210 protein-coding genes and 5 pseudogenes (1 of these 215 running past the window's edge) are annotated in these 225,178 nt (G+C 73.0%); 71 read left to right on the top strand and 144 right to left on the bottom strand.

Annotated elements, in window-relative coordinates:
* The 3 genes and pseudogenes from AC067J_RS07015 to AC067J_RS07005 all read right to left on the bottom strand — a co-directional run.
* Window positions 1-448: pseudogene (locus AC067J_RS07015) on the bottom strand (GGDEF domain-containing protein) (its annotated part extends 689 nt beyond the left edge of the window); the annotation flags it as partial.
* Window positions 449-847: 399 nt separating this feature from the next.
* Complete coding sequence (locus AC067J_RS07010; protein WP_478296903.1) at window positions 848-1,975, bottom strand: adenylate/guanylate cyclase domain-containing protein; 1,128 nt, start codon at window positions 1,973-1,975, stop codon at window positions 848-850.
* Between the two features lie 298 nt (window positions 1,976-2,273).
* The gene (locus AC067J_RS07005; protein WP_478296902.1) at window positions 2,274-3,164 is read right to left on the bottom strand and encodes a biotin--[acetyl-CoA-carboxylase] ligase; all 891 of its coding nucleotides are present in this window, start codon (window positions 3,162-3,164) and stop codon (window positions 2,274-2,276) included.
* 212 nt (window positions 3,165-3,376) lie between these two features.
* On the opposite strand from AC067J_RS07005, the gene AC067J_RS07000 reads away from it, so the two are divergent.
* The 4 genes from AC067J_RS07000 (at window position 3,377) to AC067J_RS06985 (ending at window position 6,203) form a co-directional block, all read left to right on the top strand.
* On the top strand, window positions 3,377-4,957 hold the full coding sequence (locus AC067J_RS07000) for an acyl-CoA carboxylase subunit beta (protein WP_478296901.1): 1,581 nt from the start codon (window positions 3,377-3,379) through the stop codon (window positions 4,955-4,957).
* A 35-nt stretch (window positions 4,958-4,992) separates the two neighbouring features.
* Window positions 4,993-5,214, top strand: coding sequence for an acyl-CoA carboxylase epsilon subunit (locus AC067J_RS06995; RefSeq protein ID WP_327677587.1), 222 nt, complete (start codon window positions 4,993-4,995; stop codon window positions 5,212-5,214).
* A gap of 214 nt (window positions 5,215-5,428) precedes the next feature.
* Complete coding sequence (gene mmpB / locus AC067J_RS06990) at window positions 5,429-5,554, top strand: morphogenic membrane protein MmpB (RefSeq protein ID WP_478296900.1); 126 nt, start codon at window positions 5,429-5,431, stop codon at window positions 5,552-5,554.
* A gap of 49 nt (window positions 5,555-5,603) precedes the next feature.
* Window positions 5,604-6,203 carry a nucleoside triphosphate pyrophosphatase gene (locus tag AC067J_RS06985; RefSeq protein WP_478296899.1) on the top strand — a complete coding sequence of 200 codons (600 nt, stop codon included), beginning with the start codon at window positions 5,604-5,606 and terminating at the stop codon, window positions 6,201-6,203.
* Window positions 6,204-6,205: 2 nt separating this feature from the next.
* On the opposite strand, the gene AC067J_RS06980 is transcribed toward AC067J_RS06985, so the two are convergent.
* A complete protein-coding gene (locus tag AC067J_RS06980) occupies window positions 6,206-6,724 on the bottom strand; it encodes an alpha/beta hydrolase family protein (protein ID WP_478296898.1) in 519 nt (172 codons plus the stop codon).
* Window positions 6,725-7,160: 436 nt separating this feature from the next.
* Here AC067J_RS06980 and AC067J_RS06975 point away from each other — a divergent pair, with 436 nt between their 5' ends.
* Both AC067J_RS06975 and AC067J_RS06970 read left to right on the top strand, forming a co-directional pair.
* Window positions 7,161-7,943 (top strand): hypothetical protein, encoded by a 783-nt coding sequence (locus tag AC067J_RS06975; protein ID WP_478296897.1) that lies wholly within the window; start codon window positions 7,161-7,163, stop codon window positions 7,941-7,943.
* A gap of 253 nt (window positions 7,944-8,196) precedes the next feature.
* Window positions 8,197-9,969, top strand: coding sequence for an acetyl/propionyl/methylcrotonyl-CoA carboxylase subunit alpha (locus AC067J_RS06970; protein ID WP_478296896.1), 1,773 nt, complete (start codon window positions 8,197-8,199; stop codon window positions 9,967-9,969).
* A gap of 101 nt (window positions 9,970-10,070) precedes the next feature.
* On the opposite strand, the gene AC067J_RS06965 is transcribed toward AC067J_RS06970, so the two are convergent.
* Complete coding sequence (locus tag AC067J_RS06965) at window positions 10,071-11,042, bottom strand: DeoR/GlpR family DNA-binding transcription regulator (RefSeq protein WP_478296952.1); 972 nt, start codon at window positions 11,040-11,042, stop codon at window positions 10,071-10,073.
* 236 nt (window positions 11,043-11,278) lie between these two features.
* Window positions 11,279-12,733 carry an NAD(P)H-quinone dehydrogenase gene (locus tag AC067J_RS06960; RefSeq protein ID WP_478296895.1) on the bottom strand — a complete coding sequence of 485 codons (1,455 nt, stop codon included), beginning with the start codon at window positions 12,731-12,733 and terminating at the stop codon, window positions 11,279-11,281.
* A 78-nt stretch (window positions 12,734-12,811) separates the two neighbouring features.
* Between AC067J_RS06960 and AC067J_RS06955 the strand changes: the two genes are divergently transcribed.
* From AC067J_RS06955 to AC067J_RS06945, 3 genes are all read left to right on the top strand, one after another.
* The gene (locus AC067J_RS06955) at window positions 12,812-13,249 is read left to right on the top strand and encodes a gamma-glutamylcyclotransferase family protein (RefSeq protein ID WP_329882712.1); all 438 of its coding nucleotides are present in this window, start codon (window positions 12,812-12,814) and stop codon (window positions 13,247-13,249) included.
* Between the two features lie 346 nt (window positions 13,250-13,595).
* On the top strand, window positions 13,596-14,417 hold the full coding sequence (locus AC067J_RS06950; RefSeq protein ID WP_478296894.1) for a purine-nucleoside phosphorylase: 822 nt from the start codon (window positions 13,596-13,598) through the stop codon (window positions 14,415-14,417).
* Window positions 14,418-14,749: 332 nt separating this feature from the next.
* Window positions 14,750-16,474: a phospho-sugar mutase gene (locus AC067J_RS06945; RefSeq protein WP_478296893.1), complete on the top strand. Its 1,725-nt coding sequence runs from the start codon at window positions 14,750-14,752 to the stop codon at window positions 16,472-16,474.
* A gap of 148 nt (window positions 16,475-16,622) precedes the next feature.
* Here AC067J_RS06945 and AC067J_RS06940 read toward each other — a convergent pair whose 3' ends face one another.
* Entirely contained in the window at window positions 16,623-17,300 is a 678-nt protein-coding gene (locus tag AC067J_RS06940) for a PH domain-containing protein (RefSeq protein ID WP_478296892.1), read from the bottom strand.
* A gap of 202 nt (window positions 17,301-17,502) precedes the next feature.
* Here AC067J_RS06940 and deoC point away from each other — a divergent pair, with 202 nt between their 5' ends.
* The 5 genes from deoC to AC067J_RS06915 all read left to right on the top strand — a co-directional run bounded on the left by deoC (window position 17,503) and on the right by AC067J_RS06915 (window position 22,472).
* Window positions 17,503-18,489, top strand: coding sequence for a deoxyribose-phosphate aldolase (gene deoC, locus AC067J_RS06935; RefSeq protein WP_478296891.1), 987 nt, complete (start codon window positions 17,503-17,505; stop codon window positions 18,487-18,489).
* 5 nt (window positions 18,490-18,494) lie between these two features.
* Window positions 18,495-20,033: an aldehyde dehydrogenase family protein gene (locus tag AC067J_RS06930; RefSeq protein ID WP_478296890.1), complete on the top strand. Its 1,539-nt coding sequence runs from the start codon at window positions 18,495-18,497 to the stop codon at window positions 20,031-20,033.
* A complete protein-coding gene (locus AC067J_RS06925; protein WP_478296889.1) occupies window positions 20,026-20,931 on the top strand; it encodes an aldehyde dehydrogenase family protein in 906 nt (301 codons plus the stop codon). Before AC067J_RS06930 ends, AC067J_RS06925 begins: the two co-directional genes overlap by 8 nt.
* Window positions 20,932-21,332: 401 nt before the next feature.
* The gene (locus AC067J_RS06920; RefSeq protein WP_478296888.1) at window positions 21,333-21,743 is read left to right on the top strand and encodes a hypothetical protein; all 411 of its coding nucleotides are present in this window, start codon (window positions 21,333-21,335) and stop codon (window positions 21,741-21,743) included.
* A gap of 93 nt (window positions 21,744-21,836) precedes the next feature.
* A complete protein-coding gene (locus AC067J_RS06915) occupies window positions 21,837-22,472 on the top strand; it encodes an ATP-binding protein (RefSeq protein WP_478296887.1) in 636 nt (211 codons plus the stop codon).
* A 353-nt stretch (window positions 22,473-22,825) separates the two neighbouring features.
* On the opposite strand, the gene AC067J_RS06910 is transcribed toward AC067J_RS06915, so the two are convergent.
* Window positions 22,826-23,800 (bottom strand): SigE family RNA polymerase sigma factor, encoded by a 975-nt coding sequence (locus AC067J_RS06910; protein WP_478296951.1) that lies wholly within the window; start codon window positions 23,798-23,800, stop codon window positions 22,826-22,828.
* Between the two features lie 302 nt (window positions 23,801-24,102).
* Between AC067J_RS06910 and AC067J_RS06905 the strand changes: the two genes are divergently transcribed.
* From AC067J_RS06905 to AC067J_RS06890, 4 genes are all read left to right on the top strand, one after another.
* Window positions 24,103-24,780, top strand: coding sequence for a response regulator transcription factor (locus AC067J_RS06905; protein ID WP_327677620.1), 678 nt, complete (start codon window positions 24,103-24,105; stop codon window positions 24,778-24,780).
* 123 nt (window positions 24,781-24,903) lie between these two features.
* The gene (locus AC067J_RS06900; protein ID WP_478296886.1) at window positions 24,904-26,418 is read left to right on the top strand and encodes an ATP-binding protein; all 1,515 of its coding nucleotides are present in this window, start codon (window positions 24,904-24,906) and stop codon (window positions 26,416-26,418) included.
* On the top strand, window positions 26,415-26,777 hold the full coding sequence (locus AC067J_RS06895) for a hypothetical protein (RefSeq protein ID WP_478296885.1): 363 nt from the start codon (window positions 26,415-26,417) through the stop codon (window positions 26,775-26,777). The genes AC067J_RS06900 and AC067J_RS06895 overlap by 4 nt, the downstream gene beginning before the upstream one ends.
* 229 nt (window positions 26,778-27,006) lie before the next feature.
* Complete coding sequence (locus AC067J_RS06890; protein WP_478296884.1) at window positions 27,007-27,624, top strand: VanZ family protein; 618 nt, start codon at window positions 27,007-27,009, stop codon at window positions 27,622-27,624.
* 51 nt (window positions 27,625-27,675) lie between these two features.
* Here AC067J_RS06890 and AC067J_RS06885 read toward each other — a convergent pair whose 3' ends face one another.
* On the bottom strand, window positions 27,676-28,320 hold the full coding sequence (locus AC067J_RS06885; RefSeq protein WP_478296883.1) for a PhzF family phenazine biosynthesis protein: 645 nt from the start codon (window positions 28,318-28,320) through the stop codon (window positions 27,676-27,678).
* Between the two features lie 149 nt (window positions 28,321-28,469).
* Between AC067J_RS06885 and AC067J_RS06880 the strand changes: the two genes are divergently transcribed.
* Complete coding sequence (locus tag AC067J_RS06880; RefSeq protein WP_478296882.1) at window positions 28,470-29,366, top strand: class I SAM-dependent methyltransferase; 897 nt, start codon at window positions 28,470-28,472, stop codon at window positions 29,364-29,366.
* Window positions 29,367-29,480: 114 nt separating this feature from the next.
* Here the strand turns inward: AC067J_RS06880 and AC067J_RS06875 are convergent, their stop codons facing one another.
* The gene (locus AC067J_RS06875; RefSeq protein WP_478296881.1) at window positions 29,481-31,115 is read right to left on the bottom strand and encodes a hypothetical protein; all 1,635 of its coding nucleotides are present in this window, start codon (window positions 31,113-31,115) and stop codon (window positions 29,481-29,483) included.
* Window positions 31,116-31,427: 312 nt separating this feature from the next.
* On the opposite strand from AC067J_RS06875, the gene AC067J_RS06870 reads away from it, so the two are divergent.
* The 4 genes from AC067J_RS06870 (at window position 31,428) to AC067J_RS06855 (ending at window position 33,945) form a co-directional block, all read left to right on the top strand.
* Window positions 31,428-31,985, top strand: coding sequence for a hypothetical protein (locus tag AC067J_RS06870; RefSeq protein WP_478296880.1), 558 nt, complete (start codon window positions 31,428-31,430; stop codon window positions 31,983-31,985).
* Between the two features lie 118 nt (window positions 31,986-32,103).
* A complete protein-coding gene (locus AC067J_RS06865; protein WP_478296879.1) occupies window positions 32,104-32,379 on the top strand; it encodes a hypothetical protein in 276 nt (91 codons plus the stop codon).
* A 124-nt stretch (window positions 32,380-32,503) separates the two neighbouring features.
* Window positions 32,504-33,043: a cysteine hydrolase family protein gene (locus AC067J_RS06860; protein WP_478296878.1), complete on the top strand. Its 540-nt coding sequence runs from the start codon at window positions 32,504-32,506 to the stop codon at window positions 33,041-33,043.
* The gene (locus AC067J_RS06855; RefSeq protein ID WP_478296877.1) at window positions 33,037-33,945 is read left to right on the top strand and encodes an FAD-dependent oxidoreductase; all 909 of its coding nucleotides are present in this window, start codon (window positions 33,037-33,039) and stop codon (window positions 33,943-33,945) included. Before AC067J_RS06860 ends, AC067J_RS06855 begins: the two co-directional genes overlap by 7 nt.
* A gap of 202 nt (window positions 33,946-34,147) precedes the next feature.
* Here the strand turns inward: AC067J_RS06855 and AC067J_RS06850 are convergent.
* Together AC067J_RS06850 and AC067J_RS06845 are read right to left on the bottom strand one after the other, a co-directional pair.
* Window positions 34,148-34,222, bottom strand: a pseudogene (locus AC067J_RS06850) (transposase); the annotation flags it as partial.
* A 45-nt stretch (window positions 34,223-34,267) separates the two neighbouring features.
* A complete protein-coding gene (locus AC067J_RS06845) occupies window positions 34,268-34,696 on the bottom strand; it encodes a winged helix-turn-helix transcriptional regulator (RefSeq protein WP_478296876.1) in 429 nt (142 codons plus the stop codon).
* A gap of 92 nt (window positions 34,697-34,788) precedes the next feature.
* On the opposite strand from AC067J_RS06845, the gene AC067J_RS06840 reads away from it, so the two are divergent.
* From AC067J_RS06840 to AC067J_RS06830, 3 genes and pseudogenes are all read left to right on the top strand, one after another.
* Window positions 34,789-35,889, top strand: a complete 1,101-nt coding sequence (locus AC067J_RS06840) for a Gfo/Idh/MocA family protein (RefSeq protein WP_478296875.1) — start codon at window positions 34,789-34,791, stop codon at window positions 35,887-35,889.
* Window positions 35,890-35,931: 42 nt separating this feature from the next.
* Window positions 35,932-36,668 (top strand): annotated as a pseudogene (locus AC067J_RS06835) (NAD(P)H-dependent oxidoreductase).
* A gap of 38 nt (window positions 36,669-36,706) precedes the next feature.
* Window positions 36,707-36,897 (top strand): annotated as a pseudogene (locus tag AC067J_RS06830) (IS110 family transposase); the annotation flags it as partial.
* 65 nt (window positions 36,898-36,962) lie between these two features.
* On the opposite strand, the gene AC067J_RS06825 reads toward AC067J_RS06830, so the two are convergent.
* The 3 genes from AC067J_RS06825 to AC067J_RS06815 are packed head-to-tail and all read right to left on the bottom strand — an operon-like array spanning window position 36,963 to window position 38,581.
* Window positions 36,963-37,442: a hypothetical protein gene (locus tag AC067J_RS06825; RefSeq protein ID WP_478296874.1), complete on the bottom strand. Its 480-nt coding sequence runs from the start codon at window positions 37,440-37,442 to the stop codon at window positions 36,963-36,965.
* A 34-nt stretch (window positions 37,443-37,476) separates the two neighbouring features.
* Complete coding sequence (locus AC067J_RS06820; protein ID WP_478296873.1) at window positions 37,477-37,677, bottom strand: DUF397 domain-containing protein; 201 nt, start codon at window positions 37,675-37,677, stop codon at window positions 37,477-37,479.
* A 10-nt stretch (window positions 37,678-37,687) separates the two neighbouring features.
* The gene (locus tag AC067J_RS06815) at window positions 37,688-38,581 is read right to left on the bottom strand and encodes a helix-turn-helix domain-containing protein (RefSeq protein WP_478296872.1); all 894 of its coding nucleotides are present in this window, start codon (window positions 38,579-38,581) and stop codon (window positions 37,688-37,690) included.
* A gap of 304 nt (window positions 38,582-38,885) precedes the next feature.
* On the opposite strand from AC067J_RS06815, the gene AC067J_RS06810 reads away from it, so the two are divergent.
* The 4 genes from AC067J_RS06810 to AC067J_RS06795 are packed head-to-tail and all read left to right on the top strand — an operon-like array spanning window position 38,886 to window position 39,899.
* Complete coding sequence (locus tag AC067J_RS06810) at window positions 38,886-39,251, top strand: ATP-binding protein (RefSeq protein WP_478296871.1); 366 nt, start codon at window positions 38,886-38,888, stop codon at window positions 39,249-39,251.
* Window positions 39,248-39,502 (top strand): hypothetical protein, encoded by a 255-nt coding sequence (locus AC067J_RS06805; RefSeq protein WP_478296870.1) that lies wholly within the window; start codon window positions 39,248-39,250, stop codon window positions 39,500-39,502. The genes AC067J_RS06810 and AC067J_RS06805 overlap by 4 nt, the downstream gene beginning before the upstream one ends.
* Window positions 39,490-39,729, top strand: coding sequence for a hypothetical protein (locus tag AC067J_RS06800; RefSeq protein WP_478296869.1), 240 nt, complete (start codon window positions 39,490-39,492; stop codon window positions 39,727-39,729). Before AC067J_RS06805 ends, AC067J_RS06800 begins: the two co-directional genes overlap by 13 nt.
* Complete coding sequence (locus tag AC067J_RS06795; RefSeq protein ID WP_478296868.1) at window positions 39,726-39,899, top strand: hypothetical protein; 174 nt, start codon at window positions 39,726-39,728, stop codon at window positions 39,897-39,899. The genes AC067J_RS06800 and AC067J_RS06795 overlap by 4 nt, the downstream gene beginning before the upstream one ends.
* A 125-nt stretch (window positions 39,900-40,024) precedes the next feature.
* Here the strand turns inward: AC067J_RS06795 and AC067J_RS06790 are convergent, their stop codons facing one another.
* Window positions 40,025-40,597: a dihydrofolate reductase family protein gene (locus AC067J_RS06790; RefSeq protein WP_478296867.1), complete on the bottom strand. Its 573-nt coding sequence runs from the start codon at window positions 40,595-40,597 to the stop codon at window positions 40,025-40,027.
* Between the two features lie 214 nt (window positions 40,598-40,811).
* Window positions 40,812-41,285: an Lrp/AsnC family transcriptional regulator gene (locus AC067J_RS06785; protein WP_478296866.1), complete on the bottom strand. Its 474-nt coding sequence runs from the start codon at window positions 41,283-41,285 to the stop codon at window positions 40,812-40,814.
* A gap of 1,077 nt (window positions 41,286-42,362) precedes the next feature.
* On the opposite strand from AC067J_RS06785, the gene AC067J_RS06780 reads away from it, so the two are divergent.
* The gene (locus AC067J_RS06780) at window positions 42,363-43,241 is read left to right on the top strand and encodes a MerR family transcriptional regulator (RefSeq protein WP_478296865.1); all 879 of its coding nucleotides are present in this window, start codon (window positions 42,363-42,365) and stop codon (window positions 43,239-43,241) included.
* A 160-nt stretch (window positions 43,242-43,401) separates the two neighbouring features.
* Here the strand turns inward: AC067J_RS06780 and AC067J_RS06775 are convergent, their stop codons facing one another.
* Window positions 43,402-43,833: a MarR family winged helix-turn-helix transcriptional regulator gene (locus AC067J_RS06775; RefSeq protein WP_478296864.1), complete on the bottom strand. Its 432-nt coding sequence runs from the start codon at window positions 43,831-43,833 to the stop codon at window positions 43,402-43,404.
* 90 nt (window positions 43,834-43,923) lie between these two features.
* Between AC067J_RS06775 and AC067J_RS06770 the strand changes: the two genes are divergently transcribed.
* On the top strand, window positions 43,924-44,847 hold the full coding sequence (locus AC067J_RS06770) for a quinone oxidoreductase family protein (protein WP_478296863.1): 924 nt from the start codon (window positions 43,924-43,926) through the stop codon (window positions 44,845-44,847).
* Window positions 44,848-44,859: 12 nt separating this feature from the next.
* On the opposite strand, the gene AC067J_RS06765 is transcribed toward AC067J_RS06770, so the two are convergent.
* From AC067J_RS06765 to AC067J_RS06750, 4 genes are all read right to left on the bottom strand, one after another.
* Window positions 44,860-45,354 (bottom strand): hypothetical protein, encoded by a 495-nt coding sequence (locus tag AC067J_RS06765; RefSeq protein ID WP_478296862.1) that lies wholly within the window; start codon window positions 45,352-45,354, stop codon window positions 44,860-44,862.
* A 92-nt stretch (window positions 45,355-45,446) separates the two neighbouring features.
* Entirely contained in the window at window positions 45,447-47,090 is a 1,644-nt protein-coding gene (locus tag AC067J_RS06760; RefSeq protein WP_478296861.1) for an alpha/beta hydrolase, read from the bottom strand.
* Window positions 47,087-47,386 (bottom strand): hypothetical protein, encoded by a 300-nt coding sequence (locus AC067J_RS06755; protein ID WP_478296860.1) that lies wholly within the window; start codon window positions 47,384-47,386, stop codon window positions 47,087-47,089. Before AC067J_RS06755 ends, AC067J_RS06760 begins: the two co-directional genes overlap by 4 nt.
* Before the next feature lie 236 nt (window positions 47,387-47,622).
* Window positions 47,623-48,234, bottom strand: a complete 612-nt coding sequence (locus tag AC067J_RS06750; RefSeq protein ID WP_478296859.1) for a DUF7691 family protein — start codon at window positions 48,232-48,234, stop codon at window positions 47,623-47,625.
* A 281-nt stretch (window positions 48,235-48,515) separates the two neighbouring features.
* On the opposite strand from AC067J_RS06750, the gene AC067J_RS06745 reads away from it, so the two are divergent.
* Window positions 48,516-48,698, top strand: coding sequence for a PspC domain-containing protein (locus AC067J_RS06745; RefSeq protein ID WP_478296858.1), 183 nt, complete (start codon window positions 48,516-48,518; stop codon window positions 48,696-48,698).
* Window positions 48,699-48,990: 292 nt separating this feature from the next.
* Here AC067J_RS06745 and AC067J_RS06740 read toward each other — a convergent pair whose 3' ends face one another.
* The 3 genes from AC067J_RS06740 to AC067J_RS06730 all read right to left on the bottom strand — a co-directional run bounded on the left by AC067J_RS06740 (window position 48,991) and on the right by AC067J_RS06730 (window position 51,784).
* Window positions 48,991-49,335, bottom strand: coding sequence for an ATP-binding protein (locus tag AC067J_RS06740; RefSeq protein WP_478296857.1), 345 nt, complete (start codon window positions 49,333-49,335; stop codon window positions 48,991-48,993).
* 233 nt (window positions 49,336-49,568) lie between these two features.
* A complete protein-coding gene (locus tag AC067J_RS06735) occupies window positions 49,569-50,717 on the bottom strand; it encodes an adenosine deaminase (RefSeq protein WP_478296856.1) in 1,149 nt (382 codons plus the stop codon).
* A gap of 185 nt (window positions 50,718-50,902) precedes the next feature.
* The gene (locus AC067J_RS06730) at window positions 50,903-51,784 is read right to left on the bottom strand and encodes a LysR family transcriptional regulator (RefSeq protein ID WP_478296950.1); all 882 of its coding nucleotides are present in this window, start codon (window positions 51,782-51,784) and stop codon (window positions 50,903-50,905) included.
* A 203-nt stretch (window positions 51,785-51,987) separates the two neighbouring features.
* Here AC067J_RS06730 and AC067J_RS06725 point away from each other — a divergent pair, with 203 nt between their 5' ends.
* The 3 genes from AC067J_RS06725 (at window position 51,988) to AC067J_RS06715 (ending at window position 54,830) form a co-directional block, all read left to right on the top strand.
* On the top strand, window positions 51,988-53,436 hold the full coding sequence (locus tag AC067J_RS06725) for an MFS transporter (protein ID WP_478296855.1): 1,449 nt from the start codon (window positions 51,988-51,990) through the stop codon (window positions 53,434-53,436).
* Window positions 53,437-53,562: 126 nt separating this feature from the next.
* Window positions 53,563-54,234: an alpha/beta fold hydrolase gene (locus AC067J_RS06720; RefSeq protein ID WP_478296854.1), complete on the top strand. Its 672-nt coding sequence runs from the start codon at window positions 53,563-53,565 to the stop codon at window positions 54,232-54,234.
* A gap of 41 nt (window positions 54,235-54,275) precedes the next feature.
* On the top strand, window positions 54,276-54,830 hold the full coding sequence (locus AC067J_RS06715) for a Uma2 family endonuclease (protein WP_478296853.1): 555 nt from the start codon (window positions 54,276-54,278) through the stop codon (window positions 54,828-54,830).
* 42 nt (window positions 54,831-54,872) lie between these two features.
* Here AC067J_RS06715 and AC067J_RS06710 read toward each other — a convergent pair whose 3' ends face one another.
* The 8 genes from AC067J_RS06710 to AC067J_RS06675 form a co-directional block, all read right to left on the bottom strand.
* Window positions 54,873-56,150, bottom strand: coding sequence for a thymidine phosphorylase (locus tag AC067J_RS06710; protein WP_478296852.1), 1,278 nt, complete (start codon window positions 56,148-56,150; stop codon window positions 54,873-54,875).
* Window positions 56,151-56,326: 176 nt separating this feature from the next.
* The gene (locus tag AC067J_RS06705; protein ID WP_478296851.1) at window positions 56,327-56,725 is read right to left on the bottom strand and encodes a cytidine deaminase; all 399 of its coding nucleotides are present in this window, start codon (window positions 56,723-56,725) and stop codon (window positions 56,327-56,329) included.
* Entirely contained in the window at window positions 56,722-57,987 is a 1,266-nt protein-coding gene (locus AC067J_RS06700) for an ABC transporter permease (RefSeq protein WP_478296850.1), read from the bottom strand. Before AC067J_RS06700 ends, AC067J_RS06705 begins: the two co-directional genes overlap by 4 nt.
* Window positions 57,984-59,141: an ABC transporter permease gene (locus tag AC067J_RS06695; protein ID WP_478296849.1), complete on the bottom strand. Its 1,158-nt coding sequence runs from the start codon at window positions 59,139-59,141 to the stop codon at window positions 57,984-57,986. Before AC067J_RS06695 ends, AC067J_RS06700 begins: the two co-directional genes overlap by 4 nt.
* Window positions 59,142-59,145: 4 nt before the next feature.
* Entirely contained in the window at window positions 59,146-61,002 is a 1,857-nt protein-coding gene (locus tag AC067J_RS06690) for an ABC transporter ATP-binding protein (RefSeq protein WP_478296949.1), read from the bottom strand.
* A gap of 49 nt (window positions 61,003-61,051) precedes the next feature.
* A complete protein-coding gene (locus AC067J_RS06685; protein WP_478296848.1) occupies window positions 61,052-62,110 on the bottom strand; it encodes a BMP family lipoprotein in 1,059 nt (352 codons plus the stop codon).
* A 264-nt stretch (window positions 62,111-62,374) separates the two neighbouring features.
* Window positions 62,375-63,652, bottom strand: coding sequence for an amidohydrolase (locus AC067J_RS06680; RefSeq protein WP_478296847.1), 1,278 nt, complete (start codon window positions 63,650-63,652; stop codon window positions 62,375-62,377).
* A gap of 222 nt (window positions 63,653-63,874) precedes the next feature.
* Window positions 63,875-65,476 (bottom strand): acyl-CoA mutase large subunit family protein, encoded by a 1,602-nt coding sequence (locus AC067J_RS06675; protein WP_478296846.1) that lies wholly within the window; start codon window positions 65,474-65,476, stop codon window positions 63,875-63,877.
* A gap of 104 nt (window positions 65,477-65,580) precedes the next feature.
* Here AC067J_RS06675 and AC067J_RS06670 point away from each other — a divergent pair, with 104 nt between their 5' ends.
* The 3 genes from AC067J_RS06670 to AC067J_RS06660 all read left to right on the top strand — a co-directional run bounded on the left by AC067J_RS06670 (window position 65,581) and on the right by AC067J_RS06660 (window position 68,992).
* On the top strand, window positions 65,581-66,324 hold the full coding sequence (locus AC067J_RS06670; RefSeq protein WP_478296845.1) for an SDR family oxidoreductase: 744 nt from the start codon (window positions 65,581-65,583) through the stop codon (window positions 66,322-66,324).
* A gap of 146 nt (window positions 66,325-66,470) precedes the next feature.
* Window positions 66,471-68,138, top strand: a complete 1,668-nt coding sequence (locus AC067J_RS06665) for an alpha/beta hydrolase (RefSeq protein ID WP_478296844.1) — start codon at window positions 66,471-66,473, stop codon at window positions 68,136-68,138.
* Between the two features lie 413 nt (window positions 68,139-68,551).
* Window positions 68,552-68,992: a 2-oxo-4-hydroxy-4-carboxy-5-ureidoimidazoline decarboxylase gene (locus AC067J_RS06660; RefSeq protein ID WP_327683896.1), complete on the top strand. Its 441-nt coding sequence runs from the start codon at window positions 68,552-68,554 to the stop codon at window positions 68,990-68,992.
* A 99-nt stretch (window positions 68,993-69,091) separates the two neighbouring features.
* On the opposite strand, the gene AC067J_RS06655 is transcribed toward AC067J_RS06660, so the two are convergent.
* Complete coding sequence (locus AC067J_RS06655) at window positions 69,092-69,943, bottom strand: hypothetical protein (RefSeq protein ID WP_478296843.1); 852 nt, start codon at window positions 69,941-69,943, stop codon at window positions 69,092-69,094.
* A 258-nt stretch (window positions 69,944-70,201) separates the two neighbouring features.
* Here AC067J_RS06655 and sdhC point away from each other — a divergent pair, with 258 nt between their 5' ends.
* From sdhC to AC067J_RS06635, 4 genes are read left to right on the top strand one after another with little or no spacing between them, the layout of a single operon-like run.
* Window positions 70,202-70,582 (top strand): succinate dehydrogenase, cytochrome b556 subunit, encoded by a 381-nt coding sequence (gene sdhC / locus AC067J_RS06650; RefSeq protein ID WP_037779669.1) that lies wholly within the window; start codon window positions 70,202-70,204, stop codon window positions 70,580-70,582.
* 8 nt (window positions 70,583-70,590) lie between these two features.
* On the top strand, window positions 70,591-71,082 hold the full coding sequence (sdhD, locus tag AC067J_RS06645; protein WP_478296842.1) for a succinate dehydrogenase, hydrophobic membrane anchor protein: 492 nt from the start codon (window positions 70,591-70,593) through the stop codon (window positions 71,080-71,082).
* A gap of 54 nt (window positions 71,083-71,136) precedes the next feature.
* Complete coding sequence (gene sdhA / locus AC067J_RS06640; protein ID WP_478296841.1) at window positions 71,137-72,879, top strand: succinate dehydrogenase flavoprotein subunit; 1,743 nt, start codon at window positions 71,137-71,139, stop codon at window positions 72,877-72,879.
* The gene (locus tag AC067J_RS06635) at window positions 72,879-73,652 is read left to right on the top strand and encodes a succinate dehydrogenase iron-sulfur subunit (RefSeq protein ID WP_329885313.1); all 774 of its coding nucleotides are present in this window, start codon (window positions 72,879-72,881) and stop codon (window positions 73,650-73,652) included. The genes sdhA and AC067J_RS06635 overlap by 1 nt, the downstream gene beginning before the upstream one ends.
* Before the next feature lie 104 nt (window positions 73,653-73,756).
* Here the strand turns inward: AC067J_RS06635 and AC067J_RS06630 are convergent, their stop codons facing one another.
* Window positions 73,757-74,014, bottom strand: coding sequence for an SCO4848 family membrane protein (locus tag AC067J_RS06630; protein WP_478296839.1), 258 nt, complete (start codon window positions 74,012-74,014; stop codon window positions 73,757-73,759).
* 223 nt (window positions 74,015-74,237) lie between these two features.
* Here AC067J_RS06630 and AC067J_RS06625 point away from each other — a divergent pair, with 223 nt between their 5' ends.
* The gene (locus AC067J_RS06625; RefSeq protein WP_478296838.1) at window positions 74,238-75,419 is read left to right on the top strand and encodes a D-alanyl-D-alanine carboxypeptidase family protein; all 1,182 of its coding nucleotides are present in this window, start codon (window positions 74,238-74,240) and stop codon (window positions 75,417-75,419) included.
* Window positions 75,420-75,439: 20 nt separating this feature from the next.
* Here AC067J_RS06625 and AC067J_RS06620 read toward each other — a convergent pair whose 3' ends face one another.
* Both AC067J_RS06620 and AC067J_RS06615 read right to left on the bottom strand, forming a co-directional pair.
* Window positions 75,440-76,456 (bottom strand): YihY/virulence factor BrkB family protein, encoded by a 1,017-nt coding sequence (locus AC067J_RS06620; RefSeq protein ID WP_478296837.1) that lies wholly within the window; start codon window positions 76,454-76,456, stop codon window positions 75,440-75,442.
* A gap of 158 nt (window positions 76,457-76,614) precedes the next feature.
* Window positions 76,615-77,613: a glycosyltransferase family 2 protein gene (locus AC067J_RS06615; RefSeq protein ID WP_478296836.1), complete on the bottom strand. Its 999-nt coding sequence runs from the start codon at window positions 77,611-77,613 to the stop codon at window positions 76,615-76,617.
* Between the two features lie 149 nt (window positions 77,614-77,762).
* On the opposite strand from AC067J_RS06615, the gene AC067J_RS06610 reads away from it, so the two are divergent.
* Both AC067J_RS06610 and AC067J_RS06605 read left to right on the top strand, forming a co-directional pair.
* Complete coding sequence (locus AC067J_RS06610; protein WP_478296835.1) at window positions 77,763-81,338, top strand: bifunctional glycosyltransferase/CDP-glycerol:glycerophosphate glycerophosphotransferase; 3,576 nt, start codon at window positions 77,763-77,765, stop codon at window positions 81,336-81,338.
* Between the two features lie 184 nt (window positions 81,339-81,522).
* Complete coding sequence (locus tag AC067J_RS06605; RefSeq protein ID WP_478296834.1) at window positions 81,523-84,024, top strand: CDP-glycerol glycerophosphotransferase family protein; 2,502 nt, start codon at window positions 81,523-81,525, stop codon at window positions 84,022-84,024.
* A 24-nt stretch (window positions 84,025-84,048) separates the two neighbouring features.
* Here AC067J_RS06605 and AC067J_RS06600 read toward each other — a convergent pair whose 3' ends face one another.
* The 6 genes from AC067J_RS06600 to AC067J_RS06575 all read right to left on the bottom strand — a co-directional run bounded on the left by AC067J_RS06600 (window position 84,049) and on the right by AC067J_RS06575 (window position 89,740).
* The gene (locus tag AC067J_RS06600; protein WP_478296833.1) at window positions 84,049-84,537 is read right to left on the bottom strand and encodes a 2'-5' RNA ligase family protein; all 489 of its coding nucleotides are present in this window, start codon (window positions 84,535-84,537) and stop codon (window positions 84,049-84,051) included.
* A 62-nt stretch (window positions 84,538-84,599) separates the two neighbouring features.
* Window positions 84,600-85,640, bottom strand: coding sequence for a tryptophan--tRNA ligase (gene trpS / locus AC067J_RS06595; RefSeq protein ID WP_478296832.1), 1,041 nt, complete (start codon window positions 85,638-85,640; stop codon window positions 84,600-84,602).
* A 30-nt stretch (window positions 85,641-85,670) separates the two neighbouring features.
* Window positions 85,671-86,996, bottom strand: a complete 1,326-nt coding sequence (locus tag AC067J_RS06590) for a hemolysin family protein (protein WP_478296831.1) — start codon at window positions 86,994-86,996, stop codon at window positions 85,671-85,673.
* Window positions 86,997-87,132: 136 nt separating this feature from the next.
* A complete protein-coding gene (locus AC067J_RS06585) occupies window positions 87,133-88,125 on the bottom strand; it encodes a malate dehydrogenase (protein WP_478296830.1) in 993 nt (330 codons plus the stop codon).
* Between the two features lie 322 nt (window positions 88,126-88,447).
* A complete protein-coding gene (locus tag AC067J_RS06580; protein WP_478296829.1) occupies window positions 88,448-88,867 on the bottom strand; it encodes a DUF3017 domain-containing protein in 420 nt (139 codons plus the stop codon).
* Between the two features lie 18 nt (window positions 88,868-88,885).
* Window positions 88,886-89,740: a bifunctional methylenetetrahydrofolate dehydrogenase/methenyltetrahydrofolate cyclohydrolase gene (locus AC067J_RS06575; RefSeq protein WP_478296828.1), complete on the bottom strand. Its 855-nt coding sequence runs from the start codon at window positions 89,738-89,740 to the stop codon at window positions 88,886-88,888.
* A gap of 507 nt (window positions 89,741-90,247) precedes the next feature.
* Here AC067J_RS06575 and AC067J_RS06570 point away from each other — a divergent pair.
* Window positions 90,248-90,997: an RDD family protein gene (locus AC067J_RS06570; RefSeq protein WP_478296827.1), complete on the top strand. Its 750-nt coding sequence runs from the start codon at window positions 90,248-90,250 to the stop codon at window positions 90,995-90,997.
* Window positions 90,998-91,103: 106 nt separating this feature from the next.
* On the opposite strand, the gene purH is transcribed toward AC067J_RS06570, so the two are convergent.
* A complete protein-coding gene (gene purH, locus AC067J_RS06565) occupies window positions 91,104-92,684 on the bottom strand; it encodes a bifunctional phosphoribosylaminoimidazolecarboxamide formyltransferase/IMP cyclohydrolase (protein WP_478296826.1) in 1,581 nt (526 codons plus the stop codon).
* Window positions 92,681-93,340 carry a phosphoribosylglycinamide formyltransferase gene (gene purN / locus AC067J_RS06560; protein ID WP_478296825.1) on the bottom strand — a complete coding sequence of 220 codons (660 nt, stop codon included), beginning with the start codon at window positions 93,338-93,340 and terminating at the stop codon, window positions 92,681-92,683. The genes purH and purN overlap by 4 nt, the downstream gene beginning before the upstream one ends.
* A 347-nt stretch (window positions 93,341-93,687) precedes the next feature.
* On the opposite strand from purN, the gene AC067J_RS06555 reads away from it, so the two are divergent.
* A complete protein-coding gene (locus AC067J_RS06555) occupies window positions 93,688-94,362 on the top strand; it encodes a hypothetical protein (RefSeq protein ID WP_478296824.1) in 675 nt (224 codons plus the stop codon).
* Between the two features lie 165 nt (window positions 94,363-94,527).
* On the opposite strand, the gene AC067J_RS06550 is transcribed toward AC067J_RS06555, so the two are convergent.
* Window positions 94,528-95,976: a cell division protein PerM gene (locus AC067J_RS06550; RefSeq protein WP_478296823.1), complete on the bottom strand. Its 1,449-nt coding sequence runs from the start codon at window positions 95,974-95,976 to the stop codon at window positions 94,528-94,530.
* A 135-nt stretch (window positions 95,977-96,111) separates the two neighbouring features.
* Between AC067J_RS06550 and AC067J_RS06545 the strand changes: the two genes are divergently transcribed.
* Window positions 96,112-98,472 carry a sigma factor-like helix-turn-helix DNA-binding protein gene (locus tag AC067J_RS06545; RefSeq protein ID WP_478296822.1) on the top strand — a complete coding sequence of 787 codons (2,361 nt, stop codon included), beginning with the start codon at window positions 96,112-96,114 and terminating at the stop codon, window positions 98,470-98,472.
* A 134-nt stretch (window positions 98,473-98,606) separates the two neighbouring features.
* Here AC067J_RS06545 and sucD read toward each other — a convergent pair whose 3' ends face one another.
* The 5 genes from sucD to AC067J_RS06520 form a co-directional block, all read right to left on the bottom strand.
* On the bottom strand, window positions 98,607-99,491 hold the full coding sequence (sucD, locus tag AC067J_RS06540) for a succinate--CoA ligase subunit alpha (protein ID WP_478296821.1): 885 nt from the start codon (window positions 99,489-99,491) through the stop codon (window positions 98,607-98,609).
* A gap of 19 nt (window positions 99,492-99,510) precedes the next feature.
* Entirely contained in the window at window positions 99,511-100,683 is a 1,173-nt protein-coding gene (sucC, locus tag AC067J_RS06535) for an ADP-forming succinate--CoA ligase subunit beta (RefSeq protein ID WP_478296820.1), read from the bottom strand.
* 366 nt (window positions 100,684-101,049) lie between these two features.
* Window positions 101,050-102,264 carry a VWA domain-containing protein gene (locus AC067J_RS06530; protein ID WP_478296819.1) on the bottom strand — a complete coding sequence of 405 codons (1,215 nt, stop codon included), beginning with the start codon at window positions 102,262-102,264 and terminating at the stop codon, window positions 101,050-101,052.
* Window positions 102,265-102,335: 71 nt separating this feature from the next.
* The gene (locus AC067J_RS06525; protein ID WP_478296818.1) at window positions 102,336-104,723 is read right to left on the bottom strand and encodes a DUF5682 family protein; all 2,388 of its coding nucleotides are present in this window, start codon (window positions 104,721-104,723) and stop codon (window positions 102,336-102,338) included.
* 38 nt (window positions 104,724-104,761) lie between these two features.
* Entirely contained in the window at window positions 104,762-105,856 is a 1,095-nt protein-coding gene (locus tag AC067J_RS06520) for an ATP-binding protein (protein ID WP_478296817.1), read from the bottom strand.
* A 177-nt stretch (window positions 105,857-106,033) separates the two neighbouring features.
* Between AC067J_RS06520 and AC067J_RS06515 the strand changes: the two genes are divergently transcribed.
* Window positions 106,034-107,362, top strand: coding sequence for an SWIM zinc finger family protein (locus AC067J_RS06515; RefSeq protein ID WP_478296816.1), 1,329 nt, complete (start codon window positions 106,034-106,036; stop codon window positions 107,360-107,362).
* Window positions 107,362-109,002: a DUF5691 domain-containing protein gene (locus AC067J_RS06510; protein WP_478296815.1), complete on the top strand. Its 1,641-nt coding sequence runs from the start codon at window positions 107,362-107,364 to the stop codon at window positions 109,000-109,002. Before AC067J_RS06515 ends, AC067J_RS06510 begins: the two co-directional genes overlap by 1 nt.
* 39 nt (window positions 109,003-109,041) lie before the next feature.
* Here the strand turns inward: AC067J_RS06510 and AC067J_RS06505 are convergent, their stop codons facing one another.
* The gene (locus AC067J_RS06505) at window positions 109,042-109,449 is read right to left on the bottom strand and encodes a coenzyme B12-dependent isobutyryl CoA mutase small subunit (RefSeq protein WP_327677770.1); all 408 of its coding nucleotides are present in this window, start codon (window positions 109,447-109,449) and stop codon (window positions 109,042-109,044) included.
* 320 nt (window positions 109,450-109,769) lie between these two features.
* On the opposite strand from AC067J_RS06505, the gene AC067J_RS06500 reads away from it, so the two are divergent.
* Window positions 109,770-110,600, top strand: coding sequence for a M23 family metallopeptidase (locus AC067J_RS06500; RefSeq protein ID WP_478296814.1), 831 nt, complete (start codon window positions 109,770-109,772; stop codon window positions 110,598-110,600).
* Window positions 110,601-110,679: 79 nt separating this feature from the next.
* Here AC067J_RS06500 and pcrA read toward each other — a convergent pair whose 3' ends face one another.
* The 3 genes from pcrA to AC067J_RS06485 all read right to left on the bottom strand — a co-directional run bounded on the left by pcrA (window position 110,680) and on the right by AC067J_RS06485 (window position 115,492).
* A complete protein-coding gene (gene pcrA, locus AC067J_RS06495) occupies window positions 110,680-113,334 on the bottom strand; it encodes a DNA helicase PcrA (protein WP_478296813.1) in 2,655 nt (884 codons plus the stop codon).
* 84 nt (window positions 113,335-113,418) lie between these two features.
* A complete protein-coding gene (locus tag AC067J_RS06490; RefSeq protein ID WP_478296812.1) occupies window positions 113,419-114,123 on the bottom strand; it encodes a LuxR C-terminal-related transcriptional regulator in 705 nt (234 codons plus the stop codon).
* A complete protein-coding gene (locus AC067J_RS06485; protein ID WP_478296948.1) occupies window positions 114,116-115,492 on the bottom strand; it encodes an ATP-binding protein in 1,377 nt (458 codons plus the stop codon). Before AC067J_RS06485 ends, AC067J_RS06490 begins: the two co-directional genes overlap by 8 nt.
* Before the next feature lie 238 nt (window positions 115,493-115,730).
* Between AC067J_RS06485 and AC067J_RS06480 the strand changes: the two genes are divergently transcribed.
* Together AC067J_RS06480 and AC067J_RS06475 are read left to right on the top strand one after the other, a co-directional pair.
* On the top strand, window positions 115,731-117,242 hold the full coding sequence (locus tag AC067J_RS06480) for a PspC domain-containing protein (protein WP_478296811.1): 1,512 nt from the start codon (window positions 115,731-115,733) through the stop codon (window positions 117,240-117,242).
* On the top strand, window positions 117,239-117,451 hold the full coding sequence (locus tag AC067J_RS06475) for a hypothetical protein (RefSeq protein WP_478296810.1): 213 nt from the start codon (window positions 117,239-117,241) through the stop codon (window positions 117,449-117,451). The genes AC067J_RS06480 and AC067J_RS06475 overlap by 4 nt, the downstream gene beginning before the upstream one ends.
* A gap of 57 nt (window positions 117,452-117,508) precedes the next feature.
* On the opposite strand, the gene AC067J_RS06470 is transcribed toward AC067J_RS06475, so the two are convergent.
* The 7 genes from AC067J_RS06470 to AC067J_RS06440 all read right to left on the bottom strand — a co-directional run bounded on the left by AC067J_RS06470 (window position 117,509) and on the right by AC067J_RS06440 (window position 130,317).
* Window positions 117,509-118,627, bottom strand: a complete 1,119-nt coding sequence (locus tag AC067J_RS06470) for a QcrA and Rieske domain-containing protein (RefSeq protein WP_478296809.1) — start codon at window positions 118,625-118,627, stop codon at window positions 117,509-117,511.
* A 197-nt stretch (window positions 118,628-118,824) separates the two neighbouring features.
* On the bottom strand, window positions 118,825-120,420 hold the full coding sequence (gene guaA, locus AC067J_RS06465) for a glutamine-hydrolyzing GMP synthase (protein ID WP_478296808.1): 1,596 nt from the start codon (window positions 120,418-120,420) through the stop codon (window positions 118,825-118,827).
* 1,062 nt (window positions 120,421-121,482) lie between these two features.
* The gene (locus AC067J_RS06460; protein ID WP_478296807.1) at window positions 121,483-123,360 is read right to left on the bottom strand and encodes a hypothetical protein; all 1,878 of its coding nucleotides are present in this window, start codon (window positions 123,358-123,360) and stop codon (window positions 121,483-121,485) included.
* Window positions 123,361-123,488: 128 nt separating this feature from the next.
* Entirely contained in the window at window positions 123,489-125,279 is a 1,791-nt protein-coding gene (locus tag AC067J_RS06455; RefSeq protein ID WP_478296806.1) for a GMC oxidoreductase, read from the bottom strand.
* A gap of 150 nt (window positions 125,280-125,429) precedes the next feature.
* A complete protein-coding gene (locus AC067J_RS06450) occupies window positions 125,430-127,073 on the bottom strand; it encodes a succinic semialdehyde dehydrogenase (RefSeq protein ID WP_478296805.1) in 1,644 nt (547 codons plus the stop codon).
* Window positions 127,074-127,224: 151 nt separating this feature from the next.
* Complete coding sequence (locus tag AC067J_RS06445; protein ID WP_478296804.1) at window positions 127,225-129,033, bottom strand: serine/threonine-protein kinase; 1,809 nt, start codon at window positions 129,031-129,033, stop codon at window positions 127,225-127,227.
* A gap of 186 nt (window positions 129,034-129,219) precedes the next feature.
* Entirely contained in the window at window positions 129,220-130,317 is a 1,098-nt protein-coding gene (locus AC067J_RS06440; protein WP_478296803.1) for a protein kinase domain-containing protein, read from the bottom strand.
* Window positions 130,318-130,457: 140 nt separating this feature from the next.
* On the opposite strand from AC067J_RS06440, the gene AC067J_RS06435 reads away from it, so the two are divergent.
* Window positions 130,458-131,012, top strand: coding sequence for an SHOCT domain-containing protein (locus AC067J_RS06435; protein WP_478296802.1), 555 nt, complete (start codon window positions 130,458-130,460; stop codon window positions 131,010-131,012).
* Between the two features lie 27 nt (window positions 131,013-131,039).
* Here the strand turns inward: AC067J_RS06435 and AC067J_RS06430 are convergent, their stop codons facing one another.
* Window positions 131,040-133,013: a serine/threonine-protein kinase gene (locus AC067J_RS06430; protein ID WP_478296801.1), complete on the bottom strand. Its 1,974-nt coding sequence runs from the start codon at window positions 133,011-133,013 to the stop codon at window positions 131,040-131,042.
* Between the two features lie 254 nt (window positions 133,014-133,267).
* On the opposite strand from AC067J_RS06430, the gene AC067J_RS06425 reads away from it, so the two are divergent.
* Window positions 133,268-133,858, top strand: a complete 591-nt coding sequence (locus tag AC067J_RS06425) for a hypothetical protein (RefSeq protein ID WP_478296800.1) — start codon at window positions 133,268-133,270, stop codon at window positions 133,856-133,858.
* A gap of 74 nt (window positions 133,859-133,932) precedes the next feature.
* On the opposite strand, the gene AC067J_RS06420 is transcribed toward AC067J_RS06425, so the two are convergent.
* From AC067J_RS06420 to AC067J_RS06405, 4 genes are all read right to left on the bottom strand, one after another.
* A complete protein-coding gene (locus AC067J_RS06420) occupies window positions 133,933-135,057 on the bottom strand; it encodes a GuaB3 family IMP dehydrogenase-related protein (protein ID WP_478296799.1) in 1,125 nt (374 codons plus the stop codon).
* Between the two features lie 150 nt (window positions 135,058-135,207).
* Window positions 135,208-136,710, bottom strand: a complete 1,503-nt coding sequence (gene guaB, locus AC067J_RS06415; RefSeq protein ID WP_478296798.1) for an IMP dehydrogenase — start codon at window positions 136,708-136,710, stop codon at window positions 135,208-135,210.
* 308 nt (window positions 136,711-137,018) lie between these two features.
* Window positions 137,019-137,603, bottom strand: coding sequence for an RNA polymerase sigma factor ShbA (gene shbA / locus AC067J_RS06410; RefSeq protein WP_478296947.1), 585 nt, complete (start codon window positions 137,601-137,603; stop codon window positions 137,019-137,021).
* A gap of 617 nt (window positions 137,604-138,220) precedes the next feature.
* Window positions 138,221-138,832, bottom strand: a complete 612-nt coding sequence (locus AC067J_RS06405; protein WP_014136228.1) for a response regulator transcription factor — start codon at window positions 138,830-138,832, stop codon at window positions 138,221-138,223.
* Window positions 138,833-139,404: 572 nt separating this feature from the next.
* On the opposite strand from AC067J_RS06405, the gene AC067J_RS06400 reads away from it, so the two are divergent.
* Entirely contained in the window at window positions 139,405-139,740 is a 336-nt protein-coding gene (locus AC067J_RS06400) for a WhiB family transcriptional regulator (RefSeq protein ID WP_478296797.1), read from the top strand.
* 117 nt (window positions 139,741-139,857) lie between these two features.
* Here AC067J_RS06400 and AC067J_RS06395 read toward each other — a convergent pair whose 3' ends face one another.
* The 3 genes from AC067J_RS06395 to groES form a co-directional block, all read right to left on the bottom strand.
* Entirely contained in the window at window positions 139,858-140,862 is a 1,005-nt protein-coding gene (locus tag AC067J_RS06395) for a LysR family transcriptional regulator (RefSeq protein ID WP_478296946.1), read from the bottom strand.
* Between the two features lie 156 nt (window positions 140,863-141,018).
* On the bottom strand, window positions 141,019-142,653 hold the full coding sequence (gene groL / locus AC067J_RS06390) for a chaperonin GroEL (RefSeq protein ID WP_478296796.1): 1,635 nt from the start codon (window positions 142,651-142,653) through the stop codon (window positions 141,019-141,021).
* Between the two features lie 114 nt (window positions 142,654-142,767).
* Window positions 142,768-143,073, bottom strand: coding sequence for a co-chaperone GroES (gene groES, locus AC067J_RS06385; RefSeq protein ID WP_014136232.1), 306 nt, complete (start codon window positions 143,071-143,073; stop codon window positions 142,768-142,770).
* A 248-nt stretch (window positions 143,074-143,321) separates the two neighbouring features.
* On the opposite strand from groES, the gene AC067J_RS06380 reads away from it, so the two are divergent.
* Both AC067J_RS06380 and AC067J_RS06375 read left to right on the top strand, forming a co-directional pair.
* Window positions 143,322-143,642, top strand: a complete 321-nt coding sequence (locus AC067J_RS06380) for a hypothetical protein (protein WP_478296795.1) — start codon at window positions 143,322-143,324, stop codon at window positions 143,640-143,642.
* Window positions 143,643-143,738: 96 nt separating this feature from the next.
* Complete coding sequence (locus AC067J_RS06375) at window positions 143,739-144,938, top strand: THUMP-like domain-containing protein (RefSeq protein WP_478296794.1); 1,200 nt, start codon at window positions 143,739-143,741, stop codon at window positions 144,936-144,938.
* On the opposite strand, the gene AC067J_RS06370 is transcribed toward AC067J_RS06375, so the two are convergent.
* The 5 genes and pseudogenes from AC067J_RS06370 to tsaB form a co-directional block, all read right to left on the bottom strand.
* Entirely contained in the window at window positions 144,914-145,876 is a 963-nt protein-coding gene (locus tag AC067J_RS06370; RefSeq protein WP_478296793.1) for a polysaccharide deacetylase family protein, read from the bottom strand. The two genes, AC067J_RS06375 and AC067J_RS06370, sit on opposite strands and share 25 nt — an antisense overlap.
* Before the next feature lie 89 nt (window positions 145,877-145,965).
* A complete protein-coding gene (locus AC067J_RS06365; RefSeq protein ID WP_478296792.1) occupies window positions 145,966-146,229 on the bottom strand; it encodes a hypothetical protein in 264 nt (87 codons plus the stop codon).
* Window positions 146,226-147,332: a tRNA (adenosine(37)-N6)-threonylcarbamoyltransferase complex transferase subunit TsaD gene (tsaD, locus tag AC067J_RS06360; protein WP_478296791.1), complete on the bottom strand. Its 1,107-nt coding sequence runs from the start codon at window positions 147,330-147,332 to the stop codon at window positions 146,226-146,228. The genes AC067J_RS06365 and tsaD overlap by 4 nt, the downstream gene beginning before the upstream one ends.
* Window positions 147,333-147,513: 181 nt before the next feature.
* A pseudogene (rimI, locus tag AC067J_RS06355) lies at window positions 147,514-147,969 on the bottom strand (ribosomal protein S18-alanine N-acetyltransferase); the annotation flags it as partial.
* 146 nt (window positions 147,970-148,115) lie between these two features.
* Window positions 148,116-148,772 (bottom strand): tRNA (adenosine(37)-N6)-threonylcarbamoyltransferase complex dimerization subunit type 1 TsaB, encoded by a 657-nt coding sequence (gene tsaB, locus AC067J_RS06350; RefSeq protein WP_478296790.1) that lies wholly within the window; start codon window positions 148,770-148,772, stop codon window positions 148,116-148,118.
* A gap of 266 nt (window positions 148,773-149,038) precedes the next feature.
* Between tsaB and AC067J_RS06345 the strand changes: the two genes are divergently transcribed.
* Window positions 149,039-149,620 (top strand): hypothetical protein, encoded by a 582-nt coding sequence (locus tag AC067J_RS06345; protein ID WP_478296945.1) that lies wholly within the window; start codon window positions 149,039-149,041, stop codon window positions 149,618-149,620.
* A 461-nt stretch (window positions 149,621-150,081) separates the two neighbouring features.
* Here the strand turns inward: AC067J_RS06345 and tsaE are convergent, their stop codons facing one another.
* Window positions 150,082-150,579: a tRNA (adenosine(37)-N6)-threonylcarbamoyltransferase complex ATPase subunit type 1 TsaE gene (tsaE, locus tag AC067J_RS06340; protein WP_478296789.1), complete on the bottom strand. Its 498-nt coding sequence runs from the start codon at window positions 150,577-150,579 to the stop codon at window positions 150,082-150,084.
* 380 nt (window positions 150,580-150,959) lie between these two features.
* Between tsaE and AC067J_RS06335 the strand changes: the two genes are divergently transcribed.
* Window positions 150,960-152,192 carry an LPXTG cell wall anchor domain-containing protein gene (locus AC067J_RS06335; RefSeq protein WP_478296788.1) on the top strand — a complete coding sequence of 411 codons (1,233 nt, stop codon included), beginning with the start codon at window positions 150,960-150,962 and terminating at the stop codon, window positions 152,190-152,192.
* Window positions 152,193-152,342: 150 nt separating this feature from the next.
* On the opposite strand, the gene AC067J_RS06330 is transcribed toward AC067J_RS06335, so the two are convergent.
* The 3 genes from AC067J_RS06330 to AC067J_RS06320 form a co-directional block, all read right to left on the bottom strand.
* Window positions 152,343-153,596 (bottom strand): alpha/beta fold hydrolase, encoded by a 1,254-nt coding sequence (locus tag AC067J_RS06330; protein ID WP_478296787.1) that lies wholly within the window; start codon window positions 153,594-153,596, stop codon window positions 152,343-152,345.
* Window positions 153,593-154,789 carry an alanine racemase gene (gene alr / locus AC067J_RS06325; protein ID WP_478296786.1) on the bottom strand — a complete coding sequence of 399 codons (1,197 nt, stop codon included), beginning with the start codon at window positions 154,787-154,789 and terminating at the stop codon, window positions 153,593-153,595. Before alr ends, AC067J_RS06330 begins: the two co-directional genes overlap by 4 nt.
* A 488-nt stretch (window positions 154,790-155,277) precedes the next feature.
* Window positions 155,278-156,801, bottom strand: coding sequence for an NAD(P)H-hydrate dehydratase (locus tag AC067J_RS06320; protein ID WP_478296785.1), 1,524 nt, complete (start codon window positions 156,799-156,801; stop codon window positions 155,278-155,280).
* A gap of 217 nt (window positions 156,802-157,018) precedes the next feature.
* Between AC067J_RS06320 and AC067J_RS06315 the strand changes: the two genes are divergently transcribed.
* Window positions 157,019-157,576 carry a Uma2 family endonuclease gene (locus AC067J_RS06315; protein ID WP_478296784.1) on the top strand — a complete coding sequence of 186 codons (558 nt, stop codon included), beginning with the start codon at window positions 157,019-157,021 and terminating at the stop codon, window positions 157,574-157,576.
* Window positions 157,577-157,739: 163 nt separating this feature from the next.
* Here the strand turns inward: AC067J_RS06315 and glmS are convergent, their stop codons facing one another.
* Window positions 157,740-159,596 (bottom strand): glutamine--fructose-6-phosphate transaminase (isomerizing), encoded by a 1,857-nt coding sequence (gene glmS / locus AC067J_RS06310; RefSeq protein WP_478296783.1) that lies wholly within the window; start codon window positions 159,594-159,596, stop codon window positions 157,740-157,742.
* 99 nt (window positions 159,597-159,695) lie between these two features.
* Here glmS and coaA point away from each other — a divergent pair, with 99 nt between their 5' ends.
* The gene (coaA, locus tag AC067J_RS06305; protein ID WP_478296782.1) at window positions 159,696-160,691 is read left to right on the top strand and encodes a type I pantothenate kinase; all 996 of its coding nucleotides are present in this window, start codon (window positions 159,696-159,698) and stop codon (window positions 160,689-160,691) included.
* Between the two features lie 103 nt (window positions 160,692-160,794).
* Here the strand turns inward: coaA and glmM are convergent, their stop codons facing one another.
* The 41 genes from glmM to rfbB form a co-directional block, all read right to left on the bottom strand.
* Window positions 160,795-162,159 (bottom strand): phosphoglucosamine mutase, encoded by a 1,365-nt coding sequence (glmM, locus tag AC067J_RS06300; protein WP_478296781.1) that lies wholly within the window; start codon window positions 162,157-162,159, stop codon window positions 160,795-160,797.
* Between the two features lie 168 nt (window positions 162,160-162,327).
* On the bottom strand, window positions 162,328-162,831 hold the full coding sequence (gene rpsI, locus AC067J_RS06295; RefSeq protein WP_478296780.1) for a 30S ribosomal protein S9: 504 nt from the start codon (window positions 162,829-162,831) through the stop codon (window positions 162,328-162,330).
* A gap of 46 nt (window positions 162,832-162,877) precedes the next feature.
* Complete coding sequence (gene rplM / locus AC067J_RS06290; RefSeq protein ID WP_014136251.1) at window positions 162,878-163,321, bottom strand: 50S ribosomal protein L13; 444 nt, start codon at window positions 163,319-163,321, stop codon at window positions 162,878-162,880.
* A 384-nt stretch (window positions 163,322-163,705) separates the two neighbouring features.
* Window positions 163,706-165,379 (bottom strand): ABC-F family ATP-binding cassette domain-containing protein, encoded by a 1,674-nt coding sequence (locus AC067J_RS06285; RefSeq protein ID WP_478296779.1) that lies wholly within the window; start codon window positions 165,377-165,379, stop codon window positions 163,706-163,708.
* 41 nt (window positions 165,380-165,420) lie between these two features.
* Window positions 165,421-166,332, bottom strand: a complete 912-nt coding sequence (gene truA, locus AC067J_RS06280; protein ID WP_478296778.1) for a tRNA pseudouridine(38-40) synthase TruA — start codon at window positions 166,330-166,332, stop codon at window positions 165,421-165,423.
* 89 nt (window positions 166,333-166,421) lie between these two features.
* Entirely contained in the window at window positions 166,422-166,898 is a 477-nt protein-coding gene (rplQ, locus tag AC067J_RS06275) for a 50S ribosomal protein L17 (RefSeq protein ID WP_478296777.1), read from the bottom strand.
* 130 nt (window positions 166,899-167,028) lie between these two features.
* On the bottom strand, window positions 167,029-168,051 hold the full coding sequence (locus tag AC067J_RS06270; protein ID WP_030232516.1) for a DNA-directed RNA polymerase subunit alpha: 1,023 nt from the start codon (window positions 168,049-168,051) through the stop codon (window positions 167,029-167,031).
* A gap of 158 nt (window positions 168,052-168,209) precedes the next feature.
* Complete coding sequence (rpsK, locus tag AC067J_RS06265; protein WP_014136257.1) at window positions 168,210-168,617, bottom strand: 30S ribosomal protein S11; 408 nt, start codon at window positions 168,615-168,617, stop codon at window positions 168,210-168,212.
* 72 nt (window positions 168,618-168,689) lie between these two features.
* A complete protein-coding gene (gene rpsM, locus AC067J_RS06260) occupies window positions 168,690-169,070 on the bottom strand; it encodes a 30S ribosomal protein S13 (protein ID WP_478296776.1) in 381 nt (126 codons plus the stop codon).
* Between the two features lie 179 nt (window positions 169,071-169,249).
* A complete protein-coding gene (gene rpmJ, locus AC067J_RS06255) occupies window positions 169,250-169,363 on the bottom strand; it encodes a 50S ribosomal protein L36 (protein ID WP_003956441.1) in 114 nt (37 codons plus the stop codon).
* 32 nt (window positions 169,364-169,395) lie between these two features.
* On the bottom strand, window positions 169,396-169,617 hold the full coding sequence (gene infA, locus AC067J_RS06250) for a translation initiation factor IF-1 (protein ID WP_003956442.1): 222 nt from the start codon (window positions 169,615-169,617) through the stop codon (window positions 169,396-169,398).
* 169 nt (window positions 169,618-169,786) lie between these two features.
* A complete protein-coding gene (gene mscL / locus AC067J_RS06245) occupies window positions 169,787-170,212 on the bottom strand; it encodes a large conductance mechanosensitive channel protein MscL (protein WP_478296775.1) in 426 nt (141 codons plus the stop codon).
* 181 nt (window positions 170,213-170,393) lie between these two features.
* Complete coding sequence (map, locus tag AC067J_RS06240; protein ID WP_478296774.1) at window positions 170,394-171,233, bottom strand: type I methionyl aminopeptidase; 840 nt, start codon at window positions 171,231-171,233, stop codon at window positions 170,394-170,396.
* 129 nt (window positions 171,234-171,362) lie between these two features.
* The gene (locus AC067J_RS06235) at window positions 171,363-172,016 is read right to left on the bottom strand and encodes an adenylate kinase (protein WP_327677854.1); all 654 of its coding nucleotides are present in this window, start codon (window positions 172,014-172,016) and stop codon (window positions 171,363-171,365) included.
* Entirely contained in the window at window positions 172,016-173,326 is a 1,311-nt protein-coding gene (gene secY / locus AC067J_RS06230) for a preprotein translocase subunit SecY (protein ID WP_478296773.1), read from the bottom strand. Before secY ends, AC067J_RS06235 begins: the two co-directional genes overlap by 1 nt.
* 324 nt (window positions 173,327-173,650) lie before the next feature.
* Window positions 173,651-174,103 (bottom strand): 50S ribosomal protein L15, encoded by a 453-nt coding sequence (gene rplO, locus AC067J_RS06225; protein ID WP_478296772.1) that lies wholly within the window; start codon window positions 174,101-174,103, stop codon window positions 173,651-173,653.
* A 1-nt stretch (window position 174,104) separates the two neighbouring features.
* Window positions 174,105-174,287, bottom strand: a complete 183-nt coding sequence (rpmD, locus tag AC067J_RS06220; protein WP_030300409.1) for a 50S ribosomal protein L30 — start codon at window positions 174,285-174,287, stop codon at window positions 174,105-174,107.
* The gene (rpsE, locus tag AC067J_RS06215; protein ID WP_350542294.1) at window positions 174,287-174,910 is read right to left on the bottom strand and encodes a 30S ribosomal protein S5; all 624 of its coding nucleotides are present in this window, start codon (window positions 174,908-174,910) and stop codon (window positions 174,287-174,289) included. Before rpsE ends, rpmD begins: the two co-directional genes overlap by 1 nt.
* A 48-nt stretch (window positions 174,911-174,958) precedes the next feature.
* Complete coding sequence (gene rplR / locus AC067J_RS06210; RefSeq protein WP_329885379.1) at window positions 174,959-175,342, bottom strand: 50S ribosomal protein L18; 384 nt, start codon at window positions 175,340-175,342, stop codon at window positions 174,959-174,961.
* Window positions 175,343-175,345: 3 nt separating this feature from the next.
* A complete protein-coding gene (rplF, locus tag AC067J_RS06205) occupies window positions 175,346-175,885 on the bottom strand; it encodes a 50S ribosomal protein L6 (RefSeq protein ID WP_478296771.1) in 540 nt (179 codons plus the stop codon).
* Window positions 175,886-175,907: 22 nt separating this feature from the next.
* Window positions 175,908-176,315, bottom strand: coding sequence for a 30S ribosomal protein S8 (gene rpsH, locus AC067J_RS06200; protein ID WP_030055831.1), 408 nt, complete (start codon window positions 176,313-176,315; stop codon window positions 175,908-175,910).
* A 257-nt stretch (window positions 176,316-176,572) separates the two neighbouring features.
* The gene (locus tag AC067J_RS06195) at window positions 176,573-176,758 is read right to left on the bottom strand and encodes a type Z 30S ribosomal protein S14 (protein WP_030393303.1); all 186 of its coding nucleotides are present in this window, start codon (window positions 176,756-176,758) and stop codon (window positions 176,573-176,575) included.
* A 4-nt stretch (window positions 176,759-176,762) separates the two neighbouring features.
* Window positions 176,763-177,332: a 50S ribosomal protein L5 gene (rplE, locus tag AC067J_RS06190; protein WP_030300393.1), complete on the bottom strand. Its 570-nt coding sequence runs from the start codon at window positions 177,330-177,332 to the stop codon at window positions 176,763-176,765.
* On the bottom strand, window positions 177,332-177,643 hold the full coding sequence (gene rplX / locus AC067J_RS06185) for a 50S ribosomal protein L24 (protein ID WP_030232484.1): 312 nt from the start codon (window positions 177,641-177,643) through the stop codon (window positions 177,332-177,334). Before rplX ends, rplE begins: the two co-directional genes overlap by 1 nt.
* A gap of 15 nt (window positions 177,644-177,658) precedes the next feature.
* On the bottom strand, window positions 177,659-178,030 hold the full coding sequence (rplN, locus tag AC067J_RS06180) for a 50S ribosomal protein L14 (RefSeq protein WP_030300391.1): 372 nt from the start codon (window positions 178,028-178,030) through the stop codon (window positions 177,659-177,661).
* A 102-nt stretch (window positions 178,031-178,132) separates the two neighbouring features.
* Complete coding sequence (gene rpsQ / locus AC067J_RS06175; RefSeq protein ID WP_030055826.1) at window positions 178,133-178,405, bottom strand: 30S ribosomal protein S17; 273 nt, start codon at window positions 178,403-178,405, stop codon at window positions 178,133-178,135.
* Window positions 178,405-178,629 carry a 50S ribosomal protein L29 gene (gene rpmC, locus AC067J_RS06170; protein WP_030300387.1) on the bottom strand — a complete coding sequence of 75 codons (225 nt, stop codon included), beginning with the start codon at window positions 178,627-178,629 and terminating at the stop codon, window positions 178,405-178,407. The genes rpsQ and rpmC overlap by 1 nt, the downstream gene beginning before the upstream one ends.
* Window positions 178,629-179,048, bottom strand: a complete 420-nt coding sequence (gene rplP / locus AC067J_RS06165; protein WP_030232476.1) for a 50S ribosomal protein L16 — start codon at window positions 179,046-179,048, stop codon at window positions 178,629-178,631. The genes rpmC and rplP overlap by 1 nt, the downstream gene beginning before the upstream one ends.
* A gap of 5 nt (window positions 179,049-179,053) precedes the next feature.
* Complete coding sequence (gene rpsC, locus AC067J_RS06160) at window positions 179,054-179,878, bottom strand: 30S ribosomal protein S3 (protein ID WP_478296770.1); 825 nt, start codon at window positions 179,876-179,878, stop codon at window positions 179,054-179,056.
* Window positions 179,878-180,225 (bottom strand): 50S ribosomal protein L22, encoded by a 348-nt coding sequence (gene rplV / locus AC067J_RS06155; RefSeq protein ID WP_095874452.1) that lies wholly within the window; start codon window positions 180,223-180,225, stop codon window positions 179,878-179,880. The genes rpsC and rplV overlap by 1 nt, the downstream gene beginning before the upstream one ends.
* 57 nt (window positions 180,226-180,282) lie before the next feature.
* Window positions 180,283-180,564 (bottom strand): 30S ribosomal protein S19, encoded by a 282-nt coding sequence (gene rpsS, locus AC067J_RS06150; RefSeq protein WP_035848164.1) that lies wholly within the window; start codon window positions 180,562-180,564, stop codon window positions 180,283-180,285.
* A gap of 11 nt (window positions 180,565-180,575) precedes the next feature.
* Entirely contained in the window at window positions 180,576-181,412 is an 837-nt protein-coding gene (gene rplB, locus AC067J_RS06145; RefSeq protein ID WP_380314099.1) for a 50S ribosomal protein L2, read from the bottom strand.
* 36 nt (window positions 181,413-181,448) lie between these two features.
* Complete coding sequence (gene rplW, locus AC067J_RS06140; RefSeq protein ID WP_030300381.1) at window positions 181,449-181,766, bottom strand: 50S ribosomal protein L23; 318 nt, start codon at window positions 181,764-181,766, stop codon at window positions 181,449-181,451.
* Window positions 181,766-182,443, bottom strand: coding sequence for a 50S ribosomal protein L4 (gene rplD, locus AC067J_RS06135; RefSeq protein ID WP_478296769.1), 678 nt, complete (start codon window positions 182,441-182,443; stop codon window positions 181,766-181,768). The genes rplW and rplD overlap by 1 nt, the downstream gene beginning before the upstream one ends.
* A gap of 4 nt (window positions 182,444-182,447) precedes the next feature.
* Window positions 182,448-183,095, bottom strand: a complete 648-nt coding sequence (gene rplC, locus AC067J_RS06130; protein WP_400794020.1) for a 50S ribosomal protein L3 — start codon at window positions 183,093-183,095, stop codon at window positions 182,448-182,450.
* Between the two features lie 14 nt (window positions 183,096-183,109).
* The gene (gene rpsJ, locus AC067J_RS06125; protein ID WP_012785157.1) at window positions 183,110-183,418 is read right to left on the bottom strand and encodes a 30S ribosomal protein S10; all 309 of its coding nucleotides are present in this window, start codon (window positions 183,416-183,418) and stop codon (window positions 183,110-183,112) included.
* 469 nt (window positions 183,419-183,887) lie between these two features.
* The gene (locus tag AC067J_RS06120; RefSeq protein WP_478296768.1) at window positions 183,888-185,687 is read right to left on the bottom strand and encodes a hypothetical protein; all 1,800 of its coding nucleotides are present in this window, start codon (window positions 185,685-185,687) and stop codon (window positions 183,888-183,890) included.
* A 126-nt stretch (window positions 185,688-185,813) separates the two neighbouring features.
* Entirely contained in the window at window positions 185,814-186,209 is a 396-nt protein-coding gene (locus tag AC067J_RS06115; RefSeq protein ID WP_478296767.1) for a DUF2304 family protein, read from the bottom strand.
* Window positions 186,206-186,895: a glycosyltransferase family 2 protein gene (locus AC067J_RS06110; protein WP_478296766.1), complete on the bottom strand. Its 690-nt coding sequence runs from the start codon at window positions 186,893-186,895 to the stop codon at window positions 186,206-186,208. Before AC067J_RS06110 ends, AC067J_RS06115 begins: the two co-directional genes overlap by 4 nt.
* Before the next feature lie 73 nt (window positions 186,896-186,968).
* Complete coding sequence (locus tag AC067J_RS06105; protein WP_478296765.1) at window positions 186,969-188,354, bottom strand: lipopolysaccharide biosynthesis protein; 1,386 nt, start codon at window positions 188,352-188,354, stop codon at window positions 186,969-186,971.
* Window positions 188,315-189,292: a dTDP-glucose 4,6-dehydratase gene (rfbB, locus tag AC067J_RS06100; protein WP_478296764.1), complete on the bottom strand. Its 978-nt coding sequence runs from the start codon at window positions 189,290-189,292 to the stop codon at window positions 188,315-188,317. The genes AC067J_RS06105 and rfbB overlap by 40 nt, the downstream gene beginning before the upstream one ends.
* 117 nt (window positions 189,293-189,409) lie before the next feature.
* Between rfbB and rfbA the strand changes: the two genes are divergently transcribed.
* Genes rfbA through AC067J_RS06080 form a run of 4 tightly spaced genes read left to right on the top strand, consistent with a single transcriptional unit; the run spans window position 189,410 to window position 192,832 of the window.
* The gene (gene rfbA / locus AC067J_RS06095; protein ID WP_478296763.1) at window positions 189,410-190,285 is read left to right on the top strand and encodes a glucose-1-phosphate thymidylyltransferase RfbA; all 876 of its coding nucleotides are present in this window, start codon (window positions 189,410-189,412) and stop codon (window positions 190,283-190,285) included.
* Window positions 190,282-190,881: a dTDP-4-dehydrorhamnose 3,5-epimerase family protein gene (locus tag AC067J_RS06090; protein WP_478296762.1), complete on the top strand. Its 600-nt coding sequence runs from the start codon at window positions 190,282-190,284 to the stop codon at window positions 190,879-190,881. Before rfbA ends, AC067J_RS06090 begins: the two co-directional genes overlap by 4 nt.
* A 46-nt stretch (window positions 190,882-190,927) precedes the next feature.
* Complete coding sequence (locus AC067J_RS06085; protein ID WP_478296761.1) at window positions 190,928-191,824, top strand: glycosyltransferase family 2 protein; 897 nt, start codon at window positions 190,928-190,930, stop codon at window positions 191,822-191,824.
* Between the two features lie 42 nt (window positions 191,825-191,866).
* On the top strand, window positions 191,867-192,832 hold the full coding sequence (locus AC067J_RS06080; protein ID WP_478296760.1) for an NAD-dependent epimerase/dehydratase family protein: 966 nt from the start codon (window positions 191,867-191,869) through the stop codon (window positions 192,830-192,832).
* A 122-nt stretch (window positions 192,833-192,954) separates the two neighbouring features.
* On the opposite strand, the gene AC067J_RS06075 is transcribed toward AC067J_RS06080, so the two are convergent.
* From AC067J_RS06075 to AC067J_RS06030, 10 genes are all read right to left on the bottom strand, one after another.
* Window positions 192,955-193,434, bottom strand: a complete 480-nt coding sequence (locus tag AC067J_RS06075; protein WP_478296759.1) for a GtrA family protein — start codon at window positions 193,432-193,434, stop codon at window positions 192,955-192,957.
* An 11-nt stretch (window positions 193,435-193,445) separates the two neighbouring features.
* Window positions 193,446-195,821, bottom strand: a complete 2,376-nt coding sequence (locus tag AC067J_RS06070; protein WP_478296758.1) for a hypothetical protein — start codon at window positions 195,819-195,821, stop codon at window positions 193,446-193,448.
* A gap of 96 nt (window positions 195,822-195,917) precedes the next feature.
* Window positions 195,918-196,931, bottom strand: coding sequence for a glycosyltransferase family 2 protein (locus AC067J_RS06065; protein WP_478296757.1), 1,014 nt, complete (start codon window positions 196,929-196,931; stop codon window positions 195,918-195,920).
* 60 nt (window positions 196,932-196,991) lie between these two features.
* The gene (locus tag AC067J_RS06060) at window positions 196,992-198,179 is read right to left on the bottom strand and encodes an acyltransferase family protein (protein WP_478296944.1); all 1,188 of its coding nucleotides are present in this window, start codon (window positions 198,177-198,179) and stop codon (window positions 196,992-196,994) included.
* Between the two features lie 138 nt (window positions 198,180-198,317).
* A complete protein-coding gene (locus tag AC067J_RS06055) occupies window positions 198,318-200,384 on the bottom strand; it encodes a hypothetical protein (protein ID WP_478296756.1) in 2,067 nt (688 codons plus the stop codon).
* A gap of 189 nt (window positions 200,385-200,573) precedes the next feature.
* The gene (gene tuf / locus AC067J_RS06050) at window positions 200,574-201,767 is read right to left on the bottom strand and encodes an elongation factor Tu (protein ID WP_478296755.1); all 1,194 of its coding nucleotides are present in this window, start codon (window positions 201,765-201,767) and stop codon (window positions 200,574-200,576) included.
* Between the two features lie 233 nt (window positions 201,768-202,000).
* A complete protein-coding gene (gene fusA, locus AC067J_RS06045) occupies window positions 202,001-204,106 on the bottom strand; it encodes an elongation factor G (protein ID WP_478296754.1) in 2,106 nt (701 codons plus the stop codon).
* Between the two features lie 39 nt (window positions 204,107-204,145).
* A complete protein-coding gene (gene rpsG, locus AC067J_RS06040) occupies window positions 204,146-204,616 on the bottom strand; it encodes a 30S ribosomal protein S7 (protein WP_030055803.1) in 471 nt (156 codons plus the stop codon).
* Between the two features lie 2 nt (window positions 204,617-204,618).
* Window positions 204,619-204,990, bottom strand: coding sequence for a 30S ribosomal protein S12 (gene rpsL, locus AC067J_RS06035; protein ID WP_014144289.1), 372 nt, complete (start codon window positions 204,988-204,990; stop codon window positions 204,619-204,621).
* Between the two features lie 427 nt (window positions 204,991-205,417).
* Window positions 205,418-205,966: a DUF1707 and DUF4190 domain-containing protein gene (locus AC067J_RS06030; RefSeq protein ID WP_478296753.1), complete on the bottom strand. Its 549-nt coding sequence runs from the start codon at window positions 205,964-205,966 to the stop codon at window positions 205,418-205,420.
* Between the two features lie 284 nt (window positions 205,967-206,250).
* Between AC067J_RS06030 and AC067J_RS06025 the strand changes: the two genes are divergently transcribed.
* From AC067J_RS06025 to AC067J_RS06010, 4 genes are all read left to right on the top strand, one after another.
* Entirely contained in the window at window positions 206,251-207,060 is an 810-nt protein-coding gene (locus tag AC067J_RS06025; RefSeq protein ID WP_478296752.1) for an ABC transporter ATP-binding protein, read from the top strand.
* The gene (locus tag AC067J_RS06020) at window positions 207,057-208,730 is read left to right on the top strand and encodes a transporter (RefSeq protein WP_478296751.1); all 1,674 of its coding nucleotides are present in this window, start codon (window positions 207,057-207,059) and stop codon (window positions 208,728-208,730) included. The genes AC067J_RS06025 and AC067J_RS06020 overlap by 4 nt, the downstream gene beginning before the upstream one ends.
* A 139-nt stretch (window positions 208,731-208,869) precedes the next feature.
* Window positions 208,870-210,228 carry a DUF2786 domain-containing protein gene (locus tag AC067J_RS06015; RefSeq protein ID WP_478296750.1) on the top strand — a complete coding sequence of 453 codons (1,359 nt, stop codon included), beginning with the start codon at window positions 208,870-208,872 and terminating at the stop codon, window positions 210,226-210,228.
* 87 nt (window positions 210,229-210,315) lie between these two features.
* On the top strand, window positions 210,316-211,419 hold the full coding sequence (locus AC067J_RS06010) for an ADP-ribosylglycohydrolase family protein (protein ID WP_478296749.1): 1,104 nt from the start codon (window positions 210,316-210,318) through the stop codon (window positions 211,417-211,419).
* Window positions 211,420-211,507: 88 nt separating this feature from the next.
* Here the strand turns inward: AC067J_RS06010 and AC067J_RS06005 are convergent, their stop codons facing one another.
* The 13 genes from AC067J_RS06005 to AC067J_RS05945 all read right to left on the bottom strand — a co-directional run bounded on the left by AC067J_RS06005 (window position 211,508) and on the right by AC067J_RS05945 (window position 225,008).
* Entirely contained in the window at window positions 211,508-212,818 is a 1,311-nt protein-coding gene (locus tag AC067J_RS06005; RefSeq protein WP_478296748.1) for a serpin family protein, read from the bottom strand.
* A 202-nt stretch (window positions 212,819-213,020) separates the two neighbouring features.
* Window positions 213,021-214,025, bottom strand: a complete 1,005-nt coding sequence (locus AC067J_RS06000) for an ADP-ribosylglycohydrolase family protein (RefSeq protein WP_478296747.1) — start codon at window positions 214,023-214,025, stop codon at window positions 213,021-213,023.
* 51 nt (window positions 214,026-214,076) lie between these two features.
* Entirely contained in the window at window positions 214,077-215,291 is a 1,215-nt protein-coding gene (locus AC067J_RS05995; protein ID WP_478296746.1) for a cytochrome P450, read from the bottom strand.
* Window positions 215,292-215,489: 198 nt separating this feature from the next.
* Window positions 215,490-216,470 (bottom strand): hypothetical protein, encoded by a 981-nt coding sequence (locus tag AC067J_RS05990; protein WP_478296745.1) that lies wholly within the window; start codon window positions 216,468-216,470, stop codon window positions 215,490-215,492.
* Entirely contained in the window at window positions 216,467-217,681 is a 1,215-nt protein-coding gene (locus AC067J_RS05985; protein ID WP_478296744.1) for a PP2C family serine/threonine-protein phosphatase, read from the bottom strand. The genes AC067J_RS05990 and AC067J_RS05985 overlap by 4 nt, the downstream gene beginning before the upstream one ends.
* Before the next feature lie 13 nt (window positions 217,682-217,694).
* Window positions 217,695-218,354, bottom strand: coding sequence for a vWA domain-containing protein (locus AC067J_RS05980; protein WP_478296743.1), 660 nt, complete (start codon window positions 218,352-218,354; stop codon window positions 217,695-217,697).
* A gap of 88 nt (window positions 218,355-218,442) precedes the next feature.
* Window positions 218,443-218,967 carry a hypothetical protein gene (locus AC067J_RS05975; RefSeq protein WP_478296742.1) on the bottom strand — a complete coding sequence of 175 codons (525 nt, stop codon included), beginning with the start codon at window positions 218,965-218,967 and terminating at the stop codon, window positions 218,443-218,445.
* Window positions 218,964-220,379: a methyl-accepting chemotaxis protein gene (locus tag AC067J_RS05970; RefSeq protein ID WP_478296741.1), complete on the bottom strand. Its 1,416-nt coding sequence runs from the start codon at window positions 220,377-220,379 to the stop codon at window positions 218,964-218,966. Before AC067J_RS05970 ends, AC067J_RS05975 begins: the two co-directional genes overlap by 4 nt.
* Before the next feature lie 227 nt (window positions 220,380-220,606).
* Window positions 220,607-221,347, bottom strand: coding sequence for an SIR2 family NAD-dependent protein deacylase (locus tag AC067J_RS05965; protein ID WP_478296740.1), 741 nt, complete (start codon window positions 221,345-221,347; stop codon window positions 220,607-220,609).
* 140 nt (window positions 221,348-221,487) lie between these two features.
* Window positions 221,488-222,108 (bottom strand): hypothetical protein, encoded by a 621-nt coding sequence (locus AC067J_RS05960; protein WP_478296739.1) that lies wholly within the window; start codon window positions 222,106-222,108, stop codon window positions 221,488-221,490.
* Between the two features lie 149 nt (window positions 222,109-222,257).
* Window positions 222,258-222,878: a response regulator gene (locus AC067J_RS05955; RefSeq protein ID WP_478296943.1), complete on the bottom strand. Its 621-nt coding sequence runs from the start codon at window positions 222,876-222,878 to the stop codon at window positions 222,258-222,260.
* Window positions 222,879-222,934: 56 nt separating this feature from the next.
* On the bottom strand, window positions 222,935-224,200 hold the full coding sequence (locus AC067J_RS05950; RefSeq protein WP_478296738.1) for a sensor histidine kinase: 1,266 nt from the start codon (window positions 224,198-224,200) through the stop codon (window positions 222,935-222,937).
* A gap of 133 nt (window positions 224,201-224,333) precedes the next feature.
* Window positions 224,334-225,008, bottom strand: a complete 675-nt coding sequence (locus AC067J_RS05945; protein WP_478296737.1) for a DUF4097 family beta strand repeat-containing protein — start codon at window positions 225,006-225,008, stop codon at window positions 224,334-224,336.
* Window positions 225,009-225,178 lie beyond the last annotated feature (170 nt).

Raw genomic sequence — 225,178 nt, 5'->3', positions numbered from 1 at the left:
TGAACCCGGCCGTCCCGGTGCTCCGGGCCAGGTAGAGCTCGCCCCAGGCCTGCCCGTGCAGGACGATCGGCGCGACCACGCAGCAGGCCCGCCCGCGCCGGCGCAGCGCGGCGGCGCGCTCCTGGCAGTACGCGCCCGCGGTCGGGTGTGCGTGCCCGGCGTGCGGCTGGCTGTTGTCGGCGGTCTGGACCCAGGCGCGCGGCAGCCGCCCGGTGGTCCAGCGCTCCTCCAGGTACGTGACGATCTCGGGGAAGTCGGCCACCGGGTAGGACTCGTCCTCGGGCAGCTCCTCCTCGCCGGGCGAGAGCTCCCCGTGGTTGACCAGGACCCGCAGCCGACCGGACTCGCGGTCCCAGACCGAGACGGCCGCCATGGTGGCGCCCAGCGCCTCGGTGGCGCGCGCGGCGGCGGCCCGGACGGCCTCCAGCGGGGTGAGCGCCCCGGCCATGTCCTGGGCGAGTTCGACCACCGAGGTCAACCGCGTGTCGGGGGCCTCGGGGGGCGGCTGCCGCGTCCGGTCGCAGTCGCAGCCGCGGTCCGTCATGGTCGCCTCACTGCTCACCGGCTCGCCTCGCTCCCTGTGCTCGGTCCTGCTCGGCCCCCTCGGCGGACCACCGGGAACCGCGCCCCGGGGAACCCCGCCCCGGGAACCGCACCCATTCGGCCGCTTGCACCAAGACTATGGCGGTTTCGTTCGGTTATGCCCCGTTTGCCGAAGAGGATCCGCCGGACAGTACGACGTTCAACCGTTCGGCTTGCGGCAGGACCGTGCCCGGCCGGAGGCGGTTCCACACCGCCCGACCCGAAGCCGCCCGACCCGGAGCCGGCCGACCCGCTCCGCCGCGCCCTACTCCGTGCGCAGCCGCCGGGAGAGCAGCCACGGCTCGACCAGCCCGAGCCCGCGCACCGGCCGGCGCCACATCGGCTGCAGGTTGAACCGGTACCCGGCGTGCGGCCCGAACACCGGCAGTCCGCCGGCCGGCGGGAGCCCGGCGGCCGCCGAGAGCGCCTCGGCCAGCCCGGGCCCGTCCGCGTCGGCCGGCGCGACGCTGCCGTGCAGCTCCAGCGCGGCGGCGAACTCGCCGTCGATCAGCACCGCGTCCTTGGGCGCGATCGAAGTGAGGCGGCTGGCCAGGTTCACGGTGGTGCCGAAGACGTCGCCCATCCGCGAGGTGACCGTGCCGAAGGCCATGCCGACCCGCAGCGCGGGGATGGTCTCGTCCTCGGCCAGCGCCTCGATCAGGCTGAGCGCGATCTCGGCGGCGGTCACCGGATCCTCGGAGACGTAGAGGATCTCGTCACCCAGCGTCTTGATCACCCGGCCGCCCTGGCCGGCGATCAGGTCGGAACAGGTGTTCTCGAAGGTCTCGACCAGCTCGCCGAGCTCCTCCTCCTCCAGCCGCCGGGAGAGCCGGGTGAAGCCGACCAGGTCGGCGAAGCCCACCGCGAGCCGGCCGCTGGTGATCTCGTTGTCCTCGGCGGCCTGCACCACCCGGCCGGTCACGGCGGCCAGCTGGCGGCGCCACACGTAGACCAGGAACTGCTCCAGCTCCGGCAGCAGCAGCTCGACCAGCGGGTACGCGACGTCGGCGCGGGTCAGACCGGGCTCGACGGACTGGGTGAGGTTCTCCAGGAAGGTGTCCATCTGCCAGCCGGCCAGCCGGGCCGTGGTCTGGCCGGTGGAACGCGCCACCTGGATCGCCATCGACTCGCTCAGCAGGCCCGACTCGACCAGCCCGGCCAGCCGGCGCAGGGCGATCACGTCACCGTCGGTCAGCGCCCGGGACTGCCCGATGTCCGGGAAGCCCATCGCCCGCCAGAAGCGGGTGGCCAGCTCCATCGGGACGTCGGCCGCCCGCGCGGCCTGGTACGGGGTGTAGCGGCGCGGCGCATCCAGGATCAGGCGCTCCAGGTCGAGGGCGACCGTCTGGTCCTGGGAGCCCGCCGTGCCGCCGTTGCTGCCGTCCTCTGCCACCGGTCCGTCCCCGTGCGGTCGCCGCACTCGCCTCGTGTCCTGCCTGTCCGGGCGCGCCCGCCACCCCGGCGGGCAGTGGCGCGCCTCACACTGCTGCCAGGTGGAATATTCGCACGGAATCCCGCGATCCGGGGCATCCGCCCGGGTCAAGGGGAAGTGAAGACTCCCATCGGCCCGGGCCGTTCCGCGCCCCGGCGCCGCTCCCCCCGGCCCGCGGAACCGGCGGCGCGGACGACACCGGCCGCCGGCGCGGCCCAGGCCGTCGGCACCGCCCCGGCCGCCGGCGCGGCGCAGGCCGTCAGCGCGGCGCAGGCCGGACGTGGACGACGTCACCCGCGCCGACCGGCTGCCGGGAGCCGTCGGGCGTCCGGACCACCAGCCGGCCGTCCCCGTCGACCGCCACCGCCTCGCCCAGCAGCTCGCGGTCACCGGGCAGCAGCACCCTCACCTCCCGGCCCAGCGTCGTGCACCGGTCCGCGTACGCGCGCAGCAGCCCGCTGGCGTGCGGATCCCCGGCGGCCGCCGTCCACTCCCCGTACAGCTCGGCGAAGTCGCGCAGCAGCGCGCGCAGCAGGGTGGACCGGTCCGTCACGGCGGCACCGGCCAGCGCCAGCGAGGCCGCGGTCGGCACCGGAAGCTCGGACTCGCGCAACGAGACGTTGACGCCCAGCCCGGCGACCACCGCGCCACCGCTCAGCTCGGTGAGGATGCCGCCCAGCTTGCGCTCCGACCCGTCGATCCCGACCTGGAGGTCGTTGGGCCACTTCAGGCCGACCTCGACCTCGGCGACCCGGCTCAGCGTGCCGGCCGCCGAGACGCCGACCAGGATCGGCAGCCAGCCGTACCGTTCGACGGGTACCTCGTCCGGGCGAAGCAGGACCGAGAGGAAGAGGCCCGAGCGGGCCGGTGCCGTCCACTGCCGTTCCAGCCGTCCGCGGCCGGTCCGCTGCGCCTCGGCGACCAGCACCGCGCCCTGCGGGGCGCCGTCCCGGGCCCGGGCGGCGAGGTCGGTGTTGGTGGAGCCGGTCTCGTCGACGACGTCCAGCGAGGTCCACAGCCCGCCCGGCGTCAGCAGGTCCCGGCGGAGCGCGGCGGCGCTCAGCGGCGGGCGGTCCAGGTCGGTCCACGGCGACGGCCCGGCGTGGCCGAAGCCGCGCAGTCCACTGCGGCGGGGGGTGTCGGAGGTCATGCGGCACACCCTAGAGGCCGTAGGCCGCCCCATCGTCCCGCAGATCGGCCGCCTGCCACACTGTGTCGCTGGCCATAACGGGAAACCCTCCGCGATGGCTACGCTACCCAACGGTAGTTCGTAGCGCCGCCCTGCCCTCATCCGCGCGGGTCCCCACCCGGCCCGCGCGCCCCCGAAACAGGTCGCGGCCATGGATCAGGGAGAGCCACCGGATGACCGAGGCGCCGTACGACCCGCACACCACCGCCGGCAAGCTCGCCGACCTCCGGCGCAGGCTCGACGAGGCGGTGCACTCCGGCTCCGCCAAGGCGGTGGAGAAGCAGCACGCCAAGGGCAAGCTGACGGCCCGCGAGCGGGTCGCGGAGCTGCTGGACGAGGACTCGTTCGTCGAGTTCGACGAGTTCGCCCGGCACCGCTCGACCAACTTCGGCCAGGAGAAGACCCGCCCGTACGGCGACGGCGTGGTCACCGGGTACGGCACCGTCGACGGCCGCCAGGTCGCCGTCTTCGCCCAGGACTTCACCGTGTTCGGCGGCTCGCTGGGCGAGGTCTTCGGCGAGAAGATCGTCAAGGTCATGGACTTCGCGCTGAAGACCGGCTGTCCGGTGATCGGCATCAACGACTCCGGCGGCGCCCGGATCCAGGAGGGCGTGGTCTCGCTCGGCCTGTACGGCGAGATCTTCCGCCGCAACGTGCACGCCTCGGGCGTGATCCCGCAGATCTCGCTGATCATGGGCCCCTGCGCGGGCGGCGCGGTCTACTCCCCCGCGATCACCGACTTCGTGGTGATGGCCGACCAGACCTCGCACATGTTCATCACCGGTCCCGACGTGATCAAGACGGTCACGGGCGAGGACGTCGGCATGGAGGAGCTGGGCGGCGCGCGCACCCACAACACCAAGTCCGGCAACGCGCACTACCTGGCCACGGACGAGAAGGAGGCGATCGAGTACGTCAAGAGCCTGCTCTCGTACCTGCCCTCCAACAACCTCTCCGACCCGCCGTCCTTCCCCGAGGAGGCGGACCTCGCGGTCACCGACGAGGACCTCGAACTCGACACCCTGGTGCCCGACTCGGCGAACCAGCCGTACGACATGCACAAGGTGATCGAGCACGTCCTCGACGACGGCGAGTTCCTGGAGACCCAGCCGCTGTACGCGGGCAACATCCTCACCGGTTTCGGCCGGGTCGAGGGCCACCCGGTCGGCATCGTCGGCAGCCAGCCGATGGACCTCGCCGGCTGCCTGGACATCGCCGCCAGCGAGAAGGCCGCCCGGTTCATCCGCACCTGCGACTCGTTCAACATCCCGGTGCTGACCTTCGTCGACGTGCCCGGCTTCCTGCCCGGCACCGAGCAGGAGTGGGACGGCATCATCCGCCGCGGCGCCAAGCTGATCTACGCCTACGCCGAGGCCACCGTCCCGCTGATCACCGTGATCACCCGCAAGGCCTTCGGCGGCGCGTACGACGTCATGGGCTCCAAGCACCTGGGCGCCGACCTCAACCTGGCCTGGCCGACCGCGCAGATCGCGGTGATGGGCGCCCAGGGCGCGGTCAACATCCTGCACCGGCGCGAGCTGGCCGAGGCGGACGACGTCGAGGCCAGGCGGGCCGAGCTGATCGCCTCCTACGAGGACACCCTGCTCAACCCGTACCTGGCCGCCGAGCGCGGTTACGTCGACGCCGTCATCGCGCCGAGCGAGACCCGTCGGCACATCGTCCGCGGCCTGCGCGCGCTGCGCGGCAAGCGCGAGACGCTGCCGCCGAAGAAGCACGGCAACATCCCGCTGTAGTCGCCCGCTGCGAGAGGATCGCGAGAGGATTGAGCATGGCCCCGATCCACGTGCTGCACGGGCAGCCGACCCCCGAGGAGCTGGCCACCGTCCTGGCGGTGGTCCAGGCCCGGGCCGCCGCCGCGCAGGCTGCCGCCGAGGCGGCCCGCCGTGCCGGTGCCGGCCCGGACTCCCCCTGGAACGACCGCGCCCGCAGGCTCCGGGCCGCCCCGCGCCCGGGCGTCAACGCCTGGCGCACCTCCGGCTGGGCCGGATAGGGCACCGCGCCGGACCGCACCGCTGCTTTGCAAAGCGGTGCTGGCGCTTTGCAAAGAGTGGGGATCCGCCTGAATCGGCGGATCCCCAACTCTTTGCAAATACCCGCACTTTGCAAAGAGCACGGCGGCGCACCTCGGCACACGCCCGGATTGCCCCGAAACCTGAGTACGGATACTCAGGCGTCCCGGCAGTCCCGCGGAGCACCCTGGACGAGTGCTCTGGTCAGACCCACGCGACGAGCCGTCCCCGGAAGCCCAGCGAATGCAGCGCAGGCTGCACCGGGCCGGCCATGTGCTCGCCGCCCTCACGCTGCTGATCGCCGTTCTGCTGATGATCTGAACGCGACGCGCCGAACGGCCGACCGGACCGCCCCTCTACCCTGGTGGGCATGACCGACCGCCGCGGCCTCGTGCTCGCCTCCGCCTCCCCCGCCCGCCTCGGACTGCTGCGCCAGGCGGGCCTCGACCCGCGCGTGGTGGTCAGCGGCGTCGACGAGGACGCGATCACCGCCGCCACCCCCGCCGAGCTGGCGCTCGTCCTGTCCGAGGCCAAGGCCGCCGCCGTCGCCGCCGGGCTCACCGACGGCGAACTCGTGGTCGGCTGCGACTCCGTGCTGGAGCTGGACGGCCAGGCGCTGGGCAAGCCCGCCGACGCCGCCGAGGCGCTGGCCCGCTGGCAGTCGATGCGCGGCCGCGCCGGCGTGCTGCGCACCGGCCACTGCGTGATCGACACCGCCACCGGGCGGCAAACCTCCGCCACCGCCTCGACCACCGTCCGCTTCGGCACCCCGGACGACGCCGAGGTCGCCGCCTACATCGCGACCGGCGAACCGCTGCACGTCGCCGGGGCGTTCACCCTGGACGGCCGTTCGGCGCCGTTCGTGGAGGGCATCGACGGCGACGCGGGCAACGTCATCGGCCTCTCGCTGCCGCTGCTGCGCGCCCTGCTCGCGGAGCTGGACGTCCGGATCACCGACCTCTGGGTCTGAGCTCAGCCACCGGCCGGGGCGTTGGCGGCCAGGAAGGCCAGCACGTCCGGCAGCGCGCCGTCCTTGAGCAGGTCGGCGCCGTGGTTCGAGCCCGGGTAGAGCTTCAGCTGCCGGACCGGGGCGGTCGCGGCGGCGTACAGCCCCCTGGCGTCGGCGGCGAACGGGGCGTCGTCCTCCTCGGCGGCGAAGAACTCCGGCACCCGGGAGGACTTCACCGCCGTCGTGGCGTCGTCCTGGCCGAAGCGGGCCGGGCCGCTGAGCGAGACCACGGCCGCGACCGGCAGCGGGCTCGGCGCCGAGCCGACGACCAGCGAGCCGGTGCCGCCCTTGGACGCGCCGACCAGGACGACCCTGGCGAACCCCTTGGTCTCCAGCCACTTCACGGCGGCCGGGAGGTCCTCCACCGGGCTGTCCGGCACCTCGGAGGCCAGCACCGCGTACCCGGCCGCGGTGAACGCGGGCAGGTAGGGGACCCAGTCGCAGAGCGAGCCGCGGAGCTGGTGCGAGAAGACGACGGCCACCGCGGCCGGGCCCGCGTCCGCCGGCCGGAAGTAGGCCGGGCGGACGCCGGAGGCGGCGGGCAGGTCGAGACTGCCGGCGTCGGCCTGCGCCTGGGTGAGGCAGCCGTGGGTCCGGGCCGGACCGGCCGCCGGCGCCGAGGCGCCCGCCGACGCCCGACCGGACGCAGAGCCGGACCCAGGACCGGATGCAGGACCGGACGCAGGGCCGGCTGATCCCGTGGACGCCCCCGCCGCCCCACTCGTACCCGAACTGCTGCACCCGGCCGTCGCCAGTGCGCCAAAGACGAGTGCTATTAACGCCAACTTCCCCGTTGATTGCCTCATTTGATGCACGCTAGGAGGGCGCTCCGGCACCGTCAACGGTCCGGACCAAGGCCGTCGGCCGGCCCACCGCTAGGCTGACCGACACCGTTCGAACGGGGGAGGTGGTGGGCGGATGACCGACAGCCTGCTCAACGTGCTGCTGGGGCTGGTGGCCAGCGCACTCAGCGCCGCGATCGGCTGGCTCGGCCAGAGCCTGCGCCGAAGACGGCGGCTGGACCGGACCAGGGCCTTCCTCGGCCTCCCGGCCGGCAGCGAGTGCCTGATCGTGGTCAACCGCAGCATCGGCACCGGCGCGCACCCCCGCACGGTCACCCGGCGCGACGCCTACGCGCTGATGGAGCTGGCCGCGCTGGTGAAGGAGTGCGGCGCGCAGGCCGACCTGGTCGCGCACGACGCCGCCCCGCGCAGCCTCGGCGCCAAGACCGAACTCTGCTTCGGCGGCCCCGTCTCCAACGACCGGATGGCCGCCCACCTCGCCTGGGGCCTGCCCGGGGTGACCGTCACCAACGGCCCCGAGGCGGCCGACAACGCGATCACCGTCGGCGGGCGCTCGTACACCGCCGACTGGGACGTCGAGACGTACGTGCTGCTCGCCCGCCTCGCCACCCCCGCGGGCGGCCGCCCGGTCTTCCTGGTCTCGGGCCAGACCGGGGTCGCCAACCAGGCCGGCGTCCGCCACCTGGTGACCCACCACCGGGCACTGGCCCGCCGCCACGGCACCGACGGCACCTTCGCCCTCCTCCTGCGGGTGAACAACCCCCGGGCCTACGGGCCGGACGTGGTCGAGCAGGTCGCCGACATCACCGCCCAGGCCCTGGAGCGCGCGCCCACCGCGGCCGCCGCCACCCCTGCCGGCACCCCCTCCGGCACCCCTGTTCCGGCGTCAACCCCCTGAAGAACACCGGGGAGCGGCTCGCGGACCGCTGGAGTGTGGCCAAGCCCACGGCCCCGCCGGGCCGCCGGGTCACCCTGCGCAAGCACCGGACCCCCTCCACCCCACCAGCCGCCACCTGGGGAGACTCCCGTCGGGCCGCCCACCACCCGCCCGGGCGCATCACCCTCCGTGTGGGATAGTTCACAACCTGGGGCTACTCGCCGGTACCGCCCAGGAATCCATAAACTCAACGAGGTTCAAGAAGGGAGCCACAGTGCGCAAGGTGCTCATCGCCAACCGCGGGGAAATCGCCGTCCGCGTCGCCCGTGCCTGCTCGGACGCCGGTATCGCCAGCGTCGCCGTCTACGCCGAGCCGGACCGGGATGCGCTGCACGTCCGCGCGGCCGACGAGGCTTACGCGCTGGGCGGCGACACCCCCGGCACCAGCTACCTGGACATCGCCAAGGTCCTCCAGGCCGCCGCCGACTCCGGTGCGGACGCCGTCCACCCGGGCTACGGCTTCCTGTCGGAGAACGCCGAATTCGCCCAGGCCGTCATCGACGCGGGCCTCACCTGGATCGGCCCGCCGCCGCAGGCCATCCGCGACCTCGGGGACAAGGTCACCGCCCGGCACGTGGCGCAGCGCGCCGGTGCCCCGCTGGTGGCCGGGACGCCCGACCCGGTCACGGGTGCCGACGAGGTCGTCGACTTCGCCCGGGAGCACGGTCTGCCGGTCGCCATCAAGGCGGCGTTCGGCGGCGGCGGCCGCGGCCTCAAGGTCGCCCGCACCCTGGAGGAGATCCCGGAGCTGTACGAGTCCGCGGTGCGCGAGGCGGTCGCCGCGTTCGGGCGCGGCGAGTGCTTCGTCGAGCGTTACCTGGACAACCCGCGGCACGTCGAGACCCAGTGCCTGGCGGACAAGCACGGCAACGTGGTGGTCGTCTCCACCCGTGACTGCTCGCTGCAGCGCCGGCACCAGAAGCTGGTCGAGGAGGCGCCCGCGCCGTTCCTGACCGCGGAGCAGAACGCCGAGCTGTACCGGGCGTCGAAGGCCATCCTCAAGGAGGCCGGTTACGAGGGCGCGGGGACCTGTGAGTTCCTGGTGGCGCTGGACGGCACGATCTCCTTCCTGGAGGTCAACACCCGTCTGCAGGTCGAGCACCCGGTGACCGAGGAGGTCACCGGCATCGACCTGGTCCGGGAGATGTTCCGGATCGCCGACGGCGAGGAGCTCGGCTACGGCGACCCGGAGGTCCGCGGTCACTCGTTCGAGTTCCGGATCAACGGCGAGGACCCGGGCCGCAACTTCCTGCCCGCGCCGGGCACCGTGACGCTGTTCGCCCCGCCGTCCGGTCCGGGTGTCCGGCTGGACTCGGGTGTGGAGACCGGCTCGGTCATCGGCCCGGCCTGGGACTCCCTGCTGGCGAAGCTGATCGTCTCCGGCCGCGACCGCAAGCAGGCGCTGGAGCGTGCGCGGCGCGCGCTGGCCGAGTTCCGGGTCGAGGGCATGGCGACGGCCATCCCGTTCCACCAGGCCGTGGTCGCGGACCCGGCGTTCGCGCCCGAGGTGCACGGCGGTGAGGGCCCGTTCAAGGTCTTCACGCGGTGGATCGAGACCGAGTTCAACAACACCATCCCCGCGTTCGCCGGTGCGGCCGGTGACGGCGAGGAGGCGGAGACCCGGGAGACCGTGGTCGTCGAGGTCGGCGGCAAGCGGATCGAGGTCTCGCTGCCGTCCTCGCTGGGCGTCTCGACCGCTCCGGCGGCCGGTGCGGGGGCCGCGAAGGCCAAGCGCCGGGTGGGTGCCAAGAAGGCCGGTTCGGCGGTGAGCGGTGACACCCTGGCCTCGCCGATGCAGGGCACCATCGTCAAGGTGGCCGTCGAGGAGGGCCAGGTCGTCGCCGAGGGCGAGCTGATCGTCGTCCTGGAGGCGATGAAGATGGAGCAGCCGCTGAACGCGCACAAGGCGGGCACGATCGTCGGTCTCAAGGCCGAGGTGGGTGGCAGCGTCTCCAGCGGCGCCGCGCTCTGCGAGATCAAGGACTGATCTCCGCGCACTGCGTCACCGGTCCGTACGCCCCCCAGGGTGTGCGGACCGGTTCCGTTTCCGGCGGCGGGCCGGTGCCCGTGCGCGGCTGCGCGGCGGGTTCACCGCCCCCGCGGCAGGCCCAGTTCGGCGAGTCTGGCGGGGAGCGGGCCGCCCGGTCCGCCCGGTCCCCCGGGGCCGCCGTGCGTGCCCGGTCGGCGCTGGCCGGGCAGCGGGGCGCCGCCGGGGGGCGGGGGGGCCACCCGGCGGGCCAGCGGGCCCGGCTGGGTCTGGTGGACGGGTCCGCTGCCGGTGCCGTGCACGGGGGCGTCCCCGGTGGGCGGGGCGCCGAGCGGCGCGAGGTCGATCTGGACCCCGCAGTCGGCCAGCGCGTCCAGTTCCCGTGCGGTGGCGTCGTCGGCGGTGGCCTGCTCGTCGGTGACCAGCCGGGTGATGGTCTCGGTCGGGACGGTCTGGAACATGGTGTCCGCGCCGAGCTTGGTGTGGTCGGCGAGGACGATCACCTCGGCGGCCGACTGCACCAGCGCCCGGTCCACGCTCGCGGAGAGCATGTTCGTGGTCGAGAGGCCGCGTTCGGCGGTCAGCCCGCTGCCCGAGATGAACGCCTTGGACACCCGCAGTCCGTGCAGCGACTGCTCGGCACCGCTGCCGACCAGGGCGTAGTTGGAGCCGCGCAGGGTGCCGCCGGTCATCACCACCTCCACCCGGTTGGCGTGCGCCAGCGCCTGGGCGACCAGCAGCGAGTTGGTGACCACCGTCAGCCCGGGCACCCGGGCCAGTCGGCGGGCCAGTTCCTGGGTGGTCGTGCCGGCGCCGACGACCACGGCGTCGCCTTCCTCCACCAGGCCCGCGGCGAGATCGGCGATGGCGCTCTTCTCTGCGGCGGAGAGGTGGGTCTTCTGCGGGTAGCCGGGTTCGCGGCTGAAGCCGCCGGGGAGCACCGCGCCGCCGTGCCGGCGGTCGAGGAGCCCTTCTGCCTCCAGGGCCCGTACGTCGCGGCGCACGGTCACTTCGGAGGTCTGGACGACGCGGGCCAGTTCACGGAGCGAGACGGCTCCGTTGGCGCGCACCATTTCGAGGATCAACTGGCGACGTTCTGCTGCAAACACAGAACCGACGGTAACCTGCGTGACCGTCTGCTTTCAGGCGTTTGCTGCTAGTAGCGGGAATTGCTCACGCAAGAGCGGCGCGTGACCGTACAATACGCGCCGTCAGCAATCCGGGACTGCGCCCGCCGTCCGGGTGATGCCCCGGCCTGCGCAAAGGGCGGCCGCCGAACGGCGACCGCCCTCAACTGGGCATCCGGTGCTCAGGATTCGCCCGATTCCCGCTTCCGGATGTGGAGCTGGCGGGCGGCCTCGGCGGTGGAGCCGGAGACCGACGGATAGACGGTGAAGGCGCTGGCCACCTGTTCGACGGTCAGATTGGCGTCCACCGCGAGCGAGATCGGGTGGATCAGTTCGCTGGCGCGCGGGGCGACGACCACGCCGCCGACCACGATGCCGGTGCCCGGGCGGCAGAACAGCTTCACGAAGCCGTCCCGGATGCCCTGCATCTTGGCCCGCGGGTTGCCGCGCAGCGGCAGCTTGACCTCGACCGCGTCCATCTTGCCGCACTTCACGTCGGCGGCGGTGTAGCCGACGGTGGCGATCTCCGGGTCGGTGAAGACGTTGGAGGCCACGGTCTTCAGGTTGAGCGGCTGCACCGCGTCGCCGAGCGCGTGGTACATCGCGATCCGGCCCTGCATGGCCGCCACCGAGGCCAGCATGAAGACGCCGGTGCAGTCGCCGGCCGCGTACACGCCGGGGGCGGAGGTGCGGGACACCCGGTCGACCTGGATCTGGCCCCAGTCGTTGAGCTTGACCCCGGCCTCCTCCAGACCCATCTCCGCGGTGTTCGGGATCGAGCCGACCGCCATCAGGCAGTGCGTGCCCTCGATGACCGTGCCGTCGGAGAGGGTCACCTCGACCCTGTCGCCGATCCTCTTGGCGCTCTCGGCGCGCGAACGGCTCATCACGTTCATGCCGCGGCGGCGGAAGACCTCCTCCAGCACCTCGGCGGCGTCCGGGTCCTCACCGGGCAGCACCCGGTCGCGCGAGGAGACCAGGGTGACCTTGGAGCCGATCGCCTGGTACGCGCCGGCGAACTCGGCACCGGTGACGCCGGAGCCGACCACGATCAGCTCGCGCGGCAGCTCCTCCAGGTCGTACACCTGGGTCCAGGTCAGGATCCGCTCGCCGTCCGGCTGGGCGTCCGGCAGCTCGCGCGGGTGCGCGCCGGTGGCGATCAGGACCGCGTCGGCGCGCAGCGACTGGACGCTGCCGTCGGGGGCGTCCACCAGCACCTCGCGGGAGCCGTCCACGGCCTGCCCGCCGGTGCCGAGCCGGCCGCGGCCGCGCAGCACGGTGACGCCGGCCCGGGTGACGGACTGGGTGATGTCGTGGGACTGCGCGATCGCCAGGCGCTTCACACGGCGGTTGACCTTGCCCAGGTCCACGCCGACCACCCGGGCGGGGCTGTCGATGTGCGGGGTGTCGTCCGCGACGATGATGCCCAGTTCCTCGTACGAGCTGTCGAAGGTGGTCATCACCTCCGCGGTCGCGATCAGGGTCTTCGACGGCACGCAGTCCGTGAGCACCGCCGATCCGCCCAGGCCGTCGCGGTCGACGACGGTCACCTCCGCGCCGAGCTGGGCCGCCACCAGGGCCGCCTCGTAGCCGCCGGGTCCGCCACCGATGATCACGATCCGAGTCACGTCCACCATTGTCCCGCACGCCGGCGGCGCTGCCACGCCGGGGTCGGGGCTTCTGCGCGATCGCCCGGGGAACGTAGTCTTCCCCCCATGCCCCTTTACGCCGCGTATGCCACCAACCTCGATGCCCGGCAGATGACCCGCCGCGCCCCGCACTCGCCGCTGCGCACCACGGGGTGGCTGTCCGGCTGGCGGCTCACCTTCGGTGGCGAGCAGCTCGGCTGGGAGGGTTCGCTGGCCACCGTGGTGGAGGACGAGAAGGACCAGGTGTTCGTCTCGCTCTACGACGTGGCGCCGATGGACGAGGAGGGGCTCGACCGCTGGGAGGGCGTCCAGCTCGGCATCTACCGCAAGATCAAGCTGCGCGCGCAGACCCTGGACGGCGACGTGCCGGTCTGGACGTACGTGCTCAACGACTACGAGGGCGGTCTGCCCGCCGCCCGCTACCTGGGGCTGATCGCGGACGCGGCGGAGAGTGCCGGCGCCCCCGACGACTACGTCCTGGACCTGCGCCGCCGCCCCTGCTGAACGGTCCGGTCCACCGGGCGGGGGCGGGCGCACGCCGCCCCCTCCGTCCGCCCTCCGGCCCGAGGGCCGGGCCCGGCCCCGCCCCGCGTCTCCCCGCCCCGCCGGGCGACACGACCCGGTGACACGCCCCGGTGACACGCCCCGGCGAGACCCGATCGGACCGCCCGACCGGACCGCCCGGTGACCCCGCCCGGGCCCGCGGCCCACCCCCGTTTGTGGCTTGCTCCGGGTCGCACCCCCCGGCACGCGCCCGGGAGCTGTACGTTCACGCCATCCGGGTAACGATCCGGCACGTCGTACCAGGATTTTCTACGCGCGTAGCCGTTTCCCGTCTATCCTCGGACGTGTGAACGCATCTCCTCAGTCGGTCGTCTCCGCCGACCCCTACGCCGCCGCCCAGGCTGCCGCCGAGCGCCTCCGCGAGCTGACCGGTGCCGAGCGCCACGACGTCGCCCTGGTGATGGGCTCCGGCTGGGTGCCGGCCGCCGACGCCCTCGGCGAGACGGTGGCGGAGTTCCCGGTCACCGACCTCCCGGGCTTCCCCGCCCCCGCCGTCGCCGGCCACGCCGGCACGATCCGCTCGGTGAAGATCGGCGAGAAGCGCGCGCTGATCTTCCTGGGCCGCAACCACTACTACGAGGGCCACGGCGTCGCCACCGTCGTCCACGGCGTGCGCACCGCCGCCACGGCCGGCTGCGGGATCATCGTGCTGACCAACGGCTGCGGCGGCCTGCGGCACGGCTGGGTCCCCGGCCAGCCGGTCCTGATCAGCGACCACATCAACCTGACCGCGGACTCCCCGATCGTCGGCGCCAACTTCGTCGACCTCACCGACCTCTACGCCAAGCGGCTGCGCGACCTGTGCCGCGAGGTCGACCCGACGCTCGACGAGGCCGTCTACGTCCAGTTCCGCGGCCCGCACTACGAGACCCCGGCCGAGGTCAACATGGCCCGGGTGATCGGCGGCGAGCTGGTCGGCATGTCCACCACCCTGGAGGCCATCGCCGCCCGCGAGGCCGGCGCCGAGGTGCTCGGCATCTCGCTGGTCACCAACCTGGCGGCCGGCATGACCGGCGAGCCGCTCAACCACGCCGAGGTGCTGGAGGCCGGCAAGGCCTCCGCCGAGCGGATGGGCGCGCTGCTGGCGAAGGTCCTGGAGCGGATCTGACGCCGCTCCGGCGCACGCCCGGCGCCCGGCCCACACCCGGACGCCCGGCGCGCACCGCGTGAGCGACGGGGCCCGCGCGCGGCCGTGATCCGTTGATCGACCGATCCGCTGATCACGCCCGCCCGCGGGCCCCGTCCGCATGCGCCCCTTCCCCGCACGTCCGACCCCCGCACGTCCGGGGCCTCGCACCTGCGGGGCTCGAACGTCCGGTCCCCGGCCCGTCCGGCAGGACCCCGGCACCCCCAGTCACGTCACGCGGAACCCTCCGGCCCACCGGCGTCCCCCGCCCCTCCGGCCGAACCACCGACGCACTTCCCGATGGAGCTGCAGCCATGACGCAGGCAACCACCACCGACCTCCTCGCCCGGGCCCGGACCTGGCTGGCCGAGGACCCGGACCCGCAGACCCGCGAGGAGCTGTCCGCGCTGCTCGCCGACGCCGAGGCCCCCGAGGCCGAGTCCCAGGCCAAGCTCGCCTGGGCCGAGCTGGCCGACCGCTTCGCCGACCGCCTCCAGTTCGGCACCGCCGGCCTGCGCGGCGAACTCGGCGCCGGCCCGATGCGGATGAACCGCGCCGTGGTCATCCGGGCCGCCGCCGGCCTGGTCTCCTACGTCAAGCAGCAGGGCCTCGGCGACCTCGTCGTCATCGGCTACGACGCCCGCCACAAGTCGTACGACTTCGCGCGCGACACCGCCGCCGTGGTGGTCGGCGCCGGCCTGCGCGCCGCGCTCTTCCCGCGCCCGCTGCCCACCCCGGTGCTCGCCTACGCCATCCGCCACCTCGGCGCCGCCGCCGGCGTGACCGTCACCGCCAGCCACAACCCGCCGCAGGACAACGGCTACAAGGTCTACCTCGGCGACGGCTCGCAGATCGTCCCGCCGGCCGACGCCGGCATCGCCGCCGAGATCGACGCCATCGGCTCGCTCACCGACGTCCCGCTCGCCGAGAGCGGCTGGGAGACCGTCGACGAGTCCGTCGTCGACGCCTACCTCGACCGGGCCGCCTCCATCGTCGACCCGCACAGCGCGCGCGACCTCGACGTCGTCTACACCCCGATGCACGGCGTCGGCCGGGACACCTTCGTCGCGGCGATGCGCCGGGCCGGCTTCCCCGCGCCCACCGTGGTCGCCGAACAGGCCGAGCCCGACCCGGACTTCCCGACCGTCGCGTTCCCCAACCCGGAGGAGCCGGGGGCGATGGACCTCGCCTTCCGCACCGCCTCCACGGTCGGCCCCGACATCGTCATCGCCAACGACCCGGACGCCGACCGCTGCGCGGTGGCCGTCCCCGCCAACGGCAACGCGGCGGGCGGCGGCAGCGGCGCCGCCGGCTGGCGGATGCTCCGCGGCGACGAGGTCGGCGCGCTGCTCGGCGCCGCCCTGGTCGCCAAGCGGGCCGCCGGCACCTTCGCCACCACCATCGTCTCCTCCTCCCTGCTCGGCCGGATCGCCGGGGCCGCCGGGCTCGGCTACGCCGAGACCCTCACCGGCTTCAAGTGGATCTCCCGCGCCGAGGGCCTGCGCTACGGCTACGAGGAGGCGCTCGGCTACTGCGTCGACCCCGAGGGCGTCCGCGACAAGGACGGCATCACCGCCGCCCTGCTGGTCGCCGAACTGGCCGCCACCCTCAAGCGCTCCGGCCGCACCCTCACCGACCTGCTGGACGACCTGGCGCTGGAGCACGGCCTGCACGCCACCGACCAGCTGTCCGTCCGGGTCCAGGACCTCTCGCTGATCGCCGACGCCATGCGCCGCCTGCGCGAGCAGCCGCCCGCCGAACTGGCCGGCCTGACCGTCACCCGCGCCGACGACCTGACCGCGGGCTCCGCCGACCTGCCGCCGACCGACGGCCTGCGCTACCACCTGGCCGGCGACGCCGTCCGCTCCGCCCGCATCGTGGTCCGCCCCTCCGGCACCGAGCCCAAGCTCAAGTGCTACCTGGAGGCCGTCCTCCCGGTGGCCACGGCCGCCGACCTCGCCCCGGCCCGCGAGCGCGCCGCCGAGCTCCTCGCCGCCGTCAAGCGCGACCTCGCGGCCGCCGCCGGCATCGACGCCTGACCGCACCCGCGCAACCGGAAGGAGCGTCTCCCGGCCCCGGCCGGCAGACGCTCCTTCCGTCCGTGCACCCCCGGTGACCGCCCCGGGAACGGCGGAGGGGCCCGCCGGTGCGGCGGGCCCCTCCGGTCGGCTCCGGTCGGCTCCGGGCTCAGACCGCGATGACGGTGATCAGGGCCACCAGCCCGGCCAGGGTCGGGGCGATGATCCACCAGCACCAGCGGACCTTCAGCGGACCGGCCGCGTCGGGGCGGGAGGCGTTGCGTTCGGCGGTGTCCTGGAGGACGCCGACCACCTGGTCGGACCAGGCCCGGGTCGGGTCCGTCGAGCCCTGGACGGTGACGGTGGACGACCCCTGGCCGAAGACCATCCCGAGCCGGGAGGCGTGCTGCTCGCCGCCGCGGTCCCGCACCCGCGCGGCGCGCTTGCGCTGCCGCAGCGACACCGGCACCGCCCAGACCTGGAACTTCCGGCCGTCGGCGAGCAGCTCCACCGAGTACCCGGCCCGCAGCGCGTCCACCGAGGCCCACGGCGCGGTGATGGTCCGCAGCGGGTTGCGCACCACCAGCCGCTGCTCGTTGGCGAACACCGCCGGGCGCAGGGTGTAGGCGATCACCGGGAACGCGAACACCGGCACGGCGGACAGCGCCACCCACGGCGTCTTGCCGCTCCCGTTGAGCGCCGCGTCCCCGATCAGCCACGCCGCCACGGCCAACAACAGCACCCCGGAGATCACGCCGGGAACGGAGCGGTACACGCGGTCGGCGTACACGGGCTCCCCATCGGAGCCGGCCGAGCCCTTCTGGGGCTTGCCGTCGGATTCGGTCATGCCGACGATTCTGCCCCATGCCCCCCGCCGTCCACAGGGCCCGCGATCACGGTTCGGCCCCGGTCACCCCTTCCACGACCGGGTGACCGCCGCCTGAATCCACCCGTACCGGCGTGGGGCCGGTCGGCAGATCTCGGTCCGGCATCGATAGGTCTCCGGTCTAGCGGTTGGCTACGCGCGTAGATATGCTGGTCTGGTGACTATGTCCACTCTTGCAGCCAATGCCCCCGGCGTTGCGGGCAGCGGTCTCCAGGACGTCGCGGCGTCCGAGGCCTCGCTCCGTCGATTCCTGCACGGCCTGCCCGGTGTCGACCAGGTCGGCCTGGAGGCGCGCGCCGCCACTCTCGGTACCCGCTCGATCAAGACCACGGCGAAGGCGTACGCCATCGACCTGGCGATCTCGATGATCGACCTGACCACGCTGGAGGGCGCGGACACGGTCGGCAAGGTGCGCGCACTGTGCACCAAGGGCAGGAACCCCGATCCGACCGACCCGACCGCCCCCCGTGTCGCCGCCATCTGTGTCTATCCGGACATGGTCGCCACCGCGAAGGCCGCGCTGCAGGGCACCGACATCCAGGTCGCCTCCGTCGCCACCGCCTTCCCGGCCGGGCGCGCCGCGCTCCCGGTCAAGCTCGCCGACACCGCCGACGCGGTGGCGGCCGGTGCCGACGAGATCGACATGGTGATCGACCGGGGCGCCTTCCTCTCCGGCCGGTACCTGGACGTCTTCAACGAGATCGTCGCCGTCAAGGAGGCGTGCAAGCGCGCCGACGGCAGCTACGCCCACCTCAAGGTGATCTTCGAGACCGGCGAGCTGCAGACGTACGACAACGTGCGCCGCGTCTCCTGGCTGGCGATGCTGGCCGGTGCCGACTTCATCAAGACCTCGACCGGGAAGGTCGCCGTCAACGCGACCCCGCCGGTCACCCTGCTGATGCTGGAGGCGGTCCGCGACTTCCGCGCGCAGACCGGCGTCCAGGTCGGCGTGAAGCCCGCCGGCGGGATCAAGACCACCAAGGACGCGATGAAGTACCTGGTGATGGTCAACGAGACCCTCGGCGACGACTGGCTGAGCCCGCACTGGTTCCGCTTCGGCGCCTCCAGCCTGCTCAACGACCTGCTGATGCAGCGCCAGAAGCTGACCACCGGACGGTACTCCGGTCCCGACTACGTGACGGTGGACTGAGAATCATGGCCAAGAACACCAAGAAGACCGCGGAGCCCGCGGCCGAGCAGGCCGCCACGGCCGCCCCTGCCGCCCCGGCCGCGCAGGCCGCGCAGGCCGTCAAGCCGGCCGGCCTGTTCGGCTACGCCCCGGCCCCCGAGTCGCCCGCCGCGGCCGGCGACATCGCCACCTCCTACGGCCACTTCATCGGCGGCGAGTTCGTCGACTCCTCGGGCAGCGAGGCGCTGAAGACGGTCAACCCGGCCACCGAGCAGGTGCTCGCCGAGTTCGCCCAGGGCACCGAGGAGGACGTCGACCGCGCGGTCGCCGCCGCCCGCCGGGCCTTCACCGACTGGTCGGCGCTGCCGGGCAGCGAGCGCGCCAAGTACCTGTTCCGGATCGCCCGGATCGTCCAGGAGCGCAGCCGCGAGCTGGCCGTGCTGGAGTCGATGGACAACGGCAAGCCGATCCGCGAGACCCGGGACTTCGACATCCCGACCGTCGCCGCCTGGTTCTTCTACTACGCGGGCTGGGCGGACAAGCTGGACTACGCCGGTTTCGGCCCGAACCCGAAGCCGCTGGGCGTGGCCGGCCAGGTCATCCCGTGGAACTTCCCGCTGATGATGCTGGCGTGGAAGATCGCCCCGGCGCTGGCCACCGGCAACACGGTGGTCCTCAAGCCGGCCGAGACCACGCCGCTGACGGCGCTGCGCTTCGCCGAGATCTGCCGCCAGGCCGGTCTGCCGAAGGGCGTCGTCAACATCGTCACCGGTGACGGCCGCACGGGCGCGGCGCTCACCGCGCACCCGGACGTCAACAAGGTCGCCTTCACCGGCTCCACCCCGGTGGGCCGGGCGATCGCCCGGCAGCTGGCCGGCAGCCGCAAGAAGCTGTCGCTGGAGCTGGGCGGCAAGGCCGCCAACATCGTCTTCGACGACGCGCCGATCGACCAGGCGGTCGAGGGCATCGTCAACGGCATCTTCTTCAACCAGGGCCACGTCTGCTGCGCGGGTTCGCGCCTGCTGGTCCAGGAGTCGGTCCAGGACGAGCTGCTGGACGCGCTGAAGCGCCGGATGGCCACCCTGCGGGTCGGCGACCCGCTGGACAAGAACACCGACATCGGCGCCATCAACTCGGCGGCCCAGCTGGCCCGGATCACCGAGCTGACGGACGCCGGCGAGGCCGAGGGCGCGGACCGCTGGTCGCCGGAGTGCGAGCTGCCGGGCACCGGTTTCTGGTTCAAGCCGACCATCTTCACCGGCGTCAGCCAGGCCCACCGGATCGCCCAGGAGGAGATCTTCGGCCCGGTGCTGTCGGTGCTGACCTTCCGCACCCCCGCCGAGGCGGTGGAGAAGGCCAACAACACCCCGTTCGGCCTCTCCGCCGGCGTCTGGACGGAGAAGGGCTCGCGGATCCTCTGGACCGCCAACCGGCTGAAGGCCGGCGTGGTCTGGGCCAACACCTTCAACAAGTTCGACCCGACCTCGCCGTTCGGCGGCTACAAGGAGTCGGGCTACGGCCGCGAGGGTGGCCGGCACGGTCTGGAGGCCTACCTCGATGTCTGAGCCCACCATCGCGCGTCTTGACGTCCTCAAGACCTACAAGCTGTACGTCGGCGGGAAGTTCCCGCGCTCCGAGAGCGGGCGGGTGTACGAGGTGACCGACTCCAAGGGCGAGTGGCTCGCCAACGCCCCGCTCGGTACCCGCAAGGACGCCCGGGACGCGGTCCTGGCCGCCCGCGCGGCGGTCAAGGGCTGGGCCGGCACCACCGCGTACAACCGCGGCCAGGTGCTGTACCGGGTGGCCGAGATGCTGCAGGGCCGGCGCGAGCAGTTCGCGGCCGAGGTGGCGCTCTCCGAGGGCGTCGGCCCGAAGAAGGCCGCCGCCCTGGTGGACGCGGCGATCGACCGGTGGGTCTGGTACGCGGGCTGGACCGACAAGGTCGCGCAGATCGCGGGCGGCGCCAACCCGGTCGCCGGTCCGTACTTCAACCTCTCCACCCCGGAGCCGACCGGTGTGGTCGGCATCGTCGCCCCGCAGGCCGGTTACGGGCACTCGCTGCTCGGCCTGGTCTCGGTCGTCGCCCCGGCCATCGCCACCGGCAACACCGTGGTGGTGGCGGCCGCGGCCGACGCCCCGCTGCCGGCCCTGTCGCTGGGCGAGGTGCTGGCCACCTCGGACGTCCCCGGCGGCGTGGTCAACCTGATCTCCGGCCGGACCGCCGACATCGCGCCGACCCTGGCCTCGCACCAGGACGTCAACGCGCTGGACCTCACCGGTGCGATCGCGGACGAAGGTCCCGGCGCGGCGGCCGCGCTGGAGGCGCTCGCCGCGGATACCCTGAAGAGGGTGATCCGCCCGGAGCTGGACCCGTTCGCCCAGGACTGGACCAATGCTCCCGGAACGGACCGGCTACTCTCGTTCCTGGAGACCAAGACGGTCTGGCACCCGATGGGTATCTGACCTCCCGGTCACCCCTTCGACTACGCCGAGTAGTCACGAGTAACAACTCCACAGACTGGCCGTCCCCAGTGCCCTCACCCCCCCAGGGCCCGGACGGTCACAGGACGGACCCGCGCCTCTCCCCCCCTGGCGCGGGTCCGTCGGCTTTCCCGGCCTCGCTCCAGGCGCCCTCACGCGCCCGCACTCCGCCTCCCGCGCCCGCACTCCGCCTCCCGCGCCACCGCACTGCCTCCCGTTCCCCCGCGCGGCCCCCGGCCCACCGGTCCCCCGCCGGTCCCCCGCCCGGCGCTCACCCGTTCGCGCGACTTTCGTCGCGGGACGTCGAGCCGTTCGGTGCTCCCCGCCCCGGACGCCCCGGGCCAGAATCGCCGTACCGGAAACGATCAAGGGGGGACGACGCCGTGGGTGAGTTCGTGGCCGAGATGATGGCACTGTTCGCGGACGGGTTCCTCCGCAAGCTGTTCGTGGCCCGCGTCCGCCGCCGGCTCGCCGCCGGCCGCGCGGCGCGGGTGCCCTGCGCGGCCCGCTCCGCCCGCCCCGGCTGGCAGCCCGCCTACGTCAACGGCAAGCTCCGCATCACGCCGGGGGCCACCGTCGTGACCTTCGGCTCACGCGCGGCCGGCTTCACCGAACTCGCCACCGGCGGCACCTTCCACGAGCCCGAGCCCGACACCTGGCACGACCAGGACTGGGCCGCCACCGCCTACCAGCCGCCCGGCGACGGCCACCCCGTCTTCCTGCAGGTCGACAGCCGCTACCTGCCGATGCTGCACGCCGCGCTCACCGCGCCGGAGTCGCTGCGGGCGGTCTGATCCGACCGGTCGGGGCGGCCCGGCCCGACCGGTTCGGACAGTACGGTCCGACCGGTTTCGGCATCCGGCCCGGATGCGTCAGACTGGTGTCCCGTGAGTGACTCCCCGCTGAACCCTGTGCCGATAGCCCACGCCCGGGTGATCCTGCTCTCCGGGCCCTCCGGTTCCGGGAAGTCCTCGCTCGCGGAGCGCAGCGGCCTGCCGGTGCTCCAGCTCGACGACTTCTACAAGGACGGCGACGACCCCACCCTCCCGCTGCTGCCCGACGGCGCGGTCGACTGGGACTCCCCGCTGGCCTGGCACCGCGAGCAGGCTGTCGCGGCCATCCGCCGCCTGTACTACACCGGCCGGGCCGACGTGCCGGTGTACTCGATCCCGGACAACGGGCGGGTCGCGACCCGGGTGCTGGACCTCGGCGGAGCCGGTGCGTTCGTCGCCGAGGGCATCTTCGCGGCCGAGATCGCCGCCGAGTGCGCCGCCGAGGGTCTGCTCGGCGACGCCCTGTGCCTGCGCAACGGCCCGCTCACCACCGCCTGGCGGCGGCTGCGCCGGGACGTCCGGGAGGGCCGCAAGTCGCTGCCGGTGCTGCTGCGGCGCGGCTGGCGGCTGATGCGCGCCGAGCGGGCGATCATCGGCCGGCAGGTCGCGCTGGGTGCGCACCCGTGTGCCGGGCCGGAGGCCGGGCGGCGGATCCGCGCGGCGTCCGCCCAGGAGCTCTCCGCCGTCTGAGCCTCCCGGCCGGACCGCTCGCGCGAGCCGCCTGTACCAGCCGCCCTGCCGGACCGCTCGCCGGAACCGCCTGTACGAGCCTCCCTGCCGAGCCTCCCGCACGAGCCGCCCTGCCGGCCCCGCGGGCGGTCGGGCCCGGAACGCGGGAACGGCGGGCCCGGTGCGTCTCCCCCGCACCGGGCCCGCCGCCTTCCCCGGACGTCCAGGCCTCCCCCGGTGACGCCGCTCCCCCGAGCCGGCGCCGTCCGTGCCGTGTCCGTCCTGCTACCCGTCCCCCGACGGGAGTCCTGCTGCCGGTCCCGCGCCGTTCCCGGCGCCCCCGGCTCCGCGCCCGGCGCGGTCCCCTGCGGCCGCTACGCGACCAGCTCGCCGAAGGCCCGGACGGTGTCGCCCGAGGTGTTCAGCTGCTCGTCGTCGCGCAGTCGGCGCAGCGCGCGCCAGATGCTGCTCTTGACCGTCCCGACGCTGATGCCGAGGACGTCGGCGATCTCCGGGTCGGTCTTGCCCTCGTAGTAGCGGAGCACCAGCATGGTCCGCTGGTTCTCCGGCAGCTTGGCCAGCGCCTGCCAGAGCACGGCGCGCAGCTCGGTGCCGCCCATCGCGTCGGTGTCGCCGACCGTCTCCGGCAGTTCCTCGGTCGGGTACTCGTTGACCTTGCGGCGCCGCCAGGCGGAGATGTGGAGGTTGGTCATGGTGCGGCGGAGGTAGCCCCCGACCGCGGCCTTGTCGGTGATCCGGCCCCAGGCCCGGTAGGTGCTGAAGAGCGCGCTCTGCAGCAGGTCCTCGGCCTCGTAGCGGTCACCGGTGAGGTGGTAGGCGGTGGCGTACAGAGAGGCGCGACGCTCGCGCACGTACGCGGTGAACTCCGTGATGTGGTCCTCCGCGACGGCCGGGCGCTCCTCCCGCGCGCCGCCCTGTGCCACTTCGGTGGTGCGCGCCGCCGCGGGGTTCAGCCGCAGCAGCGTCGCACCGGCGGCCTCGCGGCCGGCCGACTCCCCCGAGTCGGCCTTCCGCAGGCCGGTCCCCCCGATGCCCCGGTTCCCCCCCGGGGCGTCCGTGCCCTCGACGCGTACGGGGAGGATCCCCCGCAGCGTGAGGGTGCCGGCGGAGTCGGCCGCGCTCGCGCGGTGGCCGATCCCGTACAGCTCCCCCGTCCTGCCTCCGCCGCTCACCCGGCGTGCGGCAGTACTTCCACCGGTGCTGTGTGCGCACCCCCGTACGATCACGGCACCGGAGGTCTCGTCGGTCCTGACCTCGAACCTGGTCCTGTGGGTGGTGGCTGACGAACGCGCGCTGCCGACGGCCGGGTTGGTCCGGGTCTGAAGCATGGCGTTCATCGTGCGCCCCCTTGGTCGGTACGAGCGGTTCCGTTGCCGCCTTCCGGCCGGCCTGTTGGCCCGCTGTCCTGCGGCGACATCGAAAATCCTGCCCGCCGGTTGTGATGGCGCTGTCCGTCGACTGTCACAGGGCTGTCACAGGGCCGGGGCCTTTCGTCCCGGTCCGCCTCCCGCCGTTGCGGACGCCGGTGGCAGGGGTTCCGGTTCCCGCGGGGGCGGTGGGCGGTCGGGGCGGGTGGCTGCCGGGGTGAGTGGGGGGTGATTCGCCGCTCCCGGTGAGCCAGAATGAGCCCGTGCCTTTCCTCCTTCTGATCGAGGACGACGACGCCATCCGCACCGGCCTCGAACTCGCCCTCACCCGCCAGGGCCACCGCGTGGCCACCGCCGCCTCCGGTGAGGACGGTCTGAGGCTCTTCAAGGAGCAGCGGCCGGACCTCATCGTGCTGGACGTGATGCTGCCCGGAATCGACGGCTTCGAGGTCTGTCGCCGGATCCGCCGCACCGATCAGCTGCCGATCATCCTGCTCACCGCCCGTTCGGACGACATCGACGTGGTGGTCGGGCTGGAGTCGGGTGCGGACGACTACGTGGTGAAGCCGGTGCAGCCGCGCGTCCTGGACGCCCGGATCCGGGCCGTGCTGCGGCGCGGTGAGCGGGAGAGTTCGGACTCCTCCGTCTACGGCACGGTGGTGATCGACCGTGCGGCGATGACGGTCACCAAGGACGGTGCGGACCTGCAGCTCACCCCGACCGAGCTGCGGCTGCTGCTGGAGCTGAGCCGGCGGCCGGGGCAGGCGCTGTCCCGGCAGCAGTTGCTGCGCCTGGTGTGGGAGCACGACTACCTGGGCGACTCGCGGCTGGTGGACGCCTGTGTGCAGCGGTTGCGGGCGAAGGTGGAGGACGTGCCTTCGGCGCCGACGCTGATCCGCACGGTGCGCGGGGTCGGCTACCGGCTGGACCCGCCGGCGTGACCGCCGGTCCTGCCGCGGGGCCGACTGCCGGGCGGCTCGCCCCCTCTCCGCTCGCCCCCGCGTCGTCCGCCGCCTCGGCGATATCCCGACCCTCGTACTGAACTTCCGCAATGACAGGCTCCCGTGACTGACCATCAGACGACGACCCGGCGGTTCTCCTCGGGCCCGTGGCGAAGGCTGCGCTCCCTTCGGGTGCGGCTGATCGCGGTGTTCGCCGCGGTCGCCCTGCTCACCGCCGTCTCGGCCTCCGGCATCGCGTACTGGTTGAACCGGGACGCGGTGCTCAAGCGCGCCCAGGACACCGCGCTCAACGACTTCCGGGTGTCGCTCAGCCGCAACGTCTCGAACCTTCCGCTGAAGGCGACCTGCCAGGACCTGATCGACCTGGCCGGCTACGTCGCCAGCTCCGGGCTCACGTACGACGTGGTCGTCACCGATCCCGCCCTGCCGGACTGCATCGCCTCCTCCGATCCGGTGCGGTACTCGCTCGCCGACGTCCCGGCGCCGCTGCAGACGGCCGTCGCCAAGCCGCGCGAGATCACCGACTCCAACCCGTACACGTACCACCTGTACTGGCAGCGGCAGAACCTGGACGGCCGGCCGTTCGTGATCGGTGGCACCAAGGTGGTTCCGGCCGGTCCGACGGCGTACATGTTCAAGTCGTTGGAGAACGAGCGGGCCGATCTCAACACCCTCGGCTGGTCGCTGGCGATCGCCACGCTGCTGGCGCTGATCGGGTCGGCGCTGCTCGCGCAGGCCGCGTCGGCGACGGTGCTGCGGCCGGTGAAGCGGCTGGGCGACGCGGCGCGGCGGCTCGGCGAGGGGCACCTGGACACCCGCTTGGAGGTCGACGGCTCGGACGAACTCGCCGATCTGGCTCGGACGTTCAACCGGACGGCGGAGTCGCTGCACGAGCAGGTCGAGGAGTTGAGCGCGCGTGAGGCGCAGAGCCGGCGGTTCGTCGCCGACATGTCGCACGAGTTGCGCACCCCGCTGACCGCGATGACCGCCGTGACGGACATCCTGGAGGACGAGGCGGAGTCGCTCGACCCGATGATCGAGCCGGCCGTCCGGCTGGTGGTGAGCGAGACCCGGCGGCTCTCCGACCTGGTGGAGAACCTGATGGAGGTGACCCGCTTCGACGCCGGCACGGCCAAGCTGGTCGCCGACGAGGTGGACATCGCCGATCTGATCATGTCCTGCATCGACGGGCGGGCCTGGTACGACGCGGTCGAGCTGGACGCCCCGCGCGGGGTCCGGGCCGTGGTCGACCCGCGCCGGCTGGACGTGGTGTTCGCCAACCTGATCGGCAACGCGCTCAAGCACGGCGGTTCGCCGGTGCGGGTGCGGGTGCGGGAGACCGCGGACTCGGTGGTCGTCGAGGTGTCCGACAGCGGCCCGGGCATTCCGGAGGACGTGCTGCCGCACGTCTTCGACCGGTTCTACAAGGCCGACAAGGGGCGGGCGCGCTCGGAGGGCAGCGGTCTCGGCCTCTCCATCGCGATGGCCAACGCGCAGATCCACGGGGGGACGATCACGGCCGCGAACGGCGAGGTGGGGGCGGTGTTCACGCTGACGCTGCCGCTGTCTCCGCCGCCACCGCCACCGGCCGACGCCCCCGAGGAGAGCACCCAGTGAGAACTTCCTTCGGCCGGCGGTCCTTCGGCGCCGCCGCCCTGCTCGGCCTGGCCTTGCTGGCCGCGGGGTGCGGCATCCGCCCCACCGCCGTCCCGGTCGACGCGGGCGCGCCGGCCAGCCGGACCGCCTGCCCGACGGTGCCGCAGATACCCACGGCGCCGAGCACGCCGTCGCCCGCCGCCGCCTCGCCGGCCGTGGTGGCCCCGACGCGGTCCACCGAGCCGGGGAAGGTGTCGGCGACGGCGCGGGCGGGGGCCTCGCCGTCGCCGGTGGTGGTGGCGCCGTCCACGCCTCCGGCCGACAACGCGTTCAGTGTGGTGCCGTCGGCCTCGCCGTCGACCTCGGCCCCCTGCCGGTGAGGGGTGCCCGGCGGGCCTAGGGGTCCGCCGGGCGTCCGCTCGCCCCGCCCCGGGGTGGTGCGGGCGCGCCACCGGCGCGCGATACCGCCCTGCGGCGCCGCCCCTGCGCCGAACGTGCTCCGGCGTGTGGCGCAAACTTCACACCGGCCATGGAACCGTCACGCCGTCGGCCCACGTCCTTCCCCCCGTGCAGCGAGATGGCACCAGGACACGCGCAGAGCGTTCCGGCGTGCGGACCGAGACCGGGCGGGCGACGGCCGTCCCCACCGGGCGGGCCGCGGCCGTCCACCACTCCCTCCGGATGGTGGGCCTCCTCGGCCTCACCCTCCATCTGGCCCTGGTCGGCTGGCTGATGCTGCGGCCGCTGCCGGTGGCGTGGGTGTACGACGCCAACCTGACGCCGCTGGCCTCCCTGCACTCCTCCAGCGCTGGCCAGCTCCTGGGTGAACTGCTCCTGCCCGCCCCGCTCGGCCTCCTGCTGCCGCTCGCCGGCGGCCGGATCCGGGCGCCCTGGCTGCCGTCCTTCCTCCGTACGACGGGCGCCTCGGCGCTGCTGGCCACCGCGCTGGAGTTCCTCTCCTCGTGGACCCCGGGGCACGTCCTCAACGTCGACCACATCCTGCTGGCCGTCGTCGGTGTCGCCGTCACCCACCTCGCCCTGGTGCCCGCCGGGCGTTCCCTCCTGCTCCGCCGTGCGACGGCCCCCCGGGCCCCGGCGGCGCGGGAACCGGCCGCGGCCGCGGCGCCGACGCCGGCTCCGACGCACGCACCCGTCCCCGTGGCCGCCCCCGCCCCCGCCCCCGCGCCCGCCGTCTACGCGGGGCCCGTCCCCGGTCGCGGACGCTAGGGCCGGATCTCGGTCGGCGCGTCTCGGTCGGCGCGTCTCAGTCGGCGCGTCTCAGTCGGCGCGGCGGACCCGGCCGCCGACCTCGATCAGGCCGTCGCCACGGACCCCGGTGACGATCTGCGAGCCGCGTCCCTGGGTGATCACCAGGCCGCGGCCGAGCTCGGCGGTGAGGAGGAGGGCCGCCGCCCCGGTGGCCTCGTCCTCGTCGATGCCGTCGCCCCGGCCGGGGAAGGCGCGGGCCCGGACGGCGCCGGCCTCCTCGTCCGCCCAGGCCCAGGCGTAGATCCACTCGCCGGGCGGCGGCACCTCCAGCCCGTCCACCTCGGCCGCCGAGCCGTACCGCCGGAGCGTGCGCGGCGGGGCCCAGGCGGCGGGCGCCGCGATCCGGGTGAACGCGCCGTCCCGCCGGACGCCGACCACGCCGGCCGCGGTGACCAGCCGGTCCAGGCCGAGCAGCCAGGCGGTGCCGACGCACGGGTGCCCGGCGAACGGCAGGCGGGCGGTGGGCGTGTGGATGTCGATGGCACCGCGCTCCGGGTCGTCGACGAACACCGTCTCGCTGAAGCCGAGTTCACGGGCGATCGCCCGCCGGTCGGCGTCGGCGGGGACGGCGGCCCCGTCACGGACGACGCCGAGCGCGTTGCCGTGCCCGCCGTCCGGACCGCAGAACACGTACAGCACCTCGTGGTCGACCATTCCGTTCACCTCTTCTCGATCGAGCCCGCATCCGATCCCGAACCCGATCCCGAATTCCCCGCCCGGGGACCGGATTCGTTGCCGAAAGGCGACTTGAATACACTTCCGAAATATTTGTTTTTATGATATACTGTCAAAATCTGCGGGTAATGTCCGCTTTCATGGTGAACAACGGACAACAGCACGGCCGGCCCAGCCGGACGGCCCTCATGGCCGCCGCGGCCCGCGCGGCGCACCTGCTCGTCGACGACACCCCCACGATCCTCGCCGACACCGTGGCGCGGACCCTCCTGGCGGAGCAGGCCGACGAACTCCTCGGCTACCACCGGTCCTACGGGGGCCACCCCGTCCTGGCCGGCGCCCGGACCACGGCCGTCACCCGCAGCCGCTACACCGAGGACCGGCTCGCCGAGCTGGCCGCCCGCGGCGTCGACCAGTACGTGATCCTCGGCGCCGGACTGGACTCCTTCGCCTACCGGTCCGAACTCGCCGCCCGGGTCACGGTGTTCGAGGTCGACCAGCCCGCGACGCAGGAGTGGAAGCGGGCCCTGCTGGCCTCGGCGGGGGCGCCGGTACCGCCCTCCGCCGTCCTCGTCCCGGTCGACTTCGAGCAGGCGTCCGCCCGGTCGCTGACCGAGCGGCTCGTCCGCGCCGGCTTCGACCCCGCCCGGCCCGCGCTGGTCGGCTGGCTCGGGGTCACCATGTACCTCAGCACGGACGCGATCGGCCGGACCCTGGACGCCGTCGCCGGCTTCGCCCCCGGCACGGAGCTCGTCGTGGAGCACCTCCTCCCGGCCGAGCTGTGCGACGAGGCGGGCCGGGCGTACGCGGAGGCGGTCATGGCGGCGGCCGCCGAACACGGCGAGCCCTGGCGGACGTTCCTCGACATCGAGCAGATGGACGGCCTCCTGTCCGCGCACGGACTCCGGCCGGTCGAGTACGTCCGGCAGCGCGAGACCGTCGACCCCGCGATGTGGGAACGCACCGACGCGCTCCGGCCGTTCGAGCTGTCCGTGCTCGCCCGCGCGAGCGTCCCCGCCCCGTAGCGGCCGCGGTCCGCCCGGGCGGGCGCCCCACCGGGCGGCGGCCTGCCCGGACGCTCCCCGCCGGGAGGCGTGCCTCCCGGCGGGAGCCCCCCGGCCTCGACGCGTCCGCCGCGCTCAGTGCCCCGTCGGCCCGAACGGACGGGCCTGACCGGTCTGACCCCCCTGACCGGCCGGGCCCCCGGGAGCCCCGGGGCCCGCGGCGGGCCCCGCCGCCGGGCGCGGCGGCCGGGCTGCCGGACGGGTCCGCTGGCGGCGGTGGGCGATGATCAGCGTGCCGATGCCCATCGCGATCGCCGTGCCGCCGGTGATCGCCATCGGCGCGTTGAAGGAGTCGCCGCCGGTGGACGCGAGGTCGGCGGGCGGCGCGGGCGGCGCCGCCACGGTCACCGTGACGGCCGGCCCGGGGGCCGCCGTCGGGGTCGGCGTGACGTCCGCCGCCTGGACGGCCGGCGCGCTGGTCGACGGCGCCGGCGGCGTGACCGCCGCGAGGCCGACCGCGGGAGCCGTGGGGGAGGGCGCGCTCGACGGGGCCGCGGCGGGCGGCGCGGTCGGCTCGGCGACCGGACCGCCGGTACCGGCCGTGGTCGGCGGTGCGGGCGGGGCCGGCGGCGCTACCGGCGCGGCAGCGGCGGCCACCGTGATGTCGACCGCCGAGCTGGTCGCCCCCGCCCCCGCCCCGGTCCCGGTCGTGCCGCCCTGCGGGAGGCTGGTCCCCGTGAACAGCAGCGACAGGACGCCCGGCGGCGCGTCCTGGGCGAACGCCAGCCGGACGTTGACAGTCCGGGACTCGCCGTCGCGCAGCCGGACGAGGCTGCTCTCCTTGTCCCCCGCGCGCAGCGTGAGCGTGACCCGCCCCGCCGCGGACTGCCCGTAGTCGGCGGCCGGCAGCCACTCGCCCTCGGGCGTCTGGAACTCCAGCCGGATCGCCTCGCCGGCGGGCAGGCTCCGCCCCCGGAGGGTCAGTTCGGGCAGGAAGGCGACGTCCTTGCCGCTGCGGTTGGTGAGCGTCAGCCGGAACGGCTTCGCCTCGCCGCCCGCCGTGAAGGAGACCGGCACCGCGTCCAGGGCGAGGTACGGCACACCGGGCACGGGGGCGGGGGTGGGTGTCGGGGTGGCGGTCCCGGCGGCCGGAGCGGTGGTGAACTCGGCGTACGGGCTGATCGCGCTGGAGATCCGGTTCTCCGGCGGCAGTGTCGGGTCGGAGACGACGGCGGTCAGCGAGGCGGTCGCCCGGCCGGCCGGCGCGTCGGCGGTGACCGCGAGGCGCAGCCGGTACGTCGCCGAGCCGCCGGCGGGCAGGCTGAGCCGGGAGTTGAAGGCGTCGAGCGTCCAGGTGGCCCCGGTGGCGGCGCCCGGGTTGAGCGCGGCGGGCTTCCACTGCGCTCCGCCGGGCGGCTGGAACTCCAGCCGGAGCTGGCTCTCGCGGACGCCGGAGTCGGCGTTGGCGACGGTGAACCCGGTGGTGACGTCGACGGCGTGGTCGGCGGAGTTGCGGAGCGTGGCGGTGAACTCGGCGGCCGGCCCGCCCGCGGTGAAGCCGTGGGGGAAGCCGTCGAGGGTGACCGTGACCGGGCTGCGCTGCTCCTGGACGCCCGGACCCGGGACGCCCTGCCCCTGGGCGCTCCGGACCGCGCCGGCGCCGGCGGGGCGGGGCGTGGCGGACGCAGCGGGGGCGGCGACCAGGGCCGCGCCCGAGACCAGGGTGGCCGCGGCGGCGAGGGCGAGGGATCTGCGGTGCTGAGTACGCAAGGGGGACCTCACGGGAGGAAGGCGGGCGAACCCGACGAAACCCGGCAGCAGGCGGGTCGCCGAGGTGGGAGGCCGCACCGGGGCTCTCACCCGGGTCGCTGCTTCGCCCCCCAACCACCAGCGACGGCCGCATCATATCCGAACGCACTGACGGTTCCTGAGCAGTTTTCAAGGGGTGAGCGGGGGGTTCGCCGGACGGATTCGGCGATGACACCGTGAGGAAATCGTGAGGACCACTGTCGGTGGACTCCAGTACTGTGCGCACTCGTCCCCATCAGCCGCTCTACCTCACTCACCTGCAAGGAACGTCCCTTGAATCTCGATTTCGACGCCGAGCCCCTTTTCTCCTGGTACGTCGTACTGCTGGCCGTCAGCGGCATCGCCATGGTGGTCGTCGGCGCCGTCAACTTCGGCGGGCTCAAGCTCGGCTGGCGCGTCCTCAACGTCATCGCCGGCATAGCCTTCGCCGGGTACGCCTACTACCTCGGGTTCGTCTTCGAGGGCGGCGAGTACCGGATCTTCTTCCAGGCCTTCATCCTTCCGGTGGCGCTGATCGCCAACTCGGTGAAGGCGCTGGCCGCGCGCTCCTCCGCCCCGGCCCCGCAGCCGGTGCCGGCCGTGTCGCCGTACGGCCCGGGCGCGCCGTACGACCCGAACGCCCCGCAGCAGGCCTCGCCGTACCAGGCTGCGCCTCCGGCGCAGCAGCCCTCGCCGTACGGCGCCCCGCAGCAGCCGGCCCCGTACGGCGCGCCGTACCAGCAGGCCCCGTACCAGCAGGCCGCGCCGTACGCCGCCCCGGCTCAGCCCGGTGCCGCGCCGGCCGCGCCCGTCCAGCCCCAGGCCCCGTACCAGGCGCCGTACCAGGGCTGACCCGCACCGCCGCCGGCCGGCCTGCGCCCTGCCGCAGCCCGGCCGTCCTCCACGACACCGGCCGCCGGATGTAGTCCAATTGCCTTACGGGTACAGCCGTTTCGGGGGAGGGCATCCGATGTCGGACGCGAACCAGCAGGCCGGGCAGCCGCGATCGGGATTCGAGTGGTGGATGGTGGTCGCCACCGTCGCCGCCGTCGTGCTGTTCATCGGGTTCCACCTGGAGGGAGCCCTGGAGCCGTTGTCGGACTGGCGGGCGGCCGCGATCGGGGCGCCCTTCCTCGCCTTTGCCGCAGGTGTGTCCTACGCGTCGGACCGGAAGGCCGGCTCCGCGCTCGTGGCCGGGCTCCTCAACGGGTACCTGGTCGCGGGCATCGCCCACCAGTTCCTGTAAGGGGGCGCGGGCACCGACCGGCCGTCGTCGTCGCGCCGAGGCCGCGGATCCGCCGCGCACGCCGTACGTTGGCTGCCGGGGCCGTTCCCGGCGGCCCCGGCAACTCGACGCGGCAGGAGGCACGTTGGCAGGGAAGCGGGCGGCGCTGGTCGTCATCGACCTGCAGAACGGGTTCATCAACCGGCACTCGCGGCACGTGGTGCCGGCCGTCGAGGCGCTGGTCGACCGGTGGTCGGCGGGCGGCTGGCCGGTGGTGTTCACCCGGTACGTGAACCAGGAGGGCAGCGCGTACGAGCGGCTGCTCGACTGGACGCGGCTGCGGGAGGCACCGGAGACCGACCTGGTGGAGTCGGTCCGGGCCCGGGCGGTGCGGGCGCGCGCGGTGATCGAGAAGCGCACGTACACCTGGTTCACTCCGGAGGCGGAGGAGCTGGCGGCAGCCGAGGGGTGGACGGACCTGGTGTTCTGCGGGGTGGCGACGGACAGCTGTGTGCTGAAGTCGGCGGCGGACGCGTTCGAGCGCGGGTTCACGCCGTGGATCGTGACGGACGCGTGCGCGAGCGAGGCCGGCCCGGAGGTGCACGACGCCGGGCTGCGGATCGCCCGGAGGTTCATCGGGGCACGGCAGTTGGTGACGGCGGAGGAGTTGTTCGGTCAGTGGTAGCGGGAGTGGGAGCGGCGGCCGCGTACGACGCGGCGGTGCACGACCTGGTGATCGTCGGCGGCGGCCCGGCGGGGTGCGCGGCGGCCGTGATGGCGGCGAGCGTGGGGCTGCGCTCGGTACTGGTCGAGCGCCGGGAGGTGGGGCACACGCTGCGGCGGGTGCCTGCGGTGGAGAACGTGCTCGGCTTCGCGACGGGAGGGGCGTTCGCCGACGCCGTCACGGCGGACGTCCGGCGGGTGGCCGCGCTGTGCGAGGTCCGCGCCGGGGACGCTGCGGCCGAACTGCACGCGGACGATGAGGGGGTGACCGTCCGGCTGGCCTCGGGCACCGCCGTCCGGGCGCGGTACGCGGTCGTCGCGACGGGCGTGCGGGCGGCGCTCCCGGCCGAGGCGGAGTGGATCACGTCCGACGCGGGCCCGGTCCCGCCGGTGTGGGAGGCGGACGCCTCCGCCCTCGCCGGCCGCCGCGCCCTCGTCCTCGGCGCCGACCGCCCCCTCGGCACCCTGCTGCGCGCCCACCCTCGGGCCCCGCTGGAGCTGGTGGTGCCGCACCCGCCGTCCGACGCCTACAAGGCCGACGAGGTGCGCGGGGAGGGCCGGGTCACCCTGCTGGAGGTCGGGTCGCTGGAGCTGCGCCGCGAGAGCGACGGCCGCGTGGCGGCGGGCGGGCTGGGCGTCTTCGACGCCGACGCGGTCTTCGTGAACCTCGGCTGCCGCCCGGCCGCCCTGCCCGGCTCCCTGGTGCGGGGCGAGGACGGCTACTGCCCGCCCGGGCGGCAGCACCCCCGCGTCCTCACCGCCGGCGACCTCCGCTCCGCCCGCGGCCAGCGCATCATGACCGCCACCGGATCGGGCGGAGAGGCCGCCCTCCAGGCCTACTACGCGCTGCGCCTCGGGGGCTGAGGCCGGGCGGCGGAGGCGTGGTGGAAGGAGCGGCGGGGAGAGCCCTCCCCCTGCCGGATCGCATCGCCTCGGACACCGGGTGTGTCCTCCCGACCAAGGGGGCTGCCTGTTGGGGCAGGGTGCGTATCGAGCCCGTTCAGGACTCGCGATGCACTCGACAAGCGCCTGGTCACAGGACTGCGCATGGTGTGTCGTGGCGCCTCCCTTTTTCGCGGGCCCCGGCCGCGTGCTGGTGAGCGCGAACGATCGTGGAGTCCACCGACACGGCCCAGTCCAGGTCCTCGCACCCGCACCAACGAGCAGAAGGTCCAGACGAAACGGCCTAGTCGGCACTCCCGGCGGCGGCCGATGCGAGGTCGTAGTCGACGCGGGCCCGGTCGATCTCCTCGACGTGCCGCTCGGCCCAGCCGGCCAGTTCGACCAGGGAGTCGTACAGCTCGCGCGCCATCGGCGTCGCCGTGTACTCGACCCTCGGCGGCACCGTCGGGTAGACGGTGCGGGTCAGCAGGCCGTCACGCTCCAGGTTGCGCAGGGTGAGGGTCAGCATCCGGCGGCTGATGCCCTTGACCTGGCGCTCCAACTCGGTGAAGCGGGCCGGGCCCTGGGTGGTCACGAGCAGGATGGCGATGCTCCACTTCCCGCTGACCCGGCCGAGCACGTCGAGCACCGAGCAGGCGGCCCGCGCGGAAGGGGTTTCGCACTCCCTCGGGGCGCTGACCTCGATGGTCACACCGGTGTTCCCCTGGGACATGAAAGTGCCTCCTTCCGCTTTCGGTGCATGATCGCAGACCATGATCCCGGCAACAAGACGGGTCGTGCGAACGCAGAGCAAGGGGTTCCACCATGGCGGACAGGATTCGGGTCGGGGTTGTCGGGGCGCACGCCGAGCGCGGCTGGGGGCGTGCGATCCACCTGCCGGCCCTCGCGGCCTCGAAGGACGACTACGAGATCGTCGCGGTCGCCGGTACGAGTCAGCAGTCGGCCGAGGCGGCGGCCGGTGTCTGGGGCGCCCGGCACGCCTTCGCCGACGCCCGGACGCTGATGGAGCACCCCGAGGTCGACCTGGTCACCGTCGCCGTCCAGCTGCCCCAGCGGGACGGCCTGGTGGACGCGGCGATAGCGGCCGGCAAGCACGTGTACAGCGAGTGGCCGCTGGCCCTGGACGCGGAGACCGCCGAGCGGTTCCGGAGCAGCGCCGAGGCGGCCGGGGTCCGGTCCGCGGTCGGCCTGCAGTCCCGGCACCACCCGATGGTCCGCTACCTGCGCGACCTGGTCGCGGACGGCGCGGTCGGCGAGGTCCTCTCCACCTCGCTCAGCTACTCGATCGCCTCGCCAGAGGTCTGGTCGCAGCGGTACGCGGCGCTGTTCGACGCCACCAAGGGCGTCAACCACGTGGCGGTCGTCGGCGGCCACTCGCTCGACATGTACGGCTCGATCGTGGGCGGCTTCGCCGAGCTGTCCGCGACCCTGACCACCCGGATCAGCACCATCACCCTCCAGGAGACCGGCGAGCCGCTCACGGTGACCTCGCCGGACCAGATCGTGGTGTCGGGCCTGCTGGAGTCCGGCGCCGCCTCCTCCGTCCACTTCATGACGGGTGGCCCGCGCGGCGACGGCTTCCGCGTCGAGGTGCACGGCCGGGCCGGCCGGCTGGTACTGCGCTCCACCGACGACTCGCTGGTGGGCCCGGAGTTCGTCCTCACCCTCGCCAAGGCGAACGGCGCCCCCGCCGAGACCCTCACCCTCCCGCCGCGCTACCTCCCGGCGCTCGCCACCGCCCCCGCCCCGGTCGGCAACGTGCACCGGGTCTACGCCGACCTCGCCCGCGCGATCCGCACCGGCGAGCCCTTCGACCCCGACTTCGCCACCGCGGTCCGCACCCACCGCCTGCTGGACGCGATCAAGCACTCCGCCGCCACCGGCGAGCGCCAGCACCTCGGCTGACCCGCCGCCGCCGGTGCCGGTGCCGGTGCCGGTGCCACGGGCATAGGATCTCGCGCACGGCAACGGCCAAGGGACGCACGGGACACGGGCGGCTTACAGCGGGTCGGGGTCTATCTGGGGCATCCGCGAGCTGGGAGCTTCAACCACGCGCTGTACGAGGCGGTGGTCGAGGAGCTGCGCGGGCGCGGGTGCGAGGTGGTCGCGCACGACCTGTGTGCAGAGGGCTTCGCGCCGGTGTCGACCGCGGAGGAGACGGAGACCTTGGCCGCGGCCGGTGAGGCCGTCGATCCGCAACTGGCGCTGCACCGCGCCGAAGTGGCCACGCTCGACGCGTTGGTGCTGGTCCACCCGAACTGGTGGGGATGCCGCCGGCCGTGCTGGCCGGGTGGGTGCAGCGGGTGCTGGTACCCGGCGTGGCGTACAAGCTGGGCACGGCCGACGGCGAGCCGACCGGCCTGCTGCGGGCCGGCCGGGCGCTGGTGCTGAACACCTCCGACACCCCGGAGAAGCGCGAACACGGCAAGTTCGGCGACCCGTTGCAGCGGATCTGGGCCGCCTGCCTGCTGCCCTACGTGGGCGTGACCGACGTCCGGCGGCTCGTCTTCCACACGGTGACCGACTCGGCCGCCGCCACCCGTGCGCAGTGGCTGCTCCAGGCACGGCAGGAGGCAGCGGCGCTGCTCGCGACGCGACCCGGGCGGGTCTGCTCCCGGAAGTCCGGTTGCACTGAGGTGAATATCGGTCAGAAGCTAAAGGCACCCGGTCGAGGCGGCCCGTGACAGGCTCGCCGGGGATACGGCACAGGAAGTCGGCCGGTCGGGCTTTCTACCTCGCCGCGTTCGCCTCGCTGTCCCAGCCGGAGTCACCCGCCACTACGACCGGAAACGACGCGAGGGCAAGCACCACGTCGCGACCCTCGTCGCACTCGCCCGCCGCCGCATCGACGTCCTGTTCGCCATGCTCAGAGACGGCACCTTCTACCAACCGCCGGCCGCCGCCATCGGTTGACGAAGGCCATAGGGGCACTTTCTTCCTAACGGTCGCCCTGCCGTCGTCCCGCGAGGCGCTAGCGGTTACAGGCCGTCCAACGGTGACCGGTGGCGCCACGGGATCAGTCGCTCGTACGCACCACCGGGGCGGCGGCGCTTCGCGGCCGCCTCGGGGGAGCGGAGGGTGCGGACGGCGAAGTGGAAGGCGGTGGCCGCGAGGGCGGTGGAGAGGAGGAAGAGGGAGACGACGCCGAGGTGGAAGAGCGCGTGCGGGACGTCGAGGACGTGGGAGAGGACGAGGTAGCCGAGGGAGGCGGTGAGGACGGAGCCGAGGGCGGGGGCGGAGGCGTTGTGGAAGGCGAGGCGCTTGGGAAGGGCGGAGAGGAGGGAGCCGGTCGGTATGGAGACGAAGGTGCCGACCAGGAGGCCGACCATGGCGCCGAGGGGTACGGAGGTGGAGCGGAAGGCGATGAGGGCGACGAGGGCGCCCCAGAGGGTCCCGCCGATGACGCCGACCTGGGTGGTGCGGACGATGAGCCGGATACGCCAGGTGTCGGCGTTCATCAGTGGGATCCTCCGGGGCGGGGAGAAGCGCGGTTCAGATGAGGTGGTCGAACTCGCCGCCCTTGGCGGCGGCAAGGAATGCGCGGAGCTTGGAGACGTCGCTGGTCAGCACTGTTTCCGGATCATCAGACTCGCGGACGTGCCTCCGGCCGTCGACACCCCGCGCTAGTTCAAGGCAGTTGTCAGCGCCGTCCGCGCCACTAAAGGAAGACTTCTGCCAGGACAGGTGGAACATCGGGCGCCTTTCAAGTCTGAAGCAGATAGAGAAGATGTTGGACCAGACCCCATGAGTCCCGCGAGGGGAGCTCACACAGGTCCCTCCGCTCGTCAATGGCCGGTAGGGCATTGTCGGCCAGTCTCTGGTACGCGTAGCGATAGTCGGCAACGTCCGTTGGCTCACCAAGGTGCTCCGCTCGCTTGGGACCGGAGAGGACAATCGTGGAGAGGTCGGAACACCCCGGGTCGCAAACCAGGAACGATGCCGAAATCGGTCCATGCTTCGGAGCAGTGAACGGCAGCACCTGGATGGTGACGTTCGGCAGTGCCGCCACGTCCAGCAGATGACGAAGCTGCGCCCTCATTACGGCGTCCCCAGCAAAGCGCATACGCAGAGCCGCTTCGTGGATGACGAACCGAAACTTCCGGTCCTTGCCGTCGGTCAAGATCTGCTGCCGTTGCATGCGGAAATCAACCGCTGTCGAGATGTCCCACTTGCCACCGACTTTGTAAGCATCTTCGTAGATGGCCTCGGCGTACGAGGGCAGTTGCAGCAGCCCGGCGATGTACAGCGTGTCGTAGCTGTCCAGCCGAACGGATCGATCCTCCAGCTCCGCAAGATCGAGGGCCAGATCCGGGACCTTGTTGGCGAAGGTGCTCCACCAGCCCTTACCGGAAGCTCGCCCCATGTCGGCAAGCCCAGCACGGTACGCCTGATCGTCGCAGCCGTAGGCGTCCAGCCAGACGCTCAACCGCTCCTGATTGAGGCTGATTCGGCCCGCTTCCGTGTGACTGACTGCTGGGCTCTTCATCCCTACCAGCGCCCCGGCCTCCGGGGCTGACAGGCCTGCAGCCAGCCGCAGCCGACGAAGCTCGTCGCCGAAGCGGCGCTGCCGCTGACTGATCTCTCCCCTGAGCCCCACAGCGTTCCTTCCCTCTCCCCGCAGTGTTCCGCATCGGCGCGACCCGCCGCCACCGGCAGCAGGTCACTCACAAGGGTCAACCTTGCCGTTCTGGTTGCAACAATATGACCCATGACTCTACTGTCAGTGTTGCACCGATCACACGACGGAGCGTCAGTAACGCCTGTTTCCAAGGCAGTAGGCGCCTTCTGCCCTTCGCACCGCAGAGCAGCCACGCGTGACCTCAACCAGTCCCGTCCTGGCCTGGCTCACGGCGACATCCCTCCGCCGTCCCGCTCTCCTCCCCACTCTCCGGAGGTTCCCCATGCGTGCCTGCAACCCGCCCGACTGGTCCGCCGCCCGCAACGAACTGCGCGCCGCCCTCACCTCCTCCGGCTGGCCCCCGGACACCATCCACGACGCCGAACTCGCCCTCCACGAGCTCTACTTCAACGCCTGGCGGCACGCCGACTGCCAGTCCCCCCTCGTCATCCTCGTCCTCCTCCCCCACACCCTCCGCGTCTGCGTCTGCGACGACAGCCCCACCCTCCCCGAGTCGCGTGTGAGCGCCGACCCCTACGAGATCTCCGGCCGCGGCCTCCACCTCGTCCGTTCCCTCACCCACCGCTTCGGCGCCGACCCCACCAAGAACGGCAAGGTCGTCTGGTACGAGCTGGACGTCGCCGCGTGAGCCGGGAACCGATCGCCCCCGACGACCCCGTCCTCCGCACCTACACCGACCCCGAGGTCACCGCGCTCCTCCGCGAACTCCACGACCACGGACGCAGGTTCGGCATCCAGTGGGGATCCGCCGCCACCCTCCCCGGCACCGTCGACGGCCGCATCCTCGTCGACTTCGGCAACGCCCCCGTCGCCACCCTCCTCAACCTCCTCGACCTCCTCCGCACCGCCGAAAGGAACGACCCCTCGTGGGAGTCCTGATCCCCTTCGTCACCGAGGCCGTCCACACCGAGCGCACCACCGTCGCCCACGTCACCGTGGAATCCGCCCCCGACGCCGCCGTCCAGCTCCGCCTCGCCCCGGACCTCGACATCCACGCCGCCCCCGGCGAACACCTCGCCGTCCCGCTCACCCGCGACCAGGCGGAGGACCTCCTCCACGCCCTCGCCGCCCGCCTCGGTCACCGCATCCTGCGAATCCAGAGGTGAGCCCCGGCACCGCGAACTTCCTCATCGGCGCGGCCTTCGCCGTCCTCCTCGCCCTCGCGATCACCACCGTCGCCCTGGGCGTCATCACCGCCCTCAAGGTCCACGACGCCCCGACCGCCGGCGCAACCGAGGACGACCACTCCTCCGCCCGCGACCGCATACATCACTGAACCCGCCCCACCCGCCCGGCGGCTGCCGCCTCAGCCGCCGCCCACCTCCCCCACTTCTCCACGCCTCCCCGCACGAAAAGTCGGCCCCGCCGACTTTCCGCGCAGGAGACCCGGGCCGCCGTCCGTCAGCGGACGACGTCGAAGACGTTCTTCTGCAGCCCGTTGTCGTAGGCCTCGTACTCGACGAGCTTCAGCTTCTGCACGTCCTTGTCCGTCGTGCTGAACAGCCGCTTGCCCGCGCCCAGCAGCAGCGGGAAGACGAGCAGGTGGTAGCGGTCGATCAGGCCGGCGTCCGAGAGGGCCTGGTTCAGCGAGGCACTGCCGTGGACGATGATCGGCCCGCCCTCGGTCTCCTTCAGCGCCGCGACCTCGTCCAGGGAGCGCAGGATCGTCTGCTCACCCCAGTTCGACACCAGGTCCTTCTCGTCGAGGGTGGTGGAGACGACGTACTTCGGCATCACCTTGTACTCGGCGAAGTCCGCCATGTCCGGCCACACGGGGCTGAACGCCTCGTAGCTGACCCGGCCCATCAGCATTGCCGCCGCCTCCTGCTGCTCCCGGCCCTTGATCTCGAACGCCTCGGGCAGGAACTCGGTGTGCTTGAAGGTCCACCCGGAGTTCCGGTAGCCGGGCTCGCCGCCCGGCGCCTCCACGACGCCGTCGAGCGAGATGAACGCGGTGCTGATCAGGGTGCGCATCAGGACTTCCTTGGTCTCGTGTCCGATTTCTCAGCAGACTAGGCCTGCGCACGCTTCGACCACCCGTGCGGCCCCGGCGCGCCGACCCATGATCTATGACTGTCGATCACGGAGAAACTCATCGGTCCTCGCGAAATCCGACACGCATTGCATCCTTGCTACGCCTTCAGCCCCTCGCGCCCTCACGCCCTCGCGCCCTCGCGCCCTCACGCCCTCACGCGGGCGCGACGGCCGCCCCGGGCGCGGCCGGGCCACGGAACGACTGCGCCCGGCTCAGCACCAGACTGGTCGTCGTGCTCCCGAACTGGGCCAGCTCGTCGACGACTTCCTCCAGGTGCGCCATCGACGTGGTCGCCACCTTCATGACGTAGCAGTCGTCCCCGGTGGTGCGCAGGCACTCCAGGATCTCCGGGCGCTCCCCGATCAGCCGGCGCAGCGGCTCGTGCCGCGTCCCCGGCCCCGGGTACTTCAGCCGGACCACCGCCAGCACCGGGTATCCGGCCCGCTCCAGGTCCACCTCGGCCCGGTAGCCCGTGATCACCCCGGCCGTCTCCAGCCGCCGCACCCGCTCCGTCGTGGCCGACGCGCTCAGGTTGACCCGCCGCGCCAGCTCCGTGAACGCGACCCGGCCGTCCCGCTGAAGTTCCGTCAGGATCGCCCAGTCCGTTGCATCAAGACTCTCGGTCATCCCGCCAGATTACCGGCGGATCCACGGCCGAACCGCCCCTGAACAGGCAGGAACCCCTTCAGTCGACCCCTCCTGCCTCCCTAGGCTGAACGGCATGAAGATCGGATCCATGACCCGCCGCTCCGACTCCAGCGGCTCCTGTCGGAGGATGCCGCCCACCCCCGCACCGCCCACCCCCGCACCGCCCACCGCGGCCGACGACGACACCGCGTGGTCCTGCACACCTCGTCGCCCGGCGGCGCCCCGTGGGGCCGCCCGAACTGGGCGCCGCACCCCGAGCTGAAGCCCGCACACCGGACGCCTCCGGGCGTCGTCCGCAGAGCGGTGGCCGCCCGCCGAGGGGCCGGTGGGACGGAGTCGCCCCATGCCTCCCCCGGGCAGCCGGCGGCGGAGGAAGGCGATCCGCTCGTGCAACTCGAAGAGCAGTGACCAGCCGCTGAAGCACCTCACCGGCCGGGAACACACCTTGGACGACGACATCGCGGCGCTCGACCTCGCGGCTGATCCGGTTCGAGGTCGAACTCACCGGCGGCGGACCGCCAGTGGACGCCGTCGGCGTTCTGCCGGCCGCCACGACCTGCCCCTGGCCGAACCCGCCGTGGGCCGCCCGCGCCGAACGACTCCCCGCCCCCTTCCGGCCGGGCTTGGCAGCGCTCGCCTTCGAGTGATCTCGGGCGGGGCGTCGGCGCGGCCCCGGTCGGCCGCCGCGCATCTTCGGTATGCCTGGCCGGGGCCGGAGCCCGTGGGTCCGGTCGATCCCCAACTCGGCTCCGCTCAGAAGGATTTCATCGCCGCAAACGGCTGCCGCCGCGCCGCACAGAAGTAACGCCCACCCCCCGAGGCCCGGCCCGGACCCCGCGCCGGCCCGGGCCTCCCTGCTGCGGCCGGGACCTCCCCGCGACAGCGGGAACGCAGGAAGTCGGCGAGACCGACTTCCTGCGCCCGCCTCCCGGCGCCGGAAAGCGAGCACCGGCAAGGGGGCCACCGCGCGGGAAGTCGGCCGGGCCGACTTCCCGCGCGAAGCGCCCGCCGCCACCGGCTTGCCCCTCCCCCAGGGGCAGACAGCAGAGTGAACGCGTGCACGAGGACTTGATCTCCATCGGGGAGCTGGCCTCCCTGACCAGGCTCAGCCCCAAGGCCCTGCGCCTCTACGGGGAGCGGGGGCTGCTGACACCCGCCCTGGTCGACCCGAGGACGGGGTTCCGCCGCTACGCCCTCGCCCAGGTCGAGCGGGCCCGCCGCATCGCGCTGCTGCGCGCCGTCGGCATGCCGCTCGCCCGGATCGCGGAGCTGCTGGACGCGGGCGACACCGCCGACGCGGGCAGCACGAGCGGCCACCCGGACGACAGGGGCACCCCCGTGCAGGTGCGCCTGCTCGACGCCTACTGGCGGGAGCAGGAGTCCGAGCACACGGCCCGCCGGGAGGCGGTGGGCTACGCCCGAGCGGTTCTGAGTGGAAGGCCCCTGACCATGTACCGGATCGACGAACGCGAAGTGCCCGCACAGAAGGTGCTGTTCACCCGGCGCCACGTGACCGCCGCCGACCTGGCCGGATTCCTGGGCGAGGCCAGTGAACTGCTCCTCGCCCATCTGCGGCAGACCGACGCCTGCCTCTCCGGACCGATCTTCAGCATCTTCCACGGCCACGTCAGCGAGGAGTCCGACGGCCCGGTCGAGGTCTGCGCGCCGACGACGAACACGGTCGAACCGGCGGAGCGGATCGGGGTGCGCATCGAACCCGCGTGCCGGGAGGCCTACACGCGTCTGACGAAGGAGCACAAGGACTTCGCGACCATGACGGCGATCCACGACGCCGTCGGCGCCTGGGTCGGCGAGCACGGGTTCGCGCGCAGCGGCCCCAACCGGGAGGTCTACTACCCGAACTGGGCCACCGCCGCCCCGGACGAGCACGTCGCGGACGTCGCCGTGCCGTTCCGCCCGCGCTCCGGCGGGTAGGCACTCCCGAACACCGGGCGTCTGATGCCCGACGCCGGGCGACGGGCACCGGGCACCGGGCGCCGGGCGCCGGGCGACGGGCGACGGGCGCCGGGCGACGGGCGACGGGCGCCGGGCGACGGGCGCCGGGCCTTGATCGAGCAGGACGGCCGTCCCGTCCCTACGAAGCCTCGTGGACCCGCACCAGCAGGGTCATCAGCTGCCGCTGCTCGTCCGGGTTCAGCGGCGCCAGCAGTTCTTCGTTCGCCGCCTCCGCCAGGGCCGCGCAGCGGGCGAGCAGCGCGACTCCCTCCGGAGTCACCGTGACGGCGTTCTTCCGCTTGTCGGCCGGGTCCGGGGCGCGCAGGACGTAGCCCGCCTCCTGGAGGTGGTTGAGGATGCCGACCATGTCCTTGGGGTCGACGGCGAGCAGGCGCCCCAAGTCGGCCTGGGCCACCGGGCCGTACTCGGCCGTGGCGGCCAGCACCGCGTGCTGCATCAGCTTGATCCCCTCCGCGGCGATCGCATCGGCGACCAGGCCCCGGCCGCGCGCCGCGACACGGCCGACGAGCCAGCTCGGCAGGGACTGGATGTGCTGGAGGGGCGTGGTCATGCGTCCAGCCTACTCCGGATTTCATTGGACTTCCCAACGACATTCCGCCTATCGTTGGGCTACCCAATGAATCTGGATCCGGGAGGTCCTGTGCTGCGCATCCGCCACGAGGTCAACGGCGGCCCCGAGGTGCTGTTCGCCGAGGAGGCCGCCGTGCCCACCCCCGGCACCGGCGAGCTGCTGGTGCGGGTCGAGGCGGTCGGCGTCACCCTGCCCACCGTCCGCAAGGTCCGCGAGGGCAGCGGACCGGTCTCCTTCGGCGGCGAGATCGCCGGGAGGGTCACCGCCACCGGTCCCGACGTCACCGCCTACGCCGTCGGCGACCGCGTCACCGGGCTCTGCTTCGCCGACGCCTACGCCGAGTTCGCCGTCCTGAACACCGCCATGGCCTCCCGGATCCCCGACGACGCCACCGCCGTCGAGGCCGTCGCCCTGGTCCGCAGCGGCCTGGTCGCGCGCGGCGCCTACGAGGCGGCGCGCGTGGAGCCCGGCGAATCCGTCCTGGTCACCGCCGCCGCCAGCGGCGTCGGCACCCTTGCCCTCCAGTACGCCCGAGCCGGCGGGGCGGGGCGCGTCGTCGCCGCCGTCGGCAGCGACGCCAAGGCCGACTTCGTCCGCTCGCTCGGCGCCGACGAAGTCATCCGCTACGCCGACGCCGACTGGGGCGGCCCCTACGACGTGATCCTCGACGGCGTCGGCGGCGACCTGCTCGGCCCCGCCGTCCGCGCCCTCGCCACCGGCGGCCGGCTGGTGGCCTACAGCTCCGGCGGCGGCACCGTCGAGGCGTACGAACTCCTGCTCCGCGGAGCCTCGGTGATCGGCTTCCAGATGCGTGCCGTCGCCCTCGGCAAGCCCGACGTCTACGCCCGCTGGCTCCGCGAACTCTGGCAGCTGCGCGACGCGGGCACCCTGCGCACGGCCGTCCACGCCGAGATCCCCCTCGCCGAGGCCGCCCGCGCCCACGCCCTCATCGAGCAGCGCCGCAACCTCGGCAAGGTCGTCCTGGTGCCGTAGCCGGAGCCCGGGTCACTTCGTCACCACCGGATCCCCCGGAGGCGGCATGAGGCAGGGCGTGATGATCCCGATGCTCATCCCGTTGCCGTCCCCTCCAACGGTGGAGTCGACGCTCAGGAGGTAGTCGCTCTCCGGATGCTTGGCGTCGAGCAGCGCGTTCGGCTCGCCCTCGTAGGTCTCCCAGTAGCCCACGATCCGCAGCCCCTCCGACTTGGCCATGTCGCGGATCTTCCGAACCACCTCGGGATGCCGTCCACGTGGCACGACACTCCTGGCGTTGAACATGAGCACGTACCGGTCGTCCGGCGCCGTCTCGAAGTTCTTGCCGGTGCACGGGCTGAACAAGGAGTCCTCTCCCGCCGGATCGAGCGTGATACCGGCCACCTGGGCCGCGTGCTCGGTGATCTGACGCGCCCAGGCCCGGGCTTCCTCCCGCCCCTTGACCGGAAGCGGAGCGTTCTTTCCCTCGTCATCGACCGACACGCAGGCCCCCATCATCACGACCATCAGAACGACCCCGGAAAGCCGGCGGACCGCCCTCCCCGGCGCAGCACCCCCACGGCCGACACCCCGCGCCCCACGCACCGACACGTCCACCGTCACCAGTACCAAGTCCCCTCGACAAAGCCCTCCTTCGGGACCGTCGTCGGTGGTGCGCCCACGATGACACGCCCCTGGTTCTTCAGACTCTCGCTGCCTTCGGCCCAGTAGTTCCCGTGACCGGTTGTATCGATCTTGAGGTTGCTCCCGCCGAACCCCTCCATGTGCGGAGAGGGTCCGAACGGGACGCCGCCGACGAGTCTCGTGAAATCCTGCTTGGCCTCCCCGACCCAGACGTGCTTGGGATCCACCCCCAGATCGGACGCACTGGAGACCCCCATGCCGGGGCTGCCGAGCGCCACGATGTCGTCGACCGGCAGGCCGCCACCCTCACGCGCGGCAACCCCGGCGGCATAGCTTCCGTAGCTGTGCGCGATGACCGTCACATGACTGCACACGTTGTCGGCCTGCGCAGCCCGCACACCCTGGCTGAAGCGACGCAGGTCAGGTGCCGCGTCCTGCCCCCTGGTCGGCGACAACGGGCTTCCGGTGGACCATTCGGGAGCGTCGTACCCGAGCCAGGAAATGACAGCCACACCGGCTGACCGGCCGGCGGCCTGGTCCTCCGCCGCTTTCTGCAGCCTCGCGACGTGGTCCATCTGCCCCGGCACGCTGTTGAGGTCGGTGCTCGTCCCGGGGACGAAGATCGCCGTGTGCAGGGCCTTGTCAGGGTTGCCCGTGGAGACGATGGCGCGGCCGTCCGACGCGTCCGAGTCGATTCCCAGCAGGAACATCCGGTGCATCTCGTCCTTGCCGTCGCTCTGATCCAACTTCTGCTTGATCGTCTCCAGGGCCTCCCGCCGTTTCCGGTAGGTCTCCTCGTCGAGCCCGGCGGTTCCGACCGCTCCGGCCTGGAGGGCATCCAGCTTCTGGTCCAGCACGAGCCGGTTGGCCTTGTCCCGGACGTCGGACGGCAGGCCGTCCAGCCGTCCCAACTCGGCGGGCCGCAGGGCCAGGTAGGTCTGCTGCTGCTCCGCGCTCAGGCCCTTCCACCACTCCGCCGACTTCTTCGGGTCCTTCCCGTCCGGCACCGCGCCGCCTGCGAGCCCGAGGTCGCCCATGACGGCCGCCGCGTCCAGTCCGGTCTCCGCCATCGCTCCGAGCCCGCGGGCCGGGTCGAGGATGTCGCCCCCGAGGCGTCCGAGCGCCGTCCTGCCCTGGTCACTGGCCTGTTGGGCCGTCTTCAGTGCCGCGTTGATCCGGTCCTGGCAGGCGTTCCTGGTGAAGGCGAGCGAGCGGAGGGCGTCCTGGGTGTCCTGGTCGTGGCGGTCGTCCCAGGTCTGCGCGGGCAGCTGGACCGTCCCGTCCGCGGCGATCGTCAATCCGGCCGTCTGCGCCTCGTGAACGGCACCGACCAGGGCGGTCTTCGCCTGCTGCATCCGGTCGGCGACCGTGTTCAGCGTCAGCACCACGGCCTCGGCCTCGACCCGGACGATGTCCAACTGCTGCTCGGTGCGCTCAAGGTAGGAGAACGCGGCGGTCGCGTCACCGCCCTGCCAGTGCTGCCGCAGCGGGCCGTTGACCTGTGTCCGATGGCGGGTGTCGACGCCGTCCACGGCGTGGGCCAGTGCTTTCCAGCTCTTCGCGGCGTCCCTCAGACCGTGCGGGTCGAACGTGGCCAGCAGCTCGTAGAGGCTGGTCACTGCACGGCTTCCTTCCACCCGCTGACCAGCGCCCGCTCGCCCTGCTGGTGGCCCTCGGCACTGGTCTCCAGCTTGGCGCCGGTGTCCACGAGCCGCTGCCGCAGCTTGCCGAGCGGGGCGTCCCAGTCCTTCCCCAACTGGCCGAGCGCGCCCGCCACCGACCAGCCGGCGAGCTGGGCGGCGGCCGTCGCGGTCGTGGCCAGGACCGACTTGACCGGTTCGACGAGCTCCCCGCCCAGGGCTCTGGCCGCTCCCGCCGAGGCGCGCAGCTCCGGGCCCACCTTGATGTCCGCCAACGAGATCTCCCCCCAGAGACGCCACACGGTGCACGACAGCGGATACGGCGGCCTTCCCGGAGGAGGACGCTGCGCGTCCGCACGACTACCCAGATGCTAGAGGTGCCCGGCGGTGCGCGCGGCGGTGTTCGGGAATTCGCACACGGCACGGGAAGTCGGGCCGGTCGGCTTCGCGCTCCGCCCGCCCGGCGGGCCTCCGGCCGCGGCGAGAGGCCCGCCGGGGGACGCTGCCGCGGCTACGAGACGAAGCCCACGACGCCGAACCCCGGACGCGCCTCCACGTGGCGGAGCCACTTGACGACGTCCATGACGGCGTCGACCACCTCCGGCTCCAGCGGCGGCGCGTGGCCCTGACGCTTGGTCTCCTCGAACTCCTCCAGGGCCTGCAGGCACTGCTCGTGCGTCCACTCGCCGCAGCCCGGCAGGTACGAGGACGGGACGGGGTCGGGCAGCCCGGAGCCGTAGCCGAACTCGGACACCGACACGGCGGTGATCCGCAGCGCCCGCAGCCCCTCGTCCACGACGGACAGCCAGTCGCCCTTGTACGGGCTGAAGGAGGAGTTGTCGAGGAAGGACCCGGTCAGCGCGCAGAGGCGCTTGTAGGCGTAGCCGTACTGGAACGCGTGCTCCCGGTCCTCCCCGAAGGGCCCGCCGTGCACCACGGCGCGCAGCGCCTCGTAGGCCGTCGGGGCGCCGGCCTCGATCTCGGATTCGAACCACTCGTCGTCCGACGCCAGGTCGGCGCCGAAGCTGTCGCGGATGACCTGGAGCAGCTGGTCGTCACCGGAGCCGACCAGGGCGCGGGTGGCCTTCGGGTCCAGCAGGTACACACTCAGGGAGGAACTCATGGCACGACGCTATCGCCGCGGACCGACAGCGGGACGCGGGGCCGCCCTCCCCCGTCGGGCCCGCGCACAGGACGCCGGACCGGCCGACTTCCCGCTCCGCGCACCCGCCGGTCTCCGGGCCGACCCTGAGGGGAACCCCGAGGCCAGGTCCCCCTCCGAGGGGAAGGAGGTCAGGGACGGGATCGGCTTGTGGGCTGAGGAATCGGGGGCGCCGACGGCGGAGCATTGAAGTACGCCAGCCGGAGAGACCGGCCACCGGCGACACAGCAACGGAGCTTCCCATGAGCCGCCTCGCCCGCCCCCGCCACAACCGCGTCATCGCCGGCGTCTGCGCCGGGCTCGCCGAGCGGTTCGGGCTCACCCCGTGGACCGTCCGCGCGATCTTCCTGGCCTCCTGCCTGCTGCCCGGCCCGCAGTTCCTGATCTACCTGGCGCTCTGGCTGCTGCTCCCCCAGGAGCCGTGATCCGGCCGGGGCCGGCCGCCCCGCTGCGCGGGCCGTGACGGATCACCCCGTGACGGATCACCCCGCGACGCGCGGCAGCCCCACGACGAACAGCCCACGACGGACCACCCACGACGACCGGTCGCCACGAGCGGCCACCGCCACCGCAGAACCACCACCGCGGAACCACCACCGCAGGACCACCACCGCAGGACCACCACAGGACCGTCATGACGGAACGGGCCGCTCACTCCGGGGGGAGTGAGCGGCCCGTTCGCCGTGCGGGTGGGGCGCCGTACGAGTGGGCGGAGCGTCAGCCGCCGAGGCCCGGGAGGATCCCGGTGAGCCCGCCGACCGGGGTCTTGTCGAGGCCCGGGATGCTCGGCACGCCGGCCCGGTTGGCGGTCGCGGCGGGGGCCGCGGCCTGGCCCGCGCCGGGGGCGAGGGTGCCGAGGGTGTTGGCGACCCGGTCGCCGCCGGGCAGCTTGGCGGCGGTGTCGGTGACGGCCCCGGTGACGGCCGGGTTGGTCAGCGCGCTGGTCGGGAGCCCCAGGCCACCGGTGGCGGCGGGGGCGGCGGACGCGCTGCCGGCGCCGACGGCGGCGATGGCGATGCCGAGCGCGGCGGTGCCGGCGGCCTTGAGAGTGGCCTGCTTCATGTGGTTCGTCCCCTTGGGTCCTCGTCGGTGGCCGACCGGCACGGCTGGCGCGACGGGGTCCGCCCGCCACGGCCGGTCAGCATTGACTGGCACACCGTAATGATTGGATCGCACCAGGACCAAAGGCCGTTCACCCACACGAGTGGGTAGTCGGATGAACGCCAAAATCCTTGCGGGAAAAGGGTGTTCAAACAGTGCCCGAGGGGCGTTCATCCGACCGGAAAGGACGCTTCTCAGCTGCCGGCGCTGAACAGCCACTCCGCCTTGAGCTCGGCGTAGCCCGGCTTGATCACGTCGTTGATCATCGCGAGCCGCTCGTCGAACGGCAGGAACGCCGACTTCATCGCGTTCACGGTGAACCACTCCATGTCGCCCAGCGTGTAGCCGAAGGCCTCGACCAGGTGGCCGAACTCCTTGCTCATGCTGGTGCCGCTCATCAGCCGGTTGTCGGTGTTCACGGTGACTCGGAACTTCAGCCGGCTGAGCAGCCCGATCGGGTGCTCGGCGTACGAAGTGGCCGCCGCCGTCTGCAGGTTGGAGGTCGGGCACATCTCCAGCGGGATGCGCTTGTCGCGCACGTAGGCGGCCAGGCGGCCCAGCTGGACGCTGCCGTCCTCGTTGACGGTGATGTCGTCGACGATCCGCACGCCGTGGCCGAGCCGGTCGGCGCCGCAGCACTGCAGGGCCTCCCAGATCGACGGCAGGCCGAAGGCCTCGCCCGCGTGGATGGTGAAGTGGTTGTTCTCGCCCTTGAGGTAGTCGAAGGCGGCCTGGTGGCGGGTGGGGGGGTAGCCCGCCTCGGCGCCGGCGATGTCGAAGCCGACGACGCCCGCGTCGCGGTGGCGGTTGGCCAGTTCGGCGATCTCCTGCGAACGCGCGGCGTGCCGCATCGCGGTGATCAGGGTGCCGATCCGGATGCGGTGGCCGGCGGCGCGGGCGTTGGCCTCGCCGAGGCGGAAGCCCTCCTGGACGGCCTCGACGACCTCGTCCAGGGACAGGCCGCCCTCCAGGTGCTGCTCGGGGGCGTAGCGGACCTCGGCGTAGACGACGCCGTCGGCGGCGAGGTCCTCGGCGCAGTCGGCGGCGACCTTGATCAGGGCATCGCGGGTCTGCATGACGGCGCAGGTGTGCGCGAAGGTCTCCAGGTAGCGGACCAGCGAGCCGGAGTCGGCGGCTTCGCGGAACCACTCGCCGAGCTCCTCGGCGTCGGTGGTGGGGAGTCCCTGGTAGCCGACGGCCGCGGCCAGCTCGACCACGGTCTCGGGGCGCAGTCCGCCGTCGAGGTGGTCGTGCAGGAGCACCTTCGGGGCGCGGACGATCTGGTCGGGCGTGGGGATCCGGGGGCCGGCGCCCGCGGTGGTGACGGGGATCTGCTTCTCCATTGCGGGAGTGTAGCTCCTACGCGCGTAGACGGGCCAGCGTCGACAGGGCCGAATCGGCCAATGTCCACCGGGAATTCCACCAAAGGGATGATCCGGGCAACCTACTCGCCAGTCGCCCGGACTCCGCCCGCCGCACCGGCCCTCGGACGGCGTCCGCCGCACCGGCCCTCGGACGGCGTCCGCCCTCAGTCGTGCTCCAGCAGCCGCCCCCGCCGCGACAGCACGAAGTCCCGGAACGCCGCCACCGGCGGAGTCGGCGGCCGGCCCGCCGCCCACGCCAGGCCGATCGCCCGCCGGGTGCGCGGCGCCGTCACCTCCAGCTCCACCGCCCCCGGCCGCGGCACCAGCGCCGGCGGCAGCAGCGCCACCCCCAGGCCCGCCGCCACCAGCCCGCGCAGCGTCTCCGCCTCCTCCCCCTCGAACGCGAGCCGCGGCACGAACCCCGCCTCCGCGCAGAACCCGTCCGTGATCGCCCGCAGCCCGTACCCCCGCTCCAGTCCGACGAACGGCTCCTCCGCCACCTCCGCCAGCCGGATCCGGCGACGGCCGGCCAGCCGGTGGTCGGCCGGGACGACCAGGTACAGCCGCTGCTCGTCCAGCCGGCGGGCCACCAGCGCCGGGTCGTCCTCCGGCAGCGGAGCGACCAGGCACAGGTCCAGCTCCCCCGCCCGCAGCCGGCCCAGCATCGCGCCGACGTAGTCCTGCACCAGCTGGAACCGCACCTGCGGGTACGCGGCACGGAAGTCCCGCAGCAGCGCCGGGACCGCGTCCGTCCCCATGGTGTGCAGGAAGCCGAACGCCACCCGGCCGGTCGCCGGGTCCGCCTCCGCCCGGGCCGCCTCGACGCCGCGCTCCACCTCGGCCAGCGCCCGCTCCACGGAGTCCAGCAGCAACCGGCCGGCCCTGGTCAGCCGGACCGTCCGGCCCTGACGGGCCAGCAGATCCACGCCCAGCTCCGCCTCCAGCCGGGCCACCGAGCGGGACAGCGTCGGCTGCGGCATGCCCAGCAGCGCGGCCGCCTGCGTCACGTGCTCCAGCCGGGCCACCGCCGCGAACTGGGCCAGCATCGGCGCCAGTTGCGCCGCCGGCAGGTCCGGCCCCAGCTCCGCGAGCCTGGCCGGCGCCGCGCTCCCCCCAGCGTTGCCCTCGCCGTCCTCCACCACTGTGTGCACCGCCCTCACTGCCGCACGCTCCACTCATACCCGTACGCATGGATTATCGACGTCCCATGCATTGGACGCATCAGTTGCACAGGCCTACGGTCGACGTCATGCAGCCCTCCAGTACCGGGGCGTCCGTGGCCACTCCGGACGCCCTCGCCCAGCCGACCCCGGGAACCCCGGGAACCCCGGGAACCCCGGGAACCCCGGGGACCCTCACGGCCGCGCGGCCCACCACGCCCCGGCCCACCGCCGCCACGCCGAAGATCGCCGCCGACGCCGCCACCAACGCCGCGACCGCGGCCGCCGTCGCGGCCGCCACCGCCGACGACCGCCACCGCCCCGGCCAGCGCGCCTTCCGCCGCGCCAACCTCGCACTCTTCGCCGCCGGCATCGCGACCTTCGTCCTCCTCTACTCCACCCAGGGCCTGCTGCCGGTCCTCTCGGCCGACCTCGACCTCACCCCCGGCCAGGCCAGCTGGACGGCCTCCGCCGCCACCCTCGGACTCGCCCTCGCCCTGCTCCCCGCCAGCGCGCTCTCCGACCGGTACGGCCGCACCGCCGTGATGACGGCCTCCGTCCTCGCCGCCTCCGCCCTCGCCCTGGCGCTGCCCTTCGCGCCCGACCTGAGCACCCTGGTCGTGCTCCGCGTCCTCCAGGGCGCCGCCCTCGCCGGGCTCCCCGCCACCGCAATGGCCTACCTCGCCGAAGAGGTCCACCCGTCCGCGCTGGCCTCCGCGATGGGCCTGTACGTGGCCGGCAACAGCATCGGCGGCATGGGCGGCCGACTGCTCTCCGGCTGGGTCGCCGCCGGCTTCGGCTGGCGCTGGGGCCTGGCCGCCTCCGCCGCCCTCGCCCTGCTCGCCGTGCTCGCCTTCCGGCTGCTGATCCCCGCCGCCCGCCACTTCACCCCTGCCCCGGTGGACGCCCGCGCCCTCGCCCGCACGGTCGGCCGCCACCTGCGCAACCCGCTGCTGGTCCGGCTGTACCTGCTCGGGATGCTCTTCATGGCCGTCTTCGGCGCGGTCTACAACACCGTCGGCTACCGGCTGGTCTCCGCGCCGTTCCACCTGCCGGAGTCGGTGGCCGCCTCGATCTTCGTGGTCTACCTGGTCGGCACCGGCACCTCGGCCGCCGCCGGGCGCCTCTCCGGCCGGCTCGGCCGCCGGGGCGCGCTGTACGTCGCGATCGGCACCACCGCCGCCGGGCTGCTGCTCTCGCTCGCCGGCTCGCTGACCTTCGCGCTGCTCGGCCTGGTCCTGATCACGGCCGGTTTCTTCGCCGGCCACGCCACCGCGTCCTCGACGGTCGGCCGCACCGCCACCGAGGGGCGCGCGCAGGCCTCCGCGCTCTACCTGATCGCCTACTACCTGGGGAACAGCCTGGGCGGGACGATCGGCGCCGACGCCTACCACTCCACCGGCTGGCCGGGCGCCGCCACCGTCGGCCTCGCCGCGATGGCCCTCGCCGCGGGCGTCACCCTCTACGCCACCCGCCAGGCCCACACCGCCGCGCTCCGGCGCGCGGACGGGCTGCGGGGCGGACTCTCGATCCGGTAGAACCCGCCCGTGGCAGATCCGGAACTCCGCCACCACTCCCGTCACCGGCCGGCGGATACCTGACGCTCGCTGTCAGGTATCCGCCGTAGCTTTCCTGCGTACCGTCCGAACGACCAGAGGAACGCGATGGCCACCTTCGTCCTCATCCCCGGCATGCTGCACGGCGGCTGGTGGTACCGGCCGCTGACCGACGGGCTGCGCGCCGCAGGGCACGAGGTGCACCCGCTGACGCTGACCGGGGTGGCCGAGCGCGGCCACCTGAACGACGGCACGGTCAACCTGGACACCCACGTCCGGGACGTGGTCTCCGTCCTGGAGGCCGAGCGCCTCACCGACGTGGTGCTGGTCGCGCACAGCTACGGCGGGATGGTCGCCTCCGGCGTGGCCGACCGGGTGCCGGAGCGGATCGGGAAGCTGCTGTACGCGGACTCCTTCGTCCCCCGGGACGGCGAGTCGGCGTACGGGATCGTCACCGGGGTCTGGAAGCAGCGCTACCTGGCCGGTGCGGCCGCCGACGGCTTCACCACACGCGGCCGCAACCCCGCGCTCGACCCGCGCGCCACCGTCCACCCGCTGGCCACGCTGCTCCAGTCGGTCACCCTCACCGGCGCCCTCGACGCCGTCACCGACCGCACCTACGTCCACGCCGCGGGCTTCGAGGAGAGCCCGTTCCTCGACACCGTCGCCCGGCTGCGCGAGGACCCGTCGTGGAGGGTGCTCGACCTCCCGGTGGGCCACGACCTCATCCGCGAGGCCCCCGAGGAGTTCCTCAAGATCGCCCTCGCCACCGCCGGCTGACGGGCACCCGGCCGTCGGCGACCGCCGATACGCTCCCGGCCATGAGCATCGATCCCACCGTGTTCGCCCGGCTGCGCGAGATCGCCGATCAGCTGCCCCGGATTCCCGGGGTGGGGAAGGTCGAGATCGCCGACGGCCAGATCTTCCTGGCGCTGTCGCCCGTGATGCGGCACGAACTCGCCGTTGCCCGGATCGCCCGACAGCTCAACACCCAGCTGCCGGCCACGCACCCCGGGTACATCGCGCACCCGGGCGCCGACCTGGAGGACATCGGCCTGGGGCGGCTCAGGCGCCCGGACCTCATGGTCTTCGTAGACGAGGCCCTGGAGAGCGAGCAGCCGGCGCTGCGCCCTGACCAGGTCCTCCTCGTCATGGAGGTCGTCTCCAAGTCCAACCCGGAGAACGACTACGAGAACAAGGTCCACGACTACTCCGCCATGGGCATCCCGCTCTACCTGCTGATCGACCCGCGCACGGGAACAGGCATCGTGCATTCGGAGCCGCACTACGAGTCCCGCGAGAAGTTTTCCTTCGGCGACACCGTCACCGTCGGCCCGTGGACGCTCGACACCGGGGACCTGCGCACGTACGCCTGAGTACGGCGTCCGCGCGCGGGCCCCCGGTGGGCGGACCGGGGATCAGGCGATGCGGTCCAGCACGATCGGGTTCGGGGTGAACGCCGTGCCGGCCGGGGAGACCTCGACGCCGCCGGCGAGGGCCTCGATCGCGTAGTCGAAGCGCTCCGGGGTGTCGGTGTGCAGGGTGAGCAGCGGCTGACCGGCCACCACGGTGTCGCCGGGCTTGGCGTGCATCTCGACGCCGGCGCCCGCCTGGACCGGGTCCTCCTTGCGGGCGCGGCCGGCGCCGAGGCGCCAGGCGCTGACGCCGACGGCGTACGCGTCCAGCTTGGTCAGCACGCCGGAGGCCGGGGCGGGGATGACGTGCTGCTCGCGGGCGACCGGCAGCGGGGCGTCGACGTCGCCGCCCTGGGCGGCGATCATGCGGCGCCAGTGGTCCATCGCGGAGCCGTCGCGCAGCGCGTCGGCCGGGTCCTTGCCGTGCACGCCCGCGGCGGCCAGCATCTCGCGGGCCAGGGCGAGGGTGAGCTCGACGACGTCGGCGGGGCCGCCGCCGGCCAGCACCTCGACGGACTCGCGGACCTCCAGCGCGTTGCCCGCGGTGAGGCCGAGCGGGGTCGACATGTCGGTGAGCAGCGCGACGGTGTTGACGCCGGCGGTGGTGCCGAGGCCGACCATGGTGCGGGCCAGCTCGCGGGCGTCGTCGAGGTTCTTCATGAAGGCGCCGGAGCCGACCTTGACGTCCAGGACGAGTGCGCCGGTGCCCTCGGCGATCTTCTTGGACATGATCGAGGAGGCGATCAGCGGGATGGCCTCGACGGTGCCGGTGACGTCGCGCAGGGCGTAGAGCTTCTTGTCGGCGGGCGCGAGGCCGTCGCCGGCGGCGCAGATGACGGCGCCGGCCGAGTGCAGCACGTCCATCATCTCCTCGTTGGAGAGCAGGGCGCGCCAGCCGGGGATGGACTCCAGCTTGTCGAGGGTGCCGCCGGTGTGGCCGAGGCCGCGGCCGGAGAGCTGCGGGACGGAGGCGCCGCAGGCGGCGACCAGCGGGGCGAGCGGCAGGGTGATCTTGTCGCCGACGCCGCCGGTGGAGTGCTTGTCGCTGGTCGGCTGGGCGAGGGAGGAGAAGTCCATCCGGACGCCGGAGCGGATCATCGCGTCGGTCCAGCGGCTGATCTCGCGGAGGTTCATGCCGTTCAGCAGGATGGCCATGGCCAGGGCGGACATCTGCTCGTCGGCGACCTCGCCGCGGGTGTAGGCGTCGATGACCCAGTCGATCTGAGCGTCGCTCAGCTCGTCGCGGTCGCGCTTGGTCCTGATGACGGAGATGGCGTCCATGGTTGCTCCATTGCTCCCGGGAGGGGTTCGGAAAAGCGGCTTTCAAAAACGGCGTGCGGTGGGACCGCGTTCGGGAAAGCGTCGTGCGCAGGCGGCACCCGAAAAGCGGAGAGTGCCGCGAGCCGGCCCGGTCAGGGCCCGCTCGCGACACTCTACGCGCGTAACAAATGGCAGTGCTAGAGCCGCTCCGGCCCGAACGCGTCGGGCAGGACCTCACTCATCGGCCGTACGCCGGACGGCAGCTCGATCAGCAGGTCCGGTCCGCCGTGCTCGTACAGCAGCTGGCGGCAGCGGCCGCACGGCATCAGCAGCTCGCCGGCCCCGTCCACGCAGGTGAACGCGGTCAGGCGGCCGCCGCCGCCGGCGTGCAGTGCGGAGACCAGACCGCACTCGGCACAGAGGCCGAGCCCGTACGAGGCGTTCTCCACGTTGCAGCCGGTGACCAGCCGCCCGTCGTCCACCAGGGCGGCGGCGCCGACCGGGAACTTGCTGTACGGCGCGTACGCGTGGCGCATCGCCTCGCGCGCGGCCTCCCGCAGCCGCTCCCAGTCGACGTCCGCCGGGGCCGGCGTCACTTGCCCTGGCCCTTGCGGTAGATCTGGCCGTCGGCCTTCGGCGGCCGCAGCCGCTGCGAGGCCAGCGAGAGGACCACCAGGGTGATGACGTACGGCGTCGCCACGATCAGCGGACGCTGCACCTCCTCGGTGGTGAAGTACCAGGTGAACAGACCGCCGGACACCACGAAGGTGATCAGCGCGGCCGGGATCTTGCGGCGGTACAGGTTCCAGAGCGCCAGCAGCACCATCGCGATGGCGACCACCAGGATCAGCACGTGCACCGACTCCGGGTCGCGCAGCTGGAGGCTGTCGGTGAAGCCGAACAGGCCGGCGCCCATGGCGAGGCCGCCGGGCATCCAGTTGCCGAAGATCATCGCCGCGAGGCCGATGAAGCCTCGGCCGTTGGTCTGGCCGTCCTTGTAGAAGTGCGCCGCGACCAGCGAGAGGTACGCGCCGCCCAGGCCCGCGAAGGCGCCGGAGCTGATGACCGCGAGGTACTTGTACTTGTAGACGTTGACGCCCAGGGACTCCGCCGCGGTCGGGTTCTCACCGCAGGAGCGCAGCCGCAGGCCGAACACCGTGCGCCAGAGGGCGAAGTAGCTGACCACGATCAGCGCGCCGGCCAGCAGCACGACCACCGAGATGTTGGTGACCAGGCCGCCGAGCACACCGGCCACGTCGGAGACCAGGAACCAGTGGTGGGCCTCGATGTCCTTCAGCCCCGAGGAGAGGCCGGGGACGGTGATGTACGGCAGCGGATCGGCCGGCGGGGACTGGTTCGCGCCGGCACCGGCGGAGATGTAGTCCTTGTAGTAGATCCGGTTGACGTACGCGCAGATGCCGGGGATCAGCAGGTTGACGCCGACACCGGAGACGATGTGGTCGACGCCGAAGGTCACGGTGATGACGGCGTGCAGCAGGCCGCCGAGGGCGCCGCCGAGCATGCCGGCCACCAGACCGAACCACGGGCTGACCAGGTAGCCGCCCCAGGCTCCGGCGAAGGTGCCGGCGACCATCATGCCTTCGAGGCCGATGTTGACCACGCCGGCCCGCTCGGACCAGAGACCGCCGAGACCGGCCATGCCGATCGGCACGGCGGCGCTGAGCGCCGCGGTGACCTGCCCGGAGGAGGTCAGCGAGTGGTTGTCGGTGATCATGCCGACGGCGGAGAAGAGGACCAGGGCGCCCGCGATCAGCAGCAGCACCACCGGCCAGGACATCTTGCGCTTCTTGGCGGGAGCACCCGGCGCCTTGGCGCGGGCTGCGGTGGCCGTGCTCATGCGGACACCTCCTTCTTCTCGTTGGCCGCGGCGGCCTGGGCGGCGAGCTCGGCGCCGACCTTCTGCTGCTGGCGCTTGAGGCCGTAGCGGCGCACCAGCTCGTAGGCCACGACGACGCAGATGACGATGGTGCCCTGCATGACCGGGACGATCTCGAACGGGAAGCCGCCCTGGAGCGGCAGCTGGGCGCCGGTGGCGTCCAGGAAGGCGAAGAGCACGGCGGCGAAGGCCATGCCGATCGGGCTGTTGCGGCCGAGCAGCGCGACCGAGATGCCCAGGAAGCCGAGGCCGCCCTGGAAGCTCTGGCCGTAGTTGTACGAGTTCTGCAGCAGCTCGGGCAGGCCGATCAGACCGGCCAGCCCGCCGGAGACCGCCATCGAGATGACGATCATGCGCTTGACGTTCACACCGGACGCGGTGGCCGCGGTCTCCGAGCGGCCGGTGGCGCGCAGGTCGAAGCCGAAGCGGGTGCGGGTCAGGGTGAACTGGAAGGCCACGCCGACCAGGATCGCGATGAAGAGGAAGCCGTAGAGCGGCCCGCCGTCGGTGTTGATCGCGAAGAAGTGGCTGGACTCGGAGACCGGGGCGGTCTGGATCGAGTTGCTGGTGCCGCTCTTCTCCGGCGCGAAGATGCCGGGGACGAGCAGCAGGCCGACGATGGCCACCGCGATGGCGTTCAGCATGATGGTCGAGATGACCTCGCTGACGCCGCGGAGCACCTTCAGCAGACCGGCGATGCTCGCGTACAGGCCACCGACCAGCATGGCGGTGATCAGCAGCAGCGGGATCTGGATGAACGACGGCAGGTCCAGCCGGCTGCCGACGAACGCCGCGAACAGCGCGGCCACCTTGTACTGGCCCTCGACACCGATGTTGAAGAGGTTCATCCGGAAGCCGAAGGCGGCGGCCGCGGCGGCCAGGTAGTACGTGGTGGACCGGTTGAGGATGGCCACCTGGCCGTCCGACTTGGTGGCGTACGTGAGCATCACGTTCCAGGCGTCGAACGGGTTCTTGCCCGAGGTCGCCAGGAGCACCGAACAGATCGCGACGGAGAGCAGCACGGCGAGCACCGGTGCCGCGAGGGCGAGGACGATCTTCTCGCCGTCGAACCGCTGCGCCAGCGAGCGCTTGGCGGCGGGGGTGGGACTGGTCATGTGGCTACTCCCCCGCCTGCTGGTCGCCGGCGGTGTCGGTGGGGGTGTCGTCCCCGGCGGTGTCGGACGGGGCGTCGTCGCCGGTGGCCGGCTCGGCCTCGGTGCCCTCGACCCGGGTCGCGTGGGACTCCTCGACGGCCTCGGGCTCGGACTCGATGTGGCCGCGGGCCGCACCGGTCATCGCGGTACCGAGGTCCTCGGCGGTGACGGTGGCCGGGTCGGCGTCGGCGACCAGCCGGCCGCGGTAGATCACCCGGATGGTGTCGGAGAGCCCGATCAGCTCGTCCAGGTCGGCGGAGATCAGCAGGACCGCGAGGCCCTCCCGCTGCGCGACCCGGATGTGCTCCCAGATCTGCGCCTGCGCGCCGACGTCCACACCGCGGGTGGGGTGGGCGGCGATCAGCAGCTTGGGCCGGTGGCTCATCTCGCGGCCGATGATCAGCTTCTGCTGGTTGCCGCCGGAGAGGGACGCCGCGGTGACCTCGATGCCGGGGGTGCGGACGTCGTACTGCTCGACGATCCGCTGGGTGTCCTTGCGGGCACCGGCCGGGTCGAGCAGGACGCCCTTGGAGTTCGGGGTCTCGGTGACGTGGCCGAGGATCCGGTTCTCCCAGAGCGGGGCCTCCAGCAGCAGGCCGTGCCGGTGGCGGTCCTCGGGGATGTAGCCGATGCCGGCCTCGCGGCGGGCCCGGGTGAGGGTGCCGGAGAGGTTCTTGCCGTCGAGGGTGACGGTGCCGCCGTCCAGCGGCAGCATGCCCATGATGGCCTCGACCAGTTCGGCCTGGCCGTTGCCCTCGACGCCGGCGATGCCGAGGATCTCGCCCTTGTGGATGCGCAGCGAGATGTCGTCCAGGACCACGCGCTCGATGCCCTCGGCGTCGGTCTTGGCGATCCGCAGGCCGTCGACGCGCAGCGTCTCGTCGGTGGTGACGGTGGACTCGCGGCTCTCCGGGGAGGGCAGCTCGGAGCCGACCATCAGTTCGGCGAGCTGCCGGGCGGTGACGCTCTTCGGGTCCGCGTCGCCGACGGTGGTGCCGCGGCGGATGACGCTGATCGCGTCCGCCACCGAGAGCACCTCGTGCAGCTTGTGCGAGATGAAGATGACGGTGACGCCCTCGGACTTGAGCTCGCGCAGGTTGTCGAAGAGTGCGTCGACCTCCTGCGGGACGAGCACGGCCGTGGGCTCGTCGAGGATCAGGATCTTGGCGCCGCGGTACAGCACCTTGAGGATCTCGACGCGCTGGCGGTCGGCGACGCCGAGGTCCTCGACCAGGGCGTCCGGGCGCACGCCCAGGCCGTACTGGTCGGAGATCTCCTTGATCTTCGCCTTGGCCTTGGCGCCGATGCCGAACAGGTGCTCGCCGCCGAGGACGACGTTCTCCCAGACGGTGAGGTTGTCGGCGAGCATGAAGTGCTGGTGCACCATGCCGATGCCGCGCGCGATGGCCTCGCCCGGGGTGTTGAACTCGCAGAGCTCACCGTTGATCGCGATGGTGCCCTCGTCCGGCTTCTGCATGCCGTAGAGGATCTTCATCAGCGTCGACTTGCCGGCGCCGTTCTCGCCCATGAGGGCGTGCACGGTGCCGGTGCGGACGGTGAGGTTGATGTCGTGGTTGGCCACGACACCGGGGAAGCGCTTGGTGATGCCGCGCAGTTCGACGGCCGGTGTCGCCGTCCCCGCGCTGGGGGTACCGCCCGTGTTCGGGGCGGGATCGGATGCGGTGATGGCGATCTCCTGGTGGTCTGGAGGCGCGTCGTTGCGCTGGAGGGCCAAAAGCGAAAAACGGTGGAGGGACGGGACGGGGCCCGGGGGTACGCACTGAGCGCACCCTTCCGGGCCCCTCCCTGATGTTGCGTCCATCATGGCGCTGCCGGGCAGGCGGCAGCGGCAGCGACGTCCGGTCGAACCCTTACTTGGTGGGGTCGGTCGGGACGGTGGTGGCGCCGCTCTTGATGGCGTTGGCGGCCTCGTCGAGCTTGCCCTTGATGTCGTCGATCTTGCCGCCGGTGGTGGCGAGCGAGACACCGTCGGCCTTGAGGTCGAAGTTCTTCACGCCGGTGAAGGTGGAGCCCTTCTTGGCGGACTCGATGTAGGCGAAGACGGCCTTGTCGACGTTCTTCACCATCGAGGTCATGATGCTGTTCTTGTACTTCGCCAGGGCCGGCTGGGCGGCCTGGTCGGAGTCGACGCCGATGGCCAGGGCGTTCGCGTTGGCGGCGGCCTCGATCGCACCGTTGCCGGAGGAGCCGGCGGCGGTGTAGATGACGTCGGCCTTCTTGTCGATCTGGCCCTGCGCGGCTTCCTTGCCCTTGTCGGGCGAGGCGAAGCCGGAGAAGTCCGGCGGGGTGGTCAGGTAGGTGACCTCGACCGGCATGTTCGGGTCGACGGACTTGACGCCCGCGCGGTACCCGGCCTCGAACTTCTTGATCAGCTCGGACTGCACGCCGCCGATGAAGCCGACGTGCTTGTTCTTGGACTTGAGGGCCGCGGCCACACCGGCCAGGTACGAGCCCTCCTGCTCCGAGAAGGTCAGCGAGGTGACGTTGCTCGGCTGGGTCTCGGAGGCCGAGTCGATGATCGCGAACTTGGTGTTCGGGTTCTCCTTGGCGACCTTCTCGACCGCGGCCTGGTAGACGAACCCGACGGCGATGATCGGGTTGTAGCCCGCGGTCACCAGGTTCTTGAGGCGGGTCTCCTTGTCGGCCTCGGCCTCGCCGGTCTTGGCGTCGGCCTCGGTGACGGCGACGCCGAGCTCGTTCTTGGCCTTGTCCAGGCCGCGAGCGGCGGAGTCGTTGAAGGACTGGTCGCCACGGCCGCCGATGTCGTAGGCCATGCCGACCTTCAGGCCGCCGTCGGCGGAGCCGGAGGAAGCGGTGGTGTCGTTGCTCTTTGCGCCGCAAGCGGCGAGCGAGGCGATGCCCAGGGAACCCGAGAGCACAACCGCGGCGAGCTTAGTAGAACGGCGCAAGGGAGTATCTCCTTCTCACACGCACCCGATTAGCGTGGTCGGACGCCACCGTAACGCGCGTAGAACACGGTTGTGTTACGGGCCGCCGGAGCATTCGGGTTGTTATCAAACCGTGGTCTCACGGCCCTCCCGACGCCCCTTTTCCGTGTCAGGGCGGCGGTCGGAACTAGCGCAGCCCAGTGTACGTAACCGTAAATAAAGGCTGTATTGCGACAAACCGGACACTCCTCGTGAGTGTCCGGTTTGCGACCGCGGAAAAGGCCCTCAGCGTGCGCCGGCTCCCGCCTCCGGCTCCGCGTGCGACTCCAGCGCCAGCGCCGCGAACAGCTCCACGCCGACCGCGATCGCCCGCTCGTCCACGTCGAATCGGCCCTGGTGGAGGTCACGGACGGCGGTGTCGCCGGGGGCCCGGACACCGAGCCGGGCCAGCGCGCCCGGGGCGTGCTCCAGGTACCAGGAGAAGTCCTCGCCGCCGAGCGACTGCTCGGTGTCCTCCACCACCTGACGGCCGGAGCGGCCGAATCGCGCTGTCATGGCCGCCTCCAGCAGGCCGACCGAGACCACCTCGTTCACCACCGGCGGGACGCCCCGGTGGTAGTCCAGCGTCCACTTGGCCCGGTAGGTCTCGGCGAGCTTCGCGATCAGCTCGTGCAGCAGGTCCGGCGCCTCCCGCCAGCCCGCCAGCTCCAGGCAGCGGACGGTGCCCTCCAGCTCCGCGTGCTGCGGGATCACGTTGGGCGCGGAGCCCGCGGCGATCCGGCCCCAGACCAGCGAGACGCCCCAGCGCGGGTCCATCCGGCGGGCCAGCGCGGCCGGCAGGTCGGCCGCCATCCGGGAGATCGCGGTGACCAGGTCGGTGGTGAGGTGCGGGCGGGCGGTGTGGCCGCCGGGGCCGTCCAGGTTCAGCACCAGGCGGTCGCAGGCCGAGGTGATCGCCCCGACCCGCAGCCCGACCCGGCCCACCTCCACCTTCGGGTCGCAGTGCACCGCGAAGATCCGCTCGACGCCGTCCATCCCGCCGGCCGCGATCACGTCCAGCGCACCGCCGGGCATGACCTCCTCCGCGGGCTGGAAGACCAGCCGGACCGGACGGCGCAGCTCGCCGCCGCGGGCCGCCTCGGCCAGCAGCAGCGCGGTGCCCAGCACCACCGAGGTGTGCACGTCGTGGCCGCAGGCGTGGGCCCGGCCGGGGACGGTCGAACGGTAGGGGACGTCGGTCTTGGCGTCGTCGATCGGCAGGGCGTCGATGTCGGCGCGGAAGGCCAGGAAGCCCGCCCCGCGCGGGGCGGACTCGGGAACGATGTCGACGAGCATTCCGGTGCCGCCCGGGAGGATCCGGGGGGCGAGGCCGGCGGCGACCAGGCGGTCGCGCAGCAGGCCGGTGGTACGGAACTCCTGGCGGCCCAGCTCCGGGTGCCGGTGCAGGTCCCGCCGGAAGGCGATCAGCTCGGGCTCCAGCGCGCCTACCCGGTCACGGAGACCGGAGGCGGGGCGGGCAGCGGTGAGGGTGACGGCCGACTGGGCGGACTCACGACGGTTCATCTCAACAAGGGTAGGCCTGTTGGGGGGATTTGGCCCGACTTCCCGAAAAGAAGTCCCCGGATGGGCGCATACCGGCCGAGCAGGTGGGTATGACATCTTGTTTCAGCCGCCTTCCCCAAGGTTCCTGTCCAGTGCAACGACCGTCGGCGAGCACGGTCACGCCGCTCCTGCCAGGGGAATTGACGATGGCTCGGAATCACGCCCGGCCCTGAACCGTTCGGCTCAGAACCGCTCGACCGGGGTGTGGCTGCCCCAGACCTCGCGCAGCGCGCCGCAGACCTCGCCGACGGTGGCCCGGGCGGCCAGCGCCTCCCGCATCGGGTACAGCACGTTGTCCCGGCCCTCCGCCGCCCGGCGCAGCGCCGCGAGCGAGCGGTCCACCGCCCCGCCGTCCCGCGCCGCCCGCAGCCGGGCCAGCCGGGCCGTCTGCCGCTCCCCGACCCCCGGATCGACGCGGAGCGGCCGGTACGGCTCCTCGGCCGCCAGCCGGAACCGGTTGACCCCGACCACGGTCCGCTCCCCCGCCTCGGTCTCCCGCTGGATCCGGTAGGCGTTCCGCTCGATCTCCGCCTTCTGGTACCCGGCCTCGATCGCGGCCACCGCGCCGCCCAGCTCCTCGACCCCGGCCATCAGCGCGAGCACCGCCTCCTCCGTCCCGTCCGTCAGCGCCTCCACCGCGTACGAGCCGGCGAACGGGTCGACGGTGGCGGTCAGGTCGGTCTCGTACGCGAGCACCTGCTGGGTGCGCAGGGCGAGCCGGGCGGCCTTCTCGGTGGGCAGCGCGATCGCCTCGTCGAAGGAGTTGGTGTGCAGCGACTGGGTGCCGCCGAGCACCGCCGCGAGCGCCTGCACCGCGACCCGCACCAGGTTCACCTCGGGCTGCTGGGCGGTGAGCTGCACCCCGGCGGTCTGGGTGTGGAAGCGCAGCATCTGCGAGCGGGGATCCCGCGCGCCGAACTCCTCGCGCATCACCCGGGCCCAGATCCGGCGGGCCGCGCGGAACTTGGCGACCTCCTCCAGCAGCGTGCTGCGGGCCACGAAGAAGAAGGAGAGCCGGGGCGCGAAGTCGTCCACGGCCAGGCCGGCCGCCAGCGCCGCACGCACGTACGCGATGCCGTCGGCCAGCGTGAAGGCGACCTCCTGCGCGGGCGTCGCCCCGGCCTCGGCCATGTGGTAGCCGGAGATCGAGATGGTGTTCCAGCGCGGGAGCTCGGCCCGGCAGTACCGGAAGAGGTCCGCGACCAGCCGCAGCGAGGGCCGCGGCGGGAAGATGTAGGTGCCGCGGGCGATGTACTCCTTGAGCACGTCGTTCTGCACGGTGCCGGTGAGCCGGGCCGGCGGCACCCCTTGAGCCTCGCCGACCAGCTGGTAGAGGAGCAGCAGCAGGGCGGCCGGGGCGTTGACGGTCATCGAGGTGGAGACCTCGCCGAGCGGGATGCCGTCGAACAGCTCGGCCGTGTCCTCGACGCTGTCCACCGCCACGCCGACCCTGCCGACCTCCCCGGCGGCGAGCGGGGCGTCCGAGTCGTAGCCCATCTGGGTGGGCAGGTCGAAGGCGACGGAGAGGCCGGTGGAGCCGCCCGCGATGAGCTCGCGGTAGCGGGCGTTGGACTCCGCGGCGGTGCCGAAGCCCGCGTACTGGCGCATCGTCCACGGCCGGCCGGTGTACATCGACGGGTACACGCCCCGGGTGTACGGGTACTCGCCCGGCCGGCCCAGCCGCTCGGCCGGGTCCCAGTGGGCCTGCGCCTCGGGGCCGTACAGCGGCTCGAACGGGAGGTCCGACTCGGTGCGGCGCGGTCCGGGTGTCGGTTCGGGGGTCATGGTGTCCTCCGCGGGGGTCGGCGGGACGGTCCATTCCCTTCGCAATGTAACGCCGACGGCCTTGAGATGATCGGCTGAACCGACCGGATATCTCAGGAGTGGCAATGACCGAGCAGAAGGTGGCCGTCGTCACCGGCGCGAGCAGCGGGATCGGCGCGGCAACCGCCCGCCGGCTCGCGGCCGAGGGCTTCGACGTGGTGCTGACCGCCCGCCGGACCGAGCGGATCGAGCAGCTGGCCAAGGAGATCGGCGGGCGCGCCCACACCCTGGACGTGACCGACCGGGCCGCCGTGGACGCCTTCGCGGCCGCGGTCGGCCGGGTGGACGTCCTGGTGAACAACGCCGGCGGGGCGATCGGCGCCGAGCCGGTGGAGTCCGGCGACCCGGCCGACTGGCGGGCCATGTACGAGGTGAACGTGCTCGGCGTGCTGCACGTGACGCAGGCGCTGCTGCCGGCCCTGCGGGCGAGCGGCGACGGCACGATCCTCGTCCTCTCCTCCACCGCGGCACTGGCCGCGTACGAGGGCGGGGGCGGCTACGTGGCGGCCAAGCACGCGGCGCACACCATCGCCGCCACGCTCCGGCTGGAGCTGTGCGGGGAGCCGATCCGGGTGATCGAGATCGCCCCGGGCATGGTGAAGTCCGAGGGCTTCGCCGTCACCCGGTTCCGCGGCGACGAGGAGAAGGCCGCCTCCGTGTACGCGGGCGTCGCCGAGCCGCTGACCTCGGAGGACATCGCCGACACCGTGGCCTGGGCGGTCACCAGGCCGTCCCACGTCAACATCGACCTGCTGGTGGTCCGCCCGCGCGCCCAGGCCGCCAACCACAAGGTGCACCGGGAGCTCTGAGCCCCGGGCGGGGCCGGGCCGGGCCGGGGCCCATCGGCCAGGCCCCGCCCGTTCTGGACGTGTTCGAACCGTTCTGCACCGCCCGCGCGGCCGCCCGGCAGGGGGCGCGCACCGAAGCTGTCACCCGGCAGTGGTACACACGTGCGATGACGAATCATCGGGCCGCCCGCCCGCGCTTTCTGCTGGCCGCGCTCGCGGCCGGCACCCTGCTCCTCGCCACGGCGTGCGACGGAGACAAGAAGCCCGCCCAGGAGCAGGCGGCTTCCACCCCGTCGGCGGCCGCCACCACGGCCGCCGAGACCCCGACCCCGACGCCGACGCCCACCCCGACGGTGAAGCCGACCGGCGCCGACGACCCCGCGCTCAAGCCGTTCTACGGCCAGCAGATCACCTGGGCCGCCTGCCCGCCGGACGCCAAGGCGGCCGAGGCCAAGATCGACATCTCCCTGATGAAGTGCGGCAAGCTGCACGTCCCGCTCGACTACACCAACCCGGCGGGCGAGGCCCTCGACCTCGCGCTGCTCAAGCTCCCCGCCGCCAAGCAGGACCAGAAGCTCGGCTCGCTGATGGTCAACCCGGGCGGACCGGGCGGCTCGGGCGTGGAGATGGTCAAGTTCGGCGCCGAGCAGTTCGACGGCACCGTGCACAACCGCTTCGACGTGATCGGCTTCGACCCGCGCGGCACCGGCGAGAGCTCCCCGGTGCTCTGCCTGGACGACAAGCAGCGCGACGCGCTCAACGCGCAGGACGACCCGGCCGACCCGCAGGAGGCGAAGGCCCTGTCGGACAAGCAGGAGGCCGAGTACATAGCCGCCTGCCAGGCCAAGTCCGGCAAGCTGCTGCCCTTCGTCGGCACCCGCAGCACCGCCCGCGACCTCGACGTGCTGCGCGCCGCCGTCGGCGACCAGAAGCTCAACTACCTGGGCATCTCCTACGGCACCTACCTGGGCGCGCTCTACGCCGAGGAGTTCCCGAAGAACACCGGCCGCCTGATCCTCGACGCCGCCGTCGACCCCGCCCAGGGGAGCCTCGACAAGAGCGTCGCGCAGATCATCGGCTTCGAGAAGTCCTTCGAGCGCTTCGCCGTCGACTGCGTCGAGAACCACGCCAACGAGTGCGCGCTGGGCAAGTCCTCCGCCAAGGCCGCCAAGAAGGCCGCCGACTTCCTCGACGGGCTGCGCGACAAGCCGCTGTCCACCAAGGACGGCCGCAAGGTCGGCAGCGGCCTCGCCTGGAGCGGCGTGACGCACATGCTCTACGGCGACGAGAAGACCTACTGGCCGTACCTGCGGCTCGCCTTCGCCGAGGCGATGCAGGCCCGGCAGGGCAACGTCCTGCTCGCCTCCGCCGACGAGTCCAACGGCCGGGACGAGAAGGGCCACTACGACGCCAGCGAGGCGGCCCTGATCGCCGTCCGCTGCGCCGACGGCGCCTCCTCCGCCCCGACCGCCGAGCAGGCCCAGGCCGCCGTGCAGAAGCTCCAGCAGGAGGCGCCGCTGTTCACCAAGGACGTCACCGTGGAGGACTTCAACGAGGGCTCCTGCGCCAACTGGCCGTTCAAGTCGCCCGAGAAGCCGCACACCGTCCGGGCCGAGGGCGCCGCGCCGATCCTGGTCGTCGGCTCCACCGGCGACCCGGCCACCCCGTACGCCGCCGCCGAGTCGCTGGCCAAGGGCTTCGCCAGCGCCACCCTGCTGACCCGGGTCGGCGAGGGCCACGCCGCCTTCGGCAAGGGCAACGGCTGCATCGACGCCGCCTACGCCGCGTACCTCACCGAGGGCACCCTGCCGGCCGCCGGGACCAAGTGCTCCTGACGCCCGGGGGGACCCGCTCCGGGCACCCCCGCCGGGCACCCGTGCGGAACGCGGTGCTGACGGGAGGGGCGCCGGGGACGGTGCGTCGTAGCAGATGAAGATGGGGAGGGCGCTGACGCCGAGGTGTCAACGTCACAACTTGATAGCTCGTTCGGATGAAATCCGCGTGCGCCCTCCCCAACTGATGACCGCTCAACTACCGTTGAGTCGCTGCCGGACGGGCGCTGGACGCCGCCCCGCAGCCTCATACTTCACCTGACGTCACCACCCCTTCACCGGCACCTTCCCGCCCTCACGAGGAGGACCCGCTGGCCAGCGACATTCCGTCACAGCGGCTCGACCCCCGGACCGAGCCGACCCTCCTCGGACTGCACCGCTTCAACGAGGCCGACGCCGGCGCCGTCGAGGAGGCCCTGCTGGCCTGCTGCGGCAGCCACCGGTGGGCCCTCCGGCTCACCGCGCACCGGCCCTACCCCGACATAGAGTCCCTGCTGGCCGCCGCCAGCGAGGCTTCCTACGACCTGCGCCCGGCCGACCTGGCCGAAGCGCTGGCGGACGAGAGCTGGATGCCGCAGCCGCTCCTCGGCATGCGCGCACCCGGCAGCCAGGCGGCGCACACCGCGCTCCGGGCGGCCCACGCCGCCTACGAGGCCAGGTTCGGCCACGTCTTCGTGGTCTGCCTGGAGAGCGTCGCCCCCGAGGAGATGCTCGACACCGTCCTCAGCTCGATCCGCACCCGACTCGCCAACGACCGGGACGAGGAGCGGCTGGTCGCCTCCGACGAGCTGCGCCGGATCGCCCTCACCCGACTGGAGCACCTGGTCGCCACCCACACGGGGGCCGGGGCCCGCTGAGCCGCTCCGTCCGGTCGTACCGTCCCGCCCGGACGGTACGACCGGACCGGGCGGCTCAGCCCGTTCCGGCCCCTGCCGCGGCCCCGCCCTCCGGCCGGGTCAGCCCTTCTGGGCCGCGCGGAGCTTGGCCACCTGCTGCCGGACGATCCGCTCGTCCGGCACCGGGGCCGGATCGGCGCCGACGCCGACGGTGCTGAACACCACCAGCGCCGGGCCGACCCGCGCCAGCACCGCACGCTGAGCGAGCACCACCGACCCCGATTCATTCGTGAGGGTGAAACCGGTCACCGCGTCGGCTCCCCCGAGCGTGGGCGTGTCGTTCCGGCTCAGCCGGTGCGTGGTCCGCAGCTCCTTCCGCCCCTTCTCCGCCGGTGGCGGCGGCGCCGTCGAGGTGAAGGCCGCGCACGGACCGAACAGCCCCTCCAGCTCCGCCTGCAGCCGGGCCGCCCGGTCGCCCCGGTAGCCGAGCAGCCCGCCGTAGACGCCCCCCTCCGGGTCCGCGGCCCGCGCCACGCTCAGGTCCGTCTCCGCGTACGGCACCGCCGGCCCGGGCGTGGCCGAGGCCCCGCCGGCAGCCGCCCCCGCCGGGGTCACCGCGTCCAGCAGCGGCTGGCAGGTCGGCAGGTCGGCGGCCTCCCGGCCGCCGCCCGAACCGGTCTCGCCGTGACCGGGCGTCATCACGGTCACCGTGTAGCCGGGGCCGAGCTCGGCGTCGGTCACCGCGGCCGCGCGCAGTTCGGCGGCGGTGAGCTCACGGGCCGGGCCGCCGCCCGGGGCCCGGTCGGCCGATCCGTCCGCCGCGGCGCAGCCGGCGGCGAGGAGCAGGGCGCCGATCAGCGTTCCGGCACGGAACGGCAGGCCGGGCGCCGGACGCGGCGAGGAGCGGAGCGATGGACGGGTGGAGGGCCGGATGGAGGGACCGGGTGAGGGGCGGGGCGGGGACGGCAGCACGGGAGCCTCGTCAGGGTGTCGGCGGCGGACTTCGGGGCTGGGCACCGTAGCGCGCCGGACCGGTCACTCTGCGTAGCGACAGCCCTCCCGGTTCCCGCCCGACTAGGCCAGTCGTGCCTGATTGATCACACCTCGGGCCCCCGGAGGCGGTTCCCGACAGCGCGTCGATAGGATGCTCGCGGCCGGTGGACCGTACCCGGCCGGGCTGACCGACACCGAAGCCGGCCGAGCCCCCAATCGCTTCCGGAGGGTTTTTCCGTGCCGGCTGGAACGCTGTACCGCGGCCGGGAAGGCATGTGGAGCTGGGTGGCTCATCGAGTCACCGGCGTCCTCATCTTCTTCTTCCTGTTTGCACATGTCCTGGACACCGCACTGGTGCGAGTGTCTCCCGAGGCGTACGACACCGTCATTCAGACGTACAAGACGCCACTCGTGAACCTGATGGAGTACGGCCTGGTGGCCGCCATCCTGTTCCACGCCCTGAACGGCCTGCGGGTCGTCGCCGTCGACTTCTGGTCGAAGGGCCCGAAGTACCAGAAGCAGATGCTCTGGACCGTGGTCGGAGTCTGGGTCGTCCTGATGGCCGGCGCCTTCTACCCGATCCTGCAGCACACGCTGACCTCCTGGTTCGGGAAGTGATCTGAGACATGTCCACGGAAATCTCCGACGCCCTGGTGGTCCCCTCCGCCCAGGCGCACACCGGCAAGGGTCTCGGCACCGGCAACCCGGCCGACGACTTCGTGATCGAGCCGGCGCGCCAGCGGACGAAGAAGACCCCGCGCCGCACCCGTACCAACTTCGAGATGCTGGCCTGGCTCTTCATGCGCCTGTCCGGCATCGTCCTCGTGGTGCTGATCCTCGGCCACCTGCTGATCATGCTGGTGCTCGACGGCGGCGTCTCCAAGATCGGCTTCGCCTTCGTGGCCGGCCGCTGGGCCTCGCCGTTCTGGCAGGTCTGGGACCTCCTGATGCTCTGGCTGGCCATGCTCCACGGCTCCAACGGCATGCGGACGGTCATCAACGACTACGCCGAGAAGGACTCCACCCGGCTCTGGCTGAAGGGGCTCATGGGCGCCGCCACGGTCTTCACCGTGCTGCTCGGCACCCTGGTGATCTTCACCTTCGACCCCAACATCTGACGACGCAGCATCTAATCGGCAATCGGCAGAGGCCAGAGGCGAGTTAGAACCCCCATGCAGATTCACCAGTACGACACCGTCATCGTCGGCGCCGGCGGCGCCGGCATGCGCGCCGCCATCGAGTCGACGCAGCGCAGCCGCACCGCGGTGCTCACCAAGCTCTACCCCACCCGGTCCCACACCGGCGCGGCCCAGGGCGGCATGTGCGCCGCCCTCGCCAACGTCGAGGAGGACAACTGGGAGTGGCACACCTTCGACACGGTCAAGGGCGGTGACTACCTGGTCGACCAGGACGCCGCCGAGATCATGTGCAAGGAGGCCATCGACGCCGTCCTCGACCTGGAGAAGATGGGTCTCCCCTTCTCCCGCACCGAGCAGGGCCGGATCGACCAGCGCCGCTTCGGCGGCCACTCGCGCAACCACGGCGAGGCCCCGGTCCGCCGCTCGTGCTACGCGGCCGACCGCACCGGTCACATGATCCTCCAGACGCTGTTCCAGAACTGCGTCAAGCACGGCGTCGAGTTCTTCAACGAGTTCTACGTCCTCGACCTGCTGCTCAACGAGGGCAAGACGGCCGGCGTCGTCGCCTACGAGCTGGCCACCGGCGAGATCCACGTCTTCCAGGCGAAGTCGGTCGTCTTCGCCTCCGGCGGCACCGGCAAGTTCTTCAAGGTCTCCTCCAACGCCCACACCCTCACCGGTGACGGCCAGGCCCTGGTCTACCGCCGCGGCCTGCCGCTGGAGGACATGGAGTTCTTCCAGTTCCACCCGACGGGCATCTGGCGGATGGGCATCCTGCTCACCGAGGGCGCCCGCGGCGAGGGCGGCATCCTCCGCAACAAGGACGGCGAGCGCTTCATGGAGCGCTACGCCCCCGTCATGAAGGACCTCGCGTCCCGTGACGTCTGCTCCCGCGCGATCTACACCGAGATCCGCGAAGGCCGCGGCTGCGGTCCGGACGGCGACCACGTCTACCTGGACCTCACCCACCTGCCGCCGGAGCAGCTGGACGCCAAGCTCCCGGACATCACCGAGTTCGCGCGCACCTACCTCGGCATCGAGCCCTACACGGACCCGATCCCGATCCAGCCGACCGCGCACTACGCCATGGGCGGCATCCCGACCAACGTCGAGGGCGAGGTGCTGCGCAACAACACCGACGTCGTCCCCGGCCTGTACGCGGCCGGCGAGGTCGCCTGCGTGTCCGTGCACGGCGCCAACCGCCTCGGCACCAACTCGCTGCTGGACATCAACGTGTTCGGCAAGCGCGCCGGCATCGCCGCCGCCGACTACGCGCAGACGGTGGGCTTCACCGAGCTGCCCGAGAACCCGGCGGAGAAGGTCCAGGCCCTGGTCGACGGCCTGCGCGAGTCCACCGGCACCGAGTCCGTGGCGCAGATCCGCAAGGAGCTGCAGGAGACCATGGACACCAACGCCATGGTCTACCGCACCGGCGCCACCCTCAAGCAGGCGGTCGAGGACATCGCCGCGCTGCGCGAGCGGTACAAGAACGTCGCCATCCAGGACAAGGGCTTCCGTTACAACACGGACCTGCTGGAGGCCGTCGAGCTGGGCAACCTGCTCGACCTGGCCGAGGTCCTGGCGGTCTCCGCGCTCGCCCGCGAGGAGTCCCGCGGCGGTCACTACCGCGAGGACTTCCCGACCCGTGACGACGTGAAGTTCATGCAGCACACCATGGCGTACCAGGAGGTTGCCGCGGACGGCACCACCTCCATCCGCCTCGACTACAAGCCGGTCGTCACGACCCGCTACCAGCCGATGGAGCGTAAGTACTGATGAGCACTCCGACCGTGGAGAAGCACTCGGCCGCTCTGGACGCGGCCGAGAGCGGGGCCGTCAAGCTGATCACCGTCACCTTCCGGATCCGCCGGTTCAACCCGGAGGAGCACCCGGACCCGGTGTGGGTCGACTACCAGCTGGAGATGGACCCGAAGGAGCGCGTCCTGGACGCGCTCAACAAGATCAAGTGGGAGCAGGACGGCACCCTCACCTACCGCCGTTCCTGTGCCCACGGCATCTGCGGCTCCGACGCCATGCGGATCAACGGCCGCAACCGGCTGGCGTGCAAGACCCTGGTCAAGGACGTCAACCCGGAGAAGCCGATCACGATCGAGGCCATCAAGGGCCTGACGGTCCTCAAGGACCTGATCGTGGACATGGACCCGTTCTTCCAGGCGTACAAGGACGTCATGCCGTTCCTCATCACCAAGGGGAACGACCCGACCCGCGAGCGCCTGCAGTCCGCCGAGGACCGCGAGCGGTTCGACGACACCACCAAGTGCATCCTGTGCGCCGCGTGCACGTCGTCCTGCCCGGTCTTCTGGAACGACGGCCAGTACTTCGGCCCGGCCGCGATCGTCAACGCGCACCGCTTCATCTTCGACTCGCGCGACGAGGGTGCGGAGCAGCGGCTGGAGATCCTGAACGACCGTGAGGGCGTCTGGCGCTGCCGGACCACCTTCAACTGCTCGGAGGCCTGCCCGCGCGGCATCGAGGTCACCAAGGCGATCCAGGAAGTGAAGCGGGCGCTGGTCACCCGCCGCTTCTGATCCCTCCCGCACGACGACGAAGGCCCCGTCCGGTCATCCGACCGGACGGGGCCTTCGCGCTGCCGGGGCTCGGCGCGGGGCGCCGTGGTCCTCCGGGGCCGCGGCTAGCCGGCGGCCGGCTCCCGGCGGGCGGCGCGCAGGCCGCGGACGCCGACGGCGCCGACGGCGAGACCGAGCGCGAAGGAGGTGACGGCGAGCAGCAGGTGGACCCAGAAGAAGGCGGTGGGCTGCGAGTGGTCGCCGTTCACGAAGGCCTGGCCGCCGGAGTCCTTCCAGAGGTTCTTGACGAAGGTGGTCCAGATGATCACGGACCAGACGCCGAAGGCGGTCAGGAACCAGGAGGTGCGGCGGCTGAGCTTCATGGGGCGGTCCTCGGTGGGGCGCGGTGGAGGCGGCGGTGCGGCAGGGGGCGGTGGAGCGGTGAAGACGGTGGAGCGGTGAAGGCGGTGTGCTCCCCCAGTATGCGCGGGCGGCCGTTCGGAGTACGGCGGCCCCCTCCTGCGGCGGACCACGACGGAGTGGCGGACGGCGGGGGCCCGTACTGGGTACCGTCTGCTGGTGCCCACTTGCTCGAAGCTCGCACGTATGATCGCCGCGCCGGCCGCGGCCCTTCCGCTCCTCCTCGCCGCCCCGGCGGCCGGCGCGGCCCCGAACGAGCCACCGCCGCCGGCCGTGGTCGGCGGCGAACGACTGGGCCTCCCGGGGGTCCAGGTGGCCCCGCTGGCCGGTGCCCCGGCCCTGCCGGGCGATCTCACCGGGCAGTCCTGGATAGTCGCCGACGCGGCGTCGGGCGAGGTGCTGGCCACCAGCAACCCGCACCTGCGGCTCGCCCCGGCCTCCACCCTCAAGATCCTCTTCGCCGACACCGTGCTGCCCAAGTTCGACCGCAACACCGTGCACAAGGTCGCGGACGCGGAGATCCAGGGGATCGGGCCCGGCAGCTCGCTGGTCGGCATCAAGGAGGACCTCGACTACCGGGTCGAGGACCTCTGGCGCGGGGTCTTCCTGAGCTCGGGGAACGACGCCGTGCACGTCCTGGCCCACATGAACGGCGGCGTCCAGCAGACCGTCGCCGAGATGCAGGCCCGGGCGGAGGCGCTCCAGGCCCGGGACACCAAGGTGGTCTCGCCGGACGGCTACGACTCGGAGGGCCAGGTCTCCTCGGCCTACGACCTGACCCTGTTCGCCCGCGCGGGCCTGCGCAACCCGGACTTCCGGATGTACTGCGCCACCCGCGACGCGCTGTTCCCCGGCGCGGTGGACAAGAACACCGGCCAGCGCGGCAGCTTCGGGATCGCCAACACCGACCGGCTGCTCGGCAAGTACCCGGGCCTGATCGGCGTGAAGAACGGATTCACCACCAACGCCGGCTCCACCTTCGTCGGCGCCGCCGAACGGGACGGCCGGACCCTGCTGGTGACGGTCATGCACCCGGCCTCGTACCAGAAGGTGTACGACGAGACGGCGGCGCTGCTGGACTGGGGCTTCGCCGCGGCCGGCAAGGTCACGCCGGTCGGGAAGCTGGTCGAGGAGGGCGAGACCGCCGCTCCGGTGCCGACCGGCCAGGCCGGCGGCGCCGCGGGGGCGCCCGCCCCGCCGCCGCACCCCTCGCCGACCGCCACCGCCGAACCCGCCGTGCACGCGGCCGGGGACGGGGGCGGGGACGGGCTCGGCCCGGTCGGCTGGATCGTCGTCGCGCTCACCCTGACCGCGGGCGGCACCGGCGGTCTGCTGCTGCTCAACCGGCGGCGCGCCCAAGCGGGCTGACCCCGCGACGGGGCCCGGTCTCAGTTCCGGGGCCGGGTCTCCGTCGGTCCGCCGTCCGGGCCGCCGTCCGGGCCACCCCCTGCACCGGGGCCGGCGGCGGCCCGGCCGCCCTCCGCCTCGGCCACCGCCTCGTCGGCCGCCTCGACCAGCGCCCGGGCGCGCTCGCGGGCCCGGTCCCGGGCGGCCTCCGGATCGGCCGTCGCCGTCCAGGCCACGCAGTACATCAGCAGCCGGCAGACGAAGTTGATCCACAGCAGCAGCGCCACCGGCACCCCGAACGCGCCGTAGAGGCTCCTCCCCGCGACCGAGCCGAGGTAGGAGGAGAGCAGGATCTTCAGCAGCTCGAAGCCGACGGCGCCGATCAGCGCCCCCTCCAGCACCACCCGCCGGCGCTGGCCGCCGATCCGCGCGAACGGCGCCAGCAGGTAGGCGAAGAGCAGCATCGCCGAGGCGACCGCGACCAGCAGGCCGACGCCGGTGAGCAGGTAGCCGCCGGGTCCGCCGGTGCCCAGGCCGATCCAGTCGGCGATCCGGCCGGCCAGCGTCGTCCCGGCGGCCGAGGCGCCCAGCGAGACCAGCGAGACCACGCCCAGGCCGGCCAGCACCAGGCAGTCCCAGCCCTTGCGGAGCAGCGGGTTGCCCTCCTCGTCCGGCAGCTGCCAGACGTCCCGGATCGAGGTGCGCATGGTGTCCACCCAGCCGAGCCCCGAGAGCAGCAGCAGGACGCCGCTGACCAGCCCGACCGCACCGGCGTTGGCCACCAGGGAGGGCAGGTTGAGCGCGTCCGAGATGCCGGGCAGCTGCTCGGAGATGTGCTCCTGGATGTCGTCGACGCGGGAGTCGCTGAGGGTGGCCACGGCGATCGCCAGCGCCACCGTGAGCAGCGGGAAGAGCGCGAGGAAGCCGAAGAAGGTGACCGCGCCGGCCAGCCGGTTGCCGCGGACGGCGGTGAAGTGCTCGTAGGCGCGGTACGGGCGGCTGCGCAGCACCCGCGCCACGAGGGGGCCGATCACCGGGAGACGGGTCAGGAAGTCCACCGTCCGGTTATACCGGCAGGTCGCCCGAACGGCCGTCAGACTCCCCGGTCCGCCACCAGGTCCGCCACCAGGCCGTCACCGGGTCGTCACCTGGTCCACCGAAGGCTCCACCGCCGCGTCCACCGGCGGTCCGCCCGGCGGACCCGGTTGCCGCGGGGTCAGCGCCGCACCAGCCGGCGGGCCCGGCCCAGCACGCGGACCGCCTGGTAGGCGGTGTAGCGGCCCTGGCCGAGCAGTTCGGTGCGGACCCCGGTCACGCCGGAGGGCGGCCGGTAGCCGGCCGGCCGGAGCCGGGCGCAGTGCGCGGCGGCCTGCCGGAAGAACTCGCGGCGGTCGCCGGGCGGGACCCGGCCGGGCCGGGAGACCACCGTGTTGAGGTGGTGCAGCATCCGGCCGTAGACCACCTGGCGCCAGTGGTCCAGCTCGGGGCGGCCGTCCAGGAAGGCGAAGACCAGGTCGTACTGGGCGAAGACGTCGAAGTGCTTGCGGCTCGCGGTGGCGAGGATGTTGCCGCCCTCCTGGCGCTGGCGGTAGTGCACGCCGATCCGGTCGAGCAGGGTGATGCTCCGCGCGGCCAGCAGCGCCGGGTACGTCCAGGGGGTGTCCTCGTAGTAGCCGGCCGGGAAGGTGAGGTCCTGCGCGGTGACGAAGTCGCGCCGGTAGGCCTTGTTCCAGACCACCTGGAGCAGGTCGAGCAGGTCCGGCCGGGCGTCGAGGTCGAAGACGGCCGGGGAGGCGGCGCCGAAGACGTGCGCGGAGGCGGCCCGGGTGATCCGGCCGTCGGCGTAGGTGCGGGCGTAGTCGTAGACCAGGACGTCCGGGTCGCCCCCGGCCGCGAGCCGGGCGTCGACGGCCCCGAGCAGGCCCGGGGTCAGGGTGTCGTCGCTGTCCAGGAAGACCACGTAGTCGCCGGTGGCGACGGCGAGGCCGGCGTTGCGGGCCCGGCCGAGGCCGACGTTCTCCGGCAGGTGCAGCACCCGGACCCGCGGGTCGCGGGCGGCGGCCGCGTCGAGCAGTGCGCCGCAGCCGTCCGGGGAGCGGTCGTCCACCGCGATCAGTTCGAGGTCCGGTCCGTCCTGGCCGAGCACCGAGTCGAGGCACTCGGTGAGGTACTCCTCGACCTTGAAGACCGGGACGATCACGCTGAAGCGGGGCATGGGCCCAGGGTAGTGGCCGGGGGACCACGGTGGCCCGGGGGCCCCTTGGGCCGGACGGTAGGATCGGCAGGCACGTACGCACCGATCAAAGTGCGGTCAGACCCCGAACGGGCTGCCACGCTCCTTCCCGAGAAAGGCCTGCGTAGCCGATGGCTCCCCGCCTCTCCATCGTCGTCCCGATCTACAACGTCGAGCGCTACCTCGTGGAGTGCCTCGACTCGATCGCCGCCCAGACGTTCACTGACTTCGAGTGCGTCATGGTCGACGACGGTTCGAAGGACACCAGCGCCGCACTCGCCGAGGCGTACGCCGCCGAGGACTCGCGGTTCCGCCTGGTCCGTCAGGTCAACAAGGGCCTCGGCGCGGCCCGCAACACGGGCATCCGGCACATCGACCCGGACTCCGAGTTCCTCTGCTTCGTCGACAGCGACGACTCGATGCCGCCGAGTGCGTACGAGCTGATGATCAACACGCTCGACGAGACCGGCTCGGACTTCGCCACCGGCAACGTGCTGCGGTTCCGCGCGATCGGCTACTACCAGTCCGGCGGCCACAGCCGTCCGTTCGCGAAGACCGTGCTCAAGACGCACATCACCGAGATCCCGTCGCTGGTCACCGACCGCACCGCGTGGAACAAGGTGTACCGCCGCTCCTTCTTCGACGCGGCCGGCATCCTCTACCCCGAGGGCATCCTGTACGAGGACGCCCCGGTCAGCGTGCCGCACCACTACCTCGCCAAGAGCGTGGACGTGCTCTCCGAGCCGATCTACCACTGGCGCGAGCGCGAGGTCGGCGAGATGTCGATCACGCAGATGCGCACCAACCCGAAGGGCCTGATCGACCGCGTCACCTCGGTCGAGCTGGTCCGCGGCTGGCTGAAGAAGCAGACCGAGCCGCGCTTCGCCGAGTACCTGCGCACCTACGACGAGAACACCCTCGTCGAGGAACTCCCGATGTTCTTCTGGTCCGTCGTGGACGGCGACAAGGAGTACCGGGACGCGTACGTGAAGTGCGTCAGCCGGCTGCTGCGGGCGATCGGCCCGGAGCAGGTCAAGAAGCTGCGCGCGCCGCTGCGCCTGAAGTACCACCTGACCCTGCAGGGCCGGATCGACGAGTTCGTCGAGCAGATCAAGTACGAGGGCGAGAGCAACGGCGGCGTCGTCGCCAAGGGCCTGCTGCGCCCGTACGCCGACTACCCGTTCCTGCGCGGCGGGCGCAAGAGCGTGCCGTCCAGCCTGCTGAGCCTGCGCAACTCCACCGTCATCCGCAGCCGGCTCTACGAGTCGGCGTGGGAGGGCGGGCGGCTGCGGCTGACCGGGCACGCGTACCCGGAGCAGCTGGGCGCCGCCAACAAGCTCGACATGGTCCGCACGCTGGTGCTGCGCGAGACCAAGGGCCGCCGGGTCGTCGCCGTGCCGATGAAGACCCAGTACAGCCCCGAGGCCACCGCCACCAACCACCACGACCTGTACAACTGCGACTGGGCGGGCTTCACCGTCGCCCTCGACCCGGCGAAGTTCAAGCACCGCGGCCAGTGGAAGGACGGCAACTGGCGCGTCCTGGTGGCCGGCGCCGGCAAGGGCGGCGTCTACAAGGGCCGGATCTGGGCCGGCTGGGCCGACACCGCCCTGTACCTGCCCTCGCACTGGGTCGAGCCGGACGTGCGGATCGTGCCGTTCGTGCGCGACGGCAGCGTCTACATCCGGGTCGAGAACGTCCAGGTCCGGGTGACCGGCCTGGCCGCCGACGGCGACGCGGTCGAGGTCTCCGGCGCGGCCCGCTCCGGCGTCCGGCTGGCCGGGGCCCGGCTGCGGCTGACCCACGTCGAGTCCGAGCGCGAGCTGTTCTTCCCGCTGTCGCAGGGCTCCCCCGTCGGCTCGCTCCAGACGTTCCGCTCCACCGTCCCGACCGCCGAGCTGACCGCCGTCCGCGAGGCCTGGGCCAAGCTGGACCCGATCGCCGAGGAGCGCGCCCGCGACCGCTGGGACAGCTCGCTGGTGCTGGCCGACGGCACCGTCGTCGCGATCGCCCTGGACGACCGCAACGCCCCGGAGCAGCTCAACCTGATCCTGAACGCGGACGCCCCGGTCGCGGAGCGGCGCACGCTGTACTCCAAGCCCTCCCCCGGCGGCTACCTGCAGCTCTCCGACCAGCTGCTGCAGCCGGTGATCCACGAGGTCACCTCGCGCGGCTCGGACGGCTTCCTGCTAAGCGGCACCTTCCCGCAGCCCGGCAACCACCACTGGGAGCTGGTCGTCCGCCACCACTGGGGCGAGGAGCAGCACGTCTACCCGGTGGAGATCTCGGACGGCCGGTTCCGGACCGCGCTGCCCGCCGTGCCGACGGCCTCCTTCGCGGGCAACGTGCCGCTCGCCCAGGGCGGTTGGAACGTGTCGTTCCGCCCGGCCGGCGTCGTCTACAACCCAGACATGAGCTCGTACGCGCTGATCGCGCCCGAGTGCTTCGGCTCGCTGCCGCTGGAGGTGGAGGCCCGCAACAAGCGGATCGTGCTGGAGCGCCGCCACCACGACGGCCTGCAGCTGGAGTCGGAGAACATACTGCTTCCGGAGGAGCGCAGCGGCTGGCGCCAGCGCCAGCTGCGGAAGGTCGACTACCCGGCCGCCCGCCGGCTGCCGCTGCGCGACACGGTGCTGTACAACGTCGCGCTCGGCGGGCTCTACGCGGACTCGCCGCGGGCGATCCACGAGGAGCTGGTCCGCCGCGACCTGCCGCTGGAGCACCTGTGGGGCAGTGACGACCTGCAGGCCGACCTGCCGCAGACGGCCAACGCGCTCCGGCTCTGGAGCCCCGAGTGGTTCGAGACGCTGGCCACCGCGAAGTACATCGTGACCAGCGCGCACATGCCGGACTTCTTCGTCCGCCGGCCCGGCCAGATCGTGCTGCAGACCTGGCACGGCACGCCGCTGAAGAACATCGGCCACGACTTCGAGAAGGTCTGGTTCACCGACTCGAACTACCTGAAGGGCCTCGCCCAGGAGGTCCCGAACTGGAGCCTGCTGGTCGCCGGGAGCAGCTGGGCCGCTCCGGTGCTGCGCCGCGCGTTCGACTTCAAGGGCGAGATCCTGGAGAGCGGCCTGCCGCGCAACGACCTGTTCTTCTCCCCCGACCGGGAGAAGACGGCGGAGCAGGTGCGCGAGCGGCTCGGCCTGCCCGAGGGCAAGAAGGTCGTGCTGTACGCGCCCACCTGGCGCGAGGACCGTCGCCGCCACTACGGCGGGTACCAGCTGAACCTGCAGCTGGACCTGGAGGCGGCGCAGGCCGCGCTGGCCGACGACCAGGTGCTGCTGGTCCGCCGGCACTCCCAGGTGCGCGAGCCGATCCCGGGCGCCGGCAACGGCTACGTCTGGGACGTCAGCAGCCACCCGGACATGGCGGAGCTGCTGCTGGTCGCCGACGTGCTGGTGACGGACTATTCGGCGTCGGTCTTCGATTTCGCCGCGACCGGCAAGCCGATCCTGTTCTTCACGTACGACCTGGCGCACTACCGCGACAACCTGCGCGGTTTCGCGCTGCCGCTGGAGAAGGACGCGCCCGGCCCGCTGCTGGCCACCTCCGAGGAGCTGGTCGCCGCCCTGGCCCGGGTGGACCAGGTGGCCGCGGAGCACGCCGGGGCGTACGCGGCGTTCCGCGAGAAGTACTGCGGCCTGGACGACGGCCACGCCTCCGCCCGCGTGGTGGACGCGATGCTGAGCCGCGAGGCGTAACCGCCGCGGCCCGTCGAAGAGGGCGCCCGACGCGATGACCGCGTCGGGCGCCCTTTTCCATGAACGGTAATCGAAAATGCATTCTCTGGGCGAACTCACAGGTAATTATCAGGCAAACATTTAATTGACTTCAGGAAACCTTCCCGGTAACTTCGCGATTCTTGCCGAGAAAGGTTCGTGGAAGATGGCTGTCCTCACCCGGTTCGTCCTCCCGCACGCCGCCCCCCGGCCCGGCGAACCGCTGCCCGGGGACGACGAGGACGCCGCCTTCGGCCTGCTGCGCGCCCGCTGGACCGCCCGGGGACTCGAACTCACCGGCTACGCCCGCCCCGACGGCCGCGACACCGCCCGCCCCGGCTCCGCCTGGACCTGGCTCACCCTGCGCCGCGGCGACCACGAGGACCCCGTCCACCTGCCCACCCGGCCCCGCCGCATCCCCGAGATCACCGACGACGCCGCCCAGCCCGACCACAACAACGACTGGGCCGGCTTCACCGCCCTCGTCGAACCGCGCCGGCTCCGCCCCGGCGACGACTGGCTGCTCGGCGACTGGACCGTCGAGGCCACCCTCTTCACCCGCCCCCGCCCCACCCGGCTGCGCCGCCAGTACGGCGCCCTCGGCGCACACTGGTGCGGCTCCGGCGAGTACCCGCCCGCCCGCTGGGTCGACCACGACGTCCGCCTCCAGCCGCACTTCGCCGACGGCCGGCTGACCCTGCGGCTGGAACGCCCCGGCGCCCGCCTCACCGGCGCCGACCCGCACCCGGACGGCCTGCGGCTGCACGGCACCACCACCGGCACCTGCCCGGCCGGCACCGTCCTGCGGCTGCGCCACCGCGAGAGCGACGCCGTCCTGACCCACCCGGTCACCGCCTCCGGGCGGTCCGTCACCGTCCACCTCCCGTACCGGCCGTTCACCGCCGACGGACGCGGCACCGGCGAGCCGGAACACTGGGACCCCGACCTGCTCCGCCCGGACGGCACCGCCGAACCGCTCGTCCTCGACGAGCGCCACGGCCCGGTGGCCGGCCAGCACCGGCTGCCCGCCGCCGACGACCGGGTGCTCTACCTCAAGCACCTCGCCGACGGCCGGCTCCAGGTCTGCGTCCAGCCCGCCGCCGGCTACGTCGAACGGCTGGCCGTCCGGCCCGGCGGCTTCGAACTCACCGGCCACTGCCCCGCCCCCGGACCGCTGGAGCTGGTCCTGCGGCACAGCGGCACCGGCGGCAAGGTCCGCCGCCCGGTCGACCTCGGCCCCGACCACCGGTTCCGGGTCCGGCTGCCCGCCACTCGCACCGGCTCCGACGGCACCGAACTGCCCCTGCGCAAAGGGCTCTGGGAGGCGGCCCTCCAACCGGTCGGCCGGCCCGGCCCGGCGCGCCCGCTGATCGCCGCCCCCGCCGTCCTGCCCGCGCTGCCGGCCGCCACCCGGGCCGGCGGCAAGCGGATCCTGCTCCAGCGGCGCTGGCACGACACCCTGCTGCTCGACTCCACGCCCGTCCTCACCGCCACCGAGCGCAGCGCCTGGACCCAGGCCCGCCAGCGCACCGCCGGCTACCCCGCCGCCCGCCGCGAACCCCTGCGCGAGGCCGTGCTGTACGACGTCTTCGGCGGCCGCGGCTACGCCGACTCACCGCGCGCCGTGCACGCCGAACTGGTGCGCCGGGGCGCCCCGCTGGAACACCTCTGGGCGGTCGACGACGCCCAGGCCGAACTGCCGCCCGGGGTCCGCGCGGTACGGGTCTGGAGCCCCGAGTGGTACCGGGCCCTGGCCACCAGCCGGTACCTGGTCGGCAACACCCACTTCCCGGACTTCCTGCACCGCCGGCCCGGCCAGGTCGTCGTCCAGACCTGGCACGGCGCCCTGCTCAAGCGGATCGCCCACGACGTCGACAACCCCTGGCTCGCCGACCGCGGCTACCTGGAGGCGCTCGACCGGGAGACCCCGCAGTGGAGCCTGCTGGTCTCCCCCAGCGGCTTCGCCACCCCGTTCCTGCGCCGGGCCTTCCGCTACGAGGGCGAGATCCTGGAGTCCGGCTACCCCCGCAACGACCTGCTGGCCCGGCCCGACGCCGCACGGGCCGCCGCCGTCCGCCGCCGGCTCGGCGTCCCGGACGGCAAGCGGGTGGTGCTGTACGCGCCGACCTGGCGGGAGGACCAGCAGCGCACGGACGGCAACGGGTTCCGGCTCGACCTGCGGCTCGACCTCGACCGGGCCCGGCGGACCCTCGGCCGCGACCACGTCCTGCTGGTCCGCCAGCACGCACACGTCCGCGAACAGCTGGCGGGCGCCGGGGACGGCTTCGTCCACGACTGCGGCGACTACCCGGACGTCCAGGAACTGCTGCTGGTCGCCGACGTGCTGGTGACCGACTACTCGTCCATCATGTTCGACTTCGCGGTCACCGGCCGCCCGATGCTCTTCTTCACCTACGACCTGGCCCACTACCGGGACACCCTGCGCGGCTTCACCTTCGACTTCGAGTCGCAGGCGCCCGGGCCGCTGCTCGACGACTCCGGCCAGGTGGTCGCGGCGCTGCGCGCACTCGCCGACGACGGCGGGCCGCCCGCCGGGTACGCCGAGCGCCAGCGGCGCTTCCGGGACCTCCACTGCGCGCTGGACGACGGCGGCGCGGCCGGCCGGGTCGTCGACCGGATGCTCGGGCTCGGACGGGCCCGGGGCTAGCGGCCGGGCGCGGGGCGGCGCGGCTCAGGAGAAGTCGTAGGCCCGCCAGGGCCGCCAGACCTCGTCCTCGTCGAACCGGGAGAGGCTGAACCCCGGCACCGGGAACGCCGCCTGGAACGACCGCGCCTGCTCGTGGGCCTGGTCCAGCACGTCGTCCGCGAGCCCGTGCGCCACCGTCACGTGCGGGTGGTACGGGAACGCCAGCTCCCGGGCCAGCGGGCCGGAGCGGACGTCCGCCTCCAGCAACCGGCACTCCCGCTCGCCCTCCTCGACCCGGACGAAGACCACCGGCGAGACCGGGCGGAAGCTGCCCGCACCGCGCAGCACCATCCGGAACGACCGGTGCGCGCGGGCCACCGCCGCCAGGTGCTCCTCGATCTTCGGCAGCGCCTCGGCCGGCACCTCGGTCGGCGGCAGCAGGGTGACGTGCGTGGGTATCGACCGGGCCAGCGGGTCGCCGTGCCCGGCCCGCGCGTCCTGGATCGCCGAGCCGTACGGATCCGGGACGCTCACGGACACGCCGATGGTGACGGTCCCGGGCAGACCGCCACCACCGGGCAGGCTCGTCAGCGGAGTCACCGCTTGGCGGCCGGGAGGAAGCCGATCCGGTCGTACACCGTCTCCAGCGTCCGCGACGCCACGTCACGGGCCTTCTCCGCGCCCAGCGCGAGGACGCGGTCCAGCTCGGCCGGGTCGTCCAGGAAGCCCCGGGTGCGCTGCTGGAACGGCGTCACCCACTCGGTGAACAGCTCGGCCAGCTCGGTCTTCAGGGCGCCGTACATCCTGCCCTCGAAGTGCGCCACCAGCTCGTCGATCGACAGGCCGCTGAGCGCCGAGTGGATCCGCAGCAGGTTGGAGACGCCGGCCTTCTCCTCCTCGTCGTAGGAGACGACCGTGCCGGTGTCGGTGACGGCGCTCTTGAACTTCTTGGCGCTCGCCTTCGGCTCGTCGAGCAGGTTCACCAGGCCCTTGGCGGAGGAGGCGGACTTGCTCATCTTGGCGGACGGGTCCTGGAGGTCCAGGATCTTGGCCGTCTCCTTGAGGATGTACGGCTTCGGCACGGTGAAGGTCGGGCTGTAGCGGGTGTTGAACCGCTCGGCGAGGTCCCGGGTGAGCTCCAGGTGCTGGCGCTGGTCCTCGCCGACCGGGACGGCGTCCGCCTGGTAGAGCAGGATGTCGGCGATCTGCAGGATCGGGTAGGTGAAGAGGCCGACCGAGGTGCCGGCGGCGCCCTGCTTCGCCGACTTGTCCTTGAACTGGGTCATCCGGGAGGCCTCGCCGAAGCCGGTGAGGCAGTTCATCACCCAGCCGAGCTGCGCGTGCTCGGGCACGTGCGACTGGACGAACAGGGTGCAGCGCTCCGGGTCCAGGCCGGCACCGAGCAGCTGGGCGGCGGAGATCCGGGTGTTCTGGCGCAGCGTCGCCGGGTCCTGCTCGACCGTGATCGCGTGCAGGTCGACCACCATGTAGAAGGCGTCGTTGTCCTCCTGCAGGTCGACCCACTGGCGCACCGCGCCGAGGTAGTTGCCGAGGTGGAACGAGCCGGAGGTGGGCTGGATCCCGGAGAGAACCCGGGGACGGTCCTTGACCGGACCAGTGACCGCTGCGTTGACCATGCGGGCCATTGTTCCAGTTCCACCGACCGGTCAGGAAACCTCCGCCCCCGGCGGTTCCGTCAGTGTGACCGCACTCACCCCGACCCGGGCGATCCGCCGGCCCTCCACCTTGGCCACCGTCAGCAGCACCTCCTCCCCCGGCCCGGCCGGGATCCGGACCCGGTCGCCGTCGACGGGCAGCCGGCCCAGCGCGGCCACCAGGCAGCCGGCCACCGTCTCGTACGGGCCCTCGGGGAGGGTGACGCCGGTCTCCTCGGCGAAGTCGCCCAGGTTCAGCAGGCCGTCCAGTTCCATGCCGCCGCCGGCCAGCCGGCGGGTGGTGGTCGGCTCCTGGCTGTCGTACTCGTCACGGATCTCGCCGATCACCTCCTCCACCAGGTCCTCCAGGGTGACGATGCCGGCGGTGCCGCCGTACTCGTCGACCACGATCGCCAGGTGGTGGCCCTCGCGGCGCATCTCGCCCATCGCCGCCAGCACCCGCTTGGTGCCGGGCAGCAGCTTCACCGGGCGGGCCAGGTCGCGGACCTTGGCGGCCCGTTCGCCGCGGGCGCCGTACAGGTCGCGGACGTGCACGAAGCCGGTCACCGCGTCGTAGCTGCCCTCGACCACCGGGTAGCGGGAGTGCGGCGAGCTGCCCGCCTGCTCGCGGACCTCGGCCAGCGGGCGCTCGGCGTCCAGGAACGTCACCTCGGTGCGCGGGACCATCACCTCGCGCAGCTGGCGCTCCCCGGCGGCGAACACGTCGGCGATCAACGTCCGCTCGTCGCTGCCGAGTTCGGTGTTGGCCGCGACCAGGCCGCGGAGCTCCTCGGAACTCATCGAGCCGCGGCCCGCGGTCGGATCGCCGCCGAACAACCGGACCATCAGGTTCGTGGAGTGGCCGAGCAGCCAGATCACCGGGCGCAGCACCACCGACATGACGTCCACCACCGGCGCGGCCAGCACCGCGATGGAGTCGGCCCGCTGGAGGCCGATCCGCTTCGGGGTGAGCTCGCCGAGCACCAGCGAGACGTAGCTGATCAGCAGGGTGAGGCCGACCAGGGCGGTGGCGTCGGCCATCCCCTCGGAGAGCCCGGCCCGGACGAACAGCGGGGCCACCTTGCCGGCCAGGGTGTCGGCCCCGAACGCGGCGGACAGGAAACCCATGCAGGTGACGCCGACCTGGACGGCGGCCAGGAAGCGGTTCGGGTCGGCCGCGAGGTGCGCCGCCCGGGCGGCCCGCCGGGTGCCGCGCGCCTCCAGCGCCCGGATCTGGCCCTCACGCAGCGAGATCAGCGAGATCTCGGCGACGTTGAACAGCCCGCCCAGGGCGATGAAGACGAGGACGAGCGCGGCGTCCTCGATGGTTTCGTTCACAGCGGGTCAGTGTAGGACCGGCCGGTGCCGGGACGGCCGCGTCGCGCCGCCGCACCGGGCGTCGGCCGGTCGTGCGACGGCCCGCCGCCTCCGGTGCGGAGGCGGCGGGCCGTCGGGAAGCAGCTACGGGGCGGGCTCAGATGAGGCCGAGCTCCTGGACCGCGTCGCGCTCCTCGACCAGCTCCTGGACCGAGGCGTCGATGCGGCCGCGGGAGAAGTCGGAGATCTCCAGGCCCTGGACGATCTCGAACTTGCCGTCCTTGGTGGTGACCGGGAAGGACGAGATCAGGCCGGCCGGCACGCCGTAGGAGCCGTCGGAGACGACGCCCATGGAGGTCCAGTCGCCCTCGGCGGTGCCGTTGACCCAGGTGTACACGTGGTCGATGGCGGCGTTGGCGGCCGAGGCGGCCGAGGAGGCGCCGCGGGCCTCGATGATGGCCGCGCCGCGCTTGGCGACGGTCGGGATGAAGTCGTTCTCCAGCCAGGCCTGGTCGGCGCCGACGGCCTCGAAGGCCGGCTTGCCGGCGATCTCGGCCTGGAAGATGTCCGGGTACTGGGTGGCGGAGTGGTTGCCCCAGATGGTGACGCGCTTGATGTCGGAGACCAGGGCGCCGGTCTTGGCGGAGAGCTGGCCGACCGCGCGGTTGTGGTCCAGGCGGGTCATCGCGGTGAAGCGCTCGGCCGGCACGTCCGGGGCGTTGCGCTGGGCGATCAGGGCGTTGGTGTTGGCCGGGTTGCCGACGACCAGGACCTTGATGTCGTCCGCGGCGTTGTCGTTGATGGCCTTGCCCTGCGGGCCGAAGATGCCGCCGTTGGCCTGCAGCAGGTCGCCGCGCTCCATGCCGGCGGTGCGCGGACGGGCGCCGACCAGCAGCGCGACGTTGGCGCCGTCGAAGGCCTCGTTCGGGTTGTCCGTGATCTTGATGTCGCGCAGCAGCGGGAACGCGCAGTCGACGAGCTCCATGGCGGTGCCCTCGGCGGCCTTGAGGCCCTGCGGGATCTCCAGGAGGCGGAGGTTCACCGGCACGTCGGCACCGAGCAGGTGGCCCGAGGCGATGCGGAAGAGCAGCGCGTAGCCGATCTGGCCGGCGGCTCCGGTGATGGTGACATTGACGGGGGTGCGGGTCATTTCTACCTTCTCCAGCAAATCGCCAGGTGCCCCAGGCACGTTCGGCGCGCTGGAGCCGAGGACGGTCTCTCGACATCGAGAGAACCGGCGTCAGGGTATCGCAAAGGGAAGCGTACGCCTCGGCCGCGGTCGTGACTGCTCCGTCACAGACGATGACGGCCCCCGCCCGGTGGGTCGGGCGGGGGCCGGAACGCCGCGCGGCTCGGCGGCTCGGCGACGCGTCCGTGCGGCGACTCGGCGCCGCGTCGCCGCGTCGGCGCGTCGGCACGGTCGCCGAGCGGTGCAGGTGCTCAGCGGTGCAGGTGCCCAGCAGCGCGGACGCTCAGCGGCGCGGACGGCCGATCAGCTGGCCGATGTTGTCCAGCAGCGGCAGCTCCAGCCACGGGTTGGGCTGGGCCACCAGGGTCAGCAGCACGATCGACAGCCCCAGGAAGGTCAGCACGATCACGTCGGTGAACCGGCTGCGCACCGCCAGCATGCCGACCTCGGGCAGCACCAGCCGCAGCAGCGCGCCGAGCAGCACCCCGCCGCCGATGATCAGCAGCCCGTACTTGAACCCGTCCTCGAAGTCGGCGAACCAGGTGACCGCGAGACCGGCGCCGACCACCAGCAGGACCAGCGTTATCGGCCACTGCCGGACCGGCAGCGCGTGCTCACGGCCCAGCGCCGCCGCCGAGCCCTCGGGGGGCATGGTGCCGGTGGTCTTGACGGGCCTGCGCCTGGTGCGCCGTGGTTCGCTCATCGTTCTCCGCCCTCGGGGTCAGCTGCCGGCGCGGCGCTCGGCCGCCACGACGATGTTGTTCAGCAGCATGGCGCGGGTCATCGGGCCCACGCCGCCGGGGTTCGGGGAGATCCAGCCGGCCACCTCGGCCACGCCCGGGTGCACGTCGCCGACGATCTTGCCCTCGCTGCGGCTGACGCCGACGTCCAGCACGGCCGCACCGGGCTTGACGTCCTCCGGCTTGACCAGGTGCGGCACGCCCGCGGCGGCCACCACGATGTCGGCCTTCCGCAGGTGGTAGGCCAGGTCACGGGTGCCGGTGTGGCAGAGCGTGACGGTGGCGTTCTCGGAGCGGCGGGTCAGCAGCAGGCCGATCGAGCGGCCGACGGTGACGCCGCGGCCGATCACGACCACCTCGGCGCCGTCGATCTCGACGTCGTGGCGGCGGAGCAGCTCGACGATGCCGAGCGGGGTGCAGGGCAGCGGGCCCTCGATGCCGAGCGCGAGCCGGCCGAGCGAGGTCGGGTGCAGGCCGTCCGCGTCCTTGTCCGGGTCCATCAGCTCCAGGACGGGGTTCGGGTCGAGGCCCTTGGGCAGCGGCAGCTGGACGATGTAGCCGGTGCAGGACGGGTCGGCGTTGAGCTCGCGGACGACGTTCTCGACGTCCTCCTGGGTGGCGGTGGCGGGCAGCTCGCGCTGGATCGAGGCGATGCCGACCTCGGCGCAGTCGCGGTGCTTGCCGTTGACGTACCAGCGGCTGCCCGGGTCGTCGCCGACCAGGACGGTGCCGAGGCCGGGCGTGATGCCCTTCGCCTTGAGGGCCGCCACGCGGGCGGCGAGTTCGGACTTGATCGCGGCCGCGGTGGCCTTGCCATCGAGAATCTGGGCAGTCATGACCCCATTCTCCCGGATCGCGGCAACCGCCCGCGCCACGGCCTCCGCCCCGGCGCGGGGCCGTGGCGCGGGGGCCGGACGGGCACGGAACGTGCGGGTCACATTGCGGTTCCGCCACAGTCCGGTCCGACGCGCGGGCGCGGCTGGACAGCGCACTGCCGTCCGGTTGACGATAAGCGGGCATTCCCCGCCGCATCCGGCCCGGTGACGGGCCGACGGACAGACCCGGCGGGGGCGTACCCGGGGGAAGAACAGAGTGAGCCGACCAGACCGCACCGCGCCGACGACGACCTACCGCCGACGCGGGCCGCAGCCCGCCGCAAGGCCGTCACGTCTCCTGTTCGCACCGTCCCCCCGGTCATGAGCCGGGGCGCGCGCCGGGCCGTTCGAGCCCCCGGTGTCAGTGCGCTCCGCTAACGTCCCGTCCGGCCGGCCACCCGATCCGCCGGCCCGTTCCGGGTCCTCCGCTGTCCCGTCCCCACCGTCCCCATCTGCCCGGAGGCATCGATGAGCTACCCGCCCGACCCGAACAACCCGTACAACCAGCCGCAGCAGCCCCAGCAGCCGCCGCAGCCCGGTTACGGCTACCCCCAGCAGGCCCCGCCGGCCGCCGGCTACGGCTACCCGCAGCAGCCGCCGCAGCAGGCCTACGGCGTGCCGCAGCAGCAGGCCTACGGGTACGCGCCGGCGCCGGGCACCCTCCAGGCGAACAACGGCTACATCAGCATCGCCCACCTGGGCACGGTGCGGCTCGCCACCATGGGCCAGCGGTTCCTGGCCCGCCTGATCGACGCCCTCGCGGTCAGCGCGGTCATCGCGCTGGTCATGGCGCTCGGTCTGGCCAGCGCGCTGGGCATCGTCAAGGAGACCGACGACTGCAGCTCGTACCGCTACGGCAGCGCCTCGTACAACGACTGCCTCCAGCAGCAGCAGGACGCCGCCGCCGGCTTCCTCGCCACCATGATGATCATGATCGCGGTGCTCGCGGTGTTCAACCTGCTGTACGAGTGGCTGATGGTCTCCTTCGCCGGCGCCACCCTGGGCAAGATGGCCCTGGGCCTGCGCGTGGTCAAGGAGAGCACCGGTCAGGTCCCAGGCCTGGGCGGCGGCTTCATCCGCTTCATCATCCCGATCGTCGGCGCCTTCCTCTGCTACATCGGCGCGCTGCTGGTCTACCTGTCGCCGTTCTTCGACAACTCCGGGAAGCTGCAGGGCTGGCACGACCGTGCCGCCGGCACCCTGGTGATCAAGAAGTAACGCACCGCACCACGCACGGCGGAGCGGCCCGGCCCCCTCGGTGGAGGGGACCGGGCCGCTCTGTCGTTCCGTCAGCCGTCAGCCGTCAGCAGGCGGCCGCCAGCCGTCAGTGGAAGAAGTGACGGGTACCGGTGAAGTACATGGTCACGCCCGCCTCGGCGGCCGCCGCGACGACCTCCTCGTCACGGATCGAACCGCCCGGCTGGACGATCGCCCGGACACCGGCGGCGATCAGGATCGCCGGCCCGTCCGCGAACGGGAAGAAGGCGTCCGAAGCCGCGTACGAGCCCTCGGCCCGCTCGCCGGCCCGCTCGACCGCGAGCTTGCAGGAGTCCACCCGGTTGACCTGGCCCATGCCGACGCCGACCGAGGCGCCGTCCTTGGCCAGCAGGATCGCGTTGGACTTGACGGCCCGGCAGGCCCGCCAGGCGAAGGCCAGCTCGGCCAGCTCGGCCCCGGAGAGCGCCTCGCCGGTGGCCAGCGTCCAGGTCGCCGGGTCGTCGCCCTCGGCGTGCACCCGGTCGGAGTCCTGGAGCAGCACGCCGCCCGAGATCTGACGGACCTCCTGGCGGTTGGCCGGGGCCTCGGTGGCCAGCAGCACCCGCAGGTTCTTCTTGCGGGCCAGCACCTCGACGGCACCGTCCTCGTAGCCGGGCGCCACCACGACCTCGGTGAAGATCGGGGCGATCTGCTCGGCCAGCTCCACGCTGACCGGGCGGTTCACGGCGATCACGCCGCCGTACGCGGAGGCCGGGTCGCACTCGTGCGCCTTGCGGTGCGCCTCGGCGACGTCGGCGCCGATCGCGATGCCGCACGGGTTCGCGTGCTTGATGATCGCGACGGCCGGCTCGGCGTGGTCGTACGCGGCGCGGCGGGCGGCGTCGGTGTCGACGTAGTTGTTGTACGACATCTCCTTGCCGTGCAGCTGCTGCGCGCCGGCCAGGCCGCCGCTGCCGTCGCTGTAGAGCGCGGCGCCCTGGTGCGGGTTCTCGCCGTAGCGGAGCACGCTCTGGCGCTCGTAGGCGGAACCGAGGAAGGCCGGGAAGACGTCCTCACCCTCCGTGTAGCCGGAGGCCTCGAACCAGTCGGCCACCGCGACGTCGTAGGCGGCGGTGTGCGCGAAGGCCTGCGCGGCGAGCCGCTTGCGGGTCAGCAGGTCGAAGCCGCCGGACTGCACGGCCGCCAGCACGTCGGCGTAGCGGGCCGGGTCGACCACGACGGCCACCGAGGGGTGGTTCTTGGCGGCGGCGCGGACCATGCTCGGGCCGCCGATGTCGATCTGCTCGACGCACTCGTCCGGGGTGGCACCGGAGGCGACGGTCGCCTTGAACGGGTAGAGGTTCACCACGACCAGGTCGAAGGGCTCGACGCCCAGCTCGGCCAGCTGCGCGCGGTGCGACTCCAGCCGCAGGTCGGCCAGCACACCGGCGTGCACGCGCGGGTGCAGCGTCTTCACGCGCCCGTCCAGGCACTCCGGGAAGCCGGTCAGCTCGGAGACCTCGGTCACCGGGACGCCGGCGGCGGCGATCCGGCCCGCGGTGGAACCGGTGGAGACGATGGCGACCCCGGCGGCGTGCAGGCCCTGGGCCAGCTCCTCCAGACCGGTCTTGTCGTACACGCTGATCAGCGCGCGGCGGATCGGACGGACGTTCTCGGAGACAACGGGCGTGGTGGGGGCGGCGCTCATGCCGGAATCCATACCTTTCGGTCCTCGATGCGGTGACCTTCGCGGGCCAGCCGGCCCACGACGTCGACGAGCAGCTTGCGCTCGACAGTCTTGATGCGCTCGTGCAGCGCGTCGCCGCCATCGGCGTGGTCGGCGTCGAGGACCTCCACGACGCCCTGCGCGATGATCGGCCCGGTGTCGACGCCGACGTCGACCAGGTGGACGGTGCAGCCGGTGACCCGCACGCCGTACGCCAGCGCGTCGGTCACGCCGTGGGCGCCGGGGAAGGCGGGCAGCAGGGCGGGGTGGGTGTTGACGATCCGGCCGGCGAAGGCTTCGATGAACCCGGGGCCGAGGATCTTCATGAAACCCGCCGTCACGACCAGGTCGGGCTCGTACGCCAGGACGGAGGCGGTCAGCGCCCGGTCCCAGTCGGCACGGTCGGCGAAGTCCTTCACCCGGTGCACGAAGACCGGCAGGCCGGCGCGCTCGGCACGCTCCAGGCCGGCGATGCCGTCGCGGTCCGCGCCGACGGCGAGGATCTCGGCGCCGAACTGCGGGTCGGCGGCGGCGTCGATCAGCGCCTGCAGATTGGTGCCGGAGCCGGAGACCAGCACCACCAGACGGGCCGGTCCGGGCGTGCGGGGCGGGAAGAGCTGAGCGGGGGCGGCGGCCACTGCGCGATTCTCCGTAGGTCGGGCGCCGTCCGCTGGTACGTCCACCGGTGGTGGGGCCACTACGAACGGCAGGTCGAGCGAGGGGGAACTCCGGGAGAACCCGCCACGACGCGGGTGCCCGGGGAACCCGTGCGAGCTGCTGACCGTCACCACGATAACGGCTGGTCGGACGGCCTCCGAAACCCCCGCTCGGGCTACGCGCGTAGCTGAGACCGGGATCTCGCCGGGCCGCACGCCCGGCCCGGCCCGCCTCCGACGGCAGGCCGCCGAAGCCCCCCGCACACGGCTGCGGGATCATAGGGTGGCGCGGGCATCCGCCCCACCGACCGAGAAGGAATGGCCCAACCATGAGCAGCGGTGACGACACCGGCGAGCGCAACCCCTTCGCGCCGCCGCCGGCGGATGCCCCGGAGCAGCCGTGGCGGCCGCGCACCCCCCGCCCGACCGGCGACGCCGACCGGCCCGACGGCCAGGACGGCGAGCCCGACGAGCGCCCGCACGTCCCGCCGCCGCACCCGTGGAGCCCCGGCTACCAGGGCGGCGGCTGGAACCCCCGCCCGGCCGCACCGCAGCCCCCCAAGCTCGACCCGAACGACCCGGCCCAGCGCCGGGCCCGCAACGCCGCCCTGGCCGGCATGATCTCGCTGGTCTGCGCCTTCGCCTCGCTGCACTACGTGGCGCTGTTCGTCGGCGCGCTCGCCGTGTTCTGGGGCGTCTCCGCCATGCGCTCCCCCAAGCCGGCCGCCGCCTCGGCCACCGCCTCGGCCATCGGTACGACCTCCGGCGCACCGGCCGCCGGAGCGGCCGACACCGCCGCGCCCAACCCGCTGACCCCGGCCGCCCTGGCCGGGATCCTCACCGGGGCGATGACCGTGGTCTTCGTCTCCTCGGTGCTCGGCCTCGCCGTCTACTACAACGACTACGTCACCTGCGTCCAGGACTCGCTCACCTCCAGCGGGGCCGACGGCTGCGACAAGCTCGCGCCGCAGTGGTACGTGGACATCACCAAGAAGAGCGAGTAGTCGGAAGAGCGAGTAGCCGGCCTGGTCGGCCGGGCGCCGCGTGGCGGCCCGGGTGGGCCGGCCTCGCGGGGCGCCCGGTAAGGCCGTCGGAGTGCGGCCCCCGGGAGGGGCCGGTCGCCACGGCGGGCTCCGCGGCGGGTTTTCGCGGCCGGGCTCCGGGGCCGGTCATTCCGGGTCCCCCGGCCGGTCGGCCAGCCTGACCACGAGGGCGTACGTCCGGGCGCGCAGCAGCAGCGCGCCCCGGCGCGCGGTGACGGTGAACGCGCCGGCCCCGGTCCGCCCGGCGGCCGCCCGCAGGACCCGGAACCGCGTCAGCAGCGCGACCGGCCCCGCCACCACCGCCACCCAGCCCGCCGCAGCCAGCCCCGTCGACCAGGGCACCGGGCCCAGCCAGGCCATCCGCCCGCCCGCCAGCGCCCCGCCGGAGAGCCAGCCGAGCAGCGCCGCCCCTCCGCCGGTCAGCAGCGCAACCACCAGCACCGCCGCCACCGTCGCCGACGGGTGCCACGGTGGCCGCCGCGCCCCCGACCCGCCCTCCTCCCCGGGCGCCTCCTCGTCGTACACCTCAGCCCCGTACACCTCAGCCCCGGGCGCCTCCGGCCGGCCGCCGACCGCCGCCGCCCGGCCCACCAGCAGCCCCGGAACCACCCCCGCCACCGCGGGCAGCAGGCAGACCAGCAGCCGCCAACCCCCCGCCCCCGGCTCCGGCAGCAGTGCGAACAGCGGGAACTCCGGCACCGGCCCCAGCGCCGTCCCCGTCGGTGCCGCCACCGCCCCCACCCCCACCGCGAACCCCGGCCCGAGCGCGTACGCCGTGCCCCAGAGCACCGCGTTCGGCAGCAGCACCACACTGAGCAGCAGCACCCCCGCCACCGCCGCCGGGCCGCCCGCCAGCACCGCCGACCGCCCGCCGCCCGTCACGGCGGTCAGCACCGCCGACGCGGCCAGCACCACCGCCCCCGCCGCCAGCAGCCCCGCACCGGCCGCCAGCGCCGCCACCCGGACCGCCTGCGCGCCGCCCGTCGGACGGACCGCCACCGGCATCCGCAGCACCACCCGCTCCCACGCACCCGCAGGCAGCCGGAGCGGCTCGCGGCGACGGGCACCCGCCGCCGTCGCCACCCCGGCCAGCGCCGCCACGACCACGAGGTCCGGCAGCACCCGGGCCCGGAACTCCCCCGCACCCGCACACTGCGCCACCACCCCGGCCGCCACCGCGCAGTAGCCCGCCCAGACCGCCACCGCACCACCCCGCCGGGCCCGCCCCACGCCACCGGGCCCCGTACGAGCCCCCGCCCGCGCACCCGCGCGGTACAACTGGGCCGTCGCCAGCAGTCCGAGCAGCAGCGGCGTGACCGTCAACGGCACCTCCGCCGCACCGCGCAGCACCGGCGCCCCGTGACCGAGCAGCCAGAGCGCCGCGGCCAGTCGCACCGCCCCGGTCGCGCCGTCGTCCGCGTACGGAGTCACCACCCAGAGCCCGAGCACCGGGACGGCGACGGCCGCGAGGCCGAGCAGGGCGGTCCGAACCCCCGCCAGCAGGGCGGACAGCACCGGTCTGGCGCCCAGTTCGCCCTGCACTTCGAGAATCGGACGGCCCATCAGCTGCGTCATGCGGCTCATCGTGCCAAGGCGACTCGCCATGCTCCGTGAAGAGGCAAACCGCCGGGGTGTCCCAGATTATTGGCTTATGCGCATTTTCAGACCCTGCCCTCACGCCGCCGCCACCGATCCGGCCCGGAGCGTCTGATGACCAAGCCGCCGACCGCCGAACGCCCCACCAGCCAGCCAGCCCCCACACCCCCGCCGCACGGCCACGGCGGGAACGGCCGCCCCGGCAAGGCCAAGGCCCGACGCGGCCGGCCCGGAACCGCCGAGGCCCGACCGGAGGAGACCGGCGCCGAAACCCCACCGCAGGAGGAGGCCGCCCGGCTGCTCAGCCGCCTGACGGCCCGTGAGGCCGAGGCCTTCACCCACCTCGCGGCCGGCCGGAACCTCGCCGAGACCGCCGCCGCGCTCGGCGTCACCCCCACCACCGCCCGCAGTTACCAGCACCGGGCCCTGCGCAAGCTAGGCACCCGTACCCAGTCCGAGATCGCCGACTTCGCCGCCATGCTGGGCGCCGGCCGGCCCGACGGGCCGACACGGCCGTCGCCGTCGCGGTCGTCGTCGCGGTCAGCGGCAGCGGCAGCGGCACCCGCCGCCGAGCCGGCCTCGCCGGCCTCGCCGGCAGCGGCAGAACCGGTCGACGGGCCGGGCCCGCGCCCCGACAGCGGCTCGAAGGGGCCGGCGGGTTCCGCCACCGCCGACGCGACGTCCGGCGGCCGCGCGGGTACCACCGGGGCCGACCGGCCTGCGGGCACCGCGTCCGCCCACCGCCCGAAGGACGTCGGCGACACCCGCCCCACCGACGGCACGCCCGCCGCCGCCCCGGCCCGGGCGGCGGCGCCGTCGAAGCGTCGCCCCGACGCCGCGGCCACGAGCCGCCCGGCGGCCGGAACGGCCCGACCCGGTGGCGGCGGAAGGCCGGCGGCCGCCGGTGCCGCCCCCTCGGCGCTCCCCGCCGACCGGCCTTCGGACGCCCCGTCCGCAAAGACCACCGGCCGGGCCGGAGGGAGCGTCAAGGACACGGGGAGCGGAGAGCCGGTGGCCGACCACCCGACACCCGCCGCCACCAGCACCGCTCCCGGCAGATCCACCGACCGCCGGGCGACCGACCCGCCGAAGACGCACAACGGCCGCACCACCCCACCCCCACAAACCGGCGGCACCCCCCAGACCACCCGCAAACCCGCCACCCCCGACACACCCGCCCACCCCCGGGCAACCGACCCACCGAAAACGCACAACGGCCGCACCACCCCACCCCCACAAACCGGCGGCACCCCCCAGACCACCCGCAAACCCGCCACCCCGCCGACACCCACCGCCGCCGCCCCTGCCCCAGCCACCACCACCCCCGCCGCGGAGCGGTCGGCGGTCCGGGGCGACGCCGAGCGGCGGCCGGCAGCCGCCGGCGCGGGCCCCGGCACCGGCTCCGGCTCCGGCTCCGGCTCCGGCTCCGCAGGGGACCTCTTCGCGGAGGTGTACGAGGAGACCCACACCCGGCTGGTGCAGCAGACCTTCCTGCTCACCGCCTGCAAGCACCGGGCCGTGCACTGCGTCGGGCGGGCGTTCGGGGAGGCCCGGCGGCGCTGGGCGGAGGTGGTGTCGGCGGGCGCGCCGGAGCGGTGGGTGCGGGCACGGGCGTTCGAGCTGGCCCTGTCGCCGTGGCACCGCGGCGGGCCGCGCCGGGCGCACGCGTGGCGGCTGCCGCACCGGCGGATCAAGGTGCGCCCGGCGGACGAGTCCCAGGCGGTGCTGCCGGACCACGACCGCCTCACTGACCGCGACCGCGCGTTGCTGAAGGCGCTCAGGCGCCTCTCCCGTCCGCAGCGGCGGGCCCTGGTGCTGCACGACGGCCTGGGGCTGCCGTCCGACGCGGTGGCGGTCGAGGTGGAGTCGACGGTGGCGGCGGCCGAGGGCCGGGTCTGGGCGGCGCGGGCGGCGCTGGCGCACTGGGTGCCGGAGCTGGTCGGGACGGACCCGGCGGCGGCCGGGTTCGCCGACCGGCTGTGCGCGCTGCTGCACCGGGCGGCGGTGCGCGGGGTCCCCGAGCCGCACCGTCCACCGGTACCGCTGCTGCGGGCCCGGCACGGGCTGGTCAACGCGGGCCGGACGGGGGCGGCGGCGCTGCTCACGGTGGCGGTGGGCGGCGCGGTGGTCGCGACGCTGGCGGGCAGCGGCCCCGGGGAGCTGTTCCGGCCGGCCGATGCGCCGCCGCCGGTGCTCTGCGCACCGGTCCCGACGCTCGCGACGGAGCCCGAGGCCCTGCTGCCGCTGCTCGCTGACGGGACGCCCTCGGGGATTCTCAGCCTCTGGTGCTCGCCCACGCCGGGCCTGGAACCGGTGGTGACGGACCCGCCGCCGCCCCGGCCGGACGATCCGTACCGGCCGCCGGTGAAGGGCCGGGCGACCGAGGCGCTGCCCCCGCCGGGGGCGGTGGTCGTCGGGCCGCACCGCAACCCGTGCCCCGACTGGGGGCTGCACCCGTGCGCGTCCGACCGCTGACCCCGGCCGCACGGACGCGGTCGCGAGCGCGGCAAGGCGCGCCCGGAAACGGCGGCCGTGGAAAGGCGCGCGCGGAAAGGCGAGCGCCCCCGCCCGGATCACCGGACGGGGGCGCTCGACACGAGCAGGGGGCGTCAGCCCTTGAACAGCTCGCGCGCCAGGCGGGCGGTCTCGGACGGCGTCTTGCCGACCTTGACACCGGCGGCCTCCAGGGCCTCCTTCTTCGCCTGGGCGGTGCCCGAGGAGCCCGAGACGATGGCGCCGGCGTGGCCCATGGTCTTGCCCTCGGGGGCGGTGAAGCCCGCGACGTAGCCGACGACCGGCTTGGTGACGTGCTCGGCGATGTAGGCCGCGGCACGCTCCTCGGCGTCGCCGCCGATCTCACCGATCATGACGATGAGCTCGGTCTCCGGGTCCTCCTGGAACGCCTTGAGGGCGTCGATGTGGGTGGTGCCGATGACCGGGTCACCGCCGATGCCCACGGCCGAGGAGAAGCCGATGTCGCGCAGCTCGTACATGAGCTGGTAGGTCAGGGTGCCCGACTTCGAGACCAGGCCGATCTTGCCGGCCTTGGTGATGTCGGCCGGGATGATGCCGGCGTTCGACTGTCCGGGGCTGATCAGGCCGGGGCAGTTCGGGCCGATGATCCGGGTCTTGTTGCCCTTCGAGCCCGCGTAGGCCCAGAAGGCGGCGGTGTCGTGCACCGGGACGCCCTCGGTGATGACGACGGCCAGGCCGATCTCGGCGTCGACGGCCTCGACGACGGCGTCCTTGGTGAACTTCGGCGGCACGAAGATGACGGTGACGTCGGCACCGGTCTTCTCGATGGCCTCGGCGACGGTGCCGAAGACGGGCACGTCGGTGCCGTCGACGTCGACCGTGGTGCCGGCCTTGCGCGGGTTGACACCGCCGACGATCTGGGTGCCGGAGGCGAGCATGCGGCGGGTGTGCTTCATGCCCTCGGAGCCGGTCATGCCCTGAACGATGACCTTGCTGTCCTTGGTAAGGAAGATAGCCATGGTGTGAAAGTCCCCTTCCTTACTTGTTGGCCAGCTCGGCGGCGCGGTCGGCCGCACCGTCCATGGTGTCCACGCGCTGGACCAGCGGGTGGTTGGCGTCGTCGAGGATCTTGCGACCCAGCTCCGCGTTGTTGCCGTCGAGGCGGACGACGAGCGGCTTGGTGACGGCCTCGCCCTTGGACGAGAGCAGCTCCAGGGCCTGCACGATGCCGTTCGCGACGGCGTCGCACGCGGTGATGCCGCCGAAGACGTTGACGAAGACCGACTTGACGTCGGGGTCGCCCAGGATGATCTCCAGGCCGTTCGCCATGACCTCGGCGGAGGCGCCACCGCCGATGTCGAGGAAGTTGGCGGGCTTGACGCCGCCGTGGTTCTCGCCCGCGTAGGCGACCACGTCGAGGGTGCTCATGACGAGACCCGCGCCGTTGCCGATGATGCCGACCTCGCCGTCGAGCTTCACGTAGTTGAGGCCCTTGGCCTTGGCCGCGGCCTCCAGCGGGTTCGCGGCGGCCTTGTCCTCGAGCGCCTCGTGCTCCGGCTGGCGGAACTCGGCGTTCTCGTCCAGGGAGACCTTGCCGTCGAGCGCGATGATCTTGCCGTCACCGGACTTGATCAGCGGGTTGACCTCGACGAGGAGGGCGTCCTCCTTGATGAAGACGACCCAGAGCTTCTGCAGGACGTCGGCGACCTGGTCGGCGATCTCGGCCGGGAACTTCGCGGCGGCGACGATCTCGGCGGCCTTCTCCGGGGTCACACCCTCGTTGGGGTCGACCGGGACCTTGGCGAGCGCCTCCGGGTTCTGCTCCGCGACGACCTCGATCTCCACACCGCCCTCGACGCTGGCCATGGCCAGGAAGGTGCGGTTGGTGCGGTCGAGCAGGAAGGAGACGTAGTACTCCTCCTTGATGTCCGCGGTCTGGGCCAGCATCACCTTGTGCACGGTGTGGCCCTTGATGTCCATGCCGAGGATCGCCTCGGCCTTGGCGACGGCGTCCGCCGGGTCGGCGGCGAGCTTGACGCCACCGGCCTTGCCTCGGCCACCCACCTTCACCTGAGCCTTGACGACGGCGCGGCCGCCGAAGCGCTCCGCGATGGCGGCAGCGTCTGCGGCGGTCTCGATGACATCACCGTCAAGCACGGGCACACCGTGCTTGGCGAAGAGGTCCCTCGCCTGGTACTCGAACAGGTCCACGTGTTTGTCCTTGTTCGTGGTCGCGGATTGTGTCTCTACGAGCGTGCCACGGCAGGATCTTCGCTGCGGGTCGTCGAAGCGGTGCGGGTACGCAGAGGTACGGCCTTGCGGCCCACACAGCCACGGGCGCACACGTCAATCAACACGCGCGTCACGTCCGTCTGGCAGGTTATCGCCGTACGACGGGCGTGTTTCGCCCGGGACCGGCTCGTCTTTGGTGAGAACCATCACAGACAGCCTACGGGCGTACGCCGGGCGCTCTGACCGGCGGGTCAGTCGGTCCGCACCACGACTTACCCCGTCCGGGTGAACTCCGTGCCGCGGCCTTAACGCCCCCCCTGTGCGGGGGCCCGTTCACTCCCCCGCTCACACTCCCCGGTCCGGTACCGGGATCGGGCGCTTCTCGATCGCCGCGGCCATGATCTCCGGGAAGGCGTCGGGCGTGCAGGCGAAGGCCGGGGCGCCCAGCGCGGCCAGGGCGGCGGCGTGCGCGTGGTCGTAGGCGGGAGCGCCCTCGTCGGAGAGCGCCAGCAGGGCGATGAACTGGACGCCGGCCGCCTTCATCGCGGCCACCCGCTTGAGCATCTCGTCCCGGATGCCCCCCTCGTAGAGGTCGCTGATCAGCACCACGATCGTCTCGGACGGCCGGGTGATCCTCGACTGGCAGTAGGCGAGCGCCCGGTTGATGTCGGTGCCGCCGCCGAGCTGGGTGGCGAACAGCACGTCGACCGGGTCGGCCAGCTGCTCGGTGAGGTCGACCACCGAGGTGTCGAAGACGACCAGCCGGGTGTCCAGGCTCCGCATCGAGGCGAGCACGGCACCGAACACCGCCGAGTGCACCACCGAGGGCGCCATCGAGCCGGACTGGTCGATGCAGAGGATGACGTCCTTCTTCACCGCGCGCTGCGCCCGGGCGTAGCCGACCAACCGCTCCGGGACGACGGTGCCGTGTTCGGGCAGGTAGTTCTTCAGGTTGGCCCGGATGGTGCGGTCCCAGTCGATGTCGCGGTGGCGCGGGCGGTTGACCTTGGCGCTGCGGTCCAGCGCGCCGCCGAGGGTGGCCCGGGTGCGGTCGGCGAGCCGGCGCTCCAGCTCGGAGACCACCTTGCCGACCACCGCGCGGGCGGTCTCCCGGGTGGTCTCGGGCAGCGCGTGCTTGAGCGAGAGCAGGGTGCCGACCAGGTGGACGTCCGGCTCGACGGCCTCCAGCATCTCCGGCTCCAGCAGCAGCTGCTCCAGCCCGAGCCGGGTGATGGCGTCCTGCTGCATCAGCTGGACGACGGTGACGGGGAAGTACTCCCGGATGTCGCCCAGCCAGCGGGCCACCTGCGGGGCCGAGCCGCCCAGGCCGGCGGTGCGGCGGCCGGAGCGGCCGGCGCCGCGGCCCTCCTCCGGGGTGCCCCGGTAGAGCGCGGCGAGCGCGCCGTCGATCGCGGCGTCCCGGCCGCGCAGGGTGTGGCCGGTGCCGTCCGCCTCACCGCCGAGCACCAGGCGCCAGCGGCGGAGCCGCTCGTCGGCGGCGAGCGGAGTGGCGCCGGGGGTGGAACCGGGGGCGGCACCGGGGGTGCTGACTGCTGCCATCGGGGTGCTCCTCTGCGTTTCTCCGGGGGTCGCCCGGGGGGCGTCGGGGGTGATCCGGGGTGATCCGGGGGTCAGGTGTCGCGACCTTCGGCCTGCCGGGGGATCCGCGGCCGGCCGCCGGGGCCGTCCGGAGCGGCGGGCAGGCCGAGCAGGAGGGCGACCGTGGGCAGTGCGGCGTCCGCCCGCGCCGCGTCGAGCTCGACCGCGCCGCCCTCCGGTCCGTCCGGTCCGGACGGCTCGCCGCCGAGCGGCCCGGCCGCGACCCGGCCGCCGACGGTGGTGCGGACTCCCGCCTCCAAGGTGGCGAAGGTCCGGCGGAGCAGCGGCAGCACGTCGGTGAAGGCCTCCGCCGACACTCCGGCCAGCCAGTCGTCGAGCAGGCCCAGCAGCCGGGGGTCGTGCAGCAGCAGCGCGCCGCCGCCGGTCAGGAAGCCCTCGATCCAGCCGGCCGCGTCCGCGGGGCCGCCGCCGGCGGAGAGGACCAGGCCGAGCCGGCGGCCGGCCTCCTCCGGGTCGAGCCGGCCGTCGTCCAGCAGCAGCCGGACGGCCCGCCCGCGGAGCAGGCCCGGGACGCCGGTGGCCGGTCCGCCGACCGGCTCGCGCCGGGCGAGCGCCCGCAGGGTGCCGGCCCACCGGTCGGCGAGCCCGCCGGCCGGGTCCAGCAGGCCGATCGCGCCGTGCACCTCGTCGAGGTGACCGCGCATCAGCGCTGCGCCGGCCGCGTCCAGCCCGGTGCAGGCCGGCGGCAGGCCGACGCAGATCCGGTCGGCGAGCCCGGTGGCGACCTCGTCGAGCGCGCCGTGGTCGGTGCCCCGGACGTCGCCGTAGCGCAGTGCGCGGACCAGTGCGGGCAGCGCGCGGGCGAGGTGGGCGACGTCGGTGTCGAGGGCCGCGCAGTCGGCGAGCACCCGCATCACCGTGGGCAGCGCGTCGGCCAGTCCGGCCACCAGGCAGGTCTCCACCAGGCCGGTGAGTCCGGCGAGTTCGACGGCGGTGCGGGCGGTGCCGACGGCCTTGCCGACGGCGGCCCGCTCGACGGTGGTGCCCCACTGGGCGGCCTCGGCGATCCGGACGGCGAACTCCGGCTGCCAGCAGAGCCGCCAGCTCTCCCGGAAGGTTCCGGTGGAGGCCACCGCGGAGCGGGCCGGCACGCCCCAGTCGACGCCGAGCAGCCGGAGCCGGTGCAGCAGCCGGGAGCGGGCCGCGTCGGTCTCCTTGCGCAGGTCGAGGTCCAGGTCGCGCGGTTCGACCTCGGGCTTGAGCCGCAGCGAGCGCTGCAGCCGGGCGAGGTCGCGCTGGAGCGGGACGGCCGGCGCGCCGTCGGGCACCTCGCCGAGCGCGTCGCCGATCACCAGCCGGTCCCGGACCAGCGCCAGGGCGACGTCCGAGCCGTCGCACATCACCGACCGGACGGCGTCCAGCGTCTCGGTGAGCCCGGCGAGCGGGCGGCCGCGCATGACGGCGAGGGCGCGGGCGAGCCGGACGGCCTCGATGACGTGTGCGGAGGAGACCGGGTGGTCCTCGGCGCGGAGCAGCTCGGCGGCCCGGGTGAGCCACTCGGGCAGCGGGTCCCCCTCGGTCCGGAACAGGTGGTGGTACCAGCCGGGGGAGACGATCCCGGCGCCGTAGCCGGTGAGCTGGGAGAGCCGGCGGTGCGTCCAGGGGACCCAGGTGATCTCGGTCCGGACCTTCCGGGGCAGCCCGGCGAGCACCGCCCGGTCGTGCGCGACGGTGGGCATGACGGCCAGTGCCGGGACGTGGAAGGCCCCGCAGACCACGGCGATCCGCCGGTGGCCGGCCCGGCGGGCGGCGCGGATCTGCTGGCGCATGTGGGCCTCGCGCTGTTCGTCGCGCGGACCGGCGCCGCCGCCGTCCTCGCGCAGCGCCGTCATCGCCTCGGCGACGGCCGCGAACGGCGCGAGCGCGTCGGCGCCGGGCAGCCGGTGCTCGACCACGTCCTCCCACCAGCGCTCCGGGTCGTCGTGGCCGGCGGCCTCGGCCAGCCGGGCGATCGGGTCGCCCAGGAGGCCGGCGTCCTCGCTCCCGGCGTCCTCGCTCCCCGCGTCCGCGTCCGCCGGGCCTGCCTCCCCGGCACCCCCGGCGCCGGCGTCGTCACCGGGCTGCGACGGCCCGGGATCGGCGAAGCCGTACGCGGCCGGCAGGTCGATGAAGCGCACCGGCACGCCGAGTTCGGCGGCGTACCGGATCGCCACCCACTCCGGCGAGAACTCGGCGTACGGCCAGAACGCCGCCCGCGCCGGGTCGTCCGCCGCGTGGGCCAGCAGGGCGACCGGCGGCACCATCGCCTTGTCGGCGGCCAGCCCGAGGAGCGGGTCCGCCTCCGGCGGGCCCTCGACCAGCACGGCGTCCGGCCGCAGCAGCTCCAGTGCGGCGGCCACCGCGCGGGCCGAGCCCGGACCGTGGTGCCGTACGCCCAGCAGCGTCACCTCTGCGCTCATCGCGCCCTCCCTCCCGATGTCGGTTCCGGTCGTGCTGTTCAGCGGGCGTTCTCACGGGCGGCGCGGTAGAAGTCCTTCCAGCCGTCCCGCTCGCGGACCACGCCCTCGACGTACTCGCGCCAGACCACCTGGTCGGCGACGGGGTCGCGGACCACGGCCCCGACCACGCCGGCGGCGACGTCGCCGGCCCGGAGCACGCCGTCGCCGAAGTGGGCGGCGAGCGCCATGCCGTTGGTGACCACCGAGATCGCCTCGGCCGTGGAGAGGGTGCCGCTGGGCGTCTTCACCTTGGTCCGGCCGTCGGCGGTGATCCCGGCCCGCAGCTCCCGGAAGACCGTCACCACGCGCCGGATCTCCTCGGCGCCACCGGGCAGTTCGGGCAGCTGCAGGGAGCGGCCGAGCTGCTCGACCCGGCGGGTGACGATGTCGACCTCCTCCTCAAGCGAGCCGGGCAGCGGCAGCACCACGGTGTTGAAGCGGCGGCGCAGGGCGCTCGACAGCTCGTTCACGCCCCGGTCGCGGTCGTTGGCGGTGGCGATCAGGTTGAAGCCGCGGACGGCCTGCGTCTCCGACCCCAGCTCCGGGATCGGCAGCGTCTTCTCCGACAGGATGGTGATCAGACTGTCCTGGACGTCCGCCGGGATGCGGGTCAGCTCCTCGACCCGGGCGATCTTCCCGTCCGCCATCGCCCGCATCAGCGGCGAGGGCACCAGCGCCTCCCGGCTGGGCCCGTTGGTGAGCAGCTGCGCGTAGTTCCAGCCGTACCGGACGGCCTCCTCCGGGGTGCCGGCGGTGCCCTGGACCAGCAGCGTGGAGTCACCGCTGATCGCCGCCGCCAGGTGCTCGGACACCCAGGTCTTGGCGGTGCCGGGCACGCCGAGCAGCAGCAGCGCCCGGTCGGTCGCCAGCGTCGTCACGGCGACCTCGACCACCCGGCGCGGGCCGATGTACTTGGGCGTGATCACGGTGCCGTCCGGCAGCTCGCCGCCCAGCAGGTAGGTGGCGACCGCCCACGGGGACAGCCTCCAGCGCTCCGGGCGCGGACGGTCGTCCTGCACGGCCAGCGCGGCCAGCTCGGCGGCGAACGCGTCCTCGGCGTGCTGCCGCAGGACGTCGGTCATGACGTCGGTCATCGGGGCTCCTTGAGGTCGGCCGCCGGGCACACGGGTGGCGTGGCGGCAAGGTGATCGGGGGGAGCCAGGTCGGCGTCCCGGCCTGCGGGAACCACCCTGCACCGGACCACTGACAATCCTGACCGGACCTCAGTTCGGGCCGCCCGACTGTCAGTCCCCCCGCCTAACGTCGTCGGCATGGAGGAACGCTGGAGCACCGAACACGTCCTGTCCCTGGCGCCCGACGCCGCCTCGAAGAAGGCCGCGGGCAAGCTCTCCGCGCCCGCACCCTGGTCGGCCACGGGCACCGACGGCGACGCGGTCTGGGGCGAGTGCCGGGGCAGCGGCAGTACGCCGTACCGCACGGTCGTCGAGCTCTCGACGCCCGCCTACCAGTGCAGCTGCCCGAGCCGGAAGTTCCCGTGCAAGCACGCGCTCGGACTCCTCCTGCTCTGGAGCTCCGCCCCCGACGCCGTACCCGCCGCCACCGAGCCCGCCGACTGGGCGGCCGAGTGGCTGCGGGGCCGCCGGGACCGCGCCGACCAGCGCGCCGCGAAGGCGGAGGCCCCCGCCGACCCGGCCGCCGCCCGCCGCCGCGCCGAGAAGCGCTCCGCCCGGGTCGCCGCCGGCGCCGCCGAACTGCGGCTGCGGCTCGCCGACCGGGTCCGGCACGGCCTCGCCGACCAGTCCACCGCCGGCCCCTGGGAGGAGGTCGCCGCCCGCATGGTCGACGCCCAGGCCCCCGGCCTGGCCACCCGGGTCCGGGAACTCGACTCCGCTCCACCGCACGGGCTCCTGGAGGAATACGCCATGCTCCACCTGCTCGCCACCGCCGCCACCCGGGTCGACGAGCTGCCCGCGCCGCTCGCCGCCACCGTCCGCGCCCGGCTCGGCTACACCACCGACGCCGCCGAGCTGCTGGCCGGCCCCACCGTCCGCGACCGCTGGCTGGTCCTCGGCAGCCGGACGTCACCGCTCGAAGGGGGCTCCGACGACCGGCTCACCACCCGCCGGCTCTGGCTGCGCGGCGCCAAGACCGGCCGGCCCGCCCTGCTGCTCGCCTTCGGCCGCCCCGGCCAGGCCCCCGAACTCGCCCTGCCCACCGGCCAGGTGATCGAGGCCGAGCTCGCCTACCACCCCGGTGCCCGCCCGCTGCGCGCCGTGCTCGGCACCCGGTACGGCTCCCCCGAGGCCGCCCCCGACGGCCCGCCGCCGCCCGGACTGACCGCCGCCGAGGCCGTCGCCGGCTACGGAACCGCAGTCGCCGACGACCCCTGGCTGGACGCCTGGCCGACCGTCCTCACCGACGTCGTCCCCGTCCTCTCCCCCGAGGGCTGGCACCTCACCGACGGCCGGCACACCCTCCCGGTCCACCGCGCCGCCACCCCGGAGGCCGCGCTCTGGCGGCTCGCCGCCGTCTCGACCGGCCGCCCGCTCACCGTCTTCGGCGAGTACGGCCACCGCGGCTTCGCCCCCGTCACCGCCTGGGGCCCCGACGGCCGCCCGATCGGCCTCACCACCGCCTGATGTCGACCGACCGCTTCACCCGAGGAGCCCCCGTGCCCGACCCCTGGGAGTCCCTGCACACCGCCGCCCTGCTCGGCACCGACCGCCGCCCGCTCCCCGCGCCCGACCCGGCCGCCCCGTACGCCCTGGCGGTCGACCGCACCGACCAGGCCACCGCACTGCTCGAACTCGCCGCCCTGGAGACGGTCCGCCGCCGCGCCGGCGCGCTCCCCGCCCCCGCCACCGGGCCGCTCACCGAGCCCGCCCCGGAGGACGGGCGCCCCGAACTGCCGGTCCCGGCCGCCCGCCGGCTCTCCCTGCTGCTCTCCAGCCGCGGCACCGGCGGCGGCGTCCTCGCCAACCTCGGCGAGCTGCTGCCGCAGTGGCTGGCCACCGCCCGCACCCGCGGCTTCCGCCCGCCCGCCGCCACCGTCCCGGCCCTGCTGGACGCCGCCCGGGCCCGCAGCGAACTGCGCCCCGACGCGGTCGCGCTGGCCGGCCCGCTCGGCCGCTGGCTCGCCGACCGCAACCCGGACTGGCGGTTCGTCCTGCGCACCACCGCCGGGGCTCCGCAGAGCCCCGGGCCGGCCGAGGGGGGCGACCAGCTCTGGCACGAGGGCCTGTTCGCCGAGCGCGTCACCCATCTCACCCTGGTCCGCCGCCGCGACCCGGCCGCCGGTCTCGCCCTGCTGCGGAGCACCTGGCCCACCGAGCGCGCCGAGGACCGGCTGCTCTTCCTGGACGCCCTCCAGGAGGGCCTCTCACCCGCCGACGAGCCCTTCCTGGAGGCCGCACTCGGCGACCGCAGCAAGAACGTCCGGGCCACCGCCGCCGAGCTGCTCTCCACCCTGCCCGGCTCCGCGCTCGCCGCCCGGATGGCCGAGCGCGCCCGCGCCGCGGTCCGCCTCTCCGGGCACGGCACCCACCTGCTGGTCACCCCGCCCGCCGAGTGCGACGCGGCCATGCAGCGCGACGGCATACCGCCCAAGTCGCCCACCGGGCGCGGCGAACGGGCCTGGTGGTTCGGCGAGGTGATCGCCGCCGCGCCGCTGGCCGTCTGGTCCGGGCACACCGGCCTGACACCCGACCGGCTGCTCACCCTGCGGGTCGGAGACTCCATCGACGAGACCAGCAGCACCTGGGCCGACGACCTGCGCGAGGCCTGGGCCCGGGCCGCCGTCCGCCAGCAGGACGCCGACTGGGCGCGCGCCCTGCTCGGCCCCGCGCCCTCCCCCTCGACCGCCCCCGGCCGGGCGGCCCGGGCCGCCCGTACCACCGGGGCGCCGGCCAAACTGCTCGCCGTGCTGCCGGCCCCCGAACGGGCCGCCTGGACGGCCGCGTTCATCGAGGCGCACGGCCTGGGCGAGGCCTTCCAGTTGCTCGGCGCCTGCGCGACCCCCTGGACGCCGCCGCTCTCCACCGCCGTGGTGACCGCACTGGCCCGGGCCGCCGCCTCCGGCGCCTACCCGTGGAGCCACAGCGGGGTGCTCGGGATGACCGAGCGCGCGCTCTCCCCCGGGACGGCGGACGCCGTCGAGGCGCTGGCCGCCGAGGCCGCGCCCGCCACCGCCTGGGGCGAGACCTTCGCCCGGCTGGCCGGCACCCTGCGCTTCCGCGAGGCGATGCTGGCCGAACTGGCCGCGCCCGTGGACGCCGCCTGACCGGCCCGCCGCCCGGCCGAGCCGGCCGGGCGGGGCCGGCTAGCCGGCGGCCCGGAGGTTGGCCGTGACCCAGGCGACCACGTCGCTGGTCGGCGTGCCCGGGGTGAAGATGTCGGCGACGCCCATCGCCTTGAGCTCGACGATGTCCTCGTCCGGGATGATCCCGCCGCAGAAGACCTTGATGTCCTCCGCGTCGCGCTCCTTCAGCAGCTCCAGCACCCGCGCGCAGAGCGTCATGTGCGCACCGGAGAGGATCGAGAGCCCGATGCCGTCCGCGTCCTCCTGGATCGCGGTGTCGACCACCTGCTCCGGCGTCTGGTGCAGACCGGTGTAGATGACCTCCATGCCGGCGTCGCGCAGGGCGCGCGCGATGACCTTGGCGCCGCGGTCGTGGCCGTCCAGCCCCGGCTTGGCGACCACCACGCGGATCGGTCCTGACACACCCATCACTGCCTCCTGGACCTCGTCGTCCACCACCCCGCCGCACCTTGTGGACGCGGGCGGGGTTAACGAGCAATAACCAATCTGAGGGGAGGTTAGCGTCACCCGCCCCGGTTGGCCGTGCCGCCCCTCAAGAGGAGGGGAAAATCACAGGCCACCCCGCCCGCGACCACCTCGCTCCCCTCCCCCGGTCTACCCCGCAAGCGCACACCCGCAGCCTCTTGACATCCGGACTTTTGTCCGGATGTCAGCCTTCCGGCTACAGTCTCGGCTGTTTTCCCCTCGCCCGACGACGCGCCCGAGGTCCCACCGAGGAGGCAGCCGCGATGGCTCCCGATGCAGCCGCCCGCCCGACCCGTGCGGAGCTGCGCGTCGCCGCCCGCGAGCAGTCGCGGGCCCAGCGCCGCGACGCCGCCAAGGCCGCCACCCGGACGGCACTGCTGCGGGTCGCGCTGCCCTCGGTGGCCGCGCTCGGCGTGGCCGCCGCAGCCGCCGTCACCGTCCAGGGCGAGGCCGACCAGCAGCGCGCCCAGGCGAGCGGCCGGCTGCCCGACCAGGCCGCCGGGACCCAGGACGACGCGGCCGGCCGGGCCGCCGCCGCACAGGCCGCGCAGAGCGCCCAGCAGGCGCTCGCCACCGGGGACGCCGCGCAGGCCTCCCGCGGTGACGCCCGGCAGCAGCTCTCCGGCGCCCAGGGCGCGCCCGAGGCCGTCACGCAGGCGGCCGACGCCCCCGAGGCCCCGAAGCCGCCGGAGCGCCCCAAGGTATCCCTCCCGGTGGCCCAGGCCGGCCTCGGTGAGGTGTTCGGCGCGGCCGGCACCCACTGGGCCAAGCGGCACACCGGCATCGACTTCCCGGTGGACGGCGGCACCCAGGTCCTGGCCGTCACCGACGGCACCATCCGCACGCAGTGGAACCCGTCGTACGGCTACATGTCGATACTCAAGATGTCCGACGGCACCGAGGCCTGGTACTGCCACCTGCGGTCGTACAAGATCCGCAAGGGCACGGTGAAGGCCGGCGACGTCATCGCCTTCGTCGGCAGCAGCGGCAACAGCACCGGCCCGCACCTGCACTTCGAGATCCGCCCGGCCGACGGCGGTGCGCCGGTCGACCCGCTGCCCTGGTTCCTGGCCCAGGGCGTCGACCCGCGCTGACCCGCGCCGGCCCGCGCCGAACAGCGACCCGCGCCGACCACCGGTCGACGCGGGCCGTACGGACGGGCCCGAGGCCCGCCTAGAGCTTCTCCACCGGCGCGTACCGCAGGAGCAGCTGCTTGCGCCCCTCCGTACCGAAGTCCACCGTCGCCTGGGCCTTGTCGCCGACCCCGGTGGTGGCCACCACCGTGCCCAGCCCGAAGGTGTCGTGGGTGACCCGGTCGCCGACCGCGAGCGCCACCGCCTCGCGCTCGACCGCCGCGCCGGTGCGCCGCGCCGACTGCCCCCAGCCCGCCTTCGGCGAGGCCGCCGCCGAACCGCGCGACGAACCCCCGCGCGAGGACGACGAACCGCCCGACCCGCCCGACCTGCCGCCGCCCCAGGACGACCCCGAGGAGTACCCGCGCGAGGCCGGCGCCGACGCCGCCCCCCTGCGCTTCCACTCCACCAGCGACTCCGGGATCTCCTCCAGGAACCGCGAGGCCGGGTTGTACGCGGGCTGCCCCCAGGCGCTGCGCAGCACCGACCTGGTCAGGTAGAGCCGCTGCCGCGCCCTGGTCAGGCCGACGTACGCGAGGCGCCGTTCCTCCTCCAGCTCCTTGACCTGGTTGAGCGCCCGCATGTGCGGGAAGATGCCGTCCTCCATGCCGGTCAGGAAGACCACCGGGAACTCCAGGCCCTTGGCGGTGTGCAGGGTCATCATCGTGATGACGCCCCGCCCCTCGTCGTCCTCGTCCGGGATCTGGTCGGAGTCGGCGACCAGCGCGACCCGCTCCAGGAAGTCGGGCAGCGAGCCGACCGGCGGCGCGCCGTCCTCCCCGGCGTCCGGCCGCTCGCCCGGGTCCTGCTCGTACTCCAGGGCGACGGACGCCAGCTCCTGGAGGTTCTCCACCCTGGTCTCGTCCTGCGGGTCGGTCGAGGACTGCAGCTCGGCCAGGTAGCCGGTCTCCTCCAGCACCGCCTCCAGCACGGCGGCGGGCCCGGCACCGGACTCGACCACCTGCCGGAGCCCGGCCAGCAGCGCGTTGAACTTCTTCACCGCGTTCGCCGAGCGGGCCGCCAGCCCGTACGCCTCGTCGACCCGGAGCAGCGCCTGGGCGAAGGAGATCCGCTCGCGCGCGGCCAGCGCGTCGATCATCGCCTCGGCGCGCTCGCCGATGCCGCGCTTGGGCACGTTGAGGATCCGGCGCAGCGGCACGGTGTCCTCGGGGTTGGACAGCACCCGCAGGTAGGCCAGGACGTCCTTGACCTCCTTGCGCTCGTAGAAGCGCACCCCGCCGACCACCTTGTACGGCAGGCCGACCCGGATGAACACCTCCTCGAAGACGCGGGACTGCGCGTTGGTCCGGTAGAAGATCGCGACGTCGCCGGGCCTGGCGTCGCCGGCGTCGGTGAGCCGGTCGATCTCGTCGGCGATGAACTGGGCCTCGCCGTGCTCGTCGTCCGCGACGTAGCCGACGACCTTCTCGCCGTGCTCGCCGGCCGTCCAGAGCTTCTTCTCGCGCCGGCTGGTGTTCCGCTCGATGACGGCGTTGGCGGCGCTCAGGATGGTCTGGGTGGAGCGGTAGTTCTGCTCCAGCAGGATCGTGGTGGCGTTCGGGTAGTCCTCCTCGAACTGGAGGATGTTGCGGATCGTCGCGCCGCGGAAGGCGTAGATCGACTGGTCCGCGTCACCGACGACGCACAGTTCGGCGGGCTCCACCTCGGCGAGCCGCCCGGCCGCCGGGTTCACGTAGTCCCCGTCGGCGGTGCGCTTCGGCGCGGTGGCGACGGCGCCCCCGCTCAGCTCGCGGACCAGCATGTACTGGGCGTGGTTGGTGTCCTGGTACTCGTCGACCAGGATGTGCCGGAACCGCCGCCGGTAGTGCTCCGCGACGTCGGGGAAGGCCTGGAGCAGGTTGACCGTCGTCATGATGATGTCGTCGAAGTCGAGGGCGTTGGCCTCGCGCAGCCGCCGCTGGTAGAGGAAGTACGCCTCGGCGAGCTTCTTCTCCATCGGGTTGGCGGCCTGGTCCGCGTAGGTCTCCTCGTCGATCAGCTCGTTCTTCAGGTTGCTGATCTTCGCGGTGAAGGACTTCGGCGGGAACTGCTTCGGGTCGAGGTCGAGGTCCCGGCAGACGAGGGCCATCAGCCGCTGCGAGTCCGCCGAGTCGTAGATCGAGAACGACGAGGTGAAGCCGAGCAGCTTGGACTCGCGGCGCAGGATCCGCACGCAGGCGCTGTGGAAGGTGGAGACCCACATCGCCCGGGCCCGCGGGCCGACCAGCTGCTCGACGCGCTCGCGCATCTCGCCGGCCGCCTTGTTGGTGAAGGTGATCGCCAGGATCTCGCCCGGCTGCACCCCGCGCGCGCCCAGCAGGTGGGCGATCCGGTGGGTGAGCACCCGGGTCTTGCCGGAGCCGGCGCCGGCCACGATGAGCAGCGGCGAGCCGGCGTGCAGGACGGCCTCGCGCTGCGGGTCGTTCATCCCCTCCAGCAGCTTCGCCGGGTCGATCACGGGTCGGGCGGCGCCGTTGCGGTACCAGGCGTCCCGCTCGGCCTCGGCGTCACCGCCGGGCCGGCCGTACGTGCCGCTCTGGAACAGCCCGTCCGGGATCGCCTCCTCGTAGGCGTCGTAGGGGGCGTCGTCCCCGTACGGCGGCGGCTCCTCGTCGATGGGCGGCGCGGGCTGCTTCGACCCGGCGGCGGGGGCCTCGAAACCGGGGAGCGGGAGGTCGTCAAAGAGGCTATTCATGGCACTCCGAGTCTATGGCCACCCACCGACAGGCCCGCCCGGTCTCCACAGGACCGGGCGGGCGGTGGGCGGGCGGCAGGGCGCTCAGACCAGCCGGCGCGCCGTGGCCCACCTGGTCAGCTCGTGCCGGTTGCTCAGCTGGAGCTTGCGCAGCACCGCCGAGACGTGGCTCTCCACCGTCTTCACCGAGATGAACAGCTGCTTGGCGATCTCCTTGTACGCGTACCCGCGCGCGATCAGCCGCAGCACCTCCCGCTCGCGCTGGGTGAGCCGGTCCAGGTCCTCGTCCACCGGCGGGGTGTCGGTCGCGGCGAAGGCGTCCAGCACGAACCCGGCCAGCCGCGGCGAGAAGACCGCGTCGCCGTCGGCGATCCGGAAGATCGCGTTGACCAGGTCGGTCCCGGTGATGGTCTTGGTCACGTAGCCGCGCGCACCGCCGCGGATCACGCCGATCACGTCCTCGGCCGCGTCCGACACGGAGAGCGCGATGAACTTCACCCCGCCCTGCTCGCCCATCAGCCCGGCCGAGCGGCGCAGCACCTCGACGCCGCCGCCGCCGGGCAGGTGCACGTCGAGCAGCACCACGTCGGGCCGCGTCTCGGCGACCACGCGGACCGCCGACTCGACGTCGTCCGCCTCGCCGACCACGTCGATGCCGGTCGTCTCGGTGCGCCCGATCTCGGCCCGGACGCCCGTCCGGAACATCCGGTGGTCGTCGACCAGCACGACCCTCGCGGTCCGCCCCGGTTCCCCGGACAGGGGGACCCCCGTCGGCGCTGCCTCAGTCATCTGACCTCTCCATCTCCAGCTCGACCTCGGTCCCGCCGTCCGGCGCGGGCCGCACCCGTGCGGTGCCGCCGTTGCGCTTCATCCGGCCGAGAATCGACTCGCGTACGCCCATCCGGTCCTCCGGCACCGTATCGGGATCGAAGCCGGGACCGTGGTCGCGGACGAACACCATCACCGTCCTCCCCTCGACCTCGGCGTAGACCTGGACCGGTCCCCCGCCACCGTACTTGGCCGCGTTGACGGTCGCCTCCCTCGCGGCCTGCATCTGGGCCGCGATCCGCTCGTCCATCGGGCAGTCGCCGACGATCACCAGCTCGACCGGGACGCCGTGCCGGTCCTCGACCTCGGCGACCACCGCGCGCAGCGACTCCGCCATGGTGTCGGGCGCGGCCTCGGCGGCCGCCTCCGGGCGGTAGAGCCAGAGCCGCAGCTCGCGCTCCTGGGCCCGGGCGAGCCGCAGCACCTCCTTGGGGTCCTCGGCCCGGCGCTGGATCAGGGTCAGGGTGTGCAGCACCGAGTCGTGCACGTGCGCGGCGATCTCGGCCCGCTCCTGGGCGCGGATCCGGGCGGTCCGCTCGGCGCCGAGGTCCTGCCACATCCGCAGCGCGTACGGACCGACCAGCACCAGCACACCGGCCAGCACCGCGAGCGAGGCCTCGATCACCGAGCCGATCGTCGAGCCGCTGCCCTGGGTGGCCAGGAACGCGATGGTGCCCGCCACCACCAGCAGCACACCGGCGCCGACCCGGGTGTAGGCGCCGCGCCGCTTGTCCCCCTCCTCCAGGCCGAACCAGCGCTGCCAGCGGGAGTCGTCGGCCTGCCGCCAGACCAGTGCCACACCGACGCCGATCGCCAGCAGCGGCCAGGTGTACGGCTTGGCGGTCTGCACGTTGAGCGCGTTGAGCAGGGCGATCACACCGATCACCAGCATCACCAGCGCGGCGAGCTGGCCCAGCCCGCCCTGCCGCTGCGAGCCCGCCGTCCCGCCGTCCGCGTCGCCCGCACCGGGCGCGCCGCCCGCCGCCGTCGCGGGCTCGCCCTGCAGGGCGTGCTGCAGCACCTCGCGCAGCCGGCCGATCCAGCCGCCGCGGCGGCCGCCCTTGCTCAGCTCCGAACCGGCTCCCTGCCAGGGCGAGGCCGGCACGAACGCGCCGTTCACGTACACCCAGTGCGTCCCGCCGCGCTGCGCGGGCTCGCCGATGCCGATCGGCACCACGAACCAGAACGCCGCGTACAGCAGCGCGCCGACCCCCTGCGCGAAGAACAGCAGCACGAAGGCGACCCGCACCCAGCTGACGGGCAGTCCGAGGTGGACCGCCAGCCCGTGCGCGACCCCGCCGAGCATCCGCCCCTGCGGGCTGCGGTACAGCCGTCGGTACGGCGGCCGCTCGCCACCGGGTACGGCCGGGTCGACGCCCCCGGGCGGCGGGGTGTCTGGGCTGAGGGGACGGGGATCGGAACCGGGTGCTGCCACGGCACCGATCGTTCCACGCGGGCCCGCCCGGACGCATCAGGGTGGACCCCTGACCCTTCTCAGGGACAAGTCAGGGTCCGGACAGGGCCCGCACCGGTTGGGCGGGGCTCCGGCACCCAGCAGGATGGTGGTCATGACCGAAGACCCCCGCACCGAGGAGATCGAGGAGGCCGGGCCGAGCGCCCCGCCGGCCCCGGACCGCCCGCCGCTGACCCGGACCGAGCACCACCGCGTGGTGGCCGGCGTCTGCGGCGGCCTGGGCCGGCACCTGGACATCGACCCGGTGGTCTTCCGCGTCGTCACGGTCGTGCTCTGCCTCTCCGGCGGCCTCGGCCTCTTCCTCTACGGGCTCGCCTGGCTGATCATCCCGACCGAGCCGGTCGCGGACGGCAAGGGCGGCAGCCGCTCGGGCCGCACCGAGCTCCAGCGGGTGCTCACCGGCCGGGTGGACGGCCAGTCGGTCGGCGCGGTGCTGCTGACCGTGATCGGCACCGGCGTCTTCTTCTCCTCGATGGGCGACGGCGACCAGCTCTTCCCGCTGCTGCTGCTCGCCGGGCTGGTCTTCCTGGCCGTCCGCTACGACCCGGAGCGCCGGCGCGGCCGGATCCGCGGCCGCCGCCGGACGGGCCGCGGCCACGGTGGCCACGGCGGTCCCGGCCACGGGCACGGACCGCACGGCGGCCCGTACGACCGGTACTTCCCGGAGGCCGACCCGGCCGCCGGCCCGGACTACCGCTGGCCGCGCGAGGCCGAGGACGAGGAGGCCCGCGAACGGCACGCCCGGGAGCGGGCCGCCGGGACCGTCCCGGCCGACACCCCGCACACCGGCCCGACCGGCTACCTGTGGGACCCGCGCCACCCCGAGCGCAACCCGTACGGCGGAGCCGCCCCGGCCCAGCCGCACCCCGGCCCGCCCCCGCCGCCCGGGGCCCCCGCCCAGCCGTGGTGGCAGCGCACCGACCTGCCGCAGGGCGACCCGCTGCGCAAGGAGGGCGGCCCGGCCGGACCGCCCCCGCCGCCGGTGACGGTGCACCGGCGGGAGCGCTCCCCGCTCGGCCTGATCGGCCTGCTGCTGGCGGTCGGCGCGGCCAGCGCCGTCTGGTCGGCCTCCGCGGACGGCGGGGCGGCCTTGCTGACCGGCACCGTGCTCGCCACCGCGCTGCTGGTGATCGGTCTGACCCTGCTGGTCGGCGCCAAGTTCGGCCGGGCCCGCCGGCTGGTGGTGCCGGGCCTGCTGCTGACCGTGGCGCTCACGGCCGTCGGCCACTCGTCGGTCTCGGTGCAGAACCTGCTCGGCGACCGCACCTGGGTCGTCGCCTCGGCGGCCGAGCTGGAGCAGAAGTACACCCTCGGGCTCGGCTCGCTGGAGCTGGACCTGAGCGCGCTCGACCCGGCCGGCGGCACCCTGGGCACCACTGCGGAGCTCGGTGCCGGCGACATGACGGTGACGGTGCCGTCGGACGTGACGGTGAACATGCGGACCGAGACGGGGCTCGCCTCGGTCAACCTGCCGGGGCCGGTCAGTGACGACGGCCCCGCCACCCGCAGCTACCAGCTGCTGCCGGTGAACGGCCAGGCATCCAAGGGAACGCTCGACCTCTCTCTGAAGGTCGGGCTCGGCGACATCAGGGTGGTCCAGAAGTGAGGAAGCACCAGCTCGACCTCTTCTCGCTGATCGCAGGGGGGCTGTTCACCGTGATCGCGGTGCTCTACCTGGTGGCGGCGGTCAACGACGTCTCGGTCAACGGCCGGATCGTCATCCCGGTGACCTTCATCGTGCTGGGCCTCGGCGGTCTGGCCGGGGCGGTGGCGGCGGCGGTCCGCCGCTCCCGGCCGGACACCGAGCGCAAGTAGCCCGAGGGGCCGGACCCGGGCGCGGGCCCGGGGATCCGTCACCGGGCCCCGGGGGTCTCAGGTCTCCAGCGGCCCGAGGCGGAGCTTCTCGCCCTCCTTGGTCACCCGGTACTTCGGCAGCGGCTTGGTCGCCGGGCCGTTGAGCACCGCGCCGGTCGCCGCGTCGAACCGGGAGCCGTGGCAGGGGCAGTACAGCTGACCGTTCTTCGGGGCGTCGACCGCGCAGCCGGAGTGCGTGCAGACCGAGGAGAAGGCGCAGTACTGGCCCGCCTTGGGCTGGACCACGTAGAGCGCGTCGCCGCTGGCCGGGTCCTTGACCTGGGCCGAGCCGCCGACCGGGACGCTCGCGGCGTCCACCGTGACGGGCGGTGCGGCGGACGCGGGCGCGGCGGACCGCTCGGGCGTCCCGGGCGTCCCGTCCCGCCCGAAGGTGGCGGTCAGCGAGCCGGTCAGCAGTCCGGCGCCGCCCATCGCGACGGCCGCGATCCCGCCGTCCATCAGGGCCCGCCGCCGGACCTGGTCCTCGGGCAGGCCGCGGGAGCGGTCCCGGGCGGCCCGCCGGGCGAGGTAGCCGTCCACCGAGAGGTACGGGGTGCCGGCCAGCACCAGCGGGGTCCAGGCCATCAGGTACACCAGGTCGTTGCCGAGGTAGTACGGCGAGACGTTCCAGCTGACGGTGAGCCAGAGGGTCAGGCTGAGCACCGCGCCGCCGGCCGCCGCGAGCCGGCCCCAGAGGCCGAGCAGGGTGCCCAGGCCGACGGCCAGCTCACCGAAGGCGACCAGCAGGCCGAACAGGGTGGGGTGGTCCAGGGCCGGGCCGAGCAGGAAGGAGATCGGGCTGGAGCCCTTGGCGAGCCGGGTCTGCGAGACGAAGGAGGCCGGGTCGCCGGCGCCGGCCAGGTAGTGGGCGTCGGAGAGCTTGTCGAGCGCCGCGTAGACGAAGGTGACGCCGAGGAAGAGCCGCAGCGGCAGCAGTGCCAGCCGCGAACCGGCCGCCTTCCACCCGGCGACCCGGCCGGCTCTGCCGCCCGGGCGGGTGCCGCCCGTTCCGGTCCCGTCCGCACCGGTGCCGGTGCCGTCCGGGGCCGCCGGACCCGGGCCGGCCGGGCTCGAACCGGCCATGGCCGCGCCGGCCGTCACCTGACCGGCCGCCACGGAGCTGCTGGCCTCCGCCATTCCCCACACCTTCCCTCACCGGCCCGCCACCGCCTGACAGGTCCGGACGCATTCTGCCCGGTTGTGAGCGCTTTCGGTGGGAGGGCCCACTCGGTGGGCGCCCGGTCCACCGCGAACGGCCGCGCCGTCGTTCCCTTGGTACGGGAACGACGGCGCGGCCGTTCAATGCCGGTCCGCGCGGGACCGGGCGGGAGTGCCTACTCCCACTCGATGGTGCCCGGCGGCTTGCTGGTGCAGTCCAGCACCACGCGGTTGACGTCGCGGACCTCGTTGGTGATCCGGGTCGAGATCTTCGCCAGCACGTCGTACGGCAGGCGCGACCAGTCGGCGGTCATCGCGTCCTCGGAGGACACCGGACGCAGCACGATCGGGTGACCGTAGGTGCGGCCGTCGCCCTGGACGCCGACGCTGCGGACGTCCGCGAGCAGGACGACCGGGCACTGCCAGATCTGGCGGTCCAGGCCGGCCGCGGTCAGCTCCTCGCGGGCGATCGCGTCGGCCTCGCGGAGCAGGTCCAGACGCTCGCGGGTGACCTCGCCGACGATCCGGATGCCCAGGCCGGGGCCGGGGAACGGCTGGCGCTGGACGATCTCCTCCGGCAGGCCGAGCTCCTGGCCGACCATCCGGACCTCGTCCTTGAACAGCTTGCGCAGCGGCTCGACCAGCTGGAACTGCAGGTCCTCGGGCAGGCCGCCGACGTTGTGGTGGGACTTGATGTTGGCGGTGCCGGTGCCGCCGCCGGACTCCACCACGTCCGGGTACAGGGTGCCCTGGACCAGGAAGTCGACCGACTCGCCGTGCTCGCCGGCCTCGGCGATGATCTCGGCCTGCGCCTGCTCGAAGACCCGGATGAACTCCCGGCCGATGATCTTGCGCTTCTCCTCCGGGTCGCTGACGCCCTTCAGCGCGGTCAGGAAGCGCTCCTGCGCGTCGACGACCTTCAGCTGCACGCCGGTGGCGGCGACGAAGTCCTTCTCGACCTGCTCGGTCTCGCCCTTGCGCATCAGGCCGTGGTCGACGTAGACGCAGGTGAGCTTCTCGCCGATGGCCTTGTTGACCAGGGCCGCCGCGACCGCCGAGTCCACGCCGCCGGAGAGGCCGCAGATGGCGCGCTTGTCGCCGACCTGGGCGCGGATCAGCGCGACCTGCTCCTCGACCACGTTGCCGGTGGTCCAGGTCGGGGCGAGACCGGCACCGCGGTACAGGAAGTGCTCCAGGATCTGCTGGCCGTGGTCGGAGTGCAGCACCTCGGGGTGGTACTGGACGCCGTAGAGGCGCGCCTCGTCGTTCTCGAAGGCCGCGACCGGCACCACGTCGGTGGATGCGGTGACGGTGAAGCCCTCGGGGGCCGCGGAGCAGGCGTCGCCGTGCGACATCCACACCGAGTGCTCCGCCGGGACGCCCTCGAACAGGGTCGAGCCGGTGCGGGAGACGGTCAGCGGCGTACGGCCGTACTCACGGGCGCCACTGTTGTCGACGGTGCCGCCGAGCGTCTTGGCCATCAGCTGGAAGCCGTAGCACATGCCGAAGACGGGGACGCCGGCCTCGAAGATCGCGCGGTCGAGCTGCGGCGCGCCCTCCTCGTAGACCGACGAGGGACCACCGGAGAGGATGATCGCCTTCGGGTTCTTGGCGAGCATCTCGGCGACCGGCATGCTGCTCGGCACGATCTCGCTGTAGACCCGGGCCTCACGCACTCGACGGGCGATGAGCTGGGCGTACTGGGCGCCGAAGTCGACGACCAGGACGGTGTCGGTCTCAGGCACGGACTGGACGGGAGTAGCAGAGGACACAGACGGCCTTCCGGCAGCGGTACGAAAGGTGTCGCACGCAGCGCGCCCTACGGAGGGTGGCGGCGGGCGACGGGCGGGGGTCTGCCATCGAGTCTACCGGCCGCCCGCGTTTCACTCGTCTGCCAGCCCTCGCGCCCGTGACCGGCTGGGTGGCCGGTTCGTTTCTCCTGGCGACCGTACGACCGCGCCGCGCCCGCCAGACGCGCCGCCTCCGCCCCGGCCAGGGGCGCCGCCGTACGGGCTTGCAGGACCACGCGTGGAGCTCAACCCAGTCCACCGGCGCGCGTGGCGCCGTCGCGGAACCGGTCTCCGGCCGGGCGTGACGCGCCGTGGGACCGTGCGCGGGTGCTGCGGCCGGCCAGCAGGGGACAGCGACCCCGGCCGCGACTGGACCAAGGAGGTGGGGCGGTCGGCCACCGGGGACGCCCGGAGTCCGACCGCCGCACCCCGGCGCGATCCCGGCGCACTTCGTCCACCGTCCCACGCCGCTACGCGCGTCCCTGTGCGCTCCGGCCGAGCCTCACTACGCACCGTGATCATCGCTGCCGTCCGTCCGGCGCACCCCGCGGGCCCGCCGCGGTCGCCACGGGCCCGCCCCGCCGCCGGCCCGGCCGGAAGCGCGCTGCACCGAATCATGCCGAATCGGTTGCAGAGCAAGCCCTCCGTCCAGCACGATGCTGCGTGGAAGAGGTTCCCCCGGCGGCCGCAGGGCCGCCCGAGGGCTACCGTCCCGGTGCCACCGCGACCCTGGTGGCAACGATTATCACCTCACGCTCCGTGAGCGAGGGCCCGGCTCAGGCATGCCGGGGTCCGCCGCCGCGGACCGTGTGCGCCCCGCGCGCCGGCCCACCCTTCGCCGGAGCCGCGGCGCCGCCCGTCCCCTGGACCAACCACCCCGACGGCGCTCCTCCCCCGGCGCCGTCACCCCAGCACCGGCGCGGCCCTGACGCCGAGTGCTGAACGACAAAGGGCCCCGTTCCCCCGCGGGGCCCTTTGCCCTGTCCGGGGAGGGTGGGCGCGCTTCCGGGGGCGCGCAGCAGCATGGCGCACGCCCCCGAATCGCTACGGCTGGTCGCGCCAGACGCTCGGGTCGACCGGAGCCTCCCCGCCCGGCCGCGACCCGGCCCCCGGCCCGCCGGAACGGCGCGACGCCGACTCCTCGGACGAGCCGATCACCTCGCTCACCCCAAGCCCGGCACCGGCCCCGAAGGACCCGGACGACCCGGATGATCCGGACGACCCGGACGACCCGGACGACCCGGACGACTCGTACGACTCGTACGACTCGTACGACCCGAACGGCCCCGGCTGCTCGTACGACCCGGACCGCTCGTACCCGAACGCGTCCTCCCCGCCCGGTCCGGCCTGCGCCGGCACCGCCCCGTACGGCTCGCCCCGCGCCGAGCGCCCGCGCGCCGCGGCCAGCAGCGGCGGCACCGCCAGCGCCCCGACCGCCGCCCAGACCGCGTTGGCCACCAGCAGGGTGCCCGGCACCAGGGCCACGCCGTACTCGTACGCGACCTCCCGGACGCTGCCGACGTAGGGGACGGAGGAGGCCGACGTGACCAGGATCCCGGACACCAGCATCAGCAGGCTGAGCCCCACCGCGTACACGGCCGCCAGCCGGAGCCGGTCCGCCGCGTCGAGCCGTCGCCGGTACGCCGTCCAGCCGAGCACCGCCACCGCGGCCAGCGCGAGCAGCCCCGTCCAGCGCCAGTCGGCGCTCTCGCCCTGCAGGTCGAAGAAGGAGAACTCGTCCACGTCGCGCGGGCTGCGACGCCAGTCGGAGTCGCCGGCCGGGGTGTCGCTGGTCGACCGGAAGGTCGCGCCCGACCCCACCCCGAGCAGCACCAGGCCGACGTTGGGCAGGAAGGCCACCGCCGCACCGGTCATGCCGCCCTCCCCCTGGAGGGCCACCACCACGAAGCCGACCGCCGACGCCAGGCCGACCGAGAGCGCCAGCGCCCGGCCCGCCGCCAGGCCGGCGACCGCCCAGCCGCGCACCGCGCGGTTGCGCCAGGCCGCCCAGCGCAGCGCGTCCGTGCCGTGGACCGCGAAGGCCAGCGCTCCGGCGAACAGCAGCGTCCAGCCGACCGCCTCCGGCCAGCCGGCGGACGCCGTGTTCGACACCCGGCCGCCGAACACGTCGCCCAGGACCCCCTCGTCCAGGTCGACACCGCGGTACCGCCCGGGGGACCACTCGGCGCCGGCGACCAGGCCGATCAACAGGGTGACGGCGGCCGCCACGACGGCCGTGCGCAGCGCCTCGCCGGCCGCCTGCCGGCGGGTCCACTGCTCCCCGGTGAGGCGCTGGCGGCGGTTGGCCCCGGCGCGCAGGCCGAGCCAGAGCGTGAACAGCCACAGCGCGGTGACCGCCATCGGCACCGCCCGCACCGTCGTCTCGGTGTCGGCGGTGCCGCCGCTGCCGAAGACCATCCGGAACGGCGCGCCGAGTGCGGCCAGCGACATCGCCAGTGCCGCCCCGAACCGCTCGCCGAAGGCCGGGGTGTCGTTCAGGTAGGACAGCTGGTAGCCGTCCGGGATGGCCGCGACCAGCGCTGCGATCAGCAGGACGACGGTCGGCGCGATCACGGCGCGCAGTGCCGGGCGCCAGTCCGCACCGGCCAGCCGGCCGAGCGCGGCGGGCCGGCCGGCCGCCGGGTCGTACGGCCGCCCGGCTCCCCAGCTGCCCTCCCGGAAGGGCGCGCCGGGCGGCGCCGGAGGCAGGACCGGCGGAGGCAGGACGGGCGGCGCCAGGTCCGGCGCCGGGGGCGGTCCCGGCGCCGGGGGCGGTCCCGCCGCCGACGGCACCCCCGGCGGCGGGGGCGGCGGCAGGACCGGGGCGGGTGGCAGGAGCGGCGGCGCCGGCGGCCGCCCGCAGGAGGCGCAGGCGAGCGCCCCTTCCGCCGAAGCCGCACCGCAGGATGCGCAGATGGCCATGGACCGTGTCCCCCGTCCGAATGAACTCCTGGTCCCCCCAGGGAGCCCTTTTCTCCCACCGGCCCCGGACGGCTGTCAACCGGCCCCGCTGCGGCGCGGGTTGACCGGGCCGCAGTCGAACGACCCGGCTACCCGCGCTTCTTCGGCACCTCCGGCACCGCCAGCAGCGGCAGCCGCAGCGCGCCGAAGGCGTCGGCCGGCACCGCCGGGGCGACGGGGGCGACCGGGGCGGTCCGCCGGTACGCCTCGCCGGGCGCCGGACGGCCGTCCTCCTCGCCCTTGTTGGGCCACATCGACATGGCCCGCTCGGCCTGCGCGGTGATGGTCAGCGAGGGGTTGACGCCGAGGTTGGCGGAGACCGCCGAACCGTCCACCACGCTGATTCCGGGGTGGCCGTAGAGGCGGTGGTAGGGGTCGACGACACCGGTCTCCGGGGAGTCGCCGATCGGGCAGCCACCGAGGAAGTGCGCGGTCATCGGGATGTCGAAGATCTCGCCGACACTGCTGCCGGCGAAGCCGTTGATCTCGTCCGCGAGCGCCCGGGCGCCCTGCTCGGCGGCCGGGATCCAGGTCGGGTTGGGCGCGCCGTGCCCCTGGTGGGAGGTCAGCTTGCCCTTGCCGAGGCCCTTCTCCTTCAGCGACACCGTGATCGAGTTGTCCAGCGACTGCATCACCAGGCCGATGATCGTCTTCTCCGACCAGCGGTGCTGGTTCATCGAGCGGGCGAAGGTCACCGGGTGGGTGACCGAGCTGCCCAGGTAGCGCAGCCAGCGCGGGATCCGCCCACCGCCCCTGACCTGGGCGATCGACAGCGCACCCATCGCGTTGGAGCCCTTGCCGTAGCGGACCGGCTCGATGTGGGTGTTCTCGTCGGGGTGGATCGAGGAGGTGATCGCGACGCCCTTGGTGAAGTCCGCGCGGGCGCCGTACCGCCGGTCGGTGGTCTGCGCCCCCACCAGCGCCTCGGAGTTGGTCCGGGTCAGCTCGCCGAGCCTGGCCGAGATCCGCGGCAGGTGCCCGCCGGCCCGCATCCGGTGCAGCAGGTCCTGGGTGCCGTAGGTGCCGGCCGCGACCACCACCCGGGCGGCGGTGAAGGTCCGCGCCCCGGCCTTGACCGGGTCGGTGGTGGAACGGGCGTCGGTGCGCCGGACGTCCACCGCGTAGCCCTCGCCCCACTCGCGGATCCGGGCCACCGTGGTGAGCGGGTGGATCTCGGCGCCGCCGCGCTCGGCCAGGTACAGGTAGTTCTCGGTGAGCATGTTCTTGGCGCCGTGCCGGCAGCCGGTCATGCACTCGCCGCACTCGACGCAGGCCCGGCGGGCCGGGCCGGCGCCGCCGAAGTACGGGTCGGCGACCTCCTCGCCGGGCGCCGTCCTGGCCCCGCCGTCCGAGTCCCCGCCGTCGCCGAAGAAGACCCCGACCGGTGCCAGGTGGAAGGTGTCCCCGACCCCCATCCGCTCGGCGGCGGCCCTGAGGTGCACGTCGGACGGGGTGACGGTCGGGTTGAGCCGGACGCCCAGCATCCGCTTCGCCTGGTCGTAGAACGGCGCCAGCTCCTCCTGCCAGTCGGTGATGTGGCGCCACTGGCGGTCCTCGAAGAAGGCCTTCGGCGGCACGTACAGCGTGTTGGCGTAGTTCAGCGAGCCGCCGCCGACCCCGGCGCCGGCCAGGATCAGCACGTTGGCCAGCAGGTGGATCCGCTGGATGCCGTACAGGCCGAGCTTCGGCGCCCACAGGTAGTCGGCCAGGGCCCAGGAGTTCCTGGGCAGTTCGTCGCGCTCGAAGCGGCGCCCGGCCTCCAGGACGGCGACCCGGTAGCCCTTCTCGGTCAGCCGCAGCGCGGAGACCGAGCCCCCGAAGCCGGACCCGACCACGACCACGTCGTAGTCGAACTCCCGGCCACCACCGGATCCCACCATCTGCCACTGCTCCTTCGGAAACGGAACGAACGAAAGGACGAACGGAGAAGACGTGCGGAGCGGCCCGGCACGGAAGCCGTGCGGAGCGCCCCTGCGTGGCGGCCGGACACGGCGGCCGTACGGAGCGGCCGTGCGCGGCAACCGGGAGGGCTACTTGAAGCGGAGCGCCTTCAGGACCCGCAGCCCGCCGGTCATCACCGCCGCGAACTGCCGGTCGTCCAGGCCGAACGCGGGCGCGATCGGCATCAGCCGCTGGCCGGCGATGGTCTGCGCCTCGGTGAACCGCAGGATGCCCTCGGTGCCGTGCCGCCGGCCGAGCCCGGAGTCGCCCATGCCGCCCATCGGCGAGCCGACCGAGCCGTACGCGGCCGCGTACGCCTCGTTGACGTTGACGGTGCCGGTGCGCAGCCGCGCCGCGACCGCGCGGCCGCGCCGCCCGTCCCTGGTCCAGACGCTGGAGTTGAGCCCGTACGGGGTCGCGTTGGCGGCGGCCACCGCCTCGTCCTCGGTGTCGAAGCGGTAGACCGAGACGACCGGGCCGAAGGTCTCCTCGCCGCAGACCGCCATGTCGGGGGTGACGCCGTCCAGGATGGTCGGCTCGTGGAAGAACGGGCCGAGGTCCGGCCGGGCCCGCCCGCCCGCGACCACCGTGGCGCCGGCCTTGACCGCCTCCTCAACGTGCCGGACGGTCGCCTCCAGCTGCCGGCCGGAGGCCAGCGAGCCCATGTCCGCGCCGTACGCGAGACCGCCGCCGAGCCGCAGCGCCCCGGTCGCGGCGGCGAACTTCGCCAGGAACTCGTCGGCCACCGAGCGGTGCACCAGCAGCCGCTCGATCGAGATGCAGAGCTGGCCGGCCGAGGAGAAGCACGCCCGGACGGCGCCCGCGGCGGCCCGGTCGAGGTCGGCGTCGGCCAGCACCAGCATGGCGTTCTTGCCGCCGAGTTCGAGCGAGGCGCCGACCAGCCGGGCGGCGGCGCGCTGGGCGACGTCGCGGCCGGTGCGGGTGGAGCCGGTGAACGAGACGTAGTCGGCGTGCTCGACCACGGCCGGGCCGATCACCGGCCCGTCGCCGATCACCACCTGCCACAGGTCGGCCGGCAGCCCGGCCTCGATCAGCAGCTCACGGGCCCAGAGCGCGGTCAGCGCGGTCTGCGTGTCCGGCTTGTTGACCACCGCGTTGCCGGCCACGAAGGCGGGCAGCGCGTCGCCGACGGAGAGCTCCAGCGGGTAGTTCCACGGCGAGATGTGCCCGATCACGCCCTTGGGGCGGCGGGCCTCGACGGTCCGGGTGAGCAGCGGCAGGGCGCCGCCGTGCCGCTTGTCGCGCAGGTAGCCCTGGGCGGCGCGCGCGTAGTGGCGGGCGCCCATCGCGACGGCGAGGACCTCCTCGAAGGCGTGCAGCCGGGCCTTGCCGGTCTCCGCCTGGATCAGGTCGAGCACCTCGTCCTGGCGCTTGAGCAGCAGGTCGTGGAAGCGCAGCAGGACGGCGGCGCGGCGGCGCACCGGCAGCGCGGCCCAGGCCGGCTGGGCGCGGCGGGCGAGTTCGAAGGCGACCTCGACGTCGGCCGGGGTGGACTGCGGCAGGCCGGCCAGCCGCTCGCCGGTGAGCGGGGCGACGGTCTCCACCAGGCTGGGCTCGCCGGTGGCGGTCACCCCGGCGACGAGGCGGTCGACCAGGGACGGCGGGACGGCCGAGGCGACGGTGCGCCCGCCGCCGGGCGCGGCGGGGTTGCGGCCCGGCGAGCCGGTGCCGGCGGGTTCGGTGGCCGTGGCAGCTGCTGTGAGGTCCGTCATAGGGCGCAGCCTAGGCGCTCGGCGCCCGGTTCGGTACCCGTCGGTAACAACTAACCGCGGTGGTCGCCGCCCCCCGGCCGTCGGGGCCCGGGGCGGGCGGCGACCGGGCCCGGGTGAACCCGCCGGACCGGCCGGACCCGCCGGACCGGGATCAGCGGGTCGGCAGGAAGTGGTTCAGCACCAGGGTGAACCGCCGCTCACCCTCCTGCCAGTCCTTGTCGTTGTCCGGGCAGGACAGGTAGATGGCGTACGCGGTGCCGTCGTCGTCGATGAACTCGGCCTCGACGGCCCGCCGCCGGCCGCCCTCCTTCGCCGCGTAGCTGAACTCCCAGACCGCCGCGTCGTGCCCGTTCACCGCGACGCTGGTGAGCTTGTGCTGGCGGTACTCCTTGCGCTTGGAGACGGTGGTCTCCATCTGCCGCAGGTGGTCCAGCGGCTTGACCGACTGTCCGACGGTGACGGCGAACTGGAGGTAGTGCACCATCTTGTCGGGGCTGTAGTAGATCTGCGTCCCGTCGACCGAGCGCTCCCAGGCCGGGGTGGCCACCGGCAGCGGGAAACGGAAGCCCGCCGGGTCGTCCACCCAGCGGTACCCGGACGGCGGCGGGCCGGCGTCGTTGTCGCCCGGCCCGGTGGGCTGCGGCTCCGCGACGGTCGGGGTGGGCTTGGCCACCTCCGTGCCGCCGTGCCTGGTCGCCAGGAAGGTCGCCCCGGCCGCCAGCACGGCCACCGCCAGCGCGACGGCGACGACCAGCAGCGCGCCACGGCGCTTGGCCGGCCCACGCGCGGGCGCATCGGTGTACGCCACCGGCGCGACCGGCCCCGTGGGCGCCCCTTCGGCCGCCTCGTGCCCCTGGAACACCTCCACCCGCTGGTGCGCGGACGACAGCCCGGACGACAGCGCGGACGACGGCCCGGACGGCGGCCCGGACAGCTCCCCGGCAGGCTCCGGGGCGGCATCGGCACCCGCCGAGGCCGACGGACGCGGCGCGGTCGCCGCCTCCGGCACCGTCCCCGCCTCCGGCCCGGCCGACTGCCCCGAGCGCTCCGCCAGGCGGTCCACCACCGGCACCGACTGCGTCGGCATCCGCACCGGGGTCACCGGCTTGAGCCCGAGGGTGTGGCCGGCCTGCACCTCGGCCAGCATCCGGGCCGCCTCGTCCGCGGTCGGCCGGTCGTCCGGGTCCTTGGCCATCAGCGCCGCCAGCACCGGCCCCAGCGGGCCGGCCCGGCGCGGCTCCGGCAGCGGATCGCCGACCACCGCGGCCAGCGTGGTCAGCGGCGAGGTGCGGCGGAACGGCGAGTCGCCCTCCACCGCCGCGTACAGCGTCGCCCCGAGACCCCACAGGTCCGAGGCGGGGCCCGGCCGGTCGCCCTGCGCCCGCTCGGGCGCCAGGTAGTCCGGCGACCCGACCAGGTCACCCGGCCGGGTCAGCTCCGCCGAGCCCTCGTACGTCGCGATGCCGAAGTCCAGCAGCACGGCCCGCCCGGTGCCGTGCTCCAGCAGCACGTTGGCCGGCTTCACGTCGCGGTGCAGCACGCCCAGCTGGTGGCCCCGGTGCAGCGCGGCCAGCACCTGGCTGCCCACCTCGGCGGCGGCGCGCGGCGGCAGGGTGCCGTCCTGGCTGATCACGTCGGCCAGCGAGCGGCCGTCGACCAGCTCCATCACGATCCACGGCCGGCCGTCCTGCTCCAGCACGTCGTGCACGGTGATCACGCCGGGGTGCTTGATCCGGGCGGCCGCGCTGGCCTCCCGCTTCATCCGGGCGTGCAGGATCTGCAGCTCGTCCTCGGGCAGGTGGTTGACGGTGAGCTCCTTGACCGCCACCTCGCGGTCCAGCATCCGGTCCCAGGCCCGCCAGACCGTGCCCATCCCGCCCCGGCCCAGCCGGTCACCCAGCTCGTAGCGTCCGGCCAGCAGCCGCTCCTCGGCCGCCTCCGCCCGGTCCTCCGCGCCCATCCGCGACCGCTCCCCCTCATTCACCTGCCGTCACCGCGACGGAGGGTCCGGTACAGACCACTCGGTGCAGACCACTCGGTGCAGACCACCAATCGAACACATCTCACGGACACATTAGGCGCCCGCTCCCCGCCCCGGTAATCTCCCCCACCCGCCGACCCTGCGGTGACGGCCCGGCAGGTCCCGTCAGCCTGCGAACAGCACCACGGCCACCACGCCGAGCACCAGCAGCAGGAACACCGCGCCGACCAGCACCGGCCCCAGCAGCGCCGGCGGTATCAGCGGCCGCCGGGCCGGCCCGGGACCGTCCTCCGCCGGGGGCCGCTCCGCCGCGACGGCACGGCCGACCGGACGCCGCCGGCGCGGCGCCGGCACCACCGGGCCCTCCGGCCGCAGCTCCAGCGCCCGCGCCGCCCGCTCCTCGCCGACCGGCTCCGGCGCGCCCGCCAGCAGCACCGCCAGCTCTCCCCGGATCTCCACCGCCGTGGGCCGCTGCCCCGGATCGGGCTGCAGCAGCCGCTCCACCAGCGGCCCCAGCGGCCCGCACGCGGCCGACGGCTCCCGCCGGCCGTCCCGCACCGCCGTCACCAGCTCCGGCACCCCGCCCTCCGGGTACGGCGAGCGGCCGGTCACCAGCCGGTGCAGCAGCACCCCGAGCGCCCAGCAGTCGCCGGCCGGACCGCCGTCCAGCGGCCAGCGCTCGGCCACCGGCCCGGCCAGGGTGGCCCGGACCTCGTACCGGCGCCGCCCGCCCGGACCGCCCAGCTCCTCCGCCAGCGCCTCCTGCGCGACCCCGGACAGCAGCCCGCCCAGCAGCGCCGCGCCGTCCTCGCAGACCAGCACCGACTCGGTGGTCAGGTTGCCGTGCGCCAGGCCCTCCTCGTGCAGCGCCCGCAGCGCGCCCGCCAGATCGGCCGCCAGCTCGGCCGCCCGGTACGGCGGGAGCGGCCCGGCCGCGGCCAGCTCCGCCAACGGCACCCCGGCCGGACGCTCCTCGACGGTCCAGAGCAGCTCGCCCTCGACGAAGGCCCCGGCGCCCTGGAGCAGCCGCGGATGCCGCGGAGCCGCCGCGCCGACCGCCGCCACCCGGCGGACCAGCCGCTCGCCCTGCTCCGGCACCGGATCGTCCGGTTCACGGCCCGCGGCCAGCAGCGCCGGCAGCTCCAGCGCGCGCAGCCGCACCAGGTCACCGGTCCGTTCGTCCACAGCGAGAGCACTCACCGCCGCCGGACGGTCCGTCAGCCGGTAACGCCCCGCCAGCATCTGCCCCGGACCCGCTCGCATGCGTGTTCCTCTCGCTCACCACCCAGCCTAAGGCGTGTCCGACCGTTCCCGCCGGGCGTGCGGCGGCCGGACGCCGCGCACCGACCCGGCGCCGGCGGCCGGCTCCGCCCCTGACCGACCGTCGGATTAGGCTCGGTCCCATGGACTGGACCGATCTGATCGACACGGCCTTCGACGTGGCCGGCAACAGCAGCAGCGACAACAGGGCCGCGGCCCTGCGCACCGTCGAGGCGAACGTCGCGCCCGACGAGAAGCCCGTCGCCTCCACGGCCGGGCGGCATCCCGATCACTTCCGCAAGGGCGTGCTGGTCCTGACCACCCACCGGCTGCTCTTCCTGAAGGACGGGAAGCCGCCCGTTCCGGTTCCGCTCTCCGCGGTGACCGACGCGACCGTCACCAAGACCCGGATCAACGGGGAGGTGCTGCTGGTGGTCGCCCTCACCGGCTCGCACCGCTACGAGGACGTGGTCAAGGCCGAGGTCTTCGCCGAGCAGCTCCGGGCCGCCGCCCGGCTGGCCCGCAACGCCCAGCAGCGGGAGCTCACCGCCCCCGCCGCCGCGCCGGCCGCGCCGGCCGCGGCCGTGTCCTCCGGCACCGAGCTGCTCGACCAGCTGGAGCGGCTGGCCGCCCTGCACGCCGCGGGGGCGCTCACCGACGAGGAGTTCAGCCGCGCCAAGCAGCGCCTGATCGGCTGAACCCCGCACCCGCCCGGCCGGCGCCGGTCACGGCGCCGGCCGGAAGGTGTCGAAGGAGGTCTGCCGCGCCTGCGCGTTCTGCGCCGCACCCCACTCCGCGTCCGGCGACGTCCAGTAGATCGCGTAGCCGTACTTGGCCGGGGAGCCGGTCACGAAGCCCCGGTTGAGCGAGTGCATCCGCGGGGTGCCGTTGGTCCACTCCCAGTCGGCGGCGTTGCTCCACTCGCGGTACCCGACGGCCTGCAGCTGCACCCGCTGGTAGTTGCTCACCTGTCCGCGCAGCCCCGGCTCGGACTCCTGCCAGTCGGCGAGGGCGCTCGGCCCGGGCGTGGTGGTCCACTCGATCCGCAGCGTGCTGCCGTTGCCCTTGAAGACCCGGCGGATCGACTCCGAGCCGGTGAGCTGCAGCCAGTCCGGCAGCACGATCGAGAAGCCGGACGGGTCCTTGTACTCGTGGTACCCGGGCGGCACGACGGCCCCCGTGGGCGTGGTGGTCGGCGCCGGGGTCTGGGCCGGCGTCGAGGCCGGGGTCACCGGCGGCGTCGAGGCGGGCGCGGGCGGCGCGGCCGGAGCCGTCGTCCCCGCCGGGGCCGGGTCCGCGGGGGCGGGGCCCGCGGCGGTCGCCGGGGCGTCCGCCGGCGGGGAGTCGGGCGAGGTCCCGGTGGACGCCGCCACCGACGCGGTGCCGTGCGCGCCCCCGGCCGCCCCGTCGTCGGAGTCGCCGAGCGCCTGGAGCAGTGCCACCACGCCCGCGATCAGCAGCAGCACCACCACCGCCGTCGCCACCGCCAGTCGCCGCCGGCCCTTCCGCGGGTCGGCGCCGGCCGCCTGGGTCGCGCCCAGGGTCCATTCGCTGGTCACCGGCCGGGCCGCCTCGGTGTCCGGCGCCGACGGGCCCGGCTTCGCCGGGGACGCTGCGGCCTCCGCCGGTGCCGCCGGCTCGGCCGCGGGCTCCCCGGCCGGCGCCGCCGCCCGCTCCCCGCTCCCGGCGTCCGCGGCGCGGCTCCCCACCCGGACGGTCCCGAGCAGTCCGCCGACCGGCGGCTTGGCCTTCTCCGGCCGCCCGGCCGCCGCGGGCTTCTCCGCCGCCCCGCCGGCCGCCTCCCCCGCCGGCGCGTCGCCGCCCGCCACCGGCACCGCCTGCTCGGTGGTCGACTCGGCCCGCGCCGTCGCCTCCGCCGCCACCCGCTTGAGCATCGACCGGGTCTGCGAGGCGGTCAGCCGCTCCTCCGGGTCCTTCGCCAGCAGCCCCTCGATCACCGGCCGCAGCGCCCCGGCGTTCACCGGCGCGGTCAGCTCCTCCGTCATCACCGCCGTGAGCGTGGCCAGCGCCGAACCGCGGTCGTACGGCGGCCGCCCCTCGACCATCGCGTACAGCGTGCCGCCCAGCGACCAGAGGTCGGCCGGCGGCCCGGGCTTCTGCCCGCGGGCCCGTTCCGGGGATATGTACGACGGAGCGCCGACCAGCATCCCGGTGGAGGTCACCGAGCTGTCGCCCTCCACGCTGGCGATGCCGAAGTCGGTGAGCACCACCCGCCCGTCCTCACCGATCAGCACGTTGGACGGCTTGACGTCCCGGTGCAGGATGCCGTGCGCGTGCGCGGCGCTCAGCACGCCCAGCACGTCGAGCGCGATCTCGGCCGCCCGGGCCGGCTCCAGCGGGCCGTCCTCCCGGATCACGTCCGCCAGCGAGCGGGACTCGACCAGCTCCATGACGATCCACGGCCGGTCGTCCTCCTCGACGACGTCGAAGACGGTGACCGCCGAGCTGTGCCGGATCCGCGCCGTCGCCTTGGCCTCGCGCAGCGTCCTGACGATCAGCCGGTGCTTCTCGTCCTCCTCGACGCTGGCGTTCATCCGCAGTTCCTTGACCGCGACCGTCCGGCCCAGCATCTCGTCCTCGGCGCGCCAGACGGTGCCCATGCCGCCGCGCCCGAGCACCGCGTCCAGCCGGTAGCGTCCGGCCAGGAGGCGGCCGGTGGAACCCTGCGCCTGGGTCATTCGGAACGTTCCCCCATGTGGTGCTGGCGGTCGTGGTGACGGCGTGTCGGACCGGCGTCGGGGCCGAACGCCCAAGCCTCCATCATCCCCTGTCCCGGACGCCCGCGACCACCCGGCCCCCGGCCACCCTGACACCGGAGCCGCCCCGACGCGGCGCTCCGTGCCCGATCTGTGATCGAAAACTCTGTCCGGCCAGCTCCGGGCCCTGCTACCGTGCGGCAGTTCACCGTCCTTCCGGGGGGAATTCGACGTCCATGACCGCACCCGAACCGGGCGCTGACGGCCAGTCGGTCCGGCCGCCCACGGCGCCGCACTTCTCGGTCGCGGCGGAACCGGGGACACCCGAGGGGTACGTCGCCCCCGGCATGCCCGGCGCCCCGATGGCCGGTTACCGCCCCACCGCCGCCACCACCTACGACGGCCGGGGCGGACCCGGCGGTTCCGCGAACCGGTCCCGCACCGGCCGGGCCCTCGCGATCGCCGTCGCCGCGATGCTGGCCGGCGCCCTCGCGTACGGCCTCGCACCGGCCCGGGCCGCCTCCACCGTCGGCTGGCTGGCGATCGCCCCGGCCGCCGCCGTCGCCTGGCCGCTCGGCCGCCTCGGCGGCCCGGGCCGGCTGCTGCCGCCGCTGGGCGCGCTGCTCTCGGCCGGCGCGCTGTTCCTCGGCCAGCTGCTCGGCCTGACCCGCCGGCTGCACGCGCTGGCCGGCACCCCGTACGGCGAGCTGCTCCGCGACGCCCTGCCGCTCTGGCGGGACGACCGCCGCCTGCTGGACCTCGTCTTCTACGGCATCGCCACGATCGGCGGCTTCGTGCTGACCCGCCGCGCCGCGACCCGCCAGTAGGGCCCCCGCCGGGCCCCCGGACGCGGCGAGGCCCCCGCCGCGAACGGACGGGGGCCTCGGCACGGCGGGCGGGCTCAGCGGTGGTGCGCCGGGTTGACCGTCACCTCGACCCGCTGGAACTCCTTGAGCTCGGTGTAGCCGGTGGTCGCCATCGCCCGGCGCAGGGCGCCGAACAGGTTCATGGTGCCGTCCGGGGTGTGCGACGGGCCGGTGAGGATCTCCTCGGTGGTGCCGACGGTGCCGAGGTCGACCCGCTTGCCGCGCGGCAGCTCCTCGTGGACGGCCTCCATGCCCCAGTGGTAGCCCTTGCCGGGCGCGTCGGTGGCCCGGGCCAGCGCCGCACCGATCATCACCGCGTCGGCGCCGCAGGCGACCGCCTTCGGGATGTCGCCGCTGTAGCCGACGCCGCCGTCCGCGATGACGTGCACGTAGCGGCCGCCGGACTCGTCCATGTAGTCGCGGCGGGCGGCGGCCACGTCGGCGACGGCGGTGGCCATCGGGACCTGGATGCCGAGCACGCCGCGGGTGGTGTGGGCGGCGCCGCCGCCGAAGCCGACCAGCACGCCGGCCGCGCCGGTGCGCATCAGGTGCAGCGCGGCGGTGTAGGTGGCACAGCCGCCGACGATGACCGGGACGTCCAGCTCGTAGATGAACTGCTTCAGGTTGAGCGGCTCGGCGGCGCCGGAGACGTGCTCGGCCGAGACGGTGGTGCCGCGGATCACGAAGACGTCGACGCCGGCGTCGACCACGGCCTTGGAGAACTCGGCGGTGCGCTGCGGGGAGAGCGCGGCGGCGGTGACCACGCCGGAGTCGCGGACCTCCTGGATCCGCTGCTTGATCAGGTCGGCCTGGATCGGCGCCGAGTAGATCTCCTGCAGGCGGCGGGTGGCGCCCGCCTCGTCGGTGATCGAGGCGATCTCGTCGAGCAGCGGCTGCGGGTCCTCGTAGCGGGTCCAGAGGCCTTCGAGGTTGAGCACGCCGAGGCCGCCGAGGCGGCCGATGGCGATGGCCTGCTGCGGGGAGACCACGCTGTCCATGGGGGCGGCCAGGAACGGCAGGTCGAACCGGTAGGCGTCGATCTGCCAGGCGATCGAGACCTCCTTCGGGTCACGCGTACGCCGGCTGGGGACGACGGCGATGTCGTCGAAGGAGTACGCCCGCCGGCCGCGCTTGCCTCGCCCGATCTCGATCTCAGTCACTTCGAGCCCTTCTGGTGGTGTTGCTCATGCCCGCCGGGTCACCCCGGCCGCCCCCAGTATCCCGCACCCGCCGGCGGCCGCACCGCCGCGCCCGCCCCCCGGACGCGCGGAAGGGGCCCGCGGCTGCGGGCCCCTTCCGGTCGCGTCGGGTCAGCGGCTGGTGTAGTTCGGCGCCTCGACGGTCATCTGGATGTCGTGCGGGTGGCTCTCCTTGAGGCCCGCCGAGGTGATCCGGACGAACCGGCCCTTGCTCTCCATCTCGGCGATGGTGGCGGCACCGACGTAGCCCATGGTCTGGCGCAGCCCGCCGACCAGCTGGTGCAGCACGGCGGAGAGCGGGCCCCGGTAGGGCACCTGGCCCTCGATGCCCTCGGGGACGAGCTTGTCGTCCGAGGCGACCTCGGCCTGGAAGTAGCGGTCCTTGGAGTACGAGCGGCCCTGGCCGCGGGACTGCATGGCGCCCAGCGAGCCCATGCCGCGGTAGGACTTGAACTGCTTGCCGTTGATGAACTGCAGCTCGCCGGGGGACTCCTCGCAGCCGGCCAGCAGCGAGCCGAGCATCACGGTGTCGGCACCGGCGGCGAGCGCCTTGCCGATGTCGCCGGAGTACTGCAGGCCGCCGTCGCCGATGACCGGCACGCCGGCCGCCTGGCAGGCGAGGGCGGCCTCGTAGATCGCGGTGACCTGCGGGACGCCGATGCCGGCGACCACCCGGGTGGTGCAGATCGAGCCGGGGCCGACGCCGACCTTGACGCCGTCCACGCCGGCGTCGATCAGCGCCTGGGCGCCGTCGCGGGTGGCGACGTTGCCGCCGACCACGTCGACCTTGACGGCCGCCTTGATCTTCGCGATCCAGGCCAGCGCGTTGTGGCTGTGGCCGTGCGAGGTGTCGACGACCAGGAAGTCCACGCCCGCCTCGACCAGGGCCTGGGCCCGGTCGAACGCCTCGGCGCTGGCGCCGACGGCGGCGCCGACCAGCAGCCGGCCCTCGCTGTCCTTGGCGGCGTTCGGGTACTTCTCGGCCTTGACGAAGTCCTTGACGGTGATCAGGCCCTTGATCCGGCCCTCGTCGTCGACCAGCGGCAGCTTCTCGATCTTGTGGCGGCGGAGCAGCGCCACGGCGTCCTCGCCGGAGATGCCGACCTTGCCGGTGATCAGCGGCATCGGGGTCATGATCTCGCGGACCTGGCGGCGGCGGTCCGACTCGAACGCCATGTCGCGGTTGGTGACGATGCCGAGCAGCTTGCCGCTCTCGTCGGCGATCGGCACGCCGGAGATCCGGAACTTGGCACAGAGCGCGTCGGCCTCGGCGAGCGTGGTCTCGGGGCCGACCGTGATCGGGTCGGTGACCATGCCGGACTCGGAGCGCTTGACCAGGTCGACCTGGTTGGCCTGGTCCTCGACGGAGAGGTTGCGGTGCAGGACCCCGACGCCGCCCTGACGGGCCATCGCGATCGCCATCCGCGACTCGGTGACCTTGTCCATCGCCGCGGAGAGCAGCGGGATGTTGACGCGCACGTTCCGGGAGACCCGCGAGGAGGTGTCGACCTCGTTCGGCAGCACCTCGGAGGCCCCGGGCAGCAGCAGGACGTCGTCGTACGTCAGTCCGAGCATCGCGAACTTCTCGGGTACGCCTGCGGCGTTGTAAGACATTTCGGGGGTACCTTCCGTGGCCGGCCTAATCCGCTCACGCCCGAGGGTGGGGGCGCTGTCATCGCTCACTCGCTCGGACCGCCGAAAGCCGGGTGGCAACTGGAGGATCCTCCAGGGGAACCCCGTTCGCACCGTCGTAACTTTGGCGACCCGCCCAGGCGCCGATACCCCATGGTACTGGCACCCGCGAATGGGTCCTCGTGTGCCCTTGACAACACCCGCCGCCCGTTGCTCATTCCGGCCACCGGAGGCCGGAACCGGGCGGCCCCACGCGCCGGGGTCCCGCCGGCGTCGCGCCGGGGCAGACCCTAGGAGGACTCCTCCGCGAGCGCCCGCAGCCGGCTGAGCGCGCGGTGCTGGGCGACCCGGACGGCCCCCGGCGACATCCCGAGCACCTCACCGGTCTCCTCCGCCGAGAGCCCGGCGGCCACCCGCAGCAGCACCAGCTCGCGCTGCCGCGCCGGCAGGTTGGAGAGCAGTTCCTTGGCCCAGGCCGCGTCGCTGCTGAGCAGCGCCCGCTCCTCCGGGCCGAGCGCGTCGTCCGGCACCTCCGGCAGGTCGTCCTGCGGGATCACGGTCGAGCCGGGCCCGCGCATCGCGGCCCGCTGCAGGTCGGCGATCTTGTGCGCGGCGATGCCGTAGACGAAGGCCTCGAACGGCCGGCCCTGGTCCTTGTACCGGGGCAGCGCGCAGAGCACCGCCACGCAGACCTCCTGGGCGATGTCGTCCACGTGGTGCCGGGCGCCGCCGGGCAGCCGGACCAGCCGGCCCCGGCAGTACCGCAGGGCCAGCGGGTGGACGTAGGCGAGCAGCGCGTCGATCGCCGGGCCCTCGCCGCGGACGGCGGCCGCGACCAGCTCGCCGACCAGCGGGGAACTGCCCGTGCCCAGCACCGGCGGCCGCCCCGCGACCGCGCCGGGCCGGCCGGCGCCCTGCGCCGCGTCGTCCCGCCGACCGGAATCCCGAAGTCCCGGATCCTGCCGCTCGGAATCCTGCCGCTCGGAGCCGTCCCGCTCGGAGTCCTCCCGGTCCGGGTCCGGCCGGTCGGAATCGCGCGGCTCGGCTCCCCGTCCGGCGGAACCGCGCCCCCCGGGACCGGCGGAGTCCGCGTGCGCCGTGCCGGACCCGGGCGCGGAAGGCTCGGCCTCCACCGGGTCAGCCTCGCCGGGAGCCCCGGTCACGTCGTCGCGCATCGGTCCATGGTGCCTGGTCGCGCGGGAAAACGCGGCACCGCGTCCGGAGTTGTGCACCGGAACGTTATGCGGTGCCGCACCGGTACGCACCACCGGCCCCTCCTGCACCGTGCCGCCTCCCGCCCCGCCACCGTCGGTGGCCCCGTCCGCCGCGCCGTCCACCGAGTCTCCTGCGGCCGTGTGGTTCGCCGCAGTTCCTGTCCGCTGGTCCCCGAGGTGCTCCACTCCTCCATGGTGCAACCTCGGGGCCGTAACGTCACACGCCTCTGCACGGGGAATCGTGAGCAGCGTGCCGGGACCGGCGGAGCCGCCGGCGGTCAGCGGACCAGACCCCAGCGGAAGCCCAGGGCCACCGCGTGCGCGCGGTCCGAGGCGCCGAGCTTCTTGAACAGGCGCCGGGCGTGGGTCTTGACGGTGTCCTCGGAGAGGAACAGCTCACGACCGATCTCGGCGTTGCTGCGTCCGTGGCTCATGCCTTCGAGCACCTGGATCTCACGCGCCGTCAGGGTCGGCGCGGCGCCCATGTCGGGACTGCGCAGCCGGCGCGGGGCGAGCCGCCACGTCGGGTCGGCGAGGGCCTGGGTGACGGTGGCCCGCAGTTCGGCGCGCGAGGCGTCCTTGTGCAGGTACCCCCGCGCACCCGCGGCCACCGCGAGGGCGACGCCGTCGAGGTCCTCGGCGACGGTGAGCATGATGATCCGGGCGCCCGGGTCGGCCGACAGCAGCCGCCGGACCGTCTCCACCCCGCCGAGGCCGGGCATCCGGACGTCCATCAGGACGAGATCGGAGCGGTCGGCCACCCAGCGGCGGAGGACCTCCTCCCCGTTCGTCGCGGTGGTGACCCGGTCGACACCGGGTACGGTCGCGACCGCGCGGCGAAGCGCCTCGCGGGCGAGCGGGGAATCGTCGCAAACGAGAACGGAAGTCATGACCGTCGTCCTCCGCAGCTGATCCGCGTCACGTTGAGCCTCCTGGCTGGTACGAACCTCTCCGACACGGCCTATCGGCGACAGACTCCGTGCTGATCGCCTGAGATTCCCCGCGATCGTTCCCGACGTCCGGCGCCCGCTAACCGCCTCCACACTTCCAACGACCGTCACTCGAATGAGTTACGGCCTTCAGGGCCATCTCCACCACTGTACGTGGCCGACTCGTTACCGATCAGCCGCATCGCGGTGCACACGCCGCACTTTTGCGCAGCTCGCGCGCGGTGGGCGTGCGACCCGCACGCCGATCCGGGCCCCAGTGCGCCCGTCGGCCACCCGATTGCCACGTCCGCGCCCGGCGACTGCCGCGTCGCCGGGCATGCCCACTTTGCCCGTTTTTATAGCTTTTGTATGGTCATTGACTGTTGTGCCACTCTGTGGGTGACTTGTCCATGGAGTGGCCGTAAGTCATATTTCCAGGTGTCCACACTGGCGCCGGACGCGCCCCGCCGTACCGCCCGTGCAATCCACCGGTGGCCGGCGCGCGGTCGACGAGCCTCTGAAGGGAATGAGCCATGGCAGATTTCTCCCGCCTCCCCGGCCCCAACGCGGACCTCTGGGACTGGCAGCTCTCCGCGGCCTGCCGCGGCGTGGACAGCTCGCTCTTCTTCCACCCCGAAGGGGAGCGCGGAGCCGCGCGCAGCTCACGCGAGGCGAGCGCCAAGGAGGTCTGCATGCGCTGCCCCGTCCGCACCGAGTGCGCGGCGCACGCACTGGCGGTCCGTGAGCCCTACGGCGTCTGGGGAGGCCTGACCGAGGACGAACGCGAGGAGCTGATGGGCCGCTCGCGCAACCGTCTGGTGGAGGTACCGCTCACCGCGCCGAGCGGCGCCCAGCAGTACCAGCAGTAACCGTCCGTGTCCGCCACGCCGAGAAGAAACGTTTCTTCTCGCGGTGGCGCATGCCCGGGACCCGCAAGCGCCCGGCGCTCGCCCGGTCGGCCCCACCCGGCCGCCGGTCGGCCCCGGTCAGCGCCCGGCGGCCGCCCCCGCCAGCCGCTCCAGCATCAGCGCCACCGCCGGCACCTCGGCGAGGTCCGGCAGGGTCAGCGCCACCACCTGCCGCACCGCCGGCGCCCCCGAGGCGGCGTGCACCGCCACCGTCTCCACCCCGTCCGGGCGCACCGACCGCAGCGCCAGCCCCGGCAGCACCGCCACCCCGAGCCCGGCGGCCACCAGGCCGACCACCGCGGGGTAGTCGTCGGTCGCGAAGTCGATCCGGGGCTCGAAGCCGGCCCCGGCGCAGAGCTCCACCAGGTGCCCCCGGCACTGCGGGCAGCCGGCGATCCACTGCTCCCCGGCCAGGTCGGCCAGCTCCACCGGCGCGCCCCGCCCGGCCAGCCGGTGCCCGGCGGGCAGCAGGCCGACCAGCGGGTCGTCCAGCAGCGGGGTGACCACCAGATCGGACCAGTCGGTGCCGGCGCTGAGCTGCTGGGCCTCCAGGTTGGCCTCGGCGCGGGCCTCGCGGGGCGTGCCGTGCGCGGGCGCGGACGCCGGCGCGGCGGAGGCGCCGGGCGCCTGCGGGTAGCGGAAAGCCAGCGCGACCTCGCACTCGCCGCCGCGCAGCATCGCCAGCGACTCCGGGGGCTCCGCCTCGACCAGCGACACGCGGACCCCCGGATGGCTGTCCCGCAGCCGGGCGACGGCCGGCGGCACCAGGGTGGAACTCGCGGTCGGGAAGGAGACCAGGCGCACCCGTCCGGCCCGCAGCCCGGCGATCGCCGCCACCTCCTCCTCGGCGGCGGAGAGCCCGGCGAGGATGCCGGTGGCGTGCTTGAGCAGCACCCGTCCGGCCTCGCTCAGCTGCATCCCGCGACCCGATCGGACCACCAGCGGGGTGTCCACGGACTTCTCCAGGGCCTTCATCTGCTGGCTGATGGCGGGCTGTGTGCACCCCAGCTCGCGGGCGGCGGCGGAGAAGGATCCGGTGCGGGCGACGGCACGCAGGACGCGCAGGTGGCGGGCCTCGATCATGCCCCAAAGATATAAGGAAATCTTTGCCATCTGCAAAATTCGCATGATAGTTGAAGAATGAAACTCGACCCCGGGAGGCGGACCGCGGCCGACACGCCGGAGGCCCGGCCGCACCCCCGAGGGGCGCGGACCGGGCCTCCGGTCACTGAACGGGTGTCAGTGGGAGTGGCCGTGGCCGCCGTGCGAGTGGCCGTGACCGCCGTCGGCCTCGTCCTCCTTCTTCTCCACCACGAGGGTCTCGGTGGTGAGGAGCAGGGAGGCGATGGAGGCGGCGTTCTCCAGGGCGGAACGGGTGACCTTGACCGGGTCGATGACGCCGGCCTTGACCAGGTCGCCGTACTCGCCGGTAGCGGCGTTGTAGCCCTGGCCCGGCTCCAGCTCGGAGACCTTGGAGGTGATGACGTAACCCTCCAGGCCCGCGTTCTGGGCGATCCAGCGCAGCGGCTCGTGCAGCGCCTTGCGGACGACCGCGACACCGGTGGCCTCGTCGCCGGTCAGGCCCAGGCCGTCGTTCAGCACCTTGGCGGCGTGGACCAGGGAGGCGCCACCACCGGCGACGATGCCCTCCTCGACCGCGGCGCGGGTCGCCGAGATGGCGTCCTCCAGGCGGTGCTTGCGCTCCTTCAGCTCCACCTCGGTGGCGGCACCGACGCGGATGACGCAGACGCCGCCGGCCAGCTTGGCCAGGCGCTCCTGCAGCTTCTCGCGGTCCCAGTCGGAGTCGGTGTTGGCGATCTCGCCCTTGATCTGGGCGACGCGGCCGGCCACGGCCTCCGTGTCACCGGCACCGTCGACGATGGTCGTCTCGTCCTTGGTGATGGTCACGCGGCGGGCGGTGCCCAGCACGTCCAGACCGGCCTGGTCGAGCTTGAGGCCGACCTCCTCGGAGATCACGGTGCCGCCGGTCAGGGTGGCCAGGTCGCCCAGGATCGCCTTGCGGCGGTCGCCGAAGCCCGGGGCCTTGACGGCCACGGCGTTGAAGATACCGCGGATCTTGTTCACCAGGAGGGTGGACAGCGCCTCGCCGTCGACGTCCTCGGCGATGATCAGCAGCGGGCGGGAGGTACCGCCCTGCACGACCTTCTCCAGCAGCGGCAGGAGCTCCTGGATGGAGGAGATCTTGCCCTGGTTGATCAGGATGTACGGGTCCTCCAGGACCGCCTCCTGCCGCTCCGCGTCGGTGACGAAGTACGGCGACAGGTAGCCCTTGTCGAACTGCATGCCCTCGGTGAAGTCCAGCTCCACGCCGAAGGTGTTCGACTCCTCGACGGTGATGACACCGTCCTTGCCGACCTTGTCGATCGCCTCGGCGATCAGCTCGCCGACCTGGGTGTCCTGCGCGGAGAGGGTCGCGACGGCGGCGACGTCGTCCTTGCCCTCGATCTCGCGGGCGATGGACAGCAGGTGCTCGGAGACGGCGGCGACGGCCTTGTCGATGCCCTTCTTCAGGGCGGCCGGGCCGGCACCGGCGGCGACGTTGCGCAGACCCTCGTTCACCAGGGCCTGGGCCAGCACGGTGGCGGTGGTGGTGCCGTCACCCGCGACGTCGTTGGTCTTGGTGGCGACCTCCTTGACGAGCTGCGCGCCAAGGTTCTCGTACGGGTCGTCGAGCTCGACCTCACGGGCGATGGTGACACCGTCGTTGGTGATGGTCGGAGCGCCGAACTTCTTGTCGATGACGACGTTGCGGCCCTTGGGGCCGATGGTCACCTTGACGGTGTCGGCCAGCTTGTTGACACCGCGCTCCAGCGAGCGGCGGGCGTCCTCGTCGAACTGCAGGATCTTCGCCATGTTCCCTATTCCCTCGGGGCTGCGGCCATCACGGCGGCCGCTCGACTACGTGAACCAACAACCACGCCCCGGGCCCCTGTCACTGGGACACGGATCCGGGGCGGGCCTGACGTCTTACTTCTCGATGATGGCGAGAACGTCGCGAGCCGACAGAACCAGGTACTCCTCGCCCTGGTACTTCACCTCGGTGCCGCCGTACTTCGAGTACAGGACGATGTCACCGACGGCGACGTCGAGCGGCAGACGCTGGCCGTCCTCGAAGCGGCCCGGGCCGACGGCCAGGACGACGCCCTCCTGGGGCTTCTCCTTGGCGGTGTCCGGGATAACCAGGCCGGAGGCCGTGGTGGTCTCGGCGTCGAGCGGCTGGACCACGATGCGGTCCTCGAGCGGCTTGATGGCAACCTTGCTGCTGGTGGTCACGTCCGAGCTCCCCTTCGGAGATTACGGGGTTTTCTAACGGGTAGGGGCGAACCTGCGCGTCTGCCGTCGCGGGGGTCAGACACGCGTCTTCGCGTTAGCACTCCCCCGGTGGGGAGTGCTAGGCACGACCATAGGCCGCGGTTAGCACTCAGTCAACCAGAGTGCCAACGACGCGCCTCCCGGACCCCGGTTCCGGATGAGTAGCCGTACTCATGTGCGACCCCGGCCCCCGACCGCACACTCGTCCCATGACCGCGACCCCCCTGACCGCGACCTCCCTTCGCACCGGCCCGTCCCTCCGCCGTGACCTGCTGCTGGCGCTCGCCACCCTCCCGCTGCTGGGAGCCGCCACCGCCCTGGTCGCCTTCGTCGCCTTCGCCCTGGCCATGGGCGCGGCGATGAGCGACGCCGGCGGAGTGGTCCTGTTCGTCGTCCTGGTCGGCGGCGCCCTCGCGCTCACGCCGCCCGTCGCGGTCGCGTGGCGCACCCGACGGGCCGGCTGGCGGCTGGTGCCGGTCGCCGCGCTGCTCTCGCCGCTCACCGCGCACTGGTGGTTCCAGCTGGTCTGACCGGCCGCGCTCCGGTCCGCCCGCCCCTGCGGCCCGCTCCGGTGCCGCCGCTCCGCCCGGCGCTCCCCCGGCGCCCCGACCGGCGAGAATGGCCCCGTGGAGACCGACAACCTGCAGCCCCTGCTGACCGACCGGGGCCAGGCCCTGCTCGCCGAACTGCGCGAGTTCGCGCCGGAGGACGAACTGGCGCTGGCCACCCGGCTGCGCAGGGAGCACCCGGCCGAACTGGTGTCCGCCGCCTTCGGACAGGCCCGGCTCAGGCAGCGCGCGCGGGCCAAGTTCGGCGCGGACGCCGACCTCATGTACTTCACGCCCAACGGCGTCGAGCAGTCCACCCGGCGCAGCGTCGCCGAGTGGCGGGCCCGCCGCTTCGCCGGTCTCGGCGTACGGCGGCTGGCCGACCTCTGCTGCGGGATCGGCGGCGACGTGCTGGCCCTGGCCCGGGCCGGGATCGAGGTGCTCGCCGTCGACAAGGACCCGGCCGCCTGCGCCGCCACCGCCGCCAACGCGGCCGCGCTGGGCCTGGCCGACCTGGTCGAGGTGCGCTGCGCGGACGTCGCCGACGTCGACGTCACCGGCTACGACGCGGTCTTCACCGACCCGGCCAGGCGCACCGCGCGCGGCCGGGTCTTCGACCCCGAGGCCTACGCCCCGCCGCTCTCCTGGGCGATCGAGGCCGGGCGGCGCACCCCCGTCGGCGCGCTCAAGGTGGCACCGGGCATCCCGCACGAGGCGGTGCCGTCCGACGCCGAGGCCGAGTGGGTCTCCGACCACGGCGACGTCAAGGAGGCGGTGCTCTGGTTCGGCACCCGGGCCGGCAGCCCGCACCGCGCCACCCTGCTCCCCCAGCAGGCCAGCCTGACCGGCGGCGACCTGCCCGACCCCCCGGCCGGCCCGGTCGGCCGGTACCTGTACGAGCCGGACGGCGCGGTGATCCGCGCCCACCTGGTCGCCGAGGTGGCCGGGCGGGTGAACGGCCGGCTGATCGACCCGAAGATCGCCTACGTCACGTCGGACGACCTGGTCGCGACCCCCTACGCGCACGCCTTCGAGCTGACCGACGTGCTGCCGTTCCACATCAAGAAGCTCAAGGCGCTGCTGCGCGAGCGGGGCGTCGGCACGGTGGTGATCAAGAAGCGCGGGATGGCGATCACCCCGGAGGACCTGCGCCGCCAGCTGAAGCCGTCCGGCCCGAACTCCGTCACGGTGATCCTCAGCCGGACCGACAACGGGCCGCTGATGATGCTGGGGCAGCCGGTCCGGGCCGACGGTCAGCCGGCGGGCGCCTCGATGTAGTCCTCCAGCCGGGCCACCGCGAAGCCCTGCTCCTGGATCCGCGCCAGCATCTCGCCGAACATCTGCGTCATCGTCTCGCCCTTGAGGTCCTTCGGACCCCGGAAGTGGGCGAGGACGATGTCGCCGGGCCGCAGCTTCCTGTCCGCCGCCTGGTACTGCATGTCGTGGATCTGCATCGACTCCCGCCAGAGCACGACGGCCTTCGGCCCGCACTGCCGCACCGCCCCGTTGAGCGCCGCCGTGTTGGCGCCGTCGCCGTACGGCGGGCGGAACAGCAGCGGCGCGGTGCCGTACTGCTGGGTGAGCGCGGCCTGGGCGTCGCAGATCTCCGCGCGCTGCTTCTCCGGCGTCACCTTGCTCAGCTGGGCGTGGTCCACGGTGTGGTTGTGGACGTGGTTGCCGAGCGCCTGGAGGCGCTTGAAGTAGCCGTAGTCGTCCTTGACGATGTCGCGGGTCAGGAACATCGAGACCGGCACCCTGAGGTCGGTCAGCATCTCGACGAACTTCGGGTCCTTCTCGGCACCGTCGTCGATGGTGACGAAGACGACCTTGTCGGTGGTCCGCACCTCGCTGAACACCGGGACCGGTCCGCTCCGCGGGAGCTTCACCGGCTTGTCGGCGGGCGCCGGCGGCGCGGGCGGCAGCGGCTTGAGGTTCCACTTCGCCCAGGCGGCCGCGTCCCCGGCGGCGGGCACCGGCACGGGGGCCGGCGTGGTCGCCGCGGGCTGCTGCGGCGCGGCGGAGGCGGCCGGGGCGGAGGTGCCGGGGCCGGCCGGGGAGGTGGCCGCCGCCGGCGGGTTGCCGCTCCCGCCGCCGCCGCACCCGGTGGCCGCCGCCAGCAGTGCCAGCGCCCCCACCGCGTACGCCGTCGTCCTGCCCCGCCCGTGCCTCTTCACCGCGCCACGCTCCCCGGTCCCGTCCAGCGATCTCGTCGCCATGCACGGTAACGGTCACGTGTTCGGTTCCCGGTCGGGCCTTCGAGCAGCCGATCGGCGGGGGTGGCCGCACCCGGCCTCCTCCTGCGGCGCTACTCCACGTGCTCGCTGGTGAAGGACCAGCGGTGCACCGGACGCCCCAGCAGCCCGGCCGGCGGCTCGGCCACGGGCACCGGCTCGCCGGTCCACCAGGTGATCAGCAGCACGCGCTCGCCGGGGGCGGCGAACAGCTCGGCGCGGACCAGCCCGGCCGAGCCGCGCAGCGCGGGCAGCGCGACCCCGCGGACCCAGGCGGAGAGCTCGGCGGCGCGCCCGTCGGCCGCCCGGGCCTCCCACATCGCGGCGGTGGTGGTCACTTCTGCGGCCCGGTCAGCGCGTCGTACGCCTGGCCGTGGACGTCACCGTGCGCGGCCGCGGCGCCGGGCACGTGGGTCTCGGTGACCGGCAGCGAGGAGTCGGCCGACAGGTCGAGGGAGGACGGCGCGCGGTCCCGCCAGACCATCTCGGCGCCGAGCGCGGCGACCATCGCGCCGTTGTCGGTGCACAGGCCCGGGCGGGGCACCCGGAGCCGGATGCCGGCCTTGTCGCAGCGCTGCTGGGCCATCTCGCGCAGCCGCGAGTTGGCCGCCACGCCGCCGCCGATCATCAGGTGCCCGACACCGCTGTCCTTGCACGCCTTGACCGCCTTGCGGGTCAGCACGTCGGTGACGGCCTCCTGGAAGGACGCCGCGACGTCCGCGACCGGCACGTCCTCGCCGGCCCGGCGCTTCGCCTCCACCCAGCGGGCGACGGCGGTCTTCAGACCGGAGAAGGAGAAGTCGTACTCGGGGTCCTTGGGGCCGGTCAGGCCGCGCGGGAAGGCGATCGCCTTGCGGTCGCCCTCGCGGGCGGTGCGGTCCACCACCGGGCCGCCGGGGAAGCCCAGGCCGAGCACCCGGGCGACCTTGTCGAAGGCCTCCCCGGCCGCGTCGTCGATGGTCGCGCCGAGCGGGCGGACGTCACTGGTGATGTCCTCGCTGAGCAGCAGCGAGGAGTGCCCGCCGGAGACCAGCAGGGCCATCGTCGGCGACGGCAGCCGGCCGTGCTCCAGCTGGTCCACGCAGATGTGCGAGGCGAGGTGGTTGACCCCGTACAGCGGCTTGTCGAGCGCCCACGCGTACGCCTTGGCGGCGCTCACGCCGACCAGCAGCGCGCCCGCCAGGCCCGGGCCGGCCGTGACGGCGATGCCGTCCAGGTCGCTGGCCTTGACGCCGGCGGTGTCCAGGGCGCGCCGGATGGTCGGGACCATCGCCTCCAGGTGCGCGCGGCTGGCGATCTCGGGGACGACGCCGCCGAACCGGGCGTGGTCGTTGACGCTGGAGGCGACCGCGTCGGCGAGCAGCGTGGTGCCGCGCACGATGCCGACGCCGGTCTCGTCGCAGGAGGTCTCGATACCGAGGACGAGCGGTTCGTCAGCCATGGCGGGTGTCCTTCTTCACATCCGGTCGCGGGAGGTCCGCGGGTTCGTCGAGATCGTCGCGGCCGTCGCGGCCGTCGGCCCCGTCCGGGTCGGCGAACCCGTCGAGGTCGGCGGGGTCGTCGCGGCCGTCGGCCCCGTCCGGGTCGGCGGGGTCCGCGGGGTCGTCACCGCCGCCGTGGTCGGCGGGGTCGTCGCGGTCGGCGAGGTCGAGGCGCATCACCAGCGCGTCGACGTTGGCGGGCTGGTAGTAGCCGCGCCGGATGCCGACCGGTTCGAACCCGAAGCGCTCGTACAGCCGCTGGGCGCGCGGGTTGTCCACCCGGACCTCCAGCAGCAGCTCGGCGCAGCCGCGCCGGGCCGCCTCCCGGACCAGGTCGGTGAGCAGGGCCGTGCCGAGGCCGGTCCCCTGGTGGCGCCCGTCGACGGCGATGGTCTGCACGTCGCCCTCGCCGGCCACCGCCATCAGTCCGGCGTAGCCGACGACGGCGCCGTCCGGGGTGGCGGCGACGGTGTAGTGACGGGTGCCGCCGGGGTGGGTCTCGGCCAGCTCCGACCAGTACATCCCGGTGGACCAGGCGTCCTCGGGGAACAGCTCCAGCTCCAGCTCCATCACCGGGGGGATGTCCCACCAGCGCATCGGACGGAGGGTGACGACCGGGAGGACGTCCACGACCGAGGTCCCCGGGGCGGGGCCGGTCGGGGCGGCGTCGGTGGGGGCGTCGGTCGGGGCGGGGCCGGTCGGGGCGGCGTCGGTGGCGCTCGGGCCGGTGGCGCTCGGGCCGGTCACGCCGGGAGCACCGCCTTGTAGCCGGCCGGCACCTGGGCGTCCGGACGGCGCAGGTAGAGCGGGGCGTTGGGCAGCAGCTCGCGTCCGGCGGCCAGCTCGGCGGCGGCGAAGCCGGCCAGCGCACCGGCCGAGACGTGCTCGGGGCCGTGCGCGCCGGGGAAGGCCTCCGGGTAGAGCAGCGCACCGGCGCCGACCGACCGCGGCAGCGGCGTCAGCTCGGCCGGGCGGTCCACCGCCGGGCCCACGGTCCGGCGGCCCTCGGCGTCGTACGAGGCCCAGTAGACCTCCTTGCGGCGCGCGTCGGTGGCCACCGTGAACGGCTCGCCGGCCGCCCCTTCGGCGCGGGCCTGGTGGGCGATCGCGTCCAGCGTGCAGACGCCGTGCACCGGGAGTCCGAGCGCGTGGCCGAGCGCGGCGGCGGTCACCAGGCCGACCCGCAGGCCGGTGTAGGGGCCCGGGCCGACGCCCACGGCGATGTCGGTCAGCCGGTGCTTGTCGACACCCGCCGCCCGCAGCACCTGGTCGATGGCGGGCAGCAGCAGTTCGCCGTGACGCCTGGCGTCGACCTGGTCGGTCTGGGCGAGGACCGCGGTGCCGTCGTGGACGGCGGCGGTGACGGCGGGGGTAGCGGTGTCGAACGCGAGCAGCAGCACGGGTCAAGGTTAGACCGGTCGGCGGGTGACCGGTCGGGCCGCCCGTCGCCGCCGGTCCGGCCGCCGGTCGCGGGCCCCGGTCCCGGCCGGGCGGGGGCCGCCGCACCGGTCCCGACCCGGGCATCTGCTCCGATCATCTGCTCCGCCCGATCGAAAACCCGCTCCGGTCCGGAACACACGTCCGGCACGATGCGGACCGGACGGACGAACCTGGCACGATGGGGCCGACGGTTTTGGGACGGCGGTGGGAGCAGCACGTGGCGAAGATGGGTCCTGGAGTGGTGGTCACGGGGCTGACCCTGGGGGCCCTGGCAGTGGTGAGCCTGCTGGCCTTCCAGGCCAACGGCGCGCAGGACCGGGCGGCCGCCGCGAGTCCGAGCACGAGCGCCGCGGCCTCGTCCAGCGGGCCGGCCGCCTCGGCCACCCCGACCGCCACGCCCACGCCGACCGTACCGGCGCTGCCCACCACCGGTGCGGGCACCGGGCTGCGGGTCGTCTACTCGGTCAGCGGCCACTACGTCTGGCTGGTCGACCCGAAGAAGACCCCGCAGGTGGTGGCCGCCTTCCCGGTCACTCCCGGCACGGTCGAGCCGGCCCCCGGCAGCTACCCCGTGTACAGCCGGACCCCGACCACCACCGGCACCGACGGCCGGCAGATCGAGCACGTGGTCCGCTTCGCGCAGCAGAACGGCGTGGTGTTCGGCTTCAGCGCCGCCGTCGACGGCGCGACCGGCACGCCGACCACCGACCCGAAGGCCAAGACCGGCGGCATCCGCAGCGGACGGCAGGAGGGCCAGCTGCTCTGGGACTTCGCGCCGAACGGCACCAAGGTGGTCGTGATCGCCTGACCGTGCCGCCGTCGGCCCCAGGGGGTCCGCACGGGCGGGGTCCAGGCGGGCGGGACTGCTCGACCGGGCTCCGTGCGGGCGGGGTCTACGCGGCGCGGGGTCTACGCGGCGCGGCGGGCCCGGTGTACGCGCGGATCCGCCGACTCTCCGGCGGATCCGCGAGCCGGGGCGTCCGTGGTTCCGCGGGCGTCCGCCGCCGCACACCGTTCCGGTGGGGTGGAGACCGCCTCCGCCGCGGCACAGGCGGCCAGCAGGGCCCGCATCGGCCCTCCCCGGTCACGGCGGGCGGGCTCTCCGGCCCCGGCACCGCGCGGCGCGCGCTCCGGGGCGGGGGTGGTGCTCGACATGGCGCCTCCCTAGTTAGGCAGACCTAACCGCAGCACCCATCCCACCACGCCCGGGACCCCGCCCGCAACATCTTCCCGACAGGCTGTCGGCAAGTCCGCGCGGGCCCGTCCCCGTCAGGCCAGCGCGGACAGCGCCACGCCGTCCCAGCGGCCGCCGATGCCGGTCAGCCTCACCTGGCGCGGATCCAGGTCGTCCTCCTCCGCGCCGGCCCCGATCGCCCGCTCGATCCGGACCTCCAGGCGGTCCTCGGAGAGCCGCTCGACCTTGCCCTCGCCCCACTCGACCACCACCACCGACTCGGGCAGCGAGACGTCCAGGTCGAGGTCCTCCATCTCGTCCAGATCCCCGCCCAGCCGGTACGCGTCCACGTGGACCAGCGCCGGACCGCCGACCAGCGACGGGTGCACCCGGGCGATCACGAAGGTCGGCGAGGTGACCGCCCCACGCACCTGGAGCCCCTCCCCCAGCCCCCGGGTCAGGGTGGTCTTCCCGGCCCCCAGCTCGCCCGAGAGCAGCACCAGGTCCCCCGGCCGCAGCAGCGCGGCCAGCTCCCGGCCGAGACGGCCCATCCGCTCGGGGGTGGCGACGGTGAGAGTGGCGTGCGAGCCCATGCGCGAATCAAGCCCTTCGGTCCGTACGGCGGCGCACCGACCGTCGGGCGCCCCCGCTACCGTGCCACATCCCCGGCCGTGCCCGCGCCGGGCCTTCCCCGCACCGGCGCCGACCCCCGCACCGACCCTGCGCCGGGCCCGCCCCGGGCCTGCCCCGGGCCCGCCACGACGCGCATCCTGACCGGTCTGCCCCGATGTGCCCGCCTTTGCTACCGTGCAGCCCGCTGACCAGCGGGGACCTGCTCCCAGGAAGCTCCCAGGAAGGCGCTACCGTCCTGGTTCCGAACCCCATTTTCCGGACCGCCGCGCGATCCCCCCGCGCACCGTCCGGATCCCCGTTCCCGGGCACGACCGCCCGTCCCCCTGATGAGGTCACTCCGATGAAGCTCCGTCGCGGTCTCGCGATACCCGCCGTCGCCGCCCTGGCTTCGGCCTCCGTCATCGCGTCCGCCCCGGCCGCCCCGGCCGCCCCCGCGGCCGGCACCGCCGTCGTCGCCGCCGCACAGGCCCCCTCCGAGCCGCAGGCGCCGCCGGTCCTGTCGTTCAAGAACTTCCCGGTCCGGGTCGTCGCCGGCGCCCCGGCCGTCGCCTTCAGCGCCGAGATCAGCAACACCTCCGGGCGCGACATGATCATCGAGCCGATGATGATGTTCGGATCCGCGCACAGCACGCTGACCGCCGGCCAGATCAAGCTCCAGTTCCAGGACGTCGACACCCACGCCTGGCGGGACGCCACGCAGTCGGTCACCGGCCTGCGCGCCGTGGTGCTCGACCTCGGCGAGCTGCTCTACCTGCCGAACGGCGAGTCGCTCACCCTCCAGCTCAAGCTGTCGCTGACCCGCGACGCGGTCATGGACGACGCCGTCGCCCAGCTGTCGATGTACTTCGACGACCCGGAGGAGGACCCGGCGGAGGGACCGAGCTGGGCCGTCGGGCCCAAGGGCAGCTTCGTCGTCATCGGCGCGGGTGAGGGGACGGCGAGCCCGTCCGCCTCCGCCAGCCCGTCCGTCGGCGCGACCGCGACCACGACCGCCACGCCCACCGGTACGCCGTCGGCCACCGCCACGGCGACCCCGTCGTCCACGGCGACCGCCACCGCCTCGCCGTCGGCCACCGCGACGGCCACGACCACGGCTACGGCCACGGCAACGCCGAGCGCCACGGGCACCCCGCCCGGCACGCCGTCGGCCACCGCCACGGCGACCCCGTCGTCCACGGCGACCGCGACCGCGACCGCCACCGCGACGAGCACCGCCAAGCCGAGCGCCACGGGCAGCCCGAGCGCCACGGCCTCCGCCTCGCCGTCAGCCGCCGCATCCGCCACCGTCGCGCCCAGCACCGGCACCGGCAACACGGGTGGCACCTCGCAGATCACCCTCCCCGACGCCGCCGCCCTCAAGCAGGCGACGGCGAACAAGCCCAGGCCCTCCGCCGAGGCGATCGCCAAGGCCAAGGCGAAGGCCGCCGACCGCCCGTCCGGCGGCAGCAACCTGGCCACCACCGGTGGCGGCGACGACACCACCGGCCTCGCGCTGATCGGCGGCGCGGTGCTGGCCGCCGGCATCGGTACGCTCGTCGTGCTGCGCCGCCGCAAGGGCGACGCGAGCGCCTGACGCCCCGCGCGCACCATGAACCGGTGGCCCGGCCCCTGCTGGTGAGGGGCCGGGCCACCACTTCTTTCCCGCCGGGTTCCGCCGGGTTCCGCCAGGGCCGACCGGGTACGCCGGGGCTGCCGCGCGGGCGCCCCGGGCGCCGTCCGGCGGCTACGCCGGTTCGCGCGGCGAGAGCGGGAGCGGGGCGGCCCCCCGGTAGGCGGCGGCCCGTTCCAGCAGGGTGACCAGCCACCGGTCGACGACGTCGGGGCGCTCCAGCATCACCAGGTGCCCCGCGTCCTCGACCAGGACCAGCTCGGCGCCGGGCAGCTGGCCGGCCATCACCTCGCCGTGGCCCGGCGGGGTCAGCAGGTCCTTCGTGCCGGTCAGCACCAGGGTGGGGACGCCGCGCAGGGCGCCCAACGCCTCGGTCTTCTCGTGCGCGGCGAAGACCGGGTAGAACTCCGCCACCACGTCGATCGGGGTCGCGTCCAGCAGCTGCTCGGCGAACCGGACCACCCCCGGGTCGACGTCCTTCCCCCCGAAGGAGAACCGCCGGTAGAGGACGGCGCTGACGTCCGCCCCCAGGCGGCGGGTCGCCTCGACCAGGTCGACCTGGCGGCCGAGCAGCCGCACCATGCCCGGCGCGACCTTCTTGAACAGCTTGGCGCCCGCCGCGGGCAGACCGAGTGTGACCGCGTCCCAGTTCCCCGCCAGGGTGCCGATCAGCGCGACCCCGGCGACCCGCTCGCGGAACAGCTCCGGGTGCTGGTCGGCCAGCGCCATCACCGTCATGCCACCCATCGAATGGCCGACCAGGACCAGCGGGCCGGTGGGCGCGACGGCGTCGATCACGGCCTTCAGGTCGCCGCCCAGCTGGTCGATGCTGGCCGGCTCACCGGCCAGGTAGGAGCGGGAGCGCTCCGAACGGCCGTGACTGCGCTGGTCCCAGAAGACCAGCCGCAGACCGGCGCGGAGCGCGGCGCGCTGGAAGTGCCAGCTGTCCTGGCTGAGGCAGTAGCCGTGGCAGAAGACCACGGTGAGCGGCTCCGGGCCGTCGTCCGACCGGCTGTCCGGCGCGGCGCCCGGCTGCCCGTCCGGCCAGCCGGTGCCGTCCAACTCCACGTACAGCTCGGTGCCGTCGGCGGCGGCCACCGTGCGGGGGCGTCCGCGCAGCGAGCCGTAGGGGGCCTTGGCGTCCAGTTCGGCGCGGGCCCGGCGGCGCATCGCCCGGCCGACCGTCAGCCGCTCGATCGCCACACCCGCCGCGGCACCGGCCGCGAGCACGCCGACCGAGATGCCGATCAGGCCCGCCCGGCTCACCCCGGAGGCGGTGCCGGACACCGCGTCCGCCGCCGCTTCTGCGGCCTTCCCGGCCGCCTTGGCCACCGACGCGACCGGGTCGGAGCCGGGCTGCCCGCTCATCCGAGCGGCTCCCCGTCCACCCCGCCGACGTAGCGGCGCGGCACCCGGGAGCCGATCCGGGTCACGATCTCGTAGGAGATGGTGCCGCAGGCGCGGCCCCAGTCCTCCGCGGTCGGCTCGCCACGGTCGCCGTTGCCGAACAGCAGCACCTCGTCGCCGACCGCCGGGGTGTCACCGCCGAGGTCGACGACGAACTGGTCCATCGCCACCCGGCCGGCCACCGTCCGCCACTTGCCGTCGATCTGCACCGGGCCGATGCCGCTCGCGTGCCGGGGGACACCGTCGCCGTAGCCCACCGGGACGAGGCCCAGCGTGGTCGGGCCGGGGGTGGTGTAGTGGTGGCCGTAGCTGACGCCGTGCCCGCCGGGCACGTGCTTGACCAGGGCCAGCCGGGCGGTCAGCGACATCACCGGACGCAGGCCGAAGTCGGACGGCGAACCGACCTCCGGGACGGGCGACAGCCCGTACATCGCCAGGCCGGTACGGACCATGTCGAAGTGTGACTGCGGGAGCAGCAGGGTGGCCGGCGAATTGGCCAGGTGACGGACCTCCGGACGCAGGCCCGCCGCCTCGGCGGTGACCAGCGCGGCGCGGTAGGCGTCCAGTTGGGCCTGGATCGACGGGTGACCGGGCTCGTCGGCGGCCGCGAAGTGCGACCAGACGCCGACCACGGTGAGCAGGCCGTCCAGCTCGGCGCGGCGGGCGGCGGCGACCAACTCGGGCCAGTCGTGCGGCTGGCAGCCGTTGCGGCCGAGGCCGGTGTCGGCCTTCAGGTGCACGCGGGCCGGGAGGCCGGTGGTGCGGACGGCGGCGAGCAGTTCGGTCAGCGCCCACTGGCCGCTGACCGAGATGTCGATGTCGGCGAGCAGCGCCTCCCGCCAGGGGCCGCCGGGGGTCCAGAGCCAGCAGAGGACGCGGGCCTGGTCGGGGCGGATGCCTGCGGCGCGCAGGGCGAGCGCCTCCTCCGGCGTCGCGGTGCCCAGCCAGCCGACACCTGCGGCGACCGCCTCCCGGGCACACCGGACCGCGCCGTGGCCGTAGGCGTCCGCCTTGACCGCGGCCATCACCGTGGCGCCGCCGATGCGCTCGCGCAGCGCGTCGAGGTTGCCGCGCAGGGCGGCCAGATCGATGGTCGCCTCGGCCCGCGCTCCTTCGGTGAGGGTGGCCGTAGCGATCGTGTTCGCAGTTGTCATCAGGGTCAGTCTCCCAGACGTCCCAGGGTCCTCGCCGAACGGCCCGTCGGCACGCCGTTCCGGGGCACCCCGCCGACCGGCCCGCACAACCCGTCACCCCTTTCCGGACGCTCACGAATCACCCCCCGGTTCCCCTGGCCCCCCACCGCCCGCCTCACCCGCCCCACCTCTCGGGGGGAATATGCAGACCGGTCTACTTACTGTCGACGACCCTGGACGGCTGGCTCCCGCACGCCCACGCCCGCACCGCACACCGCACAGGAAGTCGGCCGATCCGACTTCCTACTCCGCCGCTCGCCGCTCGCCGCTCGCCGCCCTGTCGTGCGCGCTGGCCTCTCAGAAATATGCAGACCGGTCTACTTACTCGACTCTGGGGTCCAAGGGTCGCGCACAGGAAGTCGGATCGGCCGACTTCCTGTGCAGCGCGGCGGAGCAGCGAGGGGGTGCCAAGGGCGGGTCTATGTAGACCGGTCGGTATATTCCCCGCGTCAGTCGCCCTGGCTCGGTGACGTCCGAACGTCACGCCAGGCGGCGGGGAGGGCGGCGGCCACCTGGAGGGCGGTGATGGGAGCGCCGGGCGCACCGGCGGCGCGACGGGCGGCCAGGCCGTGCAGGTACGCGGCCACTGTGGCGGCGTCCAGCGGGGAGAGCCCGGTGGACAGCAGTGAGCCGGCCAGGCCGGCGAGCACGTCGCCGCTCCCGGCGGTGGCCAGCCAGGAGCTGCCGGTCGGGTTGACGCGCACCCCGCCGCCCGGGTCGGCGACCACCGTGGTGGACCCCTTCAGCAGCACCGTCGCCCGGTACGCGGCGGCGAGTCGCCGGGCCGTGACCAGCCGGGTGGCGGCCAGCTCGTCGGCGGCCGGCGGCCGGACTCCGCCCCCCGCAGCAGCACCAACGCCCACGCCGTCACCAGCACCCGCCAGCAGGCGGGCCGCCTCACCCGTGTGCGGGGTGAGCAGCGTGGGCGCCGTCCGCCCGGCGAGCGCCTGCGGCCCGAGGCGGGCGAGCTCGGTCAGCCCGTCCGCGTCCACCAGCACCGGGACGTCACTCGCCAGCGCTTCCGAGAGCGCCCGCTCCGCCCCCTCGCCGCCGCCCGGTCCGACCACCCAGGCCTGCACCCGCCCCGCGCCGGCCGGCCCGCCCTCGGTGACCAGCGCCTCCGGGAACCGCCGCACCACCTCCTCGGCCGCCGTCCCCACGTACCGCACCGCACCCGCGCCCCCGTGCAGCGCCCCGGCCACCGCGAGCAGCGCCGCCCCGGGGTACCGCGCCGAACCGGCCGCCACCCCGACCACCCCGCGCCGGTACTTGTCGCTCTCCGCCCCCGGCACCGGCAGCAGTCCGGCCACGTCGGCGTGCTGCAGCGCCGCCACCTCGGCCGGCGGCAGCTCCAGGCCGATCCCCACCAGTTGCACCGCCCCCGCGTACGAGGCCCCCGGATCGATCAGCAGCCCCGGCTTGTACGTGCCGAAGCAGACCGTCACGTCCGCCCGCAGGGCCACGCCCGCCACCTCACCGGTGTCGGCGTCCACGCCGCTCGGTACGTCCACGGCCACCACCACGCCGTCCCGGCCGGCCCGCGCGTACGGCTGCGCCTCCGGGCGCAGCCCGCCGCGTCCGCCGATGCCGACGATGCCGTCGAGCACGAGGTCCGCGCGCGAGAAGTCGGCCAGTCCGACTTCCTGCTCCTGCACCACCCGCCCGCCCGCCGACCGCAGGGCCGCGAGGCCTCCGGTGTGGGTCCGCGAGGGCGCCAGCAGCACCGCCGCCACCCTGGCACCGCGCCGGGCCAGCGCCGCACCCGCGTAGAGGGCGTCACCCCCGTTGTCTCCGCTGCCCGCCAGCACCACCACCCGGCTGCCGTAGACCCGGCCGCGCCGTCGGGTCAGCAGCCGGGCGCAGGTCGCGGCGAGGCCTACGGCGGCCCGCTGCATCAGCGCGCCCTCCGGCAGCCCGGCCATCAGTTCGGCCTCGGCGGCCCGGACCTGGTCGACACGGTGAGCACTGCGCATGACGGGATCCCCCGGTCTTCGGCGACGGATGGCGAGGACGGATGACGGAGTCGGCTGGCGACTGGACGGCTACCGCCGACGCTACGCGACCGACCTCCCCGCGGGGCCCGAGGCTTTGCGGCACACTTTCGAGTGACAACCACTTCGATCCCCCACCGGCTGCGCTCCACACACCTAACGTGTCGCTCGGCACGGACCAGCAGGAGGGAGAAGGGCCATGGTCGCCATGCCGGCAGTCGAGCGTCCGATGACCCAGGACAGCGTCCTCCAGGCATTCCTGGAGCTGGACACGCCGCCTGGATTCAAGGCCGAACTCATCGAAGGGGAGATCGTCGTGACCCCGCCACCGGGCGGATCGCACGAGACCGCGTTCTCGCTGCTCAACCGGCAGTTCATGCGGAAGGCCGAGAGCGAGTTCGACCTCTCGGGCAACAAGGGCCTGATCACACCCAAGGGCCGCTTCGTCCCGGACGGGACGGTGACCGGCGTCGGCCATTTCGAGAACGCCGACTCCTGGGCGAACACCGCCGGCGTCCTGCTGGTCTTCGAGATCACCTCCACCAATCCGGGCAAGGACCGCGGTCCCAAGCGCCACGGCTACGCGGCCGCCGGTGTCCCCTGCTACCTGCTGGTCGACCGGGGCGAGGGCAAGGTCACCCTCTTCACCGATCCGGAGAGCGAGGACTACACCGCCCACGTCCAGGTCGACTTCGGCAAGCCGATCGACCTGCCCGCGCCGTTCTCGTTCACCCTGGACACGGCTCCTCTGAAGTAACCCTGAAGTAGCCCTGAACCCGGAGCAGCGCCGACGCGCGAGCGGCCCCCGCCCCAGCGGCACCCGTCCCAGCGGCCCCCGGCCCGGCGCCCCCCGGACGGCAAGGTGCCCCCGCGGGAGGACGCAGCCACCACGGGGGCACCGAACGGACGGAACGGCCCGGCTACTCGACGGTCACCGACTTCGCCAGGTTGCGCGGCTGGTCGACCTCGTGGCCCTTGGCCGTGGCCAGCTCGCACGCGAAGACCTGCAGCGGCACGGTGGAGACCAGCGGCTGCAGCAGCGTCGGCGTGACCGGGATGCGGATCAGGTGGTCCGCGTACGGGACGACCGCCTCGTCGCCCTCCTCCGCGATGACGATCGTGCGGGCGCCGCGGGCCCGGATCTCCTGGATGTTGGAGACGATCTTGTCGTGCAGGATCGACCGCCCGCGCGGCGAGGGCACGACCACCACGACCGGCAGCCCCTCCTCGATCAGCGCGATCGGCCCGTGCTTCAGCTCGCCCGCCGCGAAGCCCTCGGCGTGCATGTAGGCGAGCTCCTTGAGCTTGAGCGCGCCCTCCAGGGCCACCGGGAAGCCCACGTGCCGGCCGAGGAACAGCACCGAGCGCGCGTCGGCCAGCGAGCGGGCCAGCTCGCGCACCGGCTCCATGGTCTCCAGCACCTGCTCGACCTGGCGCGGGGCGTCGCCCAGCTCCTTGATGACGGCGAGGATCTCGTCGCCCCACTTGGTGCCGCGCACCTGGCCGAGGTAGAGCGCGACCAGGTAGCAGGCGACCAGCTGGGTCAGGAACGCCTTGGTGGAGGCGACCGCGACCTCGGGCCCGGCGTGCGTGTACAGCACCGCGTCCGACTCGCGCGGGATGGTGGAGCCGTTGGTGTTGCAGATCGCCAGCACCTTGGCGCCCTGCTCGCGCGCGTGCCGCAGCGCCATCAGGGTGTCCATGGTCTCGCCGGACTGCGAGATCGCGATGACCAGCGTGCCCGGGCCCATGATCGGGTCGCGGTAGCGGAACTCGGACGCGACCTCCACCTCGCAGGGGATCCGGGTCCAGTGCTCGATCGCGTACTTGGCGATCATGCCCGCGTGGAAGGCGGTGCCGCAGGCGACGATGACGACCTTGTCGACCGACCGCAGGTCGGCGTCGGAGATCCGCAGCTCGTCGAGGGTGAGCCGGCCGTCGGCGCCGATCCGGCCCAGCAGGGTGTCGGCGACGGCCTTCGGCTGCTCGGCGATCTCCTTGAGCATGAAGTAGTCGTAGCCGCCCTTCTCGGCGGCGGAGGCGTCCCAGTCGACGTGGTACTCGCGCACGTCGGCCGGGGTGCCGTCGAAGTTGGTGACCGTCACCGCGTCGCGGCGCAGCTCGACGACCTGGTCCTGGCCCAGCTCGATCGCCTCGCGGGTGTGCGCGATGAACGCGGCGACGTCGGAGGCGAGGAAGTTCTCGCCCTCGCCGCGCCCGACCACCAGCGGCGAGTTGCGGCGGGCGCCGACGACCACGTCGGGGGCGTCCGCGTGCACGGCGACGAGGGTGAAGGCGCCGTCGAGGCGGCGGCAGACCGCCCGCATGGCCTCGGCCAGGTCGCCGTCGTACAGCTCGCCGAGCAGGTGGGCGACGACCTCGGTGTCGGTCTCCGAGCGCAGCGTGTGGCCGCGCTCGGCCAGCTCGGCGCGGAGCTGGGCGAAGTTCTCGATGATGCCGTTGTGGACCACGGCCACCCGGACGGCGTCGTCCAGGTGGGGGTGGGCGTTGGCATCGGTCGGGCCGCCGTGGGTGGCCCAACGGGTGTGGCCGATGCCGGTGGTGCCGCCGGGAAGAGGGGTCTCGGCGAGCGACTTCTCCAGGTTGGCGAGCTTTCCGGCCCGCTTGTCGGTGGCGAGGCTCCACTGCCCGTCGGAGCCCTGCACCTGCACCGCGACACCGGCGGAGTCGTAACCCCGGTACTCCAGTCGCTGCAGGCCTGCGATTACTACGTCAAGGGCGGGCTGGGAGCCCACGTATCCAACAATTCCGCACATGCGTGCCAGCATAAGGGCGCACCGAACGCCCCATTCGCGCGGTTCGCCCACAGCGCGTGACCGACACCACAACCGCCGCGAACGGCGCTACGGCTCACAATGGAGCATGTGCTGACCGAACTCTGTACGCGGGGCGCCACTACGCCCGGCCCGTCGCCGTCCCCCTACGTGGACCTCAGCCGGGCCGAGTGGAGCGCACTGCGCGAGCGTACGCCGCTGCCGCTGACCGCGCAGGAGGTGGAACGGCTGCGCGGCCTCGGCACCGCGCTCGACCTGGACGAGGTCCGCGACGTCTACCTACCGCTGTCCAGACTGCTGAACCTCTACATCCACGCCACGCACGAGCTGCGCGGCGCGCTGGGCACGTTCCTGGACACCGGGGACACCGAGCGCACCCGCACCCCGTTCATCATCGGCGTGGCCGGCTCGGTCGCGGTCGGCAAGTCCACCACCGCCCGCCTGCTGCAGGCGCTGCTGGCCCGCTGGCCGGAGCACCCCCGGGTCGAGCTGGTCACCACGGACGGGTTCCTGCTGCCCAACGCCGAGCTGCGCCGGCGCGGTCTGATGGCCCGCAAGGGGTTCCCCGAGTCGTACGACCGCCGGGCGCTGATGCGGTTCGTCGCGGACGTGAAGGCCGGCAAGGAGAGGGTCTCCGCCCCGGTCTACTCGCACCTGGTGTACGACATCGTGCCCGGGGAGCGGCTCACGGTGGAGCGTCCGGACATCCTGATCGTCGAGGGGCTGAACGTGCTCCAGCCGGCGCTGCCCGGCAACGACGGCCGGACCAGGCTCGCGGTGGCCGACTACTTCGACTTCTCGATCTACGTCGACGCCCGTACCGACGACATCGAGAGCTGGTACCTGGACCGGTTCCGCAAGCTGCGGCAGACGGCCTTCCAGGACCCGAACTCCTACTTCCGCCGGTTCACCGAGGTGCCGGAGGAGGAGGCGATGGAGTACGGCCGCCAGGTGTGGCGCACCATCAACAAGCCGAACCTGCTGGAGAACGTGCTGCCGACCCGCGGCCGGGCGACGCTGATCCTGCAGAAGGGCTCGGACCACAAGGTCCGCCGGGCGCTGCTGCGCAAGCTCTGAGGCCGCGCGCTCCGGGCCGGTCCCGGGAACGCCCGAGGGCCCCCGCTGCGGCGGGGGCCCTCGGCGTGTTCGGCGGGGCGGTCAGCCCAGGTACGCGGGGCCGTCAGCCCAGGTACGTCCGGACGGCCTCGGCGAGCCGCTCCGCGACGGCCTTGGACTGCGTCTCGTCGGCGGCCTCGACCATCACCCGGACCAGCGGCTCGGTGCCGGACGGCCGGAGCAGCACCCGGCCGGTGGAGCCGAGCTCGGCCTCGGCCGCGGCGACGGCGGCGGCGAGCTCCTCGCTGGTGTTCACCCGGCCCTTGTCGACGCCCTTGACGTTGATCAGCACCTGCGGCAGCCGGGTCATCACGGCGGCCAGGTCGGCCAGCGGCTGCTTGGTGGCGGCCAGCCGGGCGCCGAGCATCAGGCCGGTCAGCGTGCCGTCGCCGGTGGTCGCGTGGTCCAGCAGGATGACGTGGCCGGACTGCTCGCCGCCCAGGGCGAAGCCGTGCTGCTTCATCGCCTCCAGGACGTACCGGTCGCCGACGGCGGTCTCGACCAGGTCGATGCCCTCGCGCTCCATCGCCAGCTTGAAGCCCAGGTTGGACATCACGGTGGCGACGGTGGTGTTGCGGCGCAGCGTTCCGGCCTCCTTCATGGCGACCGCGAGGATCGCGATGATCTGGTCGCCGTCGACCTCGTTGCCGTCCGCGTCGGCGGCCAGGCAGCGGTCGGCGTCGCCGTCGAGGGCGATCCCGAGGTCCGCCTGGTACTCGCGCATGGCGGTGCGCAGCCGGTCCAGGTGGGTCGAGCCGACGCCGTCGTTGATGTTGAGGCCGGTGGGCTCGGCGCCCAGGGTGTGGACGACCTCGGCGCCGGCCCGGGCGAAGGCCTCGGGGGCGACGTACGCGGCCGCGCCGTGCGCGCCGTCGATGACGACCCGGATGCCGTCCAGGCGGTTGGGCAGCACGCCGATCAGGTGGGCGACGTACTTGTCGAAGCCCTCGGTGTACTCGCGGACCCGGCCGACGGCGGCGCCGGTGGGGCGCTTCCACTCGTCGCTGCCGACGGAGTACGTCCGGTAGTGCGCCTCGATGGCGTCCTCGATCCGGTCGTCCAGCTTGTGGCCGCCGCGGGCGAGGAACTTGATGCCGTTGTCCGGCATGGCGTTGTGGCTGGCGGAGAGCATCACGCCGAAGTCGGCGCCGAGCGCGCCGGTGAGGTACGCCACGGCGGGGGTGGGCAGCACGCCGACCCGCAGTACGTCGACGCCCGCGCTGGCCAGGCCGGCGATGACCGCGGCCTCCAGGAACTCGCCCGAGGCGCGCGGATCGCGGCCGACCACCGCGACCGGCCGGTGGCCGTCGAAGGCCCCCGCCTCACCGAGCACGTGCGCCGCCGCGACCGACAGCCCGAGCGCGAGCTCGGCCGTCAGGCCCTCGTTGGCCACACCGCGTACGCCGTCCGTACCGAAGAGTCGTCCCACTGTCCCGTCCTCCATCGCCGCAATGCTTTGCAGTGAATCCGATCGAATCCCAGGCCTCCGCACAATGGCCGGGGAGCACGACGCCCCGGAGTACGCGAGGTACTCCGGGGCGTGAGAGCGCATCCGGGGGCGTACACCACCAGGGCGGTACGCACCCCCGGGGCGCGACTAGCGCTTGCTGTACTGCGGCGCCTTGCGGGCCTTCTTGAGACCGGCCTTCTTGCGCTCGACGGCACGCGCGTCACGCATCAGGAAGCCGGCCTTCTTCAGCGCGGCGCGGTTGTTGTCCACGTCGGCCTCGTTCAGGGCACGGGCGACGCCGAGGCGCAGCGCGTAGGCCTGGCCGGAGGTGCCGCCACCCGAGATGCGGGCGACGACGTCGTAACGGCCGTCGAGCTCAAGGAGCTTGAAGGGCTCGTTCACGGTCTGCTGGTGCACCTTGTTGGGGAAGTAGTTCTCCAGGGTGCGGCCGTTGATCTTCCACTGGCCGGTGCCGGGGACGATGCGCACGCGGGCGATCGCCTCCTTGCGACGGCCGAGGCCGGCGCCGGGGACGGCCTCGCCGAAGCGGCCGGCCAGGGACTCGGAGGTGTAGCTCTCCTCGGAGGTGTACTCGCCCTCGACGACGGTCTCGTCGAAGTCGACCTCAAGGGTTTCGGTGGTCTCGGCCACGGGGTTCCTCAGCTCTTTTCAGTGTTGGGGGGCTTGGTGGCCGGAGTTACTGCGCGACCTGGGTGATCTCGAACGGCACCGGCTGCTGGGCAGCGTGCGGGTGCTGGTCGCCCGAGTAGACCTTCAGCTTCGAGAGCATCTGGCGGCCCAGGCTGTTCTTGGGGACCATGCCCTTGATGGCCTTCTCGACGGCCTTCTCCGGGTTGTTCGCCAGGAGGTCGTCGTAGCGGACCGAGCGGAGACCGCCCGGGAAGCCGCTGTGGCGGTACGCCAGCTTCTGGGTCTTCTTGTTACCCGACAGGTGCACCTTGTCCGCGTTGATGATGATGACGAAGTCACCGGTGTCAACGTGCGGCGCGTAGATCGCCTTGTGCTTACCCCGGAGGAGGTTGGCGGCCTGGGAGGCCAGGCGGCCGAGCACGACGTCGGTCGCGTCGATGACGTGCCACTGACGCTGGACGTCGCCGGGCTTGGGGCTGTACGTACGCACGGTCGTAGCCTCTGCTTTTCAGTGAGTGAGTCCTGACAGGAGCACCCGGTCGAGGGCATCAGCCTGGCCGCCTTGGACGCAATTCAAGGGGGGCCGCTGGGTGGTCGACCTGATATCTCCGGCGTACCGACCTCTCACGTGAGATAGAGCGAGCCAATACGCACATCAAGCGCCCAGGCTACCGGGCCCACCGGGGAGGGTCAAAATCCGCCCGCCGGAGCCCCGGCCCGGACGACCCCGATCAGCCCCGATCAGAGGTGATCGAGGTCCGGTCGGCCCCGGAACCGAACCGGTCGCCACGGGCCGCCGGCCGTCGCCACCGGTCCGCGCCGACCGCGGCCGGCCGCGGCCCGACCACGACCGGCCGGACCGGATCCGCCCTGGTCAGCGGTCCCGCTCGACCCGGGTGACGTCCCAGACGGGCTCCGCAGACTCGTAGACGCGACCGTCCGCGCCGAACACCAGGAAGCGGTCCAGGGACCGGGCGAACCAGCGGTCGTGCGTGACGCAGAGCACGGTGCCGTCGAAGGCCTCCAGCCCCGCCTGCAGCGCCTCCGCGCTCTCCAGGTCCAGGTTGTCGGTCGGCTCGTCGAGCAGCAGCGCCGTCACCCCGGAGAGCTCCAGCTTGAGGATCATCAGCCGGGCCTGCTGCCCGCCGGAGAGCGACTCGAACTTCTGCTCCTCCTGCCGGTCCAGCTCGTAGCGGCGCAGCACGCCCATCGCGGCGCCGCGGCTGAGCGCGTGCTCCTCCTCGACGATCGAGCGGACGGTGCGGCCGAGCAGCTCCGGGTGGGCGTGGGTCTGCCGGAAGTGGCCGGGCACCACCCGGGCGCCGAGCTTCCAGCCGCCGGAGTGCGCGACCGTCGCGTCCCCGGCGAGCAGCCGCAGGAAGTGCGACTTCCCGGAGCCGTTGGAGCCGAGGACCCCGATCCGCTCGCCGTAGAAGACCTCCAGGTCGAAGGGCTTCATCAGGCCGGTGAGCTCCAGCTGCTCCATGGTGAAGGCCCGCACGCCCGTCCGGCCGCCCTTGAGGCGCATGGTGATGTTCTGCTCGCGCGGCGGCTCCTCCGGGCGGCCCGCCTCCTCGAACTTCTTCAGCCGGGTCTGCGCGGCCGCGTAGCGGGTGGCCAGCGCGTGGCTGACGGAGGCGGCCTGGCGCAGGTTGACGACCAGCTTCTTGAGCTTGGCGTGCTCCTCGTCCCAGCGGCGGCCCAGCTCCTCGAAGCGGGCGAAGCGGTCCTTGCGGGCCTCGTGGAAGGAGTCGAACCCGCCGCCGTGGACCCAGACGCTGCTGCCGGCCGCGCCGGACTCGACGCTGATGATCTTCTCGGCGGTCCGCGAGAGCAGCTCACGGTCGTGCGAGATGTAGAGCACGGTCTTCGGGGTGGCCTTGATGGCCTCCTCCAGCCAGCGCTTGCCGGGGACGTCCAGGTAGTTGTCCGGCTCGTCCAGCAGCAGCACCTCCTCGGGGCCGCGCAGCAGCGCCTCCAGGACGAGGCGCTTCTGCTCGCCGCCGGAGAGCGTGTTGAGGCCGCGCCACTGGGCCTTGTCGAACGGCACGCCGAGGGCGGCCATGGTGCAGACGTCCCAGTCGGTCTCGTAGTCGTAGCCGCCGACGTCGGCCCAGTCGGAGAGCGCCTGGGCGTACGCCATCTGCGTCTTCTCGTCGTCCTGGGCGATCATCGCCAGCTCGGCGGCGTCGACCGCGCGGGCCGCGACGGCGATCCGCGCGGGGGCGACCGAGACCAGCAGGTCCCGGACGGAGGCGTCGGCGGGCAGCGGGGCCGGACCCTGCCGCTCCTCGTCCTCCTGCTTGCCCTCGCGGCCGGTGGTGCCGACGAACTGGCGCATCACGCCGAGGCCGCCGCTGATCGTCACCGAGCCGCCGTGCGGCTGGAGGTCGCCCGCGATCATGCGCAGCAGGGTGGTCTTGCCGGCGCCGTTGGCGCCGACCAGGGCGACCGCGGTGCCCTCGCCGACCCGGAAGGACGCGTCGTCGAACAGCACCCGCCCGTCCGGCAGGTAGTACTCAAGGTGCGAAATCTCGACGTGTCCCATGGGGACGATTCTCCCAAGCCCTCGCCCAGGACCAAAACGGATTACCCGACCGCCGGCTGTCCCGGCAGCGTGCGCATCCGGCGGGCCGCACGGTTGCGCTCGGCGAGCAGCTCGTCCGGCGGGTAGCCGACCTCCTCCAGGGTCAGCCCGTACGGCCGGATCACGTTGACGGCCGAGTTGCGGACCCCGCCCGCCAGCACCTCGCCGGGGAACTCCACCGGCCGGTGCCCGTCGCCGACCAGCAGCATCGCACCGACCAGGGCCCGCACCATGTTGTGGCAGAAGGCGTCGGCCCGGACGGTGGCCACCGCGAGCGAGCCCTCCTGCGCGGCGTAGGTGTCCACCGGGACGCGGTCCCAGCGCAGCTCCAGCAGGGTGCGGATGGTGGTGGCGCCCTCGCGCTTCTTGCAGTACGCGGCGAAGTCGTGCTCGCCGAGCAGCAGTTCGGCGGCGGCGTTCATCCGGTCGACGTCGAGGGGCCGGTCGTGCCAGAGCACGTGCCCGCGCAGCAGCGGGTCGACCCCGCCGGGGTGGTCGGCGACCCGGTAGGCGTAGCGGCGCCAGATCGCCGAGAAGCGGGCGTCGAAGCCCGCGGGGGCCTCGCTCACCCGGTAGATCCGGACGTCGCCGGGGAGGCGCCCGGCCAGCCGGCGGAGCAGCTTCCCGCCGTGCTGCGCCCACAGCTCGTCCGGCAGGTCGACGTGGGCGACCTGGCCCCGGGCGTGCACGCCGGCGTCCGTGCGGCCGGCCACGGTCAGGGGGAAGTGCTCCTGGCTGCGGGTGACGATCTGCAGCGCGGTCTCGATCTCCTCCTGGACGGTGCGGCGGCCGCCGCGCTGGCGGGCCCAGCCGGAGAACTCGGCGCCCTGGTAGGCGAGGTCGAGCCGGATCCGGACGTACCCGTCGGCGGGGCCGTCCTTGACCGGCGGCCGCTCGGCGCAATCGTTGACCACTGCTTCTCTCCCAGAGGGGTCCCAGACAGAAAGGAACGGGCCCGCTCCCCCACGGAGGGGGGAACGGGCCCGCACTACACCGGAAGGTGTCAGGCCTGCTCGGCAGCCTCGGCCTCGTCGGCCTTGGTCGCCTCGACCTTGGCCTCGGCCTCCTTGACGGCGCGCTTGGTGGCGCCCTCGGCCTCGCCGACGGCGGTCTGCGCGACGGTCAGCGCCTCGACCAGCTCGATCACGGCCATCGGCGCGTTGTCGCCGCGGCGACCGCCGATCTTGGTGATGCGGGTGTAGCCACCCGGGCGGTTCTCGTAGCGCGGCGCGATCTCGGTGAAGAGGGTGTGCAGCACCGAGATGTCGGTGATGGTCTTGCGCACCAGGCGACGGTTGTGGATGTCGCCCTTCTTCGCCTTGGTGATCAGCTTCTCCGCCAGCGGGCGCAGGCGGCGGGCCTTGGCCTCGGTGGTGGTGATGCGGCCGTACTGGAACAGCTCACGGGCCAGACCGGCGAGCAGCAGGGGCTCGTGGTGCGGGCCGCCGCCGAGGCGGGCACCCTTGGTGGGACGCGGCATGGAATTACTCCTCGAATCTCCGACTGCGGCCGTACCAGGTACCGCAGCGGGCGTACGGGCACGGTGCCCGTACGGCTTTCACTGACCCGCCGGAACGGCCGCCGGAGCGGCCGTTCCCACGGTCAAACTCTTAGTACTGCTCGGTCTCCGCGTAACCCGCGTCGTCCAGGTCGTCGGCGCCGAAGGCGTCGGCAGCGGCGGTCGGGTCGAACCCGGGCGGGCTGTCCTTGAGGGCCAGGCCCATGCCGGCCAGCTTCGCCTTGACCTCGTCGATCGACTTCGCACCGAAGTTGCGGATGTCGAGCAGGTCGGCCTCGGAGCGGGCGACGAGCTCACCCACGGTGTGGATGCCCTCGCGCTTGAGGCAGTTGTAGGAGCGGACGGTGAGCTCCAGCTCCTCGATCGGCAGCGCCAGGTCGGCGGCCAGGGCGGCGTCCGTGGGGGACGGGCCCATGTCGATGCCCTCGGCGTCGATGTTCAGCTCGCGGGCGAGGCCGAACAGCTCGACCAGGGTCTTGCCGGCCGAGGCCATGGCGTCGCGCGGACGCATGGCGGGCTTGGTCTCGACGTCGACGATCAGCTTGTCGAAGTCGGTCCGCTGCTCGACACGGGTGGCCTCGACCTTGTAGGTGACCTTCAGCACGGGGCTGTAGATCGAGTCGACCGGGATGCGGCCGATCTCCTGGCCGGAAGCCTTGTTCTGCACGGCGGAGACGTAGCCGCGACCGCGCTCGACGGTCAGCTCCATCTCCAGCTTGCCCTTGCCGTTCAGCGTCGCGAGGACCAGCTCGGGGTTGTGCACCTCGACACCGGCCGGCGGGGCGATGTCGGCGGCGGTGACCACACCCGGGCCCTGCTTGCGCAGGTACATCACGACCGGCTCGTCGTGCTCCGAGGAGACGACCAGCTGCTTGATGTTGAGGATGAGGTCGGTGACGTCCTCCTTGACGCCCGGCACGGTGGTGAACTCGTGCAGGACGCCGTCGACGCGGATGCTGGTGACAGCGGCACCCGGGATCGAGGACAGGAGGGTGCGGCGGAGCGAGTTGCCGAGGGTGTAGCCGAAGCCCGGCTCCAGCGGCTCGATCACGAACCGCGAGCGGAATTCGTCGACGACCTCTTCGGTCAGCGAGGGGCGCTGAGCGATCAGCATGTTTTCAGATCCTCCAGTGGTCTTCGGCACCCACTATTTGATGCCGAACAGAACCAGCGTACGGGGTCCCGCGCGGTGAGTGTCACCGCGCGGGACCCCGCACGTGGTTTACAGCAAGTACCCGGCGTGACCGGAGTCTCCCCCGAGGGGGAAACGGGTCAGACGCGGCGGCGCTTCGGCGGGCGGCAGCCGTTGTGCGGGGTGGGGGTGACGTCCTGGATCGAGCCGACCTCCAGGCCGGTGGCCTGGAGCGAACGGATCGCGGTCTCGCGGCCGGAGCCCGGACCCTTCACGAAGACGTCGACCTTGCGCATGCCGTGCTCCTGCGCGCGACGGGCAGCGGCCTCGGCGGCCATCTGCGCGGCGAACGGGGTGGACTTGCGCGAGCCCTTGAAGCCGACGTGGCCGGCGGAGGCCCAGGAGATCACGTTGCCCGAGGGGTCGGTGATCGAAACGATGGTGTTGTTGAACGTGCTCTTGATGTGCGCGTGGCCGTGAGCGACGTTCTTCTTTTCCTTGCGGCGGATCTTCTTCGCGCCGGCAGCCTGACGACCCTTGGGGGGCATAAGTCTGTTCTCCTACTGAGGTGGTCGGTCCGCTGACCCGCGGGCCGGAGGGATGTCCGGTTACGGGACGGACTACTTCTTGCCCGGCTTCTTCTTGCCGGCGATCGCGCGACGCGGGCCCTTGCGGGTACGCGCGTTGGTGTGGGTGCGCTGGCCGCGGACCGGCAGGCCGCGGCGGTGACGCAGACCCTCGTAGCAGCCGATCTCGACCTTGCGGCGGATGTCGGCCTGCACCTCACGGCGGAGGTCACCCTCGACCGTGTAGTTGGCGTCGATGTACTGGCCCAGCTTGACGAGGTCTTCCTCGGTGATGTCGCGAACGCGGACATCCGGGTTGACACCGGTCTCGGCCAGGGTCTGCTGGGCGCGGGTACGGCCGATGCCGTACACGTAGGTAAGGGCGATCTCGATCCGCTTCTCACGGGGGAGATCAACGCCGGCGAGGCGTGCCATTCATGGCTCCTGTGGTTCTTCAGAGGTCTCGCGTGCTACCTACTCCTTCGCCTCTCGACGATGGAGCCCCGGCCTCTGACCGGGGGTGGCAGTCCGTCCTCGAACGGACGGATCGGGTAGCCCGCTTATGACGTTTTCGCGTCGCGCGAAGTACTACGAGAAATGCTGGGGGGAACTGATCAGCCCTGGCGCTGCTTGTGGCGCAGGTTGTCGCAGATCACCATGACCCGGCCGTGACGGCGGATCACCTTGCACTTGTCGCAGATCTTCTTGACGCTCGGCTTGACCTTCATGTTCAGGTTCTCCGGGTCTAGATCTGACGTTATTACTTGTAGCGGTAGACGATCCGGCCGCGCGTGAGGTCGTAGGGGCTGAGCTCCACCACGACCCGGTCGTCCGGCAGGATGCGGATGTAGTGCATGCGCATCTTGCCACTGATGTGCGCGAGGACCTTGTGACCGTTCTGCAGCTCGACCTTGAACATCGCGTTCGGAAGAGACTCGATCACGGTGCCCTCGATCTCAATGGCGCCTTGCTTCTTAGCCATGAACTGCGAGATCCACCTTCCGGGACCGGCTACCGTATGCGGAACGCTCGTGCGAACCTGGGTCCACCCCGACCCCCGGAGGGGAAGAGGGCGCGCTGAAGCACGCTACGAGTGAGCCGACGGTCCATCCTACGCCAGCGGGCGGGGTGGACCAAAACCGGGGCTCCGGTCAGTGCTGGGCGACGACCCTCAGCGGCTCGACGTGGGCGGTGCAGGCGGAGCAGCGGCTGGCCGCCTCGGGGATCTCGGTCAGGCACTCCGGGCAGGGGCGCTTCGGGACCTTCGGCTTCTTGGGCATGTACCGGGCGGTGGCCTTGGTCACCGGCAGGACGACGCAGAAGTAGAGCACCGCGGCGGTCATCAGGAACGCGATCAGCACGTTCAGGAACTGGCCGTACGGGAAGGTGACCCCCGCGACCGTCGCCTTGTACGAGCTGAAGTCGCCGGCGGCGCCGACCACCACACCCACCAGCGGGGTGAGGAAGGCGGACACGAAGCCGGTCACCACACCGGTGAACGCGGCACCGATGACCACACCGACCGCCATGTCGACGACGTTGCCGCGCATCATGAAGTCGCGGAATCCCTTGAGCACTGCTCTCTCCTGCTCGATCGAGGCGGCCGGAGGCCGCTTGAAGCCCTGAACCCACTGCCAGCCGATAAAAATAGGACAAAAGCCCTGGAGGTCCAAACCTCCAGGGCTCTGATCCCTTGTCAGACGCGGCAGTCGGCCGCCCCGGCGGCGGCGTTCCGCCGCCCGGTCCGGGCTCCGGCGACTAGCCGAGCGGGTCCGGAGCTGCGGTGATGCCCAGCTTGGCCAGCTCGGCCTTCCCGCCGTCGAAGGCGGTCAGCACCAGCGGACCCTGCTCGGTCACGGCCACCGAGTGCTCCCAGTGCGAGGCCCAGGTGCCGTCGTTCGTCACGACGGTCCAGTCGTCCTCCAGCACGGTCGTGTGCGGGGTGCCGAGCGACACCATGGGCTCGATGGCCAGCACGGTGCCGGGGATCAGCTTGGGGCCCTTCCCGCGGCCGCGCTCGACGTAGTTCAGGACGTGCGGCTCCATGTGCATCGCGGTGCCGATGCCGTGGCCGCCGTAGCCCTCGGTGATGCCCCACTTGCCCTTCGGCGGCAGCGGCTGGCGGCGGATGAAGCCCTCGATCGCCTTGGAGACGTCGACCAGGCGGTTGCCCTTCTTCATCTGGGCGATGCCGGCCCACATCGAGCCCTCGGTGACGCGGCTCAGCATCTCCACCTCGGGCCGGACCTCGCCGACCGCCACGGAGATCGCCGAGTCGCCGTGCCAGCCGTCCAGGATGGCGCCGCAGTCGATCGAGATCAGGTCGCCCTCCTGCAGCACCCGGTCACCGGGGATGCCGTGCACGACCTCGTTGTTCACCGAGGCGCAGATCACACCGGGGAACCAGAGCCCGCCGTGGTGGGCACGGAAGTTGGACGTGGCGCCGTGGTCGGTGATGACCTTGTCCGCGATGTCGTTGAGCTCCTGGGTGGTAATCCCCGGGGCGACCGCCTCGCGGCACGCCTTGAGCGCCTCGGCGACGACCAGTCCGGCCGCCCGCATCTTCGCGATCTGCTCGGAGGTCTTGATCTCCACCATCTGGTCACGCCTTCCTTCGTTTCCCGCGCGGTCCTTGCCGGGCGGCCGTGCACTCGTTCCACCGTACGACGCCGCACGGCCGCGCTGCCCGGGACGGGCAACGCGGCCGTGGGTACGCCGCTGAAAATCTCAGCTGTCCTGCTTCAGCGCCTCGATCGCGCGGGCGGTGACCTCGTCCACCTTGCCGAGGGCCGGGATCGTCGCGATCAGGCCCTGCTGGCGGTAGTAGTCGATGATCGGCTCGGTCTCCGTGTGGTAGACCTCCAGCCGGGTCCGCACCTTGTCCTCGGTGTCGTCCGAGCGCTGGTACAGCTCGCCGCCGCACTCGTCGCAGACGCCCTCGGCCTTCGGCGGGTTGTAGTCCACGTGGAAGACGTGGCCACCGTCGTTGCGGCACAGGCGGCGGCCGGCGATGCGCCGGACCACCTCGTCCTCGGGGACCTCCAGGTCCAGCACACCGTCGAGCTTGATGCCCTGCTCGGTGAGGAACTCGTCCAGCGCCTTGGCCTGGCCCAGGTTGCGCGGGAAGCCGTCCAGCAGGAAGCCGGCGGCGGCGTCCTCCTGGAGCATCCGGTCCTTGGCCATCCCGATCGTGACCTCGTCCGGCACCAGCCGGCCCGCGTCCATGTAGCTCTTGGCCTCGACGCCGAGAGGCGTGCCCTGGCCGATGTTGGCGCGGAAGAGGTCGCCGGTGGAGATGTGGGGAATGGACAGGGTCTTGGCCAGGACGTGCGCCTGAGTACCCTTCCCTGCCCCGGGAGGCCCGACGAGGACGATACGCATCAGCGGAGGAACCCTTCGTAATTGCGCTGCTGGAGCTGGCTCTCGATCTGCTTCACAGTTTCGAGTCCGACGCCGACGACGATGAGCACGCTGGTGCCGCCGAACGGGAAGTTGGTCTGCTGTCCGAAGGCGACCAGGGCGATCATCGGGATCAACGCGATCAGGCCCAGGTAGAGCGAACCCGGCCACGTGATGCGGGTGAGCACGTAGTTCAGGTACTCGGCCGTCGGACGGCCGGCCCGGATACCCGGGATGAACCCACCATACTTCTTCATGTTGTCGGCAACTTCTTCGGGGTTGAAGGAGATGGCGACGTAGAAGAAGGCGAAGAAGACGATCAGCAGGAAGTACGTGGCCATGTAGACCGGGTGGTCACCGCGGACGAAGTGCTGGTTGATCCAGACCGCCCAGCCGGACTGGCTGTTGGTCAGCTGGACCACCAGAGCCGGGATGTACAGCAGCGACGAGGCGAAGATGACCGGGATGACGCCGGCCTGGTTCACCTTGAGGGGGATGTAGGTCGATGTGCCGCCGAACGCCCGGCGGCCGATCATCCGCTTCGCGTACTGGACCGGGATCCTCCGCTGCGCCTGCTCGACGAAGATGACGAGCATCACAACGATGACGCCGATCGCGATGACGGAGAGGAACTCGACCCAGCCGCCGCCGATGGTGCCGGAACCCTTGATGGCCCACATCGAGGTCGGGAACTGCGCGGCGATCGAGGTGAAGATCAGCAGCGACATGCCGTTGCCGATACCGCGGTCGGTGATCAGCTCGCCCAGCCACATGATCACCGTGGTGCCGGCGGTCATGGTCAGGACCATCACGGCGATCCGGAAGACCCCGGTGTCCGGCACGATCTGGTTGGCGTAGACGCAGCCGGAGAACAGCGCGCCGCTGGAGGCCGTCGCCACGATGCCGGTGCCCTGGAGCACCGCGAGCGCGATGGTCAGGTACCGGGTGTACTGCGTGATCTTCGCGGTGCCGGACTGGCCCTCCTTCTTGAGCGCCTCGAGTCGCGGGATCACGACCGTGAGGAGCTGAAGGATGATGCTCGCCGTGATGTACGGCATGATGCCGAGGGCGAAGATCGTCAGCTGGAGGAGCGCGCCACCGCTGAACAGGTTGACCAGTCCGAAGAGGCCGTTGTTCTTGGTCTCCTTGATACAGGCGTGAACCGCCTGGAAGTCCACCCCTGGGACAGGGATGTGCGAGCCCAGCCGGAACAGCACCATGATGCCCAGCGTGAACAGCAGCTTCTTGCGCAGGTCGGGCGTCTGGAACGCCCGCGCGAACGCACTGAGCACGGTGCCTCCTGCGCCTCCCGCGCGTCGTCGGCGGGAGGGTCGGTCCTGAATGGGGAGTTTGCGGTTCGGGCTCCCGTACAGACGGCACAGGCGAGCCTACGCGCAGCCTACAAGGGAACTCCACGGACTCTAACAGTGCGCGGCCACTCGAAAGAAGCGCGTACCGCCCCTCCCCCACTCACGGGGTACGGGATGCCCGGTTTTGGCACACAAAAGAACGAGGGCGGATCAACCGGATCCGGACCCGCGGAAAACGGGGCGGCCGGAAATGGCGCGAGCCCCGCACCTCCCGGAGGAGGTGCGGGGCTCGCGTGGTCAGCGGGCTCAGACGAGCTCGGTGACGGTACCGCCGGCGGCGGTGATCTTCTCGGTGGCCGAGCCGGAGACGGCGTCGACCGTCACCTGCAGGGCGACCGAGATCTCGCCGGTGCCGAGCACCTTGACGAGGGAGTTCTTGCGAACCGCGCCCTTGGCGACCAGGTCCTCGACAGTGACCTCGCCACCCTGCGGGTAGAGCTCGGCCAGCTTGTCGAGGTTGACAACCTGGAACGTGATCTTGAACGGGTTCTTGAAGCCCTTCAGCTTCGGCAGGCGCATGTGGAGGGGCATCTGGCCACCCTCGAAGCGCTGCGGAACCTGGTAGCGGGCCTTGGTGCCCTTGGTACCACGACCGGCGGTCTTACCCTTGGAGCCTTCACCACGGCCGACACGGATCTTGTCGGTCTTGGCACCCGGGGCGGGACGCAGGTTGTGGATCTTGATCGGCGAGTCCGCCATGTCAGTCCACCTCCTCGACCGTGACGAGGTGACGCACGGTCTGGGCCATCCCGCGGATCTCGGGACGGTCCTCCTTGACGACCACATCGTGCATGCGCTTCAGACCCAGCGAGCGCAGCGTCTCGCGGTGGTTCTGCTTGCTGCCGATGTAGGACTTGGTCTGCGTGATCTTCAGGCGAGCCATCAGGCGCTCACCCCTGCAGCAGCCCGAGCACGCAGCAGACCGGCCGGAGCCACGTCCTCGAGCGGCAGGCCACGGCGGGCCGCGACCTCCTCGGGGCGCTGGATCTGCTTCAGCGCGGCAACCGTGGCGTGCACGATGTTGATCGCGTTGTCCGAGCCGAGCGACTTCGACAGGATGTCGTGAACGCCGGCGCACTCCAGGACGGCACGCACCGGGCCACCGGCGATAACGCCGGTACCGGGGGCGGCGGGCTTCAGCAGCACGACGCCGGCGGCCTTCTCGCCCTGAACGGGGTGCGCGATGGTGCCCTGGATACGGGGGACCTTGAAGAAGTTCTTCTTGGCCTCCTCAACACCCTTGGCGATGGCGGCCGGAACCTCCTTCGCCTTCCCGTAACCAACACCCACGGTGCCCTCGCCATCGCCCACCACGACCAGCGCGGTGAAGGAGAAACGACGACCACCCTTGACAACCTTGGCGACGCGGTTGATCGCGACGACGCGCTCGACGTAAGCGGTCTTCTCGACGGCGGGGGCGTTACCCCGGTCGTCACGCTTACGGTCGCGCCGCTCGCCACCGGTGCCGCCGCCGGCGCCGCTACCGCGGCGCTGGGGTCCAGCCATTGGAATTACCTCTCTCGATTACGTCCGTCGACTGAGCCGACGAGCGGCTTAGAAGTCGAGCCCGGCCTCGCGGGCCGCGTCCGCCAGGGCGGCGATGCGGCCGGCGTACCGGTTGCCCGCGCGGTCGAAGACGACCGACTCGATGCCGGCGGCCTTGGCGCGCTCGGCGACCAGGCTCCCGACCTTCTTGGCCAGCTCGGTCTTGTCGCCCTCGGCGCCCTTGATGGACACGTCGAGGGTGGACGCCGACGCCAGGGTGTGACCCTGCGCGTCGTCGATGACCTGGGCGACCATGTGACGGTTCGAACGCGTCACAACGAGGCGCGGACGCACCTCGGTGCCGACGACGCGCTTGCGAACGCGGATCGCGCGGCGCTTGCGAGCGGCGCTCTTGTAGGCGTTGCCCTTGCCGATCTTGACAGAGACGCTCATCGCTTACTTACCACTCTTTCCGACCTTGCGGCGGATGACCTCGCCCGCGTACTTGACGCCCTTGGCCTTGTACGGGTCGGGCTTGCGCAGCTTGCGGATCTTCGCGGCGACCTCGCCGACCTTCTGCTTGTCGATGCCGTCCACGTGGAACTTGGTGGGCGACTCGACCACGAAGGAGATGCCCTCCGGGGCCTCGACCAGGATCGGGTGGCTGTAGCCGAGCTGGAACTCCATGTCGGAGCCCTTCGCAGCGACTCGGTAACCAACACCGCTGATCTCCAGCGACTTGCGGTAGCCCGCGGTCACGCCGGTGATCATGTTCGCCACCAGCGTGCGGGAAAGGCCGTGCAGGGCCTTCGACAGACGCTCGTCGTTGGGGCGGGTGACGACCAGAGTGCCGTCCTCGCCCTTGCCGATCTCGATCGGCGCGGCGACAAGGTGGGTGAGGGAGCCCTTGGGGCCCTTCACCGAGACCGCCTGGCCATCGATGGTGACGTCCACGCCGGCGGGAACCGGGATGGGCAGCCGTCCAATGCGCGACATTGCTGTACCTCCGTTTCCCGAATTACCAGACGTAGGCGAGAACTTCTCCGCCTACGCCCTTCTTGGCAGCCTGCTTGTCGGTGAGGAGACCCGAGGACGTGGAGATGATCGCCACGCCCAGGCCGCCGAGCACCTTCGGCAGGTTGGTGGACTTTGCGTAGACCCGCAGGCCCGGCTTGCTGATCCGCTTGATGCCAGCGATCGAGCGCTCACGGTTGGGGCCGAACTTGAGCTCGATGGTCAGCTTCTTGCCGACCTCGCCCTCGACGGGCTCCTCAACCTTGTAGGAGGAGATGTACCCCTCCTGCTGCAGGATCTCGGCGACGTGCGCCTTGATCTTGCTGGCCGGCATCGCCACGGAGTCGTGGTACGCCGAGTTAGCGTTACGCAGACGCGTGAGCATGTCTGCGATGGGGTCGGTCATGGTCATGATGGCCTCAGGCCTCTCTCGCCGTGGTTTCTCCGCGCAAGGTCCCCCGTACTCCGGTGGAGTACGGGGCACAGGCGCAGGGGACCTACGACGTAGTAAGTCTGGGTGCGAGCCCTCCGAAGAGGATCAGCGACCGCTATGGAACGGCCGTGACGGGGGCCCGACCCCACAACCTTACGGGATTCCGTACGGGAGCCCAAAAAAGGGCCGTGTGGGATCGGGCACCCTGCTACGCGTGGTGTGCCTTGAACCCTGGGTTACCAGGAGCTCTTGGTCACGCCCGGCAGCTCGCCGCGGTGCGCCATCTCACGGAGGCAGACACGGCAGAGGCCGAACTTGCGGTACACCGAGTGCGGACGACCGCAGCGCTGGCACCGGGTGTAGGCCCGGACGCCGAACTTCGGCTTCCGCTCGGCCTTCGCGATGAGGGACTTCTTCGCCATTGGCTCACGCCTCCTTGAACGGGAAGCCCAGAGCGCGCAGGAGCGCCCGGCCCTCGTCGTCGGTCTGAGCGGTGGTCACGACGGTGATGTCCATACCGCGCTGACGGTCGACCTTGTCCTGGTCGATCTCGTGGAACATAACCTGCTCGGTCAGACCGAAGGTGTAGTTGCCACGGCCGTCGAACTGCTTCGGGGAGAGGCCACGGAAGTCACGGATACGCGGCAGGGCCAGCGACACCAGACGGTCCAGGAACTCCCACATGCGGTCACCACGGAGGGTGACGTGGGTGCCGATCGGCTGGCCCTCGCGCAGCTTGAACTGCGCGATGGACTTACGGGCCTTGGTCACGGCCGGCTTCTGACCGGTGATCGCGGTCAGGTCGCGGATCGCGCCCTCGATCAGCTTGCTGTCACGGGCGGCCTCGCCGACACCCATGTTGACGACGACCTTGACCAGGCCGGGCGTCAGCATGACGTTCTCGTACGAGAACTGCTCCTGCAGCTGACCCTTGATCTCGGAGTTGTAACGCTCCTTGAGACGGGGGGTCACCTTCTCAACAGACGTCTCAGACATCAGATGTCCTCACCGGTTCGCTTGGCAACGCGGATCTTGTTGCCCTCGTCGTCGAAGCGGTAGCCAACGCGGGTGACGACCTTCTTGCCGTCCTTCTCCACGACCAGCTGGACGTTGGAGACGTGCACCGGGGCCTCAACGGTGACAATGCCACCCTGGGTGCCCGGACCCGGCTTGGTGTGCTTCTTGACCCGGTTCACACCCTCGACCAGGACCTTGTTCTCAGCCGGCATGGCCTGGATGACCTTGCCCTGCTTGCCCTTGTCCTTGCCGGTGATGACCTGAACCAGGTCACCCTTCTTGATCTTCATGCTGTTTGCCATAGGTCAGAGCACCTCCGGCGCCAGCGAGATGATCTTCATGAACTTCTTGTCACGCAGCTCGCGGCCCACCGGGCCGAAGATGCGGGTACCGCGGGGGTCACCATCGGTGTTCTTCAGAACGACCGCGGCGTTCTCGTCGAAACGGATGTACGAGCCATCCGGACGACGACGCTCCTTGACGGTGCGGACGACGACGCACTTGACGACGTCACCCTTCTTCACCGAACCGCCGGGGATCGCGTCCTTGACGGTCGCGACGATGACGTCCCCGATACCGGCGTAGCGGCGACCGGAACCACCGAGAACACGGATGCAAAGGATTTCCTTGGCACCAGTGTTGTCGGCGACACGCAGTCGCGACTCCTGCTGGATCACAGCTTTCTCCTGATCGTCAACGAGAGTCGACGGGCCGGCCGCTGCTCACACCGGCGCCCCTGGGGGACCCGTTGCACATACGGCCGTACCACATCGGCTTCGTTACTTGGCCTTCTCGAGGATCTCGACGACGCGCCAGCGCTTCGTCGCGGACAGCGGGCGGGTCTCCGCGAGGAGGACCCGGTCGCCGATGCCGCAGGCGTTCGCCTCGTCGTGCGCCTTCAGCTTGTTCGTACGGCGGATGACCTTGCCGTACAGAGCGTGCTTGACGCGGTCCTCGACGGCGACGACGACGGTCTTGTCCATCTTGTCGCTGACGACGAGACCCTCACGGGTCTTGCGGAAACCGCGCGTCTCGTTGGTGTTCTCAGTCATCAGGCGTTCTCCACCGTCTCGATGCCCAGCTCGCGCTCGCGCATCAGGGTGTAGATCCGCGCGATGTCCTTACGGACGAGCTTGAGCCGTCCGTGGTTGTCGAGCTGCCCGGTCGCCGCCTGGAAGCGGAGGTTGAACAGCTCCTCCTTGGCCTCGCGCAGCTTGGCAACGAGACCCTCGTTGTCCAGCTGGCGGAGGTCAGCAGCCTTGGTAGCGGCCGACATCAGCTCTCACCGTCCTCGCGCCGGACGATCCGGCACTTCATCGGCAGCTTGTGAGCAGCGCGGGTGAGCGCCTCACGAGCAACCTTCTCGTTCGGGTACGACAGCTCGAACATGACCCGACCCGGGTGCACGTTCGCGATCCACCACTCCGGCGAACCCTTACCGGAACCCATGCGGGTCTCGGCCGGCTTCTTGGTCAGCGGACGGTCCGGGTAGATGTTGATCCAGACCTTGCCGCCACGGCGGATGTGACGGGTGATCGCGATACGAGCGGACTCGATCTGACGGTTCGTCACGTAGGCCGGGGTCACGGCCTGGATGCCGAACTGGCCGAACGCCAGCTCGGTGCCACCCTTGGCAGCGCCGCGGCGCTTCGGGTGGTGCTGCTTGCGGTGCTTGACCCGACGGGGGATCAGCATTGCGGTCAGGCCTCCGTTCCGGTGTTCTCGGCAGCCGGAGTCTCGGCGGCCGCGGCCGCGGGGGCCTCGGCAGCGGCGGGACGACGGCCACGGCCACCGCGCTCGCCACCACGGCGCTCGCCACCGCGGGCGGGACGACCACCCTCGGGACGGGCCGGGCGGTTGCCCGAGCGGGCAGCGGCGTTCTCAGCGCGGACCTCGGCGATGTTCTTGACGTCGCCCTTGTAGATCCAGACCTTCACGCCGATGCGGCCGAAGGTCGTCTTGGCCTCGAAGAAGCCGTAGTCGACGTTCGCGCGCAGGGTGTGCAGCGGCACACGGCCCTCGCGGTAGAACTCCGAACGGCTCATCTCGGCGCCGCCGAGACGACCGGAGCACTGGACCTTGATGCCCTTGGCGCCGGACTTCATGGTGCCCTGCATCGACTTGCGCATGGCACGACGGAAGGAGACGCGGGAGGACAGCTGCTCCGCGACGCCCTGAGCCACGAGCTGGGCGTCCAGCTCGGGGTTCTTGACCTCGAGGATGTTCAGCTGGACCTGCTTGCCGGTCAGCTTCTCGAGGTCGCCGCGGATGCGGTCGGCCTCGGTGCCGCGGCGGCCGATGACGATGCCGGGGCGGGCGGTGTGGATGTCGACGCGGACGCGGTCGCGGGTGCGCTCGATCTCGACCTTGGAGATGCCGGCGCGCTCCATGCCCTTCGTCATCATGCGACGAATGGCAACGTCTTCCTTGACGTAGTCCTTGTACAGCTTGTCGGCGTACCAGCGGGACTTGAAGTCCGTGCTGATGCCGAGGCGGAACCCGTGCGGGTTAACCTTCTGGCCCATTACCGGGTCCCTTCCTTGCTGCTGACGACCACGGTGATGTGGCTGGTCCGCTTGCGGATCCGGTAGGCACGGCCCTGGGCACGCGGACGGAACCGCTTCAGGGTCGGACCCTCGTCAACGTACGCCTCGGAGATGTAGAGGTCGTCCACGTTGGAGTGGTTGTAGTTGTGCGCGGCGTTGGCAATGGCGCTGTCGAGCACCTTGCCGACCGGCACGGTGGCTGCCTGCGGAGCGAAACGCAGGACGGCCTGGGCCTCCGTGGCCGGAAGGCCACGGATGAGGTCCACCACGCGGCGGGCCTTCATGGGCGTCACGCGGATGTACCGCGCCTGTGCCCTGGCTTCCATGGTTGTCCCCTTAATGGAGTAAGTCATTGAGTCGGTCTGGCTTTCAAGCTCAGGCGACTAGCGACGCTTCGACTTGCGGTCGTCCTTGACGTGGCCGCGGAAAGTGCGGGTCGGAGCGAACTCGCCCAGCTTGTGGCCGACCATCGACTCGGTGACGAACACCGGGACGTGCTTGCGACCATCGTGAACCGCGATCGTGTGGCCGAGCATGCTCGGGGAGATCACGGAGCGACGGGACCAGGTCTTGATGACGTTCTGGGTACCCGCCTCGTTCTGAGCGTCCACCTTCTTGATGAGGTGGCCGTCGATGAAGGGGCCCTTCTTGAGACTGCGCGGCATCTGACCTGCTCCTAGCGCTTCTTGTTGGTCTTGCGGCGGCGCACGATGAGCTTGTCCGACGCCTTGTTCGGGCGACGGGTACGGCCCTCGGGCTTACCCCACGGCGAGACCGGGTGGCGACCACCGGAGGTCTTACCCTCACCACCACCGTGCGGGTGGTCGATCGGGTTCATGGCCACACCACGCACGGTCGGGCGGACGCCCTTCCAGCGCATACGGCCGGCCTTGCCCCAGTTGATGTTCGACTGCTCGGCGTTGCCGACCTCGCCGACCGTGGCGCGGCAGCGCGCGTCAACCAGGCGGATCTCACCGGAGGGCATGCGCAGGTGCGCCATCTTGCCCTCACGCGCCAGCAGCTGGATGCCGGAACCGGCCGAGCGGGCCAGCTTGGCACCGCCGCCGGGACGCAGCTCCACCGCGTGGATGGTGGTACCGACCGGGATGTTGCGCAGCGGCAGGTTGTTGCCCGGCTTGATGTCGGCCGCGGGGCCGTTCTCGATCCGGTCACCCTGCGCGATGCCGCGCGGCGCGATGATGTAGCGCTTCTCGCCGTCCGCGTAGTGCAGGAGCGCGATGCGCGCGGTGCGGTTCGGGTCGTACTCGATGTGCGCGACCTTGGCCGGCACGCCGTCCTTGTCGTGACGACGGAAGTCGATCACACGGTAGGCGCGCTTGTGACCGCCACCCTGGTGGCGAGCGGTGACACGACCGGCGTTGTTACGGCCGCCCTTGCTGTGCAGCGGGCGAACCAGCGACTTCTCCGGCGTGGACCGCGTGATTTCGACGAAGTCGGCCACGCTGGAGCCACGACGGCCCGGCGTAGTCGGCTTGTACTTGCGGATACCCATTTTCGTCCTCGTCTTGATCGACGATCACGGCCTCCGTCAGGAGGTCGGACCACCGAAGATGTCGATGCGGTTGCCCTCAGCCAGCGTCACGATGGCGCGCTTGGTGTCCTTGCGCTTGCCGAAACCCGTCTTGGAGCGCTTGCGCTTGCCCTGACGGTTGATCGTGTTGACAGCCTCGACCTTGACCGAGAAGACCGCCTCGACGGCCTGCTTGATCTGGGTCTTGTTGGCGCCCGGCGACACGATGAACGTGTACTTGTTCTCGTCGAGAAGGCTGTAGCTCTTCTCGGAGATAACCGGCTTCACCAGGACGTCACGGGGGTCCGTGAACGTCTTGCTCGTAACGTCGCTCATCAGGCGGCGCTCCCTTCGAGCTCGCCCTCAGCGGCAACGGCCTTGGCGGAAGCGGCCGGACCGGCCACGAAACGCTCGAAGGCGGCCTGGGTGAAGACCACATCGTCGGAGACGAGCACGTCGTAGGTGTTCAGCTGACCGGCGTCCAGGATGTGCACGTTCGGCAGGTTGCGAGCGGACTTGAGGCCCAGCTCGTCCGCGCGCTCGACGACCAGGAGGACGTTCTTGCGCTCGGTGATCTTGCCGAACAGGCTCTTGGCGGCCTTGGTCGACGGCGCCTCGGTCGCGGTCACGTCGGTGATGACGTGGATGCGGTTGTGGCGGGCCCGGTCGGTGAGCGCACCGCGGAGGGCGGCGGCGATCATCTTCTTCGGGGTCCGCTGCGAGTAGTCGCGCGGCACGGGACCGTGCACGACGCCACCGCCGGCGAACTGCGGCGCACGGGTCGAGCCCTGACGGGCGCGGCCGGTGCCCTTCTGGCGGTACGGCTTCTTGCCGCCGCCGCGGACCTCGCCACGAGTCTTGGTCTTGTGGGTGCCCTGACGGGCCGCAGCGAGCTGCGCCACGACGACCTGGTGCATCAGCGGAACGCTGACCTTCGCGTCGAAGATCTCGGCCGGCAGCTCGAGGCTGCCGGTCTTGTCGCCAGCCGGCGACAGGATGTCAATGGTGCTCATTTCCTCACAGCCCCTTCGCCGCGGTGCGGACGAGGACGAGGCCGCCGTTCGGGCCCGGGACGGCGCCCTTGATGAGCAGCAGACCCTTCTCCGCGTCGACCGCGTGAACGGTCAGGTTCTGGGTGGTCACACGCTCGTGACCCATCCGACCGGCCATCCGCAGGCCCTTGAAGACACGACCCGGGGTGGCGCAGCCACCGATGGAACCGGGCGAGCGGTGCTTGCGCTGGGTGCCGTGACCGGCGCCGAGGCCCTTGAAGTTGTGACGCTTCATGACACCGGCGAAGCCCTTGCCCTTGGAGGTGCCGGTCACATCGACCTTGACACCCGCCTCGAACAGCTCGGCGGTGAGCTCCTGGCCCAGGGTGTACTCGGACGCGTCCGAGGTCCGGAGCTCGACCAGGTGGCGGCGCGGGGTGACACCGGCCTTGGCGAAGTGGCCCGCGAGGGGCTTGTTCACCTTGCGGGGGTCGATCTCGCCGAAGCCGATCTGCACGGCGTCGTAGCCGGCCGGGCTGTCGGCGGTGTGGACCTGGGTCACGACATTGGGCCCAGCCTTGACGACGGTCACCGGAACGATCCGGTTGTTCTCGTCCCAGACCTGGGTCATGCCGAGCTTCTCGCCCAGGATGCCCTTAATCTGCTTAGCCATCTTCGGTGCGCCTCTCAGAGCTTGATCTCGATGTCGACGCCCGCCGGCAGGTCGAGACGCATGAGCGAGTCAACCGTCTTCGGCGTGGGGTCGAGGATGTCGATCAGACGCTTGTGAGTACGCATCTCGAAGTGCTCGCGCGAGTCCTTGTACTTGTGCGGCGAGCGGATGACGCAGTACACGTTCTTCTCAGTGGGCAGCGGCACCGGGCCTGCGACCTGCGCACCAGTACGGATCACCGTCTCGACGATCTTCTTCGCCGAGGAGTCGATGACCTCGTGGTCGTAGGCCTTGAGCCGGATGCGGATCTTCTGTCCCGCCATGGCTACTTTGTAGTCCTTTTGTCATAAGTCACTGCGCGGTCGTCCTCCGACCCCCGCGCTCGGGCGTGTCGCGCCCGCGCTTGCAAAAAACCGGCGAGTCTCTCGTCGGTCCCAGCTCTGGTCGGTGGAACCCGTCGGTCCCGTGGACGCCCGGGTCGAGGCCCCGCTCACGCTTCCCGGAAGATTCCCGTACTTTCGCCCCGCAGCTGCCGCGGTGTCGACTTCACACCACTGCATTCACACACTGTCCGTGAACACATGAACGGCCATCACGGGAACGACGAGTACATGGGACTCGCTTCCAGTCCTCCCGGCGGGAGGCGCGCAGCATCGGCACTCAACCGAGCAACTTGGACATACTGCCACACGGAGCAGCGGAAATGCCAATCGGGGCCGGTGAGGCAGACCTCACCGACCCCGATCGGGTGGTTCCCGCGGACGGCGCCCGCCGGGCGCGACGCCGTCGCGCCTACTTCTTCGGCTCTTCCGTCCAGGGCGCCTTGCGCCCGCAGACCGCGTTCCACTCCTCGGTGGCGACGCCCGCGCACCAGATGAACTTCTTGTCGTCCTTGTCCGGCACCCAGTCCTTGATGATGATGTCCGCGCACGTGGAGACCGGCGAGAACCTCGGGCAGCTGCCGTCGGCCTCCTTGATGGTGTGCGCGCGCCAGGCGTCGAGGCCCATCGTCCCGGCCTTCTCGTCCTCCGGCATGTAGCGGTTGACCGACCAGGAGGCGCCCATGGTGCCGAACAGCGCGAGCGCGCAGACCAGCCCGGCGGCCAGCTGGCGCATCATCCGGCCGGAGAGCACGCTCGTGCCGGCCGGGGCGCCGTCGCGCCGGAGCACCCGCTCCAGCCAGCCGCTGCCCCGGTGGAAGGCGGACATCAGGCCGAGCACGGCGAGGATCATCAGGCAGTACAGGATGATCCAGGTGGTCCGCGGGTACAGCGCCACCGTGCCGGTCTGGGCCATGCTCCCGGCGAAGGTGAAGCGCATCAGCCAGGCGCCGGCCAGCACCGCCGCGGCCGTGCGCACCGCGAGGTTGCGCAGCCCCAGCCCGATGCCCAGGCCGACCCCGGCGACCAGCAGGATCGCGAAGCCGCTCTGGCCCGCGAGCTCACCCGTGGCCGGGTAGTTGTGGTAGGTGGTCTGGCCGACCCGGTCGGACATCCAGCCCATGACGTACGTCGGATCGGTGTAGACCATGATGTAGCCGTACCGGTCCGGGACCTCCGCGCCCAGCTTGACCAGCTGGTACAGCAGCGGGGCGCCGATGACGGCGGCGGTCACCACGGTCGTGCCGATGAACACCAGACCCTGGCGGACGGCCTTGCGGCCCCGGCGCCACGGGAAGACGAAGAGCGTCAGCACGGCGATGCCGGGCGCCGACCACAGGTACCAGCCGGAGTACCAGAGGAACAGCACGCCGAAGACGGCGCCGAAGCCGAGCCCGCGCAGCAGCGCCGAGCGCAGCGACAGCTCCCCGGCCCGGCGCACCTCGCGCAGCACCGCGGTCAGCAGCGGGACCAGGATGATCATCACCACGTGGCTGTACGGGCGGATCGGGTCCAGGAAGACCACGGCGGCCGGGATCGCGATCAGCAGGGCCCAGAACGGGCGCAGCAGCAGCCGCCAGGCCAGGTAGCTCATCGGGCCGACCAGGGCGCTGAAGAAGATCTGCAGGTCGTGCAGGGCGAAGCCCTCGCCGCCCACGCCGTTGTAGCGGAGCTTCGCCCAGAGCGCGATCAGCGCGGGGAAGCCGGGCGGGTAGACGCCCGGCAGGCCCTCGTCGTGCAGCATGCCGGTGGCCATGTGGACCAGGACGCTCGGGTCGCCCTCCTGGCCGCCGAGCGGCCAGGGCGTGCCGTTCAGCGCCACCACGACACCGCCGGCCACCACGCCGGTGGAGAGGCCCGCCAGCGCGGCGCAGACCAGCCGCTGGGTCAGCCGGTGGGTGCGCAGGGTGCCCCGGTAGGCGGTGTAGACCAGGACGGCGAGCAGCGGCAGACCGACGATCGCCACGTACTGCTGGATCTTGGCGAGGCCGCTGACCTGGCCGATCCGGTTCAGCGGGTTGACGTCGATCCGGGTGCACAGCAGCGTGAAGCCGAGCGCGGCGACGACACTGACCAGGACCTCGGCCGTGATCTGCGCCCAGCGGCGGCTCAGCAGGCCGGGCTTCGGTGCCCCGGCCTGGGTGCTCGCCTCCGGCGCCTCCCGGTCGGCGTTCTCCGCTCCGCTGACCGTTGCGGCGGCCAGGTTCGTCATGTCAGTCCACTTCCGTCGGGTCCGCTGTGCCTGGCTGGGATCCCTCCGCGCGACGCGGTGGGACTAGGGCTCCTGCGGATCAGGTCGGACGGGGCCGCGGCCCCGGGCTGATCCGCAGGACGCGCCCTAGCGCTCCGAGCCGACCGGGAGGGCGGGCTCGTCGCCCTCGGCGAAGCGCTCGTCGTTCACCCGCTGGCCGTCGTTGACGGCCACGGTGCGCGCCAGGTCGGTGAGCTTCTTCTCCAGCGAGCGGAAGCGCATGAAGGTGTTCAGGGTCATGAAGGCCATCGCCACGACCAGCAGGTAGAGCACCAGGTCGGTGCCGCGGCCGACGCCCAGCTTGTTGGCGACCCAGGTCACGTCCTCCGGCCGCAGGACCGCGTACACGTTGGCGACGACGAAGGCGAAGAACGCCATCCGCTTCCAGGCGCGGGTGTGAGCGGCGTCCCAGCGGCGGACGAAGGCGAGCACGAGCACACCAGTGCCGACCATGAGCAGCAACTGGATCCAGATGTACTTCACTTGCGGCCACGCTCCCTGAGCGAGATGTCGAAGAGGATGTTGACGCCGTTGATCAACGACTGGCCCTTGGAGCGGGAGTACTCGGTGTAGAGGATGTCCACCGGTACCTCGATGACCCGCAGGTCCGAGGAGGCCAGCATGGCCACGATCTCGGAGGCGTGAGCCATTCCGTTCATCGTGATGCGGAACTTGGACGCGGCGGCGCGGTTGATCACCCGCAGTCCGTTGTGGGAGTCCGTGAGGTTGAGCTTGCGCGCGGTGGGGCTGATCGTGGCGGCGGTCCGCAGGACCACCCGCTTGATCCACGGCACCTCGCCGGTCTGCTCGATGAACCGGGAGCCGAGGACCACGTCGGCCTCGCCGGCCCGGAGCAGGGCGACCATCTTCTCGACGTCGTGCGTCTGGTGCTGGCCGTCCGCGTCGAAGGTCGCGAAGTACTTGGCGCCCGGCTGCTTGAGCGCGTACTTGAGTCCGGTCTGCAGGGCCGCGCCCTGGCCCAGGTTGACCGGGTGCTGCACCAGGTGCGCACCGGTGGTCATGATCGTCTCGGCCGAGTCGTCGGTGGAGCCGTCGTCGACGACCACGATGTTCGGGAAGGTCTTCCGAGCGTTCTCGATCACGTCGGCGATGACGGTTCCCTCGTTGTAGGCGGGAATCACCAGCCACACATCGTCATAGTCGGACATCAAAGCTCCATGCCGCGTCGTGCGGCCGCGGGTCGGCGGCGGAATCTGGTGGAAGGGACCTGCGCTCGGCTGGTCATACCGAGTCCACGAGTGAGGGGCGGGCGGACTCGGCAGCGCCGGCCGGAGAAGTCGGCGGCTTCCGCAGGAAGGTCAGCCAGACCGCGGCGAACATGCATGCAACAGCGGCCAGCGAACCAACAGTGTAGGCGAGGCAGACCCGGGTCGCGATCGGCCCGGGTACCAGAGTGGTCACGATCAGTGCAACAACACCCAACGCCCAGCCGAGCAGTTGGAGTCGGTGCCGGTGCAGGACCAGCAGCGCCTGCCCGAGCACCATGGCGAGCATGTAACAGAGCGTGCCCGCCGACATCCAGAGGAAGTCGAGCGAGCCGAGCACGTCGTCGGCCTTGAAGAGGACCTGGATCAGCCACGGGCCGAGGATGGTGGCGGGGATGCCACCGGCCACGCCCAGCACGGTGACGACCGCGCAGGTGCGGACCAGCAGCTTGGAGAACCCGGCCCGGTCGCCGGCCGCGGCCGTGCTCGACAGGCCGGCCAGCAGCGAGGCCTGCAGCGAACCGAAGACGAACAGCGGCACCCGGGCGAGGACCACGGCGTTCAGCAGACCGGCCACCAGCGCGGCGTCGTCCGGGGCGAGCAGCTGGGTGGAGACCACCGCGGCGTTGACCACCACCTGCGAGAGCAGGGTGGAGGCGACCAGCGGGGCGAGGCCCGCCGTGAGGCTGCCCCAGCCGGCCGCGGGCCCGGCCTGCACGCCGGCGAGCAGCGGCCGTGCCGTCGCCACCACGGCCACCAGCGGCGCGACGGTGAGGACCAGGGCGAACGCCAGCGGCGAACGGACGCCGGCCAGCGCGCAGCCGCCCGCCAGCGCGATGCGCAGGGCGCCGTCCACCGCCAGCTGGGCGCCGTACGCGCCGAAGCGGTTGAGGCCGGCCAGCACGCCGCGGCTGACGTTGCTCGCCGCCATCGCGGCGAACGCGACGCCCAGCGCCATCACCATGTCGGTGCGGCCGTCGAAGAAGGTGCGGGCCAGCGGCCGGGCCGCGACCCCCATCCCGACCGCCATCACGGCGAGCATCCCGACGGTGATCAGCAGGATCCGGCGGACGACCGGCGCCGCGCCCTGGCCGCCGACCGCGCGGGCGGCGACGATCCGGGTGAGCTCCTGCTCGACCGGGAAGAACAGCCCCAGGCCGACGGACATGAGGATCGTCCAGAGCAGCGAGACCGACGCCATCTCCGGCTTGCCGAGGCTGTAGCCGGCCGCCATCAGGTGCACGTAGGAGGCGGCTCCGAGCAGCACCGTCCCCCCGATCACCAGCTGGGTGCCCGGGGGGAGAGCGCTGACGACCTTGGCCAGCGGGGAACGGCGCGCCGGCGCCGTACTGCCCTCGTCGTTCACGACTGCTGCGCGGCCCTCACCTTGAGCGGCTCCCACCAGGCGCGGTTCTCGCGGTACCAGGCGATGGTCGAGGCGAGGCCCTCCTCGAAGGTGACCTGCGGCTCGTAGCCCAGCTCCTCGCGGATCTTGCTGATGTCGAGCGAGTAGCGCAGGTCGTGACCCTTGCGGTCCTCGACCCGGTCGACCATGTCCCAGCCCTGGCCGGCGGCCTCCAGCAGCAGGCCGGTGAGCTCCTTGTTGGTGAGCTCGACGCCGCCGCCGATGTTGTAGACCTCGCCGGCCCGGCCCTTGCGCAGCGCCAGGTCGATGCCGCGGCAGTGGTCCGAGACGTGCAGCCAGTCGCGGATGTTGCCGCCGTCGCCGTACAGCGGGACGCGCTTGCCGTCGATCAGGTTGGTGGTGAAGAGCGGGATGACCTTCTCGGGGAACTGGTACGGCCCGTAGTTGTTGGAGCAGCGGGTGACCACCACGTCCATGCCGTGGGTGCGGTGGTAGGCGAGCGCCAGGAGGTCCGAGCCGGCCTTCGAGGACGAGTACGGGGAGTTCGGCGCGAGCGGCCACTCCTCGGTCCAGGAGCCCTCGGTGATCGAGCCGTAGACCTCGTCGGTGGACACGTGCACGAAGCGGCCGACGCCGTGCTTGCGGGCGGCGTCCAGCAGCACCTGGGTGCCGACGACGTTGGTCATCACGAACGGGCCCGCGCCGGCGATCGAGCGGTCGACGTGCGACTCCGCGGCGAAGTGGACGACCGCGTCGTGGCCGGGCATGGCCTGGTCGACGGCGTCGATGTCGCAGATGTCGCCGCGGACGAAGGTGTAGCCGGGGTGGCCGGCGACCGGCGCGAGGTTCTCCTCGACGCCCGAGTAGGTCAGCTTGTCGAAGACGGTGACGCGGGCTGCGGGATCCGCCGACAGCAGCGCGCGGACGAACTGGGAACCGATGAATCCGGCGCCGCCGGTGACGAGGATACGCATAGTGCGGCTGAGTATAGTGCGCGCGGGAGAGCCCCTCCTCCGGGGTCCGCGGGGTACTGCGTGGGCGTCCGAAGCCTGGTTGCCGCCGGGGTCGGCAGGCCACGTAAGGTGTGCGCCATGCGCGGCATTCTTCTTGCGGGCGGCACCGGTTCCCGCCTCTGGCCCCTCACCCGGGCAGTCTCGAAGCAGCTCCTCCCGGTCTTCGACAAGCCGATGATCTACTACCCGCTCTCCACGCTGATCATGGCGGGGATCCGCGAGATCCTGATCATCACCACTCCCCAGGACCGCGAGCAGTTCGAGCGGCTGCTCGGCGACGGCTCCCAGCTCGGCCTCGAGCTCCAGTACGCCGTCCAGGAGCGCCCGGAGGGCATCGCCCAGGCCTTCGTGCTCGGCGCCGACTTCATCGGCGACGAGCCGGTCGCGCTGATCCTCGGCGACAACATCTTCCACGGCAGCGGCCTCGGCACCCGGCTCGCGCAGCGCACCGACCCCAAGGGCGGCATGGTCTTCGCCTACCCGGTCGCCGACCCGACCGCGTACGGCGTCGTCGAGTTCGACGAGTCCGGCCAGGTCATCTCCATCGAGGAGAAGCCGGAGCGGCCGAAGTCCCGCTACGCGGTGCCCGGTCTGTACTTCTACGACAACCGCGTGGTGGAGATCGCCCGCTCGATCACCCCGAGCGCCCGCGGCGAGCTGGAGATCACCGCCGTCAACGACGCCTACCTGCAGCAGGGCGAGCTCCAGGTGACCGTGCTGGACCGCGGTACCGCCTGGCTGGACACCGGGACCTTCGTGTCGATGGTCCAGGCCTCGGAGTTCGTCCGGGTCATCGAGGAGCGCCAGGGCTTCAAGATCGGCTGCGTCGAGGAGGCCGCCTGGCGGGCCGGCTTCCTCTCCGCCGAGGAGCTGCGCGAGCTGGCGCAGCCGCTGCTCAAGAGCGGCTACGGCCAGTACCTGGTGAACCTGCTGGACGAGGAGAACGGCCGATGAAGTTCCGCGAGCTGTCGATCGAGGGCGCCTGGGAGATCACCCCCGAGCAGCACGGCGACCCGCGCGGCCTCTTCATGGAGTGGTACCGCTTCGACCGGCTGGCGGAGGTCGTCGGCCACCCCCTGCGGATGGCCCAGGCCAACCTCTCGGTCTCCGCCAAGGACGTCGTCCGCGGCATCCACTTCGCCGACGTCGCCCCCGGCCAGGCCAAGTACGTCAGCTGCGTGCGCGGCGCGGTGCTGGACGTGATCGTGGACATCCGGGTCGGCTCGCCGACCTTCGGCCGCTGGGAGTTCGTCCGGCTGGACGACGTGGGCCGCCGCTCCGTCTACATCTCCGAGGGCCTCGGCCACGGCTTCTGCGCGCTGACCGACGACGCCACGCTCTCCTACGTCTGCTCCGAGACGTACAACCCGACCGGTGAGCACGCCGTGCACCCGCTCGACCCGGACCTCGCGATCGACTGGCCGGCCGGCGTCCCGCAGCTGTCCGCCCGGGACGACGCCGCCCCGTCGCTGGCCGAGGCGATCGCGACCGGCCTGCTGCCGGACTACGAGGAGTGCCTGCGCTACCGGCGCTCGCTCAGCGGCCAGTAGCCTTTCGCCGTCCCCTCCAGCCCGGAAGACATCAGGTGTGCCGACCATGACAACTCTTGACATCATGCTGCCCTACTACGGCAACGTCGCCCTGATGCAGGCGGCCGTCCGCAGCGTCCTGGCCCAGAGCGACCCGAACTGGCGGCTCACCGTGGTGGACGACGGCAAGGAGCCGGACGTCCCCGGCTGGTTCGCCGAACTCGGCGACGAGCGCGTCTCCTACCAGCGCAACGAGCAGAACCTCGGGGTCACCGGCAACTACCGCAAGTGCCTCGGCCTGGTGCGCGAGCAGCACTTCGTCATGATGGGCACCGACGACATCATGCTGCCGGAGTACGTGGCGACGATCCGGGCCGTCGTCAAGGACAACCCGGACGTCGGCATGGTGCAGCCGGGCGTCCAGGTCATCGACGGCGAGGGGGCGCCGACCGAGGGCCTGGTCGACCAGGCCAAGAAGCGGATCTACGCCCCCAAGGTGCAGGGCCGCAGGCTGATGGGCGGCGAGGAGCTGGCCGTCAGCCTGCTGCGCGGCAACTGGCTGTTCTTCCCCTCCATCTGCTGGCGCACCGAGGCCGTCCGGGCCGCCGGCTTCCGGGACAACCTGGAGGTCACCCAGGACCTCGCGCTGGTCATCGACCTGCTCCAGGCCGGCGAGCAGATGATGATCACCGACAAGGTCTGCTTCCAGTACCGCCGGCACGCGGTCAGCATCTCCTCGGCGCAGGCGTTCACCGGCGTCCGCTTCGAGGAGGCCAACCGCTTCTTCCGGGACGTCGCCGACCGGCTGGACGCGCACGGCTGGTCCAAGGCGGCCAAGGCCTCCCGGCTGCACCTGTCCTCCCGGATCCACGCGCTCACCATGGTGCCGGGCGCGGTCAAGAGCCGGCACAGCGAGGGCACCAGGACGCTGCTGCGGCACGTCGCCGGCAACGACCGCTACTGAACCACCCGCCTTCCCGTACCCGACCTACCGGAACCAGAGGCCATGGCCGCAAGCAGCTCCACCCCCGCCCGGGTCGCCGTCCTCGGCGGCACCGGCTTCATCGGGCGCCGCATCCTCGCCACCCTGGCGGAGCGGGGCCACCACCTGCTCACCATCGCCCGCAAGGAGCCGGCCGACGCGCTGCCCGGCGACTTCGCGCGGCTGGACCTCACCCTCGACCCGCCCGCCGAGCTGGCGGCCCTGCTCGCCGAGCACCGGATCGACGTGGTGGTCAACGCGGCCGGCGGGATGTGGGGCCTGACCGACGAGCAGATGGTCGGCGCCAACGTCGGCATGGTCACCGGGCTGCTGGAAGCGCTGCGCACGATGGCCGCTCCCCCGCGCCTGGTCCACCTCGGCACGGTGCACGAGTACGGGCTCTGCCCGATCGGCGTCAGCCTCGCCGAGGACTCCGAGCCGCACCCGTCGATGGTCTACGGGCAGCTGAAGCTCCGGGCCACCGAGCTGATCGCGAAGGCCGTCCGCGAGGACGGGCTGGACGCCGTGGTGCTGCGGCTCGGCAACGTGGTCGGCGCCGGCCAGCCCTCGCACAGCCTGCTCGGGGTGATGGCCGGCAAGCTGGCCGCCGCCCGCGCGGCCGGCGCCGGGGCCGAGCTCGCGCTCCAGCCGCTCACGGCCCAGCGCGACTTCGTCGACCTGCAGGACACCGTCGACGCCATCGTCGACGCCCTCCCGACCGACGCGCAGGCCCCGGCGGTGCTCAACGTCGGCCTCGGCCGGGCCAGTTCCGCCCGCGAGCTGGTGGAGCTGCTGATCGAGGTCAGCGGCGTGCCGACGACGATCACCGAGGTCCCGGCGCCGGAGGGCACCGGACCGGAGACCGAGTGGCAGCAGCTGGACGTCACCGCGATCGAGCGCTCCCTCGGCTGGACCCCGCGACGCAGCCTGCGCGAGGCCGTCCGCACCCTCTGGGAGGACGAGGTGCGGCGCACCCCCGCCCTCGGCTGACCCCCGTACCGACGGCGAACGCCCCCGGTCCGCTTCGGCGGGCCGGGGGCGTTCGCTCTCGCCACGGGCGGGCGTGTCCACGGGCGTGTCCCGAGGGGTGTCCCGAGGGGGTGCCCCGGAGGTCACCTCTTCTTGAACACCCAGACCTTCATCAGCAGGAACCGGAGCACCGTGGCCATGCCGTTGGCGACGATCAGGCCGCCGACCTCGACCGTCTTGGAGGCGTCGGGGGCGACCGCGTCGAGCAGCGCCAGCACACCCGCGCTCAGGCCCAGCCCGATGACGAAGGCGACGGCCCCCTGGAGCTGGTGCCGCAGCGCCCCCTCGGAGCCGGTGATGCCGAAGGTGAACCGGCGGTTGGCGGCGGTGTTCGCGACGGCGCTGACCGCGAGCGCGATCAGGTTGGCCGCCTGGGCGTCCACGTAGCGGCGGCCCACCACGTAGAGCAGCAGGTAGAACAGCGTGCTCAGGACCCCGATGACCAGGAAGGACGGGATCTGGCGCTTGGCGGTCGTGGTCGCACCCCCGCCGCCGGTCGCGTTCTCCGGCGCCACGGCGGGCTCGGCGGTCGGAGGCACGTCGGCTCCCTTGGTCTCATTCATCGATCGGCACCTCAGGACGGTCGGGACAGTTCGAGGACGGCCACCCGGCCGTTGTCGTACACGGTGGTGGCGAGCCCGCCCAGCCGGGCGAGGTCGACCCCGGCCTTGCGGTCGGCCACCAGGTACCGGACGCCGTGCTGGTCACGGAGCCGGCCGACGTTCTCGGCGCTCGGCCGGTGGAAGGCGTCGTCGTTGAGCTGGAGCAGCGCCGGGTCCCAGAACGCGCCGTTGCCCGCCGCCATGACCCTCGGCGAGTACGCCCAGCCCTCGACCAGCACCGAGCGCTCCGAGTAGCCGCTGAGCCAGAAGGAGAGCGCGTTGCCGCAGCCCCGCTTGGGGTCGGCGTAGTCGTCGTCCGGCCGGCAGTGGGTGTTGGTGGCCAGCACGTCGTCCGGGTCGCTGTGCGCGCGGACCCAGCGCGCGGCCTCGACCTGGCTGGCCGGCAGCGGCCAGGCGCTCTCCCAGACGTGGTCGCGGGTCTGCAGGCCGTCCAGCAGCAGGGTGGGCCCGCCGGCCACCAGCACGCCGGTGAGCAGGACGAGCCCGCCGCGCCTGCGCAGCCCCGGCACCGCCCGGCGGCCGAGCGCCCACCAGAGCAGGCCCGCCACCAGGGCGATGCCCGCCAGGGCCGCGCCGGCGGCGACGGCGGGCAGCAGCGGGGTGTAGGTGTGCCACTGGGTGAGGTCGCCGGTCCGGCGGAGCACGGCCTCGGCCCAGTCGGTCGAGTGCTGGTGGACGCCCCAGGTGAGCAGGCCGACGAAGGCGGCCGTGCCGACTGCCAGCGCCGCCTTGGCCCGCGGGGAGAGCCGGGCGCGGTCGAAGCTCTCGCAGTAGCCCCAGGCCGAGAGCAGGATGCCGAACGGCAGCCCGGCCAGGGTGAAGTAGCTGGCGTTGAAGCCGTTGACCACCAGGTAGAGCGCCGGGCCGGCCAGCGCGCCGCCGAGCAGGAACCACTGCACCGGCTGGAGGGCGAGTCGGCGGCGCCAGAGCAGCGGCAGCATGCCGGCCACCCGCAGCTGGTGGTTGAGCAGGAACGCCACGACGGTCACCAGCACCGCGCCGGCCTGGACCGGGGCCGAGCGCAGGCCCTGCGGGTCCGCCCAGTACCCCTTGATGTTGCCGAGCGGGACGACCTCCAGGCCGTAGCTCTCGAACCGGAAGATCACCGCGGTGGTGAAGACCTGTGCGGCGCCGAGGACCGCGCCGAGGCCGACGATGTTCCACGGGATCCGCCGCTCGACCAGCAGCACCATCGCCCCGGCGAAGGCCAGTCCGGCCAGGGTGACCGGCAGCGAGCTGGCCTTGGCGGCGCTCGACGCCAGCGCGAAGAGCGCGGCCAGCACGAAGGCGCCGCGGCCGAACGACGGCACCGCCCCGGCCTCGTCGTCGCCGCGCAGCCGGTCCCCCACCGCGCCGATCAGCGCCAGCAGCAGCGGCAGGCTGTAGGTCAGCGAGAGGCTGGCCCAGGACATCAGCGGCACCGACAGCGCGCCGAACGCCCAGCTGTTCACGTCCGCCGGGTAGTTGACCGTGAACTCGCCGATCGCGAAGACCAGCAGGGCGGCCACCGGGCCGGTCCAGGGCCGGGCGGTGAGCCGCCAGGCGACGACCGCGGCGACGACCATGGCGAGCGCCGAGAGCGCCGGCACCATGAGCCGCATCTGCACCACCGGCAGGTCGATGTCGCCGACCAGGCTGGTCATCGCCATGTGGGCGAAGGTGAACCAGTGGTAGTTCAGCGGCTCGCCGGCGGCCTGCGGGAAGGTCAGCGGCACGTGCTCCTTGGCGTTCCCGGCCAGCGAGAGCAGGTACGGCAGGTCGATGTACTGCCGGGTGGTCTCGGTGTCGGGGACGATCGGGTTGGTCCGCAGCGCCACCACGTACAGGTAGACGCTGGTGAAGGCGACCGTCCCGGCGACCGCCCACGACCAGCCGGTCGACGCGGTGCGGTAGCCGGTGGGCCGCCAGTGCCGGCGCAGGGCCGGGACGGCCGCGAACGGCACCACCACCGCGAGCGGCCAGGCCGGGGCCAGCGACTGCAGGCCGAGCGAGACCAGGACCGCCCAGGCCACCAGCTCCAGCACCAGGCCGACCACGGCCCCGAGGGCGAGGTCCTCCACCAGGGTGTGCGGGCGCCGGCGGAGCGCGCGGAAGACCAGCGTGCCCGGCAGGACGACGGCCCAGACCACGTAGCCGGTGTACCGGGCGATGTCGAGCGGCGCGGTGTCGGCCAGCAGCAGGACGGCGACCAGCAGCGCGTACGCCGCGGCCGCGGGCAGGAACCGCGTCACCGCGGACGGGAGCCGACCGGTCCCCCCGGGGCCTCCGCCGTCCACGCCGTCCGCGGCCCGGACCGGGGCGGGGGCGGTGCTGTCAGTGGTACCCATCGCTCTTCTCTTCCTGCGGCCGACCGACGGCCGTCGGCGGGATGCTGCTCCCGGTGCGTCCCGCGGCGGCAGTCCGCCACCGCGGGACGGGCGGGGTCACGCCACGTACTGGGAGACCTTCGGGGACCGCGCACGGTCGGCCTCGGCCGAGTCGTAGCCGATGAAGTAGGCCGGGCGGGACTGTGCGGCCGAGTAGATCCGGCCCACGTACTCGCCCAGCAGACCGATGCAGACCAGCTGCACCGCACCGAGGAACAGCATGCCGATGAAGAGCGACGACCAGCCGGGGACGGTCTCGCCGAGCGCGTACTCGACCGTGGTGTAGATGCCGAGGCCGAAGCAGAGCACGAAGCTCAGCAGGCCCAGCCAGGTGGCCAGCCGCAGCGGGGAGGCGGAGAAGTTGGTGATGCTGTCGATCGCCAGCCGCACCATCTTGGAGAGCGGGTAGTGGGTGCTGCCCGCGACCCGCTCCTCCCGGACGTAGACGACCTCGCCGCTCGGGAAGCCGAGCCACGGCACCAGCAGCCGGTAGACCGGCTGGTGCTCGGGCAGCGACTTGAGCGCGTCGACGGCGGCACGGCTGAGCAGGCGGTAGTCGCCGGCCTGGTTCGGCATCTTCTTGCCGACCAGCTTGCGCATCAGCCAGTAGTAGGCCCCGGCCGTGCGGCGCTTGAAGAAGGTGTCGGTGCCGCGGTCGCCGCGGACGCCGTAGACGACGTCCAGGTTCTGCTCCCGGGCCAGCGCGAGCATCTCCGGGATCTTCTCCGGCGGGTCCTGCAGGTCGGCGTCGATGCTGACCACGTAGTCGCCGAAGGCGCGGTGGATGCCGGCGGTGAGCGCCGCCTGGTGCCCGGAGTTGCGGGCGAAGCGGACGATCCGGAACTCCGGCCAGTCCTGGCGGACCTTCTGCATGATCGCCGCGGTGGCGTCGGTGCTGCCGTCGTCGATGCCGACGACCTCGTAGCTGACGCGCAGCCCGTCCAGGATCGGCCGGAGGCGCGCCACCGTCAGCGGGAGGGCTTCCTGCTCGTTGTAGATCGGGATGACCACCGACAGCAGCGGAGGTGCGTCGTCCCCGGACCAGGCCGGCGGCACTACTGCATTGTCCATCGTTGTTCGCCTATTCCATGAAGATCTGTGCGGTCGGCCGGGCGCCGGCTGGGGGGCCGGTCAGCTCCGGGTGCGCTCGGTCTCGTCGGAGACCTGGCGCAGGGTGAGCATCGAGCGGTCCAGGCCCTTCTTCAGGGCGCCGGAGAGCGGCCGCTCGACCAAGCGGTGGATCAGCCACGCCACGGCCAGGACGATCACGAGCGCGACGGCCAGCGCACCTCGGACACCGAGCCCCTTGGTCTGGGCGAAGTGGATGATCGTCCAGCCGATCTCCTGGTGGATCAGGTAGACGGGATAGGTGAGCGCACCGGCGACGGTGAGCCACTTCCAGGATGCCCAATTGAACCAGCCCAGGGCCGCCGCGAGCACCAGTGCGAACGCCAGCGTCATCACGGCCGCGATCACGTTCCAGGAGAGCGGGTAGCCGAGGACGGTCTCGTACAGGACCTTGATCGAGGTGATCCGGGAGAGGGCCAGTATCCAGCTGAAGCCGACGATGCCCCAGAGCAGCAGGTTCTGTCCGAAGCGGTACATCAGGAACATCGCGATGCCCCCGATGAAGAAGGGCGCCTGGTCGGGCATCGCCATGGCGGTCAGCAGCGGGATCTGCGCCGGGACGGAGAGCGCGCCGGCCACCGCCCAGATCCCGCAGAACGCCACCACCCGGCGGTAGGTCAGGCCCTTGACCACCACGATGGAGAAGAGCAGGTAGAACTTCATCTCCGCCCACAGCGTCCAGTACACCCCGTCGACGTGGTGGATGCCGAAGGGCTCCTGGAGCATCGTGAGGTTGGCCAGCACGCGCTTGGCGTCCAGCGCGTCACCGGCCCCGGTCCGGGCGTACTCGGTCATCGTCAGCAGGACGACCGTGGTGAGCGCGATGCCGGCCCAGTAGGCGGGGTAGAGCCGGATCACCCGCGACACGAAGAAGTCGCCCGGTCGCTTGCCCCAGCAGCTCATGCAGATCACGAAGCCGCTGATGACGAAGAACAGCTCGACGCCGAGCCAGCCGTAGGAGGCGAAGTGGTTGAGCGCGGGCAGCACGTCGCGGGGGGTCCTGCCCGGCTGCCACACCCCGTCGATCAGGACGTAGGCCGTCCAGTGGAACGAGACCACCGTCAGCGCGGCGATCAGGCGCATCCCGTCGAGCGCGTAGAGCCGGGGCCGGCGCGCCCGTGCGGCACTCCGGCCGCCGGCCGGAGCTGGAGACGCGGCACCACCGTGCCCGGGGCGCGACGGCTGCGTCAGGGCAGGGGCATCAGTCATGCGGGAGGCGCTTTCGCGAGTGGGGGCTCGGCCCGGACCGGTCCCCGCGCGTGGCGCGAGGACGACAGGGCGCACAGTCTAGCCGGGGCCGATGAGGGCCGAGCCCGTCGGGGTGTCGGCTCAGTCGCCGGGGAAGCTGCGGTTCCACGGGTGGATCCACTGGTTCTCCGGCTTGGCCACGACGGTGGCCTTGAGGCCGGCCGCGGTGAGGTCCCGGCGCATCCGGTCCCCCACCGAGTGGTCCGCGACGAGGATGGTCAGCGGCTCGGAGACCTTGCCGATGGCCAGCCGGACGTGCTCCATCGCCTTCTGGTACTCCGCCTCCGGCCGGGGGGCGGCGCCGATGTTGATCCAGTGGGTCTCGTACAGCGGGAGCATGTCGCCGCCGCGCTCGCGCAGCAGGGCGGCGAGCCAGGTCGACTTGAGGTTCTTGTAGTCGTCGTTGGAGTACAGGGCCATGACCGGCCCGCTGATGCCCGCCACGTCCTCCAGGACGGTCGCGCCCTGGCGGGGGCCGATGTCGCTCCAGGCGTCGCCCCGGCCCCAGCCCACCAACGAGTTCTTGTGCCAGGCCACCGGGCCGTCCTTGAACGACCGGACGTTCCACTGCACACCGGCGAACAGGCTGAGCGCGGTCGCCACCGCGAGCCCGGAGAGCAGACCGTCGCCGAGCAGCCGGCGGAGCTTCGGGGTCCGGGCCGCGGTCGGCGTCCGCAGCAGCGTGCCGACCGCGCCGAGCGACATCAGCGCGACGACGATCGCGCAGCCGGCCAGCTTCTCGAAGTAGTACGAGTACCCGCCTATGGTGCTGATCTGGTACCAGCCGAAGCCGCCGACCACCACGCCGGAGCCGACCACCACGGCCAGGTGCGCCTGCCCGGTGCCGGTGCGCCGGTTGGCCGGGGCGAGCGCCGCCAGCAGCGCCAGCAGCATGCCGCCCACCAGGATGGTCCGGTCGGCCTCGACACTGGGACCGCCCAGGGCCGAGGTGCCTGCGACGTCGAGCTCGGAGAGGACGGAGACGGCGCTGGGCAGCCCGGCGATCCCGAGTCCGACCGCGCCCACCAGCAGGTACGGCAGCCAGCGGCGCGGGCGGCCGGTGAACCTCCGGCGGTGCACCAGGACGGAGAGCAGCAGCGAGAGGCCGACCAGGGCCCCGAACAGGTTGTAGACGTAGGTGACGGTGACCAGTCCGGCCAGCGCGACCATCGCGTACTCCGCGGTGCCCATGGCGGGCCGGATCGCCAGCGCCAGGGTCACGGTCAGCATGAGCAGGCCGATGACCGTCGAATCGAAGCCGTGGATCACCAGGTAGGTGTAGTTGCTGGCGAGCATCAGCGCCATGACCGTGCCGCAGACCGCGGCGGTGCGCCAGCCGCGGAGCCGCGGGCCGCCGATCCAGCGGGCCGCCCAGACCAGTGCGGCGACCAGCAGGGCGTACGCCACGAGGACGTACAGCAGGTACCGGTTCATGGTGCCGACCATGGCGCCCGGGTCGGCGGACGAGTGGACCAGCGAGTCCACCCAGGCCAGCAGGAAGTGGGTGCCCTGCGGGTAGGTCACCTCGGCCGGCGACATCATGTAGGCCCGGGCCTCCTCCTGGTGGAGGAAGTTGTAGCCGCCCACGTGCTGGATGCCGGTGAAGTACGAGAAGTGGTTCAGCCGGTCCTCGGCGGTGCTGAAGAAGGACATCCGCTCGGCGGCGTTCTTCCCGATCAGCGGGTGGTAAAGGTAGTGCCAGACGCCGTAGCCGCTGCCCGCGACCAGCAGGTCGGAGTAGCGGAAGCGGAGCGGCAGCCGGGGTGTCCGCCGGGCCGCCCAGGCGGCGAGGACGACGGTGCTGAGGAGGGCGCCGGAGGTGGCGACCGGCGAGAGCCCCCAGGGCCAGACCGAGAAGAGCAGTCCGGAGACGAGCACCGAGCCGACCACGATCAGTCCGGCGACGACCAGCCGGTCGAGCAGGACGCCGCCGACCCGGATCACCGAGGCGACGGCGAGCAGCAGCAGTGGCAGGACGACGACGCCGAGGCCGAGCGGGACGAGTGCGGCCGGTATCAGCCAGGCGGCGACCAGGGCGCCGGCCAGGACCGGGAGACTGCGTCTCGGAGCGGCAGGCGGTGTCTTCGTGTCACCGGGATTGTTGCGACCGGGCCGCAACCTCTCGGGCACGGAGAACGTGGTCGCCATGACAATGGCCCTTCCGTCCGACCTGGGCAGTGCACGAAGTCCGCGCACTGGCGACATGCCGGAGACCCCCCCGGCAACACAGGACGATCATAGGTCATTCATTAATGTGAAAATACCGAAGGCCCGGCGGACATATGACATGTCCACCGGGCCTTCACCGGCCGTAAAGCCGGAAGGTCAGAGCACCAATTACTTGAGGATCTTGGTGACCTGGCCGGCGCCGACGGTGCGGCCACCCTCACGGATGGCGAACTTCAGGCCCTCCTCCATGGCGATCGGCTGGATCAGCACGACCGTCATGGCGGTGTTGTCGCCCGGCATGACCATCTCGGTGCCCTCGGGGAGGGTCACGACGCCGGTCACGTCCGTGGTACGGAAGTAGAACTGCGGGCGGTAGTTGTTGAAGAACGGGGTGTGGCGGCCACCCTCGTCCTTCGACAGGATGTAGGACTGGGCCTCGAACTCGGTGTGCGGGGTGACCGAGCCCGGCTTGATGATGACCTGGCCGCGCTCGACGTCCTCGCGCTTGATGCCACGGAGGAGCAGACCGACGTTCTCACCGGCCTGGCCCTCGTCGAGCAGCTTGCGGAACATCTCGATACCGGTGACCGTGGTGGTGGTCTTCTCGTTCTTGATGCCGATGATGTCGACGGTCTCGTTGACCTTGAGGATGCCACGCTCGATACGACCGGTGACGACGGTGCCACGACCGGTGATCGTGAAGACGTCCTCGATCGGCATCAGGAACGGCTGGTCCACGGCGCGGGCCGGGGTCGGGATGTTCTCGTCGACCGCGTGCATCAGGCCGAGGAGCTTCTCGCCCCACTCCTTGTCGCCCTCCAGCGCCTTCAGCGCGGAGACGCGGACGACCGGCAGGTCGTCGCCCGGGAACTCGTACTCGGAGAGGAGCTCACGGACCTCGAGCTCGACGAGCTCCAGGATCTCCTCGTCGTCGACCATGTCGGACTTGTTCAGCGCGACGACGATGTAGGGGACGCCGACCTGGCGGGCCAGGAGGACGTGCTCCTTGGTCTGCGGCATCGGGCCGTCGGTGGCGGCGACGACGAGGATCGCACCGTCCATCTGGGCCGCACCGGTGATCATGTTCTTGATGTAGTCCGCGTGACCCGGGCAGTCGACGTGGGCGTAGTGACGCGCCTCGGTCTGGTACTCGACGTGCGCGATCGAGATGGTGATACCGCGCTGCCGCTCCTCCGGCGCCTTGTCGATCTGGTCGAACGGCGTGAAGGGGTTGATGTCCGGGTACGCGTCGTGCAGCACCTTGGTGATCGCCGCGGTAAGAGTGGTCTTACCGTGGTCGATGTGACCGATGGTGCCGATGTTGACGTGGGGCTTCGTCCGCTCGAACTTCGCCTTCGCCACTGCAGTCCTCCTGAGGACAGTTCTGTACGCCGTGCTGACGTCAGTTGGTCTTTGATCGGGTTGGGAACGGAGTGCCGGGGCACTCCATGCCGTCCCGCGGGTGGGGGCCGGAGGCCCCGGGAGAATCCGACCGGATTCTCCCGGGTTGCCTCCTAATAGCCTAAGGGTTCGCTGTCGTCCCTAATGTCGGGACGTACGGCGGCCTCGGGTAGGGAGCCGGCTGGTGCCGGTCCTTACTCGCCCTTGGCCTTGGCGATGATGTCGTCCGCCACGTTCCGCGGAACCTCGGCGTACGAGTCGAACTGCATCGAGTAGCTCGCGCGACCAGAGGTCTTGCTGCGCAGGTCACCGACGTAGCCGAACATCTCGGAGAGGGGCACCAGCGCCGTGACGACGCGGGCACCGTGACGCTCGTCCATGGACCGGATCTGGCCACGGCGAGAGTTGATGTCGCCGATCACATCGCCCATGTAGTCCTCGGGCGTGGTGACCTCGACGGCCATCATCGGCTCAAGAAGGACCGGCTTGGCCTTCCTGGCGCCTTCCTTGAAGGCCATCGAGCCGGCGATCTTGAACGCGAGCTCGGACGAGTCGACGTCGTGCGCCGCACCGTCGAGCAGCTTCACGCGGACACCCTGCAGCGGGTAGCCGGCGAGGATGCCGAACTCCATGGCCTCCTGGCAGCCGGCGTCGACCGACGGGATGTACTCCCGCGGCACGCGGCCACCGGTGACCTGGTTGACGAACTCGTAGCCCTCGGCCTGCTCGAGCGGCTCGATCGCGATCTGCACCTTGGCGAACTGACCGGAACCACCGGTCTGCTTCTTGTGGGTGTAGTCGATGCGCTCGACGGCCTGACGGATCGTCTCGCGGTACGCGACCTGCGGCTTGCCGACGTTGGCCTCGACCTTGAACTCACGGCGCATACGGTCGACGAGCACCTCAAGGTGCAGCTCGCCCATACCCGCGATGATGGTCTGGCCGGTCTCCTCGTCCGTGTTGACCTGGAAGGAGGGGTCCTCCTCCGCGAGACGCTGGATGGCAACACCCAGCTTCTCCTGGTCACCCTTGGACTTGGGCTCGATCGCGACGCGGATGACCGGGGCCGGGAAGTCCATGGACTCCAGGATGACCGGGTTCTTCTCGTCGGACAGCGTCTCACCGGTGGTGGTCTGCTTCAGGCCCATGACGGCGATGATGTCGCCGGCGCCCACCGAGTCGATCTCCTCACGCTTGTTCGCGTGCATGCGGTAGATCTTGCCGATGCGCTCCTTCTTGCCCTTCACGGCGTTCAGCACCGAGGTGCCGGACTCCAGGCGGCCCGAGTAGACCCGGACGAAGGTGAGCTTGCCGAGGTGCGGGTCCGACATGATCTTGAACGCGAGCGCGGCGAGCGGCTCGTCGTCCGAGGCCTTGCGGGAGATCTTGACGGTGTCGTCGCCCGGCTTGGTGCCCTCGATGGACTCGATGTCCAGCGGGGACGGCAGGTACTTGACGACCGCGTCGAGCAGGGGCTGGACGCCCTTGTTCTTGAACGCGGTGCCGCAGAAGATCGGGGTGAAGTCCGAGTTCAGCGTGCCCTTGCGGATCGCGTCCTGGAGCAGCTCGACCGGGATCTCGGCCTCTTCGAGGGCGAGCTCCATGATCTCGTCGCTCACGTTGGAGACGGTGTCGATCAGCTGGGTGCGGTACTCGTCCGCCTGCTCCTGCAGCTCGGCCGGGATGTCGACGACGTCGTACATCTCGCCCTTGGCGGCCTCGGCGGACCAGACCAGCGCCTTCATGCGGACCAGGTCGACAACGCCCTGGAAGTCCGACTCGGCACCGATCGGGAGCTGCATGACCAGCGGGGTCGCGCCGAGGCGGTCCACGATGGTCTGCACGCAGAAGAAGAAGTTCGCGCCCGTGCGGTCCAGCTTGTTGATGAAGCAGATGCGCGGGACGCCGTAGCGGTCAGCCTGCCGCCACACGGTCTCGGACTGGGGCTCGACACCGGCGACACCGTCGAACACCGTCACGGCGCCGTCGAGCACGCGGAGCGAACGCTCCACCTCGACGGTGAAGTCGACGTGACCCGGGGTGTCGATGATGTTGATGGTGTTGTCGACGTCGTCGACGGTCCAGTGACAGGTCGTCGCGGCCGACGTGATCGTGATGCCGCGCTCCTGCTCCTGCTCCATCCAGTCCATGGTGGCAGCGCCATCGTGGACCTCACCGATCTTGTACGACACACCGGTGTAGAACAGGATCCGCTCGGTGGTGGTGGTCTTGCCCGCGTCGATGTGCGCCATGATCCCGATGTTGCGGACCCTGGCGAGGTCAAGGGAGGTTGCAGCCATGGTGGCTCGTTCTCTCTCTGTCTAGTGACGGGGTACGGACTACCAGCGGTAGTGCGCGAAGGCCTTGTTGGACTCGGCCATCTTGTGGGTGTCCTCGCGACGCTTCACGGAAGCGCCCAGGCCGTTGCTGGCGTCGAGGATCTCGTTCATCAGGCGCTCGGTCATGGTCTTCTCGCGACGGGCGCGCGAGTAACCGACCATCCAGCGCAGCGCCAGGGTGCTGGCGCGGCCCGGACGGACCTCGACCGGAACCTGGTAGGTCGCGCCACCGACACGGCGGGACTTGACCTCGAGGGCCGGCTTGACGTTCTCCAGCGCGCGCTTCAGCGTCACGACCGGGTCGGAGCCGGTCTTCTCACGGACGCCCTCAAGGGCGCCGTAGACGATCCGCTCGGCGGTGGAGCGCTTGCCGTGCAGCAGGATCTTGTTGACCAGCTGGGTGACGACCGGGGAGCCGTAGACCGGGTCGATGATGACCGGGCGCTTCGGGGCGGGGCCCTTACGAGGCATTCTTACTTCTCCTTCTTGGCGCCGTAGCGGCTGCGAGCCTGCTTGCGGTTCTTGACACCCTGGGTGTCGAGCGAACCGCGGATGATCTTGTAGCGGACACCAGGAAGGTCCTTCACACGACCACCGCGAACCAGCACGATGGAGTGCTCCTGCAGGTTGTGGCCCTCGCCCGGGATGTAAGCGGTGACCTCGATCCCGCTGGTGAGGCGCACACGGGCGACCTTGCGGAGAGCCGAGTTCGGCTTCTTCGGGGTGGTCGTGTACACACGCGTGCAGACCCCACGGCGCTGCGGGGAGCCCTTCAGCGCGGGAGTCTTGTTCTTCTCGACCTTGTCCTGCCGGCCCTTTCGGACCAGCTGCTGGATCGTAGGCACCGTTTCTCCGTTTTCTGTGTGCCAAGGCTTGGTGGAACTAACCTGCGGTGTTCCCTCCACACACAGCCCCGTGGTCGACCCACGCGGTCGGGTGTGTTGGGCTATTCCGACACGGAATCCCATGAGCTGATGTACAGCGGCGGCGCTCTACGCTCGGGGCACTGGAAAGCGCTCCGGCTCGGCGCGGCGGCCGGTGTGCATGCACGCACAAGGACCCGGGGACACCCCAGGCACAAGGTCAGAGCGTACCTAGCGCATCGGGCGCGGTCAAAACAAATGCAACGTCGCAGGTCGTGGCCGTACACCGGGTGTCGCCGGGGTGTCCCGCGCACGGCCGCCCGGTGTCGGACCCTCCTCCTGCCGCTCTACCACACCCGGAGGGCCGCCGCCACTCGGACGCCCGGCGGCCCGCCCGGCGGGCGGGTGCTCAGCCGAAGGCCAGCCCGAGCATCACGACCAGCACCCAGAACGCGATCGACAGCCAGCCGAAGACCAGGCCGGTGAGGGCCATGCCGTCACCCTCCTCGTTCCGCTCCTGCACCTGCCGGCGGCCGATGTGGCCGGTGATCACGGCCGGCACGCCGAGCATGCCGCCGGTCGGGACGCACAGCAGGCCGAGCACCAGCGAGGTCACCGCGACGGCGTTGGTCCGGCGCGGCGGCGGCGGGAACGGCGGCGGGAGCAGGAACGTCTGCGGCACCACCGGCCCGGTCATCTGCACCGGTGCCACCATCGGGCCCGCCGGCAGGTCGGCCACCAGCTGCGCGAGCTGCCCGTAGGTCTGCGCGGTGCTGGCCGCCGTGAACCGGTCGCCGTACTCCTCCGCGCTGAGCCGCCCCTCGGCGAACGCCGCCTTCAGCACGTCGACGGTCCGCTCGCGATCGGAGTTGGCGGCGCGCATCGCCGACTGCGCGGAGACGGCAGGCTGGCGACCCCCGGCCCCGTACCCCGGTTCGCCCCACGGCTGAACGGCCATCCCGCCACCTCCCGGCGCCCCTGCGTGCCGCGGCACGCCCACTGTTCTTCATAGTGCAGGACGAACGGGGGCCCTGAGTAGTTGCCACCTTCCGGTTATTCGGTTCGGCCCCTGTCCGGGCCCGGTCGAGCCCGGCCCGACCCTCACCCGTTCGGCCCAGACACGCCCGGGCCGCCCGACCGGGAGACAGGCCGGCCCGGCCGGTGGCAGGCTGTCGTCAGACCGGTGTCGATCATGAAACGATCATCGTCCGACCAGCCCGCCCACCAGCAGAGAAGGCCGCCATGCAGGCGTCAGCGCCGCCGCCGTCCCCCGCCTCCGTCTCCCCCGTCCCCTCCGCGGTCTCCATCCAGGGACTGTGGAAGCACTTCGGCAGCCAGGCCGCGGTGGCCGGGCTCAGCCTGGAGCTGCCGACCGGGGCGTTCATCGGGCTGGTCGGCCCGAACGGCGCCGGGAAGACCACGACGCTGTCGATGGCCACCGGCCTGCTCCGCCCCGACCAGGGCGCCGTCCTGATCCACGGCGCCGACGTCTGGGCCGACCCGGTCGCGGCCAAGTCCCGGATCGGCATCCTCCCCGAGGGCCTGCGGATGTTCGAGCGGCTCAGCGGCCGCGAACTGCTGCAGTACAACGGGCGGCTGCGCGGCCTGCCCGGCGCCGAGGTCGACCGCCGGGCCGAGGAACTGCTCGCCGTGCTCGACCTCGCGGGCCACGCCGACAAGCTGGTCGCCGACTACTCCACCGGCATGCGCAAGAAGATCGGCCTCGCCGCCGCGCTGCTGCACAACCCGGACGTGCTCTTCCTCGACGAGCCCTTCGAGGGCGTCGACCCGGTCTCCGCGCAGACCATCCGCGGGGTGCTCAAGCGGTACGCGGCGGCCGGCTCCACCGTCGTCTTCTCCAGCCACGTGATGGAGCTGGTCGAGCAGCTCTGCGACTGGGTCGCCGTGATCAGCGCCGGCCGGGTCATCGCCCACGGACCGCTCGACGCCGTCCGCGGCGGGCGCAGCCTGCACGAGGCCTTCCTGGAGCTGATCGGCGTCCGCGAGGACGACGGCCAGGCGCTCGGCTGGCTCGGCGGGGGCGAGCGGTGAGCACCTCCCCCGCCGCCGCCTCGCCCGCCGCGCCGTCGGCCGCGCCGTCCGTCCAGGCCGGGGTGCCCGACGACCGCACGGTGGTCCGGACCCTGGTCTCGCTCAAGCTCCGGCTGCTCCGCAACGGCCTGCGGCGCAACCGCGGCCGGGCCGTCCTGTACGTCGTCGGAGCCGTCCTCGGCGTGCTCTTCGCGACCGGGATCGCCCTCGCCCTCGCGCTGCTCAACGGCCGCGCCGACGGCGGCTCGTCGGGCGACGCGGGCGTCGTCCTCGCCGGGGCGCTCACCCTCGGCTGGGCCGCGATCCCGCTGTTCCTCTTCGCCAGTGACGAGAGCTCCGACCCGACCCGGCTCACCATGCTGCCGCTGCGGCCCGCGCCGCTGCTCCGCGGCTCGGTGCTGGCCTCGCTGCTCGGCCCCGGTCCGCTGGTCAGCCTGATCCTGTTCACCGGTGCCGCGCTCTCCGGCGCCGACGGCGCGGCCTCGGCGGTGGCCGGGGCGGTCGGCGTGCCGCTGGCGGTGCTCAGCGTGGTCGTCCTGTCCCGCGCGGTCGCGGCCGGCAACGCCCGGCTGCTCTCCAGCCGGCGCGGCAAGGACTTCGCCATCTTCGGCGGACTGCTCTTCGCCCTGCTCGTGCAGATCGCCAACGTCGGCTCGCAGAGCGTCTTCGGCAAGGCCGGCGAGCACGGCCTCGACCTCAGCCCGCTGGCGCCGTTCGCCTCGGTGCTGCGCTGGGTGCCACCGGTCGGCGCGGTCGACGCGGTCCGCACCGCCGGCGAGGGCCGGTACGGGCTCGCCCTGCTCCAGCTGGCCGCGACCGCCGCCCTGCTGGTGCTGCTGCTGCGCTGGTGGCGGGCCAGCCTCCAGCAGCTGATGGTCACCGCCGACGCCTCCACCCTGGAGGTGGTGCGCGACGTCCAGGGCTCGCGCGGCTGGCGCTTCCTGCCGGAGGGCCGGGTCGGCGCGGTGATGCAGCGCCACCTGCGGTACGCGTGGCGGGAGCCGCGGGCCAAGGCCGCGGTCTTCACCAGCATCGGGATGACGCTGGTGGTCTGCGTGCTGTCGGTGGTCCAGGGCTGGTCGACGGTCTACCTGGTGGCGATGGCCGGAGGGTTCCTCGGCCTGCAGATGCTCAACCTGTTCGGCATGGACGGGTCGGCGTTCTGGATGGTCGCCGCCACCCTGCTCACCCCGGCCGACGCCCGGGACGAGCTGCGCGGCCGGGCGTACGCCGTCGTCTCGTACGCCGTCCCCGTCATCGTGGTGCTCGCGCCGGTGCTGGCCGCCGTGACCGGCGACTGGGCCCACCTGCCGTCGGCGCTGGGCGTGGCGTTCGCCCTGCTCGGCAGCGGCATCGCGATCGGCGCCGTGCTCAGCGTGCTCACGCCGTACACCATGCCCGCCGACAACAACCCGATGCGCAACGCCGCTCCCGGCCAGGGCGGGCTGGTGGCGGTCAACAGCTTCGGCTCGATGTTCGGCAGCGCGCTGCTCGCCTCCCCGGTGGCCGGATACCTCGGCTGGGCCCTGATCGCCGACGCCCCGACCTGGCCGGTCCTCCTCGTCGGCCCGCTGTACGGCGCCCTGGTCGCGGTCCTGGGCGTCCGCCTCGCCGCCGGCCGCCTGCTGGAGCGCGTCCCGGAGATCCTCGCCAAGGCCGTCGAACGCTGACGCCCGTCCCTCGCGCGCCCCGACCGGCACGGCGCTGCGCTCACCCCCGGCGGCCCCTCACGCGAGCGGGGGGCCGCCGGGGCCGCTCGCCCGCCGACGGGGGTCGCGGGCCCGTCGTCGTCCGCTGCGCTCCGGCATCATGGGCGAGGGTGCGGACCGCACCCGGACGTGGGACGAGAGCGGGAGCACCGTGGGCAAGCGCAGGCAACCGGGCGGAACCGCGACGGACGGGAGCGCCGGACCGCTGCTGGAGCAGGCGGTGCGAGCCGTGCTCACCGCGCCCGAGGACGGCCTCGACCTCGCACTGGACACCGGGGCGTCGCTGCTGGCGGCCTCCCCCGGGCAGTGGCCGGCGGTCAGCCGGGCGGTGCTGGCGTCCGCGGACACCTCGCTCGGCCGGTGCTGGTCGGCCGGCTGGCGTCCCGCCGACCTGGCCCGCGTGGTGCGGCGGGAGCTGAAGCCGGTGCACCTGGCGCTGGCGGTGGACCTGATCGCCGCCGAGGGCCGCCGGCACCCGGCGGCCGCGCTGGACCGGCGCTGGCAGGAGCAGCTGCGCGAGCTGGAGACGGCGGCCTGGTGGCCCGCCGACGAGGCGTACCTGGAGGCCTTCGCGCAGCGGCACCGGCTGGACCGGTTCGCGCTGGCCACCGCCGTCCTGGAGCTGCTGCGGATCTGGGGCCGGCTGCCGCCGATCGCCCCGGTCGGCCCGGCGCCGGGGCAGGCCGGACAGTCCGCCCGGCGGGAGCGGCCCGGTCCGGTCGCGGGCGAGCCGCGGATGCTGCCGCGGATCCGGGCGCTGCTGGCGAAGGCCGAGTCCACCGAGTACCCGGAGGAGGCCGAGGCGCTGACCGCCAAGGCCCAGCAGCTGATGGCGCAGCACAGCATCGACGAGGCGCTGCTCGCGGTCGACGGTACGGACCGCAACGCCCCGGGGGCGCTGCGGATCGGGGTGGACAACCCGTACGAGGGCCCGAAGACGATGCTGCTGGACGCCGTGGCGGCGGCCAACCGGTGCCGGGTGGTGTGGGCGAAGGAGTTCGGCTTCTGCACCCTGATCGGCTTCGACGCGGACCTCGACGGGGTGGAGCTGCTGTACACCTCGCTGCTGGTGCAGGCGACCCACGCGATGCAGAAGGCGGGCTCCCGCCAGCACCTGGACGGCGCCTCGCGCACCAAGGCGTTCCGGCAGTCCTTCCTGGTGGCGTACGCGACGCGGATCCGCGAGCGGCTGGCCGAGGCGACCGAGCGGGCGACCACGGACGCGGCGGCCGGCCGGCACCTGCGGCCGGACGGCACCGAGGAGCAGCTGGTGCCGGACGAGCGGCTGCTGCCCGCGCTGGCGGCCCGTTCGGCGGCGGTCGACCAGGAGGTGGGCCGGATGTTCCCGAAGCTGGTGTCGCAGCGGGTCCGGGTGAGCGACGGCGAGGGCTGGGCGGCGGGCCGGGCGGCCGCGGACCGGGCGGCGCTGCACGGCCGGGCCGGGGAGATCCGGGGCTGACCGGACGGGTCCTGGTAGAACGGACAGCGGCCGGCCCGGGCACCGTCCGGAGCGGCGCGGCGACGAGCGAGGGGGACGACGGTGGCGGTGGGCGAGCAGCCGGGGTACCGGGACCGGGTGCGCGGGGCGCTGATCGGCGGGGCGGTCGGGGACGCGCTGGGCTGGCCGGTGGAGTTCCTGCGGCTGTACCAGATCCGCGAGCGCTACGGCCCGGCCGGGGTGACCGGCCTGCCGGGCGACGGCCTGGTCGCCGAGGTCACCGACGACACCCAGATGACGCTGTTCACCGCCGAGGGGCTGATCCGCGGCTTCGTCCGGGGCTGGTCGGGCGGCGGCGGCTCGGTGCCGGAGGCGGTGCACGGCGCGTACCGGCGGTGGCTGCTGACCCAGCAGCAGGGCGCTCCGGACCGGAGCCCGCTCGCCCGCCCGTACGACGGCTGGCTGCTGCGCGAGCCGTTCCTGTACGCGCGGCGGGCCCCGGGCGAGGCGTGTCTGACCGGGGTGAAGTACCACCCGGTGTTCGAGGCGCCGGCCGCGCTGGGGCAGCCGGGGCCGATCAACGCGCACTCGAAGGGGTGCGGCACGGTGATGCGGTCGGCGCCGTTCGGGCTGGCCCGGCTGGGCGCCGAGCAGTCGTTCGGACTGGCCGCGCAGTGCGCGCAGCTGACCCACGGGCATCCGACCGGCTACCTGGCGGCGGGTGCGTTCGCGGCGCTGGTGGAGCGGCTGGCGGCCGGGGTGGAGCCGTGGGCGGCGGTCGGCGAGACGGTGGAGCAGGTCCGGGAGTGGCCGGCGTCCAAGGAGACGGTCCAGGCGCTGGCCCGGGCGGTGCGGGTGGCCGAGGAGGCCGAGCCGTCGGCGGAGGTGGTGGAGCGGGTGGGGCTGGGCTGGATCGCCGAGGAGTGCCTGGCGATCGCGGTGTACTGCCTGCTGGCGGGGACCTCGGGGCCGGAGCCGGCCCGGACGGCGCTGCTGCTGTCGGTGAACCACTCGGGGGACAGCGATTCCACGGGGGCGGTCTGCGGCAACCTGGTCGGCGCGGCGTACGGCGCCTCGGCGCTGTCGGCGGACTGGACGGACGCGGTGGAGGGCCGGGAGACGCTGCTGCGGGTGGCGGACGACCTGCTGGTGCTGTTCGGCAGCCGCGAGCCGGGGCACCCGGCGCTCGGGGACCGCTACCCGGCCTGGTGAGCCGCGGCCGCCGGAGCGCCGCGGCCCACCCGGCCCGGGGTCGGTCTCACCTGGCCCGGGGTCGGTCCCACCCGGCCCGGGGTCGGTCTCACCTGGATTGCGGGTCGGTGACCTGGCCGAGGAAGAGCGGCCGGCCGGTGGCGGTGTCGCGGATCAGGAAGAGGAACGGCCGGTCGATGTGCAGCTGCACCGCGTCCCTCGGCACCGCCCCGGCCATCGCCTCGACGCTGACGCCGCTGCCCGCGGCCGCGACCGTGCCCTTCTCGTCGACCTGGACGGTGGCCTTCTGCACCACCGTGCCGACCTTGAGCTGCTCGGTCACGCCCGCACCGGGGATGCCGGAGAGGTCGGCGCCGGGGCCGAACACGGCGTTGACGCCGAGGGCCTGGAGGGCGGGCTTCAGGTCGTTGGCGGTGTCGAAGCGGAACTTCGGCAGGGTGAGGTCGACGGTCCGCCCGGTGAGCGAGCCCAGGATCAGGTCCAGCTGGGCCTGGTCCAGGCCCTTGCGGAAGGCCTCGAAGCCGCCCTGCGCGGGCACCACCAGGTCCATCGCCAACGTGCCTCCCAGGTAGGGGAGTTCGACGGCCTGCCAGGGCTCGCCGAGGATCCCGCCGGAGCCCTCGGCGTAGCGCAGCTGCTCCTTCAGCGCCATGGTGGGGACGGCCGGCTCGGAGCCGTCGAGCCGGTGGAACGGCCGGTCCGCGGTGTCCCGGCCCTTGAACGGGTGGACCCAGTCGGCCTTGAGGTAGAGCGCGTCGGTCAGCGCCAGCCGGGTGTCCTGGTTGATCTGTCCCTTCCCGAAGAGGTCCTTGATCCGGCCCTCGGTGGCCTTCTCGACGGCGGAGTTGACGGCCTTCCGGGCGCCCTCCGGGTCCTTGCGGAAGTCGGTGGTGTGCACACCGGTGCCGAAGGCGGCGGCCAGTACGCCCAGGTAGCCCTGGTCGATCGGGAAGTCCTTCTGGGCCCAGAGGTCGTCGGACTGCTTCAGGACCGGCCCCTCCTTGCCCCCGGTGCCCGGGGCGCGGCGGTTGAGGGCGCCGGTGGCGAGCGCGTACTGCTGCGGGGTGAGCTCGGTGTGCAGGGCCTTGGCGAGCTCCTCGGCGCTGGTGCCGCGGGCGCCGGGCAGCAGCATGGCGAGCGCGGTGGCGAGGCCGGACGGCGAGAGCACCAGGTTGCGGCCGGCCGCGGCGGGGTCGGCGGTGAGGGTGTGCAGCAGGTCCAGGCCGAAGGCTCCGGTGGCGGCGGCGGTCGCGGTGATCCGGGCGGGGTCGACGGGCGGCGGCGACTCGGGGGCCGAGACGCGGACCACGGTCTGGCCGGCTCCGGTGGAGCCGCAGCCGGCGAGCAGCGCGGTGCAGCAGAGCAGGAGCACCGCCGGGCGGCGGGTGCGGACGGACATGGCTGGTCCCGTCCCCTCGGTCGGCGGCGCGGGCCGGTGCCCGCGCCTCGGTGCCGGTTCGACGCGGCCGGGCCTGGGACGGTTCCCCGGCCCCGCCGCGACGGCCCCGGAGCGCTGGCGGCCCCGGAGCGGTGGCGGCCCCGGAGCACCGTCAGTGCCGGAGCACCGTCGGCCCCGGAGCGTCGTCGCCCCCGGAGCGCCGTCAGTCCCAGAGCGCGCCGAACTCCAGCAGCTCGTCCCGGTGCTCGATCCGCTCCACCCACTCGGCGGGCCACGCGTCCGCGCCCAGGTGCGCCCCGGCGAAGGCGCCGGTCAGGCAGGCGATCGAGTCGGAGTCCCCGGAGGAGTAAGCGCCCCGGCGGACGGCGGCCACCGGGTCGTCCGGCATCAGCAGGAAGCAGAGCAGCCCGGTGGCGAGCGCCTCCTCGGCGATCCAGCCCTCGCCGGTGGCCAGGCACGGGTCGGCCTCGACGTCGGGCGCGGCCAGCGCGGCGGTGAGCCGGTCGAGCACGGCCAGGCAGTCGTCCCAGCCCCGGGCGATGAACGCCTCCGGGCCGCGGTCCTGGGCGCGCTCGGCGAGGTCGCCGAGCCAGGTCCGGTCGTACCGGGTGCGGTTGGCCAGCGCGTACGCCCGCAGCACGGCGGGCAGACCGGCCGGCGGCAGGCCCTCGGCCAGCTTGCGGACGGCGTAGGCGGTGAGGTCGCTCGCGGCCAGTGCGGTGGGGTGGCCGTGGGTGAGCCCGGACTGGAGCTGGGCGGCGCCGGCCAGCTGGGCCGGGGTCAGTTCCCGGACCAGGCCGAGCGGGGCGACCCGCATGTTGGCGCCGCAGCCCTTGGAGCCGATGTCGCTCGCCGCCTGCCACGGGCGGCCGGGCGTGCTGAGCCGGTAGCAGGAGGCCAGGCAGGTGTTGCCGGGGGCCCGGTTGTTGTCCGGCGAGCGCCACCAGTCGATGAACTCCTCGCGCACCGGCCGCTCCAGCCGCAGCGGGCCGAGCGGCCCGCGCTCCAGGGCGGTGCGCAGGCCGCGCGCCAGGGCGAGGGTCATCTGGGTGTCGTCGGTGACCAGCCCGTTCGCCGGGAACGGGAGCCGCCGCCAGTCGGGCCACTCCCACGCGATCTGCTCGACGTCCTGGAACTCGGTCGGCTTGCCCATCGCGTCGCCGATCGCCAGCCCCAGCAGTGCGCCCGTCGCCTTGCCCTCGCCCACGCCGCCACTCCCCCTCGTCCGGCCGGGGTGCTCCGGCCGGACCTCGGCCGGTCAGACCTCGACCAGCAGTTCCTTCAGCCCCCGGATCACGTAGCCCGGGCGCCACTCGGGCTCGCGGACCAGCCGCAGGCCCGGTGCCCGGTGCAGCAACGCGCCGTACGACTCGGTGAGCTCCAGTCTGGCAAGCGGGGCGCCGAGACAGAAGTGGATTCCCGCGCCGAAGGTGATGTGCGGGTTGTCGGCGCGGCCGAGGTCGAGCCGGTCGGGGTCGGTGAAGCGCTCCGGGTCGCGGTTGGCCGAGCCGAAGAGCAGGGCGACCTCCGAGCCGCGGGGGACGGTGACGCCGCCCACCTCGATGTCCTCCAGCACCCAGCGCTCGAACATCTGCAGCGGGGTGTCCCAGCGCATCAGTTCCTCGACGGCGGTGGGCAGCAGGCCGTCGACGTCGGCGCGCAGGCGGGCCAGCTCGCCGGGGTTGCGGAACAGCGCCCACCAGCCGTTGCCGGTGGTGTTGACGGTGGCCTCGTGGCCGGCGTTGAGCAGCAGCACGCAGGTGGAGACCATCTCCTGCTCGCTGAGCGCGTCCGAGCCCTCCTGGGCCTGGATCAGCGCGCTGATCAGGTCGCCGCCGGGGGTGGCGCGGCGCTCGCGGATCAGGGCACGCAGGTAGTCGGAGAACTCGGTGCTCGCGGTGACGGCCCGGCGGGCGGCCTCCTCGGTCGGGTTCAGCTCGAACATGCCGGTGATGTCGGCGGACCACGGGCGCAGCAGGTGCCGGTCGGACTCCGGGACGCCCAGCATCTCGGCGATCACCGCGACCGGGAGCGGCTCGGCGACGGCGCCGATCAGGTCGCCGCCGCCGGCCGCGAGCAGGCCGTCCACCAGCTCGCCGGCGAGCCGCCGGACGGTCGGGCGCAGCCCCTCGACCATGCGCGGGGTGAAGGCCTTGGAGACCAGCCGGCGGATCCGGGTGTGGTCGGGCGCCTCCAGGTCGAGCAGGCCGTTGTCGTTGAGGGTGTGGAACGGCTCGTGCGCCGGGTCGGGCGCGGGGCGGCCGAACTCCTCGTGGCTGAAGCGGTGGGTGTAGGTCCGGCCGAGCCGGCGGTCCCGCAGCAGCGCGCTGACGTCCTCGTACCGCGGGACCAGCCACTGCCGGGTGGGCTCGTAGTACGTGGCCGGGGCCTGCGCGCGCAGGTCGGCGTAGGCGTCGTACGGGTGGGCCACGAACTCCGCCGACCAGGGGTCGAACTTCGCCGTCGTCGTCATCGGTCGATCACTCCAGGCCGTGAGGGGAAGCCGGAAGGATCATCGTACGCATGCGGCCCGTCCGGCCCCAGGGCCCTCCGGCCTCCGCTCCTTCCGGCCCCCGGCCGCTCCGCCCCCAACCCGGCCGCTCCGCCCCAACCCGGCCGCTCCGCCCCCGGCCGTCCGGGCGCCCGGGCGTCCGACCCCGGCCGCCCGGGGTCAGGTCGGGCGGCGCAGCGGGATGCTGCCCCGCGGGGCCCGCCCGTCGAACAGCCGCTCGTCGACCGGGCGGGCGGCCCTGGGCAGACCGCCGGGCCCCAGCGGGATGCTGCCCCGGCCGCCGAGCGCCTGCAGCCAGGCGGTCAGGTCCGGCCTGGTCCCGTACGGGCCGCCGGCCTGCTCCCAGAGCCGCCGGACCGTCACCAACTGCCGGTCCGACAGCACGTCGGGCAGCGGCTCGAACGGCTGCTCCGGCGTCAGGTACGGGTCCTGGGCCAGGGTCCGCCCGAACAGCAGCGCCGCCTTGTAGCGGTCGCTGTCCACGGTGGCGCTGCTGCCGTGCGGGGAGAGCGGGTCCGCCCAGTCGGGCGTGTCGGTCTGCTCCAGGACCGGCGCCGCCCCGACCCGGCGGACCCCGTCGCAGTCGAGCAGGTGGACGGCCGGCGCGGGCACCACCGTCCAGAGCACGTTGGCGTGCGAGAGGTCGCCGATCACCAGCCCCCAGCGGTGCAGCCGCTCGACCAGCCCGGCCAGCTCCAGCACCAGGGCCAGCCGCTGCTCCGGATCCGGGCGGACCACACCCTGGGTGGCGGCCTTCTCCGGGTAGAAGAGGTACTGCGCCTCGGTGAGCCGGCGCCCTCCGGCCGCCGTCTGCCAGGTCATCGCCACCGGCGCCTCCTGCATCAGGAAGCCGACGCAGCCCGGGCCGTCGACCACCCGGCAGAGCGGCCAGGCGGCCTGCGCGTCCAGCCGGTCCCGCTCCTCCCCCGACAGCGCGAGCCGCAGCCGGACCAGCTCGGCCAGGGCCGGGCCGTGCACCTTCCCGGGGTCGAGGTAGCGCTTGAACAGCAGGCCCGGATAGCCGGCCAGGCGCTGCACCAGGCCCTGCCCGCCGCGGCCGGCCTCGGCGCCGACCGCCAGCAGCGCCAGCTCCACGTCCGCCCCGCCGGCCAGCGCCGTGGCGATGTCCGGGGCGCTCACCGGGCGGACTCCCAGAGGCAGACGACCGTGCGGTCGTCGTCGTAGCTGCGCACCCGCACCTGCGCCTGCCAGAGGAACTCGGCCAGGCCCGGGACGTCCTCGCCGCCCCACCGGTCGGCGAGGAACCCCTGCAGCTCCGGCTCCTTGAGCAGGGGCAGCGCCAGACCGTCGGTGCAGAGGACCAGCAGGTCGCCGGGGGACGCGTCGGTGATCAGCCGGACCCGGGCGTGGTCGTACGCCTCGGGGAGGCAGTCGGTCCGGGTGCTGATCAGCGAGCCGTCGCCCTCCTCCTCGTCGAGGTTGCGCCAGACGCCCTCGCGCAGGCGCAGCAGGCCGCCGTCGCCGACCGAGGCGAAGCCCCGGACCGGGGTGCCCGGGTCGGCCGGCACCAGCAGGGCCCGCAACGTCGTCGAGTGGGACTTCGGCGACAGCCCGCTCTGCTCCGCCTCCTGGGCGAGCTCGACCGCCGCGGCGGCGATCAGCTGGGCCATCAGGCTGGCGAAGTCGACCTCCGCGCCGGCCCGCAGGCAGGCCAGCAGGGTGTCCGCCCGGTCGGCGACCTGCTTGGCCAGCAGCCGGACGATCCCGTTGGAACCGCGCTGGGAGTGCGGCTGGGAGCCGACGCCGTCGGCCACCGCGAGCAGCAGCAGGTCACCGGCCCTGGCCACCAGGACGGCGTCCTGGCGGCACTCGGCCTGGTAGCGGTGCGAGTCGCCGCGGACGGACGCGGCGCGGACCGTCACCGGACCGAAGGTCCCGCCGTCCACCACGGTGTCCGGCAGCAGCGCGCCGTAGCGGTCGGTGCCGACCGCGGGGATGTCGGTCGGCTCGGGGGTGTAGGCCGGGGGCTTGCGGCCGACGTGGTGGAGGGCGCCCGGTTCCTCGCCCGGCGCCGGCCGCACGGCCGGTCCGCCCTCGGCCCGATCGTCCGGGGCGCCCTCGGCCCGCACCCGGCCGGGCCGCCCCGCCGCATCCGGCCGGGGAGCGGGCGGGTGCGGCAGGAACGGCACCGGGGTGGACGGCACGGACCTGGCCGCGACCGGGGCGACCGGGGCGACCGGGGCGACCGGGGCGACCGGGGCGACCGGGGCGACCGGGGCAGCCTCCCAGCCGTACTCGTAGACGGAGGAGGCGACGTCGATCGGGTCGGGCCGCCGCTCCGGCGCGGGCTCCGGCCCCGGGCCGGGCGGCGGGTTGTCGTACGGGTTCACCTGGCGGCCCGGCTCAGAGCTTGTCGAGCGAGACGGCGGTGAACCCGGGCACGTGGTCGTCGACCTGGAGGCTCATGCCCTGCCCGGCCGCGGTCGCCCCGCTCACCGAGCGGACGATCGACCGGGTGAGGCTGGCGGCGAACTCCCGCAGCGCGACCGCCGGGTCCGCCGTCCCCTCCTCCTGCATGAACGCCTTGAACGTGGCGACCTGCGCGATCACCGTGCGGTCCGCCTGGCCGATGCCGAAGGCGATGATGTGCGGCCGGAACGCGGCGGCGAGCAGGTCCTGGTACGGCTGCTCCCAGTCGGAGTCGGTCGGCACGCCGTCGGAGAGGAAGAAGACCACCGGACGGTAGACGTCGTGCCCGTCCGCCTTCAGCTGCTGCACGTCCCGCTCGATCGCTCGCCGCAGGAGGTCGAAGGCGTTGCCGAAGGAGGTCAGGCCGGACGCCTCCAGGGCCGGCAGCTCGTCCAGGTCGCTCAGGTCGACCAGCGGCTGCAGCTCGTTGGCGTCGGTGGAGAAGCCGATCAGCCCGAACCGGGTCTTGTCGGCGATGGTCGGGTTGGTGCTGATCTCCTGGTGGAGGTTGAACAGGGCCTTGTTGAGGGTGTCGATGTCGGCGCTCATCGACCCCGACTCGTCGCACACGGCGTAGAACGGGAGGATCTGCACTGCACTTCTCCTTTGACTTGCAGGTCAGAGCGGGTTGGACGTGCGGTTCCGACCGGGCAGCCCGGGCCGTCCGGCCGGGGCCGCCCGGTCAGCCGGTGTAGAAGTAGATCTCCAGCGAGGCGTGCCGGGGGTTGTCCGTCAGCGAGATGAAGTCCCGGGTGGTGGTGCCCTGGAACATCTCCGGCCGCGCCTGCGCGAGCAGGCCGTTGACGGTGTGGGCGTAGGCCTGGCCGACCCCCGGGTCGCGGTTGCTGCCGAAGGTGAGCACCACCGCGGCCTGCCGGCCGGCGTAGCGCTCGGTGCCCGCGCGGATCTGCGACACCAGGCCGGCCGTGTCGGAGGAGTCCCCGGTGACGTCGACGGTGACCGCGTCGTGCTCCACCCCGCGCGGGCCGGTGGGGGTGGGCGCCGGAGGGGGTGTGGCGGAGGCCGGGGCGGTGGCGCTCCCACTCGGCGTGGCCGTGGGTGTCGCGGTGGCCCGCGCGGCCGCCACCGGGTCGCCCTGGTCGCCCATCGCGACCAGGGCCAGCACCAGCAGCAGGTCGGCGAAGAGCCAGCCCACCAGGTGCGCGCCCCGCACGCGCGGCCGCCCGGTCCGGAAGCGGTTCCTCATCGGCCCGCCTGCCGTACCGGCACCTCGTCCAGCTCCAGCAGCGTCTGCTCGTCCACGGCCGGGTCCGGACCGTCCGAGGGGCGCGAGCGGGTGCCGCCCGCCCCGGGGCCGTCCTCCGGCAGCGACTTGACCAGCAGGTCTCCGGGCGACCGGCCGGGCCGTCCGTCCCGGACCTCCAGGGCATCGCGGGCGTCCCGGGCGTCCCGGGCGTCCCGGACGTCCAAGGCGTCGCGGGCGTCCAGCCGCGCCGCCGCGGCGGTGGCCGCCGACGACGCCGCGGCGACCCGGTCGGCCATCGCCGCGACCTCGCGGGCCAGCCCGTCGAGCTGCTCCAGCAGCCGTCCGCCGACGTCGGCGACGGTCTCCGCACCGGTGGTGAACCCTCGCTGGGCGACCGCGAGGTCCCGCACCGCGTCCTCCACCCGCCCGCCCGCGCCGGACAGTTCGGTGCCGACCCGCTCGGTGGCCTGCCGGACGGCGTCGGCCGCCTCGGCCGCCTGCCGCCCGCCGCGCCGGACCAGGTCCTCGGTGGCCGCGGCGCCGTCCCGGACGGTCCCGGCGAGCTTCTCCCCGCTGTCCCGCACGGCCTTCCCGACGCCGGCGACCGCCTTCTCGACCCCGTCGACGGCCGTCCGCAGCGGGTCGACCGCCGCCCCCACCTCGGCCAGCCGCTCCCCGGCCCCGATCACCGACCGCTCGACCACCAGCGCCGCCCCGCTGAGGTCCCGCTGGGTGTCGGCGGCCTGCCGGCCGAGCCGTTCCAGGGTCTCCGCCGCACCGGTGAGCTCGGCGACGAACCGCTGCGGGGAGGAGCGGCGGCGCTCGTTCAGCACCAGCTGCGCCCGGGTCAGCACCGGGGCCAGCTCGGCCAGCAGGTCCTCCGCCTCCTGCGCCGCGCCGGCCTCGCGCCGGTCGGCCCCGGCCCTGCGGACGCCGTGCGCGACGGAGAACACCAGCAGCAGAGCGATGAACAGCGTGGCGGACAGGGCGATGTCACCGAAGGTGGCCCAGCCGGCCAGCCGGCCCTCGAAGCCGGTCTGCCAGAGCTGGAGGAACGGCCGGGCGGCCTGCGCGGCGTCCGCGCCGATCAGCGCCTGGTAGGCGCTGGTCGCCTGCATCAGCCCGGCCCAGGTGACCAGCAGCGGGACGAACACCAGCCCGCCGAGGGCGACTTCGAGCCAGGACCAGAACCTCGGCTCGGACTGCGGCCGCACCGCCGCCCGGACGCTCTCCGGCCGGACGAAGCTGTGCACCAGGTCGAGTTCGGCCCACTGGTCCAGGTCGCCGGTGCCCGAGATCGCCAACCCGAGCTCCTTGAGCTCTTCCTGACGGTGCGCCAGCCCCGGGCGGGCCGCCAGCGCGCGCAGCTCACCCCCGATCGCGCGGCGGTCCAGCAGTGGGCCTGACGTCATGAGGGCTCCTTCGGTGCGCGCCGCCACGGGGGTGAACGCCCGCGGCAGGTGCGGCGCACGGGGGCAGCCGCCCGCGCAGCCTCCCCCCGGTGGCCGGATCCGGCCACGCCGCTCCGTTCGGCAGCGTAGCGCAGAACAAGCCACCGGGACTGGGCAGTTCGTCCAGTGGATACCTGTTCGTCACCGACGCGCCCGGACCCCCGGGGGCCTGCGGACCCCCCGGGACGTCAGCGGTACCGGGCCACCAGTCGGCGGACCAGGGCCGGCAGCGAGGCGGAGATCGGCTCGCGGATCACCTCGTCGGCGGCCTCGTCGAACGGCGTCGGCTCGCCGTTCACCACGATCAGCCGGGCCCCGGTCCGCACCGCGTTGTACGGCAGCGCCGCGGCCGGGAAGACCTGCAGGCTGGTGCCGACGGCGATGAACAGCTCGCAGGCCTTGGAGACGGCGTCGGCCTGCTGGAGCACCTGCGGGTCCAGCTCCTCGCCGAACATGACGGTGCGCGGCCGCAGCACCCCGCCGCAGGCCCGGCAGTCCGGGTCCGGCTCACCCGCCGCCACCCGGTCCAGCGCCTCCGTCATCGGGCCCACCACCTTGCACCGCACGCACTGCACCTCCCGTGCCGTGCCGTGCAGTTCGAGCACCTTGCGGGCGGTCTGGCCGGCCTGCTGGTGCAGCCCGTCGACGTTCTGGGTGAGCACCCGGACGGGCAGCCCGGACCGTTCGAGATCGACCAGCGCGCGGTGCCCGGCGTTCGGCTCGGCGGCGAGCGCGCCGGCCTCCGCGCGCATCACCCAGGCCCGGCGGCGCACGTCCGGATCGGCCAGGTACGGGCCGACGGTGACCAGTTGCTGGGCCTCCGGGTCACGCTGCCAGAGGCCGTTCGGGCCTCGGTAGTCGGGGATGCCGGAGTCGGTCGAGATCCCGGCTCCGGTGAGGACGGCGATCAGCGGGCGCTTCGCGTTCATGCCCCGGACGGTACGGGCGCATCCCGCCGGCCCGCCACCGATATCCGCGCCGCCGTCGATACCCGCGCCGCCGCCGGGGCCGCCCCGGCAACCGCCCCCGGACCGGCGCGGCTCGGCCCCGGCGCGGCTCCGGCTCCGGCTCAGGCCGCGGCCGGCCGGCCGGCGCCGCCGACACCGCCGACGCCCGCCAGCGGCATCAGCGCCACCAGGTAGCAGCCCGCGGCGACCGGGATCAGCGCCAGGTCCGCCGCCGTCAGCACCGTCCCGGCCAGCATCAGCACCGGGCTCCACCAGCGCAGCGAACGCGCCCGCCCCACCGTGCCGGCCACCAGCAGCGCCAGCAGGCCGACGTAGAACAGCAGCGGGCCCACCGAGTAGACCGCCGGCACCACCCCGGGGTGGCTCTGGATGCTGTCGAACAGCCGGTGCTGGTCGGCCTTGTCGACGGCGACCGCCCCCACGTACAGGTCGATGCCGATCTGCACCATCGAGGCGGCCAGCCCGGTGAGCGCCACCCCGAGGGCGGTGCCCGCCGCGACCCGGCCCGCGGCCGTACGGTCCGGCGCCGGCCACCGCTCCAGCGCGACCAGCACCGGGACGAACAGCACCAGCCCCGCCAGCATCAGGCTGTGGCCGACCAGCCAGCCGGTGCCGGGGTCACGCGACCCCTCCAGCAGCCGGATGCCGCCGTACAGCGCCATCAGGGCTGGTCCGCCGACGACCGCGAACGGGGTGACGCGAGCGAGCTTCGAGGTGTCCATGAGTGCTCCCCTGTGGATGGGCCGGTCGATCCGACACCCCGGATCCTGTCCGCGGTCCCCCTCGTCGCGGATCGCCCGCACCGGCGAAACCCGCCGCTCCCCCGCACGGGGGAGCCACCCGCCCGGCCCCCGGTCGCCCCGGGGAGCCGTCAGTCCTCGCCCGCCACCACCGCGCCCGCCTCGTACGCGAACACCACCGCGTGCACCCGGTCGCGCAGGCCCAGCTTGGCCAGCACGTTGCTGACGTGGGTCTTCACCGTGTGCTCGCTCACCACCAGCTCGGCGGCGATCTCCGCGTTGGAGAGCCCGCGGGCCAGCAGCCGCAGCGTCTCGCGCTCGCGCGCGGTCAGCTGTTCCAGCAGCCGGGACGGCGGCCGCACCGCCCGCTCCGCGCCGCCCGGCCTCCGGGCGGCGAACTCGCCGATCAGCCGCCGGGTCACCGAGGGCGCCAGCAGCGCCTCTCCGGAGGCCACCATCCGCACGCCGTGCACCAGGTCGTCCCGGCGGACGTCCTTCAACAGGAAGCCGCTGGCGCCCGCGTACAGCGCGTCGAAGACGTAGTCGTCGGCGTCGAAGGTGGTCAGCATGATCACCTTGGTGCCGGGGTGCTCCGCGCAGACCCGGCGGGCCGCCTCCAGCCCGTCCATCACCGGCATCCGGACGTCCAGCAGCAGCACGTCCGGGCCGTGCTCCCGGACCGCCTCGATCGCCTCCGCGCCGTCGCCGGCCTCGGCGACCACCTCGATGTCCGGCTGCGCGTCCAGGATCATCCCGAACCCGGCCCGCACCAGCTCCTGGTCGTCCGCGACGACCACCCGGATCGGCTTCACCCGCCCACTCCGCCCGCTCCGCCCACTCCGCCCACTCTGCCCAATCCGTCCACCGCACGCGCTCCGCTCACCGGCCCCGCCGCCCCGAGGGGCAGCCGGGCGCTCACCAGGAAACCCCTGCCCTCCGGCCCGGGACCGGCCTCGGCGCGGCCGCCGCAGGCCGCCGCGCGCTCCCGGATGCCGACCAGTCCGCGGCCCCCGGACCAGCCGTCCCCGACCCGTCCTGCCCGCCCGGCCCGGCTCGCGGCCAGCGGCACCCCGCGCCCGTCGTCGGAGACCACGACCGCCAGCTCCTCCCCCGCCCGGGCCACCCGCACCAGGATCCGCGAGGCGCCCGCGTGCTTGACCGTGTTGGTCAGCGCCTCCTGGACGATCCGGTACGCGGCCGCCGCCACGTCCGCCGGCACCTGCCCGTCGGCCCCGTCGAGTTCGAGTTCGAGATCGACCGAGAGCCCGGTCCGGCGCACCCGCTCGGCCAGCGCCGCCAGCTCGGCCAGCCGCGGCTGCGGCGCCAGCTCGGGCGCCGCGCCCTCCTCCTTCAGCACGCCGAGCACCCGCCGCAGCTGCACCATGGCGTCGCGCCCGGACTCGGAGATGGTGTCGAAGGCCTTGATCGCCCGGTCCGGGTCGGACCGCACCACCAGCGGTCCCGCCTCCGCCTGGATCACCATCAGCGAGACGGCGTGCGCCAGGATGTCGTGCATCTCCCGGGCGATCCGGGCCCGCTCCTCGACCACCGCCCGCGCCGCGTCGCTGGCCGCCCGCCGGCCGGCCTCCCGGGCCCGCTCCGACTCCACCTGCGCCAGCCGCCGCAGCTCGCGCACCAGCGAGCCGAAGACGAACGCGCCGACCGTGGTCAGCAGCGAGAACAGCATGCCGTTCGGCGACCGCGTCCCCACCACGTTGGCGGCCACCACCACGGCCAGCACTCCCCAGCGCTGCCGGTCCCGGGCCCGGTCGGCCACCGTGTAGAGGGTGATCACGGCGTACAGCGGCAGTTGCGGCATCACCGAGTGCGCGACCACCGAGAGCACCGCCGACACCCCGCCGCTGACCGCCATGACCGTGACCGGTGCACGGCGCCGCCACGGCAGCGGCAGGGCCGTCCCGAGGGCCAGCGCGTAGACCCACCAGGGCCAGGGCTCGGGGTCGTGGTACACCGACCAGAGGGAGACCGCCGCCGACCCGGCCGCCAGCAGGGTGTCCACCGCGTACGGGTTGACCCCGGCCAGCCCCGCCCGCCAGCGCGCCGCTCGACCCACCGTGACTCCTCCCCCGTACGCGGGAAGGCCTCCCCCGCGGAGAAGATCATGCCCGACCGGCAGCACCGTGGGCACGCCCCGGCCGGCATCCCGCACCGCGCGGTCGGGCATCGCGCGGTCCGGCACCACCCGGTCAGGCACCGGTGACCGCCACACCCCCGGTGTCGGTCCGCGCCGAGATGCTGCGCGGCGCGCCCGCCTGCCGGGGCACCGCCACCTCGACCTCACCCGTCCCCGCCGAGGCGTCCACCGCGTACGGCTCCCCGCCCGGCACCCGCAACCGGACCCCGCCGGTGACCGCCTTCGCCTCCACCTTGGTCGGGCTCGCCGCGAACGCCATCTCGATCCCCCCGGTGTCGGTGCTGACCCGCACCGTCGGCGAGGTCAGCGCGGTCCCCTTGACCCCGCCGGTGCCGACCGTGGCCTCCACCGCGCCGGCCATCCCGTGCAGCCGGATCCCGCCCGTCCCGCTGCTCAGCCGCACCACCGTCCCGGCCGGCACGGTCACCTCGTAGCCCACCCCGCAGGCCGTGCAGTCGTACGCCAGCCTGAGCGTGCCGTCCCGCACCTCGTGCCGGGTGTCCGGCGCCTCGCCCCGGTAGCTCTGCCGCTCGACCACCCGCACGGTGTCCCCCGCCCGAACCTCGATCCCCCCGGTCCGGCCCTCGACCACCAGCACCCGCACCGGCTCGGCCACCCCGTAGGAGACCGTCCGCTCCTCGTCGTCCTCGCCCGGGAAGCACCCCGCCGACCCGAGCAGCACCGCCCCCGTGATCGCCACGGCCCCCAGCGCCCGCCTCGCACCCATTTCCGGCTCCCTCTCGTCCACGTCCCTTGCCGAACGTGCCGAGCCTCCCCCGGAGCCCCCCGTCCCCGCCTCCCCCGCCCGACCGGTTTCCCGCCCTCCCCCGCGGGAGGGAGACCGCCCGGGAGCGGAAACGCCGAAGGGCCCGGAGGCTTGATGCCTCCGGGCCCTTC

The sequence above is a fragment of the Kitasatospora sp. NPDC042419 genome, from assembly GCF_056437345.1.
This window is presented reverse-complemented; position numbering and strand designations above follow the sequence as displayed.

What these genes read in the sequence shown, in the direction of transcription:
- AC067J_RS06945 (WP_478296893.1), top strand. Translation starts at nt 14,750, where the DNA reads ATGACGCAGGCAACCACCACCGACCTCCTCGCCCGGGCCCGGACCTGG.
- AC067J_RS06315 (WP_478296784.1), top strand. Translation starts at nt 157,019, where the DNA reads ATGGTCGCCATGCCGGCAGTCGAGCGTCCGATGACCCAGGACAGCGTC.
- sdhD (WP_478296842.1), top strand. Translation starts at nt 70,591, where the DNA reads ATGTCCACGGAAATCTCCGACGCCCTGGTGGTCCCCTCCGCCCAGGCG.
- AC067J_RS06430 (WP_478296801.1), bottom strand. Translation starts at nt 133,013, where the DNA reads ATGACCCAGGCGCAGGGTTCCACCGGCCGCCTCCTGGCCGGACGCTAC.
- rpmJ (WP_003956441.1), bottom strand. Translation starts at nt 169,363, where the DNA reads ATGAAGGTCAAGCCGAGCGTCAAGAAGATCTGCGACAAGTGCAAGGTG.
- AC067J_RS06720 (WP_478296854.1), top strand. Translation starts at nt 53,563, where the DNA reads ATGGCCACCTTCGTCCTCATCCCCGGCATGCTGCACGGCGGCTGGTGG.
- AC067J_RS06820 (WP_478296873.1), bottom strand. Translation starts at nt 37,677, where the DNA reads ATGTTCCACCTGTCCTGGCAGAAGTCTTCCTTTAGTGGCGCGGACGGC.
- rpsE (WP_350542294.1), bottom strand. Translation starts at nt 174,910, where the DNA reads ATGGCTGGACCCCAGCGCCGCGGTAGCGGCGCCGGCGGCGGCACCGGT.
- AC067J_RS06785 (WP_478296866.1), bottom strand. Translation starts at nt 41,285, where the DNA reads ATGACCGAGAGTCTTGATGCAACGGACTGGGCGATCCTGACGGAACTT.
- AC067J_RS05945 (WP_478296737.1), bottom strand. Translation starts at nt 225,008, where the DNA reads ATGGGTGCGAGGCGGGCGCTGGGGGCCGTGGCGATCACGGGGGCGGTG.
- rplP (WP_030232476.1), bottom strand. Translation starts at nt 179,048, where the DNA reads ATGCTGATCCCCCGTCGGGTCAAGCACCGCAAGCAGCACCACCCGAAG.
- AC067J_RS06580 (WP_478296829.1), bottom strand. Translation starts at nt 88,867, where the DNA reads ATGAGCGAACCACGGCGCACCAGGCGCAGGCCCGTCAAGACCACCGGC.
- AC067J_RS06615 (WP_478296836.1), bottom strand. Translation starts at nt 77,613, where the DNA reads ATGCCCCGCTTCAGCGTGATCGTCCCGGTCTTCAAGGTCGAGGAGTAC.
- AC067J_RS06965 (WP_478296952.1), bottom strand. Translation starts at nt 11,042, where the DNA reads ATGGTGCGCGCCAACGGAGCCGTCTCGCTCCGTGAACTGGCCCGCGTC.
- AC067J_RS06680 (WP_478296847.1), bottom strand. Translation starts at nt 63,652, where the DNA reads ATGAACCGTCGTGAGTCCGCCCAGTCGGCCGTCACCCTCACCGCTGCC.
- AC067J_RS06070 (WP_478296758.1), bottom strand. Translation starts at nt 195,821, where the DNA reads ATGGGTACCACTGACAGCACCGCCCCCGCCCCGGTCCGGGCCGCGGAC.
- rpsJ (WP_012785157.1), bottom strand. Translation starts at nt 183,418, where the DNA reads ATGGCGGGACAGAAGATCCGCATCCGGCTCAAGGCCTACGACCACGAG.
- AC067J_RS06530 (WP_478296819.1), bottom strand. Translation starts at nt 102,264, where the DNA reads ATGGCAGCAGTCAGCACCCCCGGTGCCGCCCCCGGTTCCACCCCCGGC.
- AC067J_RS06380 (WP_478296795.1), top strand. Translation starts at nt 143,322, where the DNA reads ATGACCGCGACCCCCCTGACCGCGACCTCCCTTCGCACCGGCCCGTCC.
- AC067J_RS06725 (WP_478296855.1), top strand. Translation starts at nt 51,988, where the DNA reads ATGCAGCCCTCCAGTACCGGGGCGTCCGTGGCCACTCCGGACGCCCTC.
- AC067J_RS06055 (WP_478296756.1), bottom strand. Translation starts at nt 200,384, where the DNA reads ATGGCGACCACGTTCTCCGTGCCCGAGAGGTTGCGGCCCGGTCGCAAC.
- AC067J_RS06085 (WP_478296761.1), top strand. Translation starts at nt 190,928, where the DNA reads ATGACAACTCTTGACATCATGCTGCCCTACTACGGCAACGTCGCCCTG.
- AC067J_RS06575 (WP_478296828.1), bottom strand. Translation starts at nt 89,740, where the DNA reads ATGACTGCCCAGATTCTCGATGGCAAGGCCACCGCGGCCGCGATCAAG.
- AC067J_RS06930 (WP_478296890.1), top strand. Translation starts at nt 18,495, where the DNA reads ATGGCCAAGAACACCAAGAAGACCGCGGAGCCCGCGGCCGAGCAGGCC.
- rplD (WP_478296769.1), bottom strand. Translation starts at nt 182,443, where the DNA reads ATGAGCACCATTGACATCCTGTCGCCGGCTGGCGACAAGACCGGCAGC.
- AC067J_RS06570 (WP_478296827.1), top strand. Translation starts at nt 90,248, where the DNA reads ATGAGCTACCCGCCCGACCCGAACAACCCGTACAACCAGCCGCAGCAG.
- AC067J_RS06605 (WP_478296834.1), top strand. Translation starts at nt 81,523, where the DNA reads ATGGCTGTCCTCACCCGGTTCGTCCTCCCGCACGCCGCCCCCCGGCCC.
- AC067J_RS06425 (WP_478296800.1), top strand. Translation starts at nt 133,268, where the DNA reads ATGACCGCACCCGAACCGGGCGCTGACGGCCAGTCGGTCCGGCCGCCC.
- AC067J_RS06500 (WP_478296814.1), top strand. Translation starts at nt 109,770, where the DNA reads ATGGCTCCCGATGCAGCCGCCCGCCCGACCCGTGCGGAGCTGCGCGTC.
- AC067J_RS07005 (WP_478296902.1), bottom strand. Translation starts at nt 3,164, where the DNA reads ATGACCTCCGACACCCCCCGCCGCAGTGGACTGCGCGGCTTCGGCCAC.
- tsaD (WP_478296791.1), bottom strand. Translation starts at nt 147,332, where the DNA reads ATGGCTGACGAACCGCTCGTCCTCGGTATCGAGACCTCCTGCGACGAG.
- AC067J_RS06625 (WP_478296838.1), top strand. Translation starts at nt 74,238, where the DNA reads ATGATCGCCGCGCCGGCCGCGGCCCTTCCGCTCCTCCTCGCCGCCCCG.
- glmS (WP_478296783.1), bottom strand. Translation starts at nt 159,596, where the DNA reads ATGTGCGGAATTGTTGGATACGTGGGCTCCCAGCCCGCCCTTGACGTA.
- AC067J_RS06700 (WP_478296850.1), bottom strand. Translation starts at nt 57,987, where the DNA reads ATGAGCACGGCCACCGCAGCCCGCGCCAAGGCGCCGGGTGCTCCCGCC.
- AC067J_RS06985 (WP_478296899.1), top strand. Translation starts at nt 5,604, where the DNA reads ATGACCGACCGCCGCGGCCTCGTGCTCGCCTCCGCCTCCCCCGCCCGC.
- AC067J_RS06405 (WP_014136228.1), bottom strand. Translation starts at nt 138,832, where the DNA reads ATGACTTCCGTTCTCGTTTGCGACGATTCCCCGCTCGCCCGCGAGGCG.
- AC067J_RS06955 (WP_329882712.1), top strand. Translation starts at nt 12,812, where the DNA reads ATGCCCCTTTACGCCGCGTATGCCACCAACCTCGATGCCCGGCAGATG.
- AC067J_RS05995 (WP_478296746.1), bottom strand. Translation starts at nt 215,291, where the DNA reads ATGACGACGACGGCGAAGTTCGACCCCTGGTCGGCGGAGTTCGTGGCC.
- fusA (WP_478296754.1), bottom strand. Translation starts at nt 204,106, where the DNA reads ATGGCTGCAACCTCCCTTGACCTCGCCAGGGTCCGCAACATCGGGATC.
- AC067J_RS06545 (WP_478296822.1), top strand. Translation starts at nt 96,112, where the DNA reads ATGACCAAGCCGCCGACCGCCGAACGCCCCACCAGCCAGCCAGCCCCC.
- AC067J_RS06765 (WP_478296862.1), bottom strand. Translation starts at nt 45,354, where the DNA reads ATGGTCGTGATGATGGGGGCCTGCGTGTCGGTCGATGACGAGGGAAAG.
- AC067J_RS06865 (WP_478296879.1), top strand. Translation starts at nt 32,104, where the DNA reads ATGTCGGACGCGAACCAGCAGGCCGGGCAGCCGCGATCGGGATTCGAG.
- AC067J_RS06885 (WP_478296883.1), bottom strand. Translation starts at nt 28,320, where the DNA reads ATGGTCGACCACGAGGTGCTGTACGTGTTCTGCGGTCCGGACGGCGGG.
- rplO (WP_478296772.1), bottom strand. Translation starts at nt 174,103, where the DNA reads ATGGCGGACTCGCCGATCAAGATCCACAACCTGCGTCCCGCCCCGGGT.
- groL (WP_478296796.1), bottom strand. Translation starts at nt 142,653, where the DNA reads ATGGCGAAGATCCTGCAGTTCGACGAGGACGCCCGCCGCTCGCTGGAG.
- AC067J_RS06665 (WP_478296844.1), top strand. Translation starts at nt 66,471, where the DNA reads ATGACGAATCATCGGGCCGCCCGCCCGCGCTTTCTGCTGGCCGCGCTC.
- AC067J_RS07000 (WP_478296901.1), top strand. Translation starts at nt 3,377, where the DNA reads ATGACCGAGGCGCCGTACGACCCGCACACCACCGCCGGCAAGCTCGCC.
- AC067J_RS06910 (WP_478296951.1), bottom strand. Translation starts at nt 23,800, where the DNA reads ATGCTTCAGACCCGGACCAACCCGGCCGTCGGCAGCGCGCGTTCGTCA.
- AC067J_RS06490 (WP_478296812.1), bottom strand. Translation starts at nt 114,123, where the DNA reads ATGACTGAGGCAGCGCCGACGGGGGTCCCCCTGTCCGGGGAACCGGGG.
- coaA (WP_478296782.1), top strand. Translation starts at nt 159,696, where the DNA reads ATGGAGCATGTGCTGACCGAACTCTGTACGCGGGGCGCCACTACGCCC.
- rplV (WP_095874452.1), bottom strand. Translation starts at nt 180,225, where the DNA reads ATGGAAGCCAGGGCACAGGCGCGGTACATCCGCGTGACGCCCATGAAG.
- AC067J_RS06440 (WP_478296803.1), bottom strand. Translation starts at nt 130,317, where the DNA reads ATGCGAGCGGGTCCGGGGCAGATGCTGGCGGGGCGTTACCGGCTGACG.
- AC067J_RS06635 (WP_329885313.1), top strand. Translation starts at nt 72,879, where the DNA reads ATGAGCACTCCGACCGTGGAGAAGCACTCGGCCGCTCTGGACGCGGCC.
- pcrA (WP_478296813.1), bottom strand. Translation starts at nt 113,334, where the DNA reads ATGAATAGCCTCTTTGACGACCTCCCGCTCCCCGGTTTCGAGGCCCCC.
- AC067J_RS06715 (WP_478296853.1), top strand. Translation starts at nt 54,276, where the DNA reads ATGAGCATCGATCCCACCGTGTTCGCCCGGCTGCGCGAGATCGCCGAT.
- AC067J_RS06975 (WP_478296897.1), top strand. Translation starts at nt 7,161, where the DNA reads ATGACCGACAGCCTGCTCAACGTGCTGCTGGGGCTGGTGGCCAGCGCA.
- AC067J_RS06235 (WP_327677854.1), bottom strand. Translation starts at nt 172,016, where the DNA reads ATGCGTATCGTCCTCGTCGGGCCTCCCGGGGCAGGGAAGGGTACTCAG.
- rpsK (WP_014136257.1), bottom strand. Translation starts at nt 168,617, where the DNA reads ATGCCCCCCAAGGGTCGTCAGGCTGCCGGCGCGAAGAAGATCCGCCGC.
- AC067J_RS06075 (WP_478296759.1), bottom strand. Translation starts at nt 193,434, where the DNA reads ATGAATGAGACCAAGGGAGCCGACGTGCCTCCGACCGCCGAGCCCGCC.
- AC067J_RS06285 (WP_478296779.1), bottom strand. Translation starts at nt 165,379, where the DNA reads ATGGGACACGTCGAGATTTCGCACCTTGAGTACTACCTGCCGGACGGG.
- purH (WP_478296826.1), bottom strand. Translation starts at nt 92,684, where the DNA reads ATGAGCGCCGCCCCCACCACGCCCGTTGTCTCCGAGAACGTCCGTCCG.
- AC067J_RS06480 (WP_478296811.1), top strand. Translation starts at nt 115,731, where the DNA reads ATGACCGAAGACCCCCGCACCGAGGAGATCGAGGAGGCCGGGCCGAGC.
- sucD (WP_478296821.1), bottom strand. Translation starts at nt 99,491, where the DNA reads ATGGCTATCTTCCTTACCAAGGACAGCAAGGTCATCGTTCAGGGCATG.
- AC067J_RS06335 (WP_478296788.1), top strand. Translation starts at nt 150,960, where the DNA reads ATGAAGCTCCGTCGCGGTCTCGCGATACCCGCCGTCGCCGCCCTGGCT.
- rplC (WP_400794020.1), bottom strand. Translation starts at nt 183,095, where the DNA reads ATGGCTAAGCAGATTAAGGGCATCCTGGGCGAGAAGCTCGGCATGACC.
- AC067J_RS06630 (WP_478296839.1), bottom strand. Translation starts at nt 74,014, where the DNA reads ATGAAGCTCAGCCGCCGCACCTCCTGGTTCCTGACCGCCTTCGGCGTC.
- AC067J_RS06460 (WP_478296807.1), bottom strand. Translation starts at nt 123,360, where the DNA reads ATGGCCATCTGCGCATCCTGCGGTGCGGCTTCGGCGGAAGGGGCGCTC.
- rplE (WP_030300393.1), bottom strand. Translation starts at nt 177,332, where the DNA reads ATGTCTGAGACGTCTGTTGAGAAGGTGACCCCCCGTCTCAAGGAGCGT.
- infA (WP_003956442.1), bottom strand. Translation starts at nt 169,617, where the DNA reads ATGGCTAAGAAGCAAGGCGCCATTGAGATCGAGGGCACCGTGATCGAG.
- AC067J_RS06610 (WP_478296835.1), top strand. Translation starts at nt 77,763, where the DNA reads ATGGCTCCCCGCCTCTCCATCGTCGTCCCGATCTACAACGTCGAGCGC.
- AC067J_RS06195 (WP_030393303.1), bottom strand. Translation starts at nt 176,758, where the DNA reads ATGGCGAAGAAGTCCCTCATCGCGAAGGCCGAGCGGAAGCCGAAGTTC.
- AC067J_RS06845 (WP_478296876.1), bottom strand. Translation starts at nt 34,696, where the DNA reads ATGTCCCAGGGGAACACCGGTGTGACCATCGAGGTCAGCGCCCCGAGG.
- rpsQ (WP_030055826.1), bottom strand. Translation starts at nt 178,405, where the DNA reads ATGACTGAGAACACCAACGAGACGCGCGGTTTCCGCAAGACCCGTGAG.
- AC067J_RS06790 (WP_478296867.1), bottom strand. Translation starts at nt 40,597, where the DNA reads ATGCGCACCCTGATCAGCACCGCGTTCATCTCGCTCGACGGCGTCGTG.
- AC067J_RS05955 (WP_478296943.1), bottom strand. Translation starts at nt 222,878, where the DNA reads ATGATCCTGGACGCGCAGCCGGACATCGAGGTGGTCGCCGAGGCCGGC.
- AC067J_RS06015 (WP_478296750.1), top strand. Translation starts at nt 208,870, where the DNA reads ATGGGCGAGGGTGCGGACCGCACCCGGACGTGGGACGAGAGCGGGAGC.
- AC067J_RS06750 (WP_478296859.1), bottom strand. Translation starts at nt 48,234, where the DNA reads ATGAGTTCCTCCCTGAGTGTGTACCTGCTGGACCCGAAGGCCACCCGC.
- rplQ (WP_478296777.1), bottom strand. Translation starts at nt 166,898, where the DNA reads ATGCCGCGTCCCACCAAGGGTGCCCGCCTCGGCGGCGGCCCGCACCAC.
- AC067J_RS06730 (WP_478296950.1), bottom strand. Translation starts at nt 51,784, where the DNA reads ATGCTGGCCCAGTTCGCGGCGGTGGCCCGGCTGGAGCACGTGACGCAG.
- rplR (WP_329885379.1), bottom strand. Translation starts at nt 175,342, where the DNA reads ATGAGCGTCTCTGTCAAGATCGGCAAGGGCAACGCCTACAAGAGCGCC.
- AC067J_RS06710 (WP_478296852.1), bottom strand. Translation starts at nt 56,150, where the DNA reads ATGGACGCCATCTCCGTCATCAGGACCAAGCGCGACCGCGACGAGCTG.
- map (WP_478296774.1), bottom strand. Translation starts at nt 171,233, where the DNA reads ATGGTGGAGATCAAGACCTCCGAGCAGATCGCGAAGATGCGGGCGGCC.
- AC067J_RS06810 (WP_478296871.1), top strand. Translation starts at nt 38,886, where the DNA reads ATGCGTGCCTGCAACCCGCCCGACTGGTCCGCCGCCCGCAACGAACTG.
- AC067J_RS06450 (WP_478296805.1), bottom strand. Translation starts at nt 127,073, where the DNA reads ATGACGGACCTCACAGCAGCTGCCACGGCCACCGAACCCGCCGGCACC.
- AC067J_RS06585 (WP_478296830.1), bottom strand. Translation starts at nt 88,125, where the DNA reads ATGACCCGCACCCCCGTCAATGTCACCATCACCGGAGCCGCCGGCCAG.
- AC067J_RS06080 (WP_478296760.1), top strand. Translation starts at nt 191,867, where the DNA reads ATGGCCGCAAGCAGCTCCACCCCCGCCCGGGTCGCCGTCCTCGGCGGC.
- AC067J_RS06745 (WP_478296858.1), top strand. Translation starts at nt 48,516, where the DNA reads ATGAGCCGCCTCGCCCGCCCCCGCCACAACCGCGTCATCGCCGGCGTC.
- AC067J_RS05970 (WP_478296741.1), bottom strand. Translation starts at nt 220,379, where the DNA reads ATGACGTCAGGCCCACTGCTGGACCGCCGCGCGATCGGGGGTGAGCTG.
- AC067J_RS06065 (WP_478296757.1), bottom strand. Translation starts at nt 196,931, where the DNA reads ATGGACAATGCAGTAGTGCCGCCGGCCTGGTCCGGGGACGACGCACCT.
- AC067J_RS06695 (WP_478296849.1), bottom strand. Translation starts at nt 59,141, where the DNA reads ATGACCAGTCCCACCCCCGCCGCCAAGCGCTCGCTGGCGCAGCGGTTC.
- AC067J_RS06395 (WP_478296946.1), bottom strand. Translation starts at nt 140,862, where the DNA reads ATGATCGAGGCCCGCCACCTGCGCGTCCTGCGTGCCGTCGCCCGCACC.
- AC067J_RS06995 (WP_327677587.1), top strand. Translation starts at nt 4,993, where the DNA reads ATGGCCCCGATCCACGTGCTGCACGGGCAGCCGACCCCCGAGGAGCTG.
- AC067J_RS06110 (WP_478296766.1), bottom strand. Translation starts at nt 186,895, where the DNA reads ATGTCCGACTATGACGATGTGTGGCTGGTGATTCCCGCCTACAACGAG.
- rpmD (WP_030300409.1), bottom strand. Translation starts at nt 174,287, where the DNA reads ATGGCTCGCCTGAAGATCACGCAGACCAAGTCCTACATCGGCAGCAAG.
- AC067J_RS06825 (WP_478296874.1), bottom strand. Translation starts at nt 37,442, where the DNA reads ATGAACGCCGACACCTGGCGTATCCGGCTCATCGTCCGCACCACCCAG.
- rplX (WP_030232484.1), bottom strand. Translation starts at nt 177,643, where the DNA reads ATGAAGATCAAGAAGGGTGACCTGGTTCAGGTCATCACCGGCAAGGAC.
- rpsG (WP_030055803.1), bottom strand. Translation starts at nt 204,616, where the DNA reads ATGCCTCGTAAGGGCCCCGCCCCGAAGCGCCCGGTCATCATCGACCCG.
- AC067J_RS06005 (WP_478296748.1), bottom strand. Translation starts at nt 212,818, where the DNA reads ATGTCCGTCCGCACCCGCCGCCCGGCGGTGCTCCTGCTCTGCTGCACC.
- trpS (WP_478296832.1), bottom strand. Translation starts at nt 85,640, where the DNA reads ATGGTCAACGCAGCGGTCACTGGTCCGGTCAAGGACCGTCCCCGGGTT.
- AC067J_RS06270 (WP_030232516.1), bottom strand. Translation starts at nt 168,051, where the DNA reads ATGCTGATCGCTCAGCGCCCCTCGCTGACCGAAGAGGTCGTCGACGAA.
- AC067J_RS05975 (WP_478296742.1), bottom strand. Translation starts at nt 218,967, where the DNA reads ATGAGGAACCGCTTCCGGACCGGGCGGCCGCGCGTGCGGGGCGCGCAC.
- AC067J_RS06925 (WP_478296889.1), top strand. Translation starts at nt 20,026, where the DNA reads ATGTCTGAGCCCACCATCGCGCGTCTTGACGTCCTCAAGACCTACAAG.
- AC067J_RS06690 (WP_478296949.1), bottom strand. Translation starts at nt 61,002, where the DNA reads ATGGACGCAACATCAGGGAGGGGCCCGGAAGGGTGCGCTCAGTGCGTA.
- rplF (WP_478296771.1), bottom strand. Translation starts at nt 175,885, where the DNA reads ATGTCGCGCATTGGACGGCTGCCCATCCCGGTTCCCGCCGGCGTGGAC.
- guaB (WP_478296798.1), bottom strand. Translation starts at nt 136,710, where the DNA reads ATGTCTTACAACGCCGCAGGCGTACCCGAGAAGTTCGCGATGCTCGGA.
- AC067J_RS06090 (WP_478296762.1), top strand. Translation starts at nt 190,282, where the DNA reads ATGAAGTTCCGCGAGCTGTCGATCGAGGGCGCCTGGGAGATCACCCCC.
- AC067J_RS06840 (WP_478296875.1), top strand. Translation starts at nt 34,789, where the DNA reads ATGGCGGACAGGATTCGGGTCGGGGTTGTCGGGGCGCACGCCGAGCGC.
- AC067J_RS06455 (WP_478296806.1), bottom strand. Translation starts at nt 125,279, where the DNA reads ATGGTGGGATCCGGTGGTGGCCGGGAGTTCGACTACGACGTGGTCGTG.
- AC067J_RS05960 (WP_478296739.1), bottom strand. Translation starts at nt 222,108, where the DNA reads ATGGACACCTCGAAGCTCGCTCGCGTCACCCCGTTCGCGGTCGTCGGC.
- AC067J_RS06555 (WP_478296824.1), top strand. Translation starts at nt 93,688, where the DNA reads ATGAGCAGCGGTGACGACACCGGCGAGCGCAACCCCTTCGCGCCGCCG.
- AC067J_RS06345 (WP_478296945.1), top strand. Translation starts at nt 149,039, where the DNA reads ATGGGTCCTGGAGTGGTGGTCACGGGGCTGACCCTGGGGGCCCTGGCA.
- AC067J_RS06940 (WP_478296892.1), bottom strand. Translation starts at nt 17,300, where the DNA reads ATGACCGAATCCGACGGCAAGCCCCAGAAGGGCTCGGCCGGCTCCGAT.
- rfbB (WP_478296764.1), bottom strand. Translation starts at nt 189,292, where the DNA reads ATGCGTATCCTCGTCACCGGCGGCGCCGGATTCATCGGTTCCCAGTTC.
- rpmC (WP_030300387.1), bottom strand. Translation starts at nt 178,629, where the DNA reads ATGTCGGCCGCTACCAAGGCTGCTGACCTCCGCCAGCTGGACAACGAG.
- rplW (WP_030300381.1), bottom strand. Translation starts at nt 181,766, where the DNA reads ATGAGCGACGTTACGAGCAAGACGTTCACGGACCCCCGTGACGTCCTG.
- AC067J_RS06960 (WP_478296895.1), bottom strand. Translation starts at nt 12,733, where the DNA reads ATGGTGGACGTGACTCGGATCGTGATCATCGGTGGCGGACCCGGCGGC.
- AC067J_RS06735 (WP_478296856.1), bottom strand. Translation starts at nt 50,717, where the DNA reads ATGGAGAAGCAGATCCCCGTCACCACCGCGGGCGCCGGCCCCCGGATC.
- AC067J_RS06880 (WP_478296882.1), top strand. Translation starts at nt 28,470, where the DNA reads ATGTCCGCTTTCATGGTGAACAACGGACAACAGCACGGCCGGCCCAGC.
- AC067J_RS06510 (WP_478296815.1), top strand. Translation starts at nt 107,362, where the DNA reads ATGTCGACCGACCGCTTCACCCGAGGAGCCCCCGTGCCCGACCCCTGG.
- AC067J_RS05965 (WP_478296740.1), bottom strand. Translation starts at nt 221,347, where the DNA reads ATGAACGCGAAGCGCCCGCTGATCGCCGTCCTCACCGGAGCCGGGATC.
- AC067J_RS06775 (WP_478296864.1), bottom strand. Translation starts at nt 43,833, where the DNA reads ATGACCACGCCCCTCCAGCACATCCAGTCCCTGCCGAGCTGGCTCGTC.
- AC067J_RS06515 (WP_478296816.1), top strand. Translation starts at nt 106,034, where the DNA reads ATGGAGGAACGCTGGAGCACCGAACACGTCCTGTCCCTGGCGCCCGAC.
- rfbA (WP_478296763.1), top strand. Translation starts at nt 189,410, where the DNA reads ATGCGCGGCATTCTTCTTGCGGGCGGCACCGGTTCCCGCCTCTGGCCC.
- AC067J_RS06025 (WP_478296752.1), top strand. Translation starts at nt 206,251, where the DNA reads ATGCAGGCGTCAGCGCCGCCGCCGTCCCCCGCCTCCGTCTCCCCCGTC.
- rpsS (WP_035848164.1), bottom strand. Translation starts at nt 180,564, where the DNA reads ATGCCGCGCAGTCTCAAGAAGGGCCCCTTCATCGACGGCCACCTCATC.
- AC067J_RS06120 (WP_478296768.1), bottom strand. Translation starts at nt 185,687, where the DNA reads ATGACGAACCTGGCCGCCGCAACGGTCAGCGGAGCGGAGAACGCCGAC.
- AC067J_RS06740 (WP_478296857.1), bottom strand. Translation starts at nt 49,335, where the DNA reads ATGAAGCAGGCCACTCTCAAGGCCGCCGGCACCGCCGCGCTCGGCATC.
- alr (WP_478296786.1), bottom strand. Translation starts at nt 154,789, where the DNA reads ATGACAACTGCGAACACGATCGCTACGGCCACCCTCACCGAAGGAGCG.
- rpsC (WP_478296770.1), bottom strand. Translation starts at nt 179,878, where the DNA reads ATGGGCCAGAAGGTTAACCCGCACGGGTTCCGCCTCGGCATCAGCACG.
- AC067J_RS06470 (WP_478296809.1), bottom strand. Translation starts at nt 118,627, where the DNA reads ATGGCGGAGGCCAGCAGCTCCGTGGCGGCCGGTCAGGTGACGGCCGGC.
- AC067J_RS06675 (WP_478296846.1), bottom strand. Translation starts at nt 65,476, where the DNA reads ATGACCCCCGAACCGACACCCGGACCGCGCCGCACCGAGTCGGACCTC.
- AC067J_RS06525 (WP_478296818.1), bottom strand. Translation starts at nt 104,723, where the DNA reads ATGAGCGCAGAGGTGACGCTGCTGGGCGTACGGCACCACGGTCCGGGC.
- rplB (WP_380314099.1), bottom strand. Translation starts at nt 181,412, where the DNA reads ATGGGTATCCGCAAGTACAAGCCGACTACGCCGGGCCGTCGTGGCTCC.
- AC067J_RS06520 (WP_478296817.1), bottom strand. Translation starts at nt 105,856, where the DNA reads ATGACCGACGTCATGACCGACGTCCTGCGGCAGCACGCCGAGGACGCG.
- tsaE (WP_478296789.1), bottom strand. Translation starts at nt 150,579, where the DNA reads ATGGGCTCGCACGCCACTCTCACCGTCGCCACCCCCGAGCGGATGGGC.
- rpsM (WP_478296776.1), bottom strand. Translation starts at nt 169,070, where the DNA reads ATGGCACGCCTCGCCGGCGTTGATCTCCCCCGTGAGAAGCGGATCGAG.
- AC067J_RS06320 (WP_478296785.1), bottom strand. Translation starts at nt 156,801, where the DNA reads ATGCGCAGTGCTCACCGTGTCGACCAGGTCCGGGCCGCCGAGGCCGAA.
- AC067J_RS06670 (WP_478296845.1), top strand. Translation starts at nt 65,581, where the DNA reads ATGACCGAGCAGAAGGTGGCCGTCGTCACCGGCGCGAGCAGCGGGATC.
- AC067J_RS06435 (WP_478296802.1), top strand. Translation starts at nt 130,458, where the DNA reads ATGGACTGGACCGATCTGATCGACACGGCCTTCGACGTGGCCGGCAAC.
- deoC (WP_478296891.1), top strand. Translation starts at nt 17,503, where the DNA reads ATGTCCACTCTTGCAGCCAATGCCCCCGGCGTTGCGGGCAGCGGTCTC.
- AC067J_RS06550 (WP_478296823.1), bottom strand. Translation starts at nt 95,976, where the DNA reads ATGACGCAGCTGATGGGCCGTCCGATTCTCGAAGTGCAGGGCGAACTG.
- AC067J_RS06400 (WP_478296797.1), top strand. Translation starts at nt 139,405, where the DNA reads ATGGCAGATTTCTCCCGCCTCCCCGGCCCCAACGCGGACCTCTGGGAC.
- sdhA (WP_478296841.1), top strand. Translation starts at nt 71,137, where the DNA reads ATGCAGATTCACCAGTACGACACCGTCATCGTCGGCGCCGGCGGCGCC.
- rpsH (WP_030055831.1), bottom strand. Translation starts at nt 176,315, where the DNA reads ATGACCATGACCGACCCCATCGCAGACATGCTCACGCGTCTGCGTAAC.
- AC067J_RS06030 (WP_478296753.1), bottom strand. Translation starts at nt 205,966, where the DNA reads ATGGCCGTTCAGCCGTGGGGCGAACCGGGGTACGGGGCCGGGGGTCGC.
- AC067J_RS06505 (WP_327677770.1), bottom strand. Translation starts at nt 109,449, where the DNA reads ATGGGTGTGTCAGGACCGATCCGCGTGGTGGTCGCCAAGCCGGGGCTG.
- AC067J_RS06330 (WP_478296787.1), bottom strand. Translation starts at nt 153,596, where the DNA reads ATGAGCGGGCAGCCCGGCTCCGACCCGGTCGCGTCGGTGGCCAAGGCG.
- AC067J_RS06445 (WP_478296804.1), bottom strand. Translation starts at nt 129,033, where the DNA reads ATGGGCGCGGAGGACCGGGCGGAGGCGGCCGAGGAGCGGCTGCTGGCC.
- AC067J_RS06370 (WP_478296793.1), bottom strand. Translation starts at nt 145,876, where the DNA reads ATGGCGACGAGATCGCTGGACGGGACCGGGGAGCGTGGCGCGGTGAAG.